186 protein-coding genes, 14 pseudogenes and 2 riboswitches (2 of these 202 running past the window's edge) are annotated in these 230686 nt (G+C 73.6%); of the genes and pseudogenes, 103 read left to right on the top strand and 97 right to left on the bottom strand.

Annotated features, from left to right (window positions below):
• The 3 genes and pseudogenes from rph to E4N63_RS03685 all read left to right on the top strand — a co-directional run.
• On the top strand, positions 1-16 hold the end of the coding sequence (gene rph, locus E4N63_RS03695) for a rifamycin-inactivating phosphotransferase (protein WP_230239876.1). It extends 2582 nt beyond the left edge of the window; the window shows 16 of its 2598 coding nt (coding positions 2583-2598); its start codon lies off the left edge, out of view; it ends in the stop codon at positions 14-16.
• A 49-nt stretch (positions 17-65) separates the two neighbouring features.
• Positions 66-447 (top strand): annotated as a pseudogene (locus E4N63_RS03690) (transposase); the annotation flags it as partial.
• Between the two features lie 151 nt (positions 448-598).
• On the top strand, positions 599-793 hold the full coding sequence (locus E4N63_RS03685) for a hypothetical protein (RefSeq protein ID WP_230239875.1): 195 nt from the start codon (positions 599-601) through the stop codon (positions 791-793).
• 12 nt (positions 794-805) lie between these two features.
• Here E4N63_RS03685 and E4N63_RS03680 read toward each other — a convergent pair whose 3' ends face one another.
• The gene (locus E4N63_RS03680; RefSeq protein WP_230239874.1) at positions 806-1543 is read right to left on the bottom strand and encodes a phosphotransferase; all 738 of its coding nucleotides are present in this window, start codon (positions 1541-1543) and stop codon (positions 806-808) included.
• Positions 1544-1625: 82 nt separating this feature from the next.
• Here E4N63_RS03680 and E4N63_RS03675 point away from each other — a divergent pair, with 82 nt between their 5' ends.
• Positions 1626-2303 (top strand): class I SAM-dependent methyltransferase, encoded by a 678-nt coding sequence (locus E4N63_RS03675; protein ID WP_230239873.1) that lies wholly within the window; start codon positions 1626-1628, stop codon positions 2301-2303.
• A gap of 315 nt (positions 2304-2618) precedes the next feature.
• On the opposite strand, the gene E4N63_RS03670 is transcribed toward E4N63_RS03675, so the two are convergent.
• Positions 2619-3212, bottom strand: a complete 594-nt coding sequence (locus E4N63_RS03670; RefSeq protein ID WP_125621339.1) for a TetR/AcrR family transcriptional regulator — start codon at positions 3210-3212, stop codon at positions 2619-2621.
• Positions 3213-3284: 72 nt separating this feature from the next.
• Between E4N63_RS03670 and E4N63_RS03665 the strand changes: the two genes are divergently transcribed.
• From E4N63_RS03665 to E4N63_RS03650, 4 genes and pseudogenes are all read left to right on the top strand, one after another.
• Positions 3285-3815, top strand: a complete 531-nt coding sequence (locus E4N63_RS03665) for a GNAT family N-acetyltransferase (RefSeq protein ID WP_125621336.1) — start codon at positions 3285-3287, stop codon at positions 3813-3815.
• Between the two features lie 396 nt (positions 3816-4211).
• Positions 4212-4958 carry a cyclopropane-fatty-acyl-phospholipid synthase family protein gene (locus tag E4N63_RS03660; RefSeq protein ID WP_125621328.1) on the top strand — a complete coding sequence of 249 codons (747 nt, stop codon included), beginning with the start codon at positions 4212-4214 and terminating at the stop codon, positions 4956-4958.
• Positions 4959-5144: 186 nt separating this feature from the next.
• Complete coding sequence (locus E4N63_RS03655) at positions 5145-5702, top strand: hypothetical protein (RefSeq protein WP_230239872.1); 558 nt, start codon at positions 5145-5147, stop codon at positions 5700-5702.
• Between the two features lie 15 nt (positions 5703-5717).
• Positions 5718-5825: pseudogene (locus E4N63_RS03650) on the top strand (IS5/IS1182 family transposase); the annotation flags it as partial.
• Positions 5826-5936: 111 nt separating this feature from the next.
• Here E4N63_RS03650 and E4N63_RS03645 read toward each other — a convergent pair.
• Positions 5937-6169: pseudogene (locus E4N63_RS03645) on the bottom strand (transposase); the annotation flags it as partial.
• Between the two features lie 344 nt (positions 6170-6513).
• Here E4N63_RS03645 and E4N63_RS03640 point away from each other — a divergent pair.
• From E4N63_RS03640 to E4N63_RS03620, 5 genes are all read left to right on the top strand, one after another.
• Positions 6514-8979, top strand: a complete 2466-nt coding sequence (locus E4N63_RS03640) for a SpoIIE family protein phosphatase (protein WP_230239871.1) — start codon at positions 6514-6516, stop codon at positions 8977-8979.
• A gap of 68 nt (positions 8980-9047) precedes the next feature.
• A complete protein-coding gene (locus E4N63_RS03635) occupies positions 9048-10160 on the top strand; it encodes a sugar ABC transporter substrate-binding protein (protein WP_230239870.1) in 1113 nt (370 codons plus the stop codon).
• Positions 10161-10205: 45 nt separating this feature from the next.
• Entirely contained in the window at positions 10206-10982 is a 777-nt protein-coding gene (locus E4N63_RS03630; RefSeq protein ID WP_125621319.1) for an ATP-binding cassette domain-containing protein, read from the top strand.
• A gap of 113 nt (positions 10983-11095) precedes the next feature.
• On the top strand, positions 11096-12244 hold the full coding sequence (locus tag E4N63_RS03625) for a sugar ABC transporter permease (protein WP_230239869.1): 1149 nt from the start codon (positions 11096-11098) through the stop codon (positions 12242-12244).
• Between the two features lie 447 nt (positions 12245-12691).
• Positions 12692-13033 (top strand): metalloregulator ArsR/SmtB family transcription factor, encoded by a 342-nt coding sequence (locus E4N63_RS03620; protein ID WP_230242339.1) that lies wholly within the window; start codon positions 12692-12694, stop codon positions 13031-13033.
• 247 nt (positions 13034-13280) lie between these two features.
• Here E4N63_RS03620 and E4N63_RS03615 read toward each other — a convergent pair whose 3' ends face one another.
• Both E4N63_RS03615 and E4N63_RS03610 read right to left on the bottom strand, forming a co-directional pair.
• A complete protein-coding gene (locus tag E4N63_RS03615; protein WP_230239868.1) occupies positions 13281-14087 on the bottom strand; it encodes a cache domain-containing protein in 807 nt (268 codons plus the stop codon).
• Positions 14041-14859 carry a FadR/GntR family transcriptional regulator gene (locus E4N63_RS03610; protein ID WP_125626841.1) on the bottom strand — a complete coding sequence of 273 codons (819 nt, stop codon included), beginning with the start codon at positions 14857-14859 and terminating at the stop codon, positions 14041-14043. Before E4N63_RS03610 ends, E4N63_RS03615 begins: the two co-directional genes overlap by 47 nt.
• Before the next feature lie 114 nt (positions 14860-14973).
• Between E4N63_RS03610 and E4N63_RS03605 the strand changes: the two genes are divergently transcribed.
• The 5 genes from E4N63_RS03605 (at position 14974) to E4N63_RS03585 (ending at position 20650) form a co-directional block, all read left to right on the top strand.
• On the top strand, positions 14974-16065 hold the full coding sequence (locus E4N63_RS03605) for an ABC transporter ATP-binding protein (RefSeq protein WP_125626842.1): 1092 nt from the start codon (positions 14974-14976) through the stop codon (positions 16063-16065).
• 134 nt (positions 16066-16199) lie between these two features.
• Positions 16200-17390: an ABC transporter substrate-binding protein gene (locus E4N63_RS03600; protein WP_230242337.1), complete on the top strand. Its 1191-nt coding sequence runs from the start codon at positions 16200-16202 to the stop codon at positions 17388-17390.
• A 13-nt stretch (positions 17391-17403) separates the two neighbouring features.
• Entirely contained in the window at positions 17404-18288 is an 885-nt protein-coding gene (locus tag E4N63_RS03595; RefSeq protein WP_125627017.1) for an ABC transporter permease, read from the top strand.
• A gap of 63 nt (positions 18289-18351) precedes the next feature.
• Positions 18352-19161 carry an ABC transporter permease gene (locus tag E4N63_RS03590; protein WP_230239867.1) on the top strand — a complete coding sequence of 270 codons (810 nt, stop codon included), beginning with the start codon at positions 18352-18354 and terminating at the stop codon, positions 19159-19161.
• Between the two features lie 52 nt (positions 19162-19213).
• Positions 19214-20650 (top strand): gamma-aminobutyraldehyde dehydrogenase, encoded by a 1437-nt coding sequence (locus E4N63_RS03585; RefSeq protein WP_125623877.1) that lies wholly within the window; start codon positions 19214-19216, stop codon positions 20648-20650.
• A gap of 78 nt (positions 20651-20728) precedes the next feature.
• On the opposite strand, the gene E4N63_RS03580 is transcribed toward E4N63_RS03585, so the two are convergent.
• From E4N63_RS03580 to E4N63_RS03515, 14 genes are all read right to left on the bottom strand, one after another.
• On the bottom strand, positions 20729-23743 hold the full coding sequence (locus E4N63_RS03580; protein WP_230239866.1) for a family 16 glycoside hydrolase: 3015 nt from the start codon (positions 23741-23743) through the stop codon (positions 20729-20731).
• A gap of 323 nt (positions 23744-24066) precedes the next feature.
• Positions 24067-25287: an acyl-CoA dehydrogenase family protein gene (locus E4N63_RS30915; RefSeq protein ID WP_230239865.1), complete on the bottom strand. Its 1221-nt coding sequence runs from the start codon at positions 25285-25287 to the stop codon at positions 24067-24069.
• A 22-nt stretch (positions 25288-25309) separates the two neighbouring features.
• Positions 25310-26071 (bottom strand): thioesterase II family protein, encoded by a 762-nt coding sequence (locus E4N63_RS03570; protein ID WP_230239864.1) that lies wholly within the window; start codon positions 26069-26071, stop codon positions 25310-25312.
• The gene (locus E4N63_RS03565; RefSeq protein ID WP_230239863.1) at positions 26068-27333 is read right to left on the bottom strand and encodes a benzoate/H(+) symporter BenE family transporter; all 1266 of its coding nucleotides are present in this window, start codon (positions 27331-27333) and stop codon (positions 26068-26070) included. The genes E4N63_RS03570 and E4N63_RS03565 overlap by 4 nt, the downstream gene beginning before the upstream one ends.
• A complete protein-coding gene (locus E4N63_RS03560; protein WP_230239862.1) occupies positions 27330-28742 on the bottom strand; it encodes an FkbM family methyltransferase in 1413 nt (470 codons plus the stop codon). Before E4N63_RS03560 ends, E4N63_RS03565 begins: the two co-directional genes overlap by 4 nt.
• On the bottom strand, positions 28739-29929 hold the full coding sequence (locus E4N63_RS03555; RefSeq protein ID WP_230239861.1) for an alpha/beta fold hydrolase: 1191 nt from the start codon (positions 29927-29929) through the stop codon (positions 28739-28741). Before E4N63_RS03555 ends, E4N63_RS03560 begins: the two co-directional genes overlap by 4 nt.
• On the bottom strand, positions 29929-30903 hold the full coding sequence (locus E4N63_RS03550) for a chlorinating enzyme (RefSeq protein WP_230239860.1): 975 nt from the start codon (positions 30901-30903) through the stop codon (positions 29929-29931). The genes E4N63_RS03555 and E4N63_RS03550 overlap by 1 nt, the downstream gene beginning before the upstream one ends.
• 42 nt (positions 30904-30945) lie before the next feature.
• Positions 30946-32778, bottom strand: coding sequence for an amino acid adenylation domain-containing protein (locus E4N63_RS03545; protein WP_230239859.1), 1833 nt, complete (start codon positions 32776-32778; stop codon positions 30946-30948).
• Between the two features lie 309 nt (positions 32779-33087).
• Positions 33088-34122 carry a hypothetical protein gene (locus E4N63_RS03540; RefSeq protein WP_230239858.1) on the bottom strand — a complete coding sequence of 345 codons (1035 nt, stop codon included), beginning with the start codon at positions 34120-34122 and terminating at the stop codon, positions 33088-33090.
• Positions 34119-35354: an ATP-grasp domain-containing protein gene (locus E4N63_RS03535; RefSeq protein ID WP_230239857.1), complete on the bottom strand. Its 1236-nt coding sequence runs from the start codon at positions 35352-35354 to the stop codon at positions 34119-34121. The genes E4N63_RS03540 and E4N63_RS03535 overlap by 4 nt, the downstream gene beginning before the upstream one ends.
• Positions 35351-36817 carry an FAD/NAD(P)-binding protein gene (locus E4N63_RS03530; RefSeq protein ID WP_230239856.1) on the bottom strand — a complete coding sequence of 489 codons (1467 nt, stop codon included), beginning with the start codon at positions 36815-36817 and terminating at the stop codon, positions 35351-35353. The genes E4N63_RS03535 and E4N63_RS03530 overlap by 4 nt, the downstream gene beginning before the upstream one ends.
• The gene (locus tag E4N63_RS03525; RefSeq protein WP_125623887.1) at positions 36817-37974 is read right to left on the bottom strand and encodes a hypothetical protein; all 1158 of its coding nucleotides are present in this window, start codon (positions 37972-37974) and stop codon (positions 36817-36819) included. The genes E4N63_RS03530 and E4N63_RS03525 overlap by 1 nt, the downstream gene beginning before the upstream one ends.
• Complete coding sequence (locus E4N63_RS03520; protein ID WP_230239855.1) at positions 37967-38773, bottom strand: HAD-IA family hydrolase; 807 nt, start codon at positions 38771-38773, stop codon at positions 37967-37969. The genes E4N63_RS03525 and E4N63_RS03520 overlap by 8 nt, the downstream gene beginning before the upstream one ends.
• A complete protein-coding gene (locus tag E4N63_RS03515; protein ID WP_230239854.1) occupies positions 38773-39618 on the bottom strand; it encodes a class II fructose-bisphosphate aldolase in 846 nt (281 codons plus the stop codon). Before E4N63_RS03515 ends, E4N63_RS03520 begins: the two co-directional genes overlap by 1 nt.
• 610 nt (positions 39619-40228) lie before the next feature.
• Here E4N63_RS03515 and E4N63_RS03510 point away from each other — a divergent pair.
• The 9 genes and pseudogenes from E4N63_RS03510 to E4N63_RS03470 all read left to right on the top strand — a co-directional run.
• A pseudogene (locus E4N63_RS03510) lies at positions 40229-40333 on the top strand (AraC family transcriptional regulator); the annotation flags it as partial.
• A gap of 475 nt (positions 40334-40808) precedes the next feature.
• Positions 40809-42728, top strand: a complete 1920-nt coding sequence (locus E4N63_RS03505; protein WP_230239853.1) for a glycoside hydrolase family 127 protein — start codon at positions 40809-40811, stop codon at positions 42726-42728.
• A 338-nt stretch (positions 42729-43066) separates the two neighbouring features.
• Complete coding sequence (locus E4N63_RS03500) at positions 43067-43696, top strand: hypothetical protein (protein WP_125623891.1); 630 nt, start codon at positions 43067-43069, stop codon at positions 43694-43696.
• 631 nt (positions 43697-44327) lie between these two features.
• Positions 44328-46166: a S8 family serine peptidase gene (locus tag E4N63_RS03495; RefSeq protein WP_230239852.1), complete on the top strand. Its 1839-nt coding sequence runs from the start codon at positions 44328-44330 to the stop codon at positions 46164-46166.
• A 1473-nt stretch (positions 46167-47639) separates the two neighbouring features.
• Positions 47640-47969 (top strand): multidrug efflux SMR transporter, encoded by a 330-nt coding sequence (locus E4N63_RS03490; protein WP_125623893.1) that lies wholly within the window; start codon positions 47640-47642, stop codon positions 47967-47969.
• 722 nt (positions 47970-48691) lie between these two features.
• Positions 48692-48898, top strand: coding sequence for a type A2 lantipeptide (locus E4N63_RS03485; RefSeq protein ID WP_125623894.1), 207 nt, complete (start codon positions 48692-48694; stop codon positions 48896-48898).
• 218 nt (positions 48899-49116) lie between these two features.
• The gene (locus E4N63_RS03480) at positions 49117-49923 is read left to right on the top strand and encodes an HlyD family efflux transporter periplasmic adaptor subunit (protein WP_230242334.1); all 807 of its coding nucleotides are present in this window, start codon (positions 49117-49119) and stop codon (positions 49921-49923) included.
• Positions 49924-50300: 377 nt separating this feature from the next.
• Complete coding sequence (locus E4N63_RS03475) at positions 50301-52442, top strand: NHLP family bacteriocin export ABC transporter peptidase/permease/ATPase subunit (protein ID WP_125625879.1); 2142 nt, start codon at positions 50301-50303, stop codon at positions 52440-52442.
• Between the two features lie 287 nt (positions 52443-52729).
• Complete coding sequence (locus E4N63_RS03470) at positions 52730-55720, top strand: NHLP bacteriocin export ABC transporter permease/ATPase subunit (RefSeq protein WP_230239851.1); 2991 nt, start codon at positions 52730-52732, stop codon at positions 55718-55720.
• Between the two features lie 40 nt (positions 55721-55760).
• Here E4N63_RS03470 and E4N63_RS03465 read toward each other — a convergent pair whose 3' ends face one another.
• The 6 genes from E4N63_RS03465 to E4N63_RS03440 all read right to left on the bottom strand — a co-directional run bounded on the left by E4N63_RS03465 (position 55761) and on the right by E4N63_RS03440 (position 61920).
• Complete coding sequence (locus tag E4N63_RS03465; RefSeq protein ID WP_308188636.1) at positions 55761-56630, bottom strand: hypothetical protein; 870 nt, start codon at positions 56628-56630, stop codon at positions 55761-55763.
• A gap of 223 nt (positions 56631-56853) precedes the next feature.
• The gene (locus E4N63_RS03460) at positions 56854-57282 is read right to left on the bottom strand and encodes a subtilase-type protease inhibitor (protein WP_230239850.1); all 429 of its coding nucleotides are present in this window, start codon (positions 57280-57282) and stop codon (positions 56854-56856) included.
• A gap of 381 nt (positions 57283-57663) precedes the next feature.
• Entirely contained in the window at positions 57664-58686 is a 1023-nt protein-coding gene (locus tag E4N63_RS03455; protein ID WP_125625876.1) for a LacI family DNA-binding transcriptional regulator, read from the bottom strand.
• Positions 58687-58772: 86 nt separating this feature from the next.
• Positions 58773-59654 carry a carbohydrate ABC transporter permease gene (locus E4N63_RS03450; RefSeq protein WP_230239849.1) on the bottom strand — a complete coding sequence of 294 codons (882 nt, stop codon included), beginning with the start codon at positions 59652-59654 and terminating at the stop codon, positions 58773-58775.
• Positions 59651-60592: a carbohydrate ABC transporter permease gene (locus E4N63_RS03445; RefSeq protein WP_125625874.1), complete on the bottom strand. Its 942-nt coding sequence runs from the start codon at positions 60590-60592 to the stop codon at positions 59651-59653. Before E4N63_RS03445 ends, E4N63_RS03450 begins: the two co-directional genes overlap by 4 nt.
• Complete coding sequence (locus E4N63_RS03440) at positions 60589-61920, bottom strand: ABC transporter substrate-binding protein (protein WP_125625873.1); 1332 nt, start codon at positions 61918-61920, stop codon at positions 60589-60591. Before E4N63_RS03440 ends, E4N63_RS03445 begins: the two co-directional genes overlap by 4 nt.
• 203 nt (positions 61921-62123) lie before the next feature.
• Between E4N63_RS03440 and E4N63_RS03435 the strand changes: the two genes are divergently transcribed.
• Positions 62124-64199, top strand: coding sequence for a beta-galactosidase (locus E4N63_RS03435; RefSeq protein ID WP_230239848.1), 2076 nt, complete (start codon positions 62124-62126; stop codon positions 64197-64199).
• 183 nt (positions 64200-64382) lie between these two features.
• Positions 64383-65606, top strand: a complete 1224-nt coding sequence (locus E4N63_RS03430; RefSeq protein WP_230239847.1) for an arabinogalactan endo-1,4-beta-galactosidase — start codon at positions 64383-64385, stop codon at positions 65604-65606.
• 98 nt (positions 65607-65704) lie between these two features.
• Here E4N63_RS03430 and E4N63_RS03425 read toward each other — a convergent pair whose 3' ends face one another.
• On the bottom strand, positions 65705-67081 hold the full coding sequence (locus E4N63_RS03425; protein ID WP_230239846.1) for an SGNH/GDSL hydrolase family protein: 1377 nt from the start codon (positions 67079-67081) through the stop codon (positions 65705-65707).
• 140 nt (positions 67082-67221) lie between these two features.
• Between E4N63_RS03425 and E4N63_RS03420 the strand changes: the two are divergent.
• Both E4N63_RS03420 and E4N63_RS03415 read left to right on the top strand, forming a co-directional pair.
• A pseudogene (locus E4N63_RS03420) lies at positions 67222-68411 on the top strand (RNA-guided endonuclease InsQ/TnpB family protein).
• A 510-nt stretch (positions 68412-68921) separates the two neighbouring features.
• The gene (locus tag E4N63_RS03415; RefSeq protein ID WP_230239845.1) at positions 68922-70043 is read left to right on the top strand and encodes a DUF2804 domain-containing protein; all 1122 of its coding nucleotides are present in this window, start codon (positions 68922-68924) and stop codon (positions 70041-70043) included.
• A 75-nt stretch (positions 70044-70118) separates the two neighbouring features.
• Here E4N63_RS03415 and E4N63_RS03410 read toward each other — a convergent pair whose 3' ends face one another.
• The 3 genes from E4N63_RS03410 to gdhA all read right to left on the bottom strand — a co-directional run bounded on the left by E4N63_RS03410 (position 70119) and on the right by gdhA (position 73590).
• Positions 70119-70856: a Mut7-C RNAse domain-containing protein gene (locus tag E4N63_RS03410; RefSeq protein ID WP_125627050.1), complete on the bottom strand. Its 738-nt coding sequence runs from the start codon at positions 70854-70856 to the stop codon at positions 70119-70121.
• A gap of 190 nt (positions 70857-71046) precedes the next feature.
• On the bottom strand, positions 71047-71856 hold the full coding sequence (locus E4N63_RS03405; RefSeq protein WP_125626188.1) for an SAM-dependent methyltransferase: 810 nt from the start codon (positions 71854-71856) through the stop codon (positions 71047-71049).
• Between the two features lie 351 nt (positions 71857-72207).
• Positions 72208-73590: an NADP-specific glutamate dehydrogenase gene (gene gdhA, locus E4N63_RS03400; RefSeq protein WP_125626189.1), complete on the bottom strand. Its 1383-nt coding sequence runs from the start codon at positions 73588-73590 to the stop codon at positions 72208-72210.
• Between the two features lie 221 nt (positions 73591-73811).
• Between gdhA and E4N63_RS03395 the strand changes: the two genes are divergently transcribed.
• Both E4N63_RS03395 and E4N63_RS30910 read left to right on the top strand, forming a co-directional pair.
• Positions 73812-74228, top strand: coding sequence for an HIT family protein (locus E4N63_RS03395; protein ID WP_125626190.1), 417 nt, complete (start codon positions 73812-73814; stop codon positions 74226-74228).
• Positions 74225-75808, top strand: coding sequence for a glycosyltransferase (locus tag E4N63_RS30910; RefSeq protein ID WP_308188770.1), 1584 nt, complete (start codon positions 74225-74227; stop codon positions 75806-75808). Before E4N63_RS03395 ends, E4N63_RS30910 begins: the two co-directional genes overlap by 4 nt.
• Before the next feature lie 204 nt (positions 75809-76012).
• Here the strand turns inward: E4N63_RS30910 and E4N63_RS03385 are convergent.
• The 7 genes and pseudogenes from E4N63_RS03385 to E4N63_RS03355 form a co-directional block, all read right to left on the bottom strand.
• Positions 76013-76798: pseudogene (locus tag E4N63_RS03385) on the bottom strand (DMT family transporter); the annotation flags it as partial.
• Positions 76799-76811: 13 nt separating this feature from the next.
• Positions 76812-77549, bottom strand: coding sequence for an SDR family oxidoreductase (locus E4N63_RS03380; protein WP_228430334.1), 738 nt, complete (start codon positions 77547-77549; stop codon positions 76812-76814).
• A 715-nt stretch (positions 77550-78264) separates the two neighbouring features.
• Positions 78265-79521, bottom strand: a pseudogene (locus E4N63_RS03375) (cytochrome P450); the annotation flags it as partial.
• The gene (locus E4N63_RS03370; protein WP_230239844.1) at positions 79518-80159 is read right to left on the bottom strand and encodes an ATP/GTP-binding protein; all 642 of its coding nucleotides are present in this window, start codon (positions 80157-80159) and stop codon (positions 79518-79520) included. The pseudogene E4N63_RS03375 and the gene E4N63_RS03370, both read right to left, overlap by 4 nt.
• Complete coding sequence (locus tag E4N63_RS03365) at positions 80137-80499, bottom strand: DUF742 domain-containing protein (RefSeq protein ID WP_019710531.1); 363 nt, start codon at positions 80497-80499, stop codon at positions 80137-80139. Before E4N63_RS03365 ends, E4N63_RS03370 begins: the two co-directional genes overlap by 23 nt.
• Positions 80496-80906 (bottom strand): roadblock/LC7 domain-containing protein, encoded by a 411-nt coding sequence (locus tag E4N63_RS03360; RefSeq protein ID WP_176743598.1) that lies wholly within the window; start codon positions 80904-80906, stop codon positions 80496-80498. Before E4N63_RS03360 ends, E4N63_RS03365 begins: the two co-directional genes overlap by 4 nt.
• Positions 80907-80930: 24 nt before the next feature.
• Entirely contained in the window at positions 80931-82577 is a 1647-nt protein-coding gene (locus tag E4N63_RS03355; protein ID WP_230239843.1) for an ATP-binding protein, read from the bottom strand.
• A 488-nt stretch (positions 82578-83065) separates the two neighbouring features.
• Positions 83066-83191, top strand: a riboswitch (cobalamin riboswitch).
• A gap of 55 nt (positions 83192-83246) precedes the next feature.
• On the opposite strand from E4N63_RS03355, the gene cbiE reads away from it, so the two are divergent.
• Together cbiE and cobM are read left to right on the top strand one after the other, a co-directional pair.
• Positions 83247-84605: a precorrin-6y C5,15-methyltransferase (decarboxylating) subunit CbiE gene (gene cbiE / locus E4N63_RS03350; protein ID WP_230239842.1), complete on the top strand. Its 1359-nt coding sequence runs from the start codon at positions 83247-83249 to the stop codon at positions 84603-84605.
• 94 nt (positions 84606-84699) lie between these two features.
• Positions 84700-85500, top strand: a complete 801-nt coding sequence (gene cobM / locus E4N63_RS03345) for a precorrin-4 C(11)-methyltransferase (protein WP_230239841.1) — start codon at positions 84700-84702, stop codon at positions 85498-85500.
• Positions 85501-85560: 60 nt separating this feature from the next.
• Here cobM and E4N63_RS03340 read toward each other — a convergent pair whose 3' ends face one another.
• Positions 85561-86679: a cobalt-precorrin-5B (C(1))-methyltransferase gene (locus E4N63_RS03340; protein WP_230242330.1), complete on the bottom strand. Its 1119-nt coding sequence runs from the start codon at positions 86677-86679 to the stop codon at positions 85561-85563.
• A gap of 384 nt (positions 86680-87063) precedes the next feature.
• Here E4N63_RS03340 and E4N63_RS03335 point away from each other — a divergent pair, with 384 nt between their 5' ends.
• Entirely contained in the window at positions 87064-87810 is a 747-nt protein-coding gene (locus E4N63_RS03335; RefSeq protein ID WP_230239840.1) for a cobalt-precorrin-6A reductase, read from the top strand.
• A 148-nt stretch (positions 87811-87958) separates the two neighbouring features.
• Here the strand turns inward: E4N63_RS03335 and E4N63_RS03330 are convergent, their stop codons facing one another.
• Genes E4N63_RS03330 through E4N63_RS03320 form a run of 3 tightly spaced genes read right to left on the bottom strand, consistent with a single transcriptional unit; the run spans position 87959 to position 92069 of the window.
• Positions 87959-89578, bottom strand: a complete 1620-nt coding sequence (locus E4N63_RS03330; protein ID WP_230239839.1) for a precorrin-2 C(20)-methyltransferase — start codon at positions 89576-89578, stop codon at positions 87959-87961.
• Positions 89575-90207 (bottom strand): precorrin-8X methylmutase, encoded by a 633-nt coding sequence (locus tag E4N63_RS03325; protein WP_125624648.1) that lies wholly within the window; start codon positions 90205-90207, stop codon positions 89575-89577. The genes E4N63_RS03330 and E4N63_RS03325 overlap by 4 nt, the downstream gene beginning before the upstream one ends.
• The gene (locus E4N63_RS03320) at positions 90204-92069 is read right to left on the bottom strand and encodes a nitrite reductase (protein ID WP_230239838.1); all 1866 of its coding nucleotides are present in this window, start codon (positions 92067-92069) and stop codon (positions 90204-90206) included. The genes E4N63_RS03325 and E4N63_RS03320 overlap by 4 nt, the downstream gene beginning before the upstream one ends.
• A gap of 380 nt (positions 92070-92449) precedes the next feature.
• A riboswitch (cobalamin riboswitch) is annotated at positions 92450-92525 on the top strand.
• 344 nt (positions 92526-92869) lie between these two features.
• Here E4N63_RS03320 and E4N63_RS31380 point away from each other — a divergent pair.
• The 3 genes from E4N63_RS31380 to E4N63_RS03310 all read left to right on the top strand — a co-directional run bounded on the left by E4N63_RS31380 (position 92870) and on the right by E4N63_RS03310 (position 97997).
• The gene (locus tag E4N63_RS31380) at positions 92870-93406 is read left to right on the top strand and encodes a hypothetical protein (protein WP_374112676.1); all 537 of its coding nucleotides are present in this window, start codon (positions 92870-92872) and stop codon (positions 93404-93406) included.
• Complete coding sequence (gene cobN, locus E4N63_RS03315; protein WP_374112675.1) at positions 93379-96609, top strand: cobaltochelatase subunit CobN; 3231 nt, start codon at positions 93379-93381, stop codon at positions 96607-96609. Before E4N63_RS31380 ends, cobN begins: the two co-directional genes overlap by 28 nt.
• A gap of 650 nt (positions 96610-97259) precedes the next feature.
• Complete coding sequence (locus E4N63_RS03310; RefSeq protein ID WP_228430338.1) at positions 97260-97997, top strand: M23 family metallopeptidase; 738 nt, start codon at positions 97260-97262, stop codon at positions 97995-97997.
• A gap of 164 nt (positions 97998-98161) precedes the next feature.
• Here the strand turns inward: E4N63_RS03310 and E4N63_RS03305 are convergent, their stop codons facing one another.
• Positions 98162-99622 carry a hypothetical protein gene (locus E4N63_RS03305; protein ID WP_125626825.1) on the bottom strand — a complete coding sequence of 487 codons (1461 nt, stop codon included), beginning with the start codon at positions 99620-99622 and terminating at the stop codon, positions 98162-98164.
• 741 nt (positions 99623-100363) lie between these two features.
• Here E4N63_RS03305 and E4N63_RS03300 point away from each other — a divergent pair.
• The 4 genes from E4N63_RS03300 (at position 100364) to E4N63_RS03280 (ending at position 104737) form a co-directional block, all read left to right on the top strand.
• Positions 100364-102196, top strand: a complete 1833-nt coding sequence (locus tag E4N63_RS03300) for a roadblock/LC7 domain-containing protein (RefSeq protein ID WP_374112674.1) — start codon at positions 100364-100366, stop codon at positions 102194-102196.
• Entirely contained in the window at positions 102193-102555 is a 363-nt protein-coding gene (locus tag E4N63_RS03290; protein ID WP_125626827.1) for a DUF742 domain-containing protein, read from the top strand. Before E4N63_RS03300 ends, E4N63_RS03290 begins: the two co-directional genes overlap by 4 nt.
• Entirely contained in the window at positions 102536-103159 is a 624-nt protein-coding gene (locus E4N63_RS03285) for an ATP/GTP-binding protein (protein WP_125626828.1), read from the top strand. Before E4N63_RS03290 ends, E4N63_RS03285 begins: the two co-directional genes overlap by 20 nt.
• Positions 103160-103315: 156 nt before the next feature.
• Positions 103316-104737 (top strand): cytochrome P450, encoded by a 1422-nt coding sequence (locus tag E4N63_RS03280; protein ID WP_230239837.1) that lies wholly within the window; start codon positions 103316-103318, stop codon positions 104735-104737.
• Between the two features lie 58 nt (positions 104738-104795).
• Here the strand turns inward: E4N63_RS03280 and E4N63_RS03275 are convergent, their stop codons facing one another.
• The 4 genes from E4N63_RS03275 to E4N63_RS03260 all read right to left on the bottom strand — a co-directional run bounded on the left by E4N63_RS03275 (position 104796) and on the right by E4N63_RS03260 (position 109961).
• On the bottom strand, positions 104796-105923 hold the full coding sequence (locus tag E4N63_RS03275) for a hypothetical protein (RefSeq protein WP_230239836.1): 1128 nt from the start codon (positions 105921-105923) through the stop codon (positions 104796-104798).
• Positions 105924-105927: 4 nt separating this feature from the next.
• Positions 105928-106929, bottom strand: coding sequence for a cyclopropane-fatty-acyl-phospholipid synthase family protein (locus tag E4N63_RS03270; RefSeq protein WP_125625617.1), 1002 nt, complete (start codon positions 106927-106929; stop codon positions 105928-105930).
• A gap of 614 nt (positions 106930-107543) precedes the next feature.
• On the bottom strand, positions 107544-108359 hold the full coding sequence (locus tag E4N63_RS03265; protein ID WP_230239835.1) for an SAM-dependent methyltransferase: 816 nt from the start codon (positions 108357-108359) through the stop codon (positions 107544-107546).
• A 123-nt stretch (positions 108360-108482) separates the two neighbouring features.
• Complete coding sequence (locus E4N63_RS03260; protein WP_230239834.1) at positions 108483-109961, bottom strand: aldehyde dehydrogenase family protein; 1479 nt, start codon at positions 109959-109961, stop codon at positions 108483-108485.
• A gap of 206 nt (positions 109962-110167) precedes the next feature.
• Between E4N63_RS03260 and E4N63_RS03255 the strand changes: the two genes are divergently transcribed.
• The 7 genes from E4N63_RS03255 to E4N63_RS03225 all read left to right on the top strand — a co-directional run bounded on the left by E4N63_RS03255 (position 110168) and on the right by E4N63_RS03225 (position 117796).
• Positions 110168-111136 (top strand): endo alpha-1,4 polygalactosaminidase, encoded by a 969-nt coding sequence (locus E4N63_RS03255; RefSeq protein ID WP_308188635.1) that lies wholly within the window; start codon positions 110168-110170, stop codon positions 111134-111136.
• A gap of 204 nt (positions 111137-111340) precedes the next feature.
• Entirely contained in the window at positions 111341-112825 is a 1485-nt protein-coding gene (locus E4N63_RS03250) for an SDR family NAD(P)-dependent oxidoreductase (protein ID WP_125625621.1), read from the top strand.
• 500 nt (positions 112826-113325) lie between these two features.
• Positions 113326-113496: a hypothetical protein gene (locus E4N63_RS03245; RefSeq protein ID WP_185831312.1), complete on the top strand. Its 171-nt coding sequence runs from the start codon at positions 113326-113328 to the stop codon at positions 113494-113496.
• A 161-nt stretch (positions 113497-113657) separates the two neighbouring features.
• Positions 113658-114167 carry a molybdopterin dinucleotide binding domain-containing protein gene (locus E4N63_RS03240; protein ID WP_308188634.1) on the top strand — a complete coding sequence of 170 codons (510 nt, stop codon included), beginning with the start codon at positions 113658-113660 and terminating at the stop codon, positions 114165-114167.
• Positions 114164-115132, top strand: a complete 969-nt coding sequence (locus E4N63_RS03235; protein ID WP_230239833.1) for a 4Fe-4S dicluster domain-containing protein — start codon at positions 114164-114166, stop codon at positions 115130-115132. The genes E4N63_RS03240 and E4N63_RS03235 overlap by 4 nt, the downstream gene beginning before the upstream one ends.
• Complete coding sequence (nrfD, locus tag E4N63_RS03230; RefSeq protein ID WP_185831313.1) at positions 115129-116274, top strand: NrfD/PsrC family molybdoenzyme membrane anchor subunit; 1146 nt, start codon at positions 115129-115131, stop codon at positions 116272-116274. The genes E4N63_RS03235 and nrfD overlap by 4 nt, the downstream gene beginning before the upstream one ends.
• Before the next feature lie 328 nt (positions 116275-116602).
• A complete protein-coding gene (locus tag E4N63_RS03225; protein WP_125625624.1) occupies positions 116603-117796 on the top strand; it encodes an alcohol dehydrogenase catalytic domain-containing protein in 1194 nt (397 codons plus the stop codon).
• Positions 117797-117889: 93 nt separating this feature from the next.
• Here the strand turns inward: E4N63_RS03225 and E4N63_RS03220 are convergent, their stop codons facing one another.
• Positions 117890-118426 (bottom strand): DUF6328 family protein, encoded by a 537-nt coding sequence (locus E4N63_RS03220; protein WP_019707996.1) that lies wholly within the window; start codon positions 118424-118426, stop codon positions 117890-117892.
• A gap of 26 nt (positions 118427-118452) precedes the next feature.
• Positions 118453-120117, bottom strand: coding sequence for a hypothetical protein (locus E4N63_RS03215; RefSeq protein WP_230239832.1), 1665 nt, complete (start codon positions 120115-120117; stop codon positions 118453-118455).
• Positions 120118-120260: 143 nt separating this feature from the next.
• Between E4N63_RS03215 and E4N63_RS03210 the strand changes: the two genes are divergently transcribed.
• Entirely contained in the window at positions 120261-120677 is a 417-nt protein-coding gene (locus E4N63_RS03210; protein ID WP_125625634.1) for a hypothetical protein, read from the top strand.
• Positions 120678-120863: 186 nt separating this feature from the next.
• Positions 120864-123233 carry a protein translocase subunit SecD gene (gene secD, locus E4N63_RS03205; RefSeq protein WP_230239831.1) on the top strand — a complete coding sequence of 790 codons (2370 nt, stop codon included), beginning with the start codon at positions 120864-120866 and terminating at the stop codon, positions 123231-123233.
• A gap of 105 nt (positions 123234-123338) precedes the next feature.
• On the opposite strand, the gene E4N63_RS03200 is transcribed toward secD, so the two are convergent.
• Entirely contained in the window at positions 123339-124562 is a 1224-nt protein-coding gene (locus tag E4N63_RS03200; protein ID WP_230239830.1) for an aromatic acid exporter family protein, read from the bottom strand.
• Between the two features lie 180 nt (positions 124563-124742).
• Here E4N63_RS03200 and E4N63_RS03195 point away from each other — a divergent pair, with 180 nt between their 5' ends.
• A complete protein-coding gene (locus E4N63_RS03195; protein ID WP_125625635.1) occupies positions 124743-126578 on the top strand; it encodes a transketolase in 1836 nt (611 codons plus the stop codon).
• 76 nt (positions 126579-126654) lie between these two features.
• Complete coding sequence (locus E4N63_RS03190; RefSeq protein WP_230239829.1) at positions 126655-127803, top strand: NAD-dependent epimerase/dehydratase family protein; 1149 nt, start codon at positions 126655-126657, stop codon at positions 127801-127803.
• 48 nt (positions 127804-127851) lie between these two features.
• Here E4N63_RS03190 and E4N63_RS03185 read toward each other — a convergent pair whose 3' ends face one another.
• Positions 127852-128094: a DUF6480 family protein gene (locus E4N63_RS03185; protein ID WP_125625637.1), complete on the bottom strand. Its 243-nt coding sequence runs from the start codon at positions 128092-128094 to the stop codon at positions 127852-127854.
• 132 nt (positions 128095-128226) lie between these two features.
• Here E4N63_RS03185 and E4N63_RS03180 point away from each other — a divergent pair, with 132 nt between their 5' ends.
• The 7 genes and pseudogenes from E4N63_RS03180 to E4N63_RS03150 all read left to right on the top strand — a co-directional run bounded on the left by E4N63_RS03180 (position 128227) and on the right by E4N63_RS03150 (position 134401).
• Complete coding sequence (locus E4N63_RS03180; protein WP_230239828.1) at positions 128227-129135, top strand: glycosyltransferase family 2 protein; 909 nt, start codon at positions 128227-128229, stop codon at positions 129133-129135.
• Between the two features lie 167 nt (positions 129136-129302).
• The gene (locus tag E4N63_RS03175; protein ID WP_125625639.1) at positions 129303-130256 is read left to right on the top strand and encodes a glycosyltransferase family 2 protein; all 954 of its coding nucleotides are present in this window, start codon (positions 129303-129305) and stop codon (positions 130254-130256) included.
• A gap of 140 nt (positions 130257-130396) precedes the next feature.
• Positions 130397-130789: pseudogene (locus E4N63_RS03170) on the top strand (DUF2267 domain-containing protein); the annotation flags it as partial.
• A gap of 115 nt (positions 130790-130904) precedes the next feature.
• Positions 130905-131270, top strand: a complete 366-nt coding sequence (locus E4N63_RS03165) for a DUF6343 family protein (protein WP_125625641.1) — start codon at positions 130905-130907, stop codon at positions 131268-131270.
• Positions 131271-131413: 143 nt separating this feature from the next.
• Entirely contained in the window at positions 131414-132724 is a 1311-nt protein-coding gene (locus E4N63_RS03160) for an NAD(P)/FAD-dependent oxidoreductase (RefSeq protein WP_125625642.1), read from the top strand.
• 94 nt (positions 132725-132818) lie between these two features.
• Complete coding sequence (locus tag E4N63_RS03155; RefSeq protein ID WP_228430343.1) at positions 132819-133307, top strand: GNAT family N-acetyltransferase; 489 nt, start codon at positions 132819-132821, stop codon at positions 133305-133307.
• 779 nt (positions 133308-134086) lie between these two features.
• Positions 134087-134401 carry a CAP domain-containing protein gene (locus tag E4N63_RS03150; RefSeq protein ID WP_230239827.1) on the top strand — a complete coding sequence of 105 codons (315 nt, stop codon included), beginning with the start codon at positions 134087-134089 and terminating at the stop codon, positions 134399-134401.
• A gap of 133 nt (positions 134402-134534) precedes the next feature.
• Here the strand turns inward: E4N63_RS03150 and E4N63_RS03145 are convergent, their stop codons facing one another.
• The 6 genes from E4N63_RS03145 to iolC form a co-directional block, all read right to left on the bottom strand.
• The gene (locus tag E4N63_RS03145; protein WP_185831230.1) at positions 134535-135290 is read right to left on the bottom strand and encodes a GntR family transcriptional regulator; all 756 of its coding nucleotides are present in this window, start codon (positions 135288-135290) and stop codon (positions 134535-134537) included.
• Positions 135291-135457: 167 nt separating this feature from the next.
• Positions 135458-136963: a CoA-acylating methylmalonate-semialdehyde dehydrogenase gene (locus tag E4N63_RS03140; RefSeq protein ID WP_125624364.1), complete on the bottom strand. Its 1506-nt coding sequence runs from the start codon at positions 136961-136963 to the stop codon at positions 135458-135460.
• A 181-nt stretch (positions 136964-137144) separates the two neighbouring features.
• Positions 137145-139019 (bottom strand): 3D-(3,5/4)-trihydroxycyclohexane-1,2-dione acylhydrolase (decyclizing), encoded by a 1875-nt coding sequence (iolD, locus tag E4N63_RS03135; RefSeq protein ID WP_125624363.1) that lies wholly within the window; start codon positions 139017-139019, stop codon positions 137145-137147.
• Between the two features lie 15 nt (positions 139020-139034).
• The gene (gene iolB / locus E4N63_RS03130; RefSeq protein WP_125624362.1) at positions 139035-139946 is read right to left on the bottom strand and encodes a 5-deoxy-glucuronate isomerase; all 912 of its coding nucleotides are present in this window, start codon (positions 139944-139946) and stop codon (positions 139035-139037) included.
• A 79-nt stretch (positions 139947-140025) separates the two neighbouring features.
• On the bottom strand, positions 140026-140913 hold the full coding sequence (locus tag E4N63_RS03125) for a deoxyribose-phosphate aldolase (RefSeq protein ID WP_125624361.1): 888 nt from the start codon (positions 140911-140913) through the stop codon (positions 140026-140028).
• Positions 140914-140946: 33 nt separating this feature from the next.
• Entirely contained in the window at positions 140947-141894 is a 948-nt protein-coding gene (gene iolC, locus E4N63_RS03120; RefSeq protein ID WP_125624360.1) for a 5-dehydro-2-deoxygluconokinase, read from the bottom strand.
• A 279-nt stretch (positions 141895-142173) separates the two neighbouring features.
• Here iolC and E4N63_RS03115 point away from each other — a divergent pair, with 279 nt between their 5' ends.
• From E4N63_RS03115 to E4N63_RS03095, 5 genes are all read left to right on the top strand, one after another.
• Positions 142174-143193 (top strand): sugar ABC transporter substrate-binding protein, encoded by a 1020-nt coding sequence (locus E4N63_RS03115; protein ID WP_230239826.1) that lies wholly within the window; start codon positions 142174-142176, stop codon positions 143191-143193.
• A gap of 23 nt (positions 143194-143216) precedes the next feature.
• Complete coding sequence (locus tag E4N63_RS03110; protein ID WP_230242325.1) at positions 143217-144278, top strand: ABC transporter permease; 1062 nt, start codon at positions 143217-143219, stop codon at positions 144276-144278.
• Between the two features lie 6 nt (positions 144279-144284).
• Complete coding sequence (locus E4N63_RS03105) at positions 144285-145157, top strand: ATP-binding cassette domain-containing protein (RefSeq protein ID WP_230239825.1); 873 nt, start codon at positions 144285-144287, stop codon at positions 145155-145157.
• An 80-nt stretch (positions 145158-145237) separates the two neighbouring features.
• Positions 145238-146158 (top strand): sugar phosphate isomerase/epimerase, encoded by a 921-nt coding sequence (locus E4N63_RS03100; protein ID WP_043461324.1) that lies wholly within the window; start codon positions 145238-145240, stop codon positions 146156-146158.
• A gap of 25 nt (positions 146159-146183) precedes the next feature.
• Positions 146184-147203, top strand: a complete 1020-nt coding sequence (locus tag E4N63_RS03095; RefSeq protein WP_125624356.1) for a Gfo/Idh/MocA family protein — start codon at positions 146184-146186, stop codon at positions 147201-147203.
• A 205-nt stretch (positions 147204-147408) separates the two neighbouring features.
• On the opposite strand, the gene E4N63_RS03090 is transcribed toward E4N63_RS03095, so the two are convergent.
• From E4N63_RS03090 to E4N63_RS03080, 3 genes are all read right to left on the bottom strand, one after another.
• Positions 147409-148626, bottom strand: a complete 1218-nt coding sequence (locus E4N63_RS03090; RefSeq protein WP_308188633.1) for a Gfo/Idh/MocA family oxidoreductase — start codon at positions 148624-148626, stop codon at positions 147409-147411.
• Positions 148627-148910: 284 nt separating this feature from the next.
• Complete coding sequence (locus E4N63_RS03085; RefSeq protein WP_230239824.1) at positions 148911-150362, bottom strand: HAMP domain-containing sensor histidine kinase; 1452 nt, start codon at positions 150360-150362, stop codon at positions 148911-148913.
• Positions 150359-151117: a response regulator transcription factor gene (locus tag E4N63_RS03080; protein WP_230239823.1), complete on the bottom strand. Its 759-nt coding sequence runs from the start codon at positions 151115-151117 to the stop codon at positions 150359-150361. Before E4N63_RS03080 ends, E4N63_RS03085 begins: the two co-directional genes overlap by 4 nt.
• Positions 151118-151153: 36 nt before the next feature.
• Between E4N63_RS03080 and E4N63_RS03075 the strand changes: the two genes are divergently transcribed.
• Positions 151154-151744, top strand: a complete 591-nt coding sequence (locus E4N63_RS03075) for a hypothetical protein (protein WP_228430346.1) — start codon at positions 151154-151156, stop codon at positions 151742-151744.
• Positions 151745-151829: 85 nt separating this feature from the next.
• On the opposite strand, the gene E4N63_RS03070 is transcribed toward E4N63_RS03075, so the two are convergent.
• Entirely contained in the window at positions 151830-152300 is a 471-nt protein-coding gene (locus tag E4N63_RS03070) for a universal stress protein (RefSeq protein ID WP_125624354.1), read from the bottom strand.
• Between the two features lie 337 nt (positions 152301-152637).
• On the opposite strand from E4N63_RS03070, the gene E4N63_RS03065 reads away from it, so the two are divergent.
• Together E4N63_RS03065 and E4N63_RS03060 are read left to right on the top strand one after the other, a co-directional pair.
• Complete coding sequence (locus E4N63_RS03065; RefSeq protein WP_125624353.1) at positions 152638-153450, top strand: SAM-dependent methyltransferase; 813 nt, start codon at positions 152638-152640, stop codon at positions 153448-153450.
• Positions 153447-155624, top strand: a complete 2178-nt coding sequence (locus E4N63_RS03060; protein ID WP_228430347.1) for an EAL domain-containing protein — start codon at positions 153447-153449, stop codon at positions 155622-155624. The genes E4N63_RS03065 and E4N63_RS03060 overlap by 4 nt, the downstream gene beginning before the upstream one ends.
• An 81-nt stretch (positions 155625-155705) precedes the next feature.
• Here the strand turns inward: E4N63_RS03060 and E4N63_RS03055 are convergent, their stop codons facing one another.
• The 12 genes from E4N63_RS03055 to E4N63_RS03000 all read right to left on the bottom strand — a co-directional run bounded on the left by E4N63_RS03055 (position 155706) and on the right by E4N63_RS03000 (position 165153).
• Positions 155706-156005 carry a hypothetical protein gene (locus E4N63_RS03055; RefSeq protein WP_125624351.1) on the bottom strand — a complete coding sequence of 100 codons (300 nt, stop codon included), beginning with the start codon at positions 156003-156005 and terminating at the stop codon, positions 155706-155708.
• Positions 156006-156255: 250 nt separating this feature from the next.
• Entirely contained in the window at positions 156256-157182 is a 927-nt protein-coding gene (locus E4N63_RS03050; protein WP_125624350.1) for a hypothetical protein, read from the bottom strand.
• Positions 157183-157267: 85 nt separating this feature from the next.
• On the bottom strand, positions 157268-158296 hold the full coding sequence (locus E4N63_RS03045; RefSeq protein WP_125624349.1) for a rod shape-determining protein: 1029 nt from the start codon (positions 158294-158296) through the stop codon (positions 157268-157270).
• A 171-nt stretch (positions 158297-158467) separates the two neighbouring features.
• Positions 158468-158683 (bottom strand): dodecin, encoded by a 216-nt coding sequence (locus E4N63_RS03040; RefSeq protein ID WP_019706615.1) that lies wholly within the window; start codon positions 158681-158683, stop codon positions 158468-158470.
• Positions 158684-158799: 116 nt separating this feature from the next.
• Positions 158800-159168 carry a DUF3140 domain-containing protein gene (locus E4N63_RS03035; protein WP_228430348.1) on the bottom strand — a complete coding sequence of 123 codons (369 nt, stop codon included), beginning with the start codon at positions 159166-159168 and terminating at the stop codon, positions 158800-158802.
• Positions 159169-159384: 216 nt separating this feature from the next.
• Positions 159385-160407 carry an ABC transporter substrate-binding protein gene (locus E4N63_RS03030; protein WP_230239822.1) on the bottom strand — a complete coding sequence of 341 codons (1023 nt, stop codon included), beginning with the start codon at positions 160405-160407 and terminating at the stop codon, positions 159385-159387.
• Positions 160408-160485: 78 nt separating this feature from the next.
• On the bottom strand, positions 160486-161337 hold the full coding sequence (locus E4N63_RS03025; protein ID WP_230239821.1) for an ABC transporter permease: 852 nt from the start codon (positions 161335-161337) through the stop codon (positions 160486-160488).
• Positions 161334-162098 carry an ABC transporter ATP-binding protein gene (locus E4N63_RS03020; protein WP_230239820.1) on the bottom strand — a complete coding sequence of 255 codons (765 nt, stop codon included), beginning with the start codon at positions 162096-162098 and terminating at the stop codon, positions 161334-161336. Before E4N63_RS03020 ends, E4N63_RS03025 begins: the two co-directional genes overlap by 4 nt.
• The gene (locus E4N63_RS03015; RefSeq protein ID WP_230239819.1) at positions 162095-162730 is read right to left on the bottom strand and encodes a 4-carboxy-4-hydroxy-2-oxoadipate aldolase/oxaloacetate decarboxylase; all 636 of its coding nucleotides are present in this window, start codon (positions 162728-162730) and stop codon (positions 162095-162097) included. The genes E4N63_RS03020 and E4N63_RS03015 overlap by 4 nt, the downstream gene beginning before the upstream one ends.
• Entirely contained in the window at positions 162727-163443 is a 717-nt protein-coding gene (locus E4N63_RS03010; RefSeq protein ID WP_125626170.1) for a PIG-L deacetylase family protein, read from the bottom strand. The genes E4N63_RS03015 and E4N63_RS03010 overlap by 4 nt, the downstream gene beginning before the upstream one ends.
• 30 nt (positions 163444-163473) lie before the next feature.
• Positions 163474-164400, bottom strand: a complete 927-nt coding sequence (locus tag E4N63_RS03005) for a DUF6282 family protein (RefSeq protein WP_125626171.1) — start codon at positions 164398-164400, stop codon at positions 163474-163476.
• A 78-nt stretch (positions 164401-164478) separates the two neighbouring features.
• A complete protein-coding gene (locus tag E4N63_RS03000) occupies positions 164479-165153 on the bottom strand; it encodes a GntR family transcriptional regulator (protein ID WP_125626172.1) in 675 nt (224 codons plus the stop codon).
• A gap of 111 nt (positions 165154-165264) precedes the next feature.
• Between E4N63_RS03000 and E4N63_RS02995 the strand changes: the two genes are divergently transcribed.
• Positions 165265-166074, top strand: a complete 810-nt coding sequence (locus E4N63_RS02995; RefSeq protein ID WP_230239818.1) for an NAD(P)-dependent oxidoreductase — start codon at positions 165265-165267, stop codon at positions 166072-166074.
• 27 nt (positions 166075-166101) lie between these two features.
• On the opposite strand, the gene egtD is transcribed toward E4N63_RS02995, so the two are convergent.
• The 6 genes and pseudogenes from egtD to E4N63_RS02965 form a co-directional block, all read right to left on the bottom strand.
• Positions 166102-167070, bottom strand: coding sequence for an L-histidine N(alpha)-methyltransferase (gene egtD / locus E4N63_RS02990; RefSeq protein WP_230239817.1), 969 nt, complete (start codon positions 167068-167070; stop codon positions 166102-166104).
• Complete coding sequence (gene egtC, locus E4N63_RS02985; protein ID WP_230239816.1) at positions 167067-167822, bottom strand: ergothioneine biosynthesis protein EgtC; 756 nt, start codon at positions 167820-167822, stop codon at positions 167067-167069. Before egtC ends, egtD begins: the two co-directional genes overlap by 4 nt.
• A gap of 73 nt (positions 167823-167895) precedes the next feature.
• Positions 167896-169268 (bottom strand): annotated as a pseudogene (gene egtB, locus E4N63_RS02980) (ergothioneine biosynthesis protein EgtB).
• On the bottom strand, positions 169265-170575 hold the full coding sequence (gene egtA, locus E4N63_RS02975; RefSeq protein WP_125627087.1) for an ergothioneine biosynthesis glutamate--cysteine ligase EgtA: 1311 nt from the start codon (positions 170573-170575) through the stop codon (positions 169265-169267). The pseudogene egtB and the gene egtA overlap by 4 nt, the downstream one beginning before the upstream one ends.
• 502 nt (positions 170576-171077) lie before the next feature.
• Positions 171078-172403, bottom strand: a complete 1326-nt coding sequence (locus E4N63_RS02970) for a S1 family peptidase (protein ID WP_125627002.1) — start codon at positions 172401-172403, stop codon at positions 171078-171080.
• A gap of 329 nt (positions 172404-172732) precedes the next feature.
• Positions 172733-173629 (bottom strand): glycoside hydrolase family 19 protein, encoded by an 897-nt coding sequence (locus E4N63_RS02965; RefSeq protein ID WP_230239815.1) that lies wholly within the window; start codon positions 173627-173629, stop codon positions 172733-172735.
• Positions 173630-174108: 479 nt separating this feature from the next.
• Here E4N63_RS02965 and E4N63_RS02960 point away from each other — a divergent pair, with 479 nt between their 5' ends.
• From E4N63_RS02960 to E4N63_RS02940, 5 genes and pseudogenes are all read left to right on the top strand, one after another.
• The gene (locus E4N63_RS02960) at positions 174109-175092 is read left to right on the top strand and encodes an NADPH:quinone oxidoreductase family protein (RefSeq protein ID WP_230239814.1); all 984 of its coding nucleotides are present in this window, start codon (positions 174109-174111) and stop codon (positions 175090-175092) included.
• 17 nt (positions 175093-175109) lie between these two features.
• Positions 175110-176327: an acyl-CoA dehydrogenase family protein gene (locus E4N63_RS02955; RefSeq protein WP_230239813.1), complete on the top strand. Its 1218-nt coding sequence runs from the start codon at positions 175110-175112 to the stop codon at positions 176325-176327.
• A gap of 49 nt (positions 176328-176376) precedes the next feature.
• Positions 176377-177505: pseudogene (locus E4N63_RS02950) on the top strand (acyl-CoA dehydrogenase family protein).
• A gap of 288 nt (positions 177506-177793) precedes the next feature.
• Positions 177794-178678, top strand: coding sequence for a phosphatidylinositol-specific phospholipase C/glycerophosphodiester phosphodiesterase family protein (locus tag E4N63_RS02945; protein ID WP_125625382.1), 885 nt, complete (start codon positions 177794-177796; stop codon positions 178676-178678).
• Between the two features lie 137 nt (positions 178679-178815).
• Positions 178816-179010: a hypothetical protein gene (locus tag E4N63_RS02940; RefSeq protein WP_125625384.1), complete on the top strand. Its 195-nt coding sequence runs from the start codon at positions 178816-178818 to the stop codon at positions 179008-179010.
• Between the two features lie 140 nt (positions 179011-179150).
• Here the strand turns inward: E4N63_RS02940 and E4N63_RS02935 are convergent, their stop codons facing one another.
• Positions 179151-179522 carry a DUF779 domain-containing protein gene (locus tag E4N63_RS02935; protein WP_019708028.1) on the bottom strand — a complete coding sequence of 124 codons (372 nt, stop codon included), beginning with the start codon at positions 179520-179522 and terminating at the stop codon, positions 179151-179153.
• Positions 179523-179705: 183 nt separating this feature from the next.
• On the opposite strand from E4N63_RS02935, the gene E4N63_RS02930 reads away from it, so the two are divergent.
• The 3 genes from E4N63_RS02930 to E4N63_RS02920 all read left to right on the top strand — a co-directional run bounded on the left by E4N63_RS02930 (position 179706) and on the right by E4N63_RS02920 (position 182859).
• On the top strand, positions 179706-180230 hold the full coding sequence (locus E4N63_RS02930) for a GNAT family N-acetyltransferase (RefSeq protein WP_230239812.1): 525 nt from the start codon (positions 179706-179708) through the stop codon (positions 180228-180230).
• Between the two features lie 786 nt (positions 180231-181016).
• The gene (locus E4N63_RS02925) at positions 181017-181667 is read left to right on the top strand and encodes a DUF4360 domain-containing protein (RefSeq protein ID WP_125625390.1); all 651 of its coding nucleotides are present in this window, start codon (positions 181017-181019) and stop codon (positions 181665-181667) included.
• 526 nt (positions 181668-182193) lie between these two features.
• Positions 182194-182859 (top strand): DUF4360 domain-containing protein, encoded by a 666-nt coding sequence (locus tag E4N63_RS02920; protein ID WP_185831295.1) that lies wholly within the window; start codon positions 182194-182196, stop codon positions 182857-182859.
• 205 nt (positions 182860-183064) lie between these two features.
• Here the strand turns inward: E4N63_RS02920 and E4N63_RS02915 are convergent, their stop codons facing one another.
• A complete protein-coding gene (locus E4N63_RS02915) occupies positions 183065-183628 on the bottom strand; it encodes a GNAT family N-acetyltransferase (protein ID WP_230239811.1) in 564 nt (187 codons plus the stop codon).
• A 290-nt stretch (positions 183629-183918) separates the two neighbouring features.
• Between E4N63_RS02915 and E4N63_RS02910 the strand changes: the two are divergent.
• Positions 183919-184674: pseudogene (locus tag E4N63_RS02910) on the top strand (glycosyl hydrolase family 5); the annotation flags it as partial.
• A 190-nt stretch (positions 184675-184864) separates the two neighbouring features.
• On the top strand, positions 184865-185302 hold the full coding sequence (locus tag E4N63_RS02905; protein WP_230239810.1) for a protein phosphatase: 438 nt from the start codon (positions 184865-184867) through the stop codon (positions 185300-185302).
• A gap of 56 nt (positions 185303-185358) precedes the next feature.
• Here the strand turns inward: E4N63_RS02905 and E4N63_RS02900 are convergent, their stop codons facing one another.
• From E4N63_RS02900 to E4N63_RS02875, 6 genes and pseudogenes are all read right to left on the bottom strand, one after another.
• The gene (locus E4N63_RS02900; RefSeq protein WP_230239809.1) at positions 185359-186120 is read right to left on the bottom strand and encodes a trans-aconitate 2-methyltransferase; all 762 of its coding nucleotides are present in this window, start codon (positions 186118-186120) and stop codon (positions 185359-185361) included.
• 78 nt (positions 186121-186198) lie between these two features.
• Positions 186199-187404: an aminotransferase class V-fold PLP-dependent enzyme gene (locus E4N63_RS02895; protein WP_230242324.1), complete on the bottom strand. Its 1206-nt coding sequence runs from the start codon at positions 187402-187404 to the stop codon at positions 186199-186201.
• 29 nt (positions 187405-187433) lie between these two features.
• Entirely contained in the window at positions 187434-188762 is a 1329-nt protein-coding gene (locus tag E4N63_RS02890) for a pyridoxal-phosphate dependent enzyme (RefSeq protein ID WP_230239808.1), read from the bottom strand.
• Positions 188759-190230 (bottom strand): annotated as a pseudogene (locus tag E4N63_RS02885) (Y4yA family PLP-dependent enzyme). The gene E4N63_RS02890 and the pseudogene E4N63_RS02885 overlap by 4 nt, the downstream one beginning before the upstream one ends.
• 462 nt (positions 190231-190692) lie before the next feature.
• Complete coding sequence (locus E4N63_RS02880; RefSeq protein ID WP_228430380.1) at positions 190693-191985, bottom strand: MFS transporter; 1293 nt, start codon at positions 191983-191985, stop codon at positions 190693-190695.
• Positions 191986-192144: 159 nt separating this feature from the next.
• Positions 192145-192570, bottom strand: a complete 426-nt coding sequence (locus E4N63_RS02875) for a MarR family winged helix-turn-helix transcriptional regulator (protein WP_230242323.1) — start codon at positions 192568-192570, stop codon at positions 192145-192147.
• 221 nt (positions 192571-192791) lie between these two features.
• On the opposite strand from E4N63_RS02875, the gene E4N63_RS02870 reads away from it, so the two are divergent.
• The 4 genes from E4N63_RS02870 to E4N63_RS02855 all read left to right on the top strand — a co-directional run bounded on the left by E4N63_RS02870 (position 192792) and on the right by E4N63_RS02855 (position 196623).
• Positions 192792-193709 (top strand): SDR family oxidoreductase, encoded by a 918-nt coding sequence (locus tag E4N63_RS02870; RefSeq protein WP_308188632.1) that lies wholly within the window; start codon positions 192792-192794, stop codon positions 193707-193709.
• Positions 193709-194584 carry an amidohydrolase family protein gene (locus E4N63_RS02865; RefSeq protein ID WP_230242321.1) on the top strand — a complete coding sequence of 292 codons (876 nt, stop codon included), beginning with the start codon at positions 193709-193711 and terminating at the stop codon, positions 194582-194584. The genes E4N63_RS02870 and E4N63_RS02865 overlap by 1 nt, the downstream gene beginning before the upstream one ends.
• A 63-nt stretch (positions 194585-194647) precedes the next feature.
• A complete protein-coding gene (locus E4N63_RS02860; RefSeq protein ID WP_125625274.1) occupies positions 194648-196171 on the top strand; it encodes a long-chain fatty acid--CoA ligase in 1524 nt (507 codons plus the stop codon).
• Positions 196168-196623: a MaoC family dehydratase gene (locus E4N63_RS02855; protein ID WP_125625276.1), complete on the top strand. Its 456-nt coding sequence runs from the start codon at positions 196168-196170 to the stop codon at positions 196621-196623. The genes E4N63_RS02860 and E4N63_RS02855 overlap by 4 nt, the downstream gene beginning before the upstream one ends.
• Here E4N63_RS02855 and E4N63_RS02850 read toward each other — a convergent pair.
• Complete coding sequence (locus E4N63_RS02850; protein ID WP_125625278.1) at positions 196614-197444, bottom strand: PaaX family transcriptional regulator C-terminal domain-containing protein; 831 nt, start codon at positions 197442-197444, stop codon at positions 196614-196616. The two genes, E4N63_RS02855 and E4N63_RS02850, sit on opposite strands and share 10 nt — an antisense overlap.
• Positions 197445-197690: 246 nt before the next feature.
• On the opposite strand from E4N63_RS02850, the gene E4N63_RS02845 reads away from it, so the two are divergent.
• Positions 197691-198803, top strand: coding sequence for an LLM class flavin-dependent oxidoreductase (locus E4N63_RS02845; RefSeq protein WP_230242320.1), 1113 nt, complete (start codon positions 197691-197693; stop codon positions 198801-198803).
• 17 nt (positions 198804-198820) lie between these two features.
• Positions 198821-199453 (top strand): CE1759 family FMN reductase, encoded by a 633-nt coding sequence (locus E4N63_RS02840; RefSeq protein ID WP_125625280.1) that lies wholly within the window; start codon positions 198821-198823, stop codon positions 199451-199453.
• Positions 199454-199596: 143 nt separating this feature from the next.
• Here the strand turns inward: E4N63_RS02840 and E4N63_RS02835 are convergent, their stop codons facing one another.
• The gene (locus tag E4N63_RS02835) at positions 199597-201120 is read right to left on the bottom strand and encodes an aldehyde dehydrogenase family protein (RefSeq protein ID WP_230239807.1); all 1524 of its coding nucleotides are present in this window, start codon (positions 201118-201120) and stop codon (positions 199597-199599) included.
• A 301-nt stretch (positions 201121-201421) separates the two neighbouring features.
• Between E4N63_RS02835 and E4N63_RS02830 the strand changes: the two genes are divergently transcribed.
• Complete coding sequence (locus tag E4N63_RS02830; RefSeq protein WP_230239806.1) at positions 201422-202420, top strand: helix-turn-helix transcriptional regulator; 999 nt, start codon at positions 201422-201424, stop codon at positions 202418-202420.
• A gap of 95 nt (positions 202421-202515) precedes the next feature.
• Here the strand turns inward: E4N63_RS02830 and E4N63_RS02825 are convergent.
• A pseudogene (locus E4N63_RS02825) lies at positions 202516-203833 on the bottom strand (GAF domain-containing protein).
• An 86-nt stretch (positions 203834-203919) separates the two neighbouring features.
• Here E4N63_RS02825 and E4N63_RS02820 point away from each other — a divergent pair.
• Positions 203920-204672, top strand: a complete 753-nt coding sequence (locus E4N63_RS02820; protein ID WP_230239805.1) for a PIG-L deacetylase family protein — start codon at positions 203920-203922, stop codon at positions 204670-204672.
• Positions 204673-204706: 34 nt separating this feature from the next.
• Here E4N63_RS02820 and E4N63_RS02815 read toward each other — a convergent pair whose 3' ends face one another.
• The gene (locus E4N63_RS02815; RefSeq protein ID WP_230239804.1) at positions 204707-205606 is read right to left on the bottom strand and encodes a DUF3626 domain-containing protein; all 900 of its coding nucleotides are present in this window, start codon (positions 205604-205606) and stop codon (positions 204707-204709) included.
• A gap of 91 nt (positions 205607-205697) precedes the next feature.
• Positions 205698-207233: an IclR family transcriptional regulator C-terminal domain-containing protein gene (locus tag E4N63_RS02810; RefSeq protein ID WP_230239803.1), complete on the bottom strand. Its 1536-nt coding sequence runs from the start codon at positions 207231-207233 to the stop codon at positions 205698-205700.
• Positions 207234-207376: 143 nt separating this feature from the next.
• Between E4N63_RS02810 and E4N63_RS02805 the strand changes: the two genes are divergently transcribed.
• The 7 genes from E4N63_RS02805 (at position 207377) to E4N63_RS02775 (ending at position 214137) form a co-directional block, all read left to right on the top strand.
• Positions 207377-208195 carry a CoA transferase subunit A gene (locus E4N63_RS02805; RefSeq protein WP_125625293.1) on the top strand — a complete coding sequence of 273 codons (819 nt, stop codon included), beginning with the start codon at positions 207377-207379 and terminating at the stop codon, positions 208193-208195.
• Positions 208196-208275: 80 nt separating this feature from the next.
• Complete coding sequence (locus E4N63_RS02800; RefSeq protein WP_228430381.1) at positions 208276-209013, top strand: CoA-transferase subunit beta; 738 nt, start codon at positions 208276-208278, stop codon at positions 209011-209013.
• 146 nt (positions 209014-209159) lie between these two features.
• On the top strand, positions 209160-210002 hold the full coding sequence (gene pcaH / locus E4N63_RS02795; RefSeq protein ID WP_230239802.1) for a protocatechuate 3,4-dioxygenase subunit beta: 843 nt from the start codon (positions 209160-209162) through the stop codon (positions 210000-210002).
• Complete coding sequence (gene pcaG / locus E4N63_RS02790) at positions 209999-210577, top strand: protocatechuate 3,4-dioxygenase subunit alpha (protein WP_230239801.1); 579 nt, start codon at positions 209999-210001, stop codon at positions 210575-210577. The genes pcaH and pcaG overlap by 4 nt, the downstream gene beginning before the upstream one ends.
• Positions 210564-212081: a 3-carboxy-cis,cis-muconate cycloisomerase gene (gene pcaB, locus E4N63_RS02785; protein ID WP_374112671.1), complete on the top strand. Its 1518-nt coding sequence runs from the start codon at positions 210564-210566 to the stop codon at positions 212079-212081. Before pcaG ends, pcaB begins: the two co-directional genes overlap by 14 nt.
• A complete protein-coding gene (locus E4N63_RS02780) occupies positions 212078-212959 on the top strand; it encodes an alpha/beta fold hydrolase (RefSeq protein WP_230239800.1) in 882 nt (293 codons plus the stop codon). Before pcaB ends, E4N63_RS02780 begins: the two co-directional genes overlap by 4 nt.
• Entirely contained in the window at positions 212959-214137 is a 1179-nt protein-coding gene (locus E4N63_RS02775) for a 4-hydroxybenzoate 3-monooxygenase (protein ID WP_125623154.1), read from the top strand. The genes E4N63_RS02780 and E4N63_RS02775 overlap by 1 nt, the downstream gene beginning before the upstream one ends.
• Before the next feature lie 27 nt (positions 214138-214164).
• Here E4N63_RS02775 and E4N63_RS02770 read toward each other — a convergent pair whose 3' ends face one another.
• On the bottom strand, positions 214165-215334 hold the full coding sequence (locus E4N63_RS02770) for an ROK family transcriptional regulator (RefSeq protein WP_230242316.1): 1170 nt from the start codon (positions 215332-215334) through the stop codon (positions 214165-214167).
• Positions 215335-215501: 167 nt separating this feature from the next.
• Entirely contained in the window at positions 215502-216965 is a 1464-nt protein-coding gene (xylB, locus tag E4N63_RS02765) for a xylulokinase (protein WP_230239799.1), read from the bottom strand.
• 204 nt (positions 216966-217169) lie between these two features.
• Here xylB and xylA point away from each other — a divergent pair, with 204 nt between their 5' ends.
• The 3 genes from xylA to E4N63_RS02750 all read left to right on the top strand — a co-directional run bounded on the left by xylA (position 217170) and on the right by E4N63_RS02750 (position 219406).
• Positions 217170-218342, top strand: a complete 1173-nt coding sequence (gene xylA / locus E4N63_RS02760) for a xylose isomerase (RefSeq protein ID WP_125623156.1) — start codon at positions 217170-217172, stop codon at positions 218340-218342.
• Between the two features lie 268 nt (positions 218343-218610).
• Entirely contained in the window at positions 218611-218793 is a 183-nt protein-coding gene (locus E4N63_RS02755; RefSeq protein WP_019706199.1) for a hypothetical protein, read from the top strand.
• Between the two features lie 70 nt (positions 218794-218863).
• The gene (locus tag E4N63_RS02750; RefSeq protein ID WP_230239798.1) at positions 218864-219406 is read left to right on the top strand and encodes an MOSC domain-containing protein; all 543 of its coding nucleotides are present in this window, start codon (positions 218864-218866) and stop codon (positions 219404-219406) included.
• A 134-nt stretch (positions 219407-219540) separates the two neighbouring features.
• Here the strand turns inward: E4N63_RS02750 and E4N63_RS02745 are convergent.
• Together E4N63_RS02745 and E4N63_RS02740 are read right to left on the bottom strand one after the other, a co-directional pair.
• Positions 219541-220421: pseudogene (locus E4N63_RS02745) on the bottom strand (hypothetical protein).
• 98 nt (positions 220422-220519) lie between these two features.
• A complete protein-coding gene (locus E4N63_RS02740) occupies positions 220520-220783 on the bottom strand; it encodes a hypothetical protein (RefSeq protein WP_230242314.1) in 264 nt (87 codons plus the stop codon).
• Positions 220784-220962: 179 nt separating this feature from the next.
• Here E4N63_RS02740 and E4N63_RS02735 point away from each other — a divergent pair, with 179 nt between their 5' ends.
• The 4 genes from E4N63_RS02735 to E4N63_RS02720 all read left to right on the top strand — a co-directional run bounded on the left by E4N63_RS02735 (position 220963) and on the right by E4N63_RS02720 (position 224406).
• Positions 220963-221856, top strand: a complete 894-nt coding sequence (locus E4N63_RS02735; RefSeq protein WP_230239797.1) for an oxygenase MpaB family protein — start codon at positions 220963-220965, stop codon at positions 221854-221856.
• Between the two features lie 278 nt (positions 221857-222134).
• Positions 222135-222575: a roadblock/LC7 domain-containing protein gene (locus E4N63_RS02730; RefSeq protein WP_125623159.1), complete on the top strand. Its 441-nt coding sequence runs from the start codon at positions 222135-222137 to the stop codon at positions 222573-222575.
• 219 nt (positions 222576-222794) lie between these two features.
• Positions 222795-223229 (top strand): roadblock/LC7 domain-containing protein, encoded by a 435-nt coding sequence (locus E4N63_RS02725; protein ID WP_125623160.1) that lies wholly within the window; start codon positions 222795-222797, stop codon positions 223227-223229.
• A gap of 151 nt (positions 223230-223380) precedes the next feature.
• On the top strand, positions 223381-224406 hold the full coding sequence (locus E4N63_RS02720; RefSeq protein WP_230239796.1) for a DUF6397 family protein: 1026 nt from the start codon (positions 223381-223383) through the stop codon (positions 224404-224406).
• A gap of 28 nt (positions 224407-224434) precedes the next feature.
• Here the strand turns inward: E4N63_RS02720 and tesB are convergent, their stop codons facing one another.
• On the bottom strand, positions 224435-225349 hold the full coding sequence (gene tesB, locus E4N63_RS02715) for an acyl-CoA thioesterase II (RefSeq protein ID WP_230239795.1): 915 nt from the start codon (positions 225347-225349) through the stop codon (positions 224435-224437).
• Positions 225350-225536: 187 nt separating this feature from the next.
• Positions 225537-228062 carry an RNA helicase gene (locus tag E4N63_RS02710; RefSeq protein WP_125623163.1) on the bottom strand — a complete coding sequence of 842 codons (2526 nt, stop codon included), beginning with the start codon at positions 228060-228062 and terminating at the stop codon, positions 225537-225539.
• 133 nt (positions 228063-228195) lie between these two features.
• Between E4N63_RS02710 and E4N63_RS02705 the strand changes: the two genes are divergently transcribed.
• The gene (locus tag E4N63_RS02705; protein ID WP_043461176.1) at positions 228196-228987 is read left to right on the top strand and encodes a metal-dependent hydrolase; all 792 of its coding nucleotides are present in this window, start codon (positions 228196-228198) and stop codon (positions 228985-228987) included.
• 97 nt (positions 228988-229084) lie between these two features.
• On the opposite strand, the gene E4N63_RS02700 is transcribed toward E4N63_RS02705, so the two are convergent.
• On the bottom strand, positions 229085-230686 hold the 3' portion of the coding sequence (locus E4N63_RS02700) for an ABC transporter ATP-binding protein (RefSeq protein WP_230239794.1). It continues 180 nt past the right edge of the window; the window shows 1602 of its 1782 coding nt (coding positions 181-1782); the start codon falls outside the window, past its right edge — the gene reads right to left on this strand; its stop codon occupies positions 229085-229087.

Below are 230686 nucleotides of genomic sequence, written 5' to 3'. Positions count from 1 at the left end.
CGAGTTGCTCTCCTGACCGGCGGGGCCCTGGGGGCGGGCCGCCTTCTCCCGGGCGGCCGTGTCCGATGATTGATCTTGTGGTGGGCCGACGTGAGTTGACGGATGCCGCCTGGGAGCGGATGGCGCCGCTGCCGCCAGGAGCGGACGGCCGGGGACGGCCGGGGACGGCCGTGGCGGGATCACCGGCAGGTGATCAACGGGGTGCTGTGGCGGCCGTGGACCGGGGCACCCTGGCGGGACCCGCCCGAGCGCTGTGGCCCGTGGCAAACCGTCTGCGAGCGGTTCGCCCGCTGGGAGACCAATGGCACCTCGGCTCGCCTCCTGGAGCACGTACAGGTCCGCGACGATGCGGTGGGGCAGATGGCGTGGACGGTGCCGGCGGACTCCACCATCAACCGCGCCCACCAGCACGCCGCCGGTGCCCGCAAAAAAGGGGGAACCGCCGGAGGACGTACCGGTCGGTATAGAAGCGGCGATGGCCATCCGGCGCCTCCTCGCCAAGCCTTAGCCGGCCGTCCGTCACGGGGTCTGTCAATCGTTCGGTGTGATCGGGGGGTTGGGTTAGTGGCGGGCTGCTGAGAGGCGGCCGTCGAAGGTGATGCCGAAGGCGTTCAGTGCGGTGTCCCAGTGGCTGCCCCCGCGGACCACCTATGCCGTCGACGACGCTCAGCAGATCACCGGCAGGAACGGCTCCTCGGTCAATTGGTCCTACGACAAGGCCGGCCACGAGACCGCTGCCGCCCCCATCGCACTGACCGACCTGTACAGGGAGCCGCCCCGCGACACGGATTGACCGTCACCACGCTCAGTGCAGTGCGCGTTCCAAAGCACGCCGGTGATCGGAAACCCACTGATACGCCCTCTGCACCTCCCTCGCCGCCCCGACATCACGAAGTCGGACCATGGCGACGTCACCGGCATCGGCCCCGGTCTCAATGCCACGCCGGCACCGGTCCTGCCACCACAAGACCGTGGACACAAGACGTTGCCGGTCCGACAACGCGTAGCTGTCGGCAATCAGCCTCATACGCCGAGCCGCATCCCCGACGTCGGCCACGGCAGGGCCCAGTCCGAGGTACTGCCAGCAGACATGAGCGATGTCATGGATCCGGGCGCCCGGCGCCGCAAGGTCCCAGTCGATGAACGCCGCCGGCCGAAGCGAGCCACTGACCAGCCGGTAGACCGTGTTCTTGGGCGACAGGTCGTTGTGACGGACAACGTCGTGGTCTCCAGCCAGTGGGGTGCCGGCCGTCAGATCGTGGAACTCGCGCACCAGCCGGGCGACCGCCACCAGGCTCTCGTCCGACGACACAGCAGCAGGTTGCCGCGGTTCCCACGCCACATGGCCATCAAGGTAGCTGAGCACTTCGCGGCCCTTCTCGTCCACACCGAGATACCGCGGAGCCCCGCTCCAGCCACCGGCTTCGAACAACCTCAGCAGATCACCCACGAACTTCGTGCGAGCAGAGACCGGACGACGCACCGTGTCCCCGACACGAACGACGGCATTGACGAAACCTCCCGGCAAGGACGACTCAGGCATCCCACCACCCTGCCCGATCGTTACCTCGAATTCTCAGTGACTTGTCGCCTTTCGGGATCTGCTGGGGGAGCGGTCGCTGGGTATGCTCTCCCGGCACGGCATCCAGCGGCCGTTCAGCGTGGTGCTCTACAGACAGCAGGGCGGACTTTCCACCTGGGCACTGCGAGACCGCGCGCACCGGGTGGTCGCCTTCGACGTGTCACCGGCGATGCTGGCCGAGGCACCGCGGTTTCCGGGCGCGCACTACCTGGTGGCCGCAGCCGAACGGATCCCCCTGCGCGACGCCGCGGCGGACCTCGCCACGGTCGGTGCCGCTTTCCACTGGTTCGACCAGCCGGCCGCGTTCGCCGAACTCGCTCGCGTACTGCGGCCCGGTGGCCAACTCGCCGTCTACAGCGACTTCTTCCTCGGCCGCATCGAAGACATCCCGGACTTCGCCACCTGGTTCCAGCTGACCTACCTCCCCGGATATCCGAACCCGCGGCGCCACGGCCACTTCGACCCCGGTGCCGCTGTCGCAGCCGGATTCGCCGAGGTGACGTCGGACCAGGCCGAGTTCCCGGTCCCGCTCACCCGCCGGCAGCTGGCGGATTTCCTGCTGAGCCAGAGCAACGCCGGTGCCGCGATCGGGTCCGGCGCGACCACCGAGGCGCGGCTGGCGGAAGAACTGGCGCACGAGCTGGCGCAGTTCGTCCCGGACGGCGGCACCGCGCGGGTCCTCTACGGCATCAGGACGTGGACGACCACGCGCTTGTCATGACCGCTTCGGACACCCGCGCGAACTCCCGGTTGGTTGCCAGCCGTCTGCCTCTATGACCGGATCGTCCTTGCCCGTACCGCCCGCACCTGGCTCGCCCTATGCACTGGCGCCGCCAGCGCGCCCGTCACCGGACCCGAGCCCGCACCAGCCACTACGCTCCGCACCGAACGGGACGAGTGGACCGTCGACATCAAGGAACAGCAGGGGACGCCGCACAGAGCCAGTCACAGCGGCACACCATAGCGCCAGGCGCTACCGCCGGTGTCCTACGAGGAAAAGGCTGAGCCGACCCGACGTACCGAGTGGGCCGGCCCGTCAGTCGCCTGTGCCGCCGTCGTGCAGCAGGGCGAGCTGGTGCTCGACGGCGGCGGTGAGCCGCTTCTCGTCGTCGGTGGCGAGAAGGTCGAGCAGGGCGCCCCGCAGTACGGCCAGGGCCAGGGTGCGGCGGGTGGCACCGTCCTCGCTGTCGCGCTCGGCCGGCGGCTGGAAGCCGGCCAGGACGCCGAGCCAGTCCTCCACCGTCGCCCGGGCGAACCCGGCCCAGGCCCCGTCGGGCTGGACAAGGGAGCGGGTGTACGCCTCGGCCCACAGTCGCAGCAGCGGCCGGTGCTCCTTCGCGGCGAGCCACGTCCAGACCCGTTCAACGGCGGGCACGAGTCCGGCGGGGCCATCGGGTTGCCGGGCCTGGTCCAGGAGCGCCAGCTCGTCGGCGCGGGCGCGGGCCAGCAGCGCCCGCAGCAGGCCGTCCTTGCTTTCGAAGAGGTAGAGCAGGACCCGTGGGCTGGAGCCGATGGCCTCGGCCAGCGGGCGCAGTGACAGGTCGGCCAAGCCGTGGGCGAGTGCGTACTGGTAGGCCGCTTCCAGCAGTTCGTTCTGCCGGGCGGAGGGGGTTGGCGCTTCCTGGGACACACGGCTAGCCTAACTGAAACAACTGTTTCAGTATTTGCCCCGGGGTGGTCACGGGGGCCAGGAGAGCAGCTCATGTCTCAGCAAGATCAGAGGCAAGTCGTCATACGCCGTGCCGACCGTCCCGGCGACCTGGGATGGGTGGTGATGGCCCACGGCGAGGCATACGACCAGCAGTTCGGCTGGAACACCGACTTCGAGGTCCTGGTCGCCAAGATCATCGCCGACTACGGCACCAAGCACGATCCGGCCCGTGAGGCGGGCTGGATCGCCGAGATCGACGGCCGGCGCGTGGGCTGCATCTTCCTCGTCGCGAGCGACCGGCCGGAGGTGGCCAGGCTGCGGATCCTGCTCGTCGCCCAGGAGGGCAGGGGGCTTCGCCTCGGCACGCGTCTGGTCGAGGAGTGCCTCGCCTTCGCCCGTGAGGCGGGCTACGAGCAGGTGACACTGTGGACCAACGACGTGCTGACGGCGGCGCGCAGGATCTACCAGAGCTTCGGCTTCACCCTCGCCGACGAGGAGCGCCACCACAGCTACGGCCACGATCTCGTCGGCCAGAACTGGACCCTCGACCTGCGCGCCGATGCGGCGGGCAGCGCCAGCTGACCCACGGCGGCGAAGCGACGGGGCCCTCAGCCCGGCGTCCCCGGAACCGGGCGAGCGGCGCCGGCGTTCACGGCGGGCGGTACACTCGGAGCTCGCGAAAACCAGTTCGCTTACGGAGATCGGAGGAGGTGAGTTGATGACTGCCGTGGAGACCACCGCTGTGCGCGGTGCCCGGATCATCCTCACTTCACGGGCCTCGTCCTGACCTTCGCCTGCCCTTCTCCCGGGTGGGAGCAGTCACCGCCAACCGCCGCGCGAGAACGCCTGTGCCGCCTCCCGCACCGACGCGCGGCTGCGCGCCGAGCAGGAGCGGCCCCTGAAGGGCGTCGCGCGCCTGCGGCGCGCCGCCGACAACCGCTCCTCCCACCACAAGGCATGACGGAAAGGAATTTGGTCATGGACCTTCCCCGTATCTTCACCGTCCGCGAGAGCAGCCACCGGATCCACAACCCGCTGACCGCGGCCAAGCTCGCCGCCCTGGGCGAAGCGCTCCACCTCGCCCCCGGGACACGGGCCCTCGACCTGGCCAGCGGCTCGGGCGAGATGCTGTGCACCTGGGCGCGTGACCACGGGATCACGGGCACCGGGGTGGACATCAGCACGCTCTTCACCGAGCAGGCCCGGGCCCGCGCCGCCGAACTCGGGGTGGCCGACCGGGTCGAGTTCGTCCACGGTGACGCCTCCGGCCATGTCGCGGATCAGCCGGTCGATCTGGCCGCCTGTGTCGGCGCCACGTGGATCGGGAACGGCGTCGCCGGAACGACCGAGCTGCTCGACCGCAGCCTCCGCCCCGGAGGCCTGATGCTGATCGGCGAGCCGTACTGGCGGCGGACCCCTCCGGACGAGGTGACCGCCAGGGCCTGCCACGCCACCGCCATCGCCGACTTCCTGCGACTCCCGGACCTGATCGAGCAGTTCCAGGACCTCGGGTACGACGTCGTGGAGATGATGCTGGCCGACCAGGACAGCTGGGACCGGTACGCCGCGGCCCAGTGGCTCACCATGCGCCGCTGGCTCGACCGGAACCCGGACGACGAACTGGCCCCGGAGGTACGGGAGGAGCTCACCACCGAGCCCGCCCGCTACGCGCGCTCCACGCGTGAGTTTCTCGGCTGGGGAGTCTTCGCCCTCATGAAGCGCTGACGCTTCCGTCCCGTGCGGGCCCGGGCGTCAGGGAACGCCTGGTCACCGCCGTGCTCAGCGAGATGCACGACGAGGATCGCCTTCCCCCGCCGCTACCTCACCGAAGGCGGCATGCGCCATCTATGCCAACGAACACACCGAGCACACGACCCCCGCGCTCCCCGGCACCCCGAACATCACCGGCGAATGAAGCGGAGTTATGCGCGGGTCGTGTATGTACGGGACGGCATCGATACCGCGGTCGCAGAATTCCCCGAATCCGGTTTTGTCGGCAGGGAGTACGAGACCAGCGCCACGCTCTTCGCCGAACTGCCCCCTTGGTTCGGCACGGACGAGGAGGAGGACGAGGACGACCTGTCGCCCTTCCAGCAGCAGTTGGCCCGTGGCCTGGAGCCCGATGTGCCGCACCTGGACGAACTCTGTGCTCTGGCCAACGGTCTCTGGCCGCCCGATGAAGGGCTCGCGAGCGCCTGCATCGGCGGGTATGTCGACGATGAGGTGATCACGAGCATTGCGGAGCAGACCCTCGCGGGGCGTGAGAAGGCCGGCGAGATCGTCATCCCGGTGGCGAAATGGTATTCCCATGTGGAGAAGGAAAAACACCGGCTGACGAGCGAATGGATGTCGCTCGCCCGCTTTCCCCTGGCCGACGAGTTCTACTACGGGAGTTTTGTGATCCGTCACGACGACCTGGCCGCCGCTCGGGTGGACAAGGCGCTTTCCGTGACCGAGTTCAGCGAGTAGGACACCGGCGGCGTGGCCTCACCAGCCCTGCCCGGCGCCGTCCACGATGTCCGCGCAACCCGCGAACACGGCATCGTCGACACCCTTGCCGAGACCGACATCAAGTGCAGGGGCCGACAGGGGCCGTCGAAGTACCTCTTCTTCACCGAGGTCGGCATCTTGTTGGGGGCGTACTTCGGCATCCCAGCACCTTCCGTATGAGGCGTTCGCAACCACCGATGGAACTCAAGCCGCATCCAGGGGCCGGTTCCGCCACTCGGCCATGCCGTCGAGAACCTTGTCGGTGATGGTGGAGATCGTCTGGCGGGAGACCTCCGCCCCGTAGCCTCCGCCCCGCGGACCTCGGCCAGGTGGCCCTGGACCTCGCCGGTGGTCGGGCCCGTCGCGGACAGGGAGATCACCATCTCGTCCACGCCGGTCAGGCGCTTCTGCCGCTTCTTGACGTTCTTCATGCCGGCTCGGTCTCTTCGGCTGCCCCGGGCTCGTTCGTGTTGTCACTCGTCGTCGGCGCATCTTCCATGGTCGGGAATTACACCGAACGATTGACAGTCCCCCGACGCGCGGTAAACCCCACTGTCACCGAAGCGTGCAGCAGACCCGACAGCAGCCCGGCCGCGGGTGCTGGAGAGATGAGGCTCTCACCGGCCGAGCCCGAGGGCAGCCGCGAGCCGGGCCGGCTCGGGCGCCGTCCGGAGGCTGACACGCGCGATGGGCCCGTGGTGCGCCGCATGCGCGTTTCCCGGCAGGGTACGGGCGGCGGTTTCTCCATACTCTGGAGGCGGCCGTACCCGGCCGGTTCGGAGGCGACGGGATGAGGGAGAACGCAGGGACGGCGTTCGGTTTCGCGGGGGCGGCGATGGCGGCCGTCTACGTGCGCGACGCGGAGGGTACCGACAGGCTGCGGCTGATCGAGACCCTCGGCCGGACCAGTACACCGTACGCATTGCCCGAGACTCTGTCACCGGACGACCGCTCCCCGGTGGCGGATGCCTACCGCACCGGCCGCTCCGTGTGGCCGGCCACGAGCGAGACGGCCACCGCCGCCGAGGCGCCGGTGGTGTCGGCGGCGGCCTTGCCGCTGGGCGCGGAGGGCGGGCGGCTGGGCTGCCTGCTCGTCGTCGACGACGGCCCGTACGGCTTCGACACCACTCGCCGCCACCTGCTGGAGATGTACGCCGGCCAGCTCACGACCCGGCTGGAGGCGGACGGCCGGCCCCACACCAGGCCCGTCCCCGACAGCGCACGGGAGCCGGCCCCGGCCGGTGCGGTGCTGCGCCGGATTCGCCCGGGTTCCTTCACCCTGGCTCTGGACACCGGCCGTATCGAGGCGGACAGCCGGCTGCCCGAGCTGTTCGGCATCGCGCCGGAGGACTTCGACGGACGCGTCGAGACCCTGCTCTGGCGCGCCGTTCCCGACGATCTGCCGGCCCTGATGTCCCTCGTCGAGCCGGACGAGCGCGCCACCGGCCTCCGGGACCTGGAGTTCCGGACCCGGCTGAGCACCGGAGAACTGCGCTGGCTGTCGCTCAGCTGCCGGCTGGGTCTCGACCCGGCGGGACGGCCGGACCGGCTGCTCGGCGTCGTCGCGGAAGCCTCCCGTCTGCGGCCCCGGGCCCACGAGGTCTCCAGGGTCCAGCGGCTGGCCACCGCCCTCACCGACACCACGAGCCCCCGCGACATCGCCGGGGCCCTCCTCGATTCGCTGGGCGCCGACCGGATGGCGCTCGTCGAACTCGTGAGCGACCGACTGATGGTCACCGTCCTCGACCCCCGGGATCCGGGCGTCTGGCCGCAGGCATGGCGGTCGGCCTGGCGCGCGGAGTGGCGCGACGCCCTCTCCGGCTCCCTCCCCACGGTGGAGGGCACCCTGCGCGAGGGGAACGTACACCTGTGGCCGCCGGGCACGGCCGCCCCACTGGATCTGGTGGGGCTGGGCCCCGGAGGGCTGGCGCTGCTGCCGCTGCCCGCCGAGGGCCGGACGCTCGGCGCATGCGTGATCGGCTGGAACGAGGCACAGGAGTTCGGCCTGCAGGAGCGTTCCCTGCTGACCGCCACCGCCTCCCTGGCAGGGCAGGCCCTGATGCGGGCCCGCGCGTTCGACGCCGAGCGTGAGCTGGTCACGGTGCTTCAGCGCAGTCTGCTGCCCCGCACGCTGCCCGCCCTGCCCGGCGGCGTGGCCGCCGTCCGCTACCTCCCCGCCGCCGCTGGACTGGAGGTGGGAGGCGACTGGTACGACGTGATCCCGCTCTCGGACCGGCAGGTGGCCTTCGTCATCGGGGACGTGGCGGGGCACAGCGCCGCGGCCGCCACCGTCATGGGCCAGATGCGTACGGCGATCAGGGCCTACGCCGTGGAGGGCCACACCCCCGACGTGGTCATCTCGCACGCCAACCGGCTGCTGACCGGGATGGAGACCGACCTGTTCGCCACCGTCTGCTATGTCGCCCTGGACATGGAGGAGGGCAACGCCTGGATCGTACGGGCCGGGCACCTGCCGCCCGTGCTGCGCGATCCGGAAGGCGGAACGAGGGAGCTGCAGATCGAGGGCGGCCCGCCCCTGGGCGTGGACGCTCAGGCGGCGTTCCCGATGGCCACCGCCGCCATCGCGCCCGGCTCCGTCCTGGCCCTGATGACGGACGGCCTGGTGGAGTCGGCGGAGACCGGGGCGGAGGAGGGGATGCGCCGTATCGGTGAATCCCTGGCGGCCGCCGACCCCTCCGACCCCGAGGGCATGGCGGCGGCCCTGCTCGGCGGTGGTGCGCGCCGCGACGACGACCTGGCGCTGCTCCTGCTGCGCTACGACGGGATGGCGGTCCGGCCGCGCCGGGCGGGCTGGGCGGTCTGGCGGCTGCCCGACGCGGCCGCACACGCGCGCCGCTTCACCACCCGGATGCTGCGCGCGTGGGACGCGGTGGACGAGGCCGACACCGTTCTCCTGGTGGTCAGCGAGCTGGTGACCAACGCTCTGGTGCACACCCGGGGAGAGGTCCGGCTGGACCTCGCGCTGACCGGAAACCGGCTGCGTGTCGCGGTCAGCGACTCCTCACCGCGTACGCCGGTCAAGCCGGCCAGCATGGACTGGGAGGCGACCGGTGGCAGGGGCATCCTCATGGTCGAAGCGGTGTCGGAGTCCTGGGGTTCGGTGCCGCTCAGCGGCGGCAAGCAGGTGTGGAGCGAGATCGCCCTGCCGCCGCGGGAACGGGAACCGCTCGACTTGGAGGAGGAGCCCACCCAGGGGAACCGGACCGGCCGAGGAGACACTCCGGGGGCAGAATGATACATAATAGGAAAATATCGTCCAGTCGCTGATTCGAGGTGGGCCGGGCGGCCCGGGAGGTGCCGGGGATGAAGCCACACCGGGGCCGGGCCGTGGCCGCGCTGGCCGCCGCGGCACTCGTGCTGGTCACCGCGGCCTGCGGGCGGGCCGCCCAGTCCGGAGGACAGCCGAACGGGGGCACCGCCGCACCCCACACGGGGGGCTTCACCATCGGACTCCTCCTCCCGGCCAACCAGGCGGACCGCTGGGAGCGGTTCGACCGGCCGCTGATCGAGAGCAGGGTCCGCGAACTGTGCTCGGCCTGCACGGTGCGTTACTCCCCGAGCGGGCCGGACGCCGCCGCTCAGCAGCGACAGCTCCGGGCGTTGCTGACCAGCGGGATCGACGTGCTGATCCTCGGCTCCGTCGACTCCAGGGCGGCACGTCCCACGGTGCGCGGCGCGGCGGCGGCCGGGGTGCCCGTCGTCGCCTACGACCAACTGGCCAAGGGCCCCATCTCCGGATACGTCTCCTACAACGGCGAGGAGATCGGCAGGCTGCAGGCCACGGCCCTGCTGAGGGCACTGGGCTCGAACGCGTTCCGGCTCCGCATCGTCATGCTGAACGGCTCGCCGACCGACCCGAACGCGGCCGACCTGAAGAAAGGGGCCCTCGCGGTCTTCAAGGGCCGGGTGGAGATCGCCAAGCGGTACGAAGTGCTCAACTGGGACCCCGCGAACGCCTACGCCGATATGACCGCCGCCATCTCCGACGTCGGCCCCGACCGGATCGACGGCGTCTACGCCGCCAACGACGGCCTCGCCTCAGGAGCCATCGCCGCTCTGAGGTCGGCCAGCGTCCGTCCCCTGCCTCCGATCACCGGTCAGGATGCGGACCTCGCGGCCGTGCAGCGCATCGTCACCGGCGATCAGTACATGACCGTCTACAAACCCTTCACCCCCGAAGCCCATGCCGCCGCGGAGATGGCTGTCGCGCTGGGGCGGGGGGAGAGCGTCGAGGACATCGCCACCGGGACGGTCGACAACGGCTCCCGCCGGGACATCCCCTCCGTCGTACTCGAGCCCATCGCGCTGACCGCCGAGACCGTCGACACCGTGATCAGAAGCGGCAAGTACACCACCGACCAGATCTGCACCCCCGACATCCGCTCCGCCTGCGAGGAGGCCGGTCTCCTTGGCTAGGGCCGTGTCCGGAGCGCAGGCGCTCAAGGCAAGGGAAGATCTCACGTGCCGACCCCTCCTGTGCTGCTGGCGCTGCGCGGTATCTCCAAACGGTTCGGCGCCGTGCAGGCACTGCTGGACGTCGACCTCGAGATCCACGCCGGAGAGGTCGTCGCCGTGGTCGGTGGCAATGGCGCGGGCAAGTCCACACTCCTCAAGGTGATCAGCGGTGCCGGGCCGGCCGACGAGGGCGTCATCGAATGGCAGGGCCGCACCGTCCGGATCTCCCGGCCCCCGGACGCCCGCGAACTGGGCATCGCCGCCGCCTACCAGGACCTCTCCCTGTGCGAGAACATCGACGTGATCGGGAACCTCTTCCTCGGGCGGGAGATCAGCCGGCTGGGGTTCCTGGACGAGGTGCGGATGGAGCAGCAGGCCCGGGAACTGCTGAGCACCTTGTCCCTCCACATTCCCGACCTGCGGGTACCCGTCGCCTCGCTGTCGGCCGGTCACCGGAGGGGAATCGCGATCTGCCGCTGCCTCCTCGGTGACCCCCGGCTGCTCCTGCTGGACGAGCCCACCGCAGCCATGAGCGTCCAGCAGTCCGTCCAGGTCCTCGATCTCATCGAGCGACTGCGCGAGCGTGGGGTCGGTGTCCTGCTCATCAGCCACAACCTCGGCGACGTCAAGGCCGTCGCGGACCGCGCGGCGGTACTGCGGCTGGGACACAACAACGGTTTCTTCGACGTCCCGACCACCTCCCAGGAGCAGATCGTCTCCTCCATCACCGGCGCCACGGACAACGCCGTCATCCAGCGCGCGACCCCGGAGTGGCAACTGTGACGTCGACGAAACCGCACCCGGCCGACCCGCCCGGCCCGCCCGAGCCATCCGGCTCCCGCGGCCGGGAGGCGCGACGCCGGCTGAAGAGCTGCCTGGACGCCACGCGGCGACGGATGCGCGAAGGACAGCTCGGCTCCGCCCCCGCCATCGTCGCCCTCGCCGTGATCTGGACCGTCTTCGGAATCCTGGACCCCGACTTCCTCAGCCCGCGCAACCTCTCCAACCTCAGCATCGACATCGTCGGCGCCGGCCTCGTGGCCGTCGGCGTGGTGTTCGTACTGCTCCTGGCCGAGATCGACCTCTCGGTCGCCTCGGTCGGTGCCCTGTCCGCGGCCCTGTTCGCCGCGCTCAACGTGCGGCACGGCGTTCCGGAGGCGGCCGCCGTTCTCCTCGCGCTCGCCGTCGGCGCGGCGGTCGGCGCCGTCCACGGCTTCTTCGTCGCCAGAGTCGGCGTCCCGTCCTTCGTCGTCACGCTCGCGGGACTGCTGGGCTGGAACGGTCTGACGCTGTACATCTTCGCCGGGCAGGGCACCATCCTCCTGGACGAGAACGGCCCGGTCGTCAGGCTCACCCACTTCTACTTCCACGACGTCGCCGTCGCCTACGCCCTGGCGGCGCTGGGCACGCTCGCCTACTTCCTGTTGTCCTACCGGACCGCGCGGCGCCGCAGAGCCGCCGGCGCCCTGCCGGTCCGGGGCCTGCCCGAGATCGTGTTGCGCACCCTGGCCCTCGCCGCCGTCTCCTTCACCGCCGGCTGGACACTCAACCAGTTCCTGGGCCTGCCCCTCGCCCTGCTGGTCTTCCTGGTCTTCCTGGTCTGCCTCGATGTGCTGCTGCGCCGTACTCCCTATGGCCGCAGGATCGTCGCCCTCGGCGGCAACATCGAGCCGGCCCGGCGCGCCGGTATCGCCGTGACGTCGGTGCGCGTGTCCGTCTTCATGATCTCCAGCACGATGGCCGCGATCGGGGGCCTGTTCCTGGCCTCCCGGGTCAGCTCGGCCAGCGCGACGGCGGGTTCCGGCAACCTGCTGATCGAGGCCATCGCCGCGGCCGTCATCGGCGGCACCAGCCTCTTCGGCGGCCGGGGCCGCACCTGGTCGGCGCTCCTGGGCATCCTGGTGATCCAGTCGGTCGCCTCCGGTATGGCGCTGCTGGGCATCGCGTCGGCCGTCCAGTTCATGATCACCGGTGTGGTGCTGCTCGGCGCGGTCGTCATCGACACCCTCGCGCGCCGCACCCAGCAGGCCCACGGCTGGGCCTGAGGCGCCGTCCGGCGTGACGAGGACCATGCGTGCAGGCGCTTGAGTCCGACGCTGCCGAGGCGGAGGAAGCCGGTGGCGGGGCGGTCACGGACTGCCGGGGCGAGGTGCGGTGGGCCGGGGTGCTCCTGGACGTGCCTCTCCTGGGCCGGACCGGGCGAGGGGAGAGCAGCCGGGCCCGGCCAACAGAAGGGGGGCGGGGAAACGCCGCACGGACGGGGCGGAACGCGTTGTGGCGGATGCCATGCGACGTCGCCACGCCCGACCGCGGAGTCGTCGTGGGGGAGAGGAGCGGTTGCTTCGCTGGGCAGGGACGCCGACGGGGCGTGCGTCCCTCCTCCGAACGGCCGCGCGCGTGCGGGGGAGGAGCAGGCGGCCGGTGTGATCCGGCTGCCGGACGGCGCCCTCTGCGGTCCCCGGCCGAACCCGGGGCTGTCCGAGCGCCAAGCCATGTCACCTGCGGCCGGTGCGCATCTGGGGGCTTTCGACAGTGCGCGGCTCGCCGAGGCGGCCGGGGTGTTCGCGATGCTCTCGGACGCCACCCGCCTGCATCTGCTGTGGCTGCTCGCGCAGGGTGAGGCGGACGTCGGCTCACTCGCCGAGCGGTGCGACGCGTCGCGCACGGCGGTCAGCCAGCATCTGGCCAAGCTGCGGCTCGCCGGGCTCGTGGACACCCGCAGGGAAGGGCGGCACATCCACTACCGCCTCAGCGACGGGCATTTGCGGCGCCTGGTCGTGGAGGCGCTCAGTCACGCGGACCACCGGGTGAGCGGGCAGGCCCCGCACGACTGATCGGGTGTTCACGACGCGGAGGCGCCGGCCCACCACACCCCGGCGGCCTTCTGGGTCCCGGGCCCGCGCGGCGACTCCCGCATCGTCGTGACCAGCGCAGCCGAGCGCGGATCACCTCTGGCCGGCACTCCGGCGCTGTACGACGAGACACACAGGGTCACCGCTGGAGGGCGGCGCCGAGATGGAAGTGAATCTCCCCGGCTGCCCGGAGTGCGGAGTTGCGGATCACGGAGAGCGGTCGCACAGGCTACGGGCGTTCCGCCCGGGGACGGGGGGCCGCTGTCACCAGGATCAGCGGGACACCGTCGCAGGGGCGCAGGTGCAGCCCGCCGTGCTCGACGCCGTCCGCCGGACCGGCCAGCACCGCCGCGTAGTTAGGGCCCCTGCTGAGCGATCCGGCCAGGTGGCGGGGGTCGGTGGAAGCGGCGACGCGGCCGCGCACGTTGACCAGGCGGGCGGGTTCCGGCAGGCACTGGAGGAGCGGGACGACGCCCGCTTCGAAATGCCGCAGATAGACGTCGGCCGCGGCCACCCCCGTGAAGCGGCCCCCGACGGTCACCGGTGCGGAGAGGGTCAGGCTGTACTCGTCCGAGCAGAGATAGTCCACGTAGGGCCCCGCGACCGCCCGCTGCCCGGTGTCGCGGGGCAGTGTGAACCAGTCCCAGTGGGTGTAGTCGTAGTACGCCGAGTGCTCCGGGTCCAGGTTCAGCAGGAGCGGCCGGAGGGCCCCGTCCGCGGTGGTCTGCCACCACTCCAGGCACGCCGGTACATCGCCGAGCAGCCCGGGCGCCGCCACGAAGCCGACCCCCGAGATCAGGTCGTACCGGCTGAGCCGGGCGTGCAGGCCGGGGCGGAGCGCCGCGAGATCGGCCGAGACGGGGCGGCGGCCGTCCGTGCCGGCCGCGGTGAGCACCGCTTCCGCGTCCGCCCCCGTCCGGATCACGGCGTCGAAGACTCCTTCGAGCACGTCACGGACCCGGGCGGCCGCATCGGCGACCGTGCACTCGTCAAGAACCGCCGCCGATGCGGGTACGGGACGGGGCTCGCTCCCCATGGAGGTCCTCCTTCGGGCGGGGGCCGCGCGCTCCGCGGGCCGAACCGAGGCGGAGTTCGATCAGGCGCGTCATGGAGGTCCGCACGCACTGTTCGGCCAGATCCCTGGCGCGATGCTCCTCGCCATCATGCACTGCGGAGATTACGGCGCGGTGACGATCCAGGACGTCCCCGAGGTATCCGTCCTCGCCGAGGACGAGGCGCATCAGTGCTCCCACCTCGGTCTGGAGGGTGACCTCCGCCCTGGTCAGCCGGGCGGACTGGGCGGCCGCGGCCAGTTCGACGTGGAAGCGTCCGTAGATCCGGCTGCGCGCCGCGGTGTCCTCCGCGCGCGTCAGCTCTTCCAGGGACCGGTTCAGCTGCTCCAGGTCCTCGGGTTCCGTGCGCTGGGCGGCGAGCCGGGCGGCGGCACCCGAGACGGCCGCCCAGTGGTCGGAGAGGTCGCGGAGTTCCTCGGTGCTCCAGTCGGAGAGGCGGGCGCGCAGCCGGTCCTCCGCGGGCCCGTCGGGCACGGTGACGAAGCTGCCTCCGCCGCGGCCCCTGCGGGTGGTGACCAGACCCTGCTGGCGCAGGGACATCAGGGCTTCCCGCAAGGTCACGGTCGAGACGCCGAGCTGGGCCGCGAGCTCGGTCTCACCGGGCAGCTGCTCCCCGTCCGCCAGCAAACCGAGGTCTATGGCGTCACCCAGCCTGCGCACGACGGCCTCCACCCGGGCCTGGGTGTCGACGGGCGTGAACACGGCCTGCCGGATGCCCGGTTTGTCGCGGTTCATGGCCACCACCTTGCTTGTTTGGCTCAGCCGTTACCTTACCGGGGTCTTGAAATTTGAACTATGACTTCATATGTTTACGCCCTGCATTCGACGGCATCAGAAAGGTTCCCGCTCATGGAGGGAATGGCGATCCGGCTCCAGGGCCTGCGCAAGGCGTTCGGCCGGACGGAGGCCGTGGCAGGAGTCGATCTGGAGATAGCGAACGGCGAGTTCTTCTCGATGCTGGGGCCCTCCGGCTCGGGCAAGACCACGGTCCTCCGGATGATCGCCGGCTTCGAGGCGCCCACGGGCGGCACCATTGAACTCGCGGGTGCCGATGTCACCCGCCTGGCACCCTTCGAACGCGATGTGCACACCGTGTTCCAGGACTACGCGCTCTTTCCGCACATGACCCTGGAACAGAACGTCGCCTACAGTCTCAAGATCCGCGGAGTGCCCAGGGCCCAGCGGCTGGCGCAGGCCCGGGAGGCGCTGGCGGGCGTACGGCTCGAGGGCTTCGGCGCGCGCCGCCCGTCCCAGCTCTCCGGGGGGCAGCGGCAGCGCGTGGCACTCGCCCGCGCCCTGGTCGGCCGGCCCAAGGTGCTGCTGCTCGACGAGCCGCTCGGCGCCCTCGACCTGAAGCTGCGCGAACAGATGCAGATCGAGCTGAAAGCGATCCAGCGCGAGGTCGGCATCACCTTCGTCTTCGTCACGCACGACCAGGAGGAAGCGCTGACGATGAGCGACCGGATCGCGGTGTTCAACCAGGGCCGCATCGAACAGATCGGTACCCCGGCCGACATCTACGAACGGCCCGCCACCCCCTTTGTCGCGGGCTTCGTCGGCACCTCCAACCTGCTCACCGGCGAGGCCGCCGAGCGGGTGGTGGGCAAGGCCGGCACCTACAGCGTCCGTCCGGAGAAGATCCGGGTGGTGCGGGACTCCGGGAACGCCGGCGATCCGGACTGCTCCACCGCCGCCGGCACGGTCGCCGAGGTCGTCTACCTGGGGGACGCGACCCGTCTCCTGGTCGACCTCGACGCCGGCGGGCGGCTCACCGCCCTCCAGCAGAACCTGGAGACCTCCTCCGAGGACGTCGCCGCCTACCGCGGCTCCCGGGTCAGGCTCCAGTGGCACCACCGCCACAACTTCCGTGTTCCGGACGTGCCCCCGGACGTGCCCCCGGAAGCGGTCCCGGCCGATCGGCAGCCCCTCCGCACCCGGTAGCCCCACCGCGCTGCACCCGCGCTGACCGTGCCCGTGCCGGCGCTGTGCCCGCATCGCCCCCGCCCGTCCCCTGCCTGTGCCGGCCCCGGCCCGTGCTGTCCCCTTCACGCCTTCCCCTGGAGATTCCCGTGCGCATGTCCCCTTCGCTCAAGGCAGCCACCGCGGTCGGTGTGCTGCTGCTCGCCACCGCCTGCGGCTCGTCGAACGGCTCCGGCTCCGACGCCTCCGGTCTGAACCCGCCGGACCTCAAGGCCCAGGAGAAGCTCGGCACGACCGAGGGCGAGGTCAACCTCATCGCCTGGGCCGGCTATGTCGAGGACGGCACCAACAACCCGGACGTCGACTGGGTCTCCGACTTCGAGAAGGAGACCGGATGCCAGGTCAACACCAAGACCGCGGCCTCCTCCGACGAGATGGTCAGCCTGATGAAGACCGGCCAGTACGACGCCGTGTCCGCCTCGGGCGACGCCTCGCTGCGGCTCATAGCCTCCGGGGACGCGGCGCCCGTCAACACGGACCTGACCCCCAACTACGCCGATGTCTTCGAGGGGCTGAAGAACAAGGACTGGAACACCGTCAACGATGTCGCGTACGGCGTCCCGCACGGCCGCGGCGCCAACCTCCTCATGTACAACACGGAGAAGGTCAAGCCGGCCCCCACCTCCTGGTCCGCGGTCTTCGACAAGGGCTCGGAGTACAAGGGCAAGGTCACCGCGTACGACTCCCCGATCTACATCGCGGACGCCGCTCTCTACCTGATGGCGACCCAGCCCGACCTCGGCATCAAGAACCCGTACGCGCTCGACCGGAAGCAGTTCGACGCCTCCGTCGCCCTGCTGAAGGAGCAGAACGCCAACATCGGCGAGTACTGGAGTGACTACCTCAAGGAGATCTCCGCCTTCAAGAGCGGCGACTCCGTCGTCGGCACCACCTGGCAGGTCATCGTCAACGCGGCCAAGGCCGAGAAGGCCCCCGTCGAGGCGGTCCTCCCCGAGGAGGGCGCCACCGGCTGGTCCGACACCTGGATGCTCTCCGCCAAGGCCGAGCACCCCAACTGCGCCTACAAGTGGATGGACTGGATCATCTCGCCCGAGGTGAACGCCCAGGTCGCCGAGTACTTCGGCGAGGCCCCGTCCAATGCCCGGTCCTGCGAACTCACCGCCGACAAGGACCACTGCGCCACCTACCACGCGGGCGACGAGGCGTACTGGAAGAACGTCCACTACTGGACCACGCCCATCTCCCAGTGCATCGACGGCCGCACGGACACGCAGTGCGTGCCGTATGCCGAGTGGGTCCAGGCGTGGACCGGGATCAAGGGCTGAGGGTCAAGGACCGATGACGAACACCGTGCCTGCCGCCGGGTTCGCCCGGCGGCTCGCCGGGACCCTGCACCGCCGCCCCCGGCTGCGGCTGTCCCTGCTCCTCTCCGCGCCGCTGACCTGGCTGGTCCTGGCCTACCTGGGCTCGCTGGCCGCGCTGTTCCTGTCCGCGTTCTGGACCACGGACAGCTTCACCTCGAACGTGGTGAAGATCTGGAACACGGACAACTTCACCGCCCTGTTCACCACCGAGGCCTACCGTCAGGTCGCTCTGCGCAGCGTCGGCGTCGCCCTCGCGGTCACCGCCCTGTGCGCCCTGATCGCCTTCCCCGTCGCCTTCTACACGGCCCGCATCGCCAAGCCCGGGTGGCGGCCGCTGCTGGTCGTCGCAATCCTCACCCCGCTCTGGGCCAGCTACCTGGTCAAGGCGTACGCCTGGCGTCTCATCCTCGCCGACGGCGGACTGCTGGACTGGGCGCTGGCCCCGTTCGGTCTCGAAGGCCCCGGCTACGGACTCACCGCGACCATCCTGGTCCTGACGTATCTGTGGCTGCCGTACATGATCCTGCCGATCCACGCCGGCCTCGAACAGCTCCCGGCCAACCTGCTGGACGCCTCCGCCGACCTCGGTGCCCGCACCGCCCGCACCTTCCGCTCCGTGGTGCTGCCGGTGCTCCTGCCGTCCGTCGCGGCCGGCTCGGTCTTCACCTTCTCACTCAGCCTCGGCGACTACATCGCCGTGCAGATCGTCGGCGGAAAGACCCAGCTCATCGGCAATCTCATCTACTCCAACATCAGCCTGAACCTGCCGCTGGCCGCGGCCCTCGGCACCGTACCCGTGGTGATCATCGTGCTCTATCTGCTGGCGGTGCGCCGCACCGGAGCACTCAGCAGCCTCTGAGGTCCCCGCGCCGCCGGAACCCCGCAACCCTCCGACCGTACGACGCACAGCGAAGGCCCCACGATGAATCTCTCCCGCCCCGCGCGCACCGTCCTGCGCGTCACCGCCGGGCTCGGCTTCGCGGCCATCTACATCCCGCTGCTGCTGGTCCTGGTCAACTCCCTCAATCCCGACCGCAGTTCCGGCTGGCCGCCCCCCGGCCTCACCTTCCACTGGTGGTCCGCCGCCTGGGAGAGCGACGGCGCCCGCGAAGCCGTGTGGACCTCCGTCAAGGCCGGGCTCGGCGCCACCGCCATCGCCCTGGTCCTGGGCACGCTCATCGCCTTCGCCATCCAGCGCTACGCGTTCTTCGGCCGCGAGACCGTCTCCTTCCTCGTCGTCCTGCCGATCGCCCTGCCCGGCATCGTCACCGGTGTCGCGCTCAACACCGCCTTCCGCACGGTCCTCGAACCGCTCGGGGTCGGGCTCGGCATGTTCACCGTCGTCGTCGGCCACGCCACCTTCTGCATCGTGGTCGTCTTCAACAACGTCATCGCCCGGCTGAGGCGCATGCCCGGCTCGTACGAGGAAGCGGCCATGGACCTCGGGGCCCACAGCTTCCGGGCCTTCGCCGACGTCACCTTCCCGCTGGTGCGTTCCGCGCTGGTCGCGGGCGGGCTGCTGGCCTTCGCGCTCTCCTTCGACGAGATCGTGGTGACCACCTTCACCGCCGGCCCCGGCATCCAGACCCTGCCCGTCTGGATTTTCTCCAACATGGCCCGCCCCCAGCAGGCGCCGGTGGTCAACGTCGTCGCCGCCGTCCTCGTCCTGCTCTCCGTGATCCCGATCTACCTCGCGCAGCGGCTGTCGTCCGACACCGGCAGCCAGGTCTGACCCCCGCCCACCCGCAACGCCCGCCCCGCCGACCCTCCCGAGGAGACACACCATGACCACGCTCCGCACCCTGCGCAACCACATCGACGGTGAGCCCCGCGATGCCGCCGACGGACGGACCACCGCGGTGGTCAACCCCGCCACCGGCGAGGCGTACGCCACCGCGCCGCTGTCCGGGCCGGCGGACGTCGACGCGGCGATGGCCGCCGCCGCGGCGGCCTTCCCGGCCTGGCGCGACCGGACCCCCGCCGAACGGCAGAAGTACCTCCTGAGGATCGCGGACGCGTTCGAGGACCGGGCCGAGGAGCTCATCGCCGCGGAGGTGGAGAACACCGGCAAGCCGACCGGCCTGACGCGAACCGAGGAAATCCCCCCGATGGTGGACCAGATCCGCTTCTTCGCGGGCGCGGCACGCATGCTCGAAGGCCGGTCGGCCGGCGAGTACATGGAGGGCATGACCTCCTTCGTCCGCCGTGAGCCGGTCGGTGTCTGCGCGCAGGTCGCACCGTGGAACTACCCGATGATGATGGCCGTGTGGAAGTTCGCCCCGGCGCTCGCGGCGGGCAACACGGTCGTGCTGAAGCCCTCCGACACCACGCCCGCCTCCACCGTTCTGATCGCCGAGATCCTCGGCGGGATCCTGCCCGCAGGCGTCTTCAACGTCATCTGCGGCGACCGTGACACCGGCCGGGCGATGGTCGAGCACCCGGTTCCGGCGATGGTCTCCATCACCGGTTCCGTACGCGCGGGCATGTCGGTCGCCGAGTCGGCGTCCAAGGACGTCAAGCGCGTGCACCTGGAGCTGGGCGGCAAGGCCCCGGTCGTCGTCTTCGAGGACGCCGACATCGCCCGGGCCGTCGAGGGCATCACGGCGGCGGGCTTCTTCAACGCCGGGCAGGACTGCACCGCCGCCACCCGCGTCCTCGTCCACCGGTCCGTGCACGACGAGTTCGTCGCCGCCCTCGCCCGGGCGGCCGCGGACACCAGGACCGGCGCCCCGGACGACGAGGACGTCCTCTACGGGCCGCTGAACAACCCGGACCAGCTCAAGCAGGTGTCCGGCTTCATCGAGCGCCTCCCCGCGCACGCCCGGATCGAGACGGGCGGCCACCGGGTCGGTGAGAGGGGCTTCTTCTACGCCCCGACCGTCGTCTCGGGCCTGAGGCAGGACGACGAGATCATCCAGAACGAGGTCTTCGGCCCGGTCATCACCGTCCAGTCGTTCAGCGACGAGGCGCAGGCGCTGGAGTACGCGAACGGTGTCGAGTACGCGCTGGCCTCCTCGGTGTGGACGAAGGACCACGCGCGGGCCATGCGGATGTCGAGGAACCTCGACTTCGGCTGCGTCTGGATCAACACCCACATCCCGCTGGTCGCGGAGATGCCGCACGGCGGCTTCAAGAAGTCCGGCTACGGCAAGGACCTGTCGGCGTACGGCTTCGACGACTACACGCGCATCAAGCATGTGATGACCTCCCTCGACGGCTGACACGGGGGCCGCCGGCACGGGGGCGGGCCGTCCGGACGGTGCTGGTCAACTCTGTTTCCCGGGGTGGGTCCGGGCACCTCAGCCCAGCGGTTCCACCCGTACATCGCGGAACCGCACCGTGTTCCCGTGGTCCTGCAGACGGACCGGCCCGAGGGCGGGGCCCTCCGGTGCCCCGCCGCCGGTCGGCCCGTCGATCGCGATGTCGTCGTGGACCTTCTCGCCGTTCCACACCACCGTCACCCGTGCGTCGGCGGTCTTGCGGCCGCTGTCGTCGAAGCGTGCCGCGCGGAACGTGATGTCGTACGTCTGCCAGGTCTCCGGTGCCGTCGCCGCGTTCACGTCCGGAGCCTTCTTCTGGTAGATGGCCCCGGCCTCGTTCGTGTCGGGGGTGGTGTCGCCGTACGAGTCGAGGATCTGCAGCTCGTAGCGGTCCTGGAGATAGATTCCGCTGTTGCCGCGGTCCTGGCCGGTGACGTCGTCGGGCAGCAGCGGGACGCGGAACTCCACATGGAGCGTGAAGTCCCGGTAGGCGTCCTTGGTGCGGATGTCACCGCAGCACACCTCCATCGACTCCTCGGCGGAGAGCGGCCATGCGGCGGGCCGTCCGTCCGTGTGCTGCCACTGCGTCAGGGAGGCGGCGGTGCCGTCGAAGAGGGTGACCGGCACACCGTGCGGGCGCACGGTGATCAGGTCGAGGTTGACATGGCCCGTGTCGCCGGTGTCGTAGCGGTAGGCGACGGTGTTGCGTCCCGCGCGGAGGGTGACGCGTTCGGTCCGCGTCGACCAGGTGTCCCAGTCGCCGGTCGAGGCGAGTTCCGTCTGCCGCAGCTTCTCCCCGTTGGCGTACAGCGAGAGGGACTTGGTGCCCTGGAAGGGGTGGGGGCCGTTGGAGTAGCGCAGGTTCACGTCGTAGTCGCCCGCTTCGGGGACCGTCACGTCGAAGGTCGTGGAGACCTTGCCCTCCGTGCTGAAGCGGTCGACGAAGCCGCTGCCGGAGTAGCCGGAATGGTCGGTGTTGATGCCGGCCGTGCCGCTCAGGTGTGCCTCCTCGGCTTCGTACAGCGTGGCGGGCGCCGGCTGCTCGCCCGGCAGTGCGTTGAGCGTGTACCAGGCCTCCGTGCTCCACAGCGTCTCGCCGGACGCTGACGCGAAGGGGCGCGGGGAGCGGACGTGCACGACGCGGTCGGGCTTGAGACCGTCGAGGCGCAGCCGGACCGTGTGGCCGTCGTCGGCGAGCGTCGCCGAGCGGACGGCGAGCCGCTCCTCTGCGATCTTCGGGCCGCCGTAGTCGGATGTCGGGGTGTAGCGCCACTGCTCGGCCTGGTAGCGGGAGGCCAGCTTCTCGGCGGTGGCCTGCGACAGCGGCTGGGTGTACTCCAGGTCGAAGCCGCCCGGAACGGCGCGCATCTCCTTGATGTCGAAGGTGTTGCCGCCGTTCGGCGCGAGCTTCTGGAGGCCGAACTTCAGCTTGCCCTCCTGGCCCCAGTTGCCGTCGGCGCCCAGGCCGCCCGCGTAGATCGCTCCGTCGGGGCCCATGGTGATCCGGTTCACGCCGGCTTCGAGTCCTTGCGTGTAGCGGAACACGGCGCCCTGGTACTGGCCCTTCACCTTCTCCAGGTAGGCGCGCTGGAGTCCGCCGTAGGTGACGTCGCCGATGAGCATCTGGCCGGCGAAGCGGCCCTCCGTCAACTGCAGAGGTGTGCTGGGCGAGTTGGCTATCTCGTTCTGGGGCAGCCACAGCACCGGCCGGGTCACGGGACGGTCGTCGAACGGGCCCGGCGGCTCGGTGTAGTGGTTGAAGAAGCGGTCCTGCTTGATGTGGACGAGCTTCGACGCCGGCAGCCAGCCGCCCTGGTTGTCGGTGGTGAAGATGTCACCGCCGGGGCCCCAGCCGATCCCGTTGGGGGTGCGCAGGCCCCCCGCGACCGGATGGATCTTCCCCGTCTTCCTGCTGACCTTGTACGTGGTGCCGCGGCCCGGTGCCGGCTGCGGAGTGGTGGTGGCTCCTCCGTAGTCGATGGCGACGGACAGGTTCACGTAGAAGTAGCCGTCCCGGTAGAGCAGTCCGAAGGCGAACTCGTGGAAGTTCCCGCCGTACGGCCAGGTGGCGACGGTTCGGTACTCGTCGGTGACGAAGTCGCCGTCGGCGTCGACGAGTTGGGTCAGCTCGTGTTTCTGCGAGACGTACAGGGACCCGTCGACGTGCTTGATGCCCATCGGCTCGCGCAGCCCGGTCGCGATCTTCCGCACCGTTACCTTGTCGCGGCTGGTGTCGCCGGTGACGTGGTCGAGGAGGTACACCTCGCCGGCCGTGTTCTCCGAACCGCCCCACGTGGTGATCGCCAGCCGTCCGCCGGGCAGCCAGTCCATGCCGGTGACCTGCGGCTCGAAGCCGTCCGGACGGAGATCCGTGAGCGTGAGATCGGGGCGTACTCCGGTGAGCGGCAGGCCGTCACCGGGGCTGTCCGCGCCCGCCGCGCACTCCTTGCGCCCCGGCGCGGTGACCCGGACGACGCCGGCGTCGGTGCTCAGCGCCTCGCGCGGCACCACGCTGAAGTCTCCCGCGCCCGGCGGCCGCCACGCGAGCGTGAGCTGCTGCTCGCCGCCCCGCTCGAAGTAGTCGACGCGGAACGGGTGTGATCCGGCGGTGAGATGGACCGATCCGTCCTTCGGCTCGGCCCCGTGCAGCCCGTCGTGGTCGATGACCTCCTGGCCGTCGACGGTGAGCCGCGAGCCGTCGTCACTGGTGAGGCGGAAGGCGTACGTCCCGTCGGTGGGGACGACCAGGTAACCGGTCGCCTCGGCCGAGAAGTTGTCGGTGAAGCCCCCGAAGTCGTCGGTCGTGGACCAGTCCACGGTGGGCATCAGCTGGTCGTGGTTGGGTGTCTGGCCGGGCTTGAGGGTGCAGAGCCTGCTCAGCGGGGACTGGGTGTCGAAGACCCGCAGGGTGACACCCGGTTCCTGGGGCGGGATGTCGTCGGCAGCGGCAGCCGCGACTGACGGGGGCGCTGCCCACACGCCCCCGGCGAGGAAGCTGCCGACGAGCAGGGTGGTGAGCCGTCTTCGGGCACGTGAGAACAACCGTGAGTGCATTGGTCCTCCAGGTCGGGACCGGAGGCCGCCGGATCGTACTCCGGTCGAGCTGTACGGATATGCGGAGACGCGGGGGTGCGGAAAGGCAGTGCTCCTGCGGTCGCGCCGCCGTCACCGTAGGGGACTTCTTCCGAGCACGTCCATACTTTGTCATCAACGAGTTGAAAGTTTGACGGAGGAACGGGAATGCGGCCCACGGAGCGCTCGCCCACCGGGCCCCGAGCCGGAGTCGCGACGTGAAGTCCCCTGAGGGGCCGTGCCGTTCAACGCCGCCACAGCCTTGAGCCGTGTCCGGTCGCTCCCGGCCGGCGGGGGCGTCGGCGCTACTGGTGCCCCGGTATGCCCGCGGACCGGGTGCCGGGCCCGGTGCCCCTGCCGGCCGGGCCTCTCAGCACGTCCCGTCCGATGAGGTCCCGCATCACCTCACTCGGCCCCGCGGCGATCGTGGCCGCCCGGGCGTCGCGGTGGGCCCGGGCCACGTCGGACTCCTCCAGGTAGCCGTGCGACCCGTGGAGCTGCAGACTGGCGTCGGCCAGCCGGCACGCCAGCTCGGTGGTGTAGAGCTTGGCCATGGAGCACTCCGCGGCGGGCAGCTCGCCCTCGCCGTAGAGCCAGGCGGTGTGATGAACGAGCTGCCGTGCGGCGGCCAGTTCGGTGGCGAGGTCCGCGACGCGGTGCACGGGCGCCTGCTTCTCGGCGAGGACGTCGCCGGCCACGCGGCGTCCCCGGAGGAATCCGCGCAGGTCGTCGAGGCTCCGCTCGATGCCGCCGAGTGCCAGCGTCGCCGCGGCCAGGCGCTCCAGCTGCAGTCCTCTCATGAGGTAGTAGAAGCCGCTGTTGAGCCGTCCGATCAGACGGTCCGCGGGAACGCGCACGTCGTCGTAGGTGACGGTGGTCGTCCCCGCCGAACGCCAGCCGAGTGTCCGCACGGGCTCGCGGCGGATGCCCGGCAGACCGGAGTCGGCCACCAGCAGCGACAGCCCTGTCATGCCCGCCCGGCCGGGATCGCCGGCCACGCCGCCCGTGCGCACGGCCACGACGGCGAAGTCCGCCACCATGCCGTTGCTGACCATGGTCTTGGTGCCGTTGACCACGTAGTGATCGCCGTCCCGCGTCGCCGTGGTGGCCAGCCCCGCCAGATCCGCACCCGCCGCCGGCTCGGTGATCGCCAGGGCCGCCACCGAGTCGCCCCGCACCGCCGGGGCCAGATACCGGTGGCGCAGCTCCGGGCCGCCGTCCCGGGCGAGGTAGTGGGTGGCCATGTACGCGTGGACGGAGACGGCGGCGCGCAGGCCTCCGAAGCCCGTGCGTCCGAGCTCCTCAAGGAACACGACCGAAGTGAAGACGTCCCGGCCGCCGCCACCCGCGTCGCGCGGGTGGAGCAGCCCGAGATAGCCCCGCTGCCCGAACAGTTTCCACAGCTCACGGGGCAGGCCGCCCTCCCGCTCCCAGCGTGCGGCGTGGGGCAGTACCTCGTCGGCCAGGAACGCGCGGACCTCGGCGCGGAACACCTCGTGATCCGCGGTGAAATAGGGGGACTTCACGATCCGCTCCTCCTCGGGTGTGTCAGCAGAGCGAGAGCTCACGGGTGAGCAGACGGAGGAACTCGGGCGCACGGTCGTGGAGACAGAAGTGACCGCCGGGCACCTCGTGGCTCCTGATCCCGTTGGGCGCCAGCGTCCGCCAGGCCGCCACGGCCTCCGCCGGCGCCACCTCGTCGTCCGCCCCCCGGAAGGTCGTGACGGGCACGGGAACCGGGGGAGGATTCCGGTGCGACCAGGTCTCGGCGAGCCGGATGTCCGCACGGAGCATGGGTTCGAGTACGGCCATGAGGCGCGGATCGGCCAGGACCTCCCGGGGTGTTCCGGACAGCCTGCCGAGTTCTTCCCGGAACCGCTCGTTCGGGAGGCCGTGGATGGCGGGGAGGGCGCGCCGCACCGCGGGGGCCCGGCAGCCGGAGAGGATGACGCGTTCGGGCCGGCGGCCCGTGCCGCGTACGACCGTCTCGTACACCAGCATGGCGCCCATGCTGTGGCCGAAGAGGACGTACGGGGAGCGCACCTGATCGTCCAGCGCGTCGGCGAAGGCCCCGGTCAGTGACGGCCAGTCACGGAACGGGGGCTCATGCAGCCGGTTCTCCCGGCCGGGCAACCGCACTCCGACCAGCTCGACGTCCGCGGGCAGCCGGTCGCCCCATGTGCCGTACGCGGCGGCCCCGGCTCCGGCGTGCGGCACGCAGACCAGCCGGAGCCGGGCGGCCGGCCGTGGTGCGGGACGGTGGAACCATCGCCCCGGCCCGGTGCTCCGGACGTCCGCCGCCCTGGTCACCGGCGCTCCCCGGGCACCCGTGCCCCCGGTTCTCCCGGAGGCTCGGCCGCCGCCGCCGTCCGGTGGGGGGCGCCCGCCCTGGCCCGGCGTCCGCCGTGGGTGACCAGGGCGGTGAGCAGGCCGGCGAGCAGGCCCCAGAAGGCGGAGCCGATGCCCAGCAGGGTCACTCCGGAGGTGGTGGCCAGGAATGTCACCACCGCGGACTCCCGCCACTTCTCGTCCCGGAGTGCCGAGGCGAGGGAACTCGCGATGGTTCCGAGCAGGCCCAGCCCGGCGATTCCCAGCACGAGGGCGGCGGGCAGCGCGGTGAGCAGGGAGCCCACCGCACCGCCGAAGACGCCGACGCAGAGGTAGAACACGCCGGCCCAGACAGCCGCCAGGTACCGCCGGTCCCGGTCCTCGTGGGCCTCCCGGCCGGTGCAGATGGCGGCGGTGATGGCGGCGAGGTTGAGACCGAAGCAGCCGAAGGGGGCCAGCAGCAGATTCACGCCGCCGGTCCAGCCGATCAGCGGAGAGACGGGGACGCCGTAGCCGTCGTTGCGCAGCACCGCCACCCCCGGCAGGTTCTGCGAGGCCATGGTCACCACGAAGAGCGGCAGCCCCACACTGACGATCACCTGCCAGGAGAACTCGGGAGCCGTGAACACCGGTGTGGCGAGCGCGAGTTCCGCGCGTCCCGGACGCAGCGAGCCCGTCACCGCGGCGGCCGTGACACCCACGGCCAGTGCTGCGATGACGGCGTACCGGGGCAGCAGGCGCCGGCACAGCAGGTAGGCCGCGAACATGGGGAACACCACGGCGAAACCGCCGCGCATGGTGGTGAACAGCTGCGTGCCGAACTGGACGAGCACCCCGGCCAGGAGGCCCGCGGCCAGGGCCACCGGGATCCGGTCCATGATCCGCTCGAACCAGCCCGTCGCTCCGCTGAGCGTGATCAGGGCCGCCGAGACGGCGAAGGCACCGACGGCCTGCGCCATCGTCACTCCCTCGAGGCCACCGGCCATCAGGGCGGCGCCGGGTGTGGACCACGCCGTGACCACGGGGGTGCGGTAGCGGAGCGACAGCCCGATGCTGGTGACGCCCATGCCGACGCCCAGCACCAGCATCCACGACGCGAGTTCGCCGGGGGTGGCTCCCGCGGCCCTGGCCGCCGTGAAGACGATCGCCGCCGAGCTGGTGAAGCCGATCAGCACCGCGATCAGACCGGCGACCACCGCCGAGGCGGGCGCCGCCCGCCGCAGCCGCCGTGCGAGGGACGTCATCGGTCGGCGGGCCCTCCGGGGAGCGGGCCGGCCTCGACCGCGGCGGCCAGAGCGCCGAACGTGCTCTCGGTGAAGATCAGGTCCGGAGTGAGCGCCCCTTCGCCGAGCTCCGCCTCGATCTCGGCCAGCATCCGCACAGCGGTGAGGGAGTCGCCGCCCAGATCGAAGAAGTCGGCGTCCTGCCGCACGGCTTCCGCGCCGAAGAGCCCCGCCCATATGCGGGCGAGTGCGGCGGCACGCGGTCCGCCGGCGGGGTTCGGCACCGCTGCCGGTGCGGCCGTCCGTCCGTCCTCCGTGACGAGATCCGCGGCCACGGTGAACCGGGCCGGCGGCACCACCGAGGGCAGGCGCCGGGCGATGAGTTCCCGCAGCTCGTGCTCCAGGTCGCGCAGCACCGGACCGCCGTGGAACGCCGGTGGCGCCTCCGGGGAGGGCCCGGCCTCCGCTTCGGGCCGTCGCGCGTACACGTTGTGACAGGGCGTCAGCAGCAGGCGCGGGTCCTGTTCGTGCGCGACCTCGAAACCCCGGGAGCGGAGCTGCCCGAGGACGGCGCCCAGCCGGCCGTCGATGTCGTGGACCTCCATGACGATCCGGTCGATCCGGGGCCACAGCGCGTCCCCGATGCCCTCCAGAACCTCGGCCTCCGCCTTCTCCACGTCGATCTTCAGCAGATCGATCCGCCGAAGCCCGAGTCCGTCCGCCACGCCCGCGAGCGTGGTCACCCGGACCTGCCGGGGCTCGGCGCGCATCCGGTCCGCGACGAGCCGGTCCAGCTGCGGTTCCCGTTCGGCGTCGCGCCCCGTGCGCAGGTAACCCTTGAGTACGCCGAAGTCCTCGGCGGCGTCGGCGAACCGCCCGGACATCACGCTGTTGTGGGGATAGAACGTGAACGCGGTCTCGCCGTCGGCGCGGCCCAGCGCACCGCGGAGCACGGTGGCGTCCACCCCGTGCAGTTCGGCGTTGAGCGCGACCGCGTCGGCCAGTTCGGCGACCGGCTCCACGGCGATGATCCTGGCACCGGGACCGTGCAGCGCGGCGGCGAGCGTGAACATGCCGATGTTGGCTCCGACGTCCACCACCACCGCGCCGCGGGGCAGCGTGACGCCGTGCCGGAAGTAGGTGTTCTCGGTGAAGATCTCCCGGTACAGGAAGTCCGTCTCACCCCGGTTGACGCCGGCCACCCGTACTCCGGCCGCGGGCTCGTGCCAGGCGAGGCCGCCGAGCCGGCCGGCCGCTTCGAGGGCCGCGGACCGGTGCAGCACGGGCGCCGCGTCCGGGTCGGGCACGATCCGGGCGGACGGGCACCGCCCGTCCTCGCCGGTGACGACGGCCGCGTCGGCCACGGCGGGATGGCTCCGCAGCACCTCGGTCAGTGCGTGCTCCCGAGAGCTGTTGGCTGAGTCGTTCATGTGCCCTTCCGGTCCTCGGTGGTCACGGCATACAGGAACTGCCGGGCCAGACCGACCAGTTCGCTCCCCGCGTCGAAGGCCGTGAGGTGATCCCCCTCCGGCAGGGTGCGCAGTTCCGCCCGCGGCAGGTGCGCGGCGACGTACGCGGAGCCCGCGGGGTGAGCCGTCGAGTCCTTGGCGCTGGTGACGACCAGGGCCGGCCGGCCGGTCGTGAGCAGCGGACGGCAGTCGGTGGACATGATCGCCCCGTTGAGCAGGCCGTAGCGGTACAGCAGTTCGGGTGTCGCGTACGGATGGATCAGGTAGTGGGCGATGTCCGGACGCAACGCCTCCAGCGTCGGCGGACGGCTCATCAGCCGGTGCATCCCGGCGGCCTGCCGCCGGCCGCGTGCGGCCATGGCCAGCAGCGACTCCATGTCCCGCTGGTGTGCCGTCTTCGGTGCCCCGCTCCCGAGTTCGTAGTCCCCGTGCCAGAGGCTCAGGGAGGTGATCCGTTCCGAGCGGGCGGCCGCCGACAGGGCGATCGCCGCACCTCCGCACAGCCCCATGGCGTGGGCTTCGGACATGCCGAAACCGTCGAGTACCGCGAGCAGGTCGTCGCCCTGGACGTCGAGGCCGTGGCCCTTCAGCTCGCCGAGCCCGGACCCGTCCCCCGCGAACAACCCGCGGCTCTCCCAGGTGACGACGCGGTGCGTGGAGGACAGGGCCGCCATCCACTTCACCGCCAGCCCGGCCGGCATGCCGCAGGCACTGGCCACCGCGACGGCCGGGGCGCCCTCGGGCCCGGCAGCCCAGCAGCGCAACGGGGTGCCGTCGTGGGCGGGCACCACGACGGGCCGGCCGGGGAACGCCGCCAGGGCGCGGCGCGCCACGTCGATGAGCCGGTCCCCGGCGGGGGTCCCGCCGGGCGGCGGGCGCAGCGCCAGGCGCCGGCTGACGGCGAGTTCCGCGGCCGGCAGCGGCCCGGTTTCCGGCACCACCGCGAGTTCCGGGAGGCCGAGCGCACCGGTGACCCGGTCGAGGAGCGCCCGGGCGGACGACGTTCCACCGGGGAACGGTGCGGCCGGGGCGACCCGCACCGGCTCCGGCATGACCCGGGTGAGGGACGCCGTGTCGAGGAGGGCCCGGGCCAGCGCATCCAGCGCCCCGGTCTCCGGCACGGCACCCGCCGCGGTACCCGCCGGCATCACTCCCCGGCCCCGGAAGCGGGCCGGAAGGGCCGGCCGCGGGTCGTGCGTTCGGCGATCCGGTTGTGGCCGTACGCGTCAACACCGCTGACCAGCACCGCCCCATAGCGTTCGAGGCTCACCCGGCCGCCGTACTCCTCGATCTCGCCGGTGCCGGGGTAGACCTCCACGGAGGTAGGCACGTAGCGGGCCGCGAAGCCCATGCGCATGCCCCTGGTCCTGCCCTCGTGCGGATGGGAGGCGTGCATCAGCGTGGACCAGAAGACGATGAACTGCCCCGCCTTCATCTCCATGGAGACGGCCTTCGACTCGTCCGGCTTCCAGTCCGGGTCGATCTGCAGTTCGCGGTAGTCGTAGCCGAAGAACCCCCGTCGTACGCCCCCCTTCTCGACGGAGGAGTTCCGGTTCGGGTCGTAGTGCATGCGCTTGGCCTCGTCGTAGTGCATGGTGCGGTGCGAGCCCGGGATGAACTGCAGACAGCCCATGTCGGCGGAGGCGTCCGTGAACGCGCACCACACGGTGATGGTGCCGCCGAAGTCCGAACCACCGGGCCACTGGATCTGCGGTGTGCCCGAGGCGTTGGCGAAGGTGTCCGCCTGGTGCCAGTCGGTGCCCTCGTCCCCCGGGTACTTCGGGAAGAACTCGGTGCGCCAGCACAGCACGTCCGGGCCGAGGACGCTCGCGACCCGGTGGACGATCTCCGGGCGGGTGACGTGCTCCGCCAGGAAGCCGTGGTCGAGGTGGCGGTCGTAGTTGGATATGTTCGTCGCGCCGGATATCGCCGCGTCGTCACGGTAGACGGCGGCGCTGCGGTCGAGCAGTTCCAGACGCGTGCGCGCCCACGTCTTCTTGATCTCGTCGGGCTCGTACAGGGTGAAGGGGCCGGCGTAGCCGTCGCGGTGGAAGGCCGCCAGTTCCTCGTCGCTCAGGGAGAAGCCGGTCGGGGATGAGTCGGGGCGCTGCGGGGTGGTCACGTGTCCCTCCTGGGGATGCGGGGCCGGCTGGTCCGGAGACGCTCAGCCGGTGAGGGCCGGCGACGTGGGCAGGGCGCCGTCGACGTGGCGGGCGAGGGCCCGCACCGTCGCGCCGTCGATCAGTACGGTGATCTCGAGTTCGATGCCGAAGGCCTCGTTGACCTGCTCGAACATGCGCAACAGGGACAGCGACGTGCCGCCGAGATCGAAGAAGTCCGCGTCGGCGGGCACCTCGGACACGTCCAGGACGGACTGCCAGATTCCGGCGACGCGCCGCTCGGTGGCGGTGAGTTCCGGGCCGTCGCCGTCGACGAGGTGGACCGGAGCGCTCGCGGCCCCGGCCACCGGTGCCGGCAGTCTCTCCTTGTCCACCTTGCCGTTGCGGGTCAGCGGGAGTTCCGGCAGCACCACGTACGCGGACGGACGCATATGCGGCGGCAGGGCGGCGCCCGCCGCCTCGCCCAGCTCCGGGGCGAGTGTCTCCGCCCGCGCCCCGGACTCGACGTAGGCCACCACGCGCACGTCGCTCCCGCCGTAGTCGTGGGGCAGGACGGCGGCCGCCGACACGGCCTCGTGGCGGAGGAGAACCGCCTCGATCTCACCCGGCTCCACCCGGTAACCCCGGATCTTCATCTGGTCGTCCGTCCGGCCGAGATAGCCGTAGCCGCCCCCGGGCAGCGCGACGATCCGGTCCCCGGTGCGGTAGCAGCGGCGCACCGTGCCGTCGGGAGCGGTGTGGTCGACGAACCGCTCCTTGTTCAGGTCCGGGCGCCCGAGATAGCCACGGGCGAGGCCGGCCCCTTCGATGTACAGCTCTCCGGGCTCGCCCTCGGCCACGGGCCGCCCGTCGTCGCCGAGCACGTGGAAGACCAGGCCGGGCAGCGGGTGCCCGATCGGGCTCGCCCCGTGCACGTCCACGTCGTCCACGGTGAGCGGCCGGTAGGAGGCGTGGACGGTGGCCTCCGTGAGGCCGTACATGTTGACCAGGCGGGGGTTCTCGTCGCCGTGGCGTTCGAACCAGTCGCGCAGCATCGCCGGCTCGAGACGCTCACCGCCGAACACCACCACGCGCAGGCTCGTCAGGCGCTCGGGGGACCTCGCGTCGGCCGCGGCGAGCCGGCCGAAGGCGGACGGCGTCTGGTTCAGGACGGTCACCCGCTCGCGGCGCAGGAGTTCGTGCAGCGCGTCGGGGGAGCGCACCGTCTCCAGCGGGACGACGACGAGCCGCCCGCCGAACAGCAGGGCGCCCCACATCTCCCAGACGGAGAAGTCGAAGGCCGCCGAGTGGCACAGGGTCCAGACGTCGTTCTCGTCGAAGCCGAACCGCTCCCGGGTGACCTCGAAGAGACGGAGCACCTGGTGGTGTTCCACCGGTACGCCCTTGGGGACGCCCGTGGAACCGGAGGTGTAGATGACGTAGGCCGGACTGCCAGCGGTCGTGGTGCCCTCCGTCAAGGGCTCCGCGCCGCCCGCTGGTTCCGGTGCCAGCCGGTCCAGCAGCACGAGGCCGGCCCCCGAGTCCGCGATGGTCCCGGCCTGCTCCGGCGCCGACACGATGACGGCCGCTCCGCTGTCCTCGACTGTCCAGGCGATCCGTTCCGGCGGATAGCCGGGGTCGAGGGGGACGTAGGCGGCGCCCGCCTTCAGGATGCCCAGGACGCCGATCAGCAGGCGGGCACCGCGCGGCACCAGCAGGGCCACCAGGGTTCCGGGGCCCGCGCCCGCAGCACGCAGTTCAGCGGCGAGCAGGTCGGAGCGTCGCTTCAGTTCGAGGTAGGTGAGTACGCCGTCTTCCGCCGTCACGGCCACCCGGTCCGAGAACCGCACAACCCCGCTTTCGAACAACTCGACAAGCGTGCACTGCCCTAAGTCCATGTGTCCCCTTCATCCATCCTGCTCGGCCCGGTGCTGTCCGGCGCGCGGAGAAACGCGCGGAAAAGGTGTACGGCGCGGTCACATCCCAGTGATCGGCGGGTCTCCCCGTCGGGTGCGTCGTGGACACGCTCGATCCCGTCAGGGGAGAGCGGAACAGCCCCACATCCGGGGTTCGGCCGGACTCCATCCTCCCGTGGCACCGTCATCACAGCAACCCCTGGTCCCGCGGTGAGCGGGAGGGCCACCCGGTCCGCCTCGCGCCATCGCCATCGCCCTCGCCACCGCCCCGGCCGCCGGGAAGTGCGCCGGTCATGATGTTCCGGTCAGTTCGGAGCGGGTTCCGGAGTCGGTGACCCCATCCGGGACCCCATCCGGGACCCCATCCGGCCTCAGGGGCCGCGACGGTCCGGCGCCGGCGGCACCGGGGCGGCGGGACTCGGCCGGGCGGCGGGCTTCCCTGAGCGCCCGGGCCACGGCGATGGCCGTGATCGACATGATCAGGAGAAGTGTCGTCCAGTCGAACGGGCCGCCCCAGGCCACCTCCACGAGATACGTCGTACCGGGCAGGGCGGTCAGCAGGGTCATGGACACCAGTGGGTCGGCCCGCTGCAGGCCGATCTGCAGAAGGAACAGCGGCACCGTCACCGCGCAGAGCGCCGCCACCGCCAGGAGAGCCGGGTGGAGGCCGGTGCCTCCGCCGTTCCCGTCGCGCAGGAGCAGCAGTCCCGCGACCACATAGGTCAGGTGGAAGCGCCGGGCTGTGGTCTCCGTGGGACCGACGTCCGCCCTCCCCAGCGCCGATGAGACCAGGGCGAGGCCGGCCGCGCCGAAGCCCGCCACCACGACGAGCAGCAGCGCGCCCACCGTGACCCACAGCGACCCCGGTGGCCCGGAGCGCACCGGTGCGAGCTGCCAGGCGAGGACCAGTCCCAGAAGCACCAGAAGGAGCGCGCCGGCCATGGAGCCCCGGGACGGCCGCCGACGGTACGCCGCCGCCCCGATCAACAGCACCGCGACCGGGCCCATGGCTGTCTCCACCGCGCTGGCGAGTGCGGAGGAGATCTGGGAGATGGCCAGGTAGAAGGAGAGGAAGGTGACGGCCGTGAGCAGGTTCATGAGCAGAGTGAGCCCGGCCGTGCCGGGCCGCCGGCGGGGTCGGTGCCGGCCCCGCCCGCCGAAGCGCCCGTCCCGGAACACGAGCACCGTGTTGAAGATCACTGCGCTGGCCGCGAAACCGATGCAGGACAGCGCCAGACTGCCGGTCGGGGTCAGCCGCCCGGTGAGGGAGCCGAGCGTCGCGGCCTGCATCAGCACCGAGACGGAGATCATCAGGATGGCGTTCACGACGGTCCGGGCTCCCCGAGGCGGTAGAACTCTCCGGCGTCCTCCAGTTCGTGCAGCGACTCCAGTACGTGCTCCAGGAGTGCGGTGTCCTCGTGGACGAGGAACGCGATACCGCTCGCGCCCGTGGTCAGGTACCGGTCCGGCACCGGCAGCCCTGTCTGCGGCAGCCGTGCCACGCTGTGGAATCCGGGCATCCGGCGCAGGAGGCGCAGTCCGTCGACGGACCGCAGCGTTCCCTCTCCCGCAGGCCGCAGATACACCTTCGCGACAGCGGCCGCGGGCCGGTACCCGAGGGCGAAACGGCGTTCGAACTCCGCCGGTCGCAGGAAGCGTTCGGCCACGAGGTGCTGGTGGCTGTACCCGAAGGCCGCGTGGTACGGGTCCGGATCCAGACAGGGGCCCATCACGCGCGAGTTGACCTCGACGAGCCGTGGTCCGGCGGGCGTCAGCATCACCTCGGTATGAGCGGCCCCCTCCTTGATTCCCAGCGCGTCGAGGCAGGCGAAGGCGTAGTTCACCACCTCCTGTTCGCCCGGGGAGAGCGCCCGCAGGGAGAGCATGTGCCTCAGGACCGGGACGCCGTCGATGCGGTCGATGCGCTCGCCGTAGATCTCGGTGAGAAGATGCCGGCCGGCCATGCTCACCGTGTTGACGACGTACTGGTCGCCGGCCAGGAACTCCTGCACCAGCACGCTCTCGTTCACTTCGCCGATCAGGTTGCGTTCACCGATCACCCGGGCGAACGCGGTCTCCGCCGCCGTCCGGTCCGGACATACGGTGCAGCCATCGGTGCCCGCGCTGTTACGGGGCTTGACCACGATCGGATAGGCCGGGGCGCGGTCGAGGAAGCCGGCCAGCGCGGTGGCGGTGGACACCGACTCCGAATCGGGGCGGGGCACCCCCGCGGCCTGCAGCGCCCGCATCATCAGATCCTTGTCGCGTCGCGCGGCCCGCAAGGCCGGATCGTGGTGTGGCAGGCCGAGCCGCTCGGCGAGCTCGTCGGCCAGGGTCACACCGAACTCGCTGGCTGCCATGATCGTCCCGACACCCAGTTCCCGCAGTCTCCGTTCCGTGCCGTCCAGATCGTGGTGCAGGACCCGGCGCGGAGCCGGATCGTCGTCGTACGCCGCCTTCCGCTCGGCGGCGTACACGTGGACGCAGTCGGCTCCTTCCTCGCGGAACGCCCGGGCGAGTTCCACTCCGGTGGAGACCGGGTCGACGAGTGCGATCACGCTTGGTTCTCCTCTGCCAGTTGGCGGGCCACGCAGCGGGCGTGCTGTGCCGCGGCTCGCAGGTAATTAACAACGGGGAACACAGGCCAGGACGCGGAACCGAGGGCCCAGATGCGCTCGGGCGGACGGCCGGCGCCGCGTTCCAGCCGGAGGCCGGCCCCGATCCGTACGGGAGAGCCCTCCGGTACCGGCGCCTGGCCGAGACGGAGTTCCCCGGACGCGGTGACGGTGTGCGCCGGCCTGCGGTGCCCGGCGGCGGACACGACGTGGTCGAACCGGGAGGCGCTGCCGTCCTGCCACTTGACACGCCAGCTTCCGCCCGGTTCGTGATCGATCCGCTCCGGACACAGCCCGGCCAGGGAGAGCAGCCCGGCGTCCGCGTAGTGCAGCAGCAGCCGTGCGTTGCGCTCGGGGATGGCCGACACGTACCGGGAGACCGCCTCCCGGTGCAGGGCGAGGAACCGCTCCCGGTCGTGAGCGGGCCAGTGGGGCAGCACGGTGTTCATCGCGTCGATGACCTCGGCGACCAGGTCCTGCCACGGCACTTTCCCGGCGGCGGCCCGCTCCGTTTCGGCCCGCAGCCGCTCCAGGGCGTGCAGCCGCCTCCCGGGTACGATTCCGGACGGGCCGTCCGCTCCGGCCCGTGCCGCGCGCAGCAGTTCGCGGACCGTCCGGCGTATGTCCGTCTCCGCGGCCCACCCCGCTCTGTCCTGCCACCGGGCGGCGAACCCGTGATCGGGTTGCCGGGTCAGCCGGGTGCGGACTGCGGGGAGTTGCCCCGAAGGCGATGCCATGACGACCCGGCAGCCCCGGGGACAGAGCAGCAACGCCGTGTCCACCGCGCTGAGTTTGCTGCCGAGCAGCAGGACCCGCGTGCCCGCCGGGACGGCACGGAGCTCGGCGGGCGAGGCCGGCAGAACCGTGACCCCCGGTGAGCCGACGTGCTCCCGCAGGGCCGGTGGGACGAACGGACCCCCACCGCCCGTGCACAACAGCACATCGCCCGCCGGCAGCACCCGGCCCGAGGTGAGGGTGAGCCGGTACGCGCCGGGCTCGCCGGCGACGGAGCGCACCTCGTCGCGCTCATGCCGTATCCGGACACCCGCCCGGCTCATGGCGTCCCGTGCGGCCAGGTACCGCTCCCGGGCATAGCTCCCCACCAGGTGGCGGGGGACGAAGTCCTCCCGGTGGACGGGCCAGCCACGGCCGGCCAGATACCGCAGGAGATCCGACGGGCCGTCGGGATCCAGCGAGGTCACGTCGAGTGAGGTGTTGCAGATGAGCCGGGAGCCGCTGGGGGAGAAGGGCTCGGTGAGTCCGATCTCGTTCCGGGAGGCGATGGTCACCTCGCCGATGCCGGAGACGGATCTCAGATGCGTCAGAGCAGCCACCGCGGTGGGACCGCCGCCGACGATGACGATGCGCCTGCCGCCCCCGCCGGAGGCGTGTCGCTGCCCGGCCATCAGCCGAGGCCGCGCCGCAACTCGGCGAATCGGCGGCCGAGTTCGTCGGCGCGGTCGAGGACGTCCGACAGCGGCAACACGGGGCAGTCGTAGCCGATGACCTCGCGCATCACCTGGTGGTGAGGGTCCGCGAACCGCACGGTCCCGTCGGGCTCGATCCCCGCGATGCCGTCGTGGGCGAGGCCCTCCTCGTTGATCCGGCGTGCCGTCTGCTCCGACATCCCCTCGGGCAGGGCGAGAGTGACCCCCCGCTCGGAGGCCATGAGCGGGTATCCGCCCGGCAGCCCGAGCGGGCCGGGTGCGTGGACCAGGCGTTCCTCCTCGCCGAGCAGACCGTCCAGAACCGTTATGGCTGAGGCTGCTGTCAGCATGCCGCCCAGGGGTCCCCCGTGACGCGTGTGGTCGGCCGCGGCGCGGGCGGCGACCTGCGCGGTGTCGAGGGACGCTGTCACGTCCTTGCCTCCGGCCAGGACGGACATGGCGTAGGGCGCGCCGCCGGAGTGGCCGAGGCGGGGCAGCCGGGTGCTGGCGTAGTGAGCGGCGACCAGTCTCACGGACACGTTGTCCACCGGCTCCGCGAGCAGGTCGGCCGCCGCGTGGCGGAGGGCGGGCAGGGGGTTGGCGACGTTCCCGATGCCGACGAGGGGGGCGAGGTCCGCGCCGGCCAGGGCCGCATGCGTCGCGTCGGGGAAGGCGGCGTTGACCACGGTGGTGTCGATCCCCGACGCCCCGACCGCCTGCATCAACTGGAGCAGAGGCGCGAGATGCATGGGCAGCCAGGGCCCGAACTGCGCCGGGGAGAGTTCCTCCCGCAAGGGTCCCGGCAGGGCGTCCACCACCCACCAGGCCTGTCTGCTGGCGGTGGTGAACACGATGTCCGGGCGCAGCTCGGCCAGGGCCCGGGCAGTGGCGGTGACGTCGGTGAGGTCGATCACCGCCGTGCCGACCGTCCGGTGGAAGCCGAGCTGGGCGGCGGTGAGACGGGACAGGTTCGCCCGCTTCCGCACCGCTTCGCCGTCGCGTCCGGCGACGATCAGCCGGGGTCCGGCGGGACGCCGGATGAGCATGTCCAGGGCGTACGAGCCGAGATTGCCGAGCCCCAGTACGAGGAGGGTCTTGTCGGCGAGGGGTGTCGCGAAGGCTGACCTGTCAGACATGGTGGGTCGTCTCCCGTCGTAATGCGGACTGTGTGATCAGCTGGGCCAGGTCGGCGAGCCCCATATGGCCCCCGGGAGTGAGAGAACTGCGTCCTCCGTACCTCCGGGCCTGCTCGCCACCGGGATCTCCGAGGTTCGACAGCACCAGTTCGGCCTCGTCGAAGGAGTGGTCCCGGGACACGGCGGTCGGGGTGACCAGGCAGGGGATCCCGGCTCCCGCCGCGGCGAGCAGTCCGTTGCGGTTGTCCTCGACAGCCAGGCACTCCCAGGGGTGCCTGCCGAGCTCCGTGACCGCACGGGTGTAGATGTCGGGCGCGGGCTTCTTGGCCGCGCCGTTTCCCGGGATCACCGTGAACCGGCTGCCCAGCGCGCGGCCCATGACCGAGATGAGGACAGCTCGTACGGATTCCTCCGCGCCTGCGGAGGCGACGGCCAGCTGCCATCCTCCGGCCGCCGCCTCCGTCGCCAGGCGGCGTACTCCCGGCCGGACGGTCAGCCGGCCGTGGCGTACGAGATCGATGTAGATCTCGGTCTTCCGGCGATGCCAGGCACGGATGGTCCGCAGCCACTCGTCGTGTGTGGCCGGCAGCGGGACGACGGAGCGGAACGCGGGGTCGGACCGCAGGCTGTCGAGCCGTTCCATTCCGCCGGAGATGTGCAGGGTGGCCGCGTACTGCTGAACGGTCCAGGCCCAGGGCACACCGAACTCGCGCCACATGCGGTTGAACGCCACCAGGTGAGCGCTGCGTTCGGTGTCGACCAGGACTCCGTCGCAATCGAAGATCAGGGCGTACGGCATCAGCACGCGTGTCCCGCGGAAGCGACCGTGCCGATGCACCGCTCGGCCCGTTCGGACACCGAGGCCCGGACGGTCTGGTGTAATCGGAGTGGGTCCCACGGCCGCGAGCCGCTGCCCGCCATGAACGCCGTGACGGCGGCCCGGTGGCCGTGTTTGAGCGCTGTCGAGAAGTTGACCTTCGCCACCCCCAGTTCCAGCGTCCCGTGCAGCGTCTCCGGAGGGATACCGCTCGCTCCGTGCAGCACCTGGGGCACTCCGGAGGCCGAGGCGAGCCGGGCGATCCTCCGGGTGTGGATCGTGGGCGGCCCGGTGTAGTCGCCGTGCAGGGTTCCCACATCCGGGCTGAAACAGGTGACACCCGTCCGCCGGATGAACTCCAGGGCCCTGTCGTGTGCGGAGTCGTCGTCCGGGGCCCCGTGGCCATCCGCGAGGCGGCCGATCCGCTCGAACTCTCCCTCGATGTCGGCTCCGTGGGCGCGGGCCGTGCTCACCAGGGCCGCCGTCGTCCGAAGGCCGTCCTCGAAGTCGTCGTCGGAGGCGTCATAGAGCACCGAGTTCCAGGAACAGCGCAGGGCTTCCATGGCGAGCCCGGCGTCCCGGCAGTGGTCCAGGTGCAGAGCAGCGGGCACCGGGAGGTGCTCGGTCATGCTCCGGAAGAAGGCCGCGATGGTTCGCGGCCCGAGAGCTCGCGCCACTCTCTCCGAGAACTGCAGGATGACAGGAGAGGACGTCCGTTCGGCGGCGTCCAGGACTCCCTGTACGGAGGCCAGATCGGTGACGTTGAAGGCTGGTACGGCGTAGGGCCGGTGGAAGGCGTGCGTCAGCAGCGTGCTGAGGGTTGCCACGGACACGGTTCTGTCGCCCTTTCTGAGTCCTTACTGCGCGTGCACCGAGGAATGGCGGCAGGCCGGTCCGGCCGGGCGGGAGCGGAGAGATCGGAGACGGTGACGACGCTGTCCGCGCCGCGACACCGGTCGGGGACGAGGCCGATGGACTCTGCTCCCGGTGGGCCTTCTCCCAGCCGTTCTACAGTCCGCCGCGTACCGAAAATGTCATCGAAGCCCCATCGGTTGACTACGAATGGGCAGCCTACGATGCATACTTGACGCTCGACAGGGGCGTCTCGGTATGTGGCCGTCAACGTGTGCGGGCATGGCCGCCGGAAGAAACAGGACAGGCCAGGTGACCCGCAGATATCGGCCAGACCGTGTGCGCAGCACCGGGCGTTCGTGTGGACGGCGCCGGGCATTCATGTGCAGAGCGGTGGTCGCGGAGCATGAAGGTGCAGGCCCGCTTCACCTGCCCACCCCGATGCGGATGGTGAAGGGGCGGGCGAACCGGCGTGAGCCGGGTCAGAAGGCGGCGGGAACCGGGCCCCGGGCGTGCCAGACGGTGCCTCGTCGTTCGTCGGGAACCTCACCGGGCTACCCGACGCGCCCGGAGGCGCCCGGGACCAGACGCGGCGCCCAGGTCGGCTTCGGCTCACCCACCACCTTCCGCGACCGCTTCAAACGCACGACCGGCGTCAGCCCCCAGACGTACCGGCGCATGTTCAGCTGAGCCGCGACGGCGGGCCGGGTGCGGGCGGACAGCAGAGCCCGGGACCGGCCGGTGATGTCGGGTTGATCGGGGTCGCACGGGCGGGCACCGTCCACGTGTCCCCGGCGGTGTGTCCCTGGCGGTGCGCCCCGTTGACGGTGGCGGTCCGCATCACTACCGTACGGCTCAATCCCCGACAGATCGAACGTTGTTCGAGATTTCGTCATCGCCTGGGAGTGCCTTTCGCCGCCTCCCGGCGGCCCTGCACCGGGAACGCCGAGTGGTTCCAGCTCCACAGCACTTGGCCCGTCCGCAGCCGACCAAGATCGCGGAGCCCGGCGGACGGGTGCCCTCCGCCTCTCGGCCCGCCGAAGGAGAATTCGGCCCGCCGAAGGAGAAGGGGACGCCGCGGGGGCCCGACACGCCCCTGACCGGTGCCGTCACCGCCGTCCGGCGAAGGGCTCGCCGGACGCCCGTATCGAAAGGGGACCCCCGTATGACTCCTCCAGTCAACCGCAGGCAGCTGCTGCTCTCCGCCGCCGGAGCGGCCGCACTCGCCTCCGCCTCCCGGTACGGGCCGCTCGCGGGCCGGGCGGCCGCCGCCTCGCGGACCACGGGCGGCGCGCGGGGCGCGGCCGGCGCCGCCGGCCCGCTGGACGAGGCAGGCGTCGTGGCGCGCCCGTTCGCCCCTGGACGGGTGCGGCCGACCACAGGCCGCTGGCGGGACAACATGGACCGCACGCTGGAGTATCTCCGCTTCGTCGATACGGACCGGCTGCTCGGCAACCACCGGATGAACCACGGTCTCGACACCCGGGGCGCCGAGCCGTGCGGGGGCTGGGAGGCCCCCGACTTCGAGTTCCGCACGCACAGCCAGGGCCACTTCCTCAGTGCCTGGGCGCAGGCGTGGGCGCTGACCGGCGAGGCGGTCTTCGAGGAGAAAGCCGCGTACATGGTCGCGGAGCTGGCCGCGTGCCAGACCGCGCCGGCAGGGTTCAACACCGGATACCTGTCCGGGTTCCCGGAGTCCGACTTCGACACGGTGGAGACCGGCAGGCGCAAGGGCGTGCCGTACTACTGCCTGCACAAGACGCTGGCCGGGCTGCTCGACGTGTGGCGGCTGACGGGCAACACCGAGGCCCGCGACGTGCTGCTCGCGCTCGCGGGCTGGGTCGAGTGGCGCACCGGACGGCTGACGTACGAGCAGATGCAGACCACCCTGCGGGTCGAGTTCGGCGGCATGAACGCGGTGCTGACCGACCTCTGCCTGCAGACCGGCGATGAGCGGTGGCTCGTCGTCGCCCGGCGCTTCGACCATGCCGCGGTGCTCGACCCGCTGGCGGCCGGCGAGGACCGGCTCGCCGGGCTGCACGCCAACACCCAGGTGCCGAAGATCGTCGGGGCGGCCCGCGAGTACAAGGCCACCGGCGACCGGCGCTACCGCGCCATCGCGGTGAACTTCTGGGACATCGTCACCGGTGCCCACACCTACGTCATCGGCGGAAACAGTCAGGCCGAGCACTTCCGGGAGCCCGGCGCCATCGCCCGGTACCTCACCGACGACACCTGCGAGAGCTGCAACACCTACAACATGCTCCGGCTGACCCGGGAGCTGTTCACCCTCGGTCCGGAGCGCGTCGCGTACGCCGACTACTACGAGGCGGCCCTGCTGAACCAGATGCTCGGCCAGCAGAACCCGGACGACCCGCACGGTCACGTCACCTACTTCACCCCGCTCACCCCGGGGTCCCGGCGCGGCGTGGGACCGGCGTGGGGCGGCGGCACCTGGAGCACCGACTACGACAGCTTCTGGTGCTGCCAGGGCACCGGACTGGAGACGCATACCCAGCTGATGGACTCGGTCTACTTCCAGGACGACGCCGGCCTGTACGTCAACCTGTTCATCCCCTCCGTCCTGGACTGGGCCGAGCGCGCGGTCACCGTCGAGCAGACCACCGACTTCCCGGCCTCGGACACCACCACCCTGCGCATCGACGGCGCGGCCGGCGAGTGGGCGCTGCGGATCCGCATTCCCGGCTGGACCAGCGGCGCCACGGTGCGCGTGAACGGCGAGGTGCGGGACATCGCGGCCGACCCCGGCGGCTACGCCGTGCTCCGGCGGACCTGGGCCCCGGGGGACACCGTCACCGTCCGGCTCCCCATGGACGTCAGGCTCCTTCCCGCCCCCGACGACGAGCACGTCCAGGCGGTCGCCTACGGCCCGGTCGTGCTCTCCGGCGCCTACGGCGACCAGGACCTCGGCGGACGGCTACCCGTCCTCGCCACCGACTCCCTCACCGCGACCGACGAGCCGCTGACCTTCACCGCCACCGCCGACAACACCGCCGTGACCCTCATCCCCTTCTACGACAACCGCCAGAACTACACGGTCTACTGGGCCACACCGGGCGACTGACCCCCGGGCCGCCCCGACCGTCGGAGGGCGCGCCGATGCCCGGTGCGCACCACGCCGCGTGCCCGTCCGCTGCCGGACGGCGGGAGTGTCGCCCTCCCGTCCGGTTTTCCGCCGGAACCTCCACTATCCGGCTACCGATCGGTACGCCCTCCGGGGGAAGGAGAGTTGGGGCTCCGCCGCAACCCGCTCCGCTACCGTCCGCCTCCGATGCGTGAAATTCCACTTGCCCGAAGACCTCCCCGAACCACTCGAATGGGGGTACGGTACGACCTCGATCATTCAAGCCAAACATGTGAAGCCACTGCCGATATGGCCAGTGGAGAGGAGTGGTGTGCCCCGTGCCCACTGATTACGCCTGCCAGGCAGCGGCGGAGCGGGCCGCTCGAGGGATCACCCCCGTCCGGGACATACTGGTGCCGTTCCGGCCCCAGCAGCAGCAGGAGGACGTACCCGTCGTCCTCCGTTCGTACCTGGGGGTTCAGTCCAACGGAGGCCCGAACGGCGGTGGCCCCGCGGCCCATCCGCCCGTCAGTACGAACATGGGGGCGGCTGTCCTCCTGGTCTTCCTCGACGGACTGCGCTCGGAGATGTCCGGTGTGCTCTCCGAGTGGTACGCGGATCTGGCCGTCCGCCTGCCCCAGACGCTCGGCGCTCCGGCCGCCGGAGGCCAGGCGCCCGCCCGCCAGCCGGGAGGCTGGCAGACGATGGCCGATCTGCAGAACAGCGCCCAGGAGGTGCTGACGGACCTGTCCGGCCGCGCCCGCGGCGGACCCGGCGCGCTCAACGTGCGGCTGGCGCTCGTGGAGGACACCCTCTCCGGGGCGCTGCGCCGGATGAACGTCCCCGCCGACGTCGCCATCGGCTCCGCCGGTGAACTCGTCGTCTCGGCGGGCTCGCTGTTCGGGCTGCAGACGCGCCCGGCGCCGCCCATCCAGGCGCCGGCCCAGCAGTCGTACGACCGGCGCTGAGCCGCCCACCGCCGCGCGCGACCGCACCGCCCCCACGAGGACTCCGGCGGGACGGGCACCGCGAGCGCGACGGACGGCGCGCGGAAGCGGGGGAGCGGAGAGCCGCGGCGGTCCGCGGCCGCCCATGAGAGCCGCCGGTCCCATGAGGGTCACCGGTCCATGTCAACCGCACCGCCCCACAAGGGCGTTGCGGTTTCTCCATGACATTCCCGGAACTTTCCCGTTTCTTCGCCTGCCCGCCGCTGGCCGGTTTCCGACCGTTGTCCGCCCTCTCCGCGCCGTCGATACTGAGGCGCGCAGAGCCCGGGGACACGTCCGTGACCGAGCTGTCCTCTGTGACGCGGAAGGTGCCGCGTCCGGCCGCTCCGGCCGGGCTCTCCACTCCGAGGCCGGTCCGCGGCCCTTCCGAGGCGAGCAGGGGGAACCCCGTGCCCATCCGCGCCCAGAGAGCCCTGGCCGCGCTGGCCGCGGCCGTCACGGCCGTGTCGGCGTTACCCGCCGCGGCCTCGCCCGCCGCCGCGTCACCGACCCCGCGGCCCCCGCCGCCGCGCCCCTGGCGGCCGGTCCCGCCGCCGGTCCGCCGGCCGGCGGGGAACGGCTCGTCACACTGATCACCGGCGACCGGGTCCGCGTGGGCGGCGCCGGCCGGGTCACCGCCGTGCTCCCCGCCCAGGGCCGCGAACACATCCCCGTCCAGGCGCAGCGCGACGGCGACGGCCACACCTACGTCATCCCCCAGGACGCGACCGCCCTCGTCCTCGACGGCACCGTGGACCGCAGGCTGTTCGACGTCACCGAGCTGAGCCGGCCCGCCTTCCGCGCCCTGCACGGCGACGCGCTGCCGTTCATCGTCCGCTACGAGGACGGGGACGAGGACGACGACGCGGGGCAGAGCGGCCCGGGGGAGAACGGCCCCGGCGCCGGGCAGCGGCTGCGCGCCGCCGCCGGGGACGCCGACGTCCACCCGCTGCGCAGCATCGGCGCCGACGCCCTGGCCACCGGGCCCGGGGACACCGCGGCGGCCTGGTCCGCCCTCACCCGCCCTTCCGGCGGGGGCGGCGGGCGCACCGCCGCGCCGGGCGTGGCCTCCCTCCGGCTCGACGGACTGGTGCGGGCCGCACTCGACCGCAGCGTGCGGCAGATCGGCGCGCCCGCCGCCTGGGAGACGGGCCGGGAGGGCGAGGGCGTCACCATCGCGGTCGTGGACTCCGGCATCGACACCGCGCACCCCGATCTGTCCGGCGGCAAGGTCGTGGCGGCGAAGAACTTCTCCGCGTCCCCGGGCGCCACCGACCGGTACGGCCACGGCACCCATGTGGCGTCCATCGCCGCGGGGACGGGAGCCGCGTCCGGCGGCACCTACCGCGGGGTGGCTCCCGCTGCGCGGCTGCTGAACGCCAAGGTGATCGGGGACGACAACAGCGGCACCGAGTCCTCGGTCATCGCGGGCATGGAGTGGGCGGTCGGGCAGGGCGCCGATGTCGTCAACCTCAGCGTCGGCACGGGCGACACCCCGGGGGTGGGCCCGATGGAGGAGGCCGTGAACCGGCTGTCGGAGGAGAGCGGCGCCCTGTTCGTGGCCGCCGCGGGCAACGCCGGACCCCGTCCGCGCTCCATCAGCTCCCCGGGCAGCGCGGAGGCCGCGCTCACCGTGGGCGCCGTCGACCGGGAGGACCGGCTCGCCGGCTTCTCCTCCGTCGGCCCGCGCACCGGGGACGGCGGGCTGAAGCCCGATCTGACCGCCCCGGGCGTCTCCATCGGGGCCGCGCTCGCCGAGGGCAGCGTGCTGGCGGGGGAGGCCGGGCCGGTCGCCGACGGCTACGGCTCGCTCTCCGGGACGTCGATGGCGGCCCCGCACGCCGCGGGCGCCGCGGCCCTGCTGGCGGAGCGGCACCCGGACTGGAGCGGTGGGCGGATCAAGGCGGCGCTGACCGGAGCGGCCGCGGCGGGGAGGGCCAGGGCGTCCACGAGGAGGGGCCGGCCGGCTCGACGCGGGCCGGGCCGCCGCGCAGAGCCTCGCCGCCGGGACGTCCTCCGTCGCGTTCGGTTCCGCGCGCTGGCCGCACGCCGACGACGAACCGGTCACCAGGGACCTCGTCCACCGGAACACGGGGGAGGAGGACCTCACCCTCACCCTCTCCGCCGAGGCCACGGGCCCGGACGGCGAGCCGGCACCCGAGGGCATGTTCGTCCTGGAGACCGAGCGGATCACCGTCCCCGCGGGCGGTGCCGTCTCCACCGGGCTGACCGCCGACACCCGGCCCGGCGGGGATCGGTACGGGGACTTCGAGGTGGCGGTCACGGCGAGCGCCGGCGGGCAGTCGGTCCGCACGGTGGGCGCCGTGACGCGCGAGGAGGAGTCGTACGACCTCACGGTGGAGACCGTCGGCCGGGACGGCGGGGCGCCCGCCGACTGGTCCGTCATCGTCCACGACTACGAGCGCGGCGGATTCACGGGCACCACGGGTGACGGCGGCACCTCCACGCTCCGGCTGCCGAGGGGCACCTATCTCCTGAGCCACCAGACCGTCCTCCCCGGCGCCGGGGAGGACGTGGCCGGACTGGACTGGCAGCTCCAGCCGCGGCTGGACCTCACCGGGGACACCACGGTCACCTTCGACGCCCGGAAGGCAGAGCCGGTGGAGATCACCGTGCCGGACCCGGAGGCCGAGCCGTCCGACACCGCCATGTCGTTCGACGCGACGGTGGACGGCCGCAGCGTCGGCAGCGTCGTGCTGGTGCGGCCGCCGATGCCGCTGGGCTTCCGCACCCGGCACGTCGGCCCAGAGCTGCCGGACGGGCGGATGCACGCCAAGACGGTCGGCAGCTTCCGCAGCGGCCCCGGCACCGAGTACCGGGTCGCGTACGGCCGGGAGGGCGGCCTCTTCACCGGTCTGCGCGAGGACGTCGGGCCGGAGGAGCTCGCCGAGCTGACGATCCACCAGGGCGCGCCGGCGGCCGGGCGGCAGGGCTCGGTGATCACCGAGCCGGACACCGGCGACGCCGGCAGCGGCTGGACCGTGGCCGACGTCCGGGACGTCCCCGGCACCCTCACGCAGTACCTCAACACCGAGGGCGTGCGCTGGTCGCACCGCTTCCAGCAGAGCCGCGGGGATGTCGTGGAGGCGGTCTACGCCGGTCCGCGGAGGGCCGCGTACACGGCGGGCGAGCGGTACGAACACACCTACAACACGGGGGTCTTCGGTCCCCTGATCGTCGGCGGGGACGGCGGCGGAGACGACGGACTCTTCCGGCGCGGCAACACCCTCTCCGGCCGCCTCAACCCCCTGGCCGACGGCGCGGGACACCGCGGCGAAAGCCTCTACGACACCGCCTCCACGACGCTCTACCGCAACGGGGAACTCCACGCCACGGCCGACGACATCCTCGACCGCGCCGAGTTCACCCTGCCCCCGGAGAAGGCGGACTACCGGCTCGTCACCACCGTCACCCGCAGCGGTGCCGCCACCGTCTCCCGCGAGGTCACCTCCTCCTGGACGTTCACCTCGGAGGCGGCGGGGAGGGCGGGTACGGCTGCCGGCCTCGGCGGTCCGCTTCACCCCCCGGCTCGCCCCCGACTCCACCGTCCCGGCCGGATCCGTCACGGAGATCCCGGTGACGGTGCAGGGCTCCGCCGCGGCGGACGGGGCCGGGACGCTCACCGTCCACGCCTCCTCCGACGGCGGCCGCACCTGGACGGAGGTCCCGGTCCGCGAGGGAGTGGTCCGGGTCCGCAATCCGGAGGAGCCCGGGACGGGTGTCTCCCTCAGGGCGGAGGTCACCGGCGGCGGCAACGGCCACGAGCTGACCCAGACGGTCCTCGACGCCTACCGCACCCGGTAGCGGCGGCCGGGCCCCTCACCGGGGCTCCGTGGTCGGGGACCGGCCTTGGCGCGCGCTACTGTGCTGTGAGGGACCGGAGAGCCACGGAGGAGGAATCGTCATGGGTGCGGCGTTGCTGGTCGCCTGTGCGATCGTCTCCGAGGTGGTCGCCACCCTCGCGCTGCGCGCCTCGAACGGCTTCAGCCGGCTCGGGCCCTCGGCCGTGGTCGTGATCGGATACATGCTCGCCTTCGTGCTCCTGGCGCAGGCGCTCAAGACTCTCAACGTGGGCCCCGTCTACGCCATCTGGTCGGGCGTGGGGACGGTGGGGGCGTTCATCGGGGGCGTCCTGCTGTTCGGCGAGGAAGCCCGCCCCACGACGCTGATCGGCGTCGGGCTGGTGGTCGCCGGGGTCCTGGTGATGAACCTCGGCGGCGGCCTGAAGCACTGAGGGCGCCGCGGCCGGCGCCGGTCCGCGTACGGTCCGGCGGGAACCGCCGTCCCGGCCGGCCGGAAGCCGGAAACCCTACCGGTCCTCACCGTCCTCCTTTCTTCACATCTTCTCCTTCCCGTATTCCCTTTTCGGCCGGACCGGTTTCGGCGGGGCCGCGGACCGCCTGTGCCGGAAAGGCGTGGCCAACCGGCGGAAGGGGTGCGATGACGTATACCGCGGGTCATACGAGATCGGCCGGACATACCCGATACGGGCGGCGCGGCAGGGAATACCGGCTCCACCGGGTGTTCCGTCACGGGTTCTCTTGTCGGGCCATGTCGCATTCGGCCGGTCCTGCACACCGTTTTCGCAGAAGCGGCACAGGGCGGGGTGTGGAAACGGATTTCCCCGAATCCCCGGTGGGGGCGGAGGCGTTCGGTCCGCTTTGTTCCCGCCGGGGTGTCCGCCCGCGGTGACCAGGCAGTGGATTGTGTGAAGGGGTCGTCACCATCCCGTGCCGGACCTGCGGTGCGACCCGGCCGGCTGACTCGCTGGGCGGCTGTCCCGGGTGGCCCGCCGACCGCGTGACGTGCTTTCATCTGGCGGTACACGGAAGCTGTTGAAAAATGGTTCCCGGGTTAGGGGCAGCTGACGCCCCATCAAATCGGCTCGGTTTTCGTCCCCCTTGAACCGGCCGGTGTGATGCAGAAACACCCAGCAGAAATCGAAGGGAAGCCCAAGTGCGCAACGACTTCACCCCCCAGGTCGAGACCCGCGAGATCGACGACGCCGACCTCGACACCGTGTCCGGCGGTGTCGGCGTCAACGTCGCCCCGGTTCTGGGCGCCGTCGACTCCGTCGCCCCGCTCTCCGAGGGCCTGGGTCTCGTGCAGGACGTCACCGGCCTGCCGACCGGCCAGGTCACCGGTCTCGTCGCGGGTCTCTGATCCGGACGTCCGCTGCCCGGCCCTGAAAAGCCGGAGCGTTTCACGACCCGCCGGTTTGGCTGAGACCGGAAAGGGTTGACCATGGGCCCCGGAATCCCCTTCCGGGGCCCATGCATGCCGTCGGCCGGGCGGCCGTCCCCGCGGCACGGCGGCCCCCGTGCGGCCGTGCGCCACCGCGTCGGAACGCCCGACATCTTCGCAGGCGAGGGATGGAGACCGTGCAGTTCCGCCACAAGGCGCTGTCCAAGCTGCAGTCACCCGAAGAGCTCGACATTCCGGTGCGCTTCGCACGGCCCCAGGGCCTGCTGGTGCTGGTGGTCACGCTCCTCGTGATGGCGGGGGCGGCCTTCTGGGCCGTGACCGGTTCCGTCTCGTCCCGGCTGGAGTCCCCGGGGGTGCTCACCCGCGCCGGGGGCAGCTACGTCCTGCAGAGTCCCTTCGCCGGGCAGGTCACCGAGGTCCTGGCCCGCGAGGGCGACAGCCTTCCCGCCAAGGCGCCCGTGCTGGCCGTCAGTACGGAACAGGGCACCCGCGCCGTCCGCACCGTGGAGGCGGGCCGGGTCACCTCGCTCGTCGCCGAGACCGGCTCCGTCATCACCCCAGGCGCCCAGGTGGCGACCGTCGAGCGCGTCCAGGACCGGGATGAGCCGCTGGTGGCCATGCTCTACGTCCCCGGCGGCAAGGGCTCCCCCGTGCCGGTGGGCGCCCGCGTCGACCTCACCGTCCAGTCCGCGCCCGCCCAGCAGTTCGGTGTGCTGAAGGGGCGGGTCAAGACCGTCGGCCGGGTGCCGCAGACCGCGCAGCGCATCGCGGGCTTCCTCGGCAGCGCCGAACTGGCCGAGCGGTTCTCCGCCAACGGCCCGGCCGTGGCCGTCCTCGTCGAACTGGAGCGGTCCGCCGGGACGCCGTCCGGCTACGCCTGGTCGCGCGACGGCGGCCCGCCCTTCGAGATCGAGTCCACCACGCCGGTGAGCGGCGCCATCCACCTCACCGCCGAACGTCCCGTCGACTGGCTGCTGCCATGAGCACCCCTACGAGACGGGCGCCGCGGCCGGGCCGGAGGCCCTCGCCGGCGCCCTCCCCGCCGCCGCCGCCATGCCCGCCGCCGCCGGGCGGCTCCGGCCGCCGCCGGGGCCGCCACCCCGCCGGATCTGCCGCGCCCGTCGAGCCTGCCGTGCCCGCCGGGCCTGCCGCCCCGCCGACGGGCCCTTGACCCGGCCCGCCGAGGGACGGCCGCCGCCCCCGGGCGCAGCTCCCCGGGCACGGCCGCCGCCGCCCGCCCGCGGACGGCCGCCGCCGCGCGGACCGTGCCCGCCGGGACGCGCCGCCGAGGGCCGCGGCAGGGGGCCGCAGGCAGCCGCGGGGCGGCGGGAAGAAGCAGCGCGTCCGGGTGCCGAGGGGTGTGCGCAGCCCCGTCGTCCTCCAGATGGAGGCCGTGGAGTGCGGCGCCGCGTCCCTGGCCATGGTGCTCGGCCACCACGGCAAGCACGTCCCGCTGGAGGAGCTCCGCATCGCCTGCGGCGTGTCGCGCGACGGCTCCCGGGCCAGCAACCTCCTCAAGGCCGCCCGGAGCTACGGCCTCACCGCCAAGGGCATGCAGATGGAGCCCGCCGCCCTCGCCGAGGTGCGGGCGCCGGCCATCCTCTTCTGGGAGTTCAACCACTACGTGGTCTACGAGGGGACGGTGCGCCGCTTCGGCCGCCGCATGGTCCGCATCAACGACCCCGCCCGCGGCCGCCGTTACGTCTCCCCGGAGGACTTCGACACCAGCTTCACCGGCGTCGTCCTCGTCTTCGAACCCGGTGAGGGATTCCGCCGGGGCGGCCGCAGGCCGGGCATCCTCGGCGCCATGCCCGTACGGCTCCGCGGTACCAGCGGCACCCTGCTGGCCGCGCTCGTCGCCAGCTTCCTGCTCGTCCTCGTCGGCGCCGCCGTCCCCGCGCTCAGCCGTACCTATATCGACATGTTCCTTTTCGGGGACCAGACCTCGCTGCTCGGCGTCCTCTTCGCCGCCATGGGCACGATGGTGGTCCTCACGGCCGTCCTCACCGGACTGCAGCAGGCCAATCTGCTGCGCGGCCGCATCATCTCCTCCACCCTCGGCAGCGCCCGCTTCCTGCGCCACCTCCTGCGGCTGCCGGTCACCTTCTACTCCCAGCGCAACCCGGCCGACCTCGTCCAGCGCCTGCAGTCCAACGACACCGTCGCCGAGACCCTGGCCCGGGACCTCGCCGCCGCCGGGGTCGACGTCGTCGTGGTGGTGCTCTACGCCGTGCTGCTGTGGAGCTACGACCCCCAGCTCACGGTGGTCGGCATCGGCATCGCCCTGCTCAACGTGGTCGCGCTGCGCCTCGTGATGCACCTGCGCTCCGTCGGCACCCAGAAGCTCCGCGCCGACAGCGCCCGGCTCACCAACACCTCGTACAGCGGCCTCCAGCTGATCGAGACCATGAAGGCCACCGGCGGCGAGAACGGCTGGTTCCGCCGCTGGGCCGGGCAGCACGCCACCACCCTCGACACCCAGCAGCGGCTCGGCGTGCCCAGCGCCTTCCTGGCCGTCGTCGCCCCCACCCTCGCCACCCTCAACAGCGCGCTGATCCTCCTCATCGGCGGGCAGCGGGCAGTGGAGGGCGCCGTCTCCATCGGCCTGCTCGTGGCCTTCCAGGCCCTCGTCACCAACTTCACCGCCCCCCTCACCCGGCTCAACGGCGTCGCCGGCCGGCTCCAGGACTTCGCCGCCGACGTGGCCCGCCTCAAGGACGTCGAGAACTTCCCCGCCGACACCCTCTACACCCGGCGCGAACCGCCCGCCAGCACCAAGCGGCTCCGCGGCCACGTCACCCTGGAGAACGTCACCTTCGGCTACAGCCCGCTCGACAAGCCGCTGCTGAACGGCTTCTCCCTGGAGGTCGGACCGGGCCGCCAGGTCGCCCTCGTCGGCGGCTCCGGCAGCGGCAAGTCCACCGTCTCCCGGCTGATCTCCGGGCTCTACCAGCCCTGGGAGGGGACCATCCGCATCGACGGGCAGCGGCTGGACGAGATCCCGCGCAGTGCGCTGTCCGCCTCCGTCTCCTTCGTCGACCAGGACGTCTTCCTCTTCGAGGGCACGGTCCGCGACAACGTGGCCCTCTGGGACCCCTCCATCCCGGAGGAGGCCGTCGTGGCCGCCCTCCGGGACGCCGCGGTGTACGACACCGTCGCCCGCCGGCCCGGGGGCATCCACAGCCGGATCGAGCAGGACGGGCGCAACTTCTCCGGCGGGCAGCGGCAGCGGCTGGAGATCGCCCGTGCCCTCGTCCGGCGCCCCAGCGTCCTCGTCCTCGACGAGGTGACCAGCGCCCTCGACGCCGAGACCGAACAGATCATCATCGACAACCTGCGGCGGCGCGGCTGCGCCTGCGTCGTCATCGCGCACCGGCTGAGCACCGTGCGGGACAGCGACGAGATCGTCGTCCTCGACCGCGGCACCGTCGTGGAGCGCGGCCGGCACGAGCAACTGGCCGCCGCCGGCGGGGCGTACGCCGCCCTGGTCAGGGAGCACTGACGTGGCATCCCCCCATCCCTCCTCCGACGGCTCCGCCCTCACCGCCACCGCCACCGGCGCCGTCCGGCCCTCGGCCCCGGCCCGGCCGGAACCGGCGGCTACGGGGCCGACGGCCACGGGACCGGTGCCGACGGGACCGGCGTCTCCGGCACCGGCACCGGCACCGGGCTCTCCGGGGCCCCGCCCGCCGCCGCCTCACCCGCCGATGTGGTCGTCGCGGCCATGGGCGGTCTCGGCACCCCGTCGACCACACCACCGCCCGCAGCCTCCCCCTCGAAGGCCCGCAGGTGCTGTGGCTGGTCACCGCCGGGGCCATGGACCTCTTCGCCGTCGACGCCGGCCGGCAGGGCCACTGGCACTTCCTCGGCCGGCTGGAGACCGGCACCCTGCTGCTCGGCCCCGTCGACGGTCCGCGGCACACCCTCGTGGGCCGGCCGCTCCAGGACTGCGTGCTGCGCCGCATCCAGCTCCGCGAGCTGCACCGCCCCGGGCCGGGGCCGTACGGCGCGTACGAACAGTACGGAGAGCAGGGGGGCCACGGCGGCGGCGACCCGTACAGCCCCCACGGCGGATACGCCCAGTACGGCCACCCCGGCGAGCCGTACGCGGACCCGTACGGCCCGCACCACGGCGGTCCGGACAACACCTACGGCACGTACGGCACGTACGACACCCCCGCCACCCCGCCGGCTACGACGCGCACGGCACCCGTGGACGCACCCGCCCACGAGCCGGTCCTCAGCCCGCTGGACGACGCCTTCGCCCGCGGCTACGGGCGCAGCCTGCGCGTCCTCTTCGAAGCTCCCTTCGACGGGCAGCACCTGACCCCGCAGCCCTCCGGGGACGGGAACACGGACGCCCCGGACGGCGGCCACGGCCCGAGCGCGGCCCACGACGCGGCCGGGACCGGCGACGAGAACATCCTGTGGATGTCCATGGCCCCCGGCAGCGTCCAGTACGGCTCCGCCTATGGCGCGGACACCGCCGCCGACCTGCTCATCGACGGTGCGCTGTGGCAGGACATGGTCAATCAGCAGACGCGACTGCTGTCCGCCCTGGACCGCTGGATCGAACGGCTCGAACGCGCCCACGAGGACCGCACCGCCGCCGGCATCCAGGCCGGCGAGGCCGAACGGGAGAGCGCCGACCGGGCCCTGCTGAACTCCATCGGCCGGCCGCGCCGCCGCGGAGCCCCGTCCGGCACGGCCGCCGGCACCGATGACGCCGCCCTCGCCGTCTGCCGCACGGTCGCCGCCGCGGCCCGGATCCCCGTGACCGATCCCGACACCGGCGGGGCGCCCGAGAGCAGGCTCGACCCCGTCGAACGCACCGCCCTGAGCTCCGGCTTCCGCACCCGCGACGTCCGGCTCAGCGGCAGCTGGTGGCGCGACAACTCCGGCCCCCTGGTCGGCTACTGGTCCGACAACGGCGACCCGGTGGCGCTGCTGTGGCGCCGCGGACGCTACGAGGCCGTGGACCCCGCGAGCGGCGAGCGGTGGCGCGTGGGCAAGGACAACGCCGCCGAGTTCGACGACCGCGCCGTCATGTTCTACCGGCCGCTGCCCGACGAGCCGCTGCCCGCCTGGCGGCTGCTGCTCTTCAGCCTCCGCGGCACCCGCACCGACCTGCGCAATCTGGCGCTGGGCGGACTTGTCGCCGTCGGCCTGGGCACGCTGGTGCCCCTCGCCACCGGACAGGTCCTCGGTGTGTACGTCCCGGCCGCCGAGAACGGACTGATCGTCCAGGTCTCCCTTGCGCTGATCGTCAGCGCCGTGGTCGCCGCCGCCTTCATGCTGCTGCAGAACACCGCCATCCTCCGCATGGAGGGCCGCGTCGAGGCCACCCTGCAACCCGCCGTCTGGGACCGGCTGCTGCGCCTGCCGACCCGGTTCTTCGCCGAACGCTCCACCGGTGAGCTGGCGAGCGCGGCGATGGGCATCAGCTCCATCCGCAAGGTGCTGTCCGGGATCAGCTCGGTGCTCGTCCAGGCCGGCACGGTCGGCGCCGTCAACCTCGTGCTGCTGCTCCTCTTCAGCTTCGAGCTGGCCCTGGTGGCCGTCGCCATGCTCGTCGTCATCGCCGCGCTGTTCCTCGGCATGGGGCTGTGGCAGCTGCGCTGGCAGCGCAGGCTCGTCGTCCTCGGCAACAAGCTGAACAACCAGGCGTTCCAGACCCTGCGCGGGCTGCCCAAGCTGCGCGTCGCCGCCGCCGAGAGCTTCGCCTACGCCGCCTGGGCGCGCGAGTTCGCCCGCAGCCGCGAACTCCAGCAGCGCGTGGGCCGGATCAAGAACCTCATCACCGTTCTCAACGCGGTCTACCTGCCGCTCTGCACCCTCATCATGTTCATGCTGCTCGCCGGGCCGGCCCGCGGCGCCCTCTCACCGAGCGGCTTCCTCACCTTCAACACCGCCGTGACGATGATGCTGAGCTCGGTCACCCAGCTGACCGGGGCGCTGATCTCCGCCGCGGCCGTCCTGCCGATGTTCGAACAGGTCCGGCCGGTCTTCCGGGCGCTGCCCGAGGTCCGCGGCGGCTCCACCCGGCCCGGCGCCCTTTCCGGTGCCATCGAGGCCCGGCAGCTCTCCTTCCGCTACGCCGAGGACGGGCCGCTCGTCCTGGACGACGTCTCCTTCCGGGTGGAACCGGGCGAGTTCGTGGCCGTCGTGGGGGCCAGCGGCTGCGGCAAGTCCACCCTGCTGCGGCTGCTCATCGGCTTCGACCGGCCCGCCTCCGGCGAGGTCCTCTACGACGGCCAGGACCTGGCCGCGCTCGACCAGGCCGCCGTCCGCCGCCAGTGCGGCGTCGTCCTGCAGAACGCCCAGCCCTTCTCCGGCTCCGTCCTCGACTGCATCCGCGGCGCCGAGAACTTCTCCCTGGAGGAGGCGTGGGAGGCCGCCCGCCTCGCCGGGCTGGCCGAGGACATCCAGCGGATGCCGATGGGCATGCACACCGTGCTCTCCGACGGCGGCGGCACCGTCTCCGGAGGGCAGCGGCAGCGGCTGATGATCGCCCAGGCCCTCATCCGCCGGCCCCGGATCCTCTTCTTCGACGAGGCGACCAGCGCGCTGGACAACGAGACCCAGCGCATCGTCACGGAGAGCACCCGCGAGCTCCGCGCCACCCGCGTCGTCATCGCCCACCGGCTCTCCACCGTCATGGACGCCGACCGGGTCGTCGTGATGGCGGAGGGCCGCGTCGTCCAGCAGGGCCGTCCCGCGGACCTGCTCACCGACACCACCGGCCTCTTCCACGAACTGGTGCGGCGGCAGATCCAGTGACGGGGCCGGGGCCGGGACCGGGGCCCTCCGCCGGGGCCGGTCAGCGCTCGCAGCCGACGCGCTCCGTGCCGAGGGCGAGGTCGTCCATCCGTACGTCATAGCCGGACGGTGAGGGATCGCCCTGGTAGAGCTGCCAGCCGAACTTCACCGTGTCGAACTCCGGGAAGACGAAGTCCACCTCGGCGCCCCCGTGGTTGCGGGTGTCGACGGTGAGATCGGGCTGGGGCTCGCCGTCGAACCAGACCTCGATGCGGTTGTCGGAGGCGTCCATCCGCCACTCCACGCAACTCCAGACCCCGGCCCGCGCCGGGGCCGACTCCTGCCAGGCCGTCCAGTCGCCGGTCGGGCCGCCGTCGGAGCCGACTCCCCACAGGTTCTTCCCGGCGGGGGGCACGTACTGCCCGCCGAGCGGGCGGATGTAACCGGGGCCGCGTCCGGTGGCCTCGACCATCGTCCAGTGGGCCCAGTCGGGGGCGGTGGGGAAGGCCGCCACGCGCAGCCGGACCCGGCCCCAGAAGCTGTTGCCGGGCGGTGCCAGGTCCGTGACCGCGAGGAACGCCTTGCCGTTGCCCTCGGTGCGGACGCGCAGATGCTGCCCGGCCCGATGTCCCGCCGGGTGCGGCTCGACGGTCAGCGTGCCGTTCTCGGTGTCGGTCTCCCAGTGGGGGCTGCCGGCCTCGCCCGGCGGCAGGGACTCGAAGTCCTCGCAGAACAGCAGCGCGGGGTCGTCCGTGCAGGTGCCCCTGGAGTGGTGATGGCCCTTGCCGTGGTGCTTCCCGTGCTCGTGGCCGTGGCCGTGCCGGTGCCCGTGGCCGGAGCCCGGGTCGCCGGAGGCGGGCGCGGCGGCGGTGGCGAAGGACAACGACAGCAGGGCCGTGAGCAGGGCCGTGAGCGGGCTTCTTCTCAACACGAACAGGCTCCTCGTCGGGTGCGGGGCGTGGTGTGGGGCTGTGCCTGGTGCGTGCGCCAGGGAGTATCCTCACCCGTTCCGCGCCTCCGCGGAAGAACACCCGTCCGGGCCCCTGGTCCCCTTGCCGCGCGGGGGAGTTGGCGGTCCGGCGCGGCAGGGGCGCGCCCGGTGCCGCCCGCCGGGCTCCTCGGGAGCCCGGGGGACGGACAAGGGGAGCGCGGGCTCAGAAGTCGAAGACGGCCCCCGTCTCCGCCCGCATCACGCACTCGTTGCCGAAGGTGCGCTCCTCCTCGATGCGCTGGCCCTGCCAGACGCCCCGTATGGTGACGACGACCGGGTCGTACTGGTAGGTGCACAGCTCGGGCTCCGCCGGCGGCGCGATCGCGTCCACGTCGCCCCCGGCGTCCCCGAGAAGCACGCAGGCTTCCTGCGGGGAGGGGTGCGTGCCCGTGGCCCGCGGCTCACAGGTGAGGGTCACCGCGCGTTCCGGGGCCACGGAGGCCGCGTCCTCTCCGTGCGCGATGGTGAGGACGAGGTCCGAAGGCGCGTAGAGCGAGGAGTCCCCGGCGTGAGCCGTGCCGCCCAGGGGGCCGAGGAACGCAGCCGCCAGCACCAGAGTTCCGGTTAACGCAGCTTTCGCACGGTTCCTCATGATGTATTTCCCTTCCGCTTGTTGTGCTGTGTTGTGCGCCGCTTTGACGTTTCCGGAGTCTGCCGAGAACCCCGCCCGAATGCACATCAACCCGGCGCTTTTCGGCGCATGTGTGCGGGGGAGTGCTGGCCGGAAGTGGCGGCGGGGACGGGTGGCGCGCCGGAGATGACAGCGCTGTCCGCGCCGGACACGGGACGGCCGGACGCCGGATCAGGCCAGTCCGTAACGGCGGAAACGCACCGCTGAGCGGTTAGCGGTCTCCGCTGGTGGTACACGAAGGGGTCGGGACGCCGTGGACGGGCGTCCGGGGCGGGCCGTGCCGGGAAGGGCCGTGCCGGGGCGGGCCCGGCAGTGCGGCCCGCCCCGGGTCCGGGGCACCGCTCAGGCCGAGTCCCGCCGGACGAGTTCGGTCGGCAGGATGACCGCCGAGGGGTCCTCCCCGGCGATCCGGCCGAGGAGCACCCGCACCATCTCGGTGCTGATCCGGTCCCAGGGCTGGCGGATCGTGGTCAGCGGCGGGCGCGTCCCGAGAGCGGCGGGCGAGTCGTCGAAACCGCCGACCGCGACGTCCTCGGGCACCCGGCGGCCGGCCCTCTCCAGGGCGGTCAGCGCCCCCTGCGCCATCAGGTCGGAGGCGACGAACACGGCGTCCACGTCCGGGGCCCGCTCCAGCAGCTCAGCCATGGCCCGCTCGCCGCCGGCCCGGCTGTAGTCGCCCTCGGCGACGAGCCGTTCGTCGGCCGGCAGCCCGGCCTCGGCCAGGGTCTCCCGGTAGCCCGCCAGCCGCTCGACCCCGCCGGGGGTGTCCGGCGGGCCGGTGACGGTCGCGATGCGGCGCCGTCCGCTCGCGGCGAGATGGCGCACCATCTCCCGGGCCCCGTCCCGGTCGTCGGCGGCCACATACGCGATCCGGGCCCCCTGCCCCAGTGGCTTGCCGCAGGCCACCACCGGTATGCGCGCCTTGACCAGCCGCTCGGCCATGGGATTCCCGGAGTGGCTGGAGACCAGCAGGACCCCGTCCACGTGCCCGGCGGTGATGTAGCGGCTGATCCGGCGCCGCTCCGCCTCCGTCCCGGCGATCATCAGCAGCAGTGGGATGTCGTGCGCGGCCAGCGCCTGGGTGCAGCCGCGCAGCAGCACATTGAAGTTGGGGTCCTCGAAGAACCGCTCCTGCGGTTCGGTCAGCAGGAACGCCACCGAGTCGGAACGGCCGGTGATGAGACTGCGGGCGTGCCGGTTGACGACATAACCCGTCTTGCGGATGGCGGCGTTGACGGCGTCCGCCGAGGCGGGGCTGACGTTGTGCCCGCCGTTGAGCACCCGCGACACCGTGCCGCGCGAGACGCCCGCCTCCCGGGCGACGTCGTGGATGGTCGGTGGGCGGCGTCGCCCCGTGGTGCTCATGCGGCTGCTTCCTCTGTCCGTTCCCCGGTGGTCCCGGGTGGTTCTGCGGTCACGACTCTACGGTGATCCGCTGTGGTCCCCGGCGGTCAGGACTTCACGGCCCCCGAGAGCAGATCGAGGCTCCAGAAGCGCTGGATCACCAGGAAGAGCGCGATCAGCGGGATGACGGAGAGCAGCGCGCCGGTGATCACCAGGGTGTAGAGCGCGGGCGCGGAGGCGCCCTGCTGGAGCAGCGTGAACAGCCCCACCGTGACCGGGAACTTCTCGTCGTCACCGAGCATGATGTACGGCAGCATGAAGTTGTTCCAGATGGCCACGGACTGGAAGAGGAAGACGGTCACCAGCCCCGGCAGCATCATCGGCAGCGCCACGGACCGGAAGAGCCGCCACTCCCCGGCGCCGTCGATACGGCCCGCCTCCACGATGTCGGAGGGCACCGCGGCGGCGGCGTAGATCCGGGCGAGGTAGATGCCGTAGGGGGAGAGGATGCTCGGCAGCAGCACGGACAGATAGCTGTCGGCCATCCCCGCCTTCGCCAGCAGCAGATACTGCGGTATGGCGAGGATGACGGGCGGCATCAGCACGCCCGCGATCAGCACGTTGAAGATCGCCTCACGGCCCCGGAAGCGGTGCAGCGCCAGCGCGTAGCCGCTCAGCGCGGAGACGGCCGTGGACAGCAGGGCGCCCACGCCGGCGTAGAGCGCGGAGTTGGCCATCCACCGCCAGTAGACGCCGTCGCGGTAGGCCGACAACTCGGCCACGTTGTCCGCGAGGCCCGAACCGGGCAGGAAGGTGAAGGTGGAGAAGAGTTCGCTGCCCGACTTGGTGGCGGCCACCACGACCCAGGCGACCGGCAGCAGGCAGTAGGCGGCACCCAGGAGCAGCACCGCGGTGGGGATCCGGCCGGCCGGGCGGTGGCCGCGGGGGGCCGCCGTGGCGGCGCGGACGGCGGTGGTGGTGGCGCTCATCGTGAGGTGTCCTGGTGGGAGCGGGAGTTGGCGGCTCGGAGGAAGCCGAAGGACAGCAGCAGGGTGACGGCGGCGATGACCACCGCGCCGGCGGCCGCCGCATGGAGGTCGCCCCGAGCGAAGGCGTCCTGGTGGACCTTCATCAGCGGACTCCAGTCGCTGGGCACCGCGTTGGTGAGCGGTCTCAGGGTGGTCGGCTCGCTGAACACCTGGAGGGTGGCGATCAGCGAGAAGAAGAAGGTGAGGATCAGCGAGGGCGTCACCATGGGGATCTTGAGGCGCAGGGCGATCTGCCACTGCGAGCAGCCGTCGAGCCGCGCGGCCTCGTACACTTCCGCCGGTATCGCGCGCAGCGCCGTGTAGATCACGATCATGTTGAAGCCGGTGCCGCCCCAGACGGCGATATTGGCCAGCGCGGCATAGAGGGCCCCGCCGCTGAAGAGATCCGGTCCGGGCAGGCCCGCCCGCTCCAGCGCGTAGTGGAAGGGGCTGACCGACGGCAGGTAGAGGAAGCCCCACAGCAGCGCCGAGACGACCCCGGGCACCGCGTACGGCAGGAAGATCGAGAGCCGGGCGAAGCCGCGGAGGGCCGTGTCCCGCCGGCCGCGCCGGTCGGCGTCCAGCATCAGGGCGAAGAGCAGGGCGAGGCCCAGCATGGCCGGGATGACGATGAGGCCGTAGCCCAGCACCCGCAGGGCGCCGCTCAGCAGTTCGGAGTCGGTGAGCGCCGCGGTGTAGTTGGCGAGTCCGGCCCACACCTCCTGGCGGGCGCCGGAGCCCAGGCCCAGCCCCTTGACCTCGGTCCTGCGGAGGCTGAGGTAGAGGGCGTAGCCGATGGGCAGCGCGAGGAAGAGGACGAACAGGGCGGCGCCGGGGAGCAGGAAGAGGTACGGGGCCCGGCGCGGCCCGGAGGCCGCGCCGGCGGAGGAGCGGGTCACCCGGCCACTCCGAAGCCCTGCTTCTTCAGGTCGGTGACGGTGGCCCGCTCCATGGCGGCGAGCGCGGCCCCGAAGTCCGACTTCTCCTTGACGGCCTTGCCGAACTGGTCCCGGAAGGCCGAGTAGGCGACGTTGACGTTCGGGCCCCAGGCGCCGGGCGCCGTGGTCTTCGCGATCTTCGCGGCCTCGGTGTAGAAGTCCGGCTGGTTGCTGAAGAAGCCGGGCGCCTCGGACAGCGCGCCGCCGGTCTGCGCGGCGGTGGCGGCCGGGTAGATCCCGCCCTCCTTCACCATGGCGGCGAGGGCCTCCGGGTCGGTGTTGAGCCAGGTGGCGAACTCGGCGGCGGCCTTCTTGTGCTCGCTGTCCCGGGTGACGGCGGTGGTCGAGCCGCCCCAGCTGCCGGTCTTGTTCTCGCCGGGCGACCACTGGGGGAGCGGGGCCATCGCCCACTTGCCCCGGGTGTCCGGCGCCGCGGTGGTGAGGACGCCCGGCGCCCAGACGGCGCTGACCCAGGCGATCTGCGAGCCGTTGTTGAGCGCCTTGTTCCAGGCCGGGGTGTACATCGGCTGGTTGTCGACGGCGCCCTCCTCGACGAGACCGCCCCAGAAGTCGGCGACCTTGCGGCTGGCGGCGTCGTCGATGCCGACCTTCCACTGCTCGCCGGTGGTGGTCCACCACCGCGCGCCGGCCTGCTGGGCGAGTCCGGCGAAGAGGCCGGGGTCGTTGGCGGAGAAGGTGGTGAGGGCCCTCTTCGGGGCCTTCTTCTTGAGGGCGCGGGCGGTGTCCGCGAACTCGGCCCAGGTCTCGGGGACGTCGAGGCCGTACTGCTCGAAGAGGTCCTTGCGGTAGTAGAACATCATCGGCCCGGAGTCCTGCGGGACGGCGTACACCGCGTCCGAGCCGAGGGTCACCTGCTGCCAGACGCCCGGCGCGAACTCCTTCTCGGCCTTCTTCACCGGCTCCTCGCCGGAGAGGTCGGTGAGGACGTCGCTGCTGACGAGGGTGGGCAGGGCCTGGTATTCGGCCTGCACGAGGTCCGGGGCCTCGTGGGCCTTGGCGGCGGTGAGGATCTTCGTCACCAGGTCGTCACCGGACGCCTGCTTCTTCACCGTGACCCTGATGTCCGGGTGTTCCTCGTTCCAGAGGGCGACGACCTCGTCCATGCCGGGGGCCCAGGCCCAGTACGTCAGCTTGGCCGGCCCGGAACCGCCGGATCCCTCCGCGCCGGAGTCGTCCGAGCCTCCGCCGCCGCAGCCGGTGAGGGCCGCGGCGGTCAGGGCTGCCGCTATGGAGAGGGCCGCCGGCCGGCGGCGCGTGGTGGATGGCATGGAGATCTCCCCTGGCAAGGGCCTCCGCCCCCTGGGCGGACGACGAGCGACTGGCGAACTGTGAGCGTTCACAGTAGAGAAACATTTCCAACAGTTGTCAATGGTTGTTGCTGTGCGGTTATGTTGGGTGTGCGCCGCCGAGATGTGCTGTGCACGTTCACAGCTTTGTGCCATGCCCCGCTATCCCCCAGCAGGAGCCCGTCATGCCGTACACGCCTCCCCAGGGCCTCACCCGACTCGCGTTCGGCGGGGACTACAACCCCGAGCAGTGGCCCGAGGAGGTGTGGCAGGAGGACGTCCGGCTGATGCGGGAGGCCGGCGTGACCATGGTCAGCGCCGGGATCTTCTCCTGGGCCCTGCTCGAACCCGAACCCGGCCGCCACGACTTCGGCTGGCTCGACCGGCTGCTGGACCTGCTGCACGCGCACGGCATCCGCGTGGACCTCGGCACCCCCACCGTCGCCCCGCCCGCCTGGTTACCTACCGAGGCCCTGCCCGTCACCCAGGGCGTGCGCCTCTCCTTCGGACGCGGCGCCCTGCCCACCGCACCCGGCGCGATCACCGAACAGCTCGCCCGCCGCTACGCGGGCCACCCGGCCCTCGCCCTCTGGCACGTCCACAACGAGTACGGCGTCCCGGTCTCGGCCTGTTACTGCGACTCCTGCGCCGAGCACTTCCGGCGCTGGCTCCGCGCCCGGTACAGCACGCTCGACGCCCTCAACGAGGCCTGGGGCACCGCCTTCTGGGGCCAGCGCTACGGCGGCTTCGACCAGATCGACCCGCCCGCGCCACCCACCACCGTCTGCAACCCGGCCCAGCGGCTGGACTACGCCCGCTTCGCCGATGCCACCCTGCGGGAGAACTTCACCGCCGAACGCGACATCCTCCACCGGCTCTCACCCGGCATCCCCGTCACCACCAACTTCATGACCGCGCTCAGCCAGTGCTCGTCCATCGACTACTGGGCCTGGGGGCGCGAGGTCGACCTCGTCAGCAACGACCACTACCTCATCACCGACGGGCGGCGGACCCACGTCAACCTCGCCATGGCCGCCGACCTCACCCGCTCCGTCGCGGGCGGCTCCCCCTGGCTGCTGCTGGAACACTCCACCAGCGGCGTCAGCTGGCAGCCCCGCAACCCCGCCAAGGCACCCGGCGAGATGGCCCGCAACAGCCTCGCCCACATCGCGCGCGGCTCCGACGGCGCCATGTTCTTCCAGTGGCGCCAGTCCCGGCGCGGCGCCGAGAAGTTCCACTCCGCCATGCTGCCGCAGGCGGGCACCGACTCCCGGGTCTGGCGGGAGGTCGTCCGGCTCGGCGCGGACCTGGAGTCGATCGCCGGGGTCGCGGGCGGCACGACGGCAGCCGACGCCGCCGTGGTGTGGGACTGGCAGTCCTGGTGGGCCCAGTCCCTGGAGTGGCGCCCCAGCGAGGACCACGACGCCCGCGAACGGGCCGACACCTTCTACGAGGCCCTCTTCGACCGCCACCTCACCGTGGACTTCGCCCGCCCGGAGGCCGATCTCTCCGCCTACCCGCTGGTCGTCGTCCCCGCCCTCTACCTCACCGAGGCCGCCGCCGGCCGCAATCTCCGCCGCTACGTGGAGGAGGGCGGCACCCTCCTCGTCTCCTACTTCTCCGGGATCGTCGACGAGCACGACGCCGTCCACCCCGGCCCGTACCCCGGCGCCCTGCGGGAGGTGCTGGGGCTGACCGTCGAGGAGTTCTCACCCCTGGGGGAGGGCGAGCGGGTGGCGCTCCGCCGGGCCGGCGGGACGGACGGGGACGGCGCGAGCGGGCGGCACGGCCGCGGCGGCGGCCACACCGACGACGGCGGCAGCGGCGGCGCAGGACACCCGGACCGCCTCACCGCCGACGTGTGGACGGAGTTCGTGGTGCCGCGCGGCGCCGGAACCGTCTGGACCTACGCCGACGGACCCGCCGCGGGACGGCCCGCCGTCACCCGCCACCGGCTGGGCCGCGGCACCGCCTGGTACGTCTCCACCCGGCTCGGCGCCGCCGGCCTCGGGGTCCTGCTCCGCGAGGTGTGCGCGGACGCCGGGATCCCCGCCCGGGACGAACTCCCGCGCGACGTCGAGGTGGTACGGCGCGCCGGCGGCACGGACGAGTACCTGTTCGTCATCAACCACACCGGGGCCGAGGCCAAGGTGCCCCTGCCCGGCCGGGCCACCGGCACCGAACTGCTGTCCGGCGAACCCGTCTCCGGACGGCTCGCGGTGGCCGGGGGAGGGATCGCCGTGGTCCGGCTCCAGGAGTGAGGAGGCCCTCCTCCCGGCACGCCGGCTCCCGCGGCCGTGCTCCGTCCCCGTACCTCCGCGCAGGCGAATCCTCCCGCGCAGGCGCGCCTCCGTACCTCCGCCCCTTCGCGCACCGGTATCGCCACGAACCGCACCACCGCACCTCCGCACCACCACTCCGCCTCATCCGTCATGGTCGAAGGGATGTCGACGATGCTCCACCCACGAGGCACCACCCGCGCCCCCGCGCACCCCGGACCCCACTCCACCACCCGCACCCGCAGAGCCGCCCTCTCCGCCCTCGGCACGCTGCTGCTGGCCGCCGTCGCCCTGCCCGCCGCAGCCCCCGCCGCGCACGGTGCCCCGGCCGCGCGCAAGCCGGGTCCCGCCGCCGCGCCACTCGCGGTCCGGGGCGGTGACCTGTCGAGCCTGCCCAAGAACGAGGCGTTCGGCGCCTCCTACCGGTACGAGGACGGCACCGCCGGCGACGCCCTCGCCATCCTCCGCTCGGCCGGGATGAACTACGTGCGGCTGAAGGTCTGGGTGGACCCGGCCGACGGCTACAACGACAAGGACAACGTCCTGGCCATGGCCCGGCGCGCCAAGGCGCAGGGCATGAAGCTGCTGGTCGACTTCCACTACTCCGACGCCTGGGCCGACCCGGGGAAGCAGAACAAGCCCGCCGCCTGGTCCTCCCACGGCTACGAGCAGCTGAGGCGGGACGTCCGCGACCACACCCACGACGTCCTGAACGCCCTCAAGGCCCAGGGCACCACGGCGGACATGGTGCAGATCGGCAACGAGATCAACGGCGGCATGCTCTGGCCGGAGGGCTCCATCGACAACTGGCCCCAGCTCGCGGGGCTGCTGAAAGCCGGCGCGGAAGCCGCCAAGTCGGTGTCCGCCGGCACCCGCGTCGTGCTGCACCTGGCGGAGGGCGGCGACCTGGAGGGCACCCGCTGGTGGTTCGACCAGGCGGTCGCCCACGGCGTCCCGTTCGACGTCATCGGCCTGTCGTACTACGGCTACTGGCACGGCACCCTGGCCGATCTGCGGGCCAACCTGAACGCCTCCGCGAGCCGTTACGGCAAGCCCGTGCTCGTCGCCGAGACCGCCTACGCCCACACGCTCCGCAACGACGACGCGCTGGAGAACATCATCGCCCGCGGCGACCAGCTCGTCCCCGGATACCCCGCCACCCCCGAGGGGCAGGCGGCCCAGCTCCGCGAGGTGATGGCCGCCGTCGCGGACGTGCCGGGCGGGCGCGGCCTGGGAGTCGTCTACTGGGAGCCGGCCTGGACGGCCGTGCCGGGCAGCGGCTGGGACCCGGCCGACCCGGGTTCCGGCAACGCCTGGGAGAACCAGGCCCTGTTCGGTTACGACGACCGCGCGCTGCCCGCGGTCCGGCTGTTCGGCGGGGCCGGCTGACCCGCTCCCGCGGGCGGGGACGGCGCGTCCTGCGACGCCGCCCCGCCCGCGGGGTCCGGCTGCCCGGCCGGCTCCGCGGCCGGCCGGGCAGCCGGCCGTTACCGGAAGAGCCGGGCCGGGACGGCGTCCGCCATGGCCCGGTAACCCGCCGGGTTGAGGTGCAGGTGGTCCCCGGTGTCGTACGTCTCCAGCAGCCGCTCCGGCTGCCGCGGGTCACGGGTCGCCGCGTCGAAGTCGATCACGCTGTCGAAGGCGCCGCTGTTCCGGATCCACTCGTTGACGGCCTGCCGGGACGCCTCCCGGTGCCCGGCCGGGTCGTCGTACATCTCGTTGCCGCCGAAGGGCGGCATCGTCGCGCCGTACACCCGGATGTCCTGCGCGTGGGCGCGGGTGACGATCTGGTCGTACGCCGCGATGAGCTGGTCCACGACCGCGCGCTGGGCGGCTTGCGTGGGCTGGGCGGTGCCGATGTCGTTGATGCCCTCCAGCACGATCAGCCACTCGACGCCGCTCTGCGCCAGCACGTCCCGGTCCATCCGGGCCAGCACGTTCGGCCCCAGGCCGTCCTGCAGTACCCGGTTGCCGCCGGCGGCCTGGTTCAGGACGGCGACGTCGGACGTGCCCTTGCCGGCGCGCAGCCGTTCGGCCAGCAGGTCCGGCCAGCGGTCGTTCCCGTTGGTCGTGGAGCCGCGGCCGTCGGTCAGCGAGTCGCCCAGGACGGCCACCGCCGACGCGGTGCTCCCGGCCGTCACCTCCAGACCGCTGAGGAAGTACCAGTGGTCGGTGGGGGTGGCCCCGGGCAGGTCCGCGGCCCCGGTGTGATCACCGGCGAGCAGATGGGAGGTGGTCCGCGAACCGGGGTGCGAGGTGATGTCGTTGGACGCCTGGCCCTCCGCGAGGTACAGCGTCACCGTCAGCTCGGAGCCGGGCGCCACCGTGAAGTCCAGGGGGTCCGACACCATCTGGGCGCCGACCGGGACGCTCACCGAGGGCTTCCCGTGGAAGGTGACCGGGCGCGAGCTCCCCGGGCGGATCGCCGGGGCCCCGGCCTTCCCGCCCTGCGGAAGCGCCACCTCGACCGAGGTGATGGGCAGAACCGCGCCGCCGAAGGCGTTGGAGAAGCGCAGCCGCAGCCGCTCGCCCCCGATGGTGGTGTGGACGGTCTGCCGCAGGGTGCTGTCCGCCAGGACGAGGCCGTCCTGGGTGAACGGCGCGGGCGGCATGTTGTGCGGTTCGGTCAACTGGGGCATCGAGGTCCAGGAGTTGACCCAGCGGTCCGCGGTGGCCGGCCGCTTCGGGCGCTTCCCGGGCCGGTGGTCCCGCGTCTCCTCCGAGACCTGTGCGACGGCCGGCGCGGAGGTGTCGCTCGCCGCCGCTGCCTGCCGTGCCCCGGAGACACCGGGAGAGGTCACGGCGGCGGTCACCGCGAGGGTTCCCGCGACGACCAGGTTGAGGACGGACGTCCATCTCTTCATCGGTGGCTCCTTGCGTGGATGCCCCCGGCTTCAGCCGGGGGAGGAAACGCATCCCGTGCCCGGAGCCGTGCAGTGGTGGGGCGCGTTCCACTGACCCACCAACGCACGTTGCTGACACGGTAGCTGATTGAATGTGAGGCGTGACGCAGCAGGTCAAGCGGGCTTTCAAATACCGCTTCTACCCCACGGACGAGCAGGCAGCGGAGCTGTCCCGCACGTTCGGCTGTGTCCGTCTCGTGTACAACAAGGCGCTGGAGGAGCGCACTCGGGCTTGGTACGGGGAGCAGCGCCGCGTCTCCTACGTCCAGTCCTCGGCCGCGCTGACGGAGTGGAAGCGCACCGAGGAACTCGCCTTCCTCGCTGAGGTGTCCAGCGTCCCGCTCCAGCAGGCACTGCGCCATCTTCAGACGGCGTTCGGGAACTTCTTCGCCAAGCGCGCCAAGTACCCGCGCTTCAAGAGCCGGAAGAAGTCCCGGCAGTCGGCGGAGTACACCCGCTCCGGGTTCAAGTGGCGTGACGGCCGTCTGACGCTGGCGAAGATGGCCGCGCCGCTGGACATCCGTTGGTCGCGTCCGCTGCCGGAAGGCGCCGCACCGACCACGGTGACGGTGTCCCGCGACGCGGTCGGGCGCTGGTTCGTGTCGCTGCTGTGCGACGACGTGATCACCCGGCCCCGGCCACCACGGCGGCGGTGGGTATCGACGCCGGACTCACCTCGCTCGTGACGCTCTCGACCGGGGAGAAGATCGCCAACCCGAAGCATGAGCGGAAGGACCGCGCCAAACTGGCTCGCGCTCAGCGAGAGCTGTCCCGCAAGGCCAAGGGCTCGAACAACCGGGAGAAGGCCCGCCGCAAGGTCGCCCGCGTCCACGCGCGGATCACCGACCGGCGCCGCGACTTCCTCCACAAACTCACTACTCGGCTCGTCCGTGAGAACCAAACGGTCGTGATCGAGGACCTCACCGTCCGCAACCTGGCCAAGAACCACAGCCTGGCGCGCGCCATCTCGGACGCGTCGTGGACCGAGTTGCGGTCGATGCTGGAGTACAAGTGCGCCTGGTACGGGCGCGAACTTGTCGTAGTCGACCGCTGGTTCCCGTCGAGCAAGCTGTGCGGGGCCTGCGGTACCGTCGCGGCGAGCATGCCGCTGAACGTCCGCGAGTGGACGTGCGACTGCGGCACCCTCCATGACCGCGACATCAACGCGGCACGTAACATCAAGGCGGCCGGGCTGGCCGTCTCGGCCTGTGGAGGCGGTGTAAGACCTCAACGAGAGTCCTCTCGGACGGGGCAACTGCCTTCGAAGCAGGAAGCCCTCACTGCGAAGTGAGGAATCCCCCGCCTTCAGGCGGGTGGAGGAAGTCAAGAACAGTGCCTTCCGGTACTGATGTGCATGGGCGGGTTGTCCGTCGTCCGGCCGGAGCCGGAGGGCGGGTGCGCACAGGGCGCCGGCCGGAGCCGGCCGGCCGGTCCGGAGCACCGGTCCGGGGACGCCGGGGCCGCTCCGCCCGCCGCCGTGCCCGGCGCGGGCCGCGGGTGGCGGCCGTCCGCCGTTCCCGTCGGGGACCGGGGTGGCCGGCGGCGGGCGGGGTCCGCGGCGCGTTTCCGCCGAGGGAGCGGACGCGTACGGGCACGGGACCTCCTCGGACGGTGACCGGAGCGGTGCGGGCGGAGCACCGGGTGACGCGTGGCGCTGTGCGGAGCCGGGCGGCGCTCTGTGGTGGTGTGGGCTGTTATCCCGCACAACGGCACCACGCTGCACGGGAGTTGGGTGCGATCCCAGTGTCTCCGGAAGGGGGGATCATGCCTACCGGGCGTCCCGGGTCCGTAGGCTCCTCGCATGCCGACCCACGAACAAGAGATCACCCGGCCCGCGGACCTCTGCCTCCCCGGCGGCCGCCGGCTCGACAGGGCCGCGGTCGGCTGGTCGAGGAGCCCGCTGCACCGGTGCGACCTGCGCGGCTGGGGACGTACCAAGCGGTGGGAGTACTGGTGCGTCACCACGCCCACGCATCTGGTCGCCGTCACCGTCGCCGACATCGACTACCTCGGCCTCGGGTCCGTCTACTTCCTGGAGTACGGCAGGGGGAACGGCCGGGACAGCGACGGCGCGGGCACCGGGCCGGACGGCGGCGGCCGGGCGGGGACCGGGAGCCTGGGCACCGTACGGCGGGAGATCTCGCGGACCGCCCTGCTGCCCCTGGCCCACGGCGTCCGCCTGCCGCACAGCCTCGGCGGCGGGACCGGCGGCACGGGCGGTGACGGAGAGCGGGGCGAGGCGGCCGTCGCGGCCGGGCCCGTACGGATCGGGATGCGCCAGGAGCGCGACGGCACCCGCCTGCGCTTCCGCTGCCGGACCGCGGAAGGGCCGCTCGACGGCGACCTGTTCGTGGCCATGCCACCCGGCCACGAGACGATGAGCGTCGTCATCCCCTGGAGCGACCGCCGCTTCCAGTACACCTCCAAGCACACCGCGCGCCCGGCCGAGGGCACCGTGCGGATCGGCGGCACCTCCTACGACTTCCAGGGCGGCTGGGGCGTGCTCGACCACGGCCGGGGCCGCTGGCCCTACGACACCCGGTGGAACTGGGGCGCGGCCTCGGGCAGCACCGACGGCCGGGTGGTCGGCCTGCAGTTCGGCGGCCGGTGGACGGCCGGCACGGGCATGACGGAGAACGCCCTGTGCGTCGACGGCAGACTCACCAAGATCGGTGAGGAACTGGAGTGGCACTACGACGACTTCGGGGAGCCGTGGACCATCCGCACCCCGGGCTCGGACGCGGTCGATCTCAGCTTCACCCCGTTCCACGTGCGCGAGGACCGGACGAACACCGGGGTGATCCTGAACGACACCCACCAGTCCTTCGGCCACTACACGGGCACCGTCCGGGCCGACGGCGGGACCGGCATCCGCGTCGAGGGACTCCTCGGCTGGGCCGAACAGGTCCGGATGCGGTGGTGAACGGCGGTACGCGGAGGTGCCGTCCGGAGCGGGGGACGGGAGGCGGCGGCGAGCGCCCGGGGCCCGTCCCCGCGGTCAGCGGTGCGGCCGGCGGCGGACCGTACGCGCCGCGGCCGCCACGACCTCTTCGAGGTGCCGGTGGTGGGCTCCCGGCCAGTAGACCCGCCCGCAGTCGCGGCACCGGGTGAACTGGCCCTGGGTGCGCCGGGTGCCCGGGTCGAGCAGGTGCTCGATCTCCTCCTTGGCGACCGGCGCGAGCAGCCCGTTGCAGGCGGTGCAGCGCGTCCAGGGAGCCAGCGGCGGCGCGAACCGGTCGAGCACATCGGTGAGCTGCTCGTCCGGACGGGAACCGCGGACGAAGGCCCCGCTCCACAGGGCCCGGCGGCGCAGCAGGCCGCGGTCCCGGGTCAGCAGCACCCGCCGCTCGGCGTTCGCCCGCTCCACCAGCGCGGGGTCGTCGAGATCGTTGCGGTAGGCGGTGTCCGCGCCGACGAGCCGCAGGCGCCGGGCCAGCGCGCCGAGATGGACGTCCAGCAGGAAGCGGGGAGGGCCGCCGTCCGGCAGCGGCTGGGGGCGCCGCACCTCGCGCACCTCCACCACGTCCCCCGCGCGCGGCCGACGGGACGTCTCCACCGGGCGGCCGCCGACGAGCAGTTCACCGACCTCGGGCAGCGGGACCCCGAGCGACTCCACCACATGCCCCAGGGAGGACGTGCCGTCGGGCGCGACCCGCACCTCCGCGCCCCGGTGGCGCGCAGTCAGCAGCATCCGCAGACCGGCGTCGAAGCGCAGGCACACCTCCGGTTCGCTCATGGCGCCAGCCTGCCACGCGCGGGGACGCCGGCGGCGTTCTCGCGGCGGGGCGGGGGTGATGCGGCGGAGGGCGGGGCCGTCACCCGCGCGGCACACCCGCCGCCGGGCGGTACCCGTCCGCCGCCCGCCGCGCGGCCGGCTCCGCCGTGCCTCCCCGGCCGCCCCGCTCCGGCCCGGCCTCCCCGGTGCCTCACCCCTTCTTCCGGGCCACGCCACCCCAGTAGTAGGCCGCCCTCGGGTCGGCCGGGGGTTCCTCCGGGCGCCATTCCATGACCGGCACCACGCCCGGCTCCAGCAGCTCCCAGTCGCCGAAGAACTCCGAGACCTGCGCCCGGGTGCGCGGCACCAGCGTCATCTGGCCGCGGGCGGCGGCCTCGACGACCTCGGACATCGCCTCCGGGTTGAAGTCCTGCGTGGGGTGGGTGATGGCGACATGGCTGCCCGGCGGCATGGCGTCGAGCAGGGCGGCGACCGTGGCCCAGGGACGGTCCTGGTCCTTCAGGAGCATCAGGACCGCCACGAGCAGCAGCCCGACCGGCCGTTCGAAGTCCAGGTGCCCGGCCACCTCGCGGTGCGCCAGCAGCTCTCCCGGCTTCCGCAGGTCGGCCTGGACGTAGACGGTCCTCCCCTCCGGCGACTTCTCCATCAGGGCCTTGGCGTGGGCCTGCACGATCGGGTCGTTGTCGACGCAGACGACGCGGCTGTCGGGGGCGACGATCTCCGTCACGGAATGGGTGTCACCGGCGGCCGGCACACCGGTCCCGATGTCGAGGAACTGGCGGATGCCCCCCTCCCCGGCCATCTGGCGAATCGCGCGGCCCAGAAACCTGCGGTTCTCCCGGGCCATCGTGCGGATGCTCGGGATGGCCGTCTCGAAGGCCTTGCCCAGTTCCCGGTCGGCCTCGAAGTTGCTGCTGCCCCCCAGCCAGTAGTCGTACATACGGGCGGAGTGGGCGACGCTGGTGTCGATGCCCGCAGGGGCGGCATTCTGATCCGTCATAACACCTGCTTCATCATGGGTAGTTGAACGGTTGTCCTAATGCTTGGTGGCTGAGCGTAGCTGCCCACCCCCGTGCATGTGCACGGTACGCCCGAACAAAGGGGCCGGGTTGCCCCCGGGGCCCCGAGCGGCACGCCCGGCCGCTCCGTTCCCGATGAGGGAAGGGCCGGCCGGGCGTCCGTTACGGGCCGCTATGGGGCGTTATCGGGAGGGACGGGGCCGCACCGCGGGCCGGCGGCGGCTCGCTGCCGGGGCCCGCAGGCGGGCCGCGCCGGAGCCGGGCCGTGTTCTTGCAGCGGCCCGCGCCGGACGCCCGGTGCGGACGCCGGCGCGGCGCAGTGGCGCCCTGTCTCAGATCAGGCCCTGCGCCAGCATGGCCTCGGCGACGATCTCGAAGCCGGCGATGTTGGCGCCGACCACGTAGTTGCCGGGCCGGCCGTAGCGCTCCGCCGTGTCGTGGCAGGAGTCGTGGATGTGCTTCATGATCTCGGCGAGCCGCTCCTCGGTGTGGGCGAAGGTCCAGGAGTCCCGGGAGGCGTTCTGCTGCATCTCCAGGGCGCTGGTCGCCACACCGCCCGCGTTCGCCGCCTTGCCGGGGGCGAACGCCACGCCCGCCTCCTGGAGCACCCGCACGGCCTCGGGGGTGGTGGGCATGTTGGCGCCCTCGGCGACGGCGCGGACGCCGTTCCTCACCAGGGTGGCCGCGTCGGGGGCGGTGAGCTCGTTCTGGGTCGCGCAGGGCAGCGCCACCTCGCACGGCACCTCCCAGACGCTGGAACCGCTCACGAAACGGGCACCGGACCCGCGCCGCTCGGCGTACTCGGAGACCCGGCCGCGGCCGACCTCCTTGATCTCCTTGAGGAGATCGAGGTCGATGCCCTTCTCGTCCACGACGTAGCCGCTGGAGTCGGAGCAGGTGATCACCTCCGCGCCGAGCTGCTGCGCCTTCTCGGTCGCGTAGAGGGCGACGTTGCCGGAGCCGGAGACCGCCACGCGCCGCCCGGACAGGTCGTCACCGCGCGCCTTGAGCATCTCGGCGGTGAACAGGACGCAGCCGTACCCGGTGGCCTCGGTGCGGGCCTGGGCCCCGCCCCAGCCGAGGCCCTTGCCGGTGAGGACCCCCGACTCGTAGCGGTTGGTGATGCGCTTGTACTGGCCGAAGAGGTAGCCGATCTCCCGGCCGCCCACGCCGATGTCGCCGGCGGGGACATCCGTGTACTCGCCCAGATGGCGGTACAGCTCGGTCATGAAGGACTGGCAGAAGCGCATGACCTCGGCGTCGGAGCGGCCCTTCGGGTCGAAGTCGCTGCCGCCCTTGCCGCCGCCGATGGGCATGCCGGTGAGGGCGTTCTTGAAGATCTGCTCGAAGCCGAGGAACTTGACGATGCCCAGGTTCACCGAGGGGTGGAAGCGGAGGCCGCCCTTGTAGGGGCCGAGAGAGCTGCTGAACTCCACCCGGAAGCCGCGGTTGACGTGGACCTCGCCCGCGTCGTCCGCCCACGGGACACGGAAGATCAGCTGCCGCTCGGGCTCGGAGACGCGCTCGATGATCTTCGCTTCGGCGAACTCCGGCCGCCGGGCGAGAACCGGGCCCAGCGTCTCCAGGACCTCCCGGACGGCCTGGTGGAACTCCGCTTCGCCGGGGTTCCGCCGGAGGATCTTCGCGTACAGCGGTTCGATCACGCGATCCTGGCCTGGGTGGTTCTGGACGAGCGTGGAGGTGCGGGGCTCCATCAGATCGGGCTCCTTTTACGGGGCGTACGGCGTGCGGGTGCCGATGCGCGCGTGCGTCATGCCGTCTCCGCCGGTGCGTCGTCCCGTCACCGGGACGCCGCGGCCGCGGGACCGCCGTGCAGCGGCCGCGGACGGCCGCTGGTGCGATTATCGCCGGTCGCAACAGGGCGCTCCCGGGGAGGGGGCCTGCCCGGTGCTTCCGGCAGGTGTTCACTGAGGAGATGGATTGCACCTTTTGCCTGATCGTCGCGGGCCGGCTGCCGAGCCACCGGATCCACGAGGACGAGGTGGCGGTGGCCTTCCTCGACCGCCGTCCGCTCTTCCCCGGCCATGCGCTGGTGGTGCCGCGTCGGCACGCCGGGACCCTCACGGACCTGACGGCGGAGGAGACCGGGCCGTTCTTCCTCCGGGTGCGGCGGATCACCGGCGCGGTGGAGCGCGGCACGGCCGCGGCCGGGTCGTTCGTCGCCGCGAACAACCGGATCAGCCAGTCCGTGCCCCATCTGCACGTCCACGTCGTCCCCCGCAATCCCAAGGACGGGCTGCGGGGCTTCTTCTGGCCCCGCCACCGCTACGCCGACGAGGAGGAGCCCGCGCGGATCGCCGCACGGCTGCGGGCGGAACTGGACGATGCATGACCGCGGTGGCACCGGTGATCGGGGCGGTCCGGGCGGTGAGGGTGGGCTTTATAGGGGTATTCGCGTCTTATGTGTTCTTCTTCGGCGGGTCCGGCGGGCCCCGGTCCCGGCGGGCCATCGGTCGCGGTCCTCGTCGAGCTGGAGTGGAACGCCCTGGCGGGCGGGCATCTCAAGTGCTGGGAGCGGTTCGCGGAAGCCGCCGCCCGGCTGGGCTCCGGCGCGGGCGGCCCCGAGGGGCGGGGGGACGGAGCACCGGCCGGAGCCGGCGTCGATCTGACCGTGTACGTCCTCGGCGACCGGGAGCGGGTCGAGCCGTTGTCGCCCCATGTGCGGTTCGTGGTGCTGCGCCCGGTCATCAGTTCGGCCCCGCTGGCGCCGGCCCTCGGCCGCACGGACGCCTCCGACCTCGCCCCCTACCACCCGGCGCTGGCCCGGCTGCTGCCCCGGCACGACGTCTGGCACCTCACCCACACCTTCGCCTTCGCCGCGACGGCCGTCCGGATGGCCCACCGGGAACGGCGGAACGCGCGACGGAACCCGGCCGCCGGCCGCCCGCACGGGCTCATCGGCTCCGTCCACACGGACGTACCGGCGCTGACGGCGGCCTATCTGCGCCAGCTCACCGACCGCCTGCACACCGCGCGGCCCGTGGCGGCGGTCCTCCGGCCGGCCGCGCACGGCCCGCGCGGAGCCCGGCCGCCTGGTCGCCCGCCTCCTCCCGTCCCGCCGCGCCCGCCCGCGCCCCGTTCGCGGCGCTCTCCCCGTTCGCGGCGCACCCCGCGCGCCTGTCGCCCGAGGCGCTCGCCGCCGGGCTCGCGCGGCACAGGCGGGACCGGCTGCTGCGCGCCTGCGACCGGGTGCTCGTCTCCACGCCCGAGGAGCGGAGCGAGATGGGCGCACTGCTGGGCCCCGACCGGGTGTCCCTGTTCGGGCGCGGCATCGACCACGAACGCTTCCGCCCGGACCCCGGGGCTCGCGGCTGGCTGGCGCGCACCCACGGGGTGCCCGCCGACCGCACGGCCGTGGTGTTCGCCGGCCGGGTCGATGCCTCCAAGCGGGTGATGATGCTCGCCGAGGCGGTGCGCCGGCTCCTCGACACGGGCCGGCCCGTGCACCTGGTCGTCGCGGGGACCGGCGCCGACTCCCCGCGGGTGAGAGCCCTGCTGGGGCCCGGCGTGACGCTGCTCGGCACCGTGCCCCAGGAGCGGCTGGCCCAGGTGTACGCGGGCTGTGACGTTCTGGCGTTCCCCTCCCGGTCGGAGACGGCCGGGAACGTCGTCGCCGAGGCGATGGCCTGCGGGCTGCCGGTCGTCCTCCCGGCCGGGGCCCGTACCCGGCGGTGGCTGGCGGCACCGGGTGCGGACGGGCTGCTCGTCGCCGACGACGACGCCGCGGGCTGGGCCCGCGCCCTGGCCACCCTGGTCGACCGGCCGGAGGCGCGCACCGCGATGGGACAGCGGGCGGCCGGGACCGCGCGGCTCCACCACCGCTCCTGGGACCGGGTGCTGCGCGAGGACCTGCTGCCGCACTGGTACGCGGTCTCCCCGCGCCACCGTCCGGCGGCCCGTACCGCCGTGTGAGCGGGGCGCCCACGAGGGGCGGTTGGTGCCCCGGGCCCGCCCGCCGTCAACCGCGGCCGCGGTGCCTCCCCGCGCCCGGCCCGTTCCGCCCCCGGCCGCGCGCCCGGCCTCTCCCGGGGCGCGGTCGGCGGTCTCACGGCGGTACAGCGCCTTCAGCAGGGGGGAGGTGTCGAGCAGCACGATGCCGGCGAACAGCAGCAGCAGCCCGGCGAGCGCCACCCCGCCTGCGGGCCAGCCGGTGCGCACCGACTCGCCGAACAGGGTGACGCCCGCCGCGATGGCGACGGCGGGCTCCACGGCGTCCATGACCGGCATGCTGGCGGCCAGCGGCCCGGCCTGGAAGGCGCTCTGGATCAGCAGCAGCCCGCCGATGCTGGCTCCCACCAGCAGATACGTCTGCCACGCCGTGAACACGGCGGCCGCTCCCCCGTCGAACCGCTCGACGGTCGCGGCCAGCAGGACGGACTGCGTCCCCATCACCAGCCCGGCCGCGAGCGCGATCAGCGACGCCTTCGCCGTCCCCCCGGCATGGCGCCCGGCGACCAGCGCGGCGGCAGCGGCGGCTCCGACGCCGGCGAGCATCACCAGCCAGGCGCCCGGATCGGCCACGGCCTCCGCGGGCCGGGGCCGCGCGGCGGCGAGCGCGGTGACGAGGCCGGTGCTCACCGCGAGCACCCCGCACCACTCGCGGCGGCGCAGCCGCATCCGGAGCACCAGTGCGGAGAGCGGAATGGCGAACAGCAGTTCGCTCACGATCAGCGGCTGCACCAGCGTGAGCGGCGCGTACGCCAGTGCGAGTCCCTGGCAGCCGTACGCCAGGACGGCCAGCGCGATGCCGGACACCCACAGCGGCTTCCGCGCGAGGTCCAGCAGCAGCCGGAAGGAGAGGAACTCATCGGCGGGCCGGGCGCTCGCGGACCGCTGCTGGAGCACCCCGGCCAGGGCGAAGCACAGTCCCGCGGCCAGGGCGGCGGGGATGGCGACGAGCACGTCCGCGCGCCGGTCAGGCGAGCCGGGCGGCCATGCGGTGGTAGAGCGCCGGCGCTCCGCCCCGCAACCGGGCCGGAATCCGCAGCCAGCGCGGGACGAAGACCTCACGCTGCCGCCGTTCGACCGCCCGGCAGACGGCTTCGGCCACCCGCTCGGCGGGGACCGGCCTCGGCACCCGGCGCCGGTACGGGGCTCCCCGGCGCTCGAAGAAGGGGGTGTCGACGACGCCGGGCAGCACCACCGAGACGGACACCCCCGACGTCCGCACCTCGTGGCGCAGACTGTCCGCGAAGACGCACAGGCCGCCCTTGGCCGCCGAGTACGCGCTCTCCCCGCCGACCCCGACAGCCCCCGCGACGGAGGCCACCAGCACCACATGGCCGCTGCCGCGCCGCACCATCGCGGGCAGCAGGGCGTGCACGAGACGCAGGGGGGAGGTGAGGTTGACGGCGATCACCTCGTCCAGGGCCGAGGGGGGCATGGTCTCGAACGGTCCTTCGTAGCCGACGCCCGCGTTCGCGACCAGGACGTCCACCCGCCCGGCCGCTTCGAGAGCCTGCCGTGCCAGCGCGCGGCAGCCCTCGGCCGTGGCCAGGTCGCCGGGGAGGGCCACACCCCCGGAGGCCGCCGCGACCCCGGCCAGCCGCTCCCGGTCCCGGCCGTTCAGCAGCAGCCGCCGGTCCCCGGTGGCCGTCATCCGCCGGGCCACCGCCGCGCCGATGCCGGAGGAGGCGCCGGTCACCAGCACCACGGGGGCGGATTTCCGGGGGACGGAGTGCTCCGGTGCCGGGGCGGCGGAACCGCCCGGAGCGGGCCGGGCCGCCCGGCGGATGGACTCCGGCGCCGGGCCGGGGCCGCCTTCCGGCGCCGGGGGCCGCGGTGCCGGTTCCGGCAGTGTGCCGGTGTCCCTCCCGGGCTCGTGCTCCCACTCGGACATACGGCGGGCCCTCCCGGATCGGCGGAGTCGGCGGGGAACGGAGGTGGTGCGGGTGCGGAGCGGTGCGGAGTACCGCGGAGGTCGCGGCGGGGGAGCCGGGGTGAAAAGCGGCAATGGCACCGTGTCGCAGGGATACGGTGCCATTCCGGACCGCGCGTCCGGTACCCGCCATGCCGGTGGACACCGGCCGGGAGCGGTGGGCCCGGCCGGGCCTCCGGCCGTTCACGGAGCGGTGGGGCCGGTGCGTCCGGGCGGCGCGGCAGGGCGGACCGGTGACGCCGGGGCCGTCCGGCCGGCGGCGACGGCCGCGATCCGGGAGGAGCCGGAACCCTGCCGGGCGGAGGGCCGGCCTGCGCGGGGCGGGAGGCCCGCGGGGAAGGAGCTCCGGCAGGCGGTCCCCCGCCGGGACCTCTGCCGCGGGGACGCCCCTCCGGGCGGCGCCCCGGCAGCACCCGCTCCCGGCGCCCCGCCCGGGCCTCCCCGCCCGGGAAGGCCCTGCCCGGGAAGCCGCCCCGGAGGAGGCCCCGGGCCGTGACGGCGCCGTCCGCTCCGCCGCCGGGGCGAAGCTCACCGGCAGGGAGGCCGGGCAGTGGGTCCACGGGGAGGCCCGCCAGGGCAGTTCCCCGTCCGGCACCGACAGCCGGACCTCGGGCAGCCCGCGCAGCGCCGTCTCGACGGCCGTCTTGGCGATCAGCCGGGCGGGCACCTGCGCCGGGCAGGCGTGCGCGCCGGAGGAGAAGGCGAGGTGCGCCCGGTTGCCGAGCATGTCGTACGGGTCGGACGGGCGCACGGCCGGATCGGCGTTGGCGGCAGCGAGACCGAGCACCAGGACGTCCCCGCAGCGGATCGTCCGGCCGCCGAGTTCGGTGTCGTGGAGTGCGTAGCGGGCGGGGAAGTTGGCCATCGGCGGGTCCTGCCAGAGGACTTCGTCGAGGGCCTCGTCGACGCCGAGCCGTCCGCCGTGCAGCCGGCCCCGGAAGCGGGGATCGGTCAGCATCAGCCGGAGGGTGTTGGCGATCCACGCGGTCGTCGTCTCGTTGCCGGCCGAGATCATGACGATCGCGGAGCGCAGCACCTCGGCGTCGTCGTGCAGGTCGGGGTGCGCGAGGAAGGCCGAGGTCAGGTCGGACCGGGGATGCTCGCGGCGGTCCCGGAGCACGGCGGAGAGGATCTCCTCGAAGCGGTTTTCGCCGGGCCGCGGCCGGCCGTCGCCCGAGAGCAGGGCCGCGCGGGCGCGCAGCAGTTCGCGCCCCTCCGTCTGCTCCAGGCCGAACAGGCCGCCGATGGCCAGCAGCGGCACCACCCGGGCGTATTCGGACACCAGGTCGGCGGTGCCGCGCCCCGAGAAGGCCTCGAGGAGCCCCGCGCACACCGCTTCCACGGAGCGGCGCATCCGCCGCTGGTCCGCGCCGGCCACGGCGTCCACGAGGGGACGGCGCAGCCGCTGGTGTTCGGTGCCGTCGTGGCCGATGACGTTGTCGCGGTGCGCCATCATCGGCAGCAGCGCCGAATCGGGCCGGACGACACCGTCGTTGAGGTCGCGCCAGTGGCGGGCGTCGCGGGAGAAGGTCTTCTCCTGCCGGGTCACGGTGAGCACTTCCCGGTAGCCGAGGACGAGCCAGCCGGGCACGCCGGGCTCCAGTTCGACGCGGGCGACGCTGCCCCACTCCGCGCGCAGCCGTTCGTAGACGTGCCGGGCGTCGGCGCCGGCCGCGGAGACCAGGGGGGTCAGACCGGTGGTGATCCCGTGGGCCGGGCAGCCCGGGGGCACGGCGGGGACGGTCATCGGGGCACCTCCTGTGCGGCGGTGGCGGAGACGTACTCCACGAGCGTGATCAGGGCGTCCCGGGAGGCGCGGCGCCGGCGGGCGTCGCACATCACGACGGGGGTCTCGTCCAGCAGGTCGAGGGCGCGGCGCAGATCCTCCACGGTGTGGTGGCGCGGGGTGTCGGGGAAGTGGTTGACCGCCACGGCGAACGGCAGGCCGCGCAGCTCCAGTTGCTCCAGCACCTCGAAGCTGTCCTCCAGACGGCGGGTGTCGACCATCACCAGCACCCCCAGCGCCCCCTCGGCCAGCCCCTCCCACAGGTCCCAGAACCTCCGCTGGCCGGGGGTGCCGAAGAGGTAGAGCACGAGGCCGGGGTTGAGGGTGATGCGGCCGAAGTCCATCGCCACGGTCGTGGTGGTCTTGCCGGCCAGGCCGGCGAGGTCGTCGACGCCGGCGCTCTCCTCCGTCATGACCTCCTCGGTGCGCAGCGGTGTGATCTCGCTGACCGAGCCGATCAGGGTCGTCTTGCCGACCCCGAACGCGCCGACGACCAGGAGCTTCACCGCCCGCTCCACGGTGTCGGGCAGATACCGCTCGCCGGGCGGGAGGGCGCGCCCCGCGGCCAGGCGGGGGTCAGCGGAGCTTGCGGAGACCATCGAGCACCTCCTGGAGCAGATCGCGGTCCGTGCGGGCGGCCGGGGGGATACCGGTGCGCGCGGTGAGGTGGCCCGAGTCGACGAGGTCCGAGGCCAGGACGGTCACGGTGCTCACCGGCAGCCCGAGGTGCGCCGACGCCTCCGCCAGGGACAGCAGCCGACCGCACATCCGTACCAGGGCGCGTTCCTGGCGGCTGGCGGAGACGGGCAGGTCCTGTTCCCGCGCGGAGGCCACGAGCAGGGTGTCGAGCGCGACCGTGTTGCGGCTGGGGCGGGCCCGTCCGCCGGTGAGCACATAGGGCCGCAGGGGGGTGTCCAGATACTCCCCGGGGGCCGTCATGAGACGGCGCCTTGCCGCGGCGGGCTGGACAGATGGCTGCCGATGCGGTTGACCTGGATGCGCATCTGCTGGGCGATCAGCTGCGGGTCGACCGCGGCGTCGGTGACGACGGCCAGATACGAGCCCTGCCCGGCGGCGACCATGAAGAGGAAGCCGCCGTCGAATTCGACCATTTGCTGTATCACGGCCTTGCTGCCGGTGCCGAACTCCCGTCCGAGGCCCTTGGCGAGGGACTGCAGACCGGAGCAGGCGGCCGCGAGCCGGTCGGCGCTGTCCCGTCCGGTCCCCTCGGAACGGGCCATCAGCAGGCCGTCGGTGCTGAGCACCACCACGTGCCGGACACCGGAGACGGAGGCGACGTCCGCCACCATCCAGTCGCGGCCGGCCGGGCTCTTCATCTGATGCATCGTCATGTGAGGTGTCCTTCGGCGTCATCGTCGTCGCGGTGCGGGCGGCCGTCGCGGCCGGGGGTGCCGTCGTGGCCGGGCAGGCCGGGGGCGGCGCCGGGGCCGGAGGCGCCCACGCGCTGCCACGGGCCTCCGGGGCGCGGCGGACGGCCCCGGCTCCGGGGTCTCCACCCCGGTCCCGGCCGCTTCCGCCGTCCCGGCCGTCCCGCTCGTCTCCGCCGCGTCCTCCGTTTCCGCCGCCCGTGTCCGGGCGGTGCCCGCGCGGCTGCCGGCGAAGAGGGCACCCATCCAGGCCCCGGCCCGCTCGGGGAGGGCGGCGGCGGGGAGGGGCAGCTTTCCGGTACCGGTCAGCTCGGACAGGGGCGGGACGGCGGCGCGGTGGCGGCTGGAGCGCCGCTGGGGCAGTCCCGGACCGCCCGTGGCGGCGGACGGCGGTACGGGGACGGTGCCGGCGACGGCCGTCGCGCCGGCCGGCACGGTGCCGCCCCCGGCGTGCGCGGTCTCGCCGGCCGAGGGGCGCCGGGAGGCGGGCACGGCGGGCGGCTCCAGGGTCTGCAGCAGGGTGCCCGGCACCAGGACCACCGCGCGGACCCCGCCGTACGGGGAGGGCAGCAGGTCGACCTTGAGCCGGTGCCGCTCGGCGTACCGGCCGACGACCGCGAGCCCCGTCTGCGGGATCTCGCCGAGGTCGGCGAAGCCCAGCAGCCGGCGCCCGGCGGCGATCTCCCGCGCCTGTTCGAGGGCGTACTCGTCCATGCCGAGACCGGCGTCGTCGATCTCGATGACGGCGCCGCGGGTCACGGTGCGGACGGTCACCTCGACGTGGGTGGTCGGCGGCGCACACTGGGTGGCGTTGGCGAGGAGCTCCGCCACGACGTGCACCAGGGGTTCCACGACGGTCGCCACCGCCGCGATGTCCTGGTCGCCGCAGACCTTGACGCGCTGGTAGGACACGATCCGGGAGGCCCCCGCGCGAACCACGTCCACCAGCGCGTGCGGCTTCTGCCACTGCTGCCCCGGCCACTCGCCGCACAGCACCGCGAGACTCTGCGCGATCCGGGCCTGCTGCGCGGCGGCGTGGTCGCCGCGCATGCTCGCCTCCAGGACGTCCGGGTGGGCGGAGTGGCGGGCCTCCAGGGCGGCCATCTCCTCCTGGATGCGGTGCGAGGACGCCTGCACCCGGCGGGCGAGGGCCACGACGACCAGGCGCAGCGACTCCTCCCGTTCGCGGACGGTCCGCACGGCGGCGGTGGCGGCCGCCAGCACCCGCTCGTACTCCCGGGCCGTGCCCGGGTGGCTCTCCGCGGGCTGCGGGACCGGTACCGGTTCGCCCGCCAGGGCGGCGGGGAGCCGGACGTCGGCGAGGTGCCGGACCGTTTCCTCCCGCCGGGCGTCCTGGTGGGTGCAGAACTCACGCCACTCGGTGTCGTGCCGTGCGGCCTCCTCCCGTGCGGCCAGCGTCTCGCGCTCGCAGGCGCGCAGCGCGCTCTGCAGCCGCTCGAAGAGACCGACCAGCAGGGCCGCGGTGAGGACGTGGCAGGCCACGGCCCAGCCGGCGCCCACCCCGCCCAGCGCCCACGGGTCCGTGACCGCGACGGCGGCCAGGAGCATCGCGGCCGGGCGGACGAAGCGGCGGCGGAACGTGGAGGAAGCGATCGAGGGTCGAACCATGGCACACCTTGGGAAGGGACGGACGGCGGATGACGGAGGCCCGCACGCGGGGCGAGGCCCCCGGTATGAGGTCTGCCGCCGGGCGGCGGCCGCGTCGTCCGGCCGCCCGGCCGTCCTGGCGTCCGGGCGCCGCCGTGCCGCGGACGGCGGGGCCCGGAGCCGCCGGGCGGCGCTCCGCGGCCCTCTTTCTACCGGCCGGGGCCGCCGCCGCGGGCCCGTTGTGCGCGGTACGGCACCGGGCACATCGATTCGAGGGGTACGCCGGGCAGGCCCGGCCGGGCCGACGCGGGCGCCCGTGGCCGGGAAACGGGCGGGGAGGGAGGCCGGAACGGCGGGAGTCTCGGGTCCACGGGACGGAGCATAGACCCATGTATAAGCCATGCATTTCTTAATATCGCAGCTCAGAGCGGGTGTCGCACAGAAGAACGGAGGCCGTCGCACACCCGCCCGCACCGATGCGGGAGGATGCTGCCCAACGAGGCGACGGGAACCAGGAAGCCGGTGCGAATCCGGCGCGGTCCCGCCACTGTGACCGGGGAGCGAACCCCATCCGAGCCACGGCCCCCGCGGGCCGGAAGGCCGGGGCGAGCGCCGATCCGGCAGCCAGGAGACTGGCCCGTCGCCGATCCGCCGCACCCGGGGCGAGGACACCCCAGGAAGAGGTTCGCGATGAGCGACGACGACGTGCCGTGCCCCGGCGCGGGCCGCACGCCGGACACCGTCACCGTGGTCGGCATCGGCGCCGACGGCTGGGACGGGCTCGGGCGGGACGCCCGGGAGGCGCTGCACCGCGCCGGGACCGTCATCGGCGGCCCCCGCCAGCTCGCCCTGCTGCCGCCCGGCTGCACGGCGGAACGGGTGCCCTGGCCGTCACCGCTGCGCCCCGCCGTGCCCCGGCTGCTCGCCGAGCACGCCGGGCGGCGGGTGGCCGTCCTGGCCAGCGGCGACCCGATGTTCCACGGCATCGGGCGGACCCTGGCCGCGGCCGTCGGCGCGGAGCGGCTGCGGGTGCTGCCCCACGCCTCCTCGGTGTCGTACGCCTGTGCCCGGCTGGGCTGGGCGGTGGAGGACACCGAGGTGGTCAGCCTGGTGGGCCGGCCCGCCGCCGCTCTGGCCGCCGCCCTGCACGCGCGCCGGCGGCTGCTCGTCCTGAGCGCGGGCGCCGGGACCCCGGGTGAGGTGGCGGCACTGCTGTGCGACCGCGGCTACGGGCCGAGCCGGATGACCGTGCTCGAACAGCTGGGCGGCGGCGCGCGGGAACGCCGGTTCGAGGGCACCGCCGCCGGCTGGCCGCATCCGCCGGGCGATCCGCTGAACGTCGTCGCCGTCGAGTGCCGGCCCGGGCCGGGCGGCCACCGGCTGTCCGCGGTCCCGGGGCTCCCGGACGAGGCGTACGAGCACGACGGGCAGCTCACCAAGCGCCGTGTGCGGGCGGCCACGCTGGCCGCGCTCGCCCCGGCACCGGGCGAACTGCTGTGGGACATCGGCGGCGGCTCCGGCAGCATCGCGGTCGAGTGGATGCGCGCCGGACGCGGCTGCCGCGCGGTGAGCGTGGAGCGCGACCCCGTACGGGCCGCGCGCATCCGGCGTAACGCGGAGCGGCTCGGGGTGCCCGCGCTGCGGGTGGTCACCGGGGCCGCCCCGGAGGCCCTGGACGGACTCGCGGACGGGCCCGCGGACGGAAGACCCGCGGACGGGCGGGGGACCGGACTCGGGCCGCCCGACGCGGTGTTCGTCGGTGGCGGGCTCACCGCCCCCGGACTGCTGGAGGCGTGCTGGGCGGCGCTGCCCGCCGGAGGGCGGCTGGTCGCCAACACGGTGACGCTGGAGTCCGAGGCACTGCTGGCGGAGTGGTACCGCCGGCACGGCGGGGAGCTGGTGCGGATCGCCGTCTCCCGCGCCGTACCGGTCGGCGGGTTCACCGGCTGGCGGCAGGCGATGCCGGTCACGCAGTGGGCGGTGACCAAGCCGGGGAAGCGGGGGCCGGAGGAACAGCGGGCGGAGGAACAGCGGGCGCCGGCGGAGTGACGCGGGCGGACCGAACGTCAGCAGGGCGGCCACCGGCGGGGCCGGCGTCCGCGGAGCGCATGCCGGCCGGGAGGCCGGACCGAGGAGAAGAACGATGACGGTGTACTTCATCGGTGCCGGTCCCGGCGCCGCCGACCTGATCACCGTGCGCGGGCAGCGGCTGCTGGAGTCGTGCGCCGTCTGCCTGTACGCGGGCAGCCTGGTGCCGCGCGAACTGCTCGCCGCCTGCCCGCCGGACGCGCGGCTCGTGGACACGGCGCGGCTGAACCTGGACCAGATCACGGCGGAGCTGGCGGACGCGCACCGCGCGGGCCACGACGTGGCCCGGCTGCACTCCGGGGACCCCTCGGTGTTCAGCGCGGTCGCGGAGCAGATGCGGCGGCTGGACGCGGCCGGCGTGCCGTACGAGGTGGTGCCCGGCGTACCGGCGTTCGCCGCGGCGGCCGCGGCGCTGGGACGGGAGCTGACCGTGCCGGCCGTCGGCCAGACCGTGATCCTCACCCGCGTCGCCCAGCAGGCCACCCCGATGCCGGACGGCGAGGACCTGGCCACCCTGGGACGCAGCCGAGCGCTGCTCGTACTGCACCTGGCCGCCCGCTACGCGGACCGGGTCGTCGCCGAACTGCTGCCGCACTACGGAGCCGACTGCCCCGCCGCGGTGGTGGCGATGGCGAGCCGCCCGGAGGAACTGGTGCTCCGGGGCCCGCTGGACGGTATCGCCGACCAGGTCAGGGCGGCCGGGGTGACGCGCACGGCGGTCATCATGGTCGGCCGCGCTCTGGGCGCCGAGCAGTTCCCGGACAGCCATCTGTACTCGGCGGAGCGCGACCGGTGCGGCATCGCCGCCCAGGGCGGCCCCCGGCCCCCGGCCGGCGGGAGCGCACCGGAACGGTGACCGGCCGCGCCCGGCGCGCGGGGCGGACGGAACGGCCGCGCCCCGCGCCCGGGCGGCCGGTCAGGGCCCCGGAGGGCGGTCACGGGACGGCCCCGCCGGTGCGGCGCGCCCGACGATCCTGCCCGCGCGGTCGATACAGATCACGTCCACGGTGACCGGTTCGCCGCGCAGCACCCCGAGCGCCGTCCCGCGCGCGGCCTCCGCCACCAGGTCGCCCAGCGGGACACCGCGCGCCGCGCAGCGCTGGAGCGCCTCCAGGCCGGTGTTGGCCCCGGCCACGGCCGCGGCCAGCTCCTCGTCCGCGCCGCCCCGGCGGGCGAGGTCCGCGAGGAAGCCCTTGTCGACCTGGGAGCGGCCCGAGTGCAGATCCAGATGGCCGGCGGCCAGCTTCGACAGCTTGGCGAAACCGCCCGCGATGGTGAGGCGCGGAACCGGGTGGCGCCGCAGGTACTTGAGCACGGCCCCCGCGAAGTCGCCCATGTCCAGCAGCGCGTCCTCCGGCAGGCCGTGCTCCGCGACGGCGGTCCGCTCGGAGGTGGAACCGGTGCAGCCTGCCACATGGGTGCGCCCGGCCGCCCGCGCGACGTCGATACCGCGCCGGATGCTGTCGATCCACGCGGAGCACGAGTAGGGCACCACGACGCCGGTCGTGCCCAGGATCGACAGCCCGCCCAGAATGCCGAGCCGCGGGTTCCAGGTGGAGCGGGCGATCTCCTCGCCGTGGTCCACGGAGAGTTCGATCTCCACGTCACCGGAGCCGCCGTGGCGGGCCGCGACCTCCGCGACGTGGTCGCCCATCATGCGGCGGGGCACGGGGTTGACGGCCGGCTCCCCGACGGCCAGCGGCAGACCGGGGCGGGTCACCGTGCCGACGCCCGGTCCGGCCCGGAACACGACACCGCTGCCCGGCGGCAGCAGGCGCACGGTGGCGCGGACCAGGGAGCCGTGGGTGACGTCCGGGTCGTCGCCCGCGTCCTTCACGACACCGGCCGCCGCCCGGCCCTCGGCGGGCCGCAGCTCCTCGGTGGCCAGGGCGAAGGCCGGGGTCTCGCCCCGGGGCAGGGTGATGGTCACCGGGTCCGGGAAGCGGCCGGTGAGCAGCGCGGTGTACGCGGCGGTGGCGGCGGCGGTCGCGCAGGCGCCGGTGGTCCAGCCGGGGCGCAGGCCGGTCCGTTCCAGTTGCGCCGCGCGGCCGCCGGGGCCCCCGCGGCCGCCGGGGGCGTGCGCGGGGGCCCCGGCGTCTTCGGTGCCCGGGGCGCCCGCGGTGCCGGTGATGTCGTCGGGGTTCGCGGCGCCGGGGGTGTCCGAGGCGTCCGGGTGCGCCGGGGGTCCCGGAAACAGGGCTGTCCGCGGCTCCGGTGGCGTGGGGCGGTTCAGGGGCGGTCATGCGGTGCTCCGGGCGGGTGGGTGGTGGCGGACGGACGAGCGGCCCGGGATCGTCGGGGTGTTCGTCCCCGTCCCGGGGCCGTACCCGGCCGGAACGGGCGGAAGGGGGCCGGGAGATGATGTCCCGGCGCCGTCCGCGGCGCGGGAGTGCGGAGCGCGGGAGCCGGGAGGGGACGGATGCGACGCCATGTGCTGATCCTCGGCGGTACCGGTGAGGCGAGGCGGCTCGCCGGGGAACTGGCCGCCGACCCGGGGCTGCGGGTCACCAGCTCGCTGGCCGGGCGGGTCGCACGGCCGCGGCTGCCCGCCGGCGAGGTCCGCGTCGGCGGATTCGGGGGCCCGGAGGGCCTGGCCCGGTGGCTCCGCGAGCACCGGGTGGACGCGCTCATCGACGCCACTCATCCTTTCGCCGGCACCATCAGTCGCAACGCGGCCCGGGCCGCCGCCGAGACCCATGTTCCCCTGCTCGCCCTGCGCCGGCCCGGCTGGACGGCCGGACCGGGCGACGACTGGCACCCCGTGGCCTCCCTGGAGGAGGCCGCCGCGCTGCTCCCGGCCCTCGGGGAACGCGTGTTCCTGACGACCGGGCGGATGGGGCTCGCCGCCTTCGCGGACCTCACCGGGCAGTGGTTCCTGGTGCGCTCCGTGGACGCCCCCGAACCGCCGTTCCCGCCCCGGACCGAAGTCCTGCTGGCGCGCGGGCCGTTCACGGTGGAGGGGGAGACGGAGCTGCTGCGCCGGTACGGCATCGACGTGCTGGTGACCAAGGACAGCGGGGCCGGGGCCACCGCCGCCAAGCTGACGGCGGCCCGGCGGGCCGGGCTGCCGGTGGTCGTCGTGCGGCGTCCGGAGGTGCCGGCGGGGGTGCCGGCGGTGGCTGACGTGGCCGGAGCGGTCGCGTGGCTGCGGGGCCGTACGGGGTGACGGGAGCCCCCGTGCGGTCCGCCGCCGCCCGGACGGCGGCGGTCCCGCGGTGGCCGGCCGCCGCCCGGCGCGGGCGCGGCGCGCATCCGGTGCGGTGCCCCGCGCGGGCCCGTGCTCCCGGGCCCGCCCACCACGGTCTCCCGCGTCGTCACCGGTCCGGGTACCGGCGGGGGGTCCAGACGATCTCCTTGCCGTCACCGCGGGTGACCGCGCGGGTCTGCGTCGAGCCGACCAGCAGGATGGTGCGCATGTCGACCTCGTCCGGGTCGAGTTCGGCCAGCCGTACGATCCGGACGCTCTCCTCCGGGCCGCCCACGTCCCGGGCCACCACGACCGGCGTGTGCGGGGCCCGGTGCTCCAGCAGCAGTTCGCGGGCCTTGCCCACCTGGTGGACGCGGCTGCGCGAGCCGGGGTTGTAGAGGGCCAGCACCAGGTCGGCGCCCGCCGCGGCCCGCAGCCGCCCGGCGATCACCTCCCAGGGCTTCAGCCGGTCGGAGAGCGACACCACCGCGTAGTCGTGGCCGAGGGGCGCGCCCGCGCGGGCGGCGGCCGCGTGCGCCGCCGTCATCCCGGGCAGCACCCGGACGGGCACCTCGCGGTACGGGTCCGCCGAGGCCACCTCCAGGACGGCGGTCGCCATCGCGAACACCCCCGGGTCCCCGGAGGAGACCACGGCGACCCGGCGGCCCTTCCGCGCCAGGTCGAGGGCGAACTCGGCCCGTTCGGACTCCACCTTGTTGTCGGAGGCGTGGCGCCGCTGCCCGGGCCGCACCGGCACCCGGTCGAGATAGGTGGTGTAGCCCACCAGGTCCCCGGCGGCGGCCAGTGCACCGCGCGCCTCCGGCGTCAGCCACAGCGGCCCGGCCGGGCCGAGCCCGACCACGACGACCTCGCCGGCGGGCGGCGCGGCGGCCGGGGGTTCCGGGTGTGCGGCAGCCGGGGCCGTGCCCGCTGTGACGGCCGGGTCCGCCGTCGTGGCCGGACCGCCGGGTGCGGGGTCCCCGTGCGGTGCGCCGACGCGGCTGGGCAGGACCGCCACCGAGAAGTACGGCACCGAGCCCGGGTCCACCTCCGCCAGCGGCGCCGTGCGCTCCGCCGCCATCGTGGCCCGCTCCACGTACCGCGCCTCGGCCAGCCGTCCCGACCGCTCCAGCGCGCGCCGCACGGCGGGGAACGTCCGGCCGAGCTTCATGACGGCGGCCGCGTCGGCGGCCGCCAGCCGGGCCGTCAGCTCCTCCTCCGGCAGGGTGCCGGGGAGGACCGTCAGCACCTCTTCGCCCTCCACCAGCGGGGTGCCGAGCCGCGCCGCGGCGGCGCTCACCGAGGTGACACCGGGGACGACCTCGGTCGGGTAGCGGTGCGCGAGCCGCTTGTGCATGTGCATGTACGAGCCGTAGAAGAGCGGATCGCCCTCGGCGAGCAGCGCCACCGAACGCCCCGCGTCCAGATGGGCGGCGAGCCGGGCGGCGGCCTCCTCGTAGAACTCCTCCAGGGCGCCCCGGTAGCCGCCGGGGTGGTCGGTGGTCTCCGTGGTGACCGGGTAGACCAGCCGCTCCTCGATGTGGTCCGGACGCAGATGGCGCCCGGCGATGGAGCGGGCGATGCTCCGGCCGTGCCGGGCGCTGTGGTACGCCACGACGTCCGCCCCGGCGACGACCTCCACGGCGCGCACGGTCATGAGGGACGGATCGCCCGGGCCGAGGCCCACCCCGTAGAGCCGGCCCGTGGCCGCCTCCGGTGCCGTGTGCCGCTCCTGCTGCTCGCTCATTCTTCTTCACTCGCCATCGCGTTGATCGCGGCGGCGGCCATCGCGCTGCCGCCGCGCCGCCCCCGCACCACCAGGTGTTCGAGGCCCGACGGGTGCGCGGCCAGGGCCTCCTTGGACTCCGCCGCACCGATGAAGCCGACCGGTACGCCGATGACCGCCGCCGGGCGCGGCGCGCCCTCCGCCACCATCTCCAGCAGCCGGAAGAGGGCCGTCGGCGCGTTGCCGACGGCGACCACGGCGCCGTCCAGGCGGTCGCGCCAGAGCTCCAGGGCGGCCGCGCTGCGCGTGGTGCCGAGTTCGCGCGCCAGCGCGGGAACGGCGGGGTCGGAGAGGGTGCACAGCACCTCGTTGTCCGCGGGCAGCCGCTTGCGGGTGACCCCGCTGGCGACCATCCGCGCGTCACAGAGCACCGGCGCCCCGGCGAGCAGCGCCTCCCGGGCGCGGGCCACGACCCCGGGGGTGTAGCCGAGGTCGCCGACGAGGTCGGTCATGCCGCAGGCGTGGATCATCCGGACCGCGACCCGGGACACGTCCGCGGGCAGGCCGCCGAGGTCCGCCTCGGCGCGGATGGTGGCGAAGGACTGGCGGTAGATGGCCGCCCCGTCCTTCTCGTACGCGTAACGGGTCACGGGGTCCTCGCTCGTGTCGTGCCGTCCGGGCCGCCGGTGCCGTCCGGAGTGCCGGGGTGCCCGGGCTGCTGGGGCCTGTCCTCGCCGCGGGGGCCGGCGGTGCCTTCCGCCCCGCCCGGCGCGGCGCTCGTTCCGTCCGCCGCGCCGGTGGCGTGCGCCGGGTGCCCGGCGTCGGCGGTGCTCGCCGCGCGGGCCGCCGCGATGGCGGCGGCGGTCCGCCCGGGCGGTACCCGCACCGGTCGCGGGGCCGTACGGCCCTCCGGCAGCGCGCCGCTGACGGCCACCCGGTAGGCGCCGTCGCCGGTGGCGAGGACGTCGATCCAGGCGCCGCCGCCCGGACGACCGCAGCGGCGCTCGCAGCCGGACCAGTACACGGGCGGGGGCGCCGCCGTGCCGTCATCGGACTCGGCGGTGCCGGCCGGAGCGGCGGAGGCGTCAACCGGAAGGCCGGAGGCGCCGGTCGGGGGAACGGGGACGCCGGCTGTGCCGGCCGTGGTGCCCGGCGCGGGAACCGCGGGAGCCGCGGGAGCCGCGGGACGCGGAGCCCGGGCCGGCCCGTCCGTGGCAGGTGCCGCGGACGGGCCGCCGGGGACCGCCGCACGCTCCGCGGGGCCCGTGCCCACGGCCCGCGCGGCGTCGGTCCGTACGTCCGCCAGGGACTTGGCGCAGCCGGGCCGCCCGGTGCAGGAACCGATCGCGTACCAGGGGGAGCCGGGGGCGGTGACGAGGCCGGCGCCGGCCAGCCGCCGCAGAGCGGCGGGGCCCGCGTCCCGCGAGAGGCCGGGGACGACGACCCCGCGCCACGGGGTGGTGCGGATCTCCGCGTCACCCGAGCGGTCGGCCGTCTCCGCCAGCAGCCGCCACTGGGCGGCCGTGTACCGGCCCAGGGGCGCGGACACGGACAGGGCGCACCGGCCGCCGGAGCCGGGGGCGCGGATCAGCCCGGGCGCGGGGCCGGGCGCCGGGCTGTCGCCCTCGCGCGGGCCGGGGTCGGGCGGCGGCTGCTCGGCCGGTGTCCACGCGACACCCGCGCGGGAGAGGTGACGCCCCAGCAAGGCCTCGTCCAGGGCGGGCCGGCCCGGGGCACCGGATGACGCCGAGGAGGCGGAGGGCGGTTCGGTGCGTTCGCCGGACTCAGCGGGCCCGCCGGATTCACCGGTTTCGCCCGCGCCGGGTCCGGCGCCCCGGCGCGGAAGGTCCCGGACGCGCCAGGCCCGGGTGCCGCTCTCCGCCGCGGCGTGCAGAAACGCTTCGGCGGCGGTTACGGCGGCCCGCGCCGCGTCCTCGGCCGCGACCCGCAGCCGGGGGCCGCCCGCCCCGGTGCGGAGCTCCGCACCGCCGCCGGGTGTTGCGATGATCGTCACATCCGCGCCGAGCGCGGCGGCATCCCCGCGCCCGTCGTCCACGGCGAAGAGAAAACGTCCGGAAAGCGCCGCCGCGCCCGGGTTGGCGCAGAGCAGCGCGTCCAGTTCGCGGACCCACCCCCCGACGTCCGCGCAGCCCCTGCCGTCGAGTCCGGTCAGCGGGGAGACCACCACATTCCGGACGCGCTCATGGGTGTCCGAGGGGAGGAGTCCCACGGGGCGCAGCCGGTCGGCGAGTTGGCGACCGCAATCACCGGGAAGCTCGCGCACCTGCACATTGCCACGGGAGGTCAGTTCGAGTTCCCCGTTCCCCAGATCCTCCGCGATGGAAGCGAGGCAGTGAGCCTGACGGCTCGTCAGAAAACCGCCCGGCAGGCGTATTCGCGCCAAGGCGCCGTCATCCGCGATGTGCAGGCGCAAAGCACCGGGGCAGGCGTCGTCGCGGCTGCGCCGGGGCGGTCCGGGCACGCCGGGGCAGGGTGTGGCGGGGGAGGGCATGGCGGCGAGCATACAGATGCCCGCGGGTGGGCCCCGTGGGGTCTCGTGGTCGCGGGCGGACGGCGGTGGCCGGCGACCGGTGCCGCCCGGACGGGCCTCTCCGCGGCCCCGGAAATCCCTGATCAGGGGCGGGTGTCCGCCCGGCACCGGTTTCCGCGCCGCGGTGGCCGGACGGCCCGTGCCCGGAGCCGGAGACCTTTCCGGTTTTGACCGGGATGGTGCGATGCGCACCGGTGTTCCGGAGGTCCGCGGCGGCCGGTGTTCTCTCGGTCACCGCCGGCCGGCCGCGGAGGCACCGTGCCGCGAGCCGCCCCGCTGCCCTTACTATGCTCACCGTCGGGCCCCGAGCGGGTCCGACGACGCCATGGACGGCGCCAGGGGAGGAAGCCGGTGTGAATCCGGCACGGTCCCGCCACTGTGAGCGCGGCAGCAGCACGCCGCGTGAGTCAGGAACTCCCGCCGTCCGCCACCGACCCGGGGCGAGGACCCCGAGGAAGGCACGCTGCCGCATGCGCTCTCGGCCCTGCCGTGGTCGGCTCCGCCGCCCCCGGTTCCGTCGTTCCCGGACAACCTCCGCGGCTCCGTCCCGGACCCCGCGTTCCCGCACGCCGGGTTTCCGCACGCCGCGCTCCCCGGTGCCGGTCTCCCGGATCCGGCCCCTGCGGACCCGCACCGCCCGGCCCGGCCGGACTCCGCACGGCCCGCCCGCCTCCGGTCGTGCCCCGCCCGGCCCGGAGCACCGCCGATCCCCTCCGGCAGGCCGGGCCCGCCCGCCGGTCCGCCACGACACCGCGAAGCGAGTGCCCGTGATCCTGCTGCTGTCGACCTCCGACACCGACCTGCTGAGCGCCCGCGCCGCCGGGGGCCCCGTCCCGTACCGGCTGGGGAACCCGGCCCGGCTCCGGCTCGACGACCTGCCCGCGCTGCTGGAGGGCACCGACCTCGTCGTCGTGCGGCTGCTCGGCGGCATCCGCGCCTGGCAGGACGGGCTGGACGCGCTGCTCGCCGGGGAGCGCCCGGTCGTCGTCCTCAGCGGTGAACAGGCCCCCGACGCCCAGCTGATGGCGGCCTCCACCGTCCCCGTCGGCATCGCCGCGGAGGCCCACGCCTATCTGGCCCACGGCGGCCCGGCCAACCTCGGGCAGCTCGCCCGGTTCCTCTCCGACACGGTGCTGCTGACCGGCCACGGCTTCGCCCCGCCCGAACCCGCCCCGAGCTGGGGCCCGCTGGAGCGCACCCCGCGCCCGCGGCGGCTCCCGCCACCGCCGGGGACGGCACCGCCGGGGACGGCGGCCGTCCGGTCATCGCCGTGCTCTACTACCGGGCCCACCACATGAGCGGCAACACCGCCTTCGTGGAAGCCCTCTGCCGGGCCGTCGAAGAGGCCGGCGGACGCCCGATGCCGCTGTACGTGGCCTCCCTCCGCGCCCCCGAACCCGAGTTGATCGAGGCGCTGGGCGCGGCCGACGCCGTCGTCACCACCGTCCTCGCCGCCGGCGGAACCAAGCCCGCCGCGGCCTCCGCCGGCGGGGACGACGAGTCCTGGGACGCGGGCGCCCTCGCCGCCCTCGACGTACCGATCCTGCAGGCGCTCTGCCTCACCGGGCCGCGCGCCGCCTGGGAGGAGAGCGACGAGGGGCTGTCGCCGCTGGACGCCGCCACGCAGATCGCCGTACCCGAGTTCGACGGCCGGCTGATCACCGTGCCGTTCTCCTTCAAGGAGGTGGACGAGGACGGGCTCCCCGTCTACGCCGCCGACCCCGAACGCGCGGCCCGCGTCGCCGGGACCGCCGTGCGCCACGCCCGGCTCCGGCACATCCCGGCCGCGCGCAAACGCCTCGCGCTCGTGCTGTCCGCGTACCCCACCAAGCACTCCCGGATCGGCAACGCCGTCGGCCTCGACACCCCCGCCAGCGCCGTCGCCCTGCTCCGCGCTCTGCGCGCGGAGGGCTACGACCTCGGCCCGGCCGACGGGCCCGGCGCGCTCCCCGGGCTCGCCTCCGGGAACGGCGACGAACTGATCTACGCCCTGATCGAGGCCGGCGGGCACGACCAGGACTGGCTCACCGAGGAGCAGCTCGCCCGCAACCCCGTCCGCATCCCCGCCGCCGACTACCGCCGCTGGTACGGGCAGCTGCCGCGCGGACTGCGCGAGCGGGTCGAGGAGCACTGGGGGCCGCCGCCCGGCGAGCTGTTCGTGGACCGCAGCCGGGACCCGGACGGCGAGATCGTCCTCGCCGCCCTCCGCCATGGCAACCTGCTGGTCCTGATCCAGCCGCCGCGCGGCTTCGGCGAGAACCCCGTCGCGATCTACCACGACCCCGATCTGCCGCCCTCGCACCACTACCTGGCGGCCTACCGCTGGATCGCCGCCCGCGCCGGGGACGGCGGCTTCGGCGCCGACGCCATGGTCCACCTCGGCAAGCACGGCAACCTGGAGTGGCTGCCGGGCAAGAACGCGGCGCTCTCCGCGGGCTGCGCGCCCGACGCCGCGCTCGGCGACCTTCCGCTGGTCTACCCGTTCCTCGTCAACGACCCCGGCGAGGGCACCCAGGCCAAGCGCCGCGCCCACGCCACCCTCGTCGACCACCTCGTACCGCCCATGGCGCGGGCCGAGTCCTACGGGGACATCGCCCGCCTCGAACAACTGCTGGACGAATACGCGTCCATCTCCGCGATGGACCCCGCCAAGCTCCCCGCCATCCGAGCCCAGATCTGGACCCTCATCCGGGCGGCCCGGCTCGACCACGACCTCGGCCTGGACGACCGCCCGGACGACGACGGCTTCGACGACTTCCTGCTGCACGTCGACGGATGGCTGTGCGAGGTCAAGGACGCGCAGATCCGTGACGGGCTCCATGTGCTCGGGCAGGCACCGGCCGGGCCGGAGCGGGTCAACCTCGTCCTCGCCGTCCTCCGCGCCCGGCAGATCTGGGGCGGCACCACCGCCCTGCCCGGGCTGCGCGAAGCCCTCGGCCTGGACGAGTCGGCGGCCTCCCGCACCGGGGCGGACGCGGCCGAGGAGCGGGCCCGAGCCCTGGTCGAGGCCATGGAGGAAGCGGACTGGGACCCCGACGCCGTGGAGCCGGCGGTCGCACGGGTGTGCGCCGGGGCCACGGCCGGCGCGGACACGGGGCGGACCGCCGAGCCGGCCCCCGGTCTCCCGGACGGCCCCCGCGAGGACCCCGCCGCCGTCGCCGCCGTACTCCGCTTCGCCGCCCGCGAGGTGGTGCCCCGGCTGGCCGCCACCGGTGACGAGATACGGAACTCCGTGCACGCCCTCGCCGGCGGCTTCGTTCCCGCCGGGCCGTCCGGCTCGCCGCTGCGCGGACTCGTCAACGTGCTGCCGACCGGCCGCAACTTCTACTCCGTCGACCCCAAGGCCGTCCCCAGCCGGCTCGCCTGGGAGACCGGATCGGCGCTCGCCGACTCCCTCCTGGAGCGCTACCGCGCCGACACCGGCCGCTGGCCCGAGTCCGTCGGCCTCTCCCTGTGGGGCACCAGCGCGATGCGCACCGCCGGCGACGACATCGCCGAGGCGCTCGCCCTGCTCGGCATCCGGCCGGTGTGGGACGACGCCTCGCGGCGCGTCACCGGACTCGAAGCCGTACCGCTCGCCGACCTCGGGCGCCCGCGCGTCGACGTCACCCTGCGCATCAGCGGCTTCTTCCGCGACGCCTTCCCCCATGTCATCGGGCTCCTGGACGACGCCGTACGGCTGGCGGCCTCGCTGGACGAGAGCGACGAGGACAACCACATCCGGGCCCACGCCCGGGCCGATCTCGCCGAGCACGGCGACGAACGCCGCGCCACCACCCGCATCTTCGGCTCCCGGCCCGGCACCTACGGGGCGGGCCTGCTCCAGCTCATCGACAGCCGCGACTGGCGCACCGACGCCGATCTCGCCGAGGTCTACACGGTCTGGGGCGGCTACGCCTACGGCCGCGGACTCGACGGCCGCGCGGCGCGCGACGAGATGGAGAGCGCCTACCGGCGCATCGCCGTGGCCGCCAAGAACACCGACACCCGCGAACACGACATCGCCGACTCCGACGACTACTTCCAGTACCACGGCGGAATGGTCGCCGCCGTCCGCACGCTCCGGGGCACCGCCCCCGCCGCGTACATCGGCGACAGCACCCGCCCGGAAACGGTCCGCACCCGCACCCTCACCGAGGAGACCTCCCGGGTCTTCCGCGCGCGGGTCGTCAACCCGCGGTGGATCGCGGCGATGCGCCGCCACGGCTACAAGGGCGCCTTCGAACTCGCCGCCACCGTCGACTACCTCTTCGGCTACGACGCCACGACCGGCGTCGTCGCCGACTGGATGTACGACACGCTGGCCCGCACCTATGTGCTGGACCCGGAGAACCGCGACTTCCTCCGCGAGGCGAACCCCTGGGCGCTGCACGGCATGGCGGAACGCCTGCTGGAGGCCGAGAGCCGCGGCATGTGGGCGGAGCCGGACCCGGCCGTGCTCGAAGAGCTCCGCCGGACCTTCCTGGAGACCGAGGGCGATCTGGAGGGCGGGGAGAGCTGAGCCGGACGGAGAGCCGAGCCGGACGGGGCCCGGTCTCCCGGCCGTGGCCCCGCCCCCTGCCGGGTGGAACCGGGACGGCTCCCGGCGCGTATGCCGGGGGCGGGCCGCCGGCCGCCCGCTCGCCGGGCCGGCTGTCCCGTCCTGCCCGGCCGCTCCAGGGCCCCGGTCCTTGCGCGGAGTGCCGGCCCCGTGGCTCCCCGTCGGCCGTGCCGGCCGGCCGGAGCGCCGCTCACGGAGCCCCCGGAAAGCCCTTCGAGAAGTCGATGACCTTGGTTTCCGGTGACCTGCCGCACGTGGCCCGCCTCACGTACTACGGGGGATAGGAGGCCCGGGCCGGCGGCCCCGCTCCCGGCGCGGGCAGCCGCCGGACGCCGCATGCGCGCGGCGTGAGCGAAGGGTGGCGCAAACGGGGTGTTTACGGGACGGGGCGCGGGGGAGCGGGCCGGTTCCTCCCGTACGCGGAGGGCGTGCGCCGGATGCGGGCGGCGTACCGGCGGCGGGATTCCTCAGGTGGCGCTCGGGGGTGCGGCTACGACCTCCGGTAGGAGTGGGGGTGCTTGAACCCCTGGGCGGGGCGGGTTACCAAGGTAGGGCGCAAGCGGACGAAATCCGCAAATCGCGCAAACCCCCCACTCCGGAGGTAACTCCTGATGTTCAAGCACGCTCAGATCCTCACCGACATGACTCCCCTGCGCCGCCGCGCCGCCTTCATGGCCGCCGGTGTCGGAGCCACCGCCGTGCTGGGGACCGGAGTCGCGCTGGGCACCCAGGGCGAGACCGAGAACCCCGCCACCGGGACCACCGCGACCGAGGCCGCGGACTCGCGCGCCGCCTCCGAGGCGGTCACCGCCCAGGCCGAGGCGCAGAAGAAGGCCGCCGAGGGCAAGGCCGCGGCCGAGGCCGCCGCCGCCGAGCGTGCCGGCCAGGAGGCCGCCGACCGTTCGAAGCGTCAGACCGTCACCCAGGCCGCCGCGAAGGCTCCCGCTTCCTGGGTGAAGCCGGTGGACAGCTATGTGAAGGGCTCCACCTTCGGTATCGGTGGTGACCGCTGGGCGAACAAGCACTCCGGCCAGGACTTCGCCGCGCCGACCGGTACCTCGGTGAAGACCGTGCACCAGGGCACCGTGGTCCAGGCCGGCTGGGGTGGCGCGTACGGCAACAACATCGTGGTCAAGCACGACGCCGGCACCTTCACCCAGTACGCCCACCTGTCGAAGATCACCGTTCCGGTCGGCACCCAGGTGACCACCGGGCAGGAGATCGGCAAGGTCGGTTCCACCGGTAACTCCACCGGCCCGCACCTGCACTTCGAGACCCGCACCACCCCGAACTACGGCTCCGGCATCGACCCGGTGGCCTTCCTGAAGCAGCGCGGCGTCACCCTCTGACGGACAGCGCCGAGGGAGCGACCGCACCAGGGCGGCCCTCCGGAACAGCCCCACGGCTGTCCCGGAGGGCCGCCTTTCGCTGTGCGGGCCCCTGCCTGCGTCCCGGTTCCTTGTCCGTCCCTTCCCTCCGTCCCCTCCTCGCGTCCCGTGACGGCCGGCCGCCGTCAGTCACGGGCCGTGACCGGGCCGGTGTCCGGCCGGGCCGCCGGTGACAGATAGGCGCGGAACCGCCACGGTCCGAAGTCCGGCAGCGGCCGGGAGCGCCAGGCCCGGGCGTACGGCGGCGGCTCGGCGCCGTTCGTCACCAGGACGGCGACGGGCCGGGTCTCCGCCGTCGCCCGCAGGGCCGCGTGCGTGATGCTGCCGTCGTGCCCGCCCACCTGCCGAGAGGAGCAGCCGGCCCGGAAGGCGATCCGCACCGCGTCCGGGCCGGAGACGACACAGGGCGGCCGGACCCCCTGACGGCCCAGCTCGGCCGCCATCCGGTCCAGCCTCTCTCCGTTGACCCGGAAGGAGGAGACCGTGGAGTGGAGCACGGTGAACTGCACGCCCAGATGCAGGCCCAGCACCGTCACGGACAGCGCGGCGGCGGCCGGACGCAGCCCGGGCCGGGCCTCCCGCACCCGCTGCGCCAGCCGGAACAGGCCGTAGGCGACCGGCAGGGACAGCAGCGCGTACGCGGGCAGCAGGAAGCGCGGCGCCGCGTAGCCGACCAGGAACAGATACGGCAGGGCGAGCCCGAGCCCCGCCAGCGCGGGCAGCAGGATCTCGGCCCGGTACCGGGAGCGGCGCGCGGCGAGGACGCCCCCGGTGGCGAGCAGCGGGAGGGCGAACCACCACAGACCGGTGGCGGGGTTCCGCCACGGTACGTCACAGGGCCGGCACAGGGTGCGGCCGCCGAGGGCGCGGATGTGGTCGTCCACGGAGAAGTACGGGGCGAGATGGCCCTGGATCTCGCTGGCCCGCCGGAGCCGGGCCGCCGGGCCGCCGTACGCGGTGTACGCCTCGGCCACCCACTCCGCGCTGCCCAGCGCGCCGCCCGCCACCAGGGCGGCCAGCAGCAGCGGGCGCCGCCAGGAGCGGACCAGCAGCAGGGCGGCGCCCAGCGGCAGGGCGAGCCACAGGGCATCGGAGGGGCGCATCAGGGCGACGAGGGCGACCCCCGCGCACACTCCGGCCGGGGCCCACCGGGAGGACGGGTTCCGCACGGCCCGCAGCAGACAGCCCGTGGTGAACAGTGCGGCCAGCGCGACCCAGAGGTTGGGCATCACCAGCGGACCGTAGAAGAGGGTGACCCAGAGCCCGGCGAAGAGGCCCCCGGCCAGGGTGAGCACCGCCGCCGGCAGCAGACCGCGCCACACCCGCAGGGCGAGGAAGAGCCCGGCCCCGCTGAGCAGCGCGAGCCAGACGCGCAGCGGCGGGACGGCGTCGGTGAGGGCGGCCACCGGCGCGGCGAGATAGGTGATGCCGCGGGCACGCGGGGCACTGAAGAACGCGGCCGGTGCGTGGGAGCTGACCTGGCTGACGTACACGGTCTCGTCCCAGCCGAGGCCGGTGCCGGGGACGACCAGCGCCAGTTGCGCCAGGGTGAAGAAGACGGCGACGGCGGCGGGACCGTACGGCACGGCGCGGGCGGCCCACCCGGCGCCGGCGGCCCCGGGCCGGGCGGCTCCGGGCGCGGCGGCCCCCGGCGGGACGGCCCCGGGCACGGAGCCGCCGGCCGGGGCGCCGCGCGGGGCGCGCCGCGGCCGGCGCCAGGGGATCCGCCCCGGTGTCCGCCGCGGCCGCCGCCGCGGCCGCTCGTCCCGGGTACCGGTGACCGGTGGTGGCTGCATGGCCGGACCTCGCCGCACGTCGAAGGGGGTGCCGGATGGGGACAGACAGGCGATCACCAGCCTGTGGCGGGGTACGTCCGCTCACCACTCGGGCGGGGCAGCCGGAGGAACCGGGACGGCGCCATCCGGGGGACCCCGGGTATTCCCGCAGGTCAGCCCGGAATTACCGGACGGAATGGATCGGTAAAGCAATCCCGGTGCAAAAGTCCGACCACTTTTTTATGTGATGTGAAAGGTCCAACAGCATATTCCTGAGAAAAGGACATCTTCATCCCGTCGGGAAGAATGAAAGGGCTATGCTCCATGTCTCGCAGGCGGGTTGCGGCGATTTCCGCAGGCCGCCCCCGGCTGCCGCGGCGCCGCCATTCCCCGGGAACGCGGATTGCGGCGGCGGCCCCCGCCGGTGCCCCGACGCACCGGCCGACACCCCTATTCCTTCCGCAAGGGTTTGAGACATTGATGGTTCGTGCCGGCTCGTCACCAGGAGGTCGGCGGCCCGCCTCCGCGCTCCTGTGGCTGTTCCCACCCGCCGTGACGGCTCTCTGCGCGGTCGTCGCCGTCCTCGGCGTCCCCGGCGGGGCCCGCGCCCCGGTCGCCTGGTGCGGTGCCGTCGCCACCGCCGCCGTGGCGATCGCCGCGGCCGAGGCGGTACGGCGCGGACGCCTGATCCACGCACTGCGGCGGCGCGCCGCCGAACAGGAGGCCGCGCTCGGCCGCCGCCTCGCCCAACAGGAGGCCGAGACCGAACGGCTCGCGGGAGAACTGCTGCCCGTGGCCGTCGAACGCCTCCAGCGCGGAGCCTCCGTCGAGGAGGTGCTGGAGGGCGTCGCCTACACACCCGGCACCGACCCCCGGTTCCACGCCGCCCACGAGGCGGTGCTCCGTTCCGTCCTCGAAGCGGTCCGCGCCGAGGAGGACCTGCGCGAATCCGCCCACCGCGCCTTCGTCAACATCGCCCGCCGCGTCCAGGCCATCGTCCACCAGCAGGCCCAGGACCTGCGGGAGATGGAGGACCGGCACGGCAACGAACCGGAGTTCTTCGGCGACCTCCTCCACCTCGACCACGGCACCGCCCTCATCGGCCGGCTCGCCGACAGCATCGCCGTCCTCGGCGGCTCACGTCCCGGCCGCCAGTGGCAGCAGAACGTCCCGCTCTTCAACGTCCTGCGCGGCGCCATGTCCCGCATCATCGACTACCAGCGGGTCGACCTGCACTCCGTCGCCGAGGCCGCCATCGTCGGACCCGCCGTCGAGTCCCTCATCCACGCCCTGGCCGAGCTGCTGGACAACGCCACCCGCTACTCGCCCCCGCAGACCCGGGTCCACCTCACCGCCGTCGAGGTGCAGTCCGGCATCGCCGTCGAGATCGAGGACGCCGGCGTCGGCCTCACCGAGGAGGCCCGCCGCCGCGCCGAACGCGTCCTGGCCCAGGCGTCCGCCGGCATCGACCTCAACGACCTCGGCGAAACCCCCCGGCTGGGCCTCGCCGTGGTGGGCCGGCTGGCGCAGACCCACGACTTCCGGGTGTCGCTGCGCCCTTCGGCCTACGGGGGCGTCCGCTGCGTCCTGATCGTCCCGCAGGACCTCATCACCGCCACGCCCACCCCCGGCGGCTCCGTCGCCCGTGCCGCCACCCTTCCGCCGCCCAAGCGCAGGACGCGGCCCACGCCGACGCCGCTGCCCCGGCCGAACGGAGCGGCCATGGAGGAGGACCCCGCGGCGGTCGGCCGCAACGCCAACGGGCTGCCGCAGCGCCGCCGCCGGCACCCCGGCGTCGCCCCCGGGCCGCGGCGCCCGCCCGGTCAGCCGCTCCGCCCCGGCCGCCCGCGGCAGCGGAGCAGGTCAAGCCGGGTCTGTGGCTGGCCGCCTTCCAGAGCGGCATCAACGGAGAGGCGCCGGCGCCGCGGGCCGCGCGTCCGAACAGTGACGACTCGGTGGACAGGGATGAGTAGAAACGTGACACAGCAGCGGCTCAACATGGACTGGATGCTCAGGGATCTCGCCACGAGCGTCCCGCAGACCCGGCACATCGTGGTGCTCTCCGCGGACGGCCTGTGCATGGCGCAGCACGGCACCGACGGCGACACCGCCGACCGGCTTGCCGCCGCCTGCGCCGGACTGCAGAGCCTGTCCGGCGCGATCGCGGCCGAATTCCCGCACGGCACCGGGCAGATGAGACTGGTCGTCATCGAGGTCAGCGGCGGCTTCTTCTACCTCATGGCGGCCGGCGCCGGCGCCTATCTGGCCGTGCTGGCCGACGACGGCGTCGACGCCGGGCTGATGGGGCAGCGCATGCGCGACCTGGTCGCCAGAATCGGCGAGCATCTCAGCAGCCCGCCGCGCGTGGACGAGCAGATCACATGAGCGGGCCCGGCGAGGACTGGGAGGAAGGCGCCCCCGAGCGGCTGTACGTACTCACCGGCAGCCGCGGCCGGGCCCGCGGCAGGACGGCCGACCTCGACCTGGTCACCCTCATCGTGTCCCGGGACGTGCCGAAGCCGGGCCTGCAGCCCGAGCACGCGGCCATGCTGCGGATGTGCCACTACCCGCTCTCGGTGGCCGAGATCTCCGCCCATCTGGTGCTGCCCGTCAGCACGGTCACCGCGCTCCTCACCGACCTGCTGGCCGACGGGCGCATGGAAGCCCGCGCCCCGATCCCCACCGCCGCGTTGCCCGACGCGGACCTCCTCAAGGCGGTGATGCATGGACTACAGAACCTCTGACACGCTCCCCGGCCCGCGCAGCGAGGACGCCCTCCCCGCCACGGCCACGTCCGCGGTCAAGGTGGTCATCGTCGGCGGCTTCGGCGTCGGCAAGACCACCCTGGTCGGCTCGGTCAGCGAGATACGCCCGCTCACCACCGAGGAGACGATGACCCGGGCCGGGGTCGGCGTCGACGACATCGCCGGTGTCGAGCGGAAGACCGAGACCACCGTCGCCATGGACTTCGGCCGGATCAGCATCAACGAACAACTGGTGCTGTACCTCTTCGGCACCCCCGGCCAGGAGCGCTTCTGGTTCCTCTGGAACGGCCTCTTCGAAGGGGCCCTGGGCGCGCTCGTCCTCATCGACACCCGCCGCCTGGAGGTCAGCTTCGACGTCGTCGGCCGGCTGGAGGAGCGCGGCGTCCCCTTCGTGGTCGTCGTCAACGACTTCCCCGAGTCGCCCCGTTACCCGGTGTCCGAGCTGCGCGCGGCGATGGACCTGCCCGATTCGGTGCCGATGGTCACCTGCGACGCCCGCGACCGCGGCTCCTGCCGGGACGCCCTGCTGACGCTCATGCGCTATCTGCACACCCTCGCCACCGCAACCCCGGAGTCCTTGTGACCGTCCCGCCACCCGACCCCGCCGCCCCCGGCGCCGAACCGGCGCCCGTACCGCCACGGACCCCGTACCGCCACCGTCGCGCCCCTCCGCCGCGCCTCCTCCGCCGAGTCCGCGCCGCCGCCCGGCTGCCCGGCCCACGCCTACGGGCCCGGCGGCGTGATCCGGCTCTACGGGCCCGAGGCCGAGACCGACCCGATGGGCCTCTACGAACGGCTGCGCGCCCAGTACGGCGCCGTCGCCCCGGTCCTGCTCCACGGCGACCTCCCCGCCTGGCTGGTCCTCGGCTACCGCGAGAACCTCGACGTGGCCCGCACCCCCTCCCGCTTCTCCCGCGACTCCCGCCACTGGCGCCTCGCGCGGGAGGGCCGCGTCGCCCCGGATCACCCCCTGGCCCCCGTCGTGGCGTGGCAGCCGATGTGCACCCATGTCGACGGCCGGGAGCACGAACGGCTCCGCGGCGCCGTCATCGACGGCCTCGACCGCTTCGACCGCCGGGGCATCCGGCGCACCGTCACCCGCTCCGCGCACGTACTGATCGACCGGTTCTGCGCCGAGGGCAGGGCGGACCTGGTCCAGCAGTTCTCCGAGCACTTGCCCATGCTGGTGATGACGCAGCTCCTGGGCATGCCGGAGTCCTACGGCCCCAAGCTGGTGGAGGCGGCCCGTGACCTGCTGAAGGGCACGGAGACCGCGGTCGCCAGCAACGACTACGTCCTGCGCGCCCTGCGCCAGTTGGTGGCGCGCAAACACGCCTCGCCGGGCCAGGACTTCGCGAGCCGGCTGATCGAACATCCCGCCGGGCTGACCGACGACGAGGTGGTGCAGCACCTGCGGGTGGTCCTCATCGCGGCCTACGAGACCACGGCAAACCTGATCATCAACATGCTGCGGGTGGTCCTCACCGACCGCCGTTTCCGCGCCGACCTGGCCGGCGGCCACATGACGCTTCCCGACGCCATGGAACAGGTGCTGTGGGACGAACCGCCGATGATGACGGCCGTGGGGCGGTGGGCCACCGGGGACACGGAACTCGGCGGCCAGTCCATCCGCGCCGGTGACCTGCTGATCCTCGGGCTGGCCGCGGGCAATCTCGACCCGGCCATCCGCCCGGACCCCAGCGTCCCCGTCCACGGGAACCGCTCACACCTGGCCTTCAGCGGCGGCCCGCACGAATGCCCCGGCCAGGACATCGGCCGGGCCATCGCGGACACCGGCGTCGAGGCCCTGCTGGCACGTATCCCGGATCTGCGGCTGGCCGTGGACGAGACGGCGCTGAGCTGGGTCTCGGCTCTGATGACACGCCATCTCACCGCTCTGCCGGTCGAGTTCACTCCGCAGCGGCCCGAGCCGAAGGAGCCGTCCCTGTCCGTGGCCGTACCGGCGCCCGCCCGGCGGGCGCCGCTGCCCGGAGAGGCCGCAATCGGGCACGGAACCGGGTACGCCGCGGCGCGGAAGCGGACGGCGGCCCCGGTCCTCGCGGGGGTCGCCGATCCCCTGGCCGCCGGGACCGGCCCGTCCCCCCTGCGGGCGTCCGCCCCGTGGTGGCGGCGGCTGGCGCGGTGGTTCGCCGGCCGGTGAGGCGGTGTCCGCGTGCCCGGGTTGTCCGCAGGCCGGGGCACGCGGCCCGGGCCGGGCGTCAGGTACCGAGCTGGTCCCACCACCAGTCGATGGTGGACAGCCCCGGCGGGCCCGGCCGCGCGTCGGCCGGGCCCGGGCGCCTGGTGACCCCCAGCGTCGCCCCGGGCACGGGCAGGGGGTGGAGATGGCGCGGGCTGGCGTAGCGCGGGGCGGTGTCGGACCAGTGGATGTTCCCCGCGATCCAGTGGCCCAGGTCGTCGAGATGGCGACGGAGAGCCCTGTCGGCCCCCCGCGCGGTCCGCTCACGCAGACGGAGGAAGAGGGTCATCGCCCGGTCTCGCAGGGAGAGCGCGGCGGCGAGGGCCTGCCGCTCCGAGCAGCGGTGGTGATGGGCGAGGACCCGCACGAGGTTCGGAGCGGCGGTTTTCTCCCCGGCCTCCTTGGCCGCGGAGAGCAGATCGTTGTCGCAGGCCGCGATGAAACCCGTGGCCTCGGTCAGGGCGCGGACAGGACCGGAGTGGAGCCGGTCGCCGGGGATTTCGGCACCATTGGCGATCTCGACGAAGGCGGCGTCGAACCGCGTTCCGACGTCCGCGATGCGCCCGGCGGCGTACTCGGCGGGGCTCGGCACGACACCGCGGCCGGCGTTCGCCTGCTGCCAGGCCGCGCCCAGCAGCAGATCGCGGACCCCGTCGGCCAGCCGCTGGAACTGTACGGGCCCGGTCACGGCCCGGGTACGGGTGACCAGGTCGTCGAGCGCGCGGGCCATCGGGCCGGAGCCGAGCATCCCGGAGCCGGGGGCCTCCAGGGAGCGGACCAGCCGCAGACCGAGGCCGGCGACGTCCGGGCTCCGGTCCGCCGACGGCCCGGCGTCGAGCCGGGTGTCGTCGAGAGCGAACAGCCAGTACGTCCATTGGGCGAACAGCAGCAGGCGTTCCTCGTCGCCGCGGGGGGCGAGGCGGCAGCTGAACTCCGCGGCGTTGCTGGCCAGGTTCCAGGCCCGGTCGGCCGTGTCGGTGAAGACACCGCTCGCGTCGAGCCAGGCGACGGCCCGTTCCTCGATCCTGCGGACCGCGGGGTGGACGGCCGATTCCACGGGGCAGTAGAAGGGCGGCAGTCCGCCCGGAGGCGTTCCCCCGGCGGTGGAGGCCGCGGCCGCGAGGGTGCCGGTGGTCGTCTCCGCCACCGGCTCAGTCCGTCCGGAGGCGGAAGAGGAGCAGCCGGGTCTCGACGGCGTGGTCGCGCCAGATCCGGAACAGCCTGCCGTGCCCGACGGCCGAGTCCATCAGCCGCTCACGGGCGATGGGGGAGGGCCCGGCCGGCCCTCCCGTCCGGTCCAGTTCCGCCGCGGTCCAGGCCATGGACTGCACCCAGAACTCCGAGACGGGGTCGGTGATGTCCTCGTCCCGTTCCAGGGCGAACCCCGCCTCGCGTGCGGCCCGGACGTACTCGTCGAGGGTGCCCAGCCGCGTCCGGTAATAGCCGTTCACGAAGCCGGCGACCTCCGGCCGGCACAGGAAGTGATCCTGGAGGCCGAACCAGCCACCGGGCCGCAGGGCCCGGGCGGCCACGGCGAAGAGCCGCCGCCGGTCCATGTGCACGGCGCTCTCCACGGCCACGGCGGCGTCGTACGCCCGCTCCTCCCGGAACTCGTGGACATCACCCAGGACGGGGGTGACGCGGTCGCGGACCGCGGCCCGGCGGACCAGAAGGTCCATGACCGGTATGTGGTCGGCCGTGATGGTGAGGCCCGTGACGGTGCTGCCGTGTTCCTGGGCCCAGTAGATCGACCCGCCCCCGAGGCCGCAGCCGATGTCGAGGAGGGTGGCCGGCGGGTGGTCCACGGCGCCCCAGGTGGCGGCCGCGTGGCGGATGACGGCTTCCTGGGAGTCGGTGATCCGGCGGCGGATGAGGTGCTGGGCGACGGTGGTGTTCGGTGTGGACTCGAACATGCCCAGATGGAAGTGGACGCGGGGCCCGGGGCCGTACTTGTGCAGGATGTCGGCGGTCTTCCGGGAGTAGTACAGGGGTACCTCGGCCTCGTCGAACGGGGCTCCCTCACCGAACGGGGCTTCCCCACCGAACGCCTTCTCGCCGAGTGCGGCTTCCCGGGGCCTCGGCGGATCGATGACGAGACCGCCGCGGCCGGGGGCATGACCGGTGCCCGTGATGCTGTCGGCTGCGTCTGTCATATTCGGCCTCCTGTGGCTGGGCTGAGGAGTCGTCCAGGACGTGGGGGAGGGGGTGTCCGGCGCCGCCCGGCGCACGGCGCCCCCAACCTGCCCCGGTCGCAGAGATCCTTAACCCCGGCCGCGCGCCCGGGCGATGCGATCGGGCCTACCGCATTCGACAGGAAATGCGCCGGAAAGGACTGCTCATGCTCGCTTCTGAACGGAAGACGCCGCATTGGGGAATTCCGCAGGGGGATGCATGAGTGAATAGAGGACTTTATGACGGCATCCGCTCTCCGGGAGAACGGCCGTGGATCAGTGGCGGTCATGTCCGGTATTCGACGGTCCCGTTGAGCCCGTCCCGCCGCTGCCGGCGGACGTGCGCCTTTCCCGGTTTCCCGGGTTTCCCGTGAACAAGCGCGCCCGCCGGAAAATCGGCGGGAAAGGGTCCGCGGACCTCCCGGCGGGCGGCGGGGACGCAGCGGCGGGGGACAGGGCAAGGCCCGGGGCTCGCACGGGGCGGACGCGAACGGACGGCGAAAGGCCCGCCCCGGCCGGTGGGTATCCACCGTGCGGGACGGGCCCTGCTGGTCAACCGCTCCTGCGGAGCCGGGTGGTGGCGTGGCCGGCCGGGCTCAGGGCAGCCGGCCGACGCCGCCGTATTCGATCCACTCCTGGGTGCGCTGCCGGGGGGCGAGGTCGGTGTCCGGCCGCCAGGTGGAGACCTCCACCAGGCCCGGCTCCAGGATCTCCAGACCCTCGAAGAACTGCTCCAGGTCCCGCTGCTGCCGCACCCGGCCCCAGTTGCCGTGGGTGCTCTTGTCCATGAAGTCGGTGACGAACTCGCGGGTGGCGGCGTCCTCGCTCACCAGCTGGCAGACCACCATGAAACTGCCGGGAGCCAGCCGGTCCCTGACGGTCCGTATGAGACCGGCCGGGTCGTCCTCGTCCTTGATGCAGTGCAGCACCGAGACGAACAGCGCGGCCACCGGCTCGTCGAAGTCGATCAGCCGCTCGACCTCGGGGTGGTTGAAGATCCCGTCGGTGTCGCGCATGTCCGCCGTGATGACGGCGGTGTTCTCGTTCTCCTCCAGCAGCGCGCGGCCGTGGGCGAGGACGATCGGGTCGTTGTCGACGTAGACCACGCGCGAGGACGGGTCCACGCTCTGGGCGACCTGGTGGACGTTGTTCTGGGTGGGCAGGCCGGAACCGTGGTCCAGGAACTGGCGGATGCCGTGGTCCTCGGCCAGCCGCCGGACCACACGGGCCAGGAACTGCCGGTTGTTGAGCGCCAGTTCCCTGGTGCTCGGCACCACCTTCAGCAGCTCGTCGGAGGCTTCCCGGTCGACGGCGTAGTTGTCCTTGCCCCCGAGGAAGTAGTCGTACATCCGAGCCACACTGGGAACGTTGACATCGATCCCCTTGGGCAGCGGCTCTTGTGTCTGGCCCATCCGACCCCTCACAGTCTCGTCCGCGCGATCGCGTGTGCGGTGCGACGCGCTCACATCCTAGAGGGGTACATCCTTCCGGTTAAGGCCAACGCCCTTACCGGGCAAACCCGTTGGCGCGGCGGGTCAGAACGACAGGTCACGCGGAGCGTGCTGGACCGTGACCCAGTGCGGGGTGGTGAACTCCTCGAAGACCCACTCGCCGCCGAACCGCCCCAGCCCGGACGCCTTCTCGCCGCCGAAGGCCGCGCGGACGTCGTCGTGCACGGTGGTGTCGTTGACGTGCGTCATCCCGGCCTCGACGCGGGAGGCGAACCGCAGGCCGCGCTCCGGGTCGGCGGTGAACACCGCGCTCGACAGGCCGTACTCGGTGTCATTGGCCAGCCGCAGGGCGTCCTCCTCGCCGTCCGCCCGCACCAGCGTGGCCACCGGGCCGAAGACCTCCTCGGCGGCGGTGGCGACGTCATTGCGGCCGATCACCACATGCGGCGGCAGTACCCGCCCGGTGGGGCCCGAGGGCTCGCCGGAGAGGACCACCCGGGCACCCTGGGTGACGGAGCGGGCCACCTTGTCGCGCACACCCGCCAGCTGGGAGTCGTTGATGAGCGGGCCGATCTGCGTCCGCTCGTCGCGCGGGTCCCCGGCGCGCAGGGCGCGGGCCCGCTCGGTGAAGAGACCGGCGAAGTCGTCGAAACGGGACCCGTCGACGACGACGCGGTTGGTGGCCATGCAGATCTGCCCCTGGTGGAAGTAGCTGCCGTAGAGGGCGGCGTCCACCGCGGAGTCCAGATCGGCGTCGTCGAGGACGACCATCGGGCCGTTGCCGCCCAGCTCCAGGGCGAGCTTCTTCAGCCCCGCCCGGGCCGCGATGCGCCGCCCCACCGGCGTCGAACCGGTGAACGACACCACCCGCGGCACATGGTGCTCCACCATCCGGTCGCCGATCTCACCGCCGCTGCCCACAAGGACGCCGAGCAGCCCCGGCGGCAGCCCGGCCTCCTCGTAGATCTTCGCCAGCAGCAGACCGCCGGTGACCGGGGTGTCACCGGCCGGTTTGAGGACGACGGCGTTGCCCGTCGCGAGCGCGGGAGCCACCGAGCGGTTGGAGAGATAGGCCGGGAAGTTCCACGGGCTGATCACCGCGACGACCCCCACGGGCCGCCGGCGGATCAGGTTCTCCTTGCCCGGGACGTCCGCCGCCACCTCCGGCGGGGCGGGCTCCCGGTGGTCGGCCGCGAGCCGCGTCACGGCTTCGAGGATGCCGAGCTCCATGCCGACCCGGGCGGCGGTGGCGCCCGCCTCCCGGGTCAGCCAGCCGCCGATCTCCGCCCGCCGCGCCGCCATGATCCGCGCCGCCCGGTCAAGGACGGCGGCCCGCTCCTCCTCCGGCAGGGCCGCCCAGCGGGGCTGCGCCTCCCGCGCCGCGCCGTAGGCCAGATCCACGTCGGACGGGGCCGCGAGCTGGATCTCGGTCAGCGTCTCACCGGTGTACGGGTCCGAGTCCGTCCCCACGCTGCCGGAACTGCCGGGCTGCCAGCGGCCCGCCAGGAACATGCGGTCGAATCCGGTGTACGGGGCGGGGGGTGTGGGCTCCGCGGACGGCATGGCTCTCTCCGCTCGGTCGTGCCGGGTGCAGGTGCCGGGGAAGCGTGCAGGGTCCTTCCGGCGCGCACCGGGTGCCCGCCGGGACCGTGCCCGGGTGCCCCGGAAGCCCGGTGCCAACCCCGGCCCCGTCCGCAGCTGGTCGCCGGGACGGCGGCGACCCGGAAGACTGGGGAGCCCGACGGGGAGCCCGAGGAGACCGACCAGCCATGAGAAGCCGCCGCGCCGGCCGGACCACCGGCCCGCACCTCCGTCCGCGCCTTCGCCGGCACCCGCGTCCTCGCCGGAGCCGCGGCACGGGCACGCGCACCCGCACCCGCACCCGTCCGCACACCGCCGTCCTCACCGCCGTCCTGCTCCTGCTGGCCGGGCCGGCGGGCTGCTCCGGCCCGGGGGCGCGGCCGCCGGCCGACGGCTCCGCACCGGGCGCCGGGTCCCGCTCCCCGTCCGCCGCCACGGGCGGCGAAGACGGCGCGGGGCACTGGCGGCCGAAGCCCGGCACCCCCTGGCAGTGGCAGCTCAGCGGGCGGGTCGACACGAGCGTCGACGTCCCGGTCTACGACATCGACGGCTTCGAGAACGACGCGGAGACCGTCGACCGGCTGCACGCCGACGGCCGCAAGGTCATCTGTTACATCAACGCGGGCGCCTGGGAGGACTTCCGTCCCGACCGTGACGACTTCCCCCGCGCGGTACGGGGCCGCGGCAACGGCTGGCCGGGGGAGCGCTGGCTGGACATCCGGCGGACCGCCGTGCTGCGCCCGCTGATGGCCCGCCGCATGGACATGTGCCGGGACAAGGGCTTCGACGCGGTGGAGCCCGACCTCATGGACGGCTACCTCAACCGCACCGGTTTCCCCCTCACCGCCCGCCACCAGCTCGCCTACAACCGGATGCTGGCGGAGCTCGCCCACGAGCGGGGCCTGGCCGTGGGGCTCAAGAACGACCTCCCGCAGATCCCCGAGCTCGTCGGCTCCTTCGACTTCGCGGTGAACGAGGAGTGCGCCGAGTTCGGCGAGTGCGCCGCGCTCACCCCCTTCGTCGAGCAGGACAAGGCGGTCTTCCACGCCGAGTACGCGCTGGACCCGGACGACTACTGCGCCGAGAGCGAGCGGCTGCGGCTGAGCTCCCTCCGGAAGAAGCTCTCCCTGGACGCCTGGCGCCGCCCCTGTCCCTGACCCGGGCCCCGCTCCCGGCCTCGGCACCGCCCGCGACGCCCGGACCCGCCCGCGACCGTCCCGTCCCCTCACCTCCGGAGGACCGGTGTGACGTTCCTCCCGCGGGCCCGGCCCGGTTTGGCGGAGCCGCCCGGTGCTCCGTAAAGTGCCGCCGGAGTGTGCGCACCCGGACGCACCGGAGCGGGAACGGAAGCGGCAGCGGCGATGACGGTGACAGACGACGGCCGGGCCGAGCAGGCGGAGCAGGCCGAGCAGGAGCACCCCGGCATCGACCCGGAGCGGCTGGCCGCGTGTCTCGGCGTGCTCGCGGAACTCGACGACCTGCCGCTGGACCACCCCGACGCCATCACGGTGCGGCGCGCCACCGCGGGGATCTACCGCACGGTGAAGCAGCGCCGCCGCCAGGAGCGCCGGGCCGCCAAGACGGCCAACGACAAGGCCGTCACCGAGGCCACCGCCACCGGATCCGCCGACCGCATCGACGACGAGACGGCCGGCATCCCCCTCGCCGCCTCCGCGGCCACGGAGATCGTCGGCATCCTGGAACGCCCCCGCTCCTGCTACATCTGCAAGACCCGGTACCGCGAGGTGGACGCCTTCTACCACCAGCTCTGCCAGCCCTGCGCCAAGGAGAACCGCGCCCGCCGCGACGCCCGGACGGATCTGACGGGGCGGCGCGCCCTGCTCACCGGCGGCCGCGCCAAGATCGGCATGTACATCGCGCTGCGGCTGCTCCGCGACGGCGCGCACACCACCATCACCACCCGCTTCCCCAAGGACGCCGCCCGCCGCTTCTCGGCGATGCCCGACAGCGGGGACTGGCTCCACCGGCTCAAGATCGTCGGAATCGATCTGCGCGACCCGGCCCAGGTGGTGGCGCTGACGGACGCGGTGAGCGCCGAGGGCCCGCTGGACATCCTCATCAACAACGCCGCCCAGACCGTGCGCCGCTCCCCGGATTCCTACGCCGAGCTGGTGGCCGGCGAGACCGCGCCGCTGCCGTCCGGCGGCGGTCTCGCGGAGCCCCTCGTCCTCGGCAGCTTCGGCAGCGGCGCCCAGCAGGCGCTGCCCGCCGCCGGGGACCGCGCCGGCATCACCCCGGACTCCCTCGCCGCCCTGGCGCTGACCAGCGGCTCCGCCTCCCCCGCGCGGATCGAGGCCGGCAACGCCATCGACGCGGGCGGGCTCATCCCGGACCTCGCCGACACCAACAGCTGGATCCAGACGGTGAGCGAGGTGGAGCCGGTCGAGCTGCTGGAGGTGCAGCTCTGCAATGTCACCGCGCCGTTCATCCTCGTCAGCCGGCTGCGCCCGGCGATGGCCGCCTCCTCCGCGCGCCGCAAGTACGTGGTCAACGTCTCCGCCATGGAAGGGGTGTTCGGCCGGGGCTACAAGGGCGCCGGACATCCGCACACCAATATGGCGAAGGCCGCGCTGAACATGCTCACCCGCACCAGCGCCCAGGAGATGCTGGAGACCGACGGCATCCTCATGACGAGCGTCGACACCGGCTGGATCACCGACGAGCGCCCGCACCCGGACAAGATGCGGCTGGCCGAGGCCGGCTTCCACGCCCCGCTGGACCTCGTCGACGGCGCGGCCCGGGTCTACGACCCGATCGTCCGCGGTGAACTGGGCGAGGATCTGTACGGCTGCTTCCTGAAGGACTACGCGCCCTCCGGCTGGTGAGCCGGGGCCGGCCGGCGGCCGGGGGCGTTCCCGCGTACCCCGTGCCCCGCGAGCCCTCGCGTTCCCGAGCCCTCGCGTCCCCGCGCCGTCGCCTCCTCCCCGCGCCCTCACCCGGAGGAGCCGGGCGGCCGCCCGGGCCCTCCGGCGCTCCACGCGCCGTCCGGATTCCCCGCCCGCCCGGCGTCCCGCCGCACGGACGCCGGGCCGCCCCAGCCGTCTCCGGTATCCGGATCCGGATATCCGCGAGCGCTTCCGCGCAGGTGGGGGTAGGCTGGACAGCAGACGGACAGCCTTCCGGTAAAGGGAGCACCGAGACCCTCGGCCCGTCCCGGGACAGGCCAGCCACCATGGCCGCACTCCCGGTCCGCATCTCCGGCGCCACCGCGCCCGCAGTGACTTTCCACTAGCCCCATCGGGCGTCGGCGCCCGGCCGCGTGCCTCTGGCTGCGCGGTTTCCCGGGCATACGGCGTTCGGTGCACCCGACACTAAGGAGTGCGCGGTGACAACCGAGAAGAAGAGCAACCAGCTTCTGGCGGAACCCGAGGAGTACCCTGCCGCCCGCCAGAAGGAGCCCCTCAATCTGGACGTGTGGTCCAGGGTCGCCCCCATCCGGCTCGCCGGCTACGACGACGACCCGGCCGAATCCCACATCCTCCGCGGCATCGACTGACGCCGCAGGCCGTCCCCGTACGGCCGCCCGACGACCCGCCGGGAGCACCCTGCCCGGCGGGTCCTCGCGTTTCGCGCCCGCATCGGGGGGCACCCGAGGCCCGTCCCGATGATCAGCTCAGCAGATCTGCAGTGCAGTAGCGGCGGACGGCGGAGGAACGGATGGGCGTGCGCAGCCGGATGCTCGAATGGCCGGTGTACCGGCAACTCACCGGAAAGGACCCACTGGGGCGCGGCGCAGCCGCGAGATCCCGGCACGGCGAACAGCTGACGGCCCGGACCGCCACGGCGGACCGGGTCGTCGAGTCGGTCCGCCCGTACTGCGCGGTCCCGCCCGCCCTCGCCGCCGAGCGCCGCGGCCTGGAGCACGGGGGCCGTGCCACCGTCGTCACCGCCCGCAACGCCATCGAGGCACGGGTGAGGGTCACCGAGCGGATCAGGCCACTGACCGTGCACGGACGGGGGCCCGGCGGTGTCGCCACCGGCGACGCGGCCAACGAACTCACCGCCATCGTCCGGAACTCCAGCACCCGCATCCGGGAGGACAAGGCCCTGACCGCCGGCATCCGCCCGGGCCGCCGGCCGCGCGGCCGCGGTCTGCCCCGGCTCGTCGCCGGCTACCGCGAACGCGCCGGCATCACCGCACACACCGGTACGGAGGCCCGGTCATGACCGAGATCGACCTGAGGGACCTGCTCTCCGGACCGGAGGCCGACCCGGCCGGCGGGGCCGGGCACACCGGCCACCCCGAGCGGGTCGGCTTCTTCACCGACACCTCCGTCTGCATCGGCTGCAAGGCCTGCGAGGTGGCGTGCAAGGAGTGGAACGCCATCCCCGAGGACGGCCTGTCGCTGACCGGGATGTCCTACGACAACACCCAGGGGCTGGGCGCCTCCACCTGGCGGCACGTCGCCTTCATCGAGCAGAGCGCCGTCACCCGCGCCCCCGCGCCCCCGGAGCCCGCCGGCCCCGTGACGCCCGGGGCCGAGGTGCCGCATCCCGACGGCCGCACCGAGCTGCGCTGGCTGATGTCCTCCGACGTCTGCAAACACTGCACGCACGCCGCCTGCCTCGACGTCTGCCCGACCGGCTCGCTCTTCCGCACCGAGTTCGGCACCGTCGTCGTGCAGGAGGACATCTGCAACGGCTGCGGCTACTGCGTGCCCGCCTGCCCGTACGGGGTCATCGAGCAACGGCCGAGCGACGGCCGGGCGTTCAAGTGCACGATGTGCTACGACCGGCTCGGCGAGGGCATGGAGCCGGCCTGCGCCAAGGCCTGCCCTACCGACTCCATCCAGTTCGGCCCGCTGGACGAACTCCGCGAGCGCGCCGCCGGGCGGGTGGAACAGCTGCGCGAGGCCGGCGTCACGGACGCCCGCCTGTACGGCGAGGACCCGGAGGACGGGGTCGGCGGCGACGGCGCCTTCTTCCTCCTCCTCGACGAGCCCGAGGTCTACGGTCTGCCACCGGACCCGGTCGTCACCACCCGCGACCTGCCGCGGATGTGGACCCACGCGGGTGTGGCCGCGCTCTCCCTCCTCGGCGGGATCGCCACCGCCTTCCTGTCCTCCCCGGCCGCGCGCCGGGGCGCGGGCACCGCACGTACCGGCGTCTTCGGAAGGGGACTGGGCCGATGACGGACTCCGACGTCACCAAGGACGGCGTCCGGGGCGAGCGCGCGGGCCGCGAGGCCGTCCCGGACAGCCTCCAGCCCGGCGGCACCTCACCGGAGCGCTCCGGTGAGGCGGCCGCCGGGAAGACGGACCGGAAACGGCGCCGCGGCAAACGGCGCGGCGAGGAACCGATGGTGCCCCGCGCCGAGTTCGAGTCCTACTACGGCCGTCCCGTCATCAAGGCACCGGGCTGGGAGGCCACGGACATCGCCGGCTACTTCTTCGCCGGCGGGCTCGCCGGGGCCGGCTCCGTACTGGCCGCCGGGGCCCGGCTCAGCGGGCGCCCCACCACCGCGAAGGCGATGAAGCTCTCCTCGCTGGCGGCCGTCACGGCCTCCACCGCCGCCCTCATTCACGACCTCGGGCGGCCGGAGCGGTTCGCCAACATGCTCCGCGTGTTCAAACCGACCTCCCCGATGAGCGTAGGCTCCTGGCTGCTCGCCGCCTACGGGCCCGCCGCCGGCGCCGCCGCCGTCCTGGAGACCACCGGGCGGCTGCCGCGGATCAACACGGCTGCCACCGGCACCGCGGCGCTGCTCGGGCCCGTCGTCGCCGCGTACACCGCCGTGCTGGCCGCCGACACGGCCGTCCCCGCCTGGCACGAGGCCCACCGCGAACTGCCGTACGTCTTCGTCTCCTCGGCGACGGCCGCCGCCTCCGGCATGGCCCTGGTCACCGCCCCGGTCCGGGAGAACGCCCCGGCGCGGCGCGCGGCCGTGCTCGCCGCCGCGGGCGAGGCGGCCGCCCTGCGGTTGAAGCGGCGCCGGCTCGGCATGATCGCCGAGACCTACGAACGGGGGAAGGCCGGAAAGCTGATGCGCGCCGCCGAACTCCTCACCGCGGGCGGGGCGCTGGGCGCCGCGGTGCTCGGCCGGCGGTACCGGAGCGCGGCGGCCGTGAGCGGCCTCGCGCTGCTCGCCGGCTCGGCCTGCACCCGCTTCGGGGTGTTCCACGCGGGCGTCGCCTCGGCGGAGGATCCCGCGTACACCGTCGTCCCGCAGCGGGAACGGCGCGAACGGCGGGCGGCCGAGGCCGCCGCCCGGGTGGCCGGAGGAGCGGACGGGGATTCCGGCGCCCGGGACGGGCAAGACGGACAGCACGGATAACACGGATAGCGGGGGCAGCGCGGGCAGCACGGGCGGTGCTGACGGCGCGGGCGGCCGGGACGGGCCGGACGGCGCACACCGGAAGGTCCGGACGCGCACGACGGCCACCGCCCGAGGGACGGCCCGCGGCACCGGCCGACGGCTCCGGGGGAGGCCGGCCGCACCGGGGGATCACGGCCGGCCCGCCCGTCCGTCGTGTCCCGTCCCGGAGACCGGCCGTCCCGGCCGCCGGAGCCCGCACAGCGGCACACGGCGCCGTCCCCGTACGACCACCGGTCCGGCCGTCCCGCCGGCGGACCGGCACCACCGCGAGAGGGAGAGAACGACCATGAGAGCCCTGACCTGGCACGGCAAGCGCGATGTGCGGGTGGAGACGGTCCCCGACCCGGTCATCCAGGACCCCACGGACGTCATCGTCCGGATCACCTCCACCGGCCTCTGCGGCTCGGACCTGCACCTCTACGAAGTCCTCGGGCCTTTCCTGGAACCGGGCGACATCCTCGGCCACGAACCCATGGGCGTGGTGGAGGAGACGGGCTCCGAGGTCACCGCCGTCAAGGCCGGCGACCGCGTCGTGATCCCGTTCAACGTCTCCTGCGGCACCTGCTGGATGTGCGGGCAGGGGCTGCACTCGCAGTGCGAGACCACCCAGAACCGCGACCGGAACACCGGCGGAAGCCTGTTCGGCTACACCAAGCTCTACGGGCAGGTGCCCGGCGGCCAGGCCGAGTATCTGCGGGTGCCGTTCGGCAACACCCTGCCCATCAAGGTCCCGGACGGGCCGCCGGACGATCGGTTCGTCTATCTCTCCGACGTCCTGCCCACCGCCTGGCAGGCCGTCGACTACGCGGCCGTGCCGCCCGGCGGCAGCCTGCTCGTCCTCGGCCTCGGCCCGATCGGCGACATGGCCTGCCGGATCGCGCGCCACCTGGGCGTGGAGACGGTCATCGGCGTCGACCGGGTCCCCGAACGGCTGCGGCGCGCCGAGGACCGCGGCGTGCACGTGCTCGGCATGGACGAGCACGGCAAGGACCTGGGCGACACCGTCCGCGGACTCACCGGCGGCCGGGGCGCCGACGCCGTCATCGACGCCGTCGGCATGGAGGCGCACGGGGCGCCCGCGGCCAAGCTGGCCCACCAGATGGTCGGGATGCTGCCCGGCGCCGTCGCCGAGAAGCTGATGAGCCGTGCGGGGGTCGACCGGCTCGCCGCCCTCTACACGGCCATCGACGCGGTGCGGCGCGGCGGCACGATCTCGCTCAGCGGCGTCTACGGCGGGATGGCCGACCCGCTGCCGATGCTCACGCTGTTCGACAAGCAGGTGCAGCTGCGGATGGGCCAGGCCAATGTGCACCGCTGGGTGGGCGACATCCTGCCGCTGCTCACCGACGAGGATCCCCTGGGCGTGGAGAGCTTCGCCACCCACACGCTGCCCCTGGAGGACGCGCCGAAGGCCTACAAGACCTTCCAGGACAAGGGCGACGGGATGGTCAAGACCCTCTTCCGCCCCGGCGCCGTCTGACGGCGGCCCGGGGACGGTCCCTCCGCACACGGGCGTGCCCGGCGGCCGGTGATCCGGTCCGCCGGGCACGCCCGTACGCCGTACCGCCCGCCGTCACCCGCCGTCGGACACCCGCTTGACGTCCGTGTCGCCGGGGCCCTCGCACAGTTCGCGCCGCTTGTGCCGCAGCCAGGCCGCGGGCAGGAACCAGCAGCCCGCGAACCACAGGAGCACGGCGGACGCCAGCCAGACCGCCACCGTGTCCTCCATGACGAACCGGAGGATCAGCGCCAGCGCGGCTCCCACGGTGACCAGCAGCAGCACCAGCCCCACCATGGTGAACCGCGAGGCCCACAGCACCGTCTGCGGCTTCAGCCGGTAGCCGGTGACCATGCGGTGCAGGGTGACGGGCGCGATCAGCGCCCCTGTGGCCCCAGCCCCGCACATGATCGTGAAGACGTAGAGATCCTTGCCGAACGGGTCGAGATCCGGGAAGCGCGGGGAGAACGCGGAGGTCAGCAGGAAGGCCAGAAGGATCTGGATGCCGGTCTGCGCGACCCGCACCTCCTGCAGCAGCTCGCCCCACTTCCGGTCGGCCTGCTCCTCCTTCGTCTCGTCGCGTCCGGTGGGCGGCTCATAGGCGTGGGGCATCGGGGCGGCTCCTCCTGCTGCGTCCCTCAGTTCGCGCCGACGGCGCCGAGGGTCTCGATACGGCGTTCCAGCGCCTCGACGGCACCGGGACGTGGTCCGGGTACCCGGTGACGCAGGGCGGCAAGCCGTGAGGCGAGACTCCGGGCCGTATCACCGTCGCCCAACTGCTCCCAGCAGTGGTGCGCGCGGTCCACCGCGGCCACCACGTCCCGCCCGTCCTCCGGCTCCCCGGCGCCGAGCCGGGCGGAGGCCGCGGACAGCCAGAGTTCGCAGGAGCGGCCGAAGTCCCCGGCGAGACGGGCGAGATCGGCCCGCACCTCCAGCCAGTGCACCGCCTCGGCGGAGTCCGGGCCGTGGTGGCGCAGCGCGTGCTGCTCCCAGGCGGCGGCCATGGCGGCCGCCTCGCTGTGCCTCCCCTCGTGCGCGGCGGCGAGGATGGCCGGATGCGGGTCCTCCGGCGCGGCGGAGGCGGGCGCGGTGGAGACGGCGGGCGCCGGGGGCGGGTCGGCCGGGGCGGCGCCGGGGTCTCCGGGGCCGCGCGGGCGGCGGGACGGGGAGCCGGCCGGGGCGGGCGTGGCCGCCGAGGACCGGGCCTCCGGTGCGGCGGCTCCGTGCCGGACTCCGGTGGGCGGCGCGGGAGACGCCCCCGGCGGGTGCCCGCCCCGAGGTGCGCCGGGCGGCGGGTGCCGGGTTGCCCGGGGATACGTCCGGCGGGGGAGAGCTGTCCGGAGTTGCGGCGGCAGGCGCGGCGGTGCCGCCGCCGGGCGCGGCGTTCGGGCGGTCCATGCTGTGCGGGTCGTGCGGGTCGTGCGGGTGGTCCGTGCTGTGCGGGCTGTGCGGTGATCCGCCCGGCGACGCCGGGTTCTCGGCAGTGGCGGGGGCGGGGCGGCCGGCCGCCGGTGCCCGGTGCGGACGCCGGCGGGCGGCGGGGTGCGGTGAGCCCGCAACGGCGGGCGGTGCGGGCCGGCCCGGGGAGGGCGGCGGGGGCGCCATGCCGGAGGGGAGGACGGGCAGCCCGGGTACGCGTTCGCGGGCCCCGTCGTGAGCGGGGTCAGCAGCCGGGCCCCGTCGGGCAGCCCGGCGCGGGCGACGGCGAGATCGTGGAGCTCCGCCGGGGACGGCCGGCCCGTGGCGGACCGGAGCAGACCGGCGACGGCCCGGCTGTAGAGCGGCTCCGCCGCGGCCCGGCGGCCCGGCGGCGGGGACACCGCCCCGTACAGATCGGCCCCGGCCACCGCCAGCGCGGAGAGCGGCGGCAGCCGTTCCCAGGCTGCCTGGTCGGCCGTCAGATCGGCCAGCACCGTGGTGGCGCCCGGCGGCCGGAACTGGAGTTCGGCGGAGAGCCAGTGCCAGGGCAGCGCGGTGTAGCGGGCGGTCGCCGCCGTGGTGCGCGCCAGCGCCAGATGCGGCAACTGCTGCCGCCGGTCCAGTGTGAGCTGCCCGATGAGCAGGACCAGCAGCGGTCCCGGAGTGGCCGCCGCGCTCCGCAGCCGGACCAGCACCACCTGCGGGTCGGCCGGTTCCACCAGCTCCACGACGCCGGCCGCGGCCGTGCCCGTGAGCACCTCCGGCCGCACGGCCGCCAGCGCGGGCAGCGCGGACGCCGCGTCCACCAGCCGGCCCCTGCCCACGGGTGCCGCCGCCAACAGCAGCACGGCCCCCGGTACCGTTCCGTCCCCGATCATCGCCACCGGATCACCGTATCCGCTGTTCCCGGACCCGTACGAACAACGGCCGCGAATCCGCCGGTGCGGAGCCCCTGTTGCTGCCGCGCCGGCCGGCCGGGATGGGCTAGGGTCGGCCGTTCACCCGGTGTCGGCGGAGGGGGAGGACGATGCGTCCGTCCGGTGGCGGTTCCCGCCGCTCCTCCCTCGGCCGGCGGCCGGCGGGAGTGCTCTCCGCGCTGTTCGCGGTGCTCGCCGTGCTGCTCGGCGGTCCGCCGCTGTCCTCTCCGGCGGGGAGCGCCGACCCGCCCGCGTACACCGGTCCGGCGGACCACTCGGCCGCCGTCACCGAGCGGGTGGCCGTCCCCGGGATCCTGTCCTCCGGCCGGGCGGCCGCCGCCGTCGGGGACGACCACCAGCGGCACCACACCGGGATGCCCGCCGCCGTACCGGTCCGGCACGCCGGGCAGGCCACGGTCCGCCACCGGGCGCCCGCGGCGGCCCCCCGGCCCGCGACCGGCACGGCGCACCACACTCCGCGTTCCGGCCGCGCGCCTCCCGGCCCCGGAGCTCTCCGAGGCCGGTGACCGGGAGCGGACGGAGCGGCGGCGAAGGAGCCGCCGTCCGGCACGTGCTCCCTCCCGCGCGCACGCGGGCCCCGTTCCGCCCTGCCCGGCGGCGGGCCGGCCCCGGGCAGCTCCCAGGCACCGGCGTCCCCCTCGTCGTCCTCCGCCGTGCCCCGGAGCGGTCACGGCGTGCCTGCTGGAGGCAGTGTGAAAACGCACGCCACATCCTCCCGCGCCCACTGGGTGCGGGTGTTCATCGCCCTTGCCGTCGTCACCGCGTCCGTCTGGCTGAGCTTCACCAAGCCGCCCCGGCTCGGGCTCGATCTGCGCGGCGGCACACAGATCGTCCTGGAGACCCGTGACTCGTCCCGGGCGGAGGCCGGACCGGAGGCCACCGAACGGACCCTGGAGGTGCTGCGCCGCCGGGTCGACGCCCTCGGCGTGACCGAACCGACCATCACCAGCTCCGGGGAGCGGCGCATCATCGTCGAACTCCCCGGGGTGCAGGATCCGCGGCAGGCGGCCGAGGTCCTCGGCCGCACCGCGCAGCTGACCTTCCATCCGGTGACCGGCGCGGGTGAGTCCGCCCGGGAGGACACCGGCGAGGACACGGCGGAAGAGAAGAAGGAGAAGAAGGAGAAGGACGAACGGACCCTTACCGACGAGGACGGGCAGCCGCTGCGCATCGGCCCGGCCGGGCTGAGCGGCGCCCTCGTGGAGGGGGCCGACGCCGGCTTCGACGCACAGACCGGCGGTGGCTGGTACGTCACCGTGGACCTGCGGGGCGCGGGCAAGGAGAAGTGGCGCGAGCTGACCGCCGAGGCCGCCTGTGCCCCGCCCGGTGACCCCGCCCGGCGGGTGGCCATCGTGCTGGACGACGAGGTGATCTCCTCGCCGCAGGTCGATCCCTCCGTCCGCTGCGGCGGCGGGATCGCCGGCGGTTCCACCCGGATCACCGGTGACTTCGGCGCGGAGGACGCCAAGGAACTGGCGCTGCTCATCAGCGGCGGAGCCCTGCCGGTGCCCGTCGAGACGGTGGAGCAGCGGACCGTGGGCCCGACCCTGGGTGCGGCCGCCATCGACGCCAGCGCCCGGGCCGCCGTGATCGGCATCCTCGCCACCTCGCTGTTCATCCTGGCCGTCTACCGGTTCTTCGGCGGCCTCGCCGCGATCGCCCTGGTGAGCTACGGACTCATCTCCTACGCGGCGCTGCTGCTCCTCGGAGCCACCCTGACGCTGCCGGGACTGGCCGGTTTCGTCCTGGCGATCGGTATGGCCGTGGACGCCAACGTGCTGGTGTTCGAACGGGCCCGGGAGGAGTACGCGGCGCGACGCGGGAGGAGCCTGCGCTCGGCTCTGACGTCCGGTTACCGCAACGCGTTCAGTGCCATCGCGGACTCCAACATCACCACGCTGCTCGCCGCCGTGCTGCTGTTCTTCCTCGCCTCGGGGCCGGTCCGCGGCTTCGGCGTGACCCTCTCCATCGGTGTGCTCGCCTCCATGGTCAGCGCGCTCGTCGTGGCCCGGGCGCTGACCGAGAGCGCGGCCGGCCGGCGCGCGCTGCGGCGGCGTCCCGGCCTCAGCGGAATCGCGGGCGGCGGGCGGCTGCGCCGCCGGCTCGAGGGGCGCGGCCCCGGCCTCATGCGGCACCGCAGGCGCTGGCTCGCCGGCTCGGCGGTCGTCCTGGTGCTGGCGGTGAGCGGCATCCTGGTCCGGGGACTGGACTTCGGCGTGGAGTTCACCGGCGGCCGTCTCGTGGAGTACGCCACGGAGCGGCCGGTGGACGCCGAGGAGGCCCGCCGGGCCGTGTCGGACGCCGGTTTCCCGCGCGCGGTCGTCCAGACCTCCGGCGACGGCGGCATCTCCGTGCGGAGCGAGGACCTCGGCGACGAGGACGTGCTCCGGGTCCGGGACGCCCTGGCGGAGACGGGCGGCGGCGCCGAGAAGCTCCGCGACGAGCTGATCGGCCCCAGCCTCGGGGACGAACTGCGCCGCAACGCGCTGATCGCCCTCGGCGTCGCGCTGGCCGCCCAGCTCGTCTACCTCGCGGTCCGCTTCCGCTGGATCTTCGGGGCGGCGACCGTGGCGGCCATGGCCCATGACGTGCTCATCCTCGTCGGGGTCTTCGCCTGGCTGGGCAAACCGGTCGACGGGGTGTTCCTGGCGGCCCTGCTGACCGTCATCGGCTACTCGGTCAACGACTCGGTGGTGGTCTTCGACCGGGTGCGGGAGCTGTGGGCGCGGCACCGGGACACAGCGTTCGCGGAGGTCGCGGGCCGGGCCGTGGTGCAGACCGTGCCGCGGACCGTCAACACCGGCATGGGCGCCCTCTTCATCCTGGTGGCCCTCGCCGTGCTCGGCGGCGACTCGCTCACCGACTTCGCCGTCGCGCTGCTCGTCGGTCTCACCGTGGGCATGTTCTCCTCGGTGCTCACGGCCGTGCCGATCGCCGTCGAACTGGCCGGACGGAGCGGCACCACGGCGCCGCCGGCGAGGAAGCGTTCCGGCCCGCCGCGGCCCCGGGACCGCGCGGCGGCCGTCCGCCCCGAGGCCGGCGACCACGGCGCACGCGTCTGACGCGTCCGGACGGCCGCCGTCCGTGACACCTCCCGGCCGCCGCGGAACGAGGCGGCCGGGGAGTGCGCGGGGCTCCGACGGAGCCTCCCCGGCCCGGTCCGGGGATCACTCGTCCGGCCGCTCCGTCCCGGAGGGCTCCTCGGGGCGGCGGCCGGGTGCCAGATGATCCGTCAGGCCCCCGGCGTGCCGGAGCAGCGAGCCGAAGAACGCCACGGAGTCCGGGCTTCCGGTGGCCCAGCGCGGCAGTTCCGCGCGCAGCCGGTCGTGCGTCTCGCCGACCGCGGCCGCCGTCTCGTCCAGCTCCCGCTCCCGCCGTCCGCCGTTCTCCTCGGCCACCCACCGGCCGTAGGCCCGCAGGACCCCCGCGACCTGGCGGAGGAAGGCGGAGTAGGGCTCCGTCACCCCCGCGTCCGGCCGCGGGCTCGGCCGCTTCTCGTCGGCCGCGTCCAGAAGGGTGGCGGTCAGGGCGGTGAGATGGCCGGACACCTCCTCCAGGGTGTGCAGCGTCTCGTCGTACCACGGCGCGAGCCGGACCGCCTCCGCCCGCTTGCGCCGCTCGGGGTTGAACCACGTGCTCTCCCGGGTCCACGCGACCGAGGACCGCACATCGCCGATGAGCCGGGGCAGCCGGCGGGCGCGGTCGTACCAGCCGCGGGCCCGGTCGTACTCCAGCGGCTCGCCCAGACCGTCCGCGACCGCTTCGAGGGCGGCGGCCGCCTCCTCCACCACGTTCCGTACGGCTTTGCGGGTGTCCCGCAGATACGCCGGCGGGCGCAGCAGGGCGTTGACGGCGACGGCCACACCGGCGCCGAGCAGCGCGGCCAGCACCCGCTCCCCGGCGACCACCGCCGTCGCCTCCCCGGAGGCGGTCACCGTGAACAGCGCCGAGGTCGCGCTGTAGATGCCCTGGTCGCCCAGGCGGGGCCAGTTGCCGACGAGGATGGTCAGCGGCAGCACGACGGCCATCGCCGCCAGCGGACGGCCGAGCAGCGCCAGGGCGGCGGTGGCCAGCACGGTGCCGAGCGCGATCGCCGCGAGCTGCTGCGCGCCCCGCGCCATCGACCGGAAGACGGTGGCCTGCACCAGGACGAGGGCCACCCAGGGCGCCATCAGGGCGAGGGTGTCCGGCAGCAGCCAGGACGACAGCATCCAGGCGAGGACGGCGGCCAGCGCGGACTTCAGGGACTGGACGAGAAGATCCCGTTCGCGCCCGGGCCCCGACCACGCCCGGCGGGCGGACCGGGCCACCGCGGCGGCCTCCGCGCGGAGGAACCGGGACGGCGAGGGGGCGTGCGGGGAACGGCTGTGGGGCATACGGCTGTGCGGCATACGGGGTGTGTAGGGCATCACTCCTCCCCTGCCACGCGCGGCGGACCCGCACGCCTGTCGTACGGCGTGAGGAATCCCGCCGAACGGCGGTGGATGCCGGGCCGGATGCGGGGTACCCAGCGTGGACGTCCCAACCCGATCCGCAACGTTCCCGACGGGGAACCCGATGAGGAAGGCGACATGGATCTCGACAACCTGCGCGAACTGGGGCAGCAACTGCGCGTCGACGCCGTGCGGGCCTCCGACGCCGCCGGATCCGGCCACCCCACGTCCTCGATGTCCGCCGCCGACCTGATGGCCGTCCTGCTGGCCCGCCACCTGCACTACGACTTCGACCGGCCGGACCACCCCGGCAACGACCACCTGGTCTTCTCCAAGGGCCACGCCTCGCCGCTGCTCTACGCCCTGTTCAAGGCGGCCGGCGCCATCGGCGACGACGAACTCCTGACCTTCCGCCGGCACGGCAGCCGCCTGGAGGGCCACCCCACGCCCCGGCTGCCCTGGGTGGACGTGGCCACCGGCTCGCTGGGCCAGGGCCTGCCGGTCGGCGTCGGCCTGGCCCTCGCCGGCAAGCGCCTGGACCGGCTGCCGTACCGCACCTGGGTGCTGTGCGGGGACAGCGAGCTGGCGGAGGGCTCGATGTGGGAGGCGTTCGAGTACGCCGGCCACGAGGGCCTGGACAACCTGACCGCGATCGTCGACGTCAACCGGCTCGGCCAGCGCGGCCCCACCCGCCACGAATGGGACCTCGACGCCTACGCCCGGCGCATCCGGGCCTTCGGCTGGCACACCGTCGAGATCGACGGCCACGACCCCGCGGCCGTCGAGGCCGCCTACGCCGAGGCGAAAGCCACCCCGCACCGTCCCACCGCCGTCATCGCCCGGACCCTCAAGGGGCAGGGCGTGGAAGCCGTGGAGGACCGCGAGGGCGCCCACGGCAAGCCGCTGCCGGACGCCGCCGAGGCCATCGCGGAACTGGGCGGGCCGCGCGCCCTGCGGGTGGACGTCCAGCCGCCCCCCGAGGTCCGCGAGTCGGAACGCCCCCTCGCCGACCTGCGACTGCCGCGCTACGAGCCGGGCGAGGAGGTCGCCACCCGCGACGCCTACGGCCGTGCCCTGGCGGCGCTCGGCACGGCGCGCGGCGATGTCGTCGCCCTCGACGGCGAGGTCAGCGACTCCACCCGGGCCAAGTTCTTCGCCCAGGAGCACCCGGACCGGTTCATCGAGTGCTACATCGCCGAGCAGCAGCTCGTCGCGGCGGCCGTCGGCGTCCAGGCCCGCGGCTGGGTCCCGTACGTCTCCACGTTCGGCGCCTTCCTCACCCGTGCCCACGACTTCCTGCGGATGGCCGCGGTCAGCGGGGCCGGGCTGCGCGTCGCCGGCTCGCACGCCGGGGTGGCCATCGGCCCGGACGGCCCCTCCCAGATGGCGCTGGAGGACCTCGCCATGTTCCGCGCGGTCCACGGCAGCACCGTCCTGTACCCCTGCGACCCGAACCAGACCGGCCGCCTGGTCTCGGCGATGTGCGACCGGCCCGGCATCAGCTATCTGCGTACGTCCCGTGACGCCTACCCGGGGCTCTACGGGCCCGAGGAGCCGTTCGCCATCGGCGGCAGCAAGGTGCTCCGCTCCTCCGGCGAGGACCGGGTGACCCTGGCCGCCGCCGGGGTCACCGTCCACGAGGCGCTGGCCGCCGCCGACCGGCTCGCCGAGGAGGGCATCGCCGCCCGCGTCATCGACCTCTACTCGGTGAAGCCCGTCGACGCCGAGACCCTGCACGAGGCCGCCCGCGACACCGGGCGGATCGTCACCGTCGAGGACCACCGGTCCGAGGGCGGGCTCGGCGACGCCGTGCTGGAGGCCTTCGCCGACGGCAGGCCCGTACCGCGGGTGGCCCGCCTCGCGGTCCGCACCATGCCCGACTCCGCCACCGCGGAGGAGCAGCTCGCCGCCGCCGGTATCGACCGGGAGGCGATCACCGCGGCCGCGCGGCGGCTGGTGGCCTCTCCCGGCTGACCCTCCGCCTCCCCGTCCCCCTTCCCTCTTCACTCCCTTCTCCCATTCGTTCTCGACCTGTTGAGGAGCAGCGCCGATGAGCAGCGTTCCGCACGGCGGCAGTGACGGCACCGGCACCACCGGCACCGGCGGGAAGGGGGGTGACGGCGCCGGTGGCGGCCTGCGGGTCGTGGTCGTCGGGGCCACCGGGAATGTCGGGACGAGCGTGGTGCGCGCCCTGAGCGAGGACCCGGCCGTCGGGTCCGTGCTCGGGCTCGCCCGGCGCCTGCCCGGCTGGTCGCCGCCGCGCACCCGGTGGGCGGCGGTCGACATCGGCGAGGACGCCGCCCTGGGCGACCTCACCCGGCACTTCCGGGGCGCCGACGCCGTCGTCCACCTCGCCTGGCTGTTCCAGCCGACGCACACCCCCGCGCTCACCTGGCGGACCAATGTCCTGGGCAGTCTCCGGGTGTTCGAAGCGGCGGCCGCGGCGGGCGTCCCCGCCCTGGTGTACGCCTCCTCCGTCGGGGCCTACTCGGCCGGGCCCAAGGACCGCCCCGTCGACGAGAGCTGGCCCACGCACGGCTGGCCGGAGGCCGCCTACTGCCGCGAGAAGTCGTATATCGAACGGGCGCTCGACGTCCACGAGCGCGAGCACCCGCACATGCGGGTCGTGCGGATGCGGCCCGGCTTCCTCTTCAAGCCCGAGGCGGCCTCCCAGCAGCGCCGGCTCTTCGCCGGACCCCTGCTCTCCCGGCGGATGGCCCGCCCCGACCTGCTGCCCGTCGTCCCCGACCTGCCCGGTCTCCGCTTCCAGGCCCTGCACACCGACGACGCGGCCGAGGCCTACCGCCTGGCCGTCACCTCACCGGCCGCGCACGGCGCGTACAACCTGGCCGCGGACCCGCCGGTCGACGCGCCGATGCTCGCGGAGCTCTTCGGCGCCCGCGTCGTACGGATGCCCGCCTGGCCCGTGCGGTCCGGCCTGGCCGCGGCCTGGCGGCTGCATCTCGTGCCGGCCTCCCCGCAGCTCTTCGACGCGGTCCTGCGGCTGCCGCTCATGGACACCCGGCGTGCCGCGGAGGAACTGGGCTGGCGCCCCCGGTACACCGCCCGGGAGGCGCTCATGGCCTTCGTGGACGGGCTGCGGGAGGAGCGCGGCATGGACACGGCTCCGCTCGCGTCGAGCCTGCCCGGCGGTGGCCGGGCCGCCGAGGTGGCGACGGGCGTCGGCGAGCGGCCCTGACCCACCGGGCGCGGGCCGGGCGGCGGGAGCCTTGTGCCTCCGCCCGGCTCACTCCCAGAGAGCCGCGGCGCGCACCACCATGAAGACGGCGAAGAGCAGCACGACCGCCCCGATGAGGATGATCGGGCCCTTGCCCCAGCCCTTCGACGGGTTGTGCGGCAGATCCGCCGGCCCGGTCTCGGAGAGGCCGCCCTCCACGGGCGGCGTCTCCCCGGGCGGCACACCGCCGCCGGGCTCCAGACCGGTGGTGCTCCGGGGATCGGGGTCCTGGTTCCGCTTCCTGTGGTTCATGCGCACCGAGTGCGCAGGGATCGCCGTCTCACACCTGCCGGTCCGGTCCTGCCGCCCGCCGTGTCCGGTGACGGAACGGGGGTACGCGGGAAGGTGCCGGACGCGGCCCCGACGGAAGGAAGGACAGCAGGGATGACGCAAGCCACCGCTGGAGACGGGGCGGAGGGCACCGCGGCCACCCCCGAGGTGGGGGTGGTGATCGCCACCCGCAACCGGGCCGACTCCCTCGCCGTGACCCTGCGGAACCTGCTCGACCTGCCGGAGCGCCCGGAGATCGTGGTCGTGGACAACGCCTCCACCGACCACACCCGGGCCATGGTCGCCGAGCGCTTCCCGGAGGTCCGGACGCTGCCGCTGGCGGTCAACCGCGGCGCCCTCGCCCGCAACGACGGGGTACGCGCCCTGGACACCCCCTATGTGGCCTTCAGCGACGACGACTCCTGGTGGCACCCGGGCTCCCTGGCCCGCGCCGCCCGCATCCTGGACGCGCATCCCCGGCTGGGCCTGATCGCCGCCGGCACCCTCGTCGGACCGGACGACGAACCCGACCCGCTCAACGACGTCCTGGCCGCCTCCCCGCTGGGCCGCGTCCACGACCTGCCCGGCCCGCAGGTGCTCGGCTACCTCGGCTGCGCCGCCGTCACCCGGCGGGAGGCCTACCTCGACGCCGGCGGTTACCACCCGGTGCTGTTCTTCGGCGGCGAGGAGACCCTGCTCGCCTACGATCTGGCGGCCCGCGGCTGGGGGGTGGTGTACTGCCCCGAGGTGGTGGCCCACCACCACCCGGCCGGCGGTCCGCGCGCCGGCCGCCGCGCCCGGGTGCTCCGCAACGAACTGCTGACCGCGTGGCTGCGCCGCCCGCTGCCGACGGCCCTGCGGCGCACGGCCCGGCTCGCCGTCGCGGCCCGCTCCGACATCTCCGCACGGGAGGCGCTGAGCGGCGCCCTCGCCCGGCTCCCCGCCTCCCTCCGGTTCCGTGATCCGCTGCCGCCGTACCTGGAGCGCGCCGTCCGGCGGCTGGAGGGGCAGCGAGCCTCGTGACCCGCGACCGTGACACCCCCGGCGCCTCGGACACCCCGCACCACGGCGGCCGGCCCGCGGTGTCTCCGGCGTCCCCGCCCGGACCGGAAGGCCGGAGCGGCACCCGCCACGGCGCGGCAGGCGGGGAGACCGCCCCCGGTGCGCCGGGCGGAGGGACCCCGGACCCCGTGGGCGGGACCCCGGGCACCGCAGGCCGTGCCCGGTCCGGCCGTCGTCCGGGGCGCGGGGCCGACGGGCGCACCACTGTCGTCGTCATCACCCGCGACCGGCGGGACGAACTGCTGCACACCCTCGCCCGGCTGGCCGCGCTCCCCGAGGAGCCGCCGGTCATCGTCGTCGACAACGGCTCCACGGACGGCACGGCCGAGGCCGTCGCCCGGTCGCACCCCTGGGTGCGGCTGCTGCGCCCGCGGCGCAATCTGGGCGCGGTGGGCCGCAATCTGGCCGTGCGCGAGGTCGGTACCCCCTACGTCGCCTTCTGCGACGACGACTCCTGGTGGGCCCCCGGCTCACTGGCCGCCTCGGCGGACCTCCTCGACGCCCACCCGGGGGTGGCCGGGGTCACCGCGCGGATCGTCGTCGAGCCCGCCGGCACCGAGGACCCGATCGTCGCCGAGCTGCGCGACTCGCCCCTCGACGGTCCGGACTGGCTGCCCGGCCCCGCCCTCGGCTCCTTCCTCGCCGCCGCCACCACCCTCCGCACCGACGCCTTCCGCGCGGCAGGCGGCTTCTCGCCCCGGCTGTGGCTCGGCGGCGAGGAGGAGCTGCTCGCCACCGACCTGGCCGCCCGCGGCTGGTGGCTCGTCTACGCCGAGCGGGCCACCGTCCACCACGCGCCGTCCTCCGCGCGGGACGCGACCGGCCGCCGGGTGGACGGCCTCCGCAACACGCTCTGGTTCTCCTGGCTCCGGCGGCCCTGGCCGGCCGCGGCCCGCCGCACTCTCCGGCTGGCCCGCACCGTCCCCCGCGACCGGCCCTCCCTGCGCGCGTTCGGGCTGGCCCTCGCCGGGCTGCCGTGGGTCCTGCGCGAGCGGCGGACCGTACCGGAGGGCGTGGAGAGCAGGCTGCGCCTGCTGGAGGACGAACAGCGCCGCTCCACGGCCCGCCGCTACGTGGGCTGAGTCGCCCCGGCCCGGCGGGCCGGACCGGTTGCCCCGGACGGGTTACGGAAGGGCCCGCGGCGGTCACCCGGAAAGCAGTGAGCGGCTCCGGTCCGCGGAGCCGCGGAACCCTCAGGAATCGTCACAAGGCGGTGCTCACCATGCGCTACGAAGAACTCACCGGAAAGGTGCAGGCCAGTGCCCGGCTCCCGGACCGGCAGTCGGCCGAGCGGGCCCTCGAAGCCACCCTGGAAACGCTCGCCGAACGGGTGCCGGACGGGCTGGCCGACCACCTCGCGGCGCAGCTCCCGGAAGGGGCCGCGGAGGCCGTGCGGCGGATCACCGCCGCGCACGAGGCCGCGCCCCGGCAGCGGGAGTACAGCCGCGACCACGGCGAGCGCTTCGACATCACCTCGTTCGCGGGGCGGATCGCCTGGCGCAGCGGGCACTCCGAGGAGGAGGCGCTGCGGGAGGCGGCGGCCGTCCTGGACGTGCTCGACGCGGCCGTCAGCCCGGAGCTGATGCACAAGCTCACGGCGGTCCTCCCGCGCGACATCGGCGAACTGCTGCCCGAGGCGCGGACCGGGGAGAGCGGCCCCGGGGCTGACCCCACCGCCCCGGCCGGACCCGCCGGCCCTCCCGGGCCACCCAACAACGTACGGAGGAACCATGCCTCAGGAGGACCGCGGCCGCGGCCGCACCCGGCAGGGTCCGGAGGAGGGGGGACCGGTGCCCCGGTCCCGCTCCGGTGTCGTCGGCCGGCGCTGGGAGCGCACCGGCGACGAACCCGTCACGGCGCGCAGCGCGCTCGGCCTGCGGCTGCTGCTGGCCGCCGTCTACACCCCGCTCTTCCTCGTCGGCGCGATCCTGTTCTCCCTCTGGTCGGCCTCGGCCGGGGCGGACTCCGCGCCCAGCAGCGGGTCGCTGGCCCTGATCGCCGGCATCTGCGCCGTCCTCGCCGTCCTCGCGGCGCTCGACCTGCTGGTCGTGGTGCGCCGGCGGCGGCGCGAGCGGAACGGCCGGCACCGGGGCTGAGCGGACCGGCCCCCGCTCCCGCCGCGGGGGCCCGGCGCCTCCGCCGCGGCCACTGCGGGGATTCGCCCCGCCCGTCGGGGGAACCCGCAGGCAACAGACAGGACGAACCGTGACGCCGAGCAGGAAGCGAACTGGACGCCACCATGAGCCGACCGCGCATCGTCATCGTCGGAGCCGGCTTCGCCGGTTACCAGACCGCCCGTACGCTCAGCCGCCTCGCCAAGGGGGCGGCGGAGATCGTACTGGTCAACCCGCACGACTACTTCCTCTACGTACCGCTGCTCCCGGAAGTGGCGACCGGCATCCTCGAACCGCGCCGGATCTCGGTGTCCATCCCCGGCACGCTGCCGGACGTACGGCTCATGCTCGGCGAGGCCGACCACATCGACCTGGACGGGCGCCGGGTCGGGCTGGTCGACCCGGAGGGCAACCGCCGCGAGATCTCGTACGACCGGCTCGTGCTCTCCGCGGGCAGCGTCAACAAGCTGCTGCCGATCCCGGGGGTCACCGAACACGCGCACGGCTTCCGCGGTATGCCCGAGGCGCTCTATCTGCGCGATCACATGACCCGCCAGATCGAACTGGCCGACGTCGCCGACGACCCCGCCGAACGGGACGCGCGCTGCACCTTCGTGGTGGTCGGCGCCGGCTACACCGGTACCGAGGTCGCCGCCCACGGCAAGCTGTTCACCGACGAACTCGCCCGGCACCAGCCCTCGCTGCGCGACCGCGAACCGCCCCGCTGGATGCTCCTGGACATCGCCCCGCGGGTGCTGCCCGGACTGCCCGGGCACATGGCGGAGACGGCGGAGCGGGTGCTGACGCGGCGGGGGGTCGAGGTCGCCATGGGCGTCTCGGTCGCCGAGGCCACCAAGGAGGGCGTGCGCCTCACCGACGACCGCTTCGTCCCGACCCACTCGCTGATCTGGTGCGTCGGCGTCCGGCCCGACCCGCTCGTCGGCGACCTCGGCCTGCCCACCGAGAAGGGGCGGCTCTGCGTCGACGAGTACCTCAACGTCCCCGGCCACCCCGAGGTGTTCGCCTGCGGTGACGCCGCGGCCGTGCCCGACCTCACCCAGCCCGGCGAGATCACCCCGATGACCGCCCAGCACGCCTGGCGGCAGGGGAAGACCGCCGCGCAGAACATCGCGGCCTCCTACGGCAAGGGCGAACGCAGCCCGTACCGCCACCGCGACCTGGGCTTCGTGGTGGACCTGGGCGGTTTCCAGGCGGCGGCCAACCCGCTCCGGGTGCCGCTGTCCGGGCCCGTCGCCAAGGCCGTTACCCGTGGCTACCATCTGGCCGCGATGCCGGGCAACCGGCTCCGTACCGGCGCCGACTGGCTGCTGGACGCGGCCCTGTCGCGGCAGGCGGTGCAGATGGGTCTGGTCCGCTCCGACGCGGTGCCGCTGGAGAACTCCTCGCCCGAACTCCCGGTACGGACCTACGCCTGACCGCGTCCGGCCCGGCGCCTCCGGCGCCCCGGGCGGCCGCCGCGCACGGAAACGCGGTCGCCGTCCGGGGCGCCGCCGCGTGATGATGGCGTCCATGCACATCAGAGAAGCCACCCCGGACGACTGGCCCGCCATCTGGCCGTTCCTGCGCGAGATCGTCGCCGCGGGGGAGACCTACACCTACCCCCGCGACCTCGACGAGGCGACGGCCCGCGAGATCTGGATGCTCCGGCCGCCGGGCCGCACCGTCGTCGCCGTGGACGAGGACGGCACCGTGCTCGGCACCGCCAAGACGAACCCCAACCACATGGGCGGCGCCTCGCACATCGCCGGTGCGAGCTTCATGGTCGACCCGGCGGCGGCCGGGCGGGGCGTGGGCCGCGCGCTCGGCGAACACGTGATCGCGTGGGCGCGCGCCGAGGGCTACCGGGCGATGCAGTTCAACGCCGTGGTGGAGAGCAACACCCGGGCCGTCGCGCTCTGGCGGTCCCTGGGCTTCGAGATTCTGGGCACCCTGCCCGAGGGCTTCCACCATCCCGTGCAGGGCTATGTGGGGCTGCACATCATGCACCGCCGCCTCTGACCGCGGAACGGGCCCTGCCGGAACCCCGCTTTCCGGCGAACGGGCGTGCCCGGGCGCACAGTTCACCGTTCCGGGGGACCACCGCCCGACCGGCGGTTCATCACCCTCCGTAAGGGAACGGTCGTGCGGAGCACGGGTTCTCCAAGCGCTCCTTGAGCATTTCCTTATGGGTACTTTAAGAATCGCTCCTCTGAGCGATTGCGCGCGACCGGGGCCCTAGGGTCGGGAACGCGTCGGCGAGGTCACCGCCGGCGGTCCCGGTCCGTACGGCCCGCGCACGCGAGCGCGGGCCGTCCGGACACCAGGTCCGGAGGTTCCCCCCATGAGATCCCGCCACCGCAAGCGCCGTTCCGTACCGCTGCGCCCCATCGCCCTGGCGACCGGCGCGCTCACGGTCATGGCGGGCGTCGGCGCGGGACTCGCCCTGGACGACGACGGCCCCTCGACCGTGGCCTCCGAGCCCCGGTCCGCGGCCGGGAGCGGCGCCTCCCCGGCGTCCCCACCGCCGGGGAGACGACGCCGTCCCCTCCCCGTCCGCCACCCGGCGCAGCCCGTCGCCGAAGGCGGAGAAGAGCAAGAGCACCGCCGCCCCGCGGCCGGACCGTACGACGGCGAAGGCGGACCGGCAGACCGTACGGAAGAGCACCCCCACCCGGGCGCCGGAGCCCCCCAAGACCGCGGAGCGGCCGGCCGAGGCCCCGGAGACGGCCGCGACCGGCGTCGCCGGAGAGGTCCTGAGCCTGGTCAACAAAGCCCGCGCGAGCGCCGGCTGCGGGCCGGTGAGCGCCGACGAACGGCTGGACAGCGCCGCCGAGAAGTACAGCAGCGCCATGGCGTCCAGCGGGAACTTCTCGCACACCGGCACCGACGGGTCGACCGTCGCCCAGCGCGTCGAACGCGAGGGCTACACCTGGTCCGCCGTCGGCGAGAACATAGCGAAGGGCCAGCCGGACGTGGCCGCCGTCATGGACGGCTGGATGAACAGCGAAGGCCACCGGGCGAACATCCTCAACTGCGACTTCAAGGAAATGGGCCTCGGTCTCCACGAGAGCGGTGGCCCCTGGTGGACCCAGGTCTTCGCCACCGGCCGCTGACGGAGGAGCCCCGGAGACGCGCCCCGGCCGGCGGGTACCCCTCCGGCCTGCCCGGGGAGGCCGGTGCCTGCCGGGAGCAGCCGGGTACACGGAACCCGGCCCCGTGTGCGGGCGGCCGCCGGAACCCGGGGTGTCAGGAGCGCACGAGGAGCTGGAACTCGAAGGCGTAGCGCGAGGCGCGGTAGACGTGGGCGCCGAACTCGACCGGGCGGCCGGTGTTGTCGTAGGCGGTGCGCTCCATGGTGAGCAGGGCGGCGCCCTCGGCCTCGCCCAGCCGCTCGGCCTCCTCGGCGGTCGCGGAGCGGGCTCCGATGGACTGGCGGGCACTGTGCAGCGTGATGCCGGCGGCTCGCAGCATCCGGTAGAGACCGGTTTCCTCCAGCTTGGCGCTGTCGAGATCCAGCAGGCCGGCGGGCAGGAAGTTGCACAGGAAGGCGACCGGTTCCCCGTGCGTCAGGCGCAGCCGCTCCAGCATGACGACCTCGCTCCCCTCGGCCATCCGGAGAGCGGCGGCGACCTCCGGGGTGGCGGGCCGGACGCGGTTGTGCAGGACGCGGGTGGCGGGGTTCTGCCCCGAGGCCTCCAGATCGTCGTAGAGACTGCTCAGCTCCAGCGGCCGCCTGACCTGACTGTGCACCACCTGGGTGCCGACGCCCCGGCGCCGCACCAGCAGGCCCTTGTCGACCAGCGACTGGATCGCCTGGCGGACGGTGGGACGGGAGAGCCCGAGACGTCCCGCGAGGTCGATCTCGTTGCCCAGCAGGCTGCCCGGGGACAGTACGCCGTGCTCGATGGCCGCTTCCAGCTGCTGCGCGAGCTGGTAGTAGAGCGGCACCGGGCTGGTGCGGTCCAGCGTGAACCGGGGTTCTGCGGGCGGGGGAGTGGTCACCTGGTGAGAGTACCCATGTGTCAGGTCAACAGGAAGTCATGTCAGAAGTTTGTCCTGACCTCACGGTGCGGGACGCGGCGCCGGCCGTGCGGGCGCGCGGAGAGGCGGTCCGCACGGCCGGGAGCGCCCCGTGCCGGAGCCCCGGGACGGCCGCGACCGCCCGGCGCTCAGCTGTTGCTGGGGAAGCCGAGCTGGATGCCGCCCCGGTCGGCCGGGTCCGGCCAGCGGGTGGTGACCACCTTGCCCCGGGTGTAGAAGGCGATGCCGTCGTTGCCGTAGATGTGGTGGTCGCCGAAGAGAGAGTCCTTCCAGCCGCCGAAGGAGTGGTAGCCCACCGGCACCGGGATCGGCACGTTGACGCCGACCATGCCGGCCTGGACCTCCAGCTGGAAGCGGCGGGCGGCGCCGCCGTCCCGGGTGAAGATCGCGGCGCCGTTGCCCCAGGGGGAGCTGTTGACCAGCTCCACGGCCTGCTCGTACGTCTCCGCGCGGACCACGCACAGCACCGGGCCGAAGATCTCGTCCCGGTACGCGTCCGCCGTGACCGGGACCTTGTCCAGCAGCGAGACACCGAGGAAGTAGCCGTTCGCGCACTCGGGCCGCCCCTCGACCGTCCACTCCGTGCCGTCGACCACGACCTCCGCTCCCTGGGCCGCCGCTCCGGTGACGTAGGACGCGACCTTGTCGCGGTGCTCGCGGGTGATCAGCGGCCCCATCTCGCTCGACGGGTCGTCGCCGGGGCCGATCCGCAGCCTCTTCGCGCGTTCGGCGATCTTGCCGACGAGTTCGTCGCCGGTGCCGCCCACGGCGACGACGACGGAGACGGCCATGCAGCGTTCGCCCGCCGAGCCGTAGGCCGCACCGATGGCCTGGTCCGCCGCGAAGTCCGGATCGGCGTCCGGCAGCACCACCATGTGGTTCTTCGCACCGCCCAGCGCCTGCACCCGCTTGCCGTGCTCGACGGCCTTCGCCTGGACATGCCGGGCGATGGGCGTGGACCCGACGAAGGAGACGGCCGCGACATCCGGGTGCTCCAGCAGCCGGTCGACGGCCACTCTGTCGCCCTGGAGGACGTTGAGCACCCCGTCCGGCAGTCCGGCGCGCGAGGCCAGTCGGGCCAGCAGGAGCGAGGCGGAGGGATCCTTCTCGCTCGGCTTCAGGACGAAGGTGTTGCCGCAGGCAATGGCGAGCGGGAACATCCACATCGGCACCATGGCCGGGAAGTTGAACGGCGTGATGCCGGCGACGACGCCCAGCGGCTGCCGCAGCGAGGCGACGTCGACCCGTGTCGAGACCTGGGTGGACAGCTCGCCCTTGAGCTTCTCAGGAATGCCGCAGGCCAGCTCCACGATCTCCATGCCGCGGGCGACCTCGCCGAGGGCGTCGGAGTGGACCTTGCCGTGCTCGGCGGTGATCAGCGCGGCGATCTCGTCGCGGTGGGCGTCGAGCAGTTCGCGGTACCGGAACAGGACGGCGGTGCGCCGGGCGAGGGAGCTGGTGCTCCAGTTCCCGAACGCGGCCCGGGCGGCGGCGACGGCCCGGTCCGTCTCCTCCACCGAGGCGAAGGAGACGGTGGCCGACTGCTCGCCGGTGGCGGGGTTGTGAACGGGGCCCGAGCGGCCCGAGCCGCCCGTGACGGGCCCGCCGTCGATCCAGTGGTCGATGGTCTTCATGAGGTGCGTGCCTTCCTGGCGGTTCCGTTGCTCCGGGGCGCTGGACGCCCCGGTCGCGGGCGGGGGCCGGTGAACGGTGTCGGTGCTGCGGGGAGAGTGCGGGGACGGCTCCGTCCCGGGCCGGCGGGCCGGCCACACCGCCGCACCGGTGCCCGGGCGGGGTGGCCGGTCCGGGGCGGGATCAGAGATGGCGGCGGCGTGCCGGTGTGTGCCGGTCGTAGACCTCCCGGGCCCGGACCGCCGCCTCGCGGGAGGCCACCTCGGCGACGGGTACGTCCCACCAGGCCTCGGCCCCGGGTGCGGCCTGGTTGGGGGTGTCCGTCTCGACGTACACACAGGTCGGGCGGTCGGAGGTGCGGGCCAGGGTCAGCGCCTCGCGCAGCTCGCGCACGGTCTTGGCCCGGATGACGTCCATCCCGAGGCTCGCGGCGTTGGCGGCGAGGTCCACCGGGAGCGGGTCGCCGGTGAAGGTGCCGTCGGCGGCGCGGTAGCGGTACGCGGTGCCGAAGCGCTCGCCGCCGGTCTGCTCGGAGAGGCCGCCGATGGACGCGTAGCCGTGGTTCTGGAGGAGGACGAGATTGACGGGCAGTCCCTCCTGGACGGCGGTGACGATCTCGGTGGGCATCATCAGGTACGTGCCGTCGCCGACCAGCGACCAGACGGGCGTGCCGGGCGCGGCGAGCTGGACCCCGAGGCCGGCGGGGATCTCGTAGCCCATGCAGGAGTAGCCGTACTCGACGTGGTACTGGCGGGGCGAGCGGGCACGCCACAGCTTGTGCAGGTCGCCGGGGAGTGACCCGGCCGCGTTGATCACCACGTCGTCGTCGCCGGCGACCGCGTCGAGGACGCCGAGGACCTGGATCTGGGTGGGGACGGCGTCGTCCTCCGCGTGGTAGGCGGCGTCCACGACGCGTTCCCAGCGCTCCTTGCCCACGCCGTACTCGGCCTCGTACGCCGGGTCCACCCGGTGGTCCTCCAGTGCCGCGGCGAGGGCCTCCAGGCCGGCGCGGGCGTCGGCGACCAGGGCGGTGGCGGCCAGCTTGTGGGCGTCGAAGGAGGTGATGTTGAGGTTGACGAAACGCACCCCCGGCCCGGCGAAGAGGGTCGAGGAGGCGGTGGTGAAGTCGGTGTACCGGGTGCCGACGCCGATGACCAGGTCGGCGGTGCGGGCCACGGCGTCGCAGACCGCCGTACCGGTGTGGCCGATGCCGCCGAGATCGGCCGGGTGGTCGTGGCGCAGCGAACCCTTGCCGGCCTGGGTGGAGGCGACGGGGATGCCGGTGCGGTTCACGAGAGCACGCAGCGCCTCCTCGGCTCCGCTGTGGTGGACGCCGCCGCCCGCCACGATCAGCGGGCGGCGGGCGGCCCGTACCGCCGCGGCGGCGGCCGCCACCGCGGCCGGGTCGGGGGCCGGGCGGCGTACGGGCCAGACCCGCTCGGCGAAGAACTCCTCCGGCCAGTCCCAGGCCTCCGCCTGGACGTCCTGCGGCAGGGCGAGGGTGACGGCGCCGGTCTCCGCGGGGTCGGCGAGGACGCGCATGGCGTTGAGCGCGGACGGAACGAGCGCCTCGGGGCGGGTGATCCGGTCGAAGTACCGGGAGACCGGGCGGAGCGCGTCGTTCACGGAGATGTCGGCGGAGACCGGGTGTTCGAGCTGCTGGAGCAGCGGGTCGGCGGTTCGGGTGGCGAAGGTGTCACCGGGGAGCAGCAGGACGGGCAGCCGGTTGACGGTGGCGAGGGCGGCGCCGGTGACCAGGTTGGTGGCGCCGGGGCCGATGGAGGTGGTGACGGCCTGGGCGGACAGCCGGCCCAGCTGGCGGGCGTAGCCGACGGCGGCGTGCACCATGGCCTGCTCGTTGCGGCCCTGGTGGAACGGCATGGCCTCCTCACCGGCCTCCAGCAGAGCCTGGCCGAGCCCGGCGACGTTGCCGTGGCCGAAGATGCCCCAGGTGCCGGCGATCAGCCGGCGCCGCACCCCGTCGCGCTCGGTGTGCTGCACGGACAGGAACCGCACCAGCGCCTGGGCGGTGGTCAGGCGGCGGGTGGACTGGCTCATCTGGACCTCACTGGCTCATCGGGCGGGAACGGACGGGGCGGAGGGCGGTGCGTAGCGGGGCAGCCGCGGGTCGAGCGGCTGGTCCGGCCAGCTGCCGCGGATCCAGGCGTGGTCGGGGTGGTCGCGGATCAGCCACTCGCGTTCGGTGCCGGGGCCGGCCATCACATTGAGGTAGTACATGTCGTGGCCCGGTGCGGCGATGGAGGGACCGTGCCAGCCGTCCGGGATGAGCACGGCGTCCCCGCCGCGCACCTCGGCCAGCACGTCGGTGCCGTGGCCCGGGCCGGACGGGGAGACCCGCTGGTAGCCGAGGCCCGGGGTGCCGTCGTGGGCGGCGATCTCGAAGTAGTAGATCTCCTCCAGTTCGGATTCCTCCCCCGGCCGGTGCTCGTCGTGCTTGTGCGGCGGGTACGAGGACCAGTTGCCGCCCGGGGTCAGTACCTCCACGGCGATGAGCTTGTCGCAGGGGAAGACCCCGGCCGCGGCGAAGTTGTTGACCTGGCGGCTGCAGCTGCCGCGGCCGCGGAGTTCGACGGGGACACCGGAGGCGGGCCCGTAGCGGGCGGGCAGCCGGCGGGCGCAGCGGGCGCCGGTGAGGGCGAAGCGGCCGCCGGTGCCCGAGGCGATCGTGGCCCGCGCGTCGCGCGGGACGTAGACGAAGTCGGTGACGCCGGTGAACACGTCCCGGCGGCCGTGGAGTTCGAAGTGCTCGCCCTCGGTCGCCACGGTGCAGCCACCGCTCAGGGGCAGCACGATCCACTCACTGTCCCCGGTGGCGAAGGTGTGCGAGCCGCCGGGGGACAGGTCGATCACCCGGAGGCCGGCATGGCCCCAGCCCGCCGAGTCGGGGCCGATGTCGACGGCGTACGGGCCGTCGGCGGCCGTGCCTGCCGGCAGGTGGTGCCGCTGATGCTGCGTGCTGGTCATCGTTCGGGTCCTCCGGAACGGTCCGGGACGTGTCGTCGGGGTGTGCGGGCGGGGTGCGCGAGCGGGCCGGACGGCCGGCTCACACCAGGCTCACGGCGGTGTCCACCGCGGTCTCCACACTCCCCTCCGCGGGGTAGAGAAGCGAGCGGCCGGCGACCAGTCCCTGGACGGTGGGCAGCCGCAGCGCCTTGCGCCACTTCTCGTAGGCGGCGTCCTGGTCCCCGGCGGAGCTGCCGGGGTCGCCGCCGAGGAGCACGGCGGGCAGTGTGGAGGTCTCCATCACCTGGGCCATGGCGTCGGGGTCCTCGGTGACCGGGAGCTTGAGCCAGGTGTACGCGGAGGTGCCGGCCAGGCCGGAGGCGACGGCTATGGACCGGGTGACCGCCTCGGCGCTCAGGTCGTTCCGCACGGTGCCCCCGGTCCGGCGGGAGATGAACGGCTCGACGAAGACGGGCAGCCGCCGCTCGGCCATCTCGTCGATGGCGCGGGCGGTGGAGACCAGCGTGGACAGCGAGCCCGCGTCCTCGTAGTCGATGCGCATCAGGAGTTTGCCGGCGTCGAAACGGAGCCGGACGATGTCCTGCGGGCGGTGGCCCGTGAAGCGGTCGTCGAGTTCGAAGGCGGCACCGGCGAGGCCTCCCCGGTTCATCGAGCCCATGGCGATCTTGTGGTCGAGGGCACCGAGCAGCAGCAGGTCCTCCAGGATGTCGGCGGTTGCCAGCACCCCGTCCACGCCCGGTCGGGACAGCGCCGTGCAGAGCCGCTCCAGCAGGTCGGCGCGGTTGGCCATGGCGAGACGGCGGTCGCCGACGCCGAGTGCCCCGCGGGCGGGATGGTCGGCGGCGACGATCATCAGCCGGCCGCTGTCGCCGATGAGCGGGCGGCGGGGGCGGCGGGCGGCGGCCTCCGCGATGGCTTCCGGATGCCGGGCCCGTACCGTCGCCAGTTCGGAGATGCTGATGCTCAAGGGGGCTCCCTTTCCGGGGACGAGTGCGGGGTGTCAGCCGCGCCCGAGGAGGTCCTCGACCTCGGACTCGGTGGGCATGGCGGAGGAGCAGGCGAGACGGGAGGCGACGATGGCGCCGGCGGCGTTGGCGTGGCGCACGGTCCGCTCCAGGTCCCAGCCGGCGAGCAGGCCGTGGCAGAGCGAGCCGCCGAACGCGTCGCCCGCCCCTAGTCCGTTGACGACCTCCACGGGGACGGGCGGGACCTCGGCGGTGGTGCCGTCGCGGTGCGCGGCGAGAACCCCGCGGGGGCCCTGTTTGACGACGGCCAGTTCAACACCGGCGTCGAGGAGGGCCCGGGCGCAGGCGCGGGGTTCGCGCACGCCGGTGGCGATCTCGCACTCGTCGAGGTTGCCGACGGCCACGGTGGTGTGGAGCAGGGCCTCGGTGTAGTACCCGCGCGCCTCGGCGGGGTCGTTCCAGAACATCGGCCGCCAGTCGAGGTCGAAGACCGTGGTGCCCGAACGGCCGCGTGCGGCAAGGGCGTCGAGGGTGGCGGTCCGGCTGGGCTCCTCGCTGAGCCCGGTGCCGGTGACCCAGAAGACCCGGGCGGCGCGGACCGCGTCGAGGTCGAGCTCCTCCGGCCGGATCTCCAGGTCCGGGGCCTTGGGCCGGCGGTAGAAGTACAGCGGGAAGTCGTCCGGCGGAAACATCTCGCAGAAGGTGACGGGGGTCTGGAGGGCGCCGACCGGGGTGACCCAGCGGTCGTCCACCCCGAACTCCCGCAGGGCCTGGTGGAGATAGTCCCCGAAGGGATCGGCGCCGGTGCGGCTGATCAGCGCGGTGGCCCGTCCCAGGCGGGCCGCGGCGACGGCGACGTTGGCGGCCGAGCCGCCGAGGAACTTGCCGAAGGTATCGACCCGCGCCAGCGGGACGCCGGTCCGGAGCGGGTAGAGGTCGACCCCGATACGGCCCATGGTGATCAGGTCGAAGGACGTGGTCATGAGGCTCCTCAGGCAGGGGGACCGGGGTCGCGGGTGGTTGCCGGGGCTTCGGCGCCTTCAGATGTAGACCGCCGGGGGAGCCCCTGTCAACACTTTGTTCTTACATATGGACCTGCTCGTGAAATGATGTCCTGACAAACCATTGACAGTGGGGTGCGTCACGCGTTTGGATCCCGTCCCAACGGCAGAACAGCCCCTTGCCGGCTCCGTCCGGGCACACCCCGGGCCGGCCCCCTCTCGCTTCCTCTTCCCCCTGTCGCACAGTGAGGTGCAGCAAAGATGGACCGCACGCCCCGTCCCCGCTCCCGTGGATTCGTCCCCCTCGCGGCGGCTTGCGCCGCGGCCGCCACCCTCCTCGCCGCCGGATGCAGCAGCGCCGGAGGCAAACAGGCCGAGGAAGGCGGGAAGAACGCCGCCGCGGGCAAGGCGAGCACCCCGCGCATGAAGGTCGCCCTGATCACCCACGCGGCCGCCGGTGACACCTTCTGGGACATCGTCCGCAAGGGCGCCGAAACCGCCGCCGCCAAGGACAACGTGGAACTGGTCTATTCCGGCAAGCCGGAGGCCGGCGACCAGGCGAACATGATCCAGAACGCGATCGACCAGAAGGTCGACGGCATCGCGGTGACCCTGGCCAAGCCGGACGCGCTCAAGTCCGCCGTCGCCAAGGCCAGGAAGGCCGGTATCCCCGTGGTCGCCCTGAACGCCGGCCTGGACCACTGGAAGGAGGCGGGAATCCTGAGCTACTTCGGCCAGGACGAGAGCATCGCCGGCGAGGCCTTCGGCAAGAAGCTCAACGCGCTCGGGGCCGAGCACACCGTCTGCGTGATCCAGGAGCAGGGCCACGTCGCCCTGGAGGCCCGCTGCGCCGGCGTGAAGAAGACGTTCAAGGGCAAGACGGAGACCCTCTACGTCAACGGCACCGACATGCCCTCGGTGAAGTCGACGATCGAGGCGAAACTCCGGGGCGACCGGTCCATCGACTACGTCACGACCCTCGGCGCGCCGTTCGCCGTCACCGCGGTCGAGTCCGCCGGGGACGCCGGCAGCGACGCGAAGGTCGCCACCTTCGACCTGAACAAGGAGCTGGTGTCCCACCTCGAGGACGGCTCGATCGCCTTCGCCGTCGACCAGCAGCCGTACCTCCAGGGATACCTTGCGGTGGACGCGCTGTGGCTCCACCGGACCAACGGCAACCACAGCGGCGGTGGCGAGGAGCCCGTCCTGACCGGGCCCGCCTTCGTCGACGCGTCGAACGTCGACACCATCGGCGAGTACGCCAAGAAGGGCACACGGTGATCCCTGTGCGGACGACGTCCCGGGTGGCCGCTCCGGCGGCCACCTCCCACACCCCCGCCGCTCCGGCGGCGGGGGCCCCCGCCCCGGGGAAGGACGGCCGCACCCGGCAGCGTTCACCCCTGCAACGGCTGCTCGGCCGCCCCGAGATCGGTGCCCTGCTCGGCGCCGTCGCGGTCTACGTGTTCTTCTTCGCCGTCGCGCCCCCGTTCCGGGAGACCGGCTCCCTGGGCACGGTGCTCTACCAGTCCTCCACCATCGGCATCATGGCCCTGGCTGTGGCGCTGCTGATGATCGGCGGCGAGTTCGACCTGTCCGCCGGTGTGGCGGTCATCACCTCGGCGATGACCGCCAGCATGGTGGCCTTCCAGCTCTCGCTGAACGTCTGGGTCGGGGTGTTCGCCGCGCTGGCCGTCTCGCTGGCGATCGGCGCGTTCAACGGCTTCCTGCTGGTCAGGACCGGGCTGCCGAGCTTCCTTGTCACCCTGGGCAGCTTTCTGATGCTCCAGGGCGTCAACCTGGCGCTGACCAAGCTCATCACCGGCAACGTCGCCACCGAGTCCATCAGTGACATGGACGGCTTCGAGCAGGCGAAGGCGGTCTTCGCCTCGTCCTTCCCGGTCGGCGACATCACCGTCCGCGTCACGGTGCTGTGGTGGCTGGCCTTCGCGGCCCTGGGCACCTGGGTGCTGCTGCGGACCTCCTTCGGCAACTGGGTCTTCGCGGTGGGCGGCAACCGGGAGAGCGCCCGGGCCGTGGGGGTGCCGGTGACCTTCACCAAGATCGCTCTCTTCATGACGGTCGGCTTCGCCGCCTGGTTCGTCGGCATGCATCTGCTGTTCGCCTACAACACCGTGCAGTCCGGCGAGGGCGTCGGCAACGAGCTGCTCTACATCGCCGCCGCGGTGATCGGCGGCCACGGCTCGGTGTTCGGCCCGGTCGTCGGCGCCGCCCTGTTCGGCATGGTGACCCAGGGCATCGTCTACGCCAACTGGAACCCCGACTGGTTCAAGTTCTTCCTCGGCGCGATGCTGCTGACCGCCGTGCTCATCAATCTCTACGTGCGCAACAGCGCCACCCGGAGGTGAACCCCCGTGACCCCCAAGGACGACGGCGGCGCCCTCGTCGAACTGCGCGGTGTCGGCAAGAGCTACGGCAACATCCGTGCCCTCAGCGGCGTCGATCTCTCGGTCCGCCCCGGCCGGGTGACCTGCGTGCTGGGCGACAACGGCGCCGGCAAGTCGACCCTGATCAAGATCATCTCCGGGCTGCACCGGCACACCGAGGGAGAGTTCCTGGCCGGGGGCGAGCCCGTCTCCTTCTCCTCGCCGCGTGAGGCGCTGGACCGCGGCATCGCCACCGTGTACCAGGACCTGGCCACCGTGCCGCTGATGCCCGTGTGGCGGAACTTCTTCCTCGGCTCCGAGCTGACCCGGGGCCCATGGCCAGTACGCCGGCTGGACATCGCCCGTATGAAGCGGACCGCGGACCAGGAGTTGCGGGCCATGGGCATCGTGCTCGACGACCTGGAGCAGCCTCTGGGCACCCTCTCCGGCGGCCAGCGCCAGTCGGTGGCCATCGCACGCGCCGTGCACTTCGGTGCGCGGGTACTGATCCTGGACGAGCCAACCGCCGCCCTCGGCGTCAGGCAGTCCGGGGTGGTGCTGAAGTACGTCGCGGCGGCCCGCGACCGCGGGCTCGGGGTCGTCTTCATCACCCACAATCCGCACCACGCCTACATGGTGGGCGACCACTTCTCCGTCCTGCGGCTCGGCACCATGGAACTGAGCGCCTCCCGCAGCGAGGTCGGTCTCGAAGAACTGACCAACCACATGGCCGGCGGCGCCGAGCTGGCGGCGCTCAAGCACGAACTGGCCCAGGTCCGCGGGGTGGACACCGGCGAACTGCCGGAGGAGTCCGACCTCCGGGCCCCCGCGCCGACCGGTGCCGCCGGCACGTCCGCCTAGCCGTCCGAGCCCGCCGTCCCCCGCTTCCCGTCCTCGTGCACGGCCCCCACGGTCCGTACGAGGGAAAGGACACCCACCCGATGACTGACGACCGTTCCGCCCGCCCCGCCCTGGACCGGATCCGGGTCGGATCCGCCCCGGACTCCTGGGGGGTGTGGTTCCCGGACGACCCCCGGCAGGTGCCCTGGGAGAGGTTCCTCGACGAGGTCTCCGAGGCCGGATACACGTGGATCGAACTGGGCCCGTACGGCTATCTCCCCACCGACCCGGCCCGGCTCACCGACGAGGTGGGCCGGCGGGGCCTGAAGGTCTCCGCCGGCACCGTCTTCACCTCCCTGCACCGGGGCCCGTCCGTCTGGGACTCCACCTGGGCGCACGTCAGCGATGTCGCGGAACTCACCCGCGCCATGGGCGCCCGGCACCTGGTCGTCATCCCCTCCTTCTGGCGGGACGACAAGACCGCCGAGATCATCGAGGACGCGGAGCTCACCACCGAGCAGTGGGGGAACCTGGCCCGGGGCATGGAGCGGCTCGGCCACGAGGTGCGGGAGCGGTACGGGCTGGACATCGTCGTCCACCCGCACGCCGACACCCACATCGACACCCGGGAGCACGTCGAACGCTTCCTGGACGCGACCGACTCCGGCCTGGTGAGCCTCTGCCTCGACACCGGGCACTACGCCTACTGCGGCGGCGACAGTGTCCGGCTCATCGAGGACTTCGGCGAGCGCATCGGCTATCTCCACCTCAAACAGGTCGATCCGGAGATCCTCGCCGACGTCGTGAAGAACGGGATCCCCTTCGGCCCGGCGGTGCAGCGGGGGGTGATGTGCGAGCCCCCGGCCGGCGTCCCCGCCCTGGAGCCGGTGCTGACCGCCGCCCAGCGCCTGGGCGTGGACCTCTTCGCCATCGTCGAGCAGGACATGTACCCGTGCCCGCCGGACCGGCCGCTGCCCATCGCCGTACGCACCCGCAGGTTCCTCCGCTCCTGTGGCGCCTGATCCTTCCGAAGGGACGAACACGATCATGATCCAGCGCGGAACGCTCGGCGTCGCCGTCATCGGCACCGGCCGGATGGGGACCGACCACGTGCGCCGTATCAACGACGTGATCAGCGGGGCACGGGTGACGGCCGTCGTGGACATCGACGCGGACCGGGCCAAGGAGGTTGCGGACGGGGTGAGCGGCTGCACCCCGTACACCGACCCCGCCGCCGCGATGGCCGCGCCCGACGTCGGTGCCGTACTGATCGCCTCCCCCGGGCCCGCCCACGAGGAAGCGCTGCTCGCGGCCATCGACCGGAATCTGCCGGTACTGTGCGAGAAGCCGCTTACCCCGGACGCGGCCTCCGCGCTGCGGGTGGTGCGGGCCGAGGAGAAACGGGGGCACCGGCTGGTGCAGGTGGGCTTCATGCGGCGGTACGACACGGAGTACCGGGAGCTCAAGGCGCTGCTGGACAGCGGCCGGCTGGGCCGACCGCTGATGCTGCACAACCGGCACCGCAACCCGGGTGCCCCGCCGTACTTCACCAACGCCCATCTGATCAATGACTCGGTCGTGCACGAGATGGACGTGACCCGCTGGCTGCTGGGGCAGGAGATCACCGCGGTGACGGTGATGCGCCCGGCCCGGTCCGGCAACGCGCCGGACGGGCTGGACGTCCCGCAGCTGGTGCTCTTCGAGACGGACGGCGGGGCGCTGGTGGACGTCGAGATCAACGTGACCCCCGGCTTCGGTTACCAGGTACAGGCCGAAGCGGTCTGCGAGCACGGCACCGCGGGCGTCGGCGACGCCCGCGGCATGCTGGTCAACACGGCGGGGCGCTGGGGCGGTGCGATCCTCCCCGGGTTCGTGGAGCGCTTCGAGGACGCGTTCGACCGCGAGGTGCAGGACTGGGTGGACGCCACCCGCCGCGGCGAGGTCACCGGGCCGAGCTGCTGGGACGGTTACGCGGCGGCGGCGGTCTGCGAGGCCGGGGTGCTGGCGCAGGCCGGGGAGCGACGGGTGGAGGTCGAGCTGGCCGACCGTCCGGAGCTGTACCGCTGACTCCACGGGTTCGCTGACCGGGCCGCCGTGGGAGGACCGGCCTCCGCGGGCCGCCCGCAGGCGGGACGCCCCCGGCCGATTCGTGTCCGGTCCGATCCCGCGACCGGGTGCGGCGGCGGCCCGCGGCGACCGCACGGTGGAGGCTTCCGGCGGGCGGAGCGGCCCGGACGGGCACCGCGTCGCCGGAGCCCTCCGCGCAGCCGGGTCAGGGCCCGCCGGCTCCCGGCGGGCGCACGGGCAGCGGTACCCACTCTCGCGTCTCCGCGGAGCGCGCCATGGCATCCAGTGCCTCGGCGCTGCGGACGGCGTCGTCCAGCGTGGCGCCGTGGGTGGTGCCGTCGGCCACGGATCGCAGGAACCGGTACGCCTCGACGACCTTGAGGTCGTCATAGCCCATGCCGTTCGCCGCGCCCGGCTGGAACGCGCCGTACTCGCCGTGCTCCGGACCGAGGTGGAGGGTGCTGACGGGCTGCTCCTGGTAGGCGGTGCCGCGGCTGACGCCCAGTTCGTTCATGCGGCGGAAGTCCCAGAACACGGCGCCCCGGGTGCCGTGGATCTCGAAGCCGTAGGCGTTCTGCTCCCCGACCGAGACCCGGCACGCCTCCAGGACCCCGCGCGCTCCCGAGGCGAACCGCAGCAGGCAGGAGACGTGGTCCTCGTTCTCGACCGGGCCGGGCTCGCCGCCGGCGGAGCGGGCGTGACCGGCGGTGGAGCCGGTGGGGCGGGCGCGCTCCGGGACGAAGACGGCCGTGTCGGCGACCAGGGACGTGATCTCGCCGAGCAGGAGGCGGGCCAGGTCGACGCCGTGCGAGGCGAGGTCCCCGAGCACTCCGCTGCCTCCGCGCCGGCGTTCGTACCGCCAGGTGAGGGCGGCATCGGGATGGGCCGCATAGTCGCTGAAGAGCCGGATGCGGGCGTGGGTGACGGTGCCGATCCCGCCGGACGCGATCAGCTCACGGGCGGTCTCCACGGCCGGGACGTGACGGTAGGTGAAGCCCACGGCGCCCCGCACCCCGGCCCCGGCCGCGGCCTTCGCGACGGCGCGCGCGTCGGCGGAGGTCAGGCCGACCGGCTTCTCGATCCAGAGATGCTTGCCGGCTTCCGCCATCGCGACACCGATCTCGCGGTGCAGGAAGTTGGGCGCGGTGACGCTGACGGCCTGCACCCGGGGATCGGTGGCGATGTCGCGCCAGTCGCGGGCCGTGCCGGCGAATCCGTACCGGTCGGCGGCCTCCTCGGCCCGGCCGGGGACCTCCTCGGCGACGGCCACCAGTTCGGGACGGAGCTGAAGGTCCGGGAAGTGGTGCAGAACGCGGGTGTACGCCTGGGTGTGCACCCGCCCCATCCAGCCGAACCCGATAACCGCGACGCCGATCGGACGCCGCCCGGCGGTCCCGCTCGTCGCGCTCCGGTCGCTCTCCACGGCTCCTCCTCGCGCCCCGTGTGTCCCTTGTGTCCCGGGGCAGTCGGCATCAGAGCACGCCTTGCGCAATGTGTCCAGACATCTGGACCCATCGCAGCCGTCTGCCCCGCCTTGCGGCTCGCGGGCCCCACGGCGAAGAGGGAGGGCGCCCCCGGCCCGGCCGGGCCGGCGCTGTTCCGCAGGCCGGAGATCCACCGCCCTCCACGCGCCGAGCCCGGTGACCGCACCCCTGCCGGGCGAAGGGCAGGGGGACAGCCGCCCCTCGGGCCCCGGCCGGCCCGGCCTCAGCCGGGCGTGCCGCCCCGGTCCGGTGTCGTCCGCCTGCCGCGCCGGGCCGCCGCGCGGACGGCCCGCGAGGCCCGGGACGGCGTGCCCGCCGGCGGCACGGCGGCCGCCAGGCCGAGCTCGACCCGCACCCGGGCACCGCCCAGCGGGCCGCGGCCGATCGTGATGTCACCGCGTGTCGTCCGTGCCGCCCGGAGCGCGATGTCCAGTCCCAGGCCCGTCGAGCCGCCGACGCTCACCCCGCGCTCCAGGGCCAGATCCGGGTCCGCGATGCCGGGGCCCGCGTCGTCCACACAGAGGACCACCGACCCCGCGGTCCGTTCCACCTCCACCGCGAACGCCGTCCCCTCCGGCGTGTGCTGGAAGACATTGCCGATCAGCGCGTCCACGACCGCCGCCAGATCGTCGTACGGCAGCCGCACCGGAGTCGGCTCGTCGGTGACCTCCAGCCCGCAGGGCCGGCCCTGCTGACCGGCGAGGACCGCCCAGAACTCCACCCGCCGCCGCACCACACCGGACACCTCGCAGCGGCTCCCGGCCGCCCCGTCCCCGCTTGCGTCGCCGTCACCGTTCCCGTCCCCGGAACCGTCCGCCGTCCCGCCGCCCGGCGGGCCCACCGCCAGCGGGCTGCGCGCGGCGGAGATGATCGAGTCGATCTCGGTCTGCAGATGCGTGATCGCGGCCGTCAGCCGCTCCGACCCCGGAGCCGAGCCCATCCGCTCCGCCTCCAGCCGGAGCGCCGTCAGCGGGGTGCGGAGCCGGTGCGACAGATCCGCCACCAGCTCCCGTTCCGTCGCCAGCAGCCCGACCACCCGGTCCGCCATCGAGTTGAACGCCCGCCCCGCCTCCTTCAGCTCCGGCGGCCCGGCCGGCTCCACCCGGATGCCGAGGTCTCCCTCGCCGAGCGCGTTCGAGGCCCGGGACAGCTCCCGGGAGGACCGGACGACGCGGGCGCCCAGCCGGTCGGCGACCAGCACCGATCCCGCCACCAGCCCCACCGCCAGCAGCGACATCACCCCCCAGGACAGCACCACGCCGCGGGTGAGCGCCGAGCGCGGCACGAACGACTCCACGACCGCGACCCGGTCCCCGGCGAGGATCACCGGCTGCAGGTACACCCACCCGTCGTCGGTGTCCATGGCGAGCGTCTCCCGCTCCCGCTCGGCCCGCGCGAGCGCGGACTCCGGCGCGTGCCGGTCCCCGATCACCTCGCCGTCCGGCAGATGGACCGCCAGCCGCCGCTCCGAGTCCAGGCCCGAGACGGCCTGCTGCACATCGCGGGAGCGGGTGGTCAGCGCCAGGACCGGAGCCAGGGCCGAGGCCCGCTGCTCCGCCTCCGTCGTGGAGCGGGCCCGCGCCTCGGACTGCACCAGCAGCGCCAGGGGGATCAGGAAGGAGAGCGCCACCATGGACGTCACCGCCAGGGCGACACCGGCCAGGGCCCGTCTCACCGCGGGGCCACCAGCTTGATCCCGATGCCGCGCACCGTGTGCAGATAGCGCGGCTGCGAGGCCCGCTCGCCCAGTTTGCGGCGGAGCGCGGAGAGATGGACGTCTATGGTCTGGTCCTCCACATACGGCTGCCGCCAGACGTCGGCGAGGATGCGGCGCCGGGAGACGACCTGGTCGGCGTGGGCCGCCAGATAGGCCAGCAGATCGAACTCGCGCCGGGTGAGCCGCAGTTCCCGTCCAGCCAGCCGGGCCGTACGGGCCGGCGGGTCGACCACCAGGTCACCCACCCGTACCGTGCGCGCGGCGGCTCCGCCGGCGGCCGGGCCGCCGGGAAGCCCGCCCGGGAGCCCGCCGGCCGCGTCGGAGCCGGGGGAGGGGAGCGCGGTGGCCGGGGGAGCGGTACGGCGCAGCACCGCGCCGATCCGGGCGGCGAGCTGCTCGCCGGAGAAGGGCTTGACCAGGTAGTCGTCGGCTCCCGCGTTGAGCAGCTTGACGACTTCGGCGTCGTCGTCCCGGGCCGTGGCGACGACCACCGGCACCCGGGAGATCCCGCGCACCATCCGCAGCACGTCGGTGCCGTCCAGGTCCGGCAGCCCGAGGTCGAGCACGACGACGTCCGGCGGCCGGGCGGTGATCTCCCGCAGCGCCTCGAAGCCCGCGGCGGCGCTGTGCACCACATGGCCGTGCGCGGAGAGCACCTCGATGAGCGCGGTGCGTATGACGGGGTCGTCCTCGACGACCAGGACGGAAGCCATGGCTCTGCACGTTATCCCGTACGTCACCATGGTGTCGTGCCCCGCTACCTCCGCTATCTCCTCCTGTGGCTCTCCTGCACCGCCGTCAGCGTGACGGCGGTGCTGCTGACCGTGCACTTCGTGGTGGGCTCGACCCGGCCCAAGCCGCTGGTGGCGCGGTCGGCGCCGACGGTCTTCACCTCCTCCACGAGCCGCCCCCCGAGCCCGAGCGCCGAGCCCGGGCCGTCCCGTGGCAAGAGCACCGCCACTCCCACGCCCACGGCGTCCCCGTCCCGTGCCGCGACCACCCGGAAGCCGTCCCCGCGGGCCACCCCGCGGCCGAGCCGGAGCACCGCACCGCCGCCGGCGACCTCCGCGCCGCCGAGTGGTCCCGGTGCCTTCACGGACTGCGAGGGCGGGGCGGGTGTGCACACCATCGAGTCGGCCGGGGGGCAGGCGACGGTGCGCTTCGGCGACCGCGGGGTGTGCCTGGTCTCGGCCGTTCCGGTCCGGGGCTTCACCGTCCGGACCGAGCAGCGCGAGCGGACGACGCTGACCGTGACGTTCTCCGGTCAGCGGAGGGAGTCGGAGATCACCGCCACCACCACCCCCCAGAACAAGGCGACGATCAAGGAGACCTCCTGGTGACCCGATGACCCCCGGCGACCGGGACCGGGTGACCGCCGTGGCGGGGCCCGGTGCCGGGGACCCGGCGGGACGTGCCGGACCAGCCCTACGGCACGACGGTGACCGGCCAGTGGCCCGCCTTGACCAGCCGCACCGCGACCGAGCCGGCCAGGCGGTGCCCGGCACGCTCGGAGGCGCCGACGACCACGGCGTCGGCCTTCAGCCCGTCCGCCGCCTCGGCCAGCACGGTGTACGGGTCGCCGTGGAAGGTGTGGAACTCCCAGCGCAGACTGCCGGCCTCCGGCATCCGGCCGATCGCCGAGCGGGCCTCCCGCTCCAGCTCCTCGGCGGCGTCGGCGGTGATCGCCGCCGTGGGGGCGCCCAGCGCGGCTCCGGCCACCAGCAGCGGCTGGACGTGGACGACCGCGAGCAGGGCGTTCTGCCGCCGGGCCAGCCCCGCGGCATAGGCGGTGGCACGCCAGGAGGAGTCGGAACCGTCCAGCCCGGCGACGATCACCTTGGGGCCGTCCGTTCCGCGCTCGAAGGGCGCGGGCACCCGTTCCTCCCTCTCCTCCATGCGGCTGAGGCCACAGACGCCAGCAGCCTACCGCGCCCCCGGCCCGGCGGACCGGCGCGCACCGGACATCCGGGGGGAGGGGCACCTGGCGTGAATTCGATGCCCGATCCGGCCTGATGTGCCCTCAGTTGCCGTGTCCTTCGGCCGTATTGGATGAACGGGCGGGACGGGTGGGGCTCAACTCCCGGATCCCGGTGCACATGCCCATGGTTTGTGACCAGAACGGATCGCAGATTTCCGTTTGAGGTTCCCCTGGTGAGGAGCGATCAGTAGCCTCAGGCGCATACACCGGCATAAAAATGGCCGGACCCTCCTGGCCGACAGTTGGAGACCACCGATGGAGCGACCCTCCTGGGCCCCCCAGGGCATCGACCTTTCCGTGCCGAGCGTGTCCCGGATCTACGACTTCTACCTGGGTGGCTCGCACAACTTCGAGGCCGACCGGGAGGCGGCGCGCAGGGCGATGGAGATCATGCCGGGCCTGCCGAAGATCATGCAGGCGAATCGTGCCTTCATGCGGCGGGTCGTACGGTACGCGGTGGGGCAGGGCATCACCCAGTTCCTCGACATAGGCTCCGGCATACCGACCTTCGGCAACGTCCACGAGGTCGCCCAGGCGGCAACCCCGGAGGCGAAGGTCGTCTACGTCGACAACGACCCGGTGGCCGTGGCGCACAGCCGGGCGGTGCTGGAGGGCAACGAGTCCGCGGTCATCACCGCGGCCGACCTGCGCGAGCCGGCGGCCATCCTGTCCAGTCCCGAGGTCGGGAGAATGCTCGACTTCGGGAAACCGGTGGCGCTGCTCCTCGTCGCCGTCCTGCACTTCCTGACCGACGACGACGAACCGCGGCGCGTCGTCGCGGAACTGCGCGACGCGCTGCCGCCGGGCAGCCTGATGGCACTCACCCACGCGTCCACGGAGGGCGGACCGCTGACGCCCCGTCAGGGCGTCGGGGTGGAAGGGGTCTACCGGCAGGCGACCTCCCCGCTGGTCATGCGGTCGCGCCGGGAGGTCGCCCCGTTCTTCGACGGCTTCGAGATGGTCGAGCCGGGCCTCGTGTCGATGCCCGACTGGCGGCCCGACACCCCCGGCGAGCAGGAGGACCCCGTGGTCTACACCGGGTTCGCCGGCGTGGGGCGCAAGGCGTGACGGCCCGGCCGCCCGGGCCCGGGGCCCCCGGCCCAGACGGTTCCGAGGACGGGCCCGACGACAGACTGAGACGGTTCGCCGCGATCTGGAGCCGGGCCATCTACCCGGCCACGGCCACGTCCATGACCCGCGCCGAATTCGAACAGCATCTGATCCCGCAGGCCCGCCGGCTGGCCGCCGCCCTGCGGACCCGGCCGTTCGACCCGAGCGCGGGGCTGGAGGTCGGGGCCGCGCTCGTCGCGGCGCACTGCACCGACCCCGGAAGCCTGCCGCACACGCTGGGCGTGATCGACTCCTATCTGACGCTCTACTGCCCGCCCGAGGAACCGCAGCCGGTGGAGCAGCTCCGGGCCCGCTGCACCCGGCTCCAGCACGCCGTCGCCGCCGGATTCGCCGAGGCCCTGCGCGAACGGACCCGCTCCGAGCAGGAGGCCATGTCCCGCGCCGCGCTGCGCGCCCAGGCCGACGCCGAACAGGCCCTGCACCGCAGCGAGGCGAGGTTCCGGGCGGTCTTCGAGGGCGCCGCCATCGGCATCGGCATCGCCGACATGGACGGCCGGGTCGTCGACATCAACGAGAGCCTGACCCGGATGTTCGGCGGTCTGGAGCACCATGTGCGCAGCCGCCGGGTGACCGACTGGACCCACCCCGAGGACAGCCCGGGCGTCTGGCGGATGCTGGCCGAACTCATGCGCGGGGAGCGCGACCACTTCCGCGTCGACAAGCCGTACTACCGCAACGACGGCACCGTCCTGTGGACCAACCTCACGGTCTCCCTCCTCCGCGACCGTGACGGCACCCCCCGCTACATGCTCGCGCTGATGGAGGACATCACCGAGCGCCGGCTGCTCAACCTCCGCCTCCGCTACCAGGCGACGCACGACGCGCTCACCGGACTCCCCAACCGGACCTTCTTCTTCGAACGGCTGGAATCCGCGGTCGCCGCCCGCGGCGGCACCGGCCGCTTCGGCCTCTGCTACCTGGACCTGGACGGCTTCAAGGCGGTCAACGACCACCTCGGCCACGCCGTCGGCGACCAGTTGCTGGTCGCCGTCGCCGACCGGCTGCAATCGTGCGTCACCGCCCCCGGCCAGCTCGTGGCGCGGATCGGCGGCGACGAGTTCGTGGCCCTGATCACCGACCCGCCCGAGCAGAAGGACGTCACCGACTTCGCCGAGCGCATCCTCGACGCCCTGTCCACCCCGGTGTCCATCGCCGGCAAGGAACTGACCGTACGGGGCAGCATCGGCATCGTGGAGGGCCCGGCGGGCAAGCTCGGCGCCGCCGAGGTGCTGCGCAGCGCCGACATCACCATGTACCGGGCCAAGGCCGCGGGCGGCAACCGTTACGAGCACGCCGACCCGGAGGCCGACACCCGGGTCATCACCCGTCACGGCCTCACCAACAGCCTGCCGATGGCGCTCCAGCGCGGCGAGTTCTTCATCGAGTACCAGCCGCTGGTCCGGCTCAGCGACGGCCGGGTGCACGGCGCGGAGGCCCTCGTCCGCTGGTCCCATCCGCTGCGCGGGGTGCTGGGACCGGACCAGTTCATCCCCCTCGCGGAGAACACCGGTCTGATCGTGCCGCTCGGCCGCTGGGTGCTGGAGGAGGCCGTACGGCAGGCCCGCGACTGGCAGTTCCAGCACATCGACGGGAAGGCGCTGCGGGTCAACGTCAACCTGTCGCCCTGCCAGCTCCACCACCCGCATCTCGTCCGGGACACGGCGGAGGTGCTCAAGGAGGCCGGCCTGGAGCCGTCCTCGCTCTGCCTGGAGGTCACCGAGAGCGCGCTGATCGGCGCCGACGAGGCCCTGCTGAAGCCGCTGCGCGAACTGGCCGACCTCGGCGTCGACATCGCCCTCGACGACTTCGGCACCGGCTACTCCAACCTCTCCAACCTCCGCCGGATGCCGCTCAGCACCCTCAAACTCGACCGCTCCTTCACCCGGGGCATGCAGCGGGAGCCGGCCGACCCCATCGACATCAAGATCGTGGAGGGCATCGTCTCCCTCGCGCACACCCTCGACCTCGCGGTCACCGTGGAGGGCGTGGAGACCGGCGTCCAGGCCGAACACCTGCGCGTCCTCGGCTGCGACACCGCCCAGGGCTGGTACTACGCCCGGCCCGGCCCGCCCGAGCGGCTCCACACCCTCTCGCTGGCCGACGCGACCTGAGGCACGGCGGGCTCCCCGGGGGCGTGAACCGGCCATCCTCCGGGCAGCTCGCCGGACCGCGCCCGGGGAGCCGGCCGGCGGTCAGTGCGCGGCTTCCGGGGGGTTGTCCCCGGGGCTGTCCCCGGAGTCCTGTTCGGGGTCCAGTTCGAAGGTGAAGTAGATGCTCAGCAGGTAGGGCTCGTCCTCGTCGTACAGGAAGTCCCATGACACGTCCACCAGGCGGACGTTGTGCTCCCGCACCCATTCCTGGGCCTTTCCGAAGGCTCCCGCGGCGGTCGTGGCGGGGAACAGCTTCCTGGCCATCGGATGGACCTGGCTCTCGGCGTCCGAGTCGTCGAAACCCTCCGGAACCTCCAGGCAGAGACCGGGATCGAACTCCACGGGCGATGCTCCTTCCGCCGGCTGACGGGTACGAGCCGCCGGGGTCTCTTCCCCGGAGCGGCGCCCGATAGGACCGCCGTACACCCCGGACGGGTTGCCTCGGGCGGCGATCCCGGCGAGGTACCCGGCGGCCGGAGGGGACACAGCGTCCATAAGAAAGTCATATAACAAGCCTTGGCCCCAAGGTTCCACCACCGGAAGCGGGAGAACCCGCAGCCGCGGGAGGGCGGCGACCGGCTGAAGGACGCGGCTACGCGGGACGCGCCTCGCGCTGCTGTTCGGCGGCGCGGCGCAGTTGCTCCAGCTTCTCCGGCAGCAGGTGCTGCAGCCCGTAGCGGGCGCGGCCGCGCCGGTAGGAGGTGATGAGGCCGTTCTCCTCGAGCGGCATTCCGGCCGGCCGTCCCACGGTGTTGCCGTTCTCGTCGGGGAGGCCGGCGTGGTTCGGGCGCAGGGACACCCAGAGGCGTGAGGTGCCGTGGGCGAACGCGACCAGTTCCTCGCGGACCGCCAGCCAGCGGTCCAGAGCCGCGCGGGCGAGCGGTGACAGCGGCAGCCACTCACCGGTGACCGGCGCGGTGGTGCCGTGCTGCGGGCGCCGCTCCACATACACCGAGCCGCGGTCGCCGGTCAGGTGGGTGGTGCGCAGGCCGGTCAGTTCTCCGGAGCGCGCGGCCGTGTCCAGCACCAGGGCGAGCACGGCGGTCAGCCGGGTCCGCCCCGGTGACAGGGGGCCGGCGAGGTCCTGGTCGAGCTGCCGGCGCAGCGCGGAGAGCTGGGCGTGTTCGGGGACGGGCCGCAGCGCCGGGGCCCCGGTGGCCGCCAGGTGCAGAGAAGGGAGGCCGGCCGCTTCCCGCAGCAGGTCGAGGCAGACCAGCCGGGTCTGATTGGTGTGTCCGGAGGTCGGGGGGCGCCGTCCGGCGACCAGGCGGTGCCGCAGCGCGCCGGACTCCGCCCGGCGCAGATACGGGGCGAGGGCCTGTTCGCCCAGGAGGTGCCGCAGGCTGCTCCGGGCCGGTGCGGGCAGTGCGTCCTGCCGGAGAGCGGACTCCAACTCCCTTCGCACCATGCTCAGCTGGCGTCGGCGTGCTTCCCCGGTGCCGGACATCGTGCCGAGGAGCGCGTCGAGCGCGGCGAGGGAGGGATACGGAGGCGTCGGCACCCGGTGATTGTCACTCATCCGGGCCGTTCCCCGCACGGACCGTCCGCTTCACCGCCCCGTCACCGTCCGCGCCGGCGCGTGTGCCGTGCCGGAGGCGGGCCGGTCAGCCGGCCAGGGGGTCCAGGCGCATCGACTCGACCTTGCCCTCGATCATCGCGCCCAGCCCTCGTACGGCACAGGTGTCCGGGGCCTCGGCGGTGTGCACCGGGATCCCGGTCGCACGGCTCAGCATCGCGTCGAGTCCCGGCAGGAGGGCACCGCCGCCGGCGAGGACGAGGCCGCGTTCGGAGAGGTCCGCGACGAGGTCGGGCGGGCAGCGCCGCAGCACGGTGCGGATCGCGTCGAGGACGGCGGTGAGCGGTCCGCCGACGGCCTGCCGGACGCTTTCGGTGTCCACGGTCACGGTCCGCGCCAGTCCCGTCGTCACGTCGCGGCCGTGCACCTCGGCCACGGCGGGGCCCGGGTCCGCCGAGTGCAGCATCATCCGCAGCGGGCGCACCGCCGGGTGGGGGAGGAGCAGTTCGTGGCGGCTGCGCAGGTGTTCGATGACGGCGTAGTCGATGGCGTCGCCGCCGACCGGTACGGTCTCCGCGGCGACGATCGAGCCGAGGGACAGGACCGCCACCTGTGTGGTGCCCGCGCCGCAGACCACGGCCATCGCCGCCTCCGGGTGCTCCACCGGTAGTCCGGAGCCGATGGCCGCGCAGACGATGGTGTCGGCCAGTTCCACCCGGCGGGCGCCGACCGCGGTGAGCGTCTCGTGCAGCGCGCGCTGGGCGAGGGGTTCGCTGTCGTGCGGTACACAGGCGGCGAACCGCATACCGGGGCGGCGGATCCAGGTGCGGCGCAGTTTGCCCCCGATGAGGTGGCGCAGCATGCGGCGGGCGAGGTCGACGTTGACGACCGTGCCGCCCTGCACGGGGCGGACCACCCGGATGTGGTCGGGGGTGCGCCCGGTCATGCGTTCGGCGAGTTCGCCGACGGCGAGGAGTGCGCCGGTGCGGATGTTGACGGCGGCGACGCTCGGTTCGTCGACGACGATGCCGGTGTCCCTGACGTACACCCGGGTCCTGGACGCGCCGAGGTCCACGGCGACCGAGCAGCGGCGCATCTCTTCCATGTTGACGGGCACGTCGGGTCCTCCCCTGCGGGACGGTTCGGAGGGCGGGCGCGGGCCCGCTTCCGTACAGCCTCCGTCAGGCGCGGGGGGTGCGCCCGCCGGGGAGGCCCGGCCGGGGACCCCGGCGACCCGTTCGGGGACGGGCGGGAGGGCGCCGCCGGGGCGGGACGGACCCGGGGCCGGTCAGCCCGCCTCCTCCAGCCGGAAGCCGACCTTCAGGCCGACCTGGTAGTGCTCGACCTGTCCGTCCTTGATCTGTCCGCGCATCTCGGTCACCTCGAACCAGTCCAGGTGCCGCAGGGTCTCGGAAGCGCGGCGGATGCCGTTGCGGATCGCGTCGTCCAGTCCCTCGTGCGACGAGCCGACGATCTCGGTCACCCGGTAGACGTGGTTGGTCATGGCGGATCTCCCTGGCTGTGTGAAGGGCGGGGACGGGGTGGGGACGGGTGGTCACGACCCACCGTGCCCCGGCGGCGGCGTCCGCGCGAGGCGAGGGGGCCGAGCGGTGGAGCGGACTACCGCCCGGTGTCGCGCGGGGGCTTCAGCGGGTCGTGGCCCATGTTCATGAGCCGGTGCCGCCAGGAGCTCTGCCCGGCGACCGGTTCCATGTCCTCGCGGCGCTGGTCCGTCACCCGGTCGACGATCTTGTACATCACCCGGATGTCGTCGTCGGTGAGGTCGGTGCGGCGCTTCTGCAGGATGTGCAGGACGTGCCTGCCCAGCTCGGTGCCGGAGTGGTCCGGTTCGGTCTCGCTGACCTCGCCGGCGGATTCCGTCCGCAGCCATGCGGCGAGTTCCTCGGAGTTCATGTTCACCACGCGGTGGAACTCGTCCCAGAGCGCGTCGAGCTCGATGGTGGAGATGTGAGCCGATGTGTCAGCCACGATGTGCCTCCCGGGCCCGGTTTTCGTCGGGTCGTCCCGGCGTCCGCGACGCCGGTTGCTTACGACACCCACGGGTGCCCGGCTCGGGCGCGGGGAAACGGGCCGGGCCGGCGGAGTCCGGGCGGGGCGGCCGGGTGGCCCGGCTCTCCGCCGCCGCACCGGGACCCGTACACGGAGGCGGATGGGTACGGGTCCCGGCGCGACGGGGGCGGGGGCTTACCGGAACGCCTCGGGGACGAGCTTGCCGTAGGAGGGGGCGCTCTTGACGAGACCGCTGTCGACGTGGAAGTCGCGGGCGATGCCGTAGCTCTTCTCGGCGACCGCGGCAGACGCGGGGGACTCCTTCCGCAGGATGGGGACCAGGGCGTCGAGCGCGGGGCCGGGGGCGCTGCTGAGGTACTCGCCGAGCAGGTCCCTGACCTCGGAGGCGTCACCGGCGATGAACTTCAGGGAGCGGCCGATCGCGCTCTGGAAGGAGGCGATCTCCGCGGACTTCTTCTTGAGGACGCCGCTCAGCGTGAAGGCGACCCCGTGCAGGGCGCCGGTCAGGGAGGGCACGTCGCCGGCGGCGGGCGAGATGTGGATGTCGCCGATCCCGGCGGCTTCGGACTGCTGGCCGATCGGCTGGAAGAAGGCGAGGGCGTCGACGCGTCCCGCCTTCAGGGCGCCCAGGGCCGCGCTGCTCACCGCGCCGAGGTTGACGAGGGTGGCGTCCGTCCTGGGGCTGAGCCCCGCGAGCCCGAAGAGGTAGTTGACCAGGGCCTCGGTGCCGCTGCCGGGGCCGGTGATGCCGATCTTCTTCCCGGCCAGGGCGCGGGTCTTCTCCTTGAGGGAGGAGCCCTGCGTGCTGAAACCTTTCTTCACGACGATGTCGACGTAGTACTCGGTGACCAGGGACGTCGTGAGCCGGGCCTGGGCGTCGTTCTCGGCGAGGTTGAGGACATCGGTCATGACCCCGGCGCCGATGTCGATGCTGCCGGACTTCAGCGCGGCGGCGACCTTGGCGCCGGTGCCGAGCCGGGGGCGGTCGCCGAGCGAGAGGCCCTCGTCCTTGAAGAAGCCGCGCTTCTCGGCGATGAACAGCGGGAAGAAGGCGACGGAGTCGCTGATCTGGCCGATGCTGAGGGTGCCGCCCCTGCCGGCCGAGCCGCCGTTCGAGCAGGCCGTGAGCAGGGTGGGTGACAGCAGCGCGGAGGAGGCGGCGAACGCCTTGAGCATGGTGCGGCGCGATGGGGACACGGGGTTCTCCGGTTGGTGAGGACGGCGGGTGCGGGAGCGGGGGTGGACGCGCGGGCGGGGAGCGGGTGCGGCGCGGGGCTACTTCTGGAGCGGCTTCCAGCGGTTGACGCGCCGGTCGAGCATGCCGACGAGGATGTTGAGGGCCCCGGCGATGAGGCTGAGGACCACGAGCGTGGCGAAGACCCCGGCGGTGTCGAACTGCGCGGCGGCATCGTTGATCAGGTAGCCGAGGCCCCGGTTGGAGGCCACGAGTTCGCCGATGACCGCACCGATGAGGGCGTAGGGCACCGAGACCTTCAGCCCGGTGAGGAACCCGGCCATCGAGGACGGCAGGACCACCTTGAGCGCGATCTGGCGGCGGTCGCCGCCCATGAGGCGCACCGCGTCCACCAGTCCCTGGTCTACCTCGCGGACGGCGGCCGCCGTGTTGAGGAAGACGAGGAAGAACACGGTGACGGCGGCCAGCAGGACCTTCATGTCCATGCCGATGCCGATCCACACGATGAACAGCGGGGCCAGCGCGACCTTCGGGATGGCGTAGAGGGCCATGATGAAGGGGTCCAGCACCCGGTAGACGAAACGCGAGGCGCCGAGCAGATAGCCGGCCAGGGCGCCGGCCGCGGCCCCGAGCAGGAATCCGTAGACGATCTCCTGCACGGTGATCCAGGTGTTGTCGGCCAGGGTGCCGTCGGCCCACCAGGTTCCCAGCCGGTCGACGATGTCGCTGGGCCGGCTGATGAAGGTGTCGTCGATCCAGCGGCCGGAGGCGGCCTGCCAGAGCACGAGCATGACGACCAGCAGTGCGGTCCGGGTGGCCCAGATGGTCGTGGTGGCGCCGTGGCGCTGCCACCAGGTGCGCCGGACGTCCTCGCGGACGGCTCCGGTGGGCAGGGCCCGGCCGGCTTCGGGCGGGGTGTCGGTGGTGCTCATGCCGCGGCTCCCTGGAGTGCGCCGGCCATTTCCTTGTACAGCGCCACATAGGTGGCGTCGACCTGCAGTTCGTCCGCGTTCCGCGGGCGGGGGAGCTCGATCCGCCGGTCGACGACGATGCGTCCCAGTCCGCCGAGGACCACCACGCGGTCGCCGAGCAGGATCGCCTCCTCGATGTCGTGCGTGACGAACACGACGGTCTGCTCGCTTCCCTCCCAGAGCCGCAGCAGTTCCTGCTGCAGTTCGTGGCGGAGCTGGGCGTCCAGCGCGCCGAACGGCTCGTCCATGAGCAGCGTGGACGGGCTGCCGGCCAGCATCCGGGCCAGGCCGGCCCGGCGCCGCATGCCCCCGGAGAGCTCGCGGGGGTAGTGGTGCTCGAAACCGGAGAGGCCGACGCGGTCGATGAGGTCGCTCGCGGTGCGGGACCGCTCGGCGGCCGGCACGCCCCGGAGCTCCAGCGGCATCTCGACGTTGCGCTGGACGTCCCGCCACGGCATCAGCGTGTCCGACTGCGTCAGATAGCCGATGTCGGTGTGCGGGCCGGTGAGCCGCTTCCCCTGGTAGCGGACCTCGCCGCTGGTGGGCGTGGTCAGCCCGGCGAGGAGGTTCAGCATGGTGGACTTCCCGCACCCGCTGCGGCCGAGGACCGAGACGAAGGTGCCCTGCTCCACCGAGAGGCTGAAGTCGCGCAGGGCGACCGTGGCCGTGTCGTTCTTGACGAACCGCTGGGACAGTCCGTCGACGCTCAGCAGCGCGGTCATGCCGTCACGCTCCCTTCACTGTCCTGCGCGCGCAGGCCGTAGACGTCGTAGCTGATCTCGCCGTTCTGCCAGCGCGCCCGCAGGGCGGCCTCCTTGGCGATGCGGGCCCGTACGGCCCGCACCACCTCGGGAACGTCGGCGGCCCGTACGGCGGTGGCGCCGTCGTCGTCCAGGACGACCGGGTCGCCCGGTTCGATCAGGGTGCCGCCCACGCGGACGGGGACGTTCACCTGCCCGCGGTGCTCCTTGCCGGCGCCGCGGGCGTTCCGCCACCGGGCGTGGATTGCCATCTGCAGGCCCGCGAGTTCGGCGGTGTCCCGCACGGCCGCGTTGACGAGGAGCCCGGCCGCTCCGCGCACGGCCGCCTGGGTCGCCAGCAGGTCTCCGATGACGGCGACGGGCTCCGGCTCGGCCAGGGTGACGACCAGGATCTCCCCGGGCCCGAGGACGTCCATGGCCTCGTGGACGGCGCGGTTGTCACCGGGGCCGCACAGCACCGTGCAGGCCGGCCCGGCCGTGCGGCGGCCGGGGGTCACGGCGTCCCAGGACTCCTCGATCAGCCCGCGGCGGCCGTACGCCTCGTACACCGTGGCGACTCCGGCGCGGCCCAGCTCGGCCGCTTCGGGGCTCACAGCGCCCCCACCACGTGGGGGAGGAGGCGCTGGAACGCCTCGGCCTGCCGGATGCCGGCGTCGCCGGTCACCTTGCGGGCGTGGTTGCCGCGGTGCTCGGCGCGCTGGGCGTAGTACTCCTGGAGGTACCGCTGGGCCGCCATGTGCCGCATGGCTTCGACCTTGCGTTCGAAGACATCGGTGATGTCGACGAAGACCGAGGGGACGAAGCCGCACAGTTCCGGCTGGTGCGGTTCGAAGGCGAGGAACTCCGAGGGCGGCGCGGTCCTGAACGCGCTGGCCACGCCCGCGCCGGAGGTCAGCAGGCGAGCCCGGGCCACCGCGCGGTGCGCGACGGGGTGGTCGGGGTTGAACGGGTCCTTCTCGGGGTGCGTCAGGACGATGTGGGGCGCGAACTCGCGCATGATCCCGGCCAGTTCGGCGACGGCGTCGTCACCGGCGCGCAGCGGGTAGTCGCCCAGGTCGAGCGCCCGGAACCCGGCGCCGAGCACGGCGGCGGCCCCGGCGGCCTCCTCGTGGCGGATCTTCTTGACGTTCTCCTCGGTCTGACCCTCCTGCTTCCACAGGACGCCGGACTCCCCGCGCTCGCCGTAGGAGAGGGCCACCACGAGGGCTTCCCCTCCGGCGGCGGTGTGGCGGGCGACGGCGCCGGCCGAGCGCCAGACGAAGTCGGCGCTGTGCGCGCCGACGACCAGCATGCGACGTGTGTTCATCGGTTCCTCTCTCCCGGGCATCGGGGGCGGTCAGTCGCTCAGCGGTTCGGCGCCGACGAGGGCCCGGCTGTTGTGCACGGTCATGGTGCGGATCTCCTCGTCGCTGAAACCGGCTTCGAGGAGCCGGTCGGCGGCGAGCGCCAGTCCGTGCTCGACGGGCGGGTTGAACGGCTGGCCGAGGTCGCTGGAGACGATCGAGTTCTCCGGTCCCGCCTCGCGGATGTTGGAGAACCACAGGTCCCAGCCGACCTTGCCGGTGTAGGGGGTGGTGAAGCACCGCTCCAGCAGGGCGCCGTGGGCGGCCAGCTCGCGCTGCCGTTCGATGCCGATCCGCTGGGAGGTGAACTCGGGGTGCGTCACGACGATGCGGCGCACGCCCTCCTCGGCGGCGGCCGCGACGACCGTGGCGATCTCGTCGCCGTGGAGGTGGCCGGTGGCCAGGACCATGTCGTGCCGCGCGATGAGCCGCAGGACCTGGCGGGTGCGCTCCAGGACGGCGCCGTCCGGTCCGACGACCTCGACCGGGTCCGCCGCCATGCCCGCGGCGCGCAGGTCGTCCTGGAGCCGGGCCCACATCGGCGGCTTGGCGCCCGCGGGGTCACTGGCCAGGCAGGACCGCTGGTTGGAGCTGTCGACCGTAGGCAGCCACACGAACCGGGCGCCGCCGCGGGCGGCGATCTCGACCGCGATGGGGTTCAGACCGCCCACCGAGGCGTTGAGGGTGATGGCCCCCACCGCCTCGGCCCGTCCGAGCCGGTTGACGACGGCGGCCCGCTCGGCGGTGGGGACGTAGTGGCTCTTGAGGACGAACCCGGCCAGTCCGGCCTCGGCGAAGCGGGGCGCGAGCTCGCTGTCGTCGATGCGGCGCTTCATGACGTCGGGCCCGACGTGGATGTGGACGTCGTAGGCGCCGCGGACGAGGTCCCTGGCGTGCCGGCTCGGGATGGGGTGGGACACAGTGACACCTTTTTGTCGGCAACTTGTTGAACGGGATTGTTAGCAATCCTGTTGCCGGCGTCAAGGGTCTGGCCGATATCAGCCCTCGGAGGCCCTCCGCATCGCCTCCATGACGCTGCCCAGATGCAGCCGGATCGCCTGCTCCGCGGCCTCCGCGTCACCCGCGCAGACCGCGTCGATGATCGCCAGGTGCTCGGGCAGCGAGACCTGCGGACGGCCGGGCATGGTGGCGACCTTGAACTGCTGCCGCACGCTCTGCGCCCGCAGCCTCTCCAGCACGTCCGAGGCGGCGCGCTGCCCGCTGATCTCCCTGATCCGCTGGTGGAGGCGCTGATTGAGCTGCCGGTAGCGCATGATGTCGCCGCCGGACACCGCCACCCGCATGTCCGAGCCGATCGTGCGGAGCTCCTCCGCCTCCGCGGCGCCGATCCGCTCGGCCGCCTTCGCGGCGCACAGGGCCTCCACGGCCATGCGCACCTCGTAGATCTCGATGGCCTCGTCGAGGGGGACGATCCGGACGCGGGCGCCCCGGTTGGCGATCCGTTCGACCAGGCCCTCGGCCGCGAGTTCGAGGAGGGCCGAGCGGACCGCCCCGCGGCTCGCCGAGAACTGTTCCGTCAGGTCCGCCTCCACCAGTCGCTGGCCGGCCACGAAATCACCTCGCAGGATGGCCTCGCGGATGTCGGACGTGACGTTGGCGCGGGCTTTCGCCGCCTTGGCCGTCTCTGTCGCGCTGGGTGCGTCGCTCGGCATTCCATGACTCCCGGATGCTGGCGTGATTGTTGACAATATTGTCGGGAGTGTAGCAGGGTGCCCCTCCGGTCCCGGCTCCCCGGACCACCGGCCGGACGCAAGGAGGCTCTCGTGCAACCGCCCCCGTACATCGCGCTGTTGGGCTACGGCGAGGCCGGCTCGGCGTTCGGCCGCGATCTGCTCGCCCTCGGCGCGCGGGTCCGCGTCCACGACCCCCGGGTCCGCCCGCGTGACGCCGTCGAGGTGGCGGCCGACGAGGCGGACGCCGTGCGCGGCGTCGACCTGGTGCTGAGCGTCAACAGCGCCTCGGCCGCACTCGGCGCCCTGGAGGACGGTGCCCCCGGGGCCCGCGAGGGCACCGTCTGGGCCGATATGAACACCGCGTCACCGCAGGTCAAGACCGTGCTGGGGGAGACCGCCGCCCGGGCGGGCCTCTCCTTCGCCGACGTCGCGATCATGGCCCCCGTCCCGGGGCGGGGACTCCGGGTGCCGATGCTCGTCAGCGGCCCGGCCGCGGAACGTTTCGCCGCGATCCTCCGGCCCCTGGGCACGCCCGTCACCCTCCAGCCCGGGGGCGCCGGCGCCGCCGCCCAGCGCAAGCTGCTGCGCAGTGTCTTCTTCAAGGGGATGGCCGCGGCGGTCGTCGAGGCGCTCGACGCGGCCCGCGCCGCCGGCTGCGAGGAGTGGCTGCGGGAGAACATCGCCGCGGAGCTCGCCGGCGCCGGAGCCGGAACCGTGGACCGGCTGGTCACCGGCACCCGCCGCCACGCCGGGCGCCGCGCGGACGAGATGGCGGCCGCCGAGGACATGGTGCGGGGCCTCGGGGTCGAGCCGGCCGTCGCCCGGGCCGCGCGGGACCTGCTGCTCCGGATCCGGGCCGAGGAGGCGGCCGGGCCGGCGGAGGGCGGGCCGCGCCGGTGAGGCGCCGGGCCCGCCCGGACCGTCCGCTCAGTCCTCGGCCGGACCCGCCAGCGACAGGGCGAAGCGGCCCTCGTCGTCCGTCCACCAGTGGCGCAGCTCCAGACCGGCGGCGGCCAGTTCCTCCCGTACGCCCTCGCGCCGGAACTTCGCCGAGACCTCGGTGCGCAGGTCCTCGCCTGCGTCGAAGGTGACGGCGAGGTCCAGGGCGGGGATCTTCGCGGTCAGCGCGTGCCGGGCGCGCAGCCGCATCTCGATCCACTCGTGCTCCGCGTCCCAGAGCGCGACGTGGTCGAAGTCGTCCGGGTCGAAGTCGGCGCCCAGCTCGCGGTCGATGACGGACAGGACGTTCTTGTTGAAGGCGGCGGTGACGCCCTGGGGATCGTCGTAGGCCGCCACCAGCGTCCGCTCGTCCTTCACCAGGTCGGTGCCGAGCAGCAGCGTGTCGCCGGGGGCGAGCAGGGAGCGCACGGATGCCAGGAACGCGGCGCGCTCGGCGGGCAGCAGATTGCCGATGGTGCCGCCGAGGAAGGCCACCAGGCGCGGGCCGGGGGTGTCCGGGAGCCGGAGCCCGTGCTGGAAGTCGGCGACCAGGGCATGGACGTCGAGTTCCGGGTGGTCCGCGAGCAGACTCTCCCCCGCGAGACGCAGCGCCGACTCGCTGACGTCCACGGGGACGTAGGCCCGCAGGCCGCCCAGGGCCCGCAGCAGATGGCGGGTCTTCTCGGAGGAGCCGGAGCCGAGTTCCACCAGCGTGCGGGCGCCGCTCGCCCCGGCGACGGCGTCCGCGCGGGCGGCGAGGATCTCCCGCTCGGCGCGGGTCGGGTAGTACTCGGGAAGCCGCGTGATCCGCTCGAACAGCTCGCTGCCGCGGGCGTCGTAGAACCACTTGGGCGGCAGCTCCTTGGGGCGGCGGGACAGCCCGCGGAGGACGTCGGTGCGGAGAGCGGCGGCGGTGGCGTCGGCGGGCAGGGTGCGGGTGACGGCGAACGGACTCACGCGGGCTCCTTGAGCGGGGTCAGGAGAACATCGGTGCGGGTGGCGGTGAGCAGGGTGCGGTCGGGTGCCTCGGTCCAGCGCGGATCGTCGTCGTAGGGCTCGGAGGCCACGACGGTGCGGCGCGCGGCCGGGTCCGCCAGGTACCAGAGGGTGTCCCCCCAGGCGGTGGCGGCCACGGTGCCGCCGTCGGTGAGCAGCAGGTTGAGCCGGGAGACCGGCGCCGCCGCGGCCAGTTGCCCGACGACGGCGGAGAGGGCGTCGCCCAGGGCGTCGCCGCGGCGCAGCGCGTGGAGCACCAGCGCCCAGACGAAGGCGGAGTCGCAGCGCGCCTGGAGTGTCAGCAGGTCCTCGGGCGGCAGCCCGGCGGCGAGCGGGGCGGCGGAGGCGGGCCAGCCCGTGAGGGCCCCGTTGTGGCTGAACAGCCAGGGCCCGGCGGCGAAGGGCGCGGCGGCGGCCTCGCCGTCGGCGCCGGCCTCGGTCGCGTCCCGTACGGCCGCGAGCAGTGCGCGGGTGCGCACGACGCGGGCGAGGTCGGCGAAGGACTGGTCGGCCCAGACCGGCCCGGCGCGGCGGTAGCGGGCCGGCACCGGGTCGCCGTCCGCGTACCAGCCGACGCCGAAGCCGTCGGCGTTGACGGTGCCGTACCGCTGGCGGCGCGGCGCCCAGGACTGGCGGTACAGCCCGTGCCCGGGTGTCACCAGGACGTCCTGCCAGGGAACGCCGGGTCCCAGGTAGGCCACATGCCGGCACATCAGAAGCACCCCCGCCCCGGGGCCGGGCGGAGGCGGGTGACGGCGGTCGCGGGCGCCCGCCCGCGCCGGGCGGTCACGCGCTCTCCGGCAGGTCGCGGGCCGTGCGGAAACCGGCGAAGATCTGGCGGCGCACCGGCAGGTCCCAGTTGCGGAAGGTGCCCCGGCAGGCCACCGGGTCGACGGCGAAGGAGCCGCCGCGCAGCACCTTGTGCTCCGGGCCGAAGAAGACTTCCGAGTACTCGCGGTAGGGGAAGGCGCGGAAGCCCGGGTAGGGGAGGAAGTCGCTCGCCGTCCACTCCCACACGTCGCCGATCAGCTGCCGCACACCGAGCGGTGAGGCGCCGCGCGGCCAGCTGCCCAGGGGCGCGGGCCGCAGATGCCGTTGCCCGAGGTTGGCGTGGTCCGGTCCCGGGTCGGCGTCGCCCCAGGGGTAGCGGCGGGAGCGGCCGGTGGCCGGGTCGTGCCGGGCGGCCTTCTCCCACTCGGCCTCGGTGGGCAGGCGCCGGCCGGCCCAGCGGGCGTAGGCGTCGGCCTCGTACCAGCTGACGTGGAGCACGGGTTCACCGAGCGGTACGGGTTCCGTGACGCCGAACCGGCGGCGTACCCAGCCGGAGCCCTCGCGGCGCCAGAACAGGGGTGCCCGCAGGCCGTGTTCGCGGATGTACGCCCAGCCCTCCGGTGCCCACCAGCGCGGTTCCTCGTAGCCGCCCTCCTCGATGAAGCGCAGGTAGGCGCCGTTGCCGACGGGGACGGTGTCGATGAGGAAGGCCGGGAGGTCGCGCCGGTGTGCGGGCCGTTCGTTGTCGAGGGCCCACGGTTCGGCGGAGGTCCCCATGGTGAACGGGCCCCGGGCACGAGGACTTCGGCGGCAGCGAGGCCGCGTCGGCGGGGCGGGCGGTGGTGCGGGGCGGTCAGCGCGGCGGGGCCGCGGCGCAGCTGGTGGGTGATGAGCATGGTCTCGTCGTGCTGCTGCTCGTGCTGGGCGATCATGCCGAACACGAAGGCCGCGCCGGTCAGTTCCCCGCCCTCCAGCCGGGTGTCCGCCAGCACGTCGAGGGCCCGGGTCCGCACGTCGGCGACGTAGTGGCGGGCCTCGCCGGGCGGCAGCAGCGGCAGGGAGGGTCGCTCGGCGCGCGGGTGTTCGAAGGCGTCGTAGACGGCGTCGACGTCGGGGCGGAGCGCTTCGCGGCCGCCGACGGCGCGGAGCAGCCACTGGTCCTCGAAGTTGCCGATGTGGGCGAGGTCCCAGACGAGCGGGGACATCAGCGGGGAGTGCTGCGCGGTGAGTTCGGGATCGTCGACACAGGAGGTGAGCAGGGCGGTCCGGTCGCGGGCGGCGGTGAGGGCGTCGGCGGCCCGGCGGCGGAAGGCGTCCGGGGCGGTCTCGGGGAGGACGCTCTCCGCGGTGTCGCGGGCGGCGGGGCTGGTCCGTTCGGTGGCCGTCATGGGCGGCTCTCCTTCCCTGGTGCCGGCTGTCCGTGCAGGTCGAGCAGGTCGTCGGCGGGGCAGCGGCCCCGGGAGACATAGCGTTCGGTGAAGTCCCCCACCGCGTCCTGTACGGCGGGCGGTGCCCCCAGCCGTGGCAGCGCCTCGCGGGCGACGGCGAAGCAGGTCTCCGCGGCGGCCCGGAGTGCGGGGTCGGCGAGGCCGTGACGGGCCGCGTTCCGCCACAGCGGGTTGCCGGGCGGGGGGTCCGTGCCGGCGGTGGCGGCGAGCGGTTCGACGGCCCGTACGGCCGTCGCGGAGGCGGCCGGGTCGTCGAACAGGGCGGCGGTCACCGCGAGCGGCACCATCCAGCCGTCCTCGCCCGGCTGCGCGTCGATCATGCGCAGCTCCAGATGGCCGCGCGGCCGGACCGGGGGGAAGAGGGTGGTCAGGTGGTAGGCGAGATCGTCGGCGGTCGGAGGCCGGGGGGCGCCGCCCGCGATCCAGTGGCGGAACGTCAGCCCGTCCGGGGGGAGCGTCCACGGCCCGCCGTTGTCGGATCGGACGCACATGACGGGCGCGTCGAGGGCGTACGCCGCCCAGGCGGTGCGCGGCTCCGGACCCTCGGGGGGAGCCAGGGCGCGGCCGGGGTCGAGCTCGGCCCAGAGGGCCTGCCGGGTGGAGCGCCAGCCGGTGGGGACGCCCTGCCGGAGCGGAGAGTTGGCGAAGGCCGCCACGAGCACGGCGCCCAGCAGATGCGCCAGCCGCCAGCGGCGGGCGTGGCCGAGCGGGCCGGGCTCCTCGTGACCGGCGTCCAGGCACACCTGGACGGAGGCGGTGGCGCACATCATGGCCCGGCCGGCGGGACCGGCGCGGTCGAAGTACGCCTCCATGGCGCGGTAGCGGGGAGCGGTGAGCAGCCGGCGCGGGGGGTTCCACGGATCGTGGCCGTGACCGGCGAGGGCCAGGCCGCGGGCGGCCAGGGCGGCGCGTACGCGGCGCAGATCGGCGGCCGCGTCCGCCACGCAGGCGGCGAGGGAGCCGGCCGGGGGAGAGCTGAGCTCGATCTGCCCGCCGGGCTCGAAGGTGAGCGCGGAGCGGAGGGTGAGGCCGCGCAGGGCGGCGTGGGCGGCGGAGAGCCGGGACGGCTCGACGGCGGAGCGGGTGTCGCGCGGATCGTGGATGAACCATTCGAGTTCCACCCCGAGCCTGCGCGGCGGCCCGGTCTTGAAGCAGACGCCGCGCACCTGGGCGTCGACCTCGGCGGCGGTGACGGGCCGGGCGCGGGGCTCCGGCGGAGGGATGGGCGCGTCGAAGACATCGGTCATGTCCGGTACCTCCCGGTGTGGCGGCGGCACCTGCTCACGGTAGGTGAACCGGTGCCGTCCCGCATCACCTAACCCGCTGCGGCGGATGTACTCAAGAGTGCCTCCCCGGCCCTCCTTCCCCAAGGGTGGGGCGCGGCCCGGGGCCGGGGAGAGGGGAGACGGAGCGTGACGGGGACGCGCCGGGCGGCGGGAGGGTGGCGCCGCGGGACGGGCTGGCGGCGCGGGGAGGTGCCGCCGTGCCGGCGTGTTCTCCCGGGGCCCGGTGAGCGGCGGGAAGCCCTGCCCTGGCCCGGCGAACTTCTGGCACCGGCGAACGGCGGCGGGCGGTTCGGGGCTCCGGGAGAGGGCGGGAGCCCTGCGGCGGGGCACCGCGGTGGGAGCGGAAGACGGGCGCGGGGCCCGGGTACCAGGGGAGAGGTACCCGGGCCCCGCGCCCGGATCATGCGTCGGTGCGATGGGGCCGGGGAGGCGGCCGGTCGGCGGCCACGCCCCCGGACCGCCGTTACGAGCGGTGGCCCGTCCGGGTGTCGGTGGAGTCGTCCCGGGCGCCGTGGCCGGCCCGGCCGTCCGCGGAGCCGCCGAAGCCGTCCTCCTCGCCGAAGCCCTCGTCACCGGCGCCGATGTCACCCGCGTCACCGGCCTCCTCGCCGGCGGCGCCGTCACCGGCCTCGCCGCCCGCGCCGGCCTCGTCACCGGCACCGGCTCCCTGGCCGGCCTCGCCGCCGGCGCCCGCGCCACCGGCGCCGATCGTCGCGCCCACGGCCTGCAGCGCGGTGGTCACCGGCTGGAAGAAGGTCTCGCCGCCGACGGTGCAGTCGCCGCTGCCGCCCGAGGTGAGGCCCACGGCCGCGTTGCCGGAGAACATGGCACCGCCGCTGTCGCCCGGCTCGGCGCAGACATCGGTCTGGATCAGGCCGTTGACGATGTCGCCGTTGCCGTAGTTGACGGTGGCGTTGAGGCCGGTGACCGTGCCATCGCTGAGACCGGTGGTGCTGCCGGAACGCTGCACCGCCATGCCGACACTGGCCTCCGCGGCCTCGGTGATCTCCTGCGTGGTGCCGTCCTGCAGATCGACCGTGCTCGGGGCCTCCGTCGCCGGGTCGTCGTACATCACCAGGGCGAAGTCGCCGACGGGGAAGACGGATTCGGCCGTCGTGCCGAGCGGTTCGGCGCCGGCCTGGTCGTTCGTCCAGGCGGCGGCGATGTTGCCGCAGTGACCGGCGGTGAGGAAGCCCGGGGCGCCGTTCACGTCCACGTTGAAGCCGAGGGAGCAGCGCGAGCCGCCGCCGAAGATGGCGTCGCCGCCGTCGGCGAAGGGTTTGAACTCGCCCTGGCTGCGCTTGACGGTCACCAGGCCCGCCATGCCGTCGGTGGCCTGCTCCAGTGCGGCGAGCTTGTCGCCCGTCACGGTGCGGTCGGCGAGGACGGAGACCTTGTTGGTCTTGGGGTCGATCGACCAGGCGGTGCCCGGGATCGACGCCTTGTCGCCGAGCGTCCGGGTGGCGGCCTTCAGCTCGGTCATGCTGTTGTCCACGATCCGCGCCTCGGCGCCCTTGGCGCGGGCGGTCTCCGCGGCTTCCTCGTCCAGGACGTTCATGACGAGCCGCCCGGACTCGCCGTCGAAGTACCAGCCCGCGGCGTCGGCGCCCAGGTCGGCCGCGAGGGCGGTGCCGGTCTTGGCCGCGGCCGGGCCGGCGAACGTTCTGGGGGTGGCCTCCTTCTCGTCACTGGCGTTCGCGTTCGGCAGCAGGATCACCGCTCCCGCGAGGGCGGCTGCGGAGGCCGCGGCTATGGCGCCCGTCCGCTTGTTGACTCGTCGGTGGCTCAACTGACTGACCTCCATCGGGGGGCGGACCGGCCGCTGGGGGTCCGGCCGGTCCGGCTTGTGGGGCTGCGGCGGGGCGGACGCCGCGAGCGGGTCCTCCTGCCGTGCGGACAGACGCGAGCGGTCGCGGTGCTCGGAATCCCCGTGCGCCTGTTCACCCATCACCTACGTACGGCGGCCGGGATTGCCTCAAGGGGAAGGAGAATTGACGAGAAGTGCCCGGTGGGACGCGGGCGGCCCGGGACTCGAGCATGTCGGTGAGGGCCCCGTGCACAGCGGTACGCCCGCCGCGGCGGTGGGCCGTGGCGGGCGTACGGGGGGCGAGCAGCCGCTCAGCAGGACAGATTGCCGCCCGGGTCGGTGCCGAGGATGCCCGTGAACTGCCGGTACTTGTCGATGCGGCTCTGCACCTGCGCCGGGTTCCTCCCGTCGCACTCCAGGCTGCCGTTGATGCTGCGGATGGTCTGGCCGAAACCGTGCCCGCCGGTCATCGCGGTGTGGCCGGTCATGCTGCCGGGGCCGCTCTGGGTGTTCCAGTACCACAGGGCGGTCTTCCAGGCCACGGCCGCGTCGTTCTGCACCAGGTACGGGTTGTTCAGCAGATCGATGCCGAGGGCGTCACCGGCCGCCTTGTAGTTGAAGTTCCAGCTCAGCTGGATGGGTCCGCGGCCGTAGTACGCGTCGTGCCCGGCGGGGCAGCCGTACGGCTGGGACGTGTCGCAGTAGTGCGGGTAGTTGGCGGTGTTCTGCTCGACGATGTGCACCAGGCCGCCGGTCTCGTGGGCGACGTTGGCCAGGAAGGCGGCCGCCTCCTGCCGCTTGACGGTGTCGCTGCCGGTGTTGGCGAAGCCGGGGTAGGCGCTCAGCGCCGCCTTCAGGCCGCTGTAGGTGTAGAAGGAGTTCCGGTTCGGGAACATGCGGTCGAACTGCGCCTCGCTCACCACGAAGCCGCTGGGTGCCGGGTCGCCGCCCTCGCAGGAGTACGGCTCCCAGTACCAGGTGCTGATCACCGGGTCATATCCCGGGTTGTCGTGCTCGGCGCGGTAGTACCGGCCGTCGGTGTAGCGGACGACCGAGCCTGCCGGGTACCACTGCCCGGCCGTCCAGTTCTGCGCGGAGCAGGCCGCGGTCCGGGCCGCGGAGCCGGGAGCGGCCGAGGCGGCCACGGGTGCGGCCAGTCCGCCGCAGACGAGCAGGGTGGTGAGTGACGCCAGAAGACGTCGCGACACGCGATCACTCCTTATGCGGCAGTGCGCCGCCTTGGGCCGGCCCCGGCACGGGTCCGCGCCTCGGGCCGCGGGCAGGGGCGCGCCGCGGCCGGGCGGCCCGCCGGGCCGGCCGATGGGGGGTTGGTCAGGCACTCAATCGCACTGGTCTACACCAGTCAAGGTCTAGACCACTTTTTCTCCGGAGAGGGAGCCGAACGCGGCCCCCGGTAGGGGGTGTTGGCCGGTGTTGCCCGTCTTGTCGCCACGGCCGTCATGCCGGTTCGGGGCGGGTGCGTGCGTTCCGGCGGCCCGGCCGGGCGGGCGTCCGCGGGCGGGGCGGCCGGGGTGGCAGGGGGTGGTGGCAGGGATCTCGCCCCGCCTCTGTTCCCGGAGCAGAGCGACCGCTTAGTATGCCGCTGGCGGGCGGTGCGCAGCTTCCGCCCCCGCAGTCCCCCTGTCACTTGTCGACGCTGTACGGAACGGTTCACGGAGGCCACCGGATGAAGGCATGGCGCGTACACGAGAACGGCGAACCGCGTGAGGTGATGCGCCTCGACGAGGTGCCCGACCCCGTGCCCGGCCCGGGGCAGCTGCTGCTGCGGGTCCGCGCCGCCAACGTCAACTTCCCCGACGCGCTGCTCTGCCGCGGCCAGTACCAGGTCCGGCCACCGCTGCCCTTCACCCCCGGCGTCGAGGTCTGCGCCGAGGTCGTCGCCGCCGGTGACGCCGCGGGGGCCCGGCCCGGCGCCCGCGTCCTCGCCCAGCCGCCGCTGCCCGGCGGCGGATTCGCCGAGCTCACCGTCGCCGACTCCGCCACCGTGCTGCCCGCACCGGAGGCACTCGACGACGCCGAGGCCGCCGCCCTGCACATCGGGTACCAGACCGGCTGGTTCGGCCTCCACCGCCGGGCCCGGCTCCAGCCCGGGGAGACCCTGCTCGTGCATGCCGCCGCGGGCGGGGTCGGCAGCGCCGCGGTCCAGCTCGGCAAAGCCGCGGGAGCCACCGTCATCGGCGTCACCGGCGGAGCGGAGAAGGCCGCCGTGGCCCGCGAACTGGGCTGCGACCTCGTCATCGACCGGCACACCGACGACATCGTCGCCACCGTCAAGGAGGCCACCGGCGGCCGGGGCGCCGACGTGGTCTACGACCCGGTGGGCGGCGACGCCTACGCCAAGTCCGTCAAATGCATCGCCTTCGAGGGGCGGGTGATCGTCGTCGGCTTCGCCGGCGGCACCGTCCCCGCCCCCGGCCTCAACCACGCCCTGGTCAAGAACTACTCGATCCTCGGCCTGCACTGGGGGCTCTACAACACCAAGGACCCGGCCGCCGTCCGCGCCTGCCACGAGGAACTCACCGGACTCGCCGCCCGGGGCGCCATCAAACCCCTGGTCAGCGAGCGCGTACCGCTCGACGGCGCCGCTGCGGCCGTCCAGCGCGTGGCCGACGGCCTGACCACCGGCCGCGTCGTCATCACCCCCAACTGACCGCAAGGAGCCGCGACATGCCGCGCAACGCCGCCGCACCGCAGCCGGCACCGGACGCCGACGGGCTGCGCCGCCGCGTCCGGGACCTGCTCGATGCCCACGACCCCGCCACCACACCCCGCGAGGAGTTCCTCCGGGCCCGCTTCGACGCCGGACTCGCCTGGGTGCACTTCCCCGAAGGGCTCGGCGGCCTCGGCGCTCCGCGCTCCCTGCAGCGGGTCGTCGACACCGAACTGGAGGCGGCCGGCGCCCCCGACAACGACCCCCGCCGGATCGGCATCGGCCTCGGCATGGCCGCGCCGACCATCCTGCGCTACGGCACCGAGGAGCAGAAGCAGCGCTTCCTGCGGCCGCTGTGGACCGGCGAGGAGGTGTGGTGCCAGCTCTTCAGCGAGCCCGGTGCCGGCTCCGACCTCGCGGCCCTCGCCACCCGCGCCGTACGCGAGGACGGCACCGGCGACTGGGTGGTCGACGGCCAGAAGGTGTGGACCTCCAGCGCCCACATCGCCCGCTGGGCCATCCTCATCGCCCGCACCGACCCGGACCAGCCCAAGCACCGCGGCATCACCTACTTCCTCTGCGACATGACCGACCCGGGTGTGGAGGTGCGCCCGCTGCGCCAGATCACCGGCGAGGCCGAGTTCAACGAGGTCTTCCTCACCGGGGTCCGCATCCCCGACAGCCACCGGCTGGGGGAGATCGGCGACGGCTGGAAGGTCGCCCAGACCACGCTCAACAACGAGCGCGTCGCCATCGGCGGCGGACGCATCCCGCGTGAGGGCGGCATGATCGGCAAGGCCGTCGCCACCTGGCGGGAACGGCCCGAACTGCGCACCCACGACCTGCACCAGCGACTGCTCGGCCTGTGGGTCGAGGCCGAGGCGGCCCGCCTCGCCGCCATCCGCCTCGGGCAGCAGCTCACCACGGGCCAGCCCGGACCCGAGGGTGTGGCCATGAAACTCGGCTTCGCCCGGCTCGCCCAGGAGATCAGCGGCCTGGAGGTCGAACTCCTCGCCGACGAGGGACTCACCTACCAGGACTGGACGATGGTCCGCCCGCAGCACGTCGACTTCACCGGACGCGACGCCGGCTACCGCTATCTGCGCGCCAAGGGCAACTCCATCGAGGGCGGCACCTCCGAGGTCCTGCTCAACATCGTCGCCGAACGCGTCCTCGGCCTGCCCGGCGAACCGCGCACCGACAAGGACGTCCCCTGGAAGGAACTCGCCCGATGAGCGCCGCCACCACCGGCCACGCCCCCACCACCGCCCCGCGGAGCAGCCCGTGCCGGACCTGCTGTACTCCGAGGCGGAGGAGGACCTGCGCTCCGCCGTACGCTCCCTGCTCACCGACCGCTGCGGACCGGCCGCCGTCCTCGCCCGGATCGAGACCGGCCGGCCGTACGACCCGGACCTGTGGACGGCGCTCGGCGCCGGCATGGGCGCCGCCGGACTGCTCGTACCGGAGAGCCTCGGCGGTCAGGGCGCCTCCGCCCGTGAGGCGGCCGTCGTCCTGGAGGAACTCGGCCGCGCCGCGGCCCCGTCCCCCTATCTCACCAGCGCCGTCATCGCCGTCGAGGCCCTGCTCTCCACCGAACCGGAGGAGGGTACGGAGACCGCGGCGCTGCTGGCCGGGCTCGCGGACGGCCGGTCCACCGCGGCCCTGGCGCTGCCCTGGTCCACCGCCCCCGGCTCGCGGCCCGCCGCGACCGTCCGGGCCGGTGACGGCGCGGCGCTCACCGGCACCGTCCGCGGCGTCGCCGACGCCGGCGAGGCCGGGATCCTGCTCGTCCCCGCCGAGGGACCCGGGGACTCGGGCTCTACGCCGTCGAGGCGGCGGCGCCGGGTGTCACCATCACCCCGCTGGTGCCGCTCGACCTCACCCGCCCCTCGCCGACGCCGCTTTCGACAACGCCCCCGCCCGGCCCGTCGCCGGCCCGGACCGGGCCGGGGCCGCCATCCGCCGCGCGCTGTCCGCCGGAGCCGGACTGCTCGCCTCGGAACAGCTCGGCATCGCCGAATGGTGCCTCACCGAGACGGTCCGGCACACCCGGGAGCGGCACCAGTTCAACCGGCCCGTCGGCTCCTTCCAGGCGCTCAAGCACCGGCTCGCCGCGCTCTGGCTCGACATCGTCTCGGCCCGTGCCGCGGCCCGCAACGCGGCCGACGCCCTCGCCACCGGCTCCCCGGACCTGCCCGTGGCCGTCGCCGTCGCCCAGGCCCACTGTGCGCGGACGGCCGTCCGCGCCGCGGAGGAGTGCGTCCAGCTGCACGGCGGCATCGGCATGACCTGGGAACACCCCGCGCACCTCTACCTCAAGCGGGCCAAGGCGGACGCCACGGCGCTCGGCACCGCGGGACGGCACCGGGAGGCCCTCGCCGGCCTGGTGGACCTCCCCGCCCCGTCCCACTGACAGCGGACGGAGCCGGGCACGGCGCGGAGGGCCCCGGCGGGGAGAGGGCCCTCCCCGCCGCACCCGGTACGGCGGCGTCCCGGTCCGCCGCCCGCGCCCCACCCCAGGGCCACCACCGGGGAAACGGCGCATCAACTCTCGGTGCCGGCAAGCACGTTGCGGTGTCCGGCAGCCGCCGGAGCGGCGATACTCGGGCACGGCCCACCCGACACCCGACCCCGGCCCGTGAGCACCGCGTACCGCGGCCGCCATGCGGCCGGTTCGCCGCGCCTCCGCCCGGGAGACTCCATGGCCCTCGTACGCCCCACCCGCCGCACGCTCGTCACGTCCTTCGCCGCCGCCCTCGCCGGCACCGCCGCCGCACCGGCCGCCGCACGGGCGGCGGCCGCACCGGTCCCGGCCCGCCGGGGCCCCGCGCCCCTGCGCCGGGCGCACGCGCACAACGACTACGAACATCCCCGCCCCCTTCTCGACGCCCTCGACCACCGGTTCACCAGCGTCGAGGCCGATGTCTGGCTCGTCGGCGGACAACTCCTCGTGGGTCACGACGCGGAGGACCTCACCCCCGAACGCACCCTGGAGACGCTCTACCTCGACCCTCTGATGCGCCGGGTGCGCGCCCACCACGGCGCGGTGTATCCCGGCCACCACCGGCCCCTGCAACTCCTCGTCGACCTCAAGAACACCGGCGAGGCGAGCTATCTCGAACTCCACCGCCGGCTGCGGCGCTACCGGCGGATGATGAGCGTGGCGGTGGACGGACGGGTCCTCCCCGGCGCGGTCACCGCCGTGATCTCCGGCGACCGCGCGGCCCGTGGGCCCCTGGAGGCACAGCGTCTGCGGTACGCCTTCTACGACGGCCGTCTCGACGACCTCGGGGGCGGCTCCCCGGCCTCGCTCGCCCCGCTGATCAGCAGCAACTGGGCCCAGAGCTTCGGCTGGCGCGGTGTGGGACCGATGCCCGCCGCCGAGCGCGGAAGACTCCACGAGATCGTCACCACCGCTCACGGCGAAGGCCGGCGGGTGCGCTTCTGGGCCACCCCCGACACGCCGGGCCCGGCGCGCGACGCCGTCTGGTCGGAACTCCTCACCGCGGGAGCGGACCACATCAACACCGATGACCTGGCCGGTCTGGAGACGTTCCTCGACCGCCACGGCGGACAGCGGCGATAACTCTCGGTCAGCACCCGATCGGCGGACGGACGGACAGCCGGTGCGGAGCGCGCCATGGGCCACACTGACGCCCCAGAGCCGCTCCGTACCGCGTCCCGGCCGTACCTGCGGGTGGCCGGCCGAGGAGGTTGTCCTCGATGGTCGTATCCATCTCCGTGCTCCTGCTGCTCCTGATCATCACGCTGATCTTCCTGCGCAGCGGATCCCTCAAGACCTCGCACGCGATCCTGTGCGCCGCGGTCGGATTCCTGATCGCGGGCACCGGCGTGGCCCCCTCCGTGTACAACGGGATCTCGGCCACCGCGCAACTCGTCAGCGGCATCCGCCCCTGACCACGGAGCCCGCCGCGCGACCGGCGGTCCCTCCCGGGAGAGCACCGCTCCGGGCCCGCTCGCCGCTGTTCCCCGGCTCCGAAGATCTTCCTTCGAGGGGGACCACCGGCTTCAGCCGGTGCGCGTCCCGGCCCGGCTCCTCAGACCTCCGCCGCCAGCAGCCGGGACCGGATGAGGAACCGGACGCCCTCGGGGGCCTCGAGCGAGAACCCGCTGCCCCGGCCCTCCACCACGTCCACGATCAGCCGGGTGTGGCTCCACCGCTCGTACTGACTGGCCGACATCCAGAACGGCACCCGCTCCGGCACCCCCTCGACCGCCAGCTCCGCCAGCAGCACATCGGACCCGCCCGTCCTGAACTCCCCGGCCGGATAGCACATCGGCGCGCTGCCGTCGCAGCACCCGCCCGACTGGTGGAACATCAGTGGCCCGTGAGCCTCCCGCAGGCGCCGCAGCAGGTCCGCCGCCGGCCCGGTCAGCTCCACCCTGGCCGTGTCCGTGCTGTCGCTCATGTCCGCTCCGCAGTCGTCGGTTCCGCAAGTTCTCGGACGGCCCTCGCCGATGGCCGCGGCTCCGTGTCGCAGGTGCCGCCGCTCCACCGTCACACCGGCAACGGCCGGGCGGCAAGCCCCGCGCACGCCCGGCCGCACGGAAACGCGTTGCCGGGCCCGGCCGCCGCCGGACAGGATCGCGGCATGCTGATCCGACGGGAGACACCCGCAGACCTCGGGGGCATTCGTGCCGTCCACCGCGCCGCCTTCGCCGGGCCGGACCCGGCGCCCGGCCAACCGCCCGCCGAGGTGGGCCTGGTGGACGCGTTGCGGGCGGACGGGGCATGGATCCCCGAACTGTCGCTGGTGGCGGTGGGCGCCGGGGGAGAGGTGGCCGGACACGTCGTGTGCACCCGCGGCCGCGTCGGAACGGCTCCCGCCCTCGGTCTCGGCCCGCTCGGTGTGCTGCCGGCCCTGCAGCGGCGGAGCGTCGGATCCGCCCTGATGCACGCTGTGCTGGGTGCCGCCGACGCGCTCGGCGAGCCGCTCGTCGTGCTCCTCGGCCACACCGGGTACTACCCGCGCTTCGGCTTCCGGCCGGCCACCGAATACGGCATCGTCCCGCCCGTCCCCGCGTGGGGCGAGCACTTCCAGGCCCGCGCCCTCACGGCCTACGACCCCGCACTGCGCGGGCCGTTCGCCTACGCCGGGCCGTTCGACGCCCTGTGAGGGCAGGGCATCCCGCGTTTCCCGCCTCGCTCAGCGAATTCGGTGGCCACTGCATTAATCCAGAATGAAACGAATGGCCCGGCCGCCGATTCCGGGCCGTGGCGCGAACTCACTGACCGGTTTCCGGCCGAAAGGGCGCCGGAAGGGGCTTTCGGTGAGCCGCGTGACCATATTCCGGTACGCCATGGTCTCCTCACCGGACGATCCGGCCGGGCCCCGGAGTTCCGTGCCGGGTCCGGATCGCTTTGTTTCGGCCTTGTTTCCCGGGTGAGACGCGCACCCTTGTCATGGCCCTGGGGACCTCCTATTGTGGGAGCGCTCCCACCCCTGCCCCCCCCACGGGTCAGCAGGAGGCCAGGTAATGACACCGGAATGGTTGAAGACATCACCTGGCCTCCCGATCCGGCAGGCCGTACGTTTTGGAACTCAGCGCCCCCTGGCGGTGCGCCGAACGCACCGGTGGAATCCGTAACCGGGCTGAAGGCACCCCGTCGCGTCGAGGCAGCCGGGCCGGCGGAATGCGCCGGCGGGCCGCCGCGGAGTTCCGATCCGTATCGTCGTGCCCCTGTCTCCGCAGAGGACCTCCGGGAGTTCGGACAGCAGCGCCAGCTTTCCCACCCTGATCCGTGACGCGCCGTGTCGCGTCGCTGCCCGGGGCCGGCGCGCTGCCCGGATGAGGCTCTGACACGCCGGCGTTCAGCCGCGACTCTCCGGGCCTCGTTCAGTGTGGGCGGATTCGGGATCGTCCCCCTTCCGTCATGGTCCACGACGATCGATTGGAGAATCATGTCCGGTGTACTTCTGGCAAGTGGGGCTGCCGCAGCGATACTCGCTTCCACGCTCACCGCTTCCACCGTCTCCGCTCAGGATGAGACCGTCCCGCCGGAGAAGATCCAGCTCTCCGTCAACACCGTGAACGGGTCCGGCTGCCCGGCCGGGACGGCCGCCGTCGCCGTCTCCCCGGACAACACGGCCTTCACCGTGACCTACAGCGACTACCTCGCTCAGGTCGGCGTCGGCGCCTCGCCGACCGACTTCAGAAAGAACTGCCAGCTCAACCTGGACGTGTACGTGCCCCAGGGCTTCACCTACGCGATCGCGAAGGTCGACTACCGCGGCTACGGCTACCTGGAGGACGGTGCCACCGGCCTGCAGAAGGCGTCGTACTACCACCAGGGCTCCTCCGACACGGGCACGACCTCGCGCACGTTCAAGGGCCCGTTCGACAACAACTGGCAGGCGTCGGTCAGCAAGGAGTACGGCGAGCTGGTCTGGGCCCCCTGCGGTGTGAAGCGCAACTTCAACATCAACACCGAACTGCGGGTCGACGGTGGCGACTCGGACACCAAGAGCACGACCAGCTTCATGACCATGGACTCCACGGACGCCGCGGTCAGCACGGTCTACCACATGGCCTGGAAGGAATGCGGTAGCTGACGGGCTCCGCGCGCACCCCGCGCGCGGTGGCGTCCCGGGCACTCGCCGGGGTTCACGGCCCGGGAGCCGGCCGTGGACCACGGGGCGTGGTTCACGAGCGGGAGAACGGAACACCACGGGACGCACAACCGGTGATCCAGGCCAGAGGACTGGTGACCGGATACCAGCACCCCCCACTCCGGACCTGCGGAACTCATGTGCCGCACGGTTGCGGAACTCGAACGGCCCGGGTTGAAATCCCCGCGCCCCCACGGCGGCTGCCGTCGGTGCGCGGGGACCACCCCACCCCCTCGGAATGCCCTTGGTTCGCGGAGGGGACGGGCCATGTGCCACGAGAACACGGGGTCTTCTATTCCGAGCCCTTTTCCGTGCCGAAGACACAGGAAACCCCCGAGCGCATTCCGGTTTTTGGAATCGGGAAATCCCGTGGCGGAGCCGGCAAAGGGTTCGGCGGGTTCCATACAGCAAACGGCGCCGGGTCATCCCTGTATCCCGGCGCGGTCCACAGCAGACCGATTGGAGAACCATGTCCGGTGTACTCGCAGCGGCCGGCGCGGCAACAGCGTTGTTCGCCACCTCATTCATTCCGGGCCCGATCGCGACGCCGCCGTATTTCACGGATGTGCCGACCGACAAGATGATCATCACGGTTGCGACCGTCAATGGCTCGGGTTGCCCGGCGGGGACGGCCGCCGTCGCCGTCTCCGAAGACAACACGGCCTTCACCGTGACCTACAGCGAATACCTCGCCCAGGTCGGTGTCGGGGCCAAGCCGACCGACTTCAGAAAGAACTGCCAGCTCAACCTGGCGATGAAGGTTCCCCAGGGCTTCACGTACGCCATCGCCAAGGTGGACTACCGCGGCTACGCGTACCTCGAGGACGGCGCGAACGCACTGCAGAAGGCGTCGTACTACTTCCAGGGGGCGTCCAACACGGACGCCCGCCAGGAGCAGTTCGTCGGGCCGTTGGACGACAACTGGCAGGTCACACACACCACCGAGCTGCCCGCGCTGGTCTGGGCCCCGTGTGGTGAGATCCGCAACTTCAACATCAACACGGAGCTGCGGGTCAACGCCGGGACGTCCAACACCAAGGAGACCACCAGTCTGATGACGATGGACTCCACCGACGGCTCCGTCGACACCACCTACCAGATGGCCTGGAAGCGGTGCGAGCCGGGTGACGACTGAGGGCTGATCGCCCCGGACGGCACCGGCCCGCCCGGCCGTCGTGACTGACCGGAACGGGCCTTTCCGATCCATCCGGCACAGCAGCAACTCCCCGCTGGGCACGGCCGTGCGCGCCGGTCGCGTCCGGCGGGGTGACGGGCGCGGAGCCGGTTCCACGGCTCCGCGCCCCCGTCTCGCACCCCCGCCCGGGGCGCCGGCCGGCCGCTCACCAGACGTCCCCGTCGCGCCAGTCGCAGATGAGTTCCCCGGAGAGGTCCAGCGGGGCCGCGAGCGGGAACACGTGGACACAGCCGTCCTCCTCCTCGGTGCGGACGACCCCGTCCGGGGTGAGCGCGGAGAGGGGGCCCAGCCAGCGCCGCCAGCCCCGGCTCGCGTAGAACCGCTCGCCTTCGTCGGTCGAGCCGAGGGCGCCCAACTCGTAGGCGCCGCGGAGCACCCCCTCCAGCGCCGTCATCATGGCCGAGCCGTGGCCGCGGCCCTGACGGTCCGGGCGGACGCCCACCCCCTCGACGTACCCGGCGCGCAGCGCCCGGCCGCCGTGGAGCAGCCGCCGCTGGACGAGGGAGGCGTGTCCGATCAGTTCGGCGTTCTCCCAGACCAGGGCGTGCCAGCCGCCGAGGGCGTGCTCCCAGTCGTCGTCGGCCATGTCCCCCTCGAAGACCACGTCGAGCAGGGCCCGCGCGGCCCGCCGGGAAGCGGCGTCCAGATGGGCGGTGTGGACGAGCCGGACCCCGTCCCGCCGGGTCTCGCCACGGGTCTCTCCGGTCATGCCGGCCTCCTTGCCGTTTGTGAGCCGCTGGGGCCGCTGTGGCCGTGGTGCGGGCCGCGGTCGCCGCGGGTGTCGGGCAGCCGGCCCGCGAGCGTGGGGAGCGCCCTCGGGCCGGAGGTACGGGGCTCCGGACGCCGGAGCGGTCGGCCGTGCGGCGCGGGAACGCGTGGGCCACATGGTGGCATCTCTTGCCAGTCTCCCGCCGGAGTCATACAGTCCGCTCCGGCGCATGTGAATGGGAGCGCTCCCACGCTCCACCCCCCTCCATCCGCAACCGCTGAAGGGATCTCATGAAACTCCGCATACGCTCCGCCGCAACGGCGCTCCTGGTGGCCCTCGGTTCACTGGCCGGTTCCGCGGTCACGGCTCCGCCGGCCGCCGCGGACCCGGTGATCTGCGACCAGTACGGGACCTCGACCGTCCAGGGCCAGTACGTCGTGCAGAACAACCGCTGGGGCACCAGCGCCACCCAGTGCATCGACGTCACCGGCAACGGTTTCCGGCTCATCCAGGCCGACGGCAGCGTCTCGACCGACGGCGCGCCCAAGTCCTACCCGTCGATCTACACCGGCTGCCACTACGCCAACTGCTCACCGGGCACCAGACTGCCGATGCAGATCGGCTCCATCAGCAGCGCGCCGAGCAGCATCTCGTACCAGTTCACCTCCGACGCGGTCTACAACGCGTCCTACGACATCTGGCTCGACCCGGAGCCCAAGCGGACCGGCGTCAACCGGACGGAGATCATGATCTGGTTCAACCGGGTGGGACCGATCCAGCCCATCGGTTCGCAGACCGGCACGGCGAACGTCGGCGGGCGGAGCTGGGAGGTGTGGACCGGCAACAACGGCGGCAACGACGTCATCTCCTTCGTGTCGCCGTCCGCGCTCCCCAGCTGGAGCTTCGACGTCATGGACTTCGTCAAGGAGACCGTCAACCGCGGCATGGCCGGCAACAACTGGTACATGACCAGCATCCAGGCCGGCTTCGAACCGTGGAGCGGCGGTGCCGGACTGGGCGTGCAGTCCTTCTCCGCCTCGGTGAACGGCTAGCCGCCGGCCACCGCACCGCAGTACGCACGGCGTCATGGCGCCCGGCCGGGAGCCGGCCGTGCCGGGGGCAGGTCCTCCGGCGCGGCCGACCCGGCCGCACGCCGTGGAGGAGGCGGTCACCGTGGGCCGGGGGGCCGCCTCCGTCCGCACCCGCGAGCCGCCGGCCCGCGGATACGGTGGGCGGGTGACGGAGACATGGCAGCCCACGGACGCGGGCGTTCTGCGGCTCCCCTCCGGACGCGCGGTCCGGGGCCGGGGGCTGCGGCGGCCGCTTCCGGCCGGTCCGGAGCCCACGTACGGCGTGTATCTGCTGGGCAGTCCTCCCCCCGAAGTCCCGTGGGACGCGTACTGGTTGCGCTGGCCGGATTTCCGGCTGCCCGCCGACCGGGCGGAGGCGCGGGCCGTCCTCCGCGCGGCGTGGACGCGCGCGGGAGAGGCGGGCGAGCGCGTCGAGATCGCCTGCGGCGGCGGCCGGGGCCGTACGGGGACGGCGCTGGCCTGCCTCGCCGTCCTGGACGGCGTACCGGCCGACCGCGCCGTGGCGTTCGTACGCCGCGCCTATGACCGGCGCGCCGTGGAGACCCCCTGGCAGCGGCGGTACGTCCGGCGCTTCGCGGACTGACCCGTTCGGCCCGCCCCGGCCCGCGGCCACGGAGGCCCGGCGGGCGCCCGGTGCGTTCAGTCCCGGAGCGCCGTGAGGACGTGGCTGTCGCCGAACTGCCAGACGGGCGTGACGCGGCGGAAACCCGCCTGCCGCAGCAGTTCCGTGTGGCGGGCCGGTGTCAGGCCGTTGCCGTTGCCGCCGAGGGCCGGGCGGCGCTGCTCACGGCGGCTGAACAGGTCGGCCAGTTCGGGCTCCCGCGCGGCCGCGGTCCACCAGGACGTCCAGTCCTCGTGGTGGCAGGTGTGCCGGCGTTCGGCCCGGCGGCGGCCCACGTGCGCGGTGAGGGCGGCGCAGCGGGAGTCCGCCGGGGGGAGGTGGTCGCCGTTGACCAGGGCGCCGCCCGGACGCAGCAGTGCGGCGAGCTGCCGGTAGGTGCGCAGGAGCTCCGGTTCGGGGAGGTAGTGCAGGGCCGTGGTGGACACGGCCGCGTCGAGCGGGCGGTCGAGGCCGAGAGCGCCGGTCCACCCGTCGTCCCCGATCACGGCGTCCACGTAGCGTGCCGTGTTCGCGTGGTGGACCCGGCCGAGCTCCAGCAGGACGGGGTCCATGTCGACGGCGACGATCTCCGCGTGCGGCAGCCGCGCGGCGAGCCTGGCGGCGAGGGAGCCCGGTCCGCAGCCCAGGTCGAGGAGGTACGGCCGGGAGCGGCCGGCGGTCACGTGCTCGACGACGTCGGCGATCACGGTGAACCGCTCTTCCCGGTCGGTGGCGTAGTGCTCCTGCTGGTGCTCCCAGCGCTCCACCCACAGCCTGGCAGTCGCCATGCTCACGCCCATAGGTCCGTGCCGCCCCTTCCGTCTCTCACCGTGCGGGGCCTACGGTAATCTACAGATGGAAACGGTTTCCATTCGCATTCACTGCAGTGTCTCCAGCAGGGTCAGCAGGCGGTCGACCTCATCCACCGTGTTGTAGACGTGCAGGCTGATCCGTACCGAGCCCTCGCGGTCCCCGGCCCCCGCCTGGCACAGGCTGTCCGCCCGCACCATGAACCCGTGGCTGAACAGGATGAAACCGAGGTCGTCGGAGGGGATGTCGCGGTGCCGGAAGGTGACGATGCCGTGGCGCCGCCGCACGGCGGAGCCGGCCGGCAGACTGGCCTGGCAGCCCAGGATCTCGTAGGGGGACAGACGGTGGAGCCGGTCGGTGAGCCGGGCCGTCAGGGCGGTGGTCCAGCGGGCGATCCGGTCCGTGCCCGCCGCGTCCAGCCAGTCCAGGGCGGCCGTCAGAGCGGCGATGCCCGCGGTGTTGGGGGTGCCCTGCCAGCCGCCGGGCCGGAACTCCGGGCCGCGGGTGTCCCGGGCCCAGACGGCTCCGGTACCGGGCAGGGCCAGCGCCTTGTGCCCGGAGAAGACCACGAAGTCGACGTCGAGCTCCCGCACGGAGACGGGCAGATGGCCGATGCTCTGGGCGGCGTCCAAGCAGATCGGCACATCCGGTCCGACCGCCTCCCGGATGCGGCGGACGTCCATGTCACCGCCGTAGACGTGGTGGACGTGCGTGACGGCGGCGAAGCGGGTCCGCGGTCCGGCCGCCGCGGCCAGCGCCCGGTGGTCGTAGTCGCCGGACACCTCCTGGTACGGCAGGCCGCGCAGACGCACGGTGACGCCCTGCCGCCGCAGCAGCCGCTGGGCCTCCAGCCAGGGTTCCAGGTTCGCCCGGTGGTCGGCGAAGGGGACGAGGATCTCGTCGCCGTCGGCCAGCAGGCCGGTGAGCCAGTCGCGGGCGACGCTCCGCAGCCCTTCCGTGGTGCCGCTGGTGAAGTGGACGCCCGAGCCCTCCCGGCCGGTGTCGCCGAGGAACTCCCCGACCCGGCGCCGGGCCCGCTCGACCATCGCCGTCGTCCGGTTGGCCCACGGGTAGGCGCCCCGCCCGGCGTTGGCGTTGGAGGTCGTCAGGTACTCCGACACGGCACCGAGGACGGTCCGCGGCTTCTGCGAGGTGGCCGCGCTGTCGAGATAGACCAGGTCCGGGTGGCCGGTGATGATGGGGAACTGCTCCCTCAGCTCCCGCTGCCAGCCGCTCAGTTCCTCCAGGGTGTCCGCCATCGTGTCCCCCGGCATGCCGTCCGTCCGCCCGTCGGGCATGGGCGTCAGTCCCGGACCAGCGGGGCGCCGGCGTCCCGCCACGCGACGATGCCCCCGGACAGGCTGCGCGCGTCCGGATGGCCCATGCGGCGCAGCAGCGCGGCGTAGCGGGCGGACTTCTCACCGACCGGGCAGGCCAGCAGGACCGGCTGGCGGGTGCCGAACGGCAGGCCGCTGCGGACGAGTTCGCCGAACAGCTCGTCCGGGATGTTGACGGACCCCTCGATGTGCAGCGCGGCATACGCCCGCGGACCGCGCAGGTCGATCACCAGCGGCCGCGGATCCTCTCCGGCGATCCACCGCCGGGCGTCGCCGGTCGTGACGGTCCGGGCCTCCGCCCGGATCTCGGCCTCGGTCAGGGCCGCGGCCGAGTTCTTCCGGGGCGGCCGGCCGAAGAGCTCGGGGCGGCGCTGCCGGACGTAGCCGAGATAGCTCTCGGCCCGGTCGCAGACGATGAAGACCGCGGTCCGGCGCCCGCCGGAGGGCTCGTCGAGGGCGCGGAGACGGCGCACCGCGCCGTGGTACGCGGCGCCGCCGGTGGGCCCGGCCAGCAGGCCGCAGCGGCGGATCAGGGTCAGCATGCCGTCGATGGCCTCGTCGGCCGTCACCGGCTCGATGGCGTCATACGTCGCCGGGTCGAAGAGCCCCACCTGCTGGACCTCGTCGATCGTGCGGATACCGGGTATGAAGTCCGACTTGTGGGCGACCAGCCCGAGGACCCGCACCTCGGGGTCGTGTTCGCGCAGAACCCGGGCCACCCCGGTGGAGGAACCCGCGGTGCCCACACAGGCGATGAACCAGTCGGGGGCCCGCCCGTCCAGGTCCTTGACGATCTCCGGCCCGGTGCCCGACGCGTGCGCCTCGGTGTTGCGCTGGTTGAAGTACTGGTCGGTGTGGAGATAGGCGTTGCCCGGTCCCGCGAGCGCCTGGTGGAAGCGGGTCAGCGGGTCCTCGGTGTCGGTCGGGTCGAGACACTCGCTCTGCCCCGGCAGCTCCTCGATCTCCGCGCCCAGGAGGAGAAGCAGCTCCTTGATCTCCGGCACCCGCATCCGGTTGGTGACGCTCTTGAACCGCAGTCCGTGCATCCCCGCGAGCAGGGCCAGTGCCTTCGCGGTGTTGCCGCTCGACAGCTCCACCACCGTCGCCCCGCGCTCCGCGGCATCGGCGAGACCGGGCCGTGCCATGTTCCAGGCGGCCCGGTCCTTGACCGAGCCGAAGGGGTTGAGCATCTCCAGCTTGGCGTAGAGGTCGGTGTGGCGCAGGCCGTGCACCGCCGGGTCGATGCGCACCAGCGGTGTGTTGCCGATGGCCTCGGTGATGCTGTCGTACCTCATGACGTCGGTCCCCCCGTTCCCGTGATCGGCCAGTAGTCCTCGTCCGGGCACCAGCGCCAGGAGGCCCCCTCCCGGGTGACGGCGACAGTGCGGGCGAACGGCTGCCGCTGGGCCCGATGAGCGCGGAAGTCCATCGCGTAGCCCGCCGTGTTGGCGAACGCCAGCAGGTCGCCGGCGCGTGGCCGCCTCGGCAGGAACACCTTCCGGCGGGTGATCAGATCGGCCTCCAGGCAGAGGTTTCCGGCCAGGTAGACCTCCGCGGGTCCGTCGTCGTCCGCCTGCTCCGGCAGGGGCGTCCGGGGAACGAGGACCGGGTCGACGAGGACGCCGTGCTCCTCCAGGCTCATGTCCCCGGCGTTCATGCCGAGGCGCACCAGAAGGTCCTCGGAGTCGTGGCCGGCGCGGCGGACGTCGATCACCCGTGCCAGCGACAGCCCGCACTGGTCGGCGAGCGCGCGGCCCGGTTCGCAGACGAGGTCGTAGAGGTGTTCCAGGAGGAGGGTGGCCAGCGGGCGGCCCGAGGCGGGGAGGGGTGCGAGAGCAGCTCGTCGAGGTATCCGGGCCCGGCGGTGGGGCGGTGGGCCGGATAGAGCGCGAGCGCCCCGCGGAGCGTGCCGCCCTCGTTGCGCAGGCCGTAGCCGTGGCCGCGCCAGGTCAGGGCGGGGCGGGTGCCCAGCACCGCGTTGGCCAGCTCGCTGGTGTACCGCTCCCACTGGCCGGCTTCCGCGACGTAGCCGACCCCGAAGCCGCCGCCGATGTCGATGACGCGCGGATCCAGGCCGCGGGCGCGGCACTCGTCCAGGACGGCGACGCTCTGCTCCAGGGCGGCGGCCTTCTCCGCGAGGCCGGTGGTGTCGAGATGGTGGGCGACACCGGTCAGCCGGACCGCGTCCCGGTGCCGTTCGGCCGCGTCGAGGAGCGCGCCCGCCTCCCGCAGCGGTGAACCGAAGCGGCTGCGGCGGGAGAGCGCCCTCACCCCGGACACGCCGGGCCCGGTGGCCGTCTCGAACGCCGACAGCCGCAGCAGGACGTCGACCCGGGGCAGGGTGTACTTCCGTACCAGATCGGCCAGTTGGCCGAGTTCGGTGGGCGAGTCGAGGTTCACGGTGGCGCCGGTGCGGGCGGCGAGCCACAGGAACTCCGGGTCCTTCGGGCCGGTGGCCATGATCCGGTCCGGGGTGACGCCGCACGCGAGGGCGTGTTGCAGCTCGCCCAGGGAGGCGACGTCGACGCCCACCGCCGCCGGGTCGGCCACAGCCAGCCGGCGGACCAGCGCACCGGACCGGTTCGCCTTGTGCGCGAAGTACACCCGTCCGGTGAGCCGGTGCTCCTGGTAGACGCCGCGGAAACGGTCGGCGTTCTCGGCGATCCGGTCGGGGAGCAGCAGGTTGAGCGGGGAGCCGAGGGCGTCGGCGAGGGAGTGCAGAAAGGGGGCGTCCGCCAGCAGCGAGCTGAGCGGTGGCTCCAGCCGTGGTCGCAGATATAAGGGCACGCGCACGACAAACCCCTCCCCCTGGCCGGCGGCGTCGCCGGAGACCGGACGGCACCTCGTACGGCTGCCGGCGGCTCGGACAACCGTACGGGAATCATCATGTCCGGTGACATCTCCCTTTAAGCCCTGGCTTGCCCGATGGGCTCGGCCGTGTCGGGCCCCGGGTGCCGCCCCCGGCCGGAGGGTGACGGGCCGGGAGCCGGGGACCGGAACCGGTGCGGGGTGCGGGACGGCGGCCTTCCCCCGGCGCGCCGGTGCCGGATGCCGCCGCGGGACATTCCGTGCTGGGGAACGGTGGCGGGCCCTCCTCGGCGGCGTCGGCGCTGTATCGGCAATGGGTTCCATTGCCGATAAGCTGCCCGGTGCCGCCGGGTTCCATGCCGCGCGACGCGCACACCGCGGGCCCGGGTGCCCCGGCCGCGCCGCGTGCCCGGGTGTTCAGCGCGGGGTTCCCTCCGGGCTGGGGGCGGGGGCGGGGGTGGCGGGGGCGGGGGCCTCGTCGAGGGTGTTCGTCCGCGTCTCGCGCGTCCGCCACACGGTGAGCGCGGTGATCGCCGCACCGCCGCACAGCAGCAGGGAGACCGGAGTGCTGTCGCCGCCGGAGGAGGCCAGCAGGCTGCTGGCGATGAGCGGGGAGAAGCCCGCGCCGATCAGCGTCGCGCCCTGGTAGCCGAGGGAGGCGCCGGTGTAGCGGACGCGGGTGCCGAACATCTCGCTGAGCAGGGCGCCGAGAGGTGCGTACATGAGGGACTGGGCTATCCCGTGGCCGAGAACGAGGGCGAGAATCAGCAGTCCGGGGGAACCGGAGTTCACCAGGGCGAGGACCGGGAACGCCAGCGCGGCGGAGGCGATGGCCCCGGCCAGCACGACAGGACGGCGGCCGATCCGGTCGGACAGGGCGGAGGCGGCCGGCAGCACGAGCAGGGCCGTGCACGAGGCGAGGGTGACGCCGGTGAGGACCTGCGGGCGGCTGTAGCCCTCGCCGACGGCGTAGGAGATCATGAAGCTGGCCAGCAGCGACTGGGCGGTGAACGCGCCGATCCCGATGCCCGCCGCGCGCAGCACCGGAGCGGGGCGGCGGAGCACCTCCACGACCGGCGGCCGTGCGGCGGGCTCCCCCTTCGTCCGGGCGAACAGCGGGCTCTCGGCGACCTTCAGGCGGACGAACAGGCCGACGGCCAGCAGCCCGATGCTGAGCAGGAACGGTACCCGCCAGCCCCATGAGCGGAAGTCGTCGTCGGGCAGCGCGGCGACCAGCGTGACCACGCCCGCCGAGAGGACCGAGCCGAGCGGGGCCCCGAGCTGGGTGGCGCTGGACCAGAGGCCGCGCCGGGAGCTCTGGGTCCGCTCGGCGTGCTCGACGACCATCAGGGTCGCGCCGCCCCACTCCCCGCCGATGGCGAGGCCCTGCACCACGCGCAGGGAGACCAGCAGGACGGGCGCCCACACGCCGATCGCGTCATAGGTGGGCAGGACGCCGATGAGGAAGCTGGCGACGCCCATCAGGGTCATGGTCAGCAGCATCATCGACTTGCGGCCTATCCGGTCGCCGAAGTGGCCGAAGAGGATGCCGCCGAGCGGGCGGGCCACATAGCCCGCGGCGAAGGTGCCGAAGGCCGCGATCGTGCCGACCGCGGGGTCGGCGCCGGGGAAGAACAGGCCGCCGAAGACCAGCGCGGCGACCGTTCCGTACACGAGGAAGTCGTAGAACTCGATGGCGGTGCCGAGCATGCTCGACAGGGCCACGCGGCGCAACTGCCGCTGGTCTTCGGAGTTCTGGCGGTCCGGGGAGGAAGAGGAGGACGGCTGCACGATGAGCTCCTGAGACGGGGGCCGGATGCCCGAGGAACCTAGGCAGTAATCACATGCTCGTCAATCATTTGCACAACATTATTCGAGTCGATCCTCGGCCAGGCGCAGCAGCAGGCCGTGCAGCGTCTCCCGCTCGTCCGTGGTGAGCGGGGCCAGCAGGTCGCCCGTCACGCGCCTGCTCGCCTCGTCGCTGTCGCGGAGAAAGGCGCGGCCCTCCTCGGTGAGCGCCACGATCCGGCTGCGCCGGTCCTCGGGGGACGGGCGGCGCTCGGCCAGGTGCAGCTTCTCCAGGTCGTCGACCAGCCCGACGATCGCGCTGGGGTCGTAGCCGAGCCGGGTGCTCAGCTCCCGCTGGAGGGCCCCCTCGCAGGTGGCCAGGAAGCGCAGCAGCGCGTAATGGCGCAGGCGCAGTCCCGACTCCTGGAGGGAGGCGTTGAACAGCTGCCCCGAGCGCAGGCCCAGGCGGTAGAGCAGGTAGCCCGTGTCCGCGTGCAGTCCGCGCATCCACGGTTCGTGCGCGTCGATCGGGGTGCCGGCGGATTTCTCGGTGTGCGGCTTGCGGGTGATGGCGGGCTCCGGGGTCCGGGGTGTGCGGCGTACGGGAGCAGTCTCGCGTACCTTGCCGAGTGGGAACAACTATTGACGTCAACAATCATTGCTCTTAGCTTCGATTGCGCAGTCGCGGCGTCTCCGCGCTCCGCACCACTCCGTGAAGGGACTCGCTTGTGCACCTGATCGATCTGAGCGGCAAGGCCGCCGTCGTCACCGGCAGCGGCCGGGGCCTGGGCCTGGCCTACGCGCGGGCTCTGGCCGCCCACGGCGCGTCCGTGGTCGTCAACGACATCGACGAGAGCGTGGCCGGGCAGGCCGTGAAGTCGATCAGCGAAGCGGGCGGAACCGCCGTCGCCGAGACCGTCGCGGTCGGTACGGCCGAGGCCGCCGACCGGCTGGTGAACCGTGCGGTCACCGAGTTCGGCCGGCTGGACATCCTCGTCACCAACGCCGGCATCCTGCGCGACAAGGTGCTGTGGAAGATGACCGACGACGACTTCGACGCGGTGCTCACCACCCACCTCAAGGGAACCTTCACCTGCGCCCGGGCCGCCGCCGTCCGCATGCGCGAACAGGGCGGGGGCGGCACTCTGATCCTGGTCGGCTCCCCGGCCGGGCAGCGCGGCAACTTCGGCCAGACCAACTACGCCGCGGCCAAGGCCGGCATCGCCGCCATGGCCCGCACCTGGTCCATGGAACTGGCTCGCGCCGGCATCACGGTCAACGCGATCGTGCCCGTCGCGGCCACGGCGATGACGGAGACCATCCCCGCCTTCGCCCCGTACATCGAGGCCATGAAGAACGGCGAAGCGCTGCCCGGCTTCCTGCGCAAGGGGGAAGGCTTCGGCACCCCCGAGGACTGCGCCGCCCTCATCCCCTTCCTCGCCTCCGAGGCGGCCCGGGACGTGACCGGCCAGTGCATCGGCATCGGCGGCGACCGGGTCACGCTCTGGTCCCACCCCCGGGAGATCAGGGCCGCCTACGCCGACGGCGGCTGGCGCCCCGAGGCGCTGGCCGACGCCTGGCACACGTCGGTCGGCGCCGAACCCGAGACCGTCGGCATCCCCGCGCCCAAGGTCCCGGAGGCATGATGAACGTCGAGGAACTGGCCGCGATCGACGTCCACACGCACGCCGAGGTGTCGTCGAAGGGGCGCGCGTCCCTGGACGACGACCTGCACGACGCCTCCGCCGCCTACTTCAAGGTCGAGGGCAAGCGGAAGCCGACCCTGGAGGAGACGGCCGCGTACTACCGCGAGCGGAAGATGGCCGCCGTGATCTTCACGGTGGACGCCGAGTCCGCCACCGGCACCGAGCCGGTCCCCAACGAGGAGGTCGCCGAGGCCGCCGCCGCCAACGCGGACGTGCTGATCCCCTTCGCCTCCATCGACCCCTTCCGCGGCAGGGCGGGTGTGCGTCGGGCCCGCCGCCTGGTGGAGGAGTACGGGGTGAAGGGCTTCAAGTTCCACCCCAGCATCCAGGGCTTCTTCCCCAACGACCGCGCGGTGGCCTACGCCTTGTACGAGGTCATCGAGGAGACGGGGACGATCGCCCTGTTCCACACCGGTCAGACCGGCATCGGCGCCGGCGTCCCCGGCGGAGGCGGCATCCGCCTGAAGTACTCCAACCCGCTGCACGTGGACGACGTGGCCGCCGACTTCCCGCACTTGAAGATCATCCTCGCGCACCCGTCCTTCCCCTGGCAGGACGAGGCGCTCGCCGTCGCCACGCACAAACCGGGGGTGCACATCGACCTGTCCGGCTGGTCGCCCAAGTACTTCCCGCCGCAGCTCGTGCAGTACGCCAATACGCTGCTCAAGGACAAGGTCCTCTTCGGCTCCGACTTCCCCGTCCTCACCCCCGACCGCTGGCTCGCCGACTTCGGCAAGCTGGCGATCAAGGACGAGGTCAAGCCGAAGATCCTCAAGGAGAACGCCGCCCGCCTGCTCGGGCTCACCACACCGTGAAGGGGCAGCCCATGTGCTCTCGCACGCGCTCCGCCCGGCACGACGACGGACGGGGGCGGACCGATGCGCAATGAGGGACTGGGGTCCTGGCCGGCGCGCCGGGCGCGCAAGACCCCGCACCGCCCCGCACTGGTCCACGACGATGTCACCGTCACCTACGCGGACCTGCACTCCCGCACCACCCGTCTCGCCCACGCCCTGCGCGCCGCGGGCATCCGGCGCGGGGACCGTGTCGCCTACCTCGGCCCGAACCACCCCTCCTACCTGGAGACGCTGTTCGCCACCGGGCTCCTCGGCGCGGTCTTCGTCCCCCTCAACATCCGCCTGGCCGGCCCCGAGATCGCCTACCAGCTCGCCGACTCCGGCGCCAAGGTGCTCGTCCACGGTCCGTCATGTGCCGGGCTGGTGGCGGGGCTGCCGGAGGACACCGACGTCCGGACGTATGTCGAGGTCGGGCCGGAGTACGAGCGGGCGCTGGCCGCCGGCTCCACCGAGACCCTCGACGAGCCCGTCACCCCGGACGACACCTGCATCATCATGTACACCTCGGGCACGACGGGCCGTCCCAAGGGCGCGATGCTCACGCACGCCAATCTGACGTGGAACGCGGTCAACGTCCTCGTCGACCAGGATCTGACCGCCGGCGAGCGCGCTCTCGTCTCCGCCCCGCTCTTCCACACCGCGGGGCTGAACATGCTGACGCTCCCGGTGCTGCTCAAGGGCGGTACCTGCGTCCTGGCCGAGGCCTTCGACCCGGGTGCCACGCTGGACCTCGTCGAACGGCACGCGATCACCTTCATGTTCGGCGTACCGGCCATGTTCGACCAGATGGCACGGCACCCGAGGTGGGCCGACGCCGACCTCTCCAGCCTGCGCATGCTCACCTGCGGCGGCTCGCCCGTGCCGACTCCGCTGATCACCGCGTACCAGGCGCGGGGGCTCACGTTCCTCCAGGGCTACGGGATGACCGAGGCCGCCCCCGGAACCCTGTTCCTGGACGCCGAGCACGCCGTGAGCAAGGCCGGATCGGCCGGCGTACCGCACTTCTTCAGCGATGTGCGGGTCGTCCGGCCGGACCTCACCCCCGTCGACGCGGGCGAGACCGGGGAGATCGTCGTCCGGGGCCCCCACGTCATGCCCGGGTACTGGGGGCTGCCCGAGGAGACCGCCGCGGTCTTCGCGGACGGCTGGTTCCGCAGCGGGGACGCGGCCCGCGTCGACGAGGACGGCTATGTCTACGTCGTCGACCGCCTCAAAGACATGATCATCTCGGGCGGGGAGAACGTATACCCCGCCGAGATCGAGAACGCGCTGCTCGCGCACCCCGACATCGTCGAATGCGCTGTGATCGGCGTGGCCGACGAGAAGTGGGGCGAGGTGCCGCGGGCGGTGGTCGTCCCGCGCGAAGGAGCCGTCCTCGACCCCGGGGAGGTACTCGGCTCACTGGCCGGGCGGCTCGCCCGGTACAAGATCCCCAAGTCCGTGGTGATCGCGGACGAACTCCCGCGCACGGCTTCCGGAAAGCTCCTCAAGCCACAGGTGCGCTCCCGTTTCGGCAACCAACCCGACGTCAAGGACCCCACATGAGCATCACTGTCAACGGTCTCGGCGAACTGAAGAAGCTGGCCGGCACCGACCTGGGCACCAGCGAATGGATCGAGGTCACCCAGGAACGGATCAACACCTTCGCCGATGCCACCGGCGACCACCAGTGGATCCACGTCGACCCGGAGAAGGCCAAGGACGGCCCCTTCGGAGCGCCCATCGCGCACGGCTATCTGACCCTCTCCCTCTTCATCCCGCTCTTCACCGAACTGCTCGACGTCCGCGGCGTGACGACGAAGGTCAACTACGGCCTCAACAAGGTGCGTTTCCCCGCCCCGGTGCGGGCGGGTTCGCGTATCCGCCTGGCCGGCCGGCTGGTGGACGTGTCGGACGTGGCGGGCGGAGTCCAAGTCGCCGTCGAGGGCACGATCGAGATCGAGGGCGGCGCGAAGCCGGCCGCGGTGCTGCAGAGCCTGTCGCGGTTCTACGCCTGAGCGTGCCGCACGGGGACGAGGTCGAGGAGACGTTCCGCCGAGGTTCTCGCGAGCGGGGCGAGCCGGTCGAACACGGTCCGGAACGTCTTCTCGGCCGCGTCGGCGGGCCAGTCGTCCGGCAGGTGCACGACCGGCAGCCGGGGGTCCCGGCGGATGATCCGCAGCCACTCCGTCTGCAGCACCAGCCGCAGTGCGAGCGCGTCGTCGGCCTCGGGCACCTCGGCCTCCCACTTCTCCCAGCGCCGGGCGAACGCCTCGTAGCGCGCGGCCAGTCCGGACAGCTCCCAGGTCTCCTCGATCATCGCGCCGACGTCCGTGCGCGGGTCGGCGTGCGCGCGGAAGACCTTCACGTGCGCGGTGAGACCCAACTCGTCGACCAGGTCCGACACGTCCACCTCGCCAGGGGCGATCCACAGTCCGTTGAACAGCGGGCCGAAGCCGCTCCAGGTCAGTTTCGAGCGCAGGTCGTGCCGCTGGCGCTGCCAGGAGTCCGGCAGGGAGAAACCGAGCAGGGTCCATGTGCCGTCCCACTGCCGGTTGACCGCGCCGGTCTGCCAGATGCGCCGCTCGCCGTCGCGCAGAACGGTGGCCGAGTGCTCGGTCAGCCCGAAGTACATCCGGCGGCCCTCGCGCTGGCGGCGCAGCAGTCCGCGGTTCACCATGCGGGTCAGGGTGGAGCGTGTGGCCTGTTCGCTGACGCCGACCCGGGCGAAGACGTCGATGACGCTGCCGGAGTACACGCACACGTCCCGCCCGAGCACCTGGTCGCCGAGGAAGGTCAGCATCAGGGACTGCGGTCGCAGCGACTCTTCTCCGGTCACGCGTCCCACCGTACGCTGCGCCGATCAGCACGTCAGCCTCGGCCGGCGGAACGCGTGGGCGGGGCCCCGCGCGGGAACGGATCGTCGTCCGGCGATTCGGAACGGCTCCCCGGGGCACCCGCTGGGTGTCCTCGGGCCGCGTATGGCCCGGGGCGCACGAGGGACTCCGGACGACGGGAGGTTTCCACCCCTCCCGCAGCACCACCGTCCGCCGCCGCGCAGCGGGAGGCCTGCGAGATGAGCGAGATGCAGTTCGGTGTCTTCACCGTCGGTGACGTCACGCCCGACCCCACCACGGGGAGCACCCCCACGGAAGCGGAACGGATCCGGGGGACCGTCGCCATCGCCAGGAAGGCCGAGGAGGTCGGCCTGGACGTCTTCGCCACCGGCGAGCACCACAACCCGCCCTTCGTCCCGTCCTCGCCCACCACCCTGCTCGGCTACATCGCCGCGCAGACCGAGCGGATCATCCTGTCCACGTCCACCACGCTGATCACCACGAACGACCCGGTGAAGATCGCCGAGGACTTCAGCGTGCTGCAGCACCTCTCCGGCGGGCGCACGGACGTGATGCTGGGGCGGGGCAACACCGGCCCCGTCTATCCCTGGTTCGGGCAGGACATCCGGCAGGCCATCCCGCTGACGGTCGAACACTACGGGCTGCTGCGCCGCCTGTGGCGCGAGGAGAGCGTCGACTGGGAGGGCAAGCTGCGCACGCCGTTGCAGGGATTCACCCTCGCCCCCCGGCCCCTGGACGGCATCCCGCCCTTCGTCTGGCACGGCTCCATCCGTACGCCCGAGATCGCCGAACTGGCGGCCTACTACGGGGACGGCTTCTTCGCCAACCACATCTTCTGGCCCCCCTCCCACACGCGGACCATGGTGGAGCTGTACCGCCGGCGCTTCGAACACTACGGCCACGGCCGGCCCGAGCAGGCCGTCGTGGGTCTGGGCGGGCAGGTATTCATGCGTCGCAACAGCCAGGACGCCGTCAGGGAGTTCCGGCCGTACTTCGACAACGCTCCGGTCTACGGGCACGGACCCTCGCTGGAGGAGTTCACCGCCCAGACACCCCTCACGGTCGGCTCACCCGGGGAGGTCATCGAGAAGACGCTGGGCTTCCGCGAGTACGCCGGCGACTACCAGCGCCAGCTGTTCCTCATCGACCACGCCGGGCTCCCGCTCAAGACCGTACTGGAGCAGCTCGACCTGCTGGGTGAAGAGGTGGTCCCCGTGCTCCGCAAGGAGTTCGCCGCGGGCAGGCCCGCCGGCGTACCGGCCGCGCCGACCCATCAGTCGCTGCTCAGGGCGCGGAGCGCGGAGCGGGCGACCGCCGCACCGGAATCCACGGACGAGTGAAGGGATCGGTCCCGGCGATGACAACACTGGCGATCATCAGCGGTGGCCTGCGCCGGCCGTCCTCCACCCGTCTGCTCGCCGACCGGCTGGAGGCGGCCGTACGCGGCGAACTGGAGGCCGCCGGCGCCACGGTCGCGTCCTCGTTCGTGGAACTGCGGCCCCTGGGGCGGGCCGTGATCGACGCGATGCTGACCGGATTCGCCACGGACCCCCTGGAATCGGCGTTCGAGACGGTCGCGGGCGCGGACGGCGTCATCGCCGTCACACCGGCCTTCAACGCCTCCTACAGCGGCCTCTTCAAGTCGTTCTTCGACGTGCTGCCCGAGGAAACCCTTTCGGACATGCCGGTGCTCATCGGGGCCACCGGCGGCACCGAACGCCACTCACTGGTCCTCGAGCACGCGATGCGCCCGATGTTCTCCTACCTGCACGCGATCGTCTCGCCCCGCGGTGTCTACGCCGCCACGGAAGACTTCGGCGCCCGGACCGGCTCCGCCCTGGGAGAGCGCGTCACGAGCGCGGCAGCCGACTTCGCACGCCTGGTCCGCAGCTGCGGCGCCCATCAGCGGCGCGACACCTTCGCCGAGGAACTCACCTCCATGACACGCCTGCTCGGCGGCTCCCCGCCCGGGAACGGCACACGGGGCTGAGCGCCGGAGACGGCGAAGAGAAGGAAGGCCGGTGCCCGGCCCCGTTCGGCGACGCGGGAGCGTCCGGGGCGCGGGAGGCCGCACCCGCGAAGGGCGCCCGACGGGCCGTCGCCCTGCTCAGGCGCCCTTCCCAGGGGTTAGAATTAGAAGAAGCCGAGCTTCTTCGGTGAGTACGACACCAGGAGGTTCTTCGTCTGCTGGTAGTGCTCCAGCATCATCCGGTGGTTCTCCCGGCCGATGCCCGACTGCTTGTAGCCGCCGAAGGCCGCGTGCGCCGGGTAGGCGTGGTAGCAGTTCGTCCAGACGCGGCCGGCCTGGATGGTGCGGCCGGCGCGGTAGGCGGTGTTGATGTCGCGGGTCCAGACGCCCGCGCCCAGTCCGTAGAGCGTGTCGTTGGCGGTCTTCATGGCGTCGTCGAAGTCGCTGAAGGAGGTGACGGAGACGACCGGTCCGAAGATCTCCTCCTGGAAGATCCGCATGTGGTTGCCGCCCTCGAAGATGGTGGGCTGGACGTAGTAGCCGCCCTCCATGTCCCCGCCGGCGGAGATCTGTTCGCCGCCGGTGAGGACCTTGGCGCCCTCCTGCCGGCCGATGTCCAGATAGGAGAGGATCTTCTGGAGCTGGTCGTTGGACGCCTGGGCGCCGATCATGGTGTCCGTGTCCAGGGGATGCCCGGGGACGATCTTCTCCGTACGGGCCACCGCGGCGTCGAGGAACTCCCGGTAGTGGCCCTGCTGGATCAGCGCCCGCGAGGGGCAGGTGCAGACCTCGCCCTGGTTGAGGGCGAACATCGTGAAGCCCTCCAGGGCCTTGTCGAAGAAGTCGTCGTTCGCGGACGACACGTCGTCGAAGAAGATGTTCGGGCTCTTGCCGCCGAGTTCGAGCGTGACCGGCTTGATGTTCTCGCTGGCGTACTGCATGATCAGCCGCCCCGTCGTGGTCTCGCCGGTGAAGGCGATCTTCGCGACGCGCGCGCTGGAGGCCAGCGGCTTGCCCGCCTCCACGCCGAAGCCGTTGACGATGTTGACCACACCCGGCGGGAGCAGGTCGGCGATCAGGCCCATCAGGACGTGGATCGACGCCGGTGTCTGCTCGGCGGGCTTCAGGACGACCGCGTTGCCCGCGGCGAGCGCCGGCGCCAGCTTCCAGACCGCCATCAGGATCGGGAAGTTCCACGGGATGATCTGGCCGACCACGCCCAGTGGCTCGTGGAAGTGGTACGCGACGGTGTCGTCGTCCAGCTCGCTGAGACTGCCCTCCTGGGCGCGCAGCGCACCGGCGAAGTAGCGGAAGTGGTCGATGGCGAGCGGGATGTCGGCGGCGAGCGTCTCGCGGACCGGCTTGCCGTTCTCCCAGCTCTCGGCGACCGCCAGCTCCTCCAGATGGGCCTCCATCCGGTCGGCGATCCGGTTGAGGACGGTGGCGCGCTCGGCCGCGGCGGTCCGGCCCCAGGCCGGGGCGGCCGCGTGCGCCGCGTCGAGGGCGGCCTCGACGTCCTCGGCGGTGCCCCGCGCCACCTCGGTGAACGGGCGGCCGTTCACCGGGCTGGGGTTCTCGAAGTACCGGCCGAGCTTCGGCCTGACGTACTCCCCGCCGATCCAGTGGTCGTAGCGGGGCTGGTAGGAGACGATCGCGCCGTCGGTTCCGGGCGCGGAGTAGCGGGTCATGTCGATGGCCTCCTGGGATGCGCGTGCGGGCTCGCACCGGCTGTCATCGGCCGGTCCGGCGGAGGCTAGTGACCGGAAGGTTGCAACCACGTTGCGCCGGGGCCCCGGCGACCGGTCCGCCGCCCGCGGGGCCGGCTCGCCGGCCGGTGCCCACCCCCGTGCGGCACCGGCCGGCGGGCCCGTGGCCGGAGCCGTACGCCCGGCCCTCGTCCCCCCGCTCGTCCAGGATGTCCGGCCGCCGTCCCCGCAACGACCTGTTTCGGCGTTGCCCGAAGAACGGCGGAACGGAACGATCGGGCGTGTGCCCCTGCGTTTTCACTTCACCGCGGAAGACCTGGCCCGTACCCGCGTGGCCGAGGCGCCGAGACCGCTGCTGGAGCTGGACATCGCGCTGCGGCTGCTGCAGGAGCGCACCTATCCCGTTCGGTTCGGCGCCTGGCGCAAGGAGGCGTTGCGGCGGCTGTCACCGCGGGTGCGGATGCTCTTCGAGGTGACCCCCTCGGTGGGCGCCTCCCTCGACCTGCTCGGTTCGGCCACGGTCGGTGATCCGCGGGAACTGTTCGAGGAGATCAGGTCCCTGCCCCGCGGGCACGTCCGGAAGGAGACCGAGGCGTGGGCGGTGCAGCGCCGGACGATTCCCTCCTGGACCCGGGCACTCGGCGAGGACCCGGACGTGCTGCGGCAGCTGGTGGATCTCATGGAGCACGTCCACCGGGAGGCCGTCGCGCCGCACCGGGAGCGGGTCGACGCTTTGGCCGCCGCCGACCGGGCGGTGCGCATGCGCCACGCGGCCCGCGGTGGCCGGGGAGCCCTGCTGAACTCCCTCAATCCTCGCCGGATCCGCTGGGAACCGCCGGTGCTGGCCGTGACGATGGCTTCCGGCCGCGACGCCGACGTCCATCTCGGGGGCCGCGGGCTGCTGTTGATCCCCTCCCTCTTCGGCGTCGAGTTCCCGGCGCTCGAGGACACCGCCGAACCGCAGCCCTGGATCACCTATCCGCTCAGCGGCGCGGAGACCGGGCTCGTCCTGTCGCCCGCCGCGCCGGCGGCACCCTCCCCGGCGCTGTCGGCGCTCCTGGGCGCCACCCGCGCCACGGTGCTGCGGTCCATCGCCGAGCATCCCGGGTGCACGACCACGGAACTCGCGCGGCACGCGGGCATCTCACCGGCCAGCGCCAGCGAGCACGCCACCGTGCTGCGGACCGCCGGGCTCACCACGACCACCCGCCATCGCAACACCGCGCTCCACACCGTGACGCCTGCGGGTGTGACGCTGCTCAACGCCCCGGCCGGCCGGTAGGGCGCGGCAGGAGTGTCCGGGCGTGTCGTCCCGGGGAAGACGGCCTCCGCCTGCCGCTGCCCTGCTCCGGTCCCTCAGCGGCCTGCTCCGGTCCCTCACCGGACGGGGAAACCGCTCTGCTCGGCGTCCAGTTCGCGGACGCGCTGCAGGACGAGCGGGGCGCGCGGCGAACCCTGGGGGAGGACGGCAGCCAGCGCCGCCCACGCCTCCAGGTCCTCCGCGCCCCACGGGTTGCCCGTCCAGGTACTCAGCAGCTCCGGGTCGCGGCGGGCCAGCAGGGCCGCGCGCAGTTGGCCGTCGACACGGTCGCGCAGCCGGAGCACGGCCGGGGCCCGGGACGAGGGCAGCAGCGGGCCGCGGTACGCGGCGACGGCCGCCGCGGGCGACCCGGCCGTGAGGTGGCGCAGCACCGTGTCGAAGTCCGCCGTCACGGGCGCCGTCAGCCGGTACGGGCGGGAGCGGAGGAGTCCGTCGCCGAGGGCGCGGCGCAGCCGGGACAGTTCGGCGCGCAGGGTGACCGGGGTGGTGTGCTCGTCCTCGTAGAGGGCGACCAGCAGTTCGTCGCCGGTCATGCCCTCGGGGTGGCAGGCGAGCAGCACCACCAGTTCGCTGTGGCGGCGGCTGAGCCGGAGGGTGCGGCCGCCGGCGGTCAACGCGGCCTCGTCCAGGCCCAGGGCGCGGAGTTCCACGGCGGGGAGGCGGTCCGCGACCCGGCCGGGGCGGGCCGAGCAGGGCGAGCTGGGACTCGGCGGCCCGCGCGACGGCCTGGACGAAGGCGAGACTGTGCGGGTGGGCGAGCCGGTTGCCGCCGGTGATGTCGACGGCGCCGAGCAGGCGGCCGCTGTGCGGGTCGTGTACGGGGGCGGCGGCGCAGGTCCAGGTGTGCACGGTGCGGTTGAAGTGCTCGGCCGCGAACACCTGTACGGGTCGGTCGACGGCGACGGCCGTACCGGGCGCGTTGGTCCCCACGGCCGACTCGGACCAGGCCGCGCCGGGCACGAAGTTCATCCGGTCCGCGCGGCGGCGGGCGGCCGTGTGGCCCTCGACCCACAGCAGCCTGCCCTGTGCGTCGCAGACGGCGAGCAGATGTTCCCCGTCCATGGCGAAGGTGCCCATCAGATCGCGGAACAGCGGCATGACGCGGGCCAGCGGGTGCTCGGCGCGGTAGGCGTCGAGGTCGTCGTCGGACAGTTCGACCGGCGCGGTGCCGTCCGGGCTGACGCGGGCCCGTGCGGAGCGCCGCCAGGAGTCGGCGACCACCGAGCGGACGGACGATCCGGGCGGGCCCGGACGGCCGTCGCTGCCGGGGGCCTCGGCCTGCCCGGTGGTGAAGGCGTCGTGCGCACGGCGGATCGCGCCGGCCCGCTGTGCGGGATCGGCGCCCGGTTCGAGAGCGACCCAAGGATTGACCACGGCGGCTTCCCGGAATGGATGAGCGGAGCGGAGTGTCACCATCGTGGCGGCGCATTGCGGCTGCGACAACAGATGGGGAGACGTTGATGACGGAAGAACCGGAGACGGCGGAGCAGCTCGCGGCCTTCCCGGAGTCCTGGGAACGCTGCCTGGCGGTCGTCGCCCACCCGGACGATCTCGAATACGGGGCCGCCGCGGCCATCGCGGGCTGGGTCGACCGGGGCGCGGAGGTGTCGTACCTCCTGGTCACCCGCGGCGAGGCGGGCATCGACGGAATGGCACCCGCGGACTGCGCGCCGCTGCGGGAGCGGGAGCAGCGGGAGAGCGCGGCCGTGGTCGGGGTGTCGTCGGTGGAGTTCCTCGACGGCTACCCGGACGGGGTGATCGAGTACGGCACGGCGCTGCGCCGGGACATCGCGGCCGCGATCCGGCGGCACCGGCCGGAGCTGGTGCTCACCCTCAACCACCGCGAGACCTTCGGCGGCACCTTCTGGAACACCCCGGACCACCGGGCGGTCGGCCTGGCCACCCTGGACGCGGTGGGCGACGCCGGCAACCGCTGGATCTTCCCCGAACTGACCGAGCGGGGGCTCCAGCCCTGGGACGGGGTGCGCTGGGTCGCCGTCGCCGCCTCCCCCCAGCCGACCCATGCGGTCGACGTGACCGACGGGCTGGAGAAGGGCGTGCGGTCCCTGCTGGCACACCGGGCCTATATAGAGGGCCTGACCGACGAGGATCCGGAAAGCTACGCCCGCGCCTTTCTGACCGGCAACGCCGAGGCCGCTTCCCTCCGCTTCGGCGGCCGCCCGGCCGCGGTCTTCGAGGTCTTCCCCCGCTGACCGCCCCGGGCGGCCCGCGGTGGCGAGCCGCCCCTCAGCGGCCCGCCACTTCCGGGGAGAACGCGGCGATGCCCGGTGCGTCCCCGTCCGGAGCGGGCGGCGCGCCGAACCGGGCCAGGCAGTGCCAGACCATCTTGAGCGCCTGGAGGCCGTGGCGTCCGGTGCGGGTGGCGTCACCGATAATCCGGGGATCCAGGAGGCCGTCCTCGGCGATCGCGGCGCCGAGTTCGACGTACTCCCGTCCGCGGTAGTCCGGGTGGTGCCGCAACTCCTCGACGGTGAGCCGGAATCCGGCGTGCCATGCAACGGGGCAGGGCAGCCGGCGGGCCGCGGCCTCCACCTCCGTACCGCGGTAGGCCGGGTCCAGGACCAGCGCCTCCACATGGCGGCCGAGAAGGACCGGGCCGTGGACCTGGGCCTCGATGTAGTCGTTGAGCACGTCCTGGTCGTCGGCCGCGGCCAGTTCGATCAGGGACATGGCGGTCGCGGTGCCGAAGTGCGAGGGTTCGGCGGCGCTGTCCGGGTAGCAGAACGTGGCGCGTCCCAGGGTCTCCGTGGTCAGCCGGAAATGAGAGGAGCCGAAGCGGTGGGCACCGCCGAAGGGCCGCTGCCGGAAGTTCAGCGCGCCGTAGACTGGGCGCTCGTGTGCGGGCGCCCGGTCGTAGGCTCCGCCGAACATCCGGCTCTCCCAGCGCCAGCGGTCGCCGCCGGGATGGGCGGTCAGGCCCCCGTTGCTGGTGCCGGTGACGAACTGCGAGCGGTAGACGCCGTCCTCGGCCAGGGCCTGCAGGAGCGGCCGGCGGCCGCCCGCCACGCGGTCGGGGTGGAAGTTGAGCGTCAGGCGCAACCGCGGGTCGAGCGGTGCTCCCGTGGACAGCGACGCCACATGGCGGAGCGCCCGCGTTGTGGCCGGGCCGGTGATGTCGTCACGCATCCTCGCAGTCTGCCGGGGCGCGGCGTGCCGCCGCGCGGGATTTGCGGCGCGGTGTTGGCAGGGTGCGGACGGGCGGGGTGCGGGTGCGGGGTCAGGGCAGGCGCAGTGGGCGGCGTTCGAAGGTGATGCCCAGGTCCTCGCTGATGCGGGTGGCCGTCTCGCGCAGGGCGGGCAGCAGCGCGGCCCGGGACTCCTCGGCCGTGCCGCGGCCGGTGTGGGTGGAGACGTTGAGCGCCGCCACCGGCCGGCCGTCGCGGCCCCGTACCGGGACGGCCAGGGAGCGGAGGCCCTCCTCCAGTTCCTCGTCGACCAGGGCGTAGCCGTCCGAGGCCACCCGGTCGAGGATGCGGCCGAGTTCGGCGGGATCGGTGACCGTCCGGCCGGTGAAGCGAGGCGGTTTCCCGGCGGAGAGCCGCGCGGCGCGCTCCTCGGGGGGCAGGCCGGCCAGCAGGATCCGGCCCATGGAGGTGGGGGTCGCGGGGAAGCGGGTGCCGATGGTGATGTTGACGCTCATGATCCGGTAGGCGGGGACCCGGGCGATGTAGCGGATGTCCTGTCCGTCGAGGACGGCCACGGAGGCGGATTCGCGCACGCGGGCGGCCAGGTCCTCCAGATGGGGCTGCACGACCTCGGTGAAGCTCAGCCCGGACAGCGGTGCGTAGCCGAGCTCCAGCACCCGGGGGAGCAGCTGGAAGCGCCGGTCGGCGGAGTGGACGTAGCCGAGTTGTCCGAGGGAGAGCAGGGCGCGGCGGGCGGTGGCCCGGGGCTGGCCGACGGCCTCGGCCGTCTCGGAGAGGGTGAGTCCGCGCGGGCCGGCGCCCAGGGCGGCGAGGACGTCCAGGCCGCGGGCCAGTGACTGCAGGAAGCCCGCGCCGAGCTCCCGCTTGGCGTCGGGCAGGGGCGTGCCCGGGGCCGTACCGGCGCCCGGGCGCGGGGGGCGGTTGCGGGCCTCGGACAGGGCGGCCTCCATGGCGGGCAGCAGGGCGCGCAGCCGGGGGAGCGCGGTGGCGGCGAGGGAGGCGGCGGTGTGCCGTCCGGTGTTGCTGACCACGCTGATGCCGCAGGACGGCCGGCCCTCCGCGTCCCGTACGGGCACGGCCACGGCGATCAGTCCCTGCTCCATCCGCTGGTCGTCCACGGCCCACTCGGGGCTCTCCGGGCCGGTGACCATGCCCGCCGCGCAGCGGTCCGCGGGCAGCAGGTCGCCGATGCGGAAGACGGGGGTCATGGCGCGGCGGCGGATCACCTGCGCGACGAAGCGGACGCCGTCGCCGTCCGGCACCGCGACCGACACCGACTCGTCGAGCTCGTCGGCGATCAGCTCGGCGAACGGCTGGAGCGCGTCGGCCACGCCGCAGCTCGCCAGATAGGCGTTGCCGAACCGCATGAGCCGGGGTGAGAGCTCGATGTCCCGGCCCGTCGCGCGGAGCAGGCCGAGGTGGAGGAGGGTGCCCACGACCCGGTCGACGGTGGCGCGGGCCAGTCCGGTGGCGTGCACGAGGTCGCTGGGGCGCAGCCGCCGGCTGCCGGACGCGGTCATCGCGCGGATCACGGTGAGGCCGCGTTCCAGCGGACCGGTCACCGGCACGGTGCCGGTGACCGCCGCGGTGGTGTCGTCGCCGGTCATGGCCGGTCTCCTCTCCGTGGGGGTGGTGCGGAAGGTGCGGGCCGGGATCCGGTCGTGACCGTTGACAGCGGTGCGCGCGGGACGGAGACTCGACCTCGGCATCATTATGAACGAAAGTTCACCCGGCGAACAAGTGAGAGGGCATGGCAGAAATCAGCACCCTGCACGACGCCGTCGCAGAGCTCATCCACGACGGTGACACCGTGGCGATGGAGGGGTTCACGCATCTGATCCCGTTCGCCGCCGCGCACGAGGTCATCCGGCAGGGCATCACCGACCTCACGCTGGTCCGGATGACACCGGACGTCGTCTACGACCAGCTCATCGGTGCGGGGCTGGTGAGGAAGCTTGTCTTCTCCTGGGGAGGCAACCCCGGCGTCGGCTCCCTGCACCGCTTCCGCGACGCCGTCGAGAACGGCTGGCCGCGCCCCCTCGAACTGGACGAGCACAGCCACGCCGGCATGGCCAACCGCTATGTCGCCGGCGCCTCCGGACTGCCCTTCGCCGTGCTGCGCGGCTACCGGGGCAGCGACCTGGCCACCCGCACGGACACCGTCTCCACCGTCACCTGCCCCTTCACCGGCGAGGAACTGGCCGCCGTACGGGCCCTCAACCCCGATGTCACCGTCATCCACGCCCAGCAGGCCGACCGCGACGGCAACGTCCAGCTCTGGGGCCTGACGGGCGTGCAGAAGGAAGCCGCGCTCGCCGCGCGGCGGGTGCTGGTGACCGTCGAGGAGATCGTGGAGACCCTGGAGCCCCGGCCCCGCGGCATCGTCCTGCCCGGCTGGGTCGTCACGGCCGTCGCCCACGTCCCCGGCGGCGCCCACCCCTCGTACGCCGCCGGCTACTCCGTCCGGGACAACGACGCCTACGCGGCCTGGGACCCGGTCTCCCGGGACCGCGACGCCTTCCTGGCCTGGATGAAGGACCACGTGTACGACAGGAGCGAGCCGCGATGACCACTGACGCCACCCCGGCCGGCGCCACCACCCCGGCCGGCGCCCCGGGCACCCCGGCCGGCTGGACCTCCGACGAGCTGATGACGGTCAACGCCGCGCGTGCCCTCTCCGGCGCCCGCACCTGCTTCGTCGGCATCGGGCTCCCCAGCACCGCCGCCAACCTCGCCCGGCACACCGCCAACCCGGACCTCGTCCTGATCTACGAGTCCGGCACCCTCGGCTCCAAGCCGACCCGGCTGCCGCTCTCGATCGGGGACGGCGAACTCGCCGACACGGCCGACGCGGTGGTCTCCGTACCGGAGATCTTCAACTACTGGCTCCAGGCCGGGCGCATCGATGTCGGCTTCCTCGGAGCCGCCCAGGTCGACCGCTTCGCGAACATCAACACCACCGCCGTGGACCGGGGACCGGACCGTCCCGAAGGACGGCTGCCCGGGGCCGGCGGCGCACCCGAGATCGCCGCCAACTGCGGGCGGGTGCTGATGGTGCTCCGCCACTCCACCCGCAACTTCGTACGGAAACTCGACTTCACCACCACCGTCGGCCACGGCACCGGGCCCGGCGACCGCGAACGGCTCGGGCTCCGCGGCGCCGGACCGACCGCCGTCATCACCGACCTCGGCATCCTGCGGCCCGACCCGGAGACGGCCGAACTCCTCCTCACCGACCTCCACCCCGGAGTCACCGCCGAACGCGTCCGCGCCGCCACCGGCTGGGACCTGCGCGTCGCCGCGACGCCGGTCACCACCGCGCCGCCGACGGAGGCCGAACTGGCCACCCTGCGCGCCCTGAAAGCCGCCGGACGGAGCGCCGCGTGAACCGCCCGGCCCCCGCACCCCGCCGCCGGCCGGAGCGCTCCGCCCGGTCGGCGCCGCCGCGCGGACCGGGCCCGGTCACCGCCCCGCCTCCGGGGCACCGCACCCACCGGTGCCCGTCCCATCCCGCACCCCCAGGAGACGCCCGCATGAAGCTGTCCCACACCGCGCCGGTGCCGTCGCCCGCGCCGGCGCCCGAGACGGTGACACCCCCCGCCCGGCCGCCCCTGGTCCAGGCCGACATCGACCGCGAGATCGCCGGGCTGCACGCGGCCTACGACAAGGCCCGCGCCGGGGGCGCGCCCCCCGCGCACCACCCGCCGCGCGACTTCCGCCCCTACCGCAGCAGCAGCCTGCGGTACCCCAAGGAGCCGCTCGTCGCCGTGAACGGCGACCCGGAGACCGTCGAACTGCACGGGCCCGTCTTCGGCCCCACCGACGTCACCGAACTCGACGCCGACCTCACCCGGCAGCACCGCGGCGAGCCGCTGGGCGAGCGCATCACCGTCACCGGGCGGGTACTCGACAGCACCGGCCGCCCCGTGCGCAACCAACTCGTCGAGATCTGGCAGGCCAACGCCTCCGGCCGCTACGCGCACCAGCGCGACCAGCACCCGGCGCCCCTCGACCCCCACTTCACCGGCGTCGGCCGCTGCCTGACCGACGACCACGGCACGTACACCTTCACCACCATCAAGCCCGGCCCCTATCCCTGGCGGAACCACGTCAACGCCTGGCGCCCCGCGCACATCCACTTCTCGCTCTTCGGCACCGCCTTCACCCAGCGCCTGATCACACAGATGTACTTCCCGGGCGACCCCCTCTTCCCCTACGACCCGATCCTGGCATCCGTCACCGACAGCGCCGCCCGCGAACGGCTCGTCGCCACCTACGACCACGAGCTGTCCCGGCCCGAGTGGTCCCTGGGCTACCGCTGGGACATCGTCCTCGACGGACCCTCCGCCACCTGGATCGAGGAAGGCCGCTCATGAGCAGCACACCGCCCCGGGCCCTGCCGCCCACGCCCTCCCAGACCGTCGGCCCCTTCTACGGCTACGCGCTGCCCTTCACCGGCGGCGGCGATGTGGCACCCCCCGGCCACCCCGACACCGTCACCGTCCACGGCCGGGTGCTCGACGGGGCCGGCGCGGCCGTGCCCGACGCCCTGCTGGAGTTCTGGCAGGCCGGACCCGACGGCTCACTGTCCGGCGCCCCCGGCTCGCTGCGGCGCGACCCCGTCACCGGGGCGGTCCTCGGCCGGGACGGCGTCGAGTTCACCGGCTTCGCCCGCGTCCCCACCGACGCCGACGGGCACTACACGCTGCGTACGCTGCCGCCCGGCGGCGCGCCCCATCTGTCCGTGTGCGTCTTCGCCCGCGGCCTGCTGCACCATCTGTTCACCCGCGCCTATCTGCGCGACGATCCGGACGACGGACTGCTCTCCACGCTGCCGGCCGAGCGCAGGGCGACGCTGCTCGCGCTGCCGGAGGAGGGCAGGCACCGCACCCACCGGTTCGACATCCGCCTGCAGGGCGAGGGGGAGACGGTCTTCCTTGACTTCGCCTGATTCCGCGGCCCCCGCCGGACCCCGGCCGCCGGAGCCCGGCGCCGGCGACGACACGGGGCTGCTCTCCCCGGTCCGGGCCGGTACCGCCGCCGAGGCGGCCACCGGCGACCGGGCCTGGCTCGCCGCCCTGCTCGACGCCGAGGCCGCGCTCACCCGCGCCCAGGCGGCGCTCGGCCTCGCCCCGGAGGAGGCGGCCGGCGCCGTGGACCGCGCCGTGCGCGAGAGCGCGTTCGACGTGCGGGACCTCGCCCTGCGCGCCCGCTCCGGCGGCAACCCCGTCATCCCGCTCGTCCGCGAGCTGACCGCCGCCGTACGGAAGACCGCGCCGGGGGCCGCCGCCCATGTGCACCGGGGCGCGACCAGCCAGGACATCCTCGACACCGCCACCATGCTGGTCGCCGCACGGACGCTCCCGCTGATCCTCGCCGACCTCGAACGCGCCATCGACGCCCTGGGCCGGCTGGCGGACCGGCACCGCGCCACCCCCATGCCCGGCCGCACCCTCACCCAGCACGCCGTGCCCACCACCTTCGGCCTCAAGGCCGCGGGCTGGCGCTCCCTGCTCCTGGACGCCCACGACCGGCTGGCCGCGCTCCTGGACGGCGGCCTCCCGGTCCAGCTGGGCGGCGCCGCGGGCACCCTCGCGGCCTTCGGCGCGTACGCGCGGCCGGACGACGGGCAGGACCCGGCAGGCACCGGCGCCGCGGACACCGGGGGAGCGGGCCCGGGCACGCGGATCGCCGCACAGTACGCGCGCGAACTCGGCCTCGCCGAGCCCGGACTGCCCTGGCACACCCTGCGCACCCCCGTCGCCGATCTCGCCGCCGGGCTCGCCTTCACCACCGGGGCGCTGGGCAAGCTCGCCGCCGACGTCCTGGTGCTCTCCCGCACGGAGATCGGCGAGGTCGCCGAGGGGACCGGCGGCGGCTCCTCCGCCATGCCGCACAAGGCCAACCCGGCCCGGGCCGTGCTCATCGCGTCCGCCGCCCGCCAGGTCCCCGCCCTCGCCGCCGTCCTGCTCGGCTCGCTCGCCGCCGAGGACGAGCGGCCCGGCGGCGCCTGGCACGCCGAGTGGCAGCCGCTGCGGGAGGCACTGCGCCTCACCGGCGGCGCGGCCGAGGCGGCCGCCGGGCTGGCCGGGGGCCTGCGGGTCCGGCCCGAACGGATGCGCGCCAATCTCGACCTCACCGGCGGACTCGTCGTCTCCGAACGCCTGACCGCCGAACTCGCCCCGCTCCTCGGCCGTGAGGAAGCGGCCGGCCTGCTCGGCGACGCGGCCCGCCGTGCCGCCGAGCGCGGGACCGGCCTGCGGGAGGTGCTCCGCGAGGAGCCCGCCGTGCGCGAGGCCCTGTCCGAGGAACGGCTGCGCGAGCTGACCGACCCCGCCGGCTACACCGGTGAGGCCGCCGTGCTCACCGCCCGCGCCCTGCGCCGCACGCCCCGCCGCCTCCCCGCGGGCCCGCCCTCCCCGCCGTCCACCTCCTCACCGGAGGGACGGGCATGACCGGCCGACCGCTCGCCCACCACCGGCTCGACGGCCCGGAGACCGCGCCACCGCTGATCCTCGGCCCGTCCCTGGGCACCTCCACCGCCGTCTGGGAGCCGCAGACCGCGGAACTGGCCCGCACCCGCCGTGTGCTCCGCTGGGACCTGCCCGGCCACGGCGGCTCCCCGGCGGACATCCTGCCGTCCTGGGAGACCCCGGGCGCCACCACGGTCGCCGACCTGGCCCGTCTGGTGCTCGATCTCGCCGACCACCACGGCTGGACGCGCTTCGGCTACGCCGGCATATCCCTCGGCGGCGCGGTCGGCGCACACCTCGCCGCGCACCACCCCGGACGCGTCGAAGCGCTCGCCCTCGTCTGCTCCTCCGCCCGGTTCGGCGAGCCCGGGGCCTGGCGCGAACGGGCACGGCTGGTCAGGGAGAAGGGCACCGCGGCGCTGCTGGAGGCCACGCCCGGACGCTGGTTCGCCGCCCCCGACCGGGCGGTCGCCTCCCGGCACGCGGCCGCCGTGCTGGCCGATCTCGCCGCCGCGGACCGGAACGGCTATGCCGCCTGCTGCGACGCTCTCGCCGGCTACGACCTGCGGTCGGGGCTCGTCCGCATCGGCGTGCCGGCCCTCGTCGTCGCCGGGCGCGACGATCCCGCGACCCCGCCCGCGCACGCGCGCGAACTCGCCGACGGCATCCCCGGCGCCGATCTGCTCGAACTCGCCCACGCCGCCCACCTCGCCGGCATCGACCGGCCCTCCGCCGTCGGCGCGGCCCTCTCGGCCCACTTCGGCGCCGGGGCGGCGCACCACCGCGATCCCGCGGATCCGGCCTCCGGCCGTCCCCGTCCCGGCCGTTCCGCCCACACCGACACCCCGGAGGAACCCTGATGCACACCACCGTCGGCATCATCGGCGGCGGGCCCGCCGGTCTGCTGCTCGCCCGGCTGCTGGACCGGGCCGGTATCGACTCCGTCGTCCTGGAGCACCGTGACCGCGCCTATGTCGAGGAGCGGCAGCGCGCCGGCATCCTCGAACAGGGGACGGTGGACGCGCTGCGCGCCTGCGGTGCCGGTGAGCGCATGGACCGCGAGGGCCTGGTCCACCACGGCATCGAACTCCGCTTCGACCGCCGCAGCCACCGGATCGACTTCCCCTCCCTCACCGGCGGGCGCAGCGTCATGGTGTACGCGCAGACCGAGGTGGTGAAGGACCTCATCGCCCTGCGGCTGGCGGAGGGGGGCGGCCCCCTGCTGTTCGGTGCCGAGGCGGTGGCCGTCGAGGGCGCGGAGACCGGAAGCCCGGTCATCCGGTTCACCCACGAAGGACGCGAGCGGACGCTCTCCTGCGACTTCGTGGTCGGCTGCGACGGCTTCCACGGCATCGCGCGCGACGCGCTCCCCGAGACGGTGCGGCGCGTCTTCGAGCGGGTCTACCCCTACTCGTGGCTGGGCATCCTGGCCGATGTGCCGCCCTCCTGCGAGGAGTTGATCTACGCGCATTCGCCGCGCGGCTTCGCCCTGCACAGCATGCGCACGCCCACGGTCAGCAGGCTCTACCTCCAGGTCCCGAACGGCACCGACCCGGCCGACTGGTCCGACGAACGGATCTGGGACGAACTGGACGCCCGGTTCGCCGTCGACGGCGACTGGAAACTCGAACGGGGCCCGATCACCCAGAAGTCCGTCACCCCGATGCGCAGCTGGGTCACCGAGCCGATGCGTCACGGCCGGCTGTTCCTGGCCGGCGACGCCGCGCACATCGTCCCGCCGACCGGCGCGAAAGGGCTCAACCTGGCGGTGTCCGACGTCGTGGTGCTGGCGCGGGCGCTCGAGCACTGGCGGGCCACCGGATCCGAGGAGCTGCTCGACGCCTACTCGGACACCTGTCTGCGGCGGGTCTGGCGGGCGGAGCACTTCTCGTACGTCATGACGACATCCCTGCACACCGACCCGGACCAGAGCCCGTTCGACGGCAGGCTGCAACTGGCCCAGCTGCACCGGATCGCCGACTCCACCGCCGCGGCGACCGAACTCGCCGAGAACTACACGGGGCTGCCGATCGGCTGAACACCCGGGGCGGGGGAGCGGGGGTGGTCAGCCGGCGGCGGCCAGCGCGCCCATCGGGTCGTCCAGGACGTCCTGGACGACCGACTGCGCGGCGCCCAGCAGCGCGGCGTCCCGACCCAGTCCGGAGACGACGATCTCGCCGTGCGCCGCGCGCGTCGGGTCGGCCACATGCCGGCGCAGCTCCCGCTCCGCCGCGGGCAGCAGCCACGGAGACAGCTCGGTCAGCGCGCCGCCGAGCACGATGGTCTCCGGGTCCAGCAGGTTCACCACCCCGGCGAGGGCGGTGCCGAGCGCGGTCCCCGCGCCCCGCAGCGCACGGCGCGCGGCACCGTCCCCGGCGTCGGCGCGCGCCCTCAGGACGGCCACCCCGGCGGCTCCCCGCTCCTCGATCCCGGCGGCGCGGAGCAGGGCCTCCTCGCCCGCGTACTGCTCCAGGCACCCCCGCCCGCCGCACGCGCAGGGGCGCCCGGCGGGGCGTACCGGGACGTGCCCCAGCTCGCCCGCGAAACCGTGCGCCCCGCGCAGCAGGGACCCGTCCACGACGACCGCCGCGCCGATGCCGATCTCGGCCGAGACGTAGACGAAGTCGCGCGGCGCCGGGGTGCGGTCCCCGCGCCAGAGTTCGGCCAGCGCTCCGATGTTGGCCTCGTTGGCGATCGTCACGGGCAGCCGGAGGGCTTCCGCGAGAACGGTGCCGGCGTCCACGCCCTGCCAGCCCAGGTTCGGGGCGCGCACCACCGTCGCCGCATCCCGCGCGACGAGACCCGGCACGGCCACCGCGACGCCGACGGGGCGCAGCCCCTCGCGCTCGGCGTCCGCGGTCACCCGGGCGCAGAGCCCGGCGAGCCGCCGCAGCACTGGCCCGGGCGCGCTGCCGCGGTGCTCGCCCTCCTCCTCGGCCCGGACCCGGACCCGTCCCCGCAGATCCACGGCGCAGACGGCCAGCCGGTCCACCCCGATCTCCGCGCCGAGCCCGGCCGGGCCGCGCTCGTTCAGCGCGAGGTCACGGCCGGGGCGCCCGACCGTGCCCGGCCGGCTCCGGCCGAGCTCCACCAGCAGCCCGGCACGCGCCAGTTCGTCGACGAGCGTGGACACGGCGGCGCGGGTCAGCCCGATCCGGGAGGCGACGCCGGCCCGTGAGATCGGGCCGTGCGCGGCCACGGTGTGCAGCACCAGGGAGAGGTTCCGCTGCCGCATACCGTGCTGGGTGTTCGGCGCCGGTACGGCCACGGCCCGGCTCCTTTCGTCGTGAGCATTCCGACCCTACGGGGACGCCGGGACCGGTGCGCGGGCGGTGCCCCGCACCGGCCCGGCCGGCCCGGCCGGTGCGGGCGGCCCTCCGTTCCGCGCCGCCCGCCGTCCGGCTAGCCCTCCAGCAGCGGTCCCGCGCTCTTGAGGGTCCGGGCCAGCCGTTCCAGGGCCGCCTCGTCCCGCTCCACGGCGTCCAGGGACACCCCGCGGTCGGTTCCCCAGCGCCGGGCCACCTCGGCCGGGTCCTCCCCGGTCAGCAGCCCGGCCGCCTGCGCGGCCGCGCCCAGCGCGACCAGTTCGGAGGCCTCGGGCACCAGGACCGGGCGCCCGGAGAGCCGGCGCACCGTCTCCCGCCAGGCGGTGCCGCGGGCACCGCCGCCGATGAGCAGGATCGGCGCGCTCGGGTCGGCGTCCGCGTCCAGCACCAGGTCCAGCGCCGACAGCAGCGCGTACACCGCGCCGTCGTAGGCGGCCTGGAGGACCTGCCCGGGGGTGGTGTCGTGCCGCAGGCCGTGGAGCAGCCCGGACGCGTACGGCAGGTTGGGGGTCCGCTCGCCGTCCAGGAACGGCAGGACGACGGCCGATCCGCCCGGCTCCACGGCCTCCCGGTCGCGGCCGAGGAGTTCCGCGAACCGGTCCACGGCCAGGGTGCAGTTGAGGGTGCAGGCCAGGGGCAGCCAGTCGCCGCGGGCGTCGGCGAACCCGGCGACCGTGCCGGTCGGATCGGCGGGACGGCGCGGCGAGACCGCGTAGACCGTGCCGGAGGTGCCGAGGCTCAGCACGGGCCGCCCGGGCCGCAGCCCCAGGCCGAGCGCGGCGGCCATGTTGTCGCCGGTGCCCGCACCCACCACGGTGCCCGGCTTCAGCGGCAGACCGTCCAGGCCGCCCCGTACGGTTCCCGCGGCCGAGCCGGGGGGTACGACCTCGGGCAGCAGCGCCGGGTCGAGGGCGACCCGGCCGAGGATGTCCTCGTCGTAGAGGCCGGCCGGTGAGCCGCCCTCGCCGCGCCACCAGCCGGTGCCCGAGGCGTCGCCCCGGTCCGTGGTGCCGCGTCCGGTGAGCCGTTCGGTGAGGTAGTCGTGCGGCAGGCGGACGGCCGCCGTGCGCGCGGCTGCCTCGGGCTCGTTCTCCCGCAGCCACGCCCACTTGGTGACCGTGAACGCCGGGGCGGGCACCGAGCCGATCCGTCCGGCCCACGCCTCCGCGCCGCCGAGCTCCTCGACGAGCCGGTCGCGCTGCGGGGCGGAGCGCACGTCGTTCCAGAGCATCGCGGGCCGCACCGGCCGCCCGTCGGCGTCCAGAGTCACCAGCCCGTGCTGCTGCCCGCCGACCGCGACGGCCTCCGCGCGCTCCGCGGCCGCGCCGCACTGGCGGAGAGCCTCGGTCAGCGCCTCCCACCACTGCTCGGGATCGCTCTCCCGTCCCGCGCCGCCGCTGACCCGGTGCGGCGCCTGCCCGCGGGCGACGACCTGGCCGGTGGCGGCGTCGACGACCAGTGCCTTCGTGGACTGGGTGGAGCTGTCCACGCCCACGACGAGCGGCCCGTCACCGGAAGCCCGCCCTCCCGTTGCTGTCATCGCGTGATCCCTTCCCCGGGCGGTTCCGTGCCCTGTCCGTGGTGTGCCTCTGGTGTGCCTGTGGTGTGCCCGTGCGGCCTTTCCGGCGGTCTCCCCGGTGGCTTCTCCGGTGATTTCTCCGGACCGGAGGGCTTCCGGGCTTCCCAGCCGCGCTCGTGCATACTAATTTGTAAAGCGCCATGACGAAATAGCGAGGAGCCCGCAATGAGCTACCAGCCGACACCGGACGACAAATTCAGCTTCGGCCTGTGGACCGTGGGGTGGCAGGGACGCGACCCGTTCGGTGACGCCACCCGGGCCGCCATCGACCCGGCCGAGTCCGTACGGCGGCTCGCCGACCTCGGCGCGTACGGCGTGACGTTCCACGACGACGACCTCATCCCCTTCGGCTCCTCGGACGCCGAGCGCGAGTCCCACATCAAGCGCTTCCGCGAGGCGCTCGACGCCACCGGCCTGATCGTCCCGATGGCCACCACCAACCTGTTCACCCACCCCGTCTTCAAGGACGGCGGGTTCACCTCCAACGACCGCGACGTCCGCCGCTACGCGCTCCGCAAGACGATCCGCAACATCGACCTGGCCGCCGAGCTGGGCGCCCGCACGTACGTCGCCTGGGGCGGGCGCGAGGGCGCCGAGTCCGGCGCCGCCAAGGACGTGCGCGTTGCCCTCGACCGGCTCAAGGAAGCCTTCGACGTGCTCGGCGAGTACGTCACCGAGAAGGGCTACGACCTGCGGTTCGCCCTGGAGCCCAAGCCCAACGAGCCGCGCGGCGACATCCTGCTGCCCACCGTCGGGCACGCGCTGGCGTTCATCGAGCGCCTGGAGCGCCCGGAGCTCTACGGCGTCAACCCGGAGGTCGGCCACGAGCAGATGGCCGGGCTCAACTTCGCGCACGGCATCGCGCAGGCCCTGTGGGCGGGCAAGCTCTTCCACATCGACCTGAACGGCCAGTCCGGCATCAAGTACGACCAGGACCTCCGCTTCGGCGCCGGCGACCTGCGCTCCGCCTTCTGGCTGGTCGACCTGCTGGAGACGGCCGGCTACGAGGGCCCGCGGCACTTCGACTTCAAGCCGCCGCGCACCGAGGACTACGACGGTGTGTGGGAGTCCGCGGCCGGCTGCATGCGCAACTACCTGCTCCTCAAGGAGCGGGCGGCGGCCTTCCGCGCCGACCCGGAGGTGCAGGAGGCCCTGCGCGCCTCCCGGCTGGACGAGCTGGCGCGGCCGACCCTCGGCGAGGGCGAGACGCTCGCCGGCCTGCTGGCCGACCGCAGTGCCTTCGAGTCCTTCGACGTCGAGGCGGTGGCGCAGAAGGGGATGGCCTTCGAGCGGCTGGACCAGCTCGCCATGGACCACCTGCTGGGCGCCCGCGGCTGACCCCCGCATACGGCGCCCGGGGGCGTGCGCGCACTGCCCGCGCACGCCCCGTGGCCGGGTCCCGGCCTCCCCTGTACGGGTCCCGGCTCCTGCGGGCGGCCCGGCCCGGACGGTTCCCCGTCCGGGCCGGGCCGTCACGCGGTGGATCCCCTCCGGGTCCGCCGCGGCGGAAATCAGGGTCGGCTCGGGGTCCGCGGCGGAACCACCGGCCGTGCTCCGGCCGTTTCACCGGGTACAGCGGCATCCGCCGCTCAAGGGAGGCGCAGAAATGTCGAAGCGGACGAAGGTCGTAGTCGGCGGTGCGGTGGCGGGCGTGTTCCTGCTGTGGCTGCTGCCGTTCTGGGCGGCGCTGCTGGTGCTCGTCGGAGTGCCGGTGGGCGCGTACCTGCTGCTGGACCCCTCGCAGCGGCGCCGGCTGAAGAGGGCGACCCGCAAAGAGCTGGGCCGCTGACCCCGCCGCCGGTACCGTCCCCGGTGGGGCGCCCGGCAGCGGGCCGGGGCGGCGGGGACGGGGGTGCGGGATGAACGGCACGGTCGCGGCGGTGAGCCGCGAGGAGGAGTACCGCTTCAGCAAGCGGGGGCGGGACGCCATCCGGCTGCTGGCCGGGCTCGGGGTGGAGGGCGACGCGCACCAGGGGGCGACGGTCCGGCACCGGTCGCGCATGGCCCGGGACCCGGCACAGCCCAATCTGCGGCAGGTCCACCTCCTGCACCGGGAACTGTTCGCCGAGGTGGCCGAGGCCGGATTCGAGGTGCTGCCCGGGCAGTTGGGGGAGAACATCACGACCGCCGGGATCGACCTGCTCGCGCTGTCCACCGGCACCCTGCTGCGTCTCGGCGACGAGGCGGTGGTCGAGGTGACCGGTCTCCGCAACCCGTGCGCGCAGATCGACGGGTTCCGGAACGGGCTCCTGAAGGAGGTCCTCGGCCGCGACGAGCGCGGGCGGGTGGTCCGCCGGGCCGGGATCATGGGCATCGTCCTGGTGGGCGGAGAGGTGCGCCCCGGCGACCGGATCATGGCCGAGGCGCCCGCCGGACCGCACCACCCGCTGGAGCCGGTCTGATCGTCCCGGCGAAGGGGACGGAGGCGGGCGCGGGACGACGGGACGGACCCGGGGCCGGGCGGGGGCGCCGGGCGCGCACGGGTCTGCCGTACCGGCCCGGCGCCGGCCGTACCGCCCGGGAGCCGCCCTGCGCCTCAGGCCGGTTTGGCCGCCATCTCGTCCAGCGCCCGGAGCAGCGCGGGAAGCTTCGGCCCGCGTCCGACCGGGATGACGTCCCCCGGCATGTCGTCGAGCAGGACGAACGCCATGTCGTCGGTCCGCGCCACCAGGCTCCAGCCCGGTCCGTCGGCCCGTAGTGTCCTGGCCCCGTCCGAGGCGAACTCGGAGCGGACCCGGCCGAGGGGCGGGGGCGTCTCCACGTAGGCGTGCGCTTCCCGGAGTACGCGCCGTACGCCCTCGTTCGACGGCTCGCCCCCGTCCGACGGCCGGGCGGATTCCGCCGGTGAGGCCGGCGCCGCCGCTTCAGCCGGTCCCGCCGAACCGTCCGCGGCGCCGTCCCCGCCACTCCCGGAGGGCTCCTCCGCCCCTCGTACTCCTCCCGCCAGACCGCCCACCGCAGCGCGATCTCGTCCGCCCCGAGCCTGCGCTGGGCCGGCCCCCAGGTCTGCGCGTCCGGTGGTGCCAGCGGCGGCCGTCCGCTGTCCGGGTCCGGCGGCGGATCGTGGGGCGCGGGGACCCCGGGCGCGGCGACGGCCACCGCCAGCGGCCAGCCGGGCAGCACGCTGACGACGCTGCGCTCGTCGGGCGACAGGTCGTACTCCATACCGCAGTCCCAGGCGGCCAGGGCACAGGCGACGAGTGACACGTCGTCGATGACCACGGTCCAGCGGGCACCGCCGCCGTCCTGCCCGAGCACCAGTCCGTACCCCTGTTCGTAGGGTTCCAGACCGAGCGCCGCGCAGACCTCCGGGAAGTCGTCGCCGAGCACGCTCGGGAAACGGGCGGGCGTGAGCAGCACGGCGGTGAGGACGAACAGCGCGTCCTCGTCCGTCGCGGTCTCCTCCGTCGCGGCCACGGCAGCCTCCCATCAGGTCGTCGGTGCGCGAACCTTAACCAGTGGGTAATCCCGGCGTCGAGAGATCTGGCGCACGCCGGGGTCTCCCGCGCGGGGTCTCAGCCCCCGGGAAGGCCCAGCAGGGCGCGTGCGACCGTGTGCGGTGACTCCCCCCGCTCCCGGGCAAGGGCGATGACCGCCCTGCTCGCCAGTTCCGTCACGCCGAAGGACAGCGCCTCGGGTGAGACCCAGTCGGCCGCCTCGGCGGCGCGGTCGTCGTCGTTCTCGGCCCCCGCCGCCACATAGACGGCGGCGGCCTCGAACAGATTGTGCGGCCTTGCGGCGGGGGCCGGAGGGGTCCTCGGACGGCTCCTCCGCGCCATGAGTCCGCGGATTGCGCGCAGCACGACGCATCACCCCTTCCCCTGTTCCGGTCCCGGTCGGTGTTCCGGGCGTGGGCGGACGGTGCCGCCCGCTTCCTTGTCCTCTACCCCGTGTGCCCCCGATCCGTAGAGTGGGACACCGGCGGAGAAACCCGGTGCGGCGGAGGGGGACGGACGGCGTGAAGCGCTACGACCGGCTGAGGGAGATCCTGCGACTGGATCCGGAGCGGGACTTCCTGCGGATCTACCGGCTCATGGCCGCGTACGAGTTCCCCTGGGACATCACCCGTGCCCTGGAACTGGCCCTCTACCGCACCTACGCGGTGCCGCGCATCGGCGGGCTGCTCGCGCGCACCGGGGAGTTCACCGACCGCCCGCAGAAGCGGTACGACGACACCGCACTGCTGCTGGACGCGGTGATGGAGCACGGATTCGACAGCGAGGACGGCCGGACGGCGCTCCGCCGCATCAACCGGATGCACCGCAGCTACGACATCGGCAACGACGACATGCGCTACGTGCTGAGCACCTTCGTCGTCGTGCCGAAGCGGTGGATCGACGCCTACGGCTGGCGGCGGCTCACGGACCACGAACTCCGCGCCATGGTCGCCTACTACCGCACACTCGGCCGCCACATGGGCATCCAGGACATCCCGGAGACCTACGCCGACTTCGAGCGCGGCCTCGACTCCTACGAGGCGGCGCACTTCGCCTGGGACGAGGGCGCGCGGCGCGTCTCCGACGCGACGCTCGACCTGATGGCCTCCTGGTATCCGGCTCCCCTCGCACCGCTCGCGCGCGGAGCGAGCACGGCTCTGCTGGACGACTCCCTGCTGCGTGCCTTCCGCTACGCCCCGCCGAAGCCGGCCGTCCGGGCCGCCGTACGCGGTGCGCTGCGGCTCCGCGGGCGCGCCGTACGGCTGCTGCCACCGCGCGGCAAGCCGCACTACGCGCGGCAGAACCCGCAGATCAAGGGGTATCGCGACGGCTACCGCCTGGCCGAGCTGGGCACGTTCCCGGTGCCCGGGTCCGCCGGCTGCCCCGTCCCGCACGCCGGCGGCCGGCCGTCCTGAGGCCGGTGGGCGCGGGGGCCGGGGTTTCCGTGGTGCCGTCCGGTCATATACCTCCGTCTCGTGCCTTCTTGGAGGAAAAGCGGGTCGACGGGCAGGTATCGGTACCTTCCGATCGCTTCTGAAGGCAGAGCGGTCAAATGCTGCCGAGTTCCGGAGTTCGTCCGGAGTGCCGCCGGTATCCCGCACTAGCGTTCCGGACTCATGGAGCACGAGCAGCCGGGCCGTGCGGGCGCTTCCGCCGCGCGGACCGTGCTGCCGGGGGAGTGAGGAGAACGGGCATGGGCGACGCCGACTGGAACGGTGCCGGTATCCGCCCCGGTGGCGGCCTCGACGGACTGCTGGACGAGCTGGTCGACGAGGTGCCCGGAGTGCGGCACGCGGTTCTGCTGTCCACCGCGGGAGTGGTGACCGGATCCTCGCGGGGCCTCAGCCGGGCGGACGCCCGTCATCTCGCCTCCGTGGCCTCCGGGTTCCACCGCGTGGCCACCGACGCCGGGCGCCGTCTCGGCGCGGGCAGCGGGCGCCGCACCCTGGTGGAACTGGACGCCGGGGGACGGCTGTTCGTCGCCGCCGCGGGCCGGGACGGCTGTCTCGCCGTGCTGGGTGCGGGGGAGGCCGATCCGGGCGTGGTGACCGCCGAGATGGACCGGCTGGCGGGCCGTCTGAGCGGTGTCCGCCGGGCGGTGCCGTCCCCGGTGCCGCCGGGCGCCGCGGGCTGACCTCGCCGGCCCCCGCGCACCCGTCGACCGCGGGGGCGCTTGGGGGCCGCCCGTGGCGCGGGTTCCGCAGCGCTCTTCGCGAACTCGAGTTCGATGTCTCCCGGTTCCACCGTGAATGGCACACATCGTGCGGCCGGTGGCCGGGGGCTGTCTTGCCCCCGGGGCCGCGGTGGGACAGGCTGGCGGCAATCGAGGCGAATCGCCGACGGGGAGGCAGGAATGGCGCTCGGCAAGGGGCTCGACTGGCTGCTGAACGACCTGACGAAGCGACTGGCCTATGTCCGGCACGGGTTGATCCTGTCCAACGACGGCCTGGTGACGGCCGCGAGCGAGGAACTGGGCCGTGAGGACGCCGAGCACCTGGCCGCCGTCTGCTCCGGACTGCACAGCCTCGCCAAGGGATCCGCCCACCACTTCGCCGCCGGCCGGGTGCGCCAGACCATGGTCGAGTTCGATGACGGCGTGCTGTTCGTGACGGCGGCCGGCGACGGAAGCTGTCTGTGCGTGCTCACCGCCGCCGAGGCCGATGTCGGCCAAGTCGCCTACGAGATGACCCTGTTGGTTAACCGGGTGGGCGAGCACCTGGGAGTCGAGGCGCGCGAGCGCGGGCGGCCGGACGGGGTGGACGGGGTGGACGGATTCGGGTTCCGCTGACCGGGGTCCCGCCGGACGGGTTCCGCCGGCCGCGGCCTCGGGGCGACGGTTCCGCACGGAGTTATCCACAGGCCGAGCGGCATGTCCGTGTCCCGCGCTACGGTCGTCACCGTCAGTAGGCGAATGGTGGCGGACCGGAACGGGGAGAGCCATGGCAGCGCAGGTGAGGGACGGACGGCGGCCGGTGGGGCGGAGCGGCGCGCAAGGAGCGCTCGCTCTCCGCGGCGCGGCGGCCCGGCTCGGGCTGAAACCGGGCGAGTTGGAGCTCGGTGTGCGTCTCGGTGAGGTGCGGACGGTCGCCGGTCCGGAGGGGCGCCGCAGGGTCCCGGTGGCCGAGGTGGAGCGACTCCGGTCGGCCGAAGGCTTCCCGGACACACTGCGGGAGCGGGTACGGTCCGTAACGGCGACCGAGGGCGCCGCCCTCCTGGGCATCGGGCCGGCCCGCTTCACGCGGCTGGCCAGGGTGGGCTGTTTCAGCCCCGTCATGTTCTACGTCAACCGCTACCGCGCCCTCGTCTGGCTCTACCCGGTGGCGGAACTGCGGAAGTTCGCCGAGCGGGAGCCCGCTCTGCTCACCGGCAGCACCCCCCAGGGCCTCCGGAAGCTGCTGGACGCCGGTGAGGACTGGCGGGCCCGCAACTGGCGCAGCCGGCGCGTCGCCCAACTGGCGAGGGAAGCGGAGAACGCCTGGGAACGGGCTGCGGTGGCCGCGGCCGTGCTGGGACCCGACCAGTTGGCGGAGGTCGTCGACGACCCCTACGAGCGGGCCCATCTGCGCCGGCTGCGGGCATCGCTGCTGCCCGCGAAGGGCGAGCCCCCGTCCTCCCGGCCGCTGGTGGAGCCGCTGCTCACCGCGGACGATCCGGACGAGATCCTCTGGCACCGGATCAGCCTGGCACTCTGCCTGGACGAGGCCCGGGCGGAGGGCCCCGCGCCCCGTCCCGGAGAGGCCGGGCGGCGCGGGAGGGTGCCGCCCTCGCCGGAGCCCGCACCCCCGGCCGGCGGGGACGGCCACGGCCCGGGAGCGGAGTCCGCCGCCGGGGCCGCTGTGCGCCCGGGGCGCGCCCGGCCTTCCGCCCCGGTGCGGCCCGCCGGGCGGACGGAGCGGAGCGGGCCGCCCGGGAGGCCGGGTCCGCGCGAGCTGTGGCGCCGGCTGCACCGTTCGCGTTCACGCTGAGCACCGGCCCCGGGACGGCTGCCTACCGTCACCGCCCGGGACGGCCGGTGTCCGGAGCGGGGCCGTCCGGGTCTTCCCGGCCCTGCTTGGGCCGGAAGAGCCCCTCCTGCATCACGGACACGAGAAGCCGGCCCTCGCGGTCGAAGATCTGGCCGCGGGCCAGCCCTCTGCCGCCGGTTGCGATGGGCGACTCCTGCTGGTACAGAAACCACTCATCGGTACGGAAGGGCCGGTGGAACCACATCGCGTGGTCGAGGGAGGCCATGTCGAAACCGCGCGAGCCCCAGAGCGGCTCGATGGGCACGCGCACGGCGTCGAGGAGCGTCATGTCGCTGGCGTAGGCGAGGGCGCAGGTGTGGGTCAGCGGGTCGTCGCCGAGCGGGCCGTCCGCCCGCATCCAGACGGCGCTGCGCGGTTCGGCTCCCGTCAGGTCCCCGGTGCTCCACCGCAGCCGCTCCACATAACGGATGTCGAAGGGCTGGCGCCGGGCCATCCGCTCCAGCGCCTCCGGCAGATGGCCGAGATGCCGCCGGATCTCGTCGGTGAGCCGGGGGAGTTCCTCCGGCGCGGGCACCTCGGGCATCGGCAACTGCTGCTCGATTCCCGGCTCCGGCCGGTGGAAGGAGGCCGTCAGATTGAAGATGGTGCGGCCCTGCTGCACCGCCACGACCCGGCGCGTGGTGAACGACCGGCCGTCACGCACCCGCTCCACCTGATAGACGATCGGGACGCCCGGCCGGCCCGGCCGGAGGAAATAGGCGTGCAGGGAGTGGACGGGCCGGTCTCCCTCGGTGGTGCGGCCCGCCGCCACCAGGGCCTGGCCGGCGACCTGCCCGCCGAAGACGCGCTGCAGTGACTCCTCGGGGCTCCTGCCGCGGAAGATGTTCTGCTCGATCGGTTCCAGGTCGAGCAGGGCCACCAGGCCCTCGGCGGGGTTGCCCATCGTGTCTCCTCACATCGTTCCGGGACGCCTCAGGCTAGATCAGCCCGGCGGCCTCGCCCGCACACGGCGGAACGCCCCACCCGCACTCCCTCACCCGCCCGGCACCCACTGGCACCCACCGAGAGGACGGACGGCCATGACCCCCCGGACACACCCCCCGACCGGGCAGAAGCCGCCCGGGGAGGGGTCACAACTGGCCGACGTCCGTGAGACGGACCACCGCGCGGCCCTCCTCGTCGGAGGCCGCGAGGTCCACCTCCGCGCTGATGCCCCAGTCGTGGTCGCCGTTCGGGTCGGCGAAGGTCTGCCGGACCTTCCACAGACCGTGCTCGGGGTCCTCCTCGATGCGCAGCAGTTTCGGGCCGCGCGCGTCCGGGCCGGTGCCCAGGTCGTCGTACTCCTCCCAGTACGCCTCCATGGCGTCGGCCCAGGCGTCCGCGTCCCAGCCGGAGTCGGCGTCCAGCTCGCCCAGCTCCGCGTACTTCTCGATCGCGGCGAGCTCCACCCGCCGGAACATCGCGTTGCGGACCAGGACGCGGAAGGCGCGCGCGTTGGTGGTGACCGGCTTGACCTGGTCGGCCCGCTCCTGGGCCTCCTCCGCCGTCTCCACCTCGGGGTTGGCCAGCTGCTCCCACTCGTCGAGGAGGCTGGAGTCGACCTGCCGGACCATCTCGCCCAGCCAGGCGGTGAGGTCCTGGAAATCGTCGGACTTGAGGTCGTCCGGCACGGTGTGCTCCAGCGCCTTGTACGCGCTCGCGAGGTAGCGCAGCACGATGCCCTCGGTCCGGGCCAGTTCGTAGAAGGCGGTGAACTCCGTGAAGGTCATCGCCCGTTCGTACATGTCCCGGATGACGGACTTCGGCGACAGCGGGTGGTCGCCCACCCATGGGTGGCTCCTGCGGTAGACGTCGTAGGCGTGGAAGAGCACCTCTTCCAGCGGCTTGGGATAGCCGATGTCCTGGAGCCGGTCCATCCGCTCCTCGTACTCCACCCCGTCGGCCTTCATCTGCTGGACGGCCTCGCCGCGGGCCTTGTTCTGCTGGGCGGCGAGGATCTGCCGCGGGTCGTCGAGCGTCGACTCCACCACCGACACCATGTCCAGGGCGTAGGACGGGGATTCCGGGTCGAGCAGGTCGAAGGCGGCCAGCGCGAAGGTGGAGAGCGGCTGGCTGAGCGCGAAGTCCTGCTGGAGGTCGACGGTCAGCCGGACGACCCGGCCCTGCTCGTCGGGCTCGTCGAGCCGCTCGACGACGCCACCGTCCAGCAGGGAGCGGTAGATGGCGATGGCGCGGCGGATGTGGCGCAGCTGGTTCTTCCGCGGTTCGTGGTTGTCCTCCAGCAGCCGGCGCATGGCCTCGAAGGCGTTGCCCGGCCGGGCGATCACCGACAGCAGCATGGTGTGGGTGACCCGGAACCGCGAGGTCAGCGGTTCCGGTTCGGAGGCGATCAGCTTCTCGAAGGTGTTCTGCCCCCAGGAGACGAAACCCTCGGGAGCCTTCTTCCGGACCACCTTCCGGCGCTTCTTGGGATCGTCACCCGCCTTGGCGAGCGCTTTCTCGTTCTCGACGACGTGCTCGGGGGCCTGGGCGACGACGAAGCCGGCGGTGTCGAAACCGGCCCGCCCGGCCCGGCCGGCGATCTGGTGGAACTCCCGCGCCCGCAGGGTCCGCACCCGCTGGCCGTCGTACTTGGTCAGGGCCGTGAACAGCACCGTGCGGATCGGCACGTTGACGCCCACGCCGAGGGTGTCCGTGCCGCAGATGACCTTGAGCAGACCGGCCTGGGCCAGCCGCTCCACCAGGCGCCGGTACTTGGGCAGCATCCCGGCGTGGTGCACCCCGATCCCGTGCCGGACGTAGCGGGAGAGATTGCGGCCGAAGCGGGTGGTGAACCGGAAATTGCCGATCAGCTTGGCGATCTCGTCCTTCTCGGCGCGCGAGCACATGTTGATGCTCATCAGCGCCTGGGCCCGCTCCACCGCCGCCGCCTGGGTGAAGTGCACGATGTACACCGGCGCCTGATGGGTCTCCAGCAGCTCGGTGAGCGTCTCCGTCAGCGGGGTCGTGCGGTACTCGTACGACAGCGGAACGGGCCGGGTCGCGGACCGGACGACGGCGGTGGGCCGGCCCGTGCGCCGGGTCAGGTCCTCCTCGAACCGCGAGACGTCGCCGAGGGTCGCGGACATCAGGACGAACTGCGCCTGGGGCAGCTCCAGCAGCGGGATCTGCCAGGCCCAGCCCCGGTCGGGCTCGGCGTAGAAGTGGAACTCGTCCATCACCACCTGGCCGATGTCGGCGTCCCTGCCGTCGCGCAGCGCGATGGAGGCCAGCACCTCGGCGGTGCAGCAGATGACGGGGGCGTCGGCGTTGACCGAGGCGTCGCCGGTCAGCATGCCCACGTTCTCGGTCCCGAACAGCTTGCACAGGTCGAAGAACTTCTCCGACACGAGTGCCTTGATCGGGGCGGTGTAGAAGGTGACCTCGTCCCGGGCGAGCGCGGCGAAGTGCGCGCCGGCGGCGACCAGGCTCTTCCCCGAGCCGGTCGGCGTGGACAGGATGACGTTCGCCCCGGAGACCACCTCGATCAGCGCCTCCTCCTGGGCGGGATAGAGGGAGATCCCCCGCTCTTCGGACCAGGCCGAGAAGGACTCGAACAGGGCATCGGGATCGGCGTCGCTCGGCAGATGATCGATAAGGGTGGTCACACCCTCCATACTGCCTGCTCCGGCACCGGATCGGGGAACCGGCCGGAGACTCGAAGATCACTCCGGCTAGGCTGGTGCGTCAACGCGGCACCGGCACGGGGCCACAGACGAGCACAAGAGAAAACGGGGGGCGGGCAACCAGATGATGGGACCGGCGCACTCACTGTCCGGAGCCGCGGCCTGGCTGGGGGTGGGCGCCGCCGCCGCGGCCGCGGACCGGCCCATGCCGTGGCCGGTCCTGGTCGTCGGCGCGCTGATCTGCGCGGGCGCGGCCCTCGCCCCCGACCTGGACCACAAGTCGGCGACCATCTCCCGGGCGTTCGGGCCGGTGTCGCGGACCCTCTGCGAGGTCATCGACAAGCTGTCCTCCGCCGTCTACAAGGCGACGAAGAAGCAGGGCGACCCGCGGCGCACCGGCGGACACCGCACACTGACCCACACCTGGCTGTGGGCCGTGCTCGTCGGGACCGGGGTCTCCGTCCTGGCGATGAACGGCGGCCGCTGGGCGGTCCTGGCGATCCTCTTCGTCCACCTCGTGCTCGCCGTCGAGGGACTGCTGTGGCGGGCCGCCCGGGTCTCCAGCGATGTGCTCGTCTGGCTGCTGGGGGCGACCAGCGCCTGGATCCTGGCGGATGTGCTGAACCAGCCCGGCAACGGCGCCGACTGGCTGTTCACCGCACCCGGTCAGGAATACCTGTGGCTGGGACTGCCGATCGTCCTGGGCTCGCTGGTGCACTGCGCGGGCGACGCGATCACCGTCTCCGGCTGCCCCGTGCTGTGGCCGATACCGGTCGGGAACAAGCGCTGGTATCCGGTCGGCCCGCCGAAGGCGATGCGTTTCCGGGCCGGAAGCTGGGTCGAACTCAAGGTGCTGATGCCCGTCTTCATGCTGCTCGGCGGCATCGGAGGGCTGGGAGCGCTCGGCGTCATCTGACGCCCGCCCCCGTCCCGTTGCGTACCCCCGCGCGGCCCGGCCCGCGTGGACGGACACCCGGCCCGCGGCGCCCGAGGAGCCGCGGGCCGAGAGATCCTCAGCCGTGCCAGGAACGCCAGAGGGCGGCGTACGGCCCGCCGGCGGCCACCAGGTCGTCGTGGCTGCCCAGCTCGGTGATCCGGCCGTCCTCCACCACCGCGATCACATCGGCGTCATGGGCCGTGTGCAGCCGGTGCGCGATGGCCACGACCGTACGGCCGTCCAGCACCCGCGCCAGGGAGCGCTCCAGATGCCGCGCCGCCCGCGGGTCCAGCAGCGAGGTGGCCTCGTCCAGCACCAGGGTGTGCGGATCGGCCAGCACCAGCCGCGCCAGGGCGATCTGCTGTGCCTGCGCCGGGGTCAGCGTCAGCCCGCCCGAGCCGACCTCGGTGTCCAGGCCGTCAGCGAGGGCCCGCGCCCAGTCCGCGGCGTCCACGGCGCCGAGTGCCGCCCACAGCTCCGCGTCGCCGGCACCGGTCCGGGCCAGCAGCAGATTGTCCCGCAGCGAGCCCACGAACACATGGTGCTCCTGGTTGACCAGCGCCACGTGGGCCCGCACCCGCTCGGCGGGCATCCGCGCCAGCTCGGCGCCGCCGAGCGTGACGGCGCCGGTCCGGGGCGCGTAGATCCCGGCGAGGAGCCGGCCGAGCGTGGACTTGCCGGCCCCGGACGGCCCCACGAGCGCCAGCCGGGTCCCCGGGCGGATGTCCAGGGACACTCCGTGCAGCACATCGCCGTTCGCGTGGTAGCCGAACCGGACCCCGTCGGCGCGGACCTCCCTCCCGGCCGGGGCGACCCGGTCGTCCCCGGCGCCCTCCTCGATCTCCCGGACGCCGACCAGCCGGGCCAGGGAGACCTGTGCCACCTGGAGTTCGTCGTACCAGCGCAGGATCAGGCCCACGGGTTCGGTCAGCATCTGGGCGAGCAGTGCCCCGGTCGTCAGGGCCCCGACCGTCATCCAGCCGTTCAGGACACAGACACCACCGATCATCAGCGCGGCCCCGAGGATCGTCATGTGCGAGGCGTTGATCACGGGAAAGAGCACGGACCGCAGCCAGAGCGTGTACCGCTCCCACGCCGTCCATTCCCGGACGCGCCGGTCCGAGAGCGCGATCCGGCGAGCGCCCAGGCGGTGCGCCTCGATGGTCCGCCCCGCGTCCACGGTCTCGGCGAGCACGGCGGCCACCGCCGCGTATCCGGCGGCCTCCGAACGGTAGGCGGCGGGCGCCCTGCGGTAGTACCAGCGGCAGCCGACGAGCAGGACGGGCAGCGCCACGAGAACGGCCAGGGCCAGCGGAGGCGCGGTCACCGCCATACCGGTCAGCAGCAGCCCCGCCCACACCACGCCGATGCACAGCTGCGGCACGGCCTCGCGCATGGCCTCGGCCAGGCGGTCGATGTCGGTGCTGATGCGGGAGAGCAGATCCCCCGTCCCGGCCCGTTCCAGCACGCCGGGGGGCAGCGCCACCGAGCGGACCAGGAAGTCCTCGCGGAGATCGGCCAGCATCCGCTCACCGAGGACCGCGCCGCGCAGCCGCACCAGCCGCACGAAGACGGTCTGCACGGCGAGCGCCACCGTGAACAGCGCGATGACACGCGGCAGACCGGCCTCCCCCGCGCCGGCGGCGAGATCCTCGACCAGGCCGCCCAGCAGGTACGG

Origin of the sequence: Streptomyces sp. MNU89 (genome assembly GCF_020982505.1) — a bacterium.
In the GTDB taxonomy this organism is placed as follows: Bacteria; Actinomycetota; Actinomycetes; order Streptomycetales; family Streptomycetaceae; genus Streptomyces; species Streptomyces xinghaiensis.
This window is presented reverse-complemented; position numbering and strand designations above follow the sequence as displayed.

Coding starts and splice junctions, on each gene's coding strand:
- E4N63_RS03310 (WP_228430338.1), top strand. CDS start 97,260: ATGTTCAAGCACGCTCAGATCCTCACCGACATGACTCCCCTGCGCCGC.
- E4N63_RS03025 (WP_230239821.1), bottom strand. CDS start 161,337: ATGAGCACCACCGACACCCCGCCCGAAGCCGGCCGGGCCCTGCCCACC.
- E4N63_RS03395 (WP_125626190.1), top strand. CDS start 73,812: ATGGATTGCACCTTTTGCCTGATCGTCGCGGGCCGGCTGCCGAGCCAC.
- E4N63_RS02815 (WP_230239804.1), bottom strand. CDS start 205,606: ATGCGTGACGACATCACCGGCCCGGCCACAACGCGGGCGCTCCGCCAT.
- E4N63_RS03000 (WP_125626172.1), bottom strand. CDS start 165,153: ATGCCGAGCGACGCACCCAGCGCGACAGAGACGGCCAAGGCGGCGAAA.
- E4N63_RS02770 (WP_230242316.1), bottom strand. CDS start 215,334: ATGCGGCAGCGGAACCTCTCCCTGGTGCTGCACACCGTGGCCGCGCAC.
- E4N63_RS03455 (WP_125625876.1), bottom strand. CDS start 58,686: ATGAGCACCACGGGGCGACGCCGCCCACCGACCATCCACGACGTCGCC.
- E4N63_RS03140 (WP_125624364.1), bottom strand. CDS start 136,963: ATGAAGACCATCGACCACTGGATCGACGGCGGGCCCGTCACGGGCGGC.
- E4N63_RS03680 (WP_230239874.1), bottom strand. CDS start 1,543: ATGCCTGAGTCGTCCTTGCCGGGAGGTTTCGTCAATGCCGTCGTTCGT.
- E4N63_RS03610 (WP_125626841.1), bottom strand. CDS start 14,859: ATGAACCGCGACAAACCGGGCATCCGGCAGGCCGTGTTCACGCCCGTC.
- xylB (WP_230239799.1), bottom strand. CDS start 216,965: ATGACAGCAACGGGAGGGCGGGCTTCCGGTGACGGGCCGCTCGTCGTG.
- nrfD (WP_185831313.1), top strand. CDS start 115,129: ATGACGGACTCCGACGTCACCAAGGACGGCGTCCGGGGCGAGCGCGCG.
- pcaG (WP_230239801.1), top strand. CDS start 209,999: ATGAGCAGCACACCGCCCCGGGCCCTGCCGCCCACGCCCTCCCAGACC.
- E4N63_RS03560 (WP_230239862.1), bottom strand. CDS start 28,742: ATGAACGACTCAGCCAACAGCTCTCGGGAGCACGCACTGACCGAGGTG.
- E4N63_RS02725 (WP_125623160.1), top strand. CDS start 222,795: ATGGCGCTCGGCAAGGGGCTCGACTGGCTGCTGAACGACCTGACGAAG.
- E4N63_RS02780 (WP_230239800.1), top strand. CDS start 212,078: ATGACCGGCCGACCGCTCGCCCACCACCGGCTCGACGGCCCGGAGACC.
- E4N63_RS03235 (WP_230239833.1), top strand. CDS start 114,164: ATGACCGAGATCGACCTGAGGGACCTGCTCTCCGGACCGGAGGCCGAC.
- E4N63_RS02895 (WP_230242324.1), bottom strand. CDS start 187,404: ATGCCGGGGGACACGATGGCGGACACCCTGGAGGAACTGAGCGGCTGG.
- E4N63_RS03440 (WP_125625873.1), bottom strand. CDS start 61,920: ATGCCATCCACCACGCGCCGCCGGCCGGCGGCCCTCTCCATAGCGGCA.
- E4N63_RS03425 (WP_230239846.1), bottom strand. CDS start 67,081: ATGAAGAGATGGACGTCCGTCCTCAACCTGGTCGTCGCGGGAACCCTC.
- E4N63_RS02855 (WP_125625276.1), top strand. CDS start 196,168: ATGAGCATCACTGTCAACGGTCTCGGCGAACTGAAGAAGCTGGCCGGC.
- E4N63_RS03050 (WP_125624350.1), bottom strand. CDS start 157,182: ATGAGTGACAATCACCGGGTGCCGACGCCTCCGTATCCCTCCCTCGCC.
- iolB (WP_125624362.1), bottom strand. CDS start 139,946: ATGACCAGCACGCAGCATCAGCGGCACCACCTGCCGGCAGGCACGGCC.
- xylA (WP_125623156.1), top strand. CDS start 217,170: ATGAGCTACCAGCCGACACCGGACGACAAATTCAGCTTCGGCCTGTGG.
- E4N63_RS03320 (WP_230239838.1), bottom strand. CDS start 92,069: ATGCCCTCCCCCGCCACACCCTGCCCCGGCGTGCCCGGACCGCCCCGG.
- E4N63_RS03590 (WP_230239867.1), top strand. CDS start 18,352: ATGAATCTCTCCCGCCCCGCGCGCACCGTCCTGCGCGTCACCGCCGGG.
- E4N63_RS03225 (WP_125625624.1), top strand. CDS start 116,603: ATGAGAGCCCTGACCTGGCACGGCAAGCGCGATGTGCGGGTGGAGACG.
- E4N63_RS02880 (WP_228430380.1), bottom strand. CDS start 191,985: ATGCTCGGCACCGCCATCGAGTTCTACGACTTCCTCGTGTACGGAACG.
- E4N63_RS03250 (WP_125625621.1), top strand. CDS start 111,341: ATGACGGTGACAGACGACGGCCGGGCCGAGCAGGCGGAGCAGGCCGAG.
- E4N63_RS03595 (WP_125627017.1), top strand. CDS start 17,404: ATGACGAACACCGTGCCTGCCGCCGGGTTCGCCCGGCGGCTCGCCGGG.
- E4N63_RS03545 (WP_230239859.1), bottom strand. CDS start 32,778: ATGGACTTAGGGCAGTGCACGCTTGTCGAGTTGTTCGAAAGCGGGGTT.
- E4N63_RS03370 (WP_230239844.1), bottom strand. CDS start 80,159: ATGGTCTCCGCAAGCTCCGCTGACCCCCGCCTGGCCGCGGGGCGCGCC.
- E4N63_RS03020 (WP_230239820.1), bottom strand. CDS start 162,098: ATGACCGCGCTGCTGAGCGTCGACGGACTGTCCCAGCGGTTCGTCAAG.
- E4N63_RS03555 (WP_230239861.1), bottom strand. CDS start 29,929: ATGCCGGCGGGTACCGCGGCGGGTGCCGTGCCGGAGACCGGGGCGCTG.
- E4N63_RS03330 (WP_230239839.1), bottom strand. CDS start 89,578: ATGAGCGAGCAGCAGGAGCGGCACACGGCACCGGAGGCGGCCACGGGC.
- E4N63_RS30910 (WP_308188770.1), top strand. CDS start 74,225: ATGACCGCGGTGGCACCGGTGATCGGGGCGGTCCGGGCGGTGAGGGTG.
- E4N63_RS02705 (WP_043461176.1), top strand. CDS start 228,196: ATGATGGGACCGGCGCACTCACTGTCCGGAGCCGCGGCCTGGCTGGGG.
- gdhA (WP_125626189.1), bottom strand. CDS start 73,590: ATGGAGCCCCGCACCTCCACGCTCGTCCAGAACCACCCAGGCCAGGAT.
- E4N63_RS02805 (WP_125625293.1), top strand. CDS start 207,377: ATGGCAGAAATCAGCACCCTGCACGACGCCGTCGCAGAGCTCATCCAC.
- egtC (WP_230239816.1), bottom strand. CDS start 167,822: ATGTGCCGGCATGTGGCCTACCTGGGACCCGGCGTTCCCTGGCAGGAC.
- E4N63_RS02755 (WP_019706199.1), top strand. CDS start 218,611: ATGTCGAAGCGGACGAAGGTCGTAGTCGGCGGTGCGGTGGCGGGCGTG.
- E4N63_RS02935 (WP_019708028.1), bottom strand. CDS start 179,522: ATGAGCGACAGCACGGACACGGCCAGGGTGGAGCTGACCGGGCCGGCG.
- E4N63_RS03255 (WP_308188635.1), top strand. CDS start 110,168: ATGAGAAGCCGCCGCGCCGGCCGGACCACCGGCCCGCACCTCCGTCCG.
- E4N63_RS02915 (WP_230239811.1), bottom strand. CDS start 183,628: ATGACCGGAGAGACCCGTGGCGAGACCCGGCGGGACGGGGTCCGGCTC.
- E4N63_RS02730 (WP_125623159.1), top strand. CDS start 222,135: ATGGGCGACGCCGACTGGAACGGTGCCGGTATCCGCCCCGGTGGCGGC.
- E4N63_RS03410 (WP_125627050.1), bottom strand. CDS start 70,856: ATGAGCGAACCGGAGGTGTGCCTGCGCTTCGACGCCGGTCTGCGGATG.
- E4N63_RS03600 (WP_230242337.1), top strand. CDS start 16,200: ATGTCCCCTTCGCTCAAGGCAGCCACCGCGGTCGGTGTGCTGCTGCTC.
- iolC (WP_125624360.1), bottom strand. CDS start 141,894: ATGACCACGTCCTTCGACCTGATCACCATGGGCCGTATCGGGGTCGAC.
- E4N63_RS03185 (WP_125625637.1), bottom strand. CDS start 128,094: ATGAACCACAGGAAGCGGAACCAGGACCCCGATCCCCGGAGCACCACC.
- E4N63_RS03685 (WP_230239875.1), top strand. CDS start 599: ATGCCGAAGGCGTTCAGTGCGGTGTCCCAGTGGCTGCCCCCGCGGACC.
- E4N63_RS03505 (WP_230239853.1), top strand. CDS start 40,809: ATGACTCCTCCAGTCAACCGCAGGCAGCTGCTGCTCTCCGCCGCCGGA.
- E4N63_RS02875 (WP_230242323.1), bottom strand. CDS start 192,570: ATGCGCGGACTGCACGCGGACACGGGCTACCTGCTCTACCGCCTGGGC.
- tesB (WP_230239795.1), bottom strand. CDS start 225,349: ATGGGCAACCCCGCCGAGGGCCTGGTGGCCCTGCTCGACCTGGAACCG.
- E4N63_RS03240 (WP_308188634.1), top strand. CDS start 113,658: ATGGGCGTGCGCAGCCGGATGCTCGAATGGCCGGTGTACCGGCAACTC.
- E4N63_RS02925 (WP_125625390.1), top strand. CDS start 181,017: ATGTCCGGTGTACTTCTGGCAAGTGGGGCTGCCGCAGCGATACTCGCT.
- cbiE (WP_230239842.1), top strand. CDS start 83,247: ATGAGCGACGACGACGTGCCGTGCCCCGGCGCGGGCCGCACGCCGGAC.
- E4N63_RS02920 (WP_185831295.1), top strand. CDS start 182,194: ATGTCCGGTGTACTCGCAGCGGCCGGCGCGGCAACAGCGTTGTTCGCC.
- E4N63_RS03065 (WP_125624353.1), top strand. CDS start 152,638: ATGGAGCGACCCTCCTGGGCCCCCCAGGGCATCGACCTTTCCGTGCCG.
- E4N63_RS03460 (WP_230239850.1), bottom strand. CDS start 57,282: ATGAGGAACCGTGCGAAAGCTGCGTTAACCGGAACTCTGGTGCTGGCG.
- E4N63_RS02775 (WP_125623154.1), top strand. CDS start 212,959: ATGCACACCACCGTCGGCATCATCGGCGGCGGGCCCGCCGGTCTGCTG.
- E4N63_RS03620 (WP_230242339.1), top strand. CDS start 12,692: ATGTCACCTGCGGCCGGTGCGCATCTGGGGGCTTTCGACAGTGCGCGG.
- E4N63_RS03070 (WP_125624354.1), bottom strand. CDS start 152,300: ATGGAGGAGAGGGAGGAACGGGTGCCCGCGCCCTTCGAGCGCGGAACG.
- E4N63_RS03415 (WP_230239845.1), top strand. CDS start 68,922: ATGCCGACCCACGAACAAGAGATCACCCGGCCCGCGGACCTCTGCCTC.
- iolD (WP_125624363.1), bottom strand. CDS start 139,019: ATGAGCCAGTCCACCCGCCGCCTGACCACCGCCCAGGCGCTGGTGCGG.
- E4N63_RS02810 (WP_230239803.1), bottom strand. CDS start 207,233: ATGACCGGCGACGACACCACCGCGGCGGTCACCGGCACCGTGCCGGTG.
- E4N63_RS03675 (WP_230239873.1), top strand. CDS start 1,626: ATGCTCTCCCGGCACGGCATCCAGCGGCCGTTCAGCGTGGTGCTCTAC.
- E4N63_RS02750 (WP_230239798.1), top strand. CDS start 218,864: ATGAACGGCACGGTCGCGGCGGTGAGCCGCGAGGAGGAGTACCGCTTC.
- E4N63_RS03530 (WP_230239856.1), bottom strand. CDS start 36,817: ATGGCCGGGCAGCGACACGCCTCCGGCGGGGGCGGCAGGCGCATCGTC.
- E4N63_RS02945 (WP_125625382.1), top strand. CDS start 177,794: ATGGCCCTCGTACGCCCCACCCGCCGCACGCTCGTCACGTCCTTCGCC.
- E4N63_RS03290 (WP_125626827.1), top strand. CDS start 102,193: ATGAGCGGGCCCGGCGAGGACTGGGAGGAAGGCGCCCCCGAGCGGCTG.
- E4N63_RS03260 (WP_230239834.1), bottom strand. CDS start 109,961: ATGCCGTCCGCGGAGCCCACACCCCCCGCCCCGTACACCGGATTCGAC.
- E4N63_RS03405 (WP_125626188.1), bottom strand. CDS start 71,856: ATGACGGATCAGAATGCCGCCCCTGCGGGCATCGACACCAGCGTCGCC.
- E4N63_RS03360 (WP_176743598.1), bottom strand. CDS start 80,906: ATGCATCAGATGAAGAGCCCGGCCGGCCGCGACTGGATGGTGGCGGAC.
- E4N63_RS02860 (WP_125625274.1), top strand. CDS start 194,648: ATGCGCAATGAGGGACTGGGGTCCTGGCCGGCGCGCCGGGCGCGCAAG.
- E4N63_RS03660 (WP_125621328.1), top strand. CDS start 4,212: ATGGACCTTCCCCGTATCTTCACCGTCCGCGAGAGCAGCCACCGGATC.
- E4N63_RS03160 (WP_125625642.1), top strand. CDS start 131,414: ATGAGCCGACCGCGCATCGTCATCGTCGGAGCCGGCTTCGCCGGTTAC.
- E4N63_RS03265 (WP_230239835.1), bottom strand. CDS start 108,359: ATGGGCCAGACACAAGAGCCGCTGCCCAAGGGGATCGATGTCAACGTT.
- E4N63_RS03615 (WP_230239868.1), bottom strand. CDS start 14,087: ATGGGGAGCGAGCCCCGTCCCGTACCCGCATCGGCGGCGGTTCTTGAC.
- E4N63_RS02960 (WP_230239814.1), top strand. CDS start 174,109: ATGAAGGCATGGCGCGTACACGAGAACGGCGAACCGCGTGAGGTGATG.
- E4N63_RS03565 (WP_230239863.1), bottom strand. CDS start 27,333: ATGACGTCCCTCGCACGGCGGCTGCGGCGGGCGGCGCCCGCCTCGGCG.
- E4N63_RS03640 (WP_230239871.1), top strand. CDS start 6,514: ATGAGGGAGAACGCAGGGACGGCGTTCGGTTTCGCGGGGGCGGCGATG.
- E4N63_RS02955 (WP_230239813.1), top strand. CDS start 175,110: ATGCCGCGCAACGCCGCCGCACCGCAGCCGGCACCGGACGCCGACGGG.
- egtA (WP_125627087.1), bottom strand. CDS start 170,575: ATGACCGATGTCTTCGACGCGCCCATCCCTCCGCCGGAGCCCCGCGCC.
- E4N63_RS03355 (WP_230239843.1), bottom strand. CDS start 82,577: ATGGTTCGACCCTCGATCGCTTCCTCCACGTTCCGCCGCCGCTTCGTC.
- E4N63_RS02835 (WP_230239807.1), bottom strand. CDS start 201,120: ATGACCCGCTACTCCGCGCCCGGAACCGACGGCGCGATCGTCTCCTAC.
- E4N63_RS02720 (WP_230239796.1), top strand. CDS start 223,381: ATGGCAGCGCAGGTGAGGGACGGACGGCGGCCGGTGGGGCGGAGCGGC.
- E4N63_RS03190 (WP_230239829.1), top strand. CDS start 126,655: ATGAGCAGCGTTCCGCACGGCGGCAGTGACGGCACCGGCACCACCGGC.
- E4N63_RS03450 (WP_230239849.1), bottom strand. CDS start 59,654: ATGAGCGCCACCACCACCGCCGTCCGCGCCGCCACGGCGGCCCCCCGC.
- E4N63_RS03195 (WP_125625635.1), top strand. CDS start 124,743: ATGGATCTCGACAACCTGCGCGAACTGGGGCAGCAACTGCGCGTCGAC.
- cobM (WP_230239841.1), top strand. CDS start 84,700: ATGACGGTGTACTTCATCGGTGCCGGTCCCGGCGCCGCCGACCTGATC.
- E4N63_RS03520 (WP_230239855.1), bottom strand. CDS start 38,773: ATGCCGTACGCCCTGATCTTCGATTGCGACGGAGTCCTGGTCGACACC.
- E4N63_RS02845 (WP_230242320.1), top strand. CDS start 197,691: ATGCAGTTCGGTGTCTTCACCGTCGGTGACGTCACGCCCGACCCCACC.
- E4N63_RS03040 (WP_019706615.1), bottom strand. CDS start 158,683: ATGACCAACCACGTCTACCGGGTGACCGAGATCGTCGGCTCGTCGCAC.
- E4N63_RS03180 (WP_230239828.1), top strand. CDS start 128,227: ATGACGCAAGCCACCGCTGGAGACGGGGCGGAGGGCACCGCGGCCACC.
- E4N63_RS03525 (WP_125623887.1), bottom strand. CDS start 37,974: ATGTCTGACAGGTCAGCCTTCGCGACACCCCTCGCCGACAAGACCCTC.
- E4N63_RS03285 (WP_125626828.1), top strand. CDS start 102,536: ATGGACTACAGAACCTCTGACACGCTCCCCGGCCCGCGCAGCGAGGAC.
- E4N63_RS02890 (WP_230239808.1), bottom strand. CDS start 188,762: ATGAGGTACGACAGCATCACCGAGGCCATCGGCAACACACCGCTGGTG.
- E4N63_RS03335 (WP_230239840.1), top strand. CDS start 87,064: ATGCGACGCCATGTGCTGATCCTCGGCGGTACCGGTGAGGCGAGGCGG.
- E4N63_RS02710 (WP_125623163.1), bottom strand. CDS start 228,062: ATGGAGGGTGTGACCACCCTTATCGATCATCTGCCGAGCGACGCCGAT.
- E4N63_RS03200 (WP_230239830.1), bottom strand. CDS start 124,562: ATGCCGCACAGCCGTATGCCCCACAGCCGTTCCCCGCACGCCCCCTCG.
- E4N63_RS03220 (WP_019707996.1), bottom strand. CDS start 118,426: ATGCCCCACGCCTATGAGCCGCCCACCGGACGCGACGAGACGAAGGAG.
- E4N63_RS02820 (WP_230239805.1), top strand. CDS start 203,920: ATGACGGAAGAACCGGAGACGGCGGAGCAGCTCGCGGCCTTCCCGGAG.
- E4N63_RS02740 (WP_230242314.1), bottom strand. CDS start 220,783: ATGGCGCGGAGGAGCCGTCCGAGGACCCCTCCGGCCCCCGCCGCAAGG.
- E4N63_RS03155 (WP_228430343.1), top strand. CDS start 132,819: ATGCACATCAGAGAAGCCACCCCGGACGACTGGCCCGCCATCTGGCCG.
- E4N63_RS02865 (WP_230242321.1), top strand. CDS start 193,709: ATGAACGTCGAGGAACTGGCCGCGATCGACGTCCACACGCACGCCGAG.
- E4N63_RS03665 (WP_125621336.1), top strand. CDS start 3,285: ATGTCTCAGCAAGATCAGAGGCAAGTCGTCATACGCCGTGCCGACCGT.
- E4N63_RS03580 (WP_230239866.1), bottom strand. CDS start 23,743: ATGCACTCACGGTTGTTCTCACGTGCCCGAAGACGGCTCACCACCCTG.
- E4N63_RS03080 (WP_230239823.1), bottom strand. CDS start 151,117: ATGGCTTCCGTCCTGGTCGTCGAGGACGACCCCGTCATACGCACCGCG.
- E4N63_RS03270 (WP_125625617.1), bottom strand. CDS start 106,929: ATGACAGACGCAGCCGACAGCATCACGGGCACCGGTCATGCCCCCGGC.
- E4N63_RS02930 (WP_230239812.1), top strand. CDS start 179,706: ATGCTGATCCGACGGGAGACACCCGCAGACCTCGGGGGCATTCGTGCC.
- E4N63_RS02900 (WP_230239809.1), bottom strand. CDS start 186,120: ATGGGCGTGAGCATGGCGACTGCCAGGCTGTGGGTGGAGCGCTGGGAG.
- E4N63_RS03095 (WP_125624356.1), top strand. CDS start 146,184: ATGATCCAGCGCGGAACGCTCGGCGTCGCCGTCATCGGCACCGGCCGG.
- E4N63_RS03625 (WP_230239869.1), top strand. CDS start 11,096: ATGCGCGAAGGACAGCTCGGCTCCGCCCCCGCCATCGTCGCCCTCGCC.
- E4N63_RS03210 (WP_125625634.1), top strand. CDS start 120,261: ATGCGTCCGTCCGGTGGCGGTTCCCGCCGCTCCTCCCTCGGCCGGCGG.
- E4N63_RS03165 (WP_125625641.1), top strand. CDS start 130,905: ATGCCTCAGGAGGACCGCGGCCGCGGCCGCACCCGGCAGGGTCCGGAG.
- E4N63_RS03655 (WP_230239872.1), top strand. CDS start 5,145: ATGAAGCGGAGTTATGCGCGGGTCGTGTATGTACGGGACGGCATCGAT.
- E4N63_RS03115 (WP_230239826.1), top strand. CDS start 142,174: ATGGACCGCACGCCCCGTCCCCGCTCCCGTGGATTCGTCCCCCTCGCG.
- E4N63_RS02840 (WP_125625280.1), top strand. CDS start 198,821: ATGACAACACTGGCGATCATCAGCGGTGGCCTGCGCCGGCCGTCCTCC.
- E4N63_RS03430 (WP_230239847.1), top strand. CDS start 64,383: ATGTCGACGATGCTCCACCCACGAGGCACCACCCGCGCCCCCGCGCAC.
- E4N63_RS03585 (WP_125623877.1), top strand. CDS start 19,214: ATGACCACGCTCCGCACCCTGCGCAACCACATCGACGGTGAGCCCCGC.
- E4N63_RS03490 (WP_125623893.1), top strand. CDS start 47,640: ATGGGTGCGGCGTTGCTGGTCGCCTGTGCGATCGTCTCCGAGGTGGTC.
- E4N63_RS03605 (WP_125626842.1), top strand. CDS start 14,974: ATGGAGGGAATGGCGATCCGGCTCCAGGGCCTGCGCAAGGCGTTCGGC.
- E4N63_RS03635 (WP_230239870.1), top strand. CDS start 9,048: ATGAAGCCACACCGGGGCCGGGCCGTGGCCGCGCTGGCCGCCGCGGCA.
- E4N63_RS02940 (WP_125625384.1), top strand. CDS start 178,816: ATGGTCGTATCCATCTCCGTGCTCCTGCTGCTCCTGATCATCACGCTG.
- E4N63_RS03010 (WP_125626170.1), bottom strand. CDS start 163,443: ATGAACACACGTCGCATGCTGGTCGTCGGCGCGCACAGCGCCGACTTC.
- E4N63_RS03100 (WP_043461324.1), top strand. CDS start 145,238: ATGACTGACGACCGTTCCGCCCGCCCCGCCCTGGACCGGATCCGGGTC.
- E4N63_RS02800 (WP_228430381.1), top strand. CDS start 208,276: ATGACGGTCAACGCCGCGCGTGCCCTCTCCGGCGCCCGCACCTGCTTC.
- pcaH (WP_230239802.1), top strand. CDS start 209,160: ATGAAGCTGTCCCACACCGCGCCGGTGCCGTCGCCCGCGCCGGCGCCC.
- E4N63_RS03435 (WP_230239848.1), top strand. CDS start 62,124: ATGCCGTACACGCCTCCCCAGGGCCTCACCCGACTCGCGTTCGGCGGG.
- E4N63_RS03365 (WP_019710531.1), bottom strand. CDS start 80,499: ATGACGGCCCCCGGGGAGTATCTGGACACCCCCCTGCGGCCCTATGTG.